The sequence below is a fragment of the Ruegeria sp. ANG-S4 genome (genome assembly GCF_000814005.1).
In the GTDB taxonomy this organism is placed as follows: domain Bacteria; phylum Pseudomonadota; class Alphaproteobacteria; order Rhodobacterales; family Rhodobacteraceae; genus Ruegeria.
In genome coordinates this window covers 57,672-288,357 of sequence record NZ_JWLK01000002.1, presented here as the reverse complement: position 1 = coordinate 288,357, position 230,686 = coordinate 57,672, and the positions used below count along the sequence as shown (strand labels likewise).

General features: G+C 56.9%; 183 protein-coding genes, 1 tRNA gene, 1 pseudogene and 1 riboswitch (2 of these 186 only partly in view). Of the genes and pseudogenes, 97 read left to right on the top strand and 88 right to left on the bottom strand.

The genetic code is table 11. The annotated features are described in order from the left end of the window. The 4 genes in view from RA28_RS08800 to nqrF are tightly spaced (at most 10 nt apart) and all read left to right on the top strand, a layout consistent with a single transcriptional unit that may run on beyond the window. On the top strand, window positions 1-235 hold the 3' portion of the coding sequence (locus tag RA28_RS08800; RefSeq protein WP_039526856.1) for a Na(+)-translocating NADH-quinone reductase subunit C. Its footprint begins 593 nt before the window's first position; the window shows 235 of its 828 coding nt (coding positions 594-828); the start codon falls outside the window, past its left edge; the stop codon is at window positions 233-235. Beyond that, window positions 235-888: an NADH:ubiquinone reductase (Na(+)-transporting) subunit D gene (locus tag RA28_RS08795; protein WP_039526853.1), complete on the top strand. Its 654-nt coding sequence runs from the start codon at window positions 235-237 to the stop codon at window positions 886-888. The genes RA28_RS08800 and RA28_RS08795 overlap by 1 nt, the downstream gene beginning before the upstream one ends. After that, the gene (gene nqrE, locus RA28_RS08790; protein ID WP_039526851.1) at window positions 888-1,496 is read left to right on the top strand and encodes an NADH:ubiquinone reductase (Na(+)-transporting) subunit E; all 609 of its coding nucleotides are present in this window, start codon (window positions 888-890) and stop codon (window positions 1,494-1,496) included. The genes RA28_RS08795 and nqrE overlap by 1 nt, the downstream gene beginning before the upstream one ends. Before the next feature lie 10 nt (window positions 1,497-1,506). Further along, on the top strand, window positions 1,507-2,730 hold the full coding sequence (gene nqrF, locus RA28_RS08785) for an NADH:ubiquinone reductase (Na(+)-transporting) subunit F (RefSeq protein WP_039526847.1): 1,224 nt from the start codon (window positions 1,507-1,509) through the stop codon (window positions 2,728-2,730). 53 nt (window positions 2,731-2,783) lie between these two features. Here the strand turns inward: nqrF and RA28_RS08780 are convergent, their stop codons facing one another. Beyond that, window positions 2,784-3,245, bottom strand: coding sequence for a hypothetical protein (locus RA28_RS08780; RefSeq protein ID WP_039526844.1), 462 nt, complete (start codon window positions 3,243-3,245; stop codon window positions 2,784-2,786). 10 nt (window positions 3,246-3,255) lie between these two features. Then, on the bottom strand, window positions 3,256-3,552 hold the full coding sequence (locus RA28_RS08775) for a hypothetical protein (protein ID WP_152612047.1): 297 nt from the start codon (window positions 3,550-3,552) through the stop codon (window positions 3,256-3,258). 228 nt (window positions 3,553-3,780) lie between these two features. Between RA28_RS08775 and RA28_RS08770 the strand changes: the two genes are divergently transcribed. Then, a complete protein-coding gene (locus RA28_RS08770) occupies window positions 3,781-4,551 on the top strand; it encodes a metallophosphoesterase family protein (RefSeq protein WP_052261380.1) in 771 nt (256 codons plus the stop codon). Between the two features lie 19 nt (window positions 4,552-4,570). Here RA28_RS08770 and RA28_RS08765 read toward each other — a convergent pair whose 3' ends face one another. Beyond that, entirely contained in the window at window positions 4,571-5,095 is a 525-nt protein-coding gene (locus tag RA28_RS08765; RefSeq protein ID WP_039526839.1) for a CBS domain-containing protein, read from the bottom strand. 123 nt (window positions 5,096-5,218) lie between these two features. Here RA28_RS08765 and RA28_RS08760 point away from each other — a divergent pair, with 123 nt between their 5' ends. The 7 genes from RA28_RS08760 to RA28_RS08730 all read left to right on the top strand — a co-directional run bounded on the left by RA28_RS08760 (window position 5,219) and on the right by RA28_RS08730 (window position 12,519). Beyond that, a complete protein-coding gene (locus tag RA28_RS08760) occupies window positions 5,219-5,404 on the top strand; it encodes a hypothetical protein (protein WP_039526836.1) in 186 nt (61 codons plus the stop codon). Window positions 5,405-5,470: 66 nt separating this feature from the next. Then, a complete protein-coding gene (locus tag RA28_RS08755) occupies window positions 5,471-6,496 on the top strand; it encodes an FAD:protein FMN transferase (RefSeq protein ID WP_039526833.1) in 1,026 nt (341 codons plus the stop codon). A gap of 15 nt (window positions 6,497-6,511) precedes the next feature. Next, entirely contained in the window at window positions 6,512-6,742 is a 231-nt protein-coding gene (gene nqrM / locus RA28_RS08750; RefSeq protein ID WP_039526832.1) for a (Na+)-NQR maturation NqrM, read from the top strand. A gap of 15 nt (window positions 6,743-6,757) precedes the next feature. Beyond that, window positions 6,758-8,434 carry a sulfatase-like hydrolase/transferase gene (locus RA28_RS08745; RefSeq protein WP_039526829.1) on the top strand — a complete coding sequence of 559 codons (1,677 nt, stop codon included), beginning with the start codon at window positions 6,758-6,760 and terminating at the stop codon, window positions 8,432-8,434. Window positions 8,435-8,521: 87 nt separating this feature from the next. Further along, window positions 8,522-10,039: a 2,3-bisphosphoglycerate-independent phosphoglycerate mutase gene (gene gpmI, locus RA28_RS08740; protein WP_039526826.1), complete on the top strand. Its 1,518-nt coding sequence runs from the start codon at window positions 8,522-8,524 to the stop codon at window positions 10,037-10,039. Further along, window positions 10,036-11,169 carry a murein hydrolase activator EnvC family protein gene (locus RA28_RS08735; protein WP_039526822.1) on the top strand — a complete coding sequence of 378 codons (1,134 nt, stop codon included), beginning with the start codon at window positions 10,036-10,038 and terminating at the stop codon, window positions 11,167-11,169. The genes gpmI and RA28_RS08735 overlap by 4 nt, the downstream gene beginning before the upstream one ends. Window positions 11,170-11,175: 6 nt before the next feature. Continuing rightward, window positions 11,176-12,519 carry a S41 family peptidase gene (locus tag RA28_RS08730; RefSeq protein WP_039526821.1) on the top strand — a complete coding sequence of 448 codons (1,344 nt, stop codon included), beginning with the start codon at window positions 11,176-11,178 and terminating at the stop codon, window positions 12,517-12,519. A gap of 41 nt (window positions 12,520-12,560) precedes the next feature. Here the strand turns inward: RA28_RS08730 and RA28_RS08725 are convergent, their stop codons facing one another. The 3 genes from RA28_RS08725 to RA28_RS08715 all read right to left on the bottom strand — a co-directional run bounded on the left by RA28_RS08725 (window position 12,561) and on the right by RA28_RS08715 (window position 15,318). Next, the gene (locus RA28_RS08725; protein WP_039527751.1) at window positions 12,561-14,087 is read right to left on the bottom strand and encodes an MFS transporter; all 1,527 of its coding nucleotides are present in this window, start codon (window positions 14,085-14,087) and stop codon (window positions 12,561-12,563) included. Window positions 14,088-14,186: 99 nt separating this feature from the next. Then, complete coding sequence (locus RA28_RS08720; RefSeq protein WP_342585416.1) at window positions 14,187-14,537, bottom strand: hypothetical protein; 351 nt, start codon at window positions 14,535-14,537, stop codon at window positions 14,187-14,189. 19 nt (window positions 14,538-14,556) lie between these two features. After that, window positions 14,557-15,318 (bottom strand): DUF6478 family protein, encoded by a 762-nt coding sequence (locus RA28_RS08715; protein WP_039526816.1) that lies wholly within the window; start codon window positions 15,316-15,318, stop codon window positions 14,557-14,559. A 231-nt stretch (window positions 15,319-15,549) separates the two neighbouring features. Here RA28_RS08715 and RA28_RS08710 point away from each other — a divergent pair, with 231 nt between their 5' ends. The 4 genes from RA28_RS08710 to RA28_RS08695 are packed head-to-tail and all read left to right on the top strand — an operon-like array spanning window position 15,550 to window position 21,785. Next, the gene (locus RA28_RS08710) at window positions 15,550-18,639 is read left to right on the top strand and encodes an ABC transporter transmembrane domain-containing protein (RefSeq protein WP_039526814.1); all 3,090 of its coding nucleotides are present in this window, start codon (window positions 15,550-15,552) and stop codon (window positions 18,637-18,639) included. Then, window positions 18,629-19,528, top strand: a complete 900-nt coding sequence (locus RA28_RS08705; protein WP_039526811.1) for a CPBP family intramembrane glutamic endopeptidase — start codon at window positions 18,629-18,631, stop codon at window positions 19,526-19,528. Before RA28_RS08710 ends, RA28_RS08705 begins: the two co-directional genes overlap by 11 nt. Before the next feature lie 59 nt (window positions 19,529-19,587). Further along, a complete protein-coding gene (gene accD / locus RA28_RS08700) occupies window positions 19,588-20,514 on the top strand; it encodes an acetyl-CoA carboxylase, carboxyltransferase subunit beta (RefSeq protein ID WP_039526808.1) in 927 nt (308 codons plus the stop codon). After that, complete coding sequence (locus RA28_RS08695; protein WP_039526805.1) at window positions 20,511-21,785, top strand: bifunctional folylpolyglutamate synthase/dihydrofolate synthase; 1,275 nt, start codon at window positions 20,511-20,513, stop codon at window positions 21,783-21,785. Before accD ends, RA28_RS08695 begins: the two co-directional genes overlap by 4 nt. A 45-nt stretch (window positions 21,786-21,830) precedes the next feature. On the opposite strand, the gene zapE is transcribed toward RA28_RS08695, so the two are convergent. After that, entirely contained in the window at window positions 21,831-22,889 is a 1,059-nt protein-coding gene (zapE, locus tag RA28_RS08690; RefSeq protein ID WP_039526803.1) for a cell division protein ZapE, read from the bottom strand. A 146-nt stretch (window positions 22,890-23,035) separates the two neighbouring features. Between zapE and RA28_RS08685 the strand changes: the two genes are divergently transcribed. Next, the gene (locus RA28_RS08685) at window positions 23,036-24,277 is read left to right on the top strand and encodes an MFS transporter (RefSeq protein WP_039526801.1); all 1,242 of its coding nucleotides are present in this window, start codon (window positions 23,036-23,038) and stop codon (window positions 24,275-24,277) included. Here the strand turns inward: RA28_RS08685 and RA28_RS08680 are convergent, their stop codons facing one another. The 6 genes from RA28_RS08680 to RA28_RS08655 all read right to left on the bottom strand — a co-directional run bounded on the left by RA28_RS08680 (window position 24,278) and on the right by RA28_RS08655 (window position 29,692). Next, window positions 24,278-25,186: an ornithine cyclodeaminase family protein gene (locus RA28_RS08680; RefSeq protein ID WP_039526798.1), complete on the bottom strand. Its 909-nt coding sequence runs from the start codon at window positions 25,184-25,186 to the stop codon at window positions 24,278-24,280. Then, window positions 25,183-25,803 carry an HAD family hydrolase gene (locus tag RA28_RS08675; RefSeq protein ID WP_039527748.1) on the bottom strand — a complete coding sequence of 207 codons (621 nt, stop codon included), beginning with the start codon at window positions 25,801-25,803 and terminating at the stop codon, window positions 25,183-25,185. The genes RA28_RS08680 and RA28_RS08675 overlap by 4 nt, the downstream gene beginning before the upstream one ends. Window positions 25,804-25,916: 113 nt before the next feature. Then, complete coding sequence (locus tag RA28_RS08670; RefSeq protein ID WP_039526795.1) at window positions 25,917-26,372, bottom strand: YaiI/YqxD family protein; 456 nt, start codon at window positions 26,370-26,372, stop codon at window positions 25,917-25,919. After that, window positions 26,369-27,826 carry a Si-specific NAD(P)(+) transhydrogenase gene (sthA, locus tag RA28_RS08665; protein WP_039526792.1) on the bottom strand — a complete coding sequence of 486 codons (1,458 nt, stop codon included), beginning with the start codon at window positions 27,824-27,826 and terminating at the stop codon, window positions 26,369-26,371. The genes RA28_RS08670 and sthA overlap by 4 nt, the downstream gene beginning before the upstream one ends. Before the next feature lie 3 nt (window positions 27,827-27,829). After that, window positions 27,830-28,663 carry an S-formylglutathione hydrolase gene (fghA, locus tag RA28_RS08660; protein WP_039526789.1) on the bottom strand — a complete coding sequence of 278 codons (834 nt, stop codon included), beginning with the start codon at window positions 28,661-28,663 and terminating at the stop codon, window positions 27,830-27,832. 99 nt (window positions 28,664-28,762) lie between these two features. Further along, on the bottom strand, window positions 28,763-29,692 hold the full coding sequence (locus RA28_RS08655) for an AEC family transporter (protein WP_039526786.1): 930 nt from the start codon (window positions 29,690-29,692) through the stop codon (window positions 28,763-28,765). 163 nt (window positions 29,693-29,855) lie between these two features. On the opposite strand from RA28_RS08655, the gene RA28_RS08650 reads away from it, so the two are divergent. Continuing rightward, the gene (locus RA28_RS08650; protein WP_039526783.1) at window positions 29,856-30,473 is read left to right on the top strand and encodes a TetR/AcrR family transcriptional regulator; all 618 of its coding nucleotides are present in this window, start codon (window positions 29,856-29,858) and stop codon (window positions 30,471-30,473) included. Window positions 30,474-30,693: 220 nt separating this feature from the next. Further along, window positions 30,694-30,981, top strand: a complete 288-nt coding sequence (locus RA28_RS08645; RefSeq protein ID WP_039526779.1) for a transposase — start codon at window positions 30,694-30,696, stop codon at window positions 30,979-30,981. Between the two features lie 979 nt (window positions 30,982-31,960). On the opposite strand, the gene RA28_RS22665 is transcribed toward RA28_RS08645, so the two are convergent. Continuing rightward, a complete protein-coding gene (locus RA28_RS22665; protein WP_152612046.1) occupies window positions 31,961-32,311 on the bottom strand; it encodes a hypothetical protein in 351 nt (116 codons plus the stop codon). A 570-nt stretch (window positions 32,312-32,881) separates the two neighbouring features. On the opposite strand from RA28_RS22665, the gene RA28_RS22660 reads away from it, so the two are divergent. Both RA28_RS22660 and RA28_RS08630 read left to right on the top strand, forming a co-directional pair. Next, the gene (locus RA28_RS22660; protein WP_152612045.1) at window positions 32,882-33,109 is read left to right on the top strand and encodes a hypothetical protein; all 228 of its coding nucleotides are present in this window, start codon (window positions 32,882-32,884) and stop codon (window positions 33,107-33,109) included. Between the two features lie 48 nt (window positions 33,110-33,157). Then, on the top strand, window positions 33,158-33,745 hold the full coding sequence (locus tag RA28_RS08630; protein WP_082029782.1) for a Hint domain-containing protein: 588 nt from the start codon (window positions 33,158-33,160) through the stop codon (window positions 33,743-33,745). A gap of 159 nt (window positions 33,746-33,904) precedes the next feature. Here the strand turns inward: RA28_RS08630 and RA28_RS23045 are convergent, their stop codons facing one another. Both RA28_RS23045 and RA28_RS08625 read right to left on the bottom strand, forming a co-directional pair. After that, a complete protein-coding gene (locus RA28_RS23045) occupies window positions 33,905-34,030 on the bottom strand; it encodes a hypothetical protein (protein WP_275041371.1) in 126 nt (41 codons plus the stop codon). Window positions 34,031-34,740: 710 nt separating this feature from the next. Then, window positions 34,741-34,825, bottom strand: a tRNA-Leu gene (locus RA28_RS08625). A gap of 743 nt (window positions 34,826-35,568) precedes the next feature. On the opposite strand from RA28_RS08625, the gene RA28_RS08620 reads away from it, so the two are divergent. The 12 genes from RA28_RS08620 to RA28_RS08565 all read left to right on the top strand — a co-directional run bounded on the left by RA28_RS08620 (window position 35,569) and on the right by RA28_RS08565 (window position 51,335). Beyond that, window positions 35,569-35,985 (top strand): hypothetical protein, encoded by a 417-nt coding sequence (locus tag RA28_RS08620; protein ID WP_039526769.1) that lies wholly within the window; start codon window positions 35,569-35,571, stop codon window positions 35,983-35,985. Between the two features lie 3 nt (window positions 35,986-35,988). Then, window positions 35,989-38,001 carry a dynamin family protein gene (locus RA28_RS08615; RefSeq protein ID WP_039526766.1) on the top strand — a complete coding sequence of 671 codons (2,013 nt, stop codon included), beginning with the start codon at window positions 35,989-35,991 and terminating at the stop codon, window positions 37,999-38,001. Window positions 38,002-38,009: 8 nt separating this feature from the next. After that, window positions 38,010-39,644 (top strand): dynamin family protein, encoded by a 1,635-nt coding sequence (locus RA28_RS08610; protein ID WP_052261378.1) that lies wholly within the window; start codon window positions 38,010-38,012, stop codon window positions 39,642-39,644. Window positions 39,645-39,696: 52 nt separating this feature from the next. Next, a complete protein-coding gene (locus RA28_RS08605; protein ID WP_039526761.1) occupies window positions 39,697-40,098 on the top strand; it encodes a hypothetical protein in 402 nt (133 codons plus the stop codon). A 23-nt stretch (window positions 40,099-40,121) separates the two neighbouring features. Continuing rightward, on the top strand, window positions 40,122-40,970 hold the full coding sequence (locus tag RA28_RS08600; RefSeq protein ID WP_039526758.1) for a hypothetical protein: 849 nt from the start codon (window positions 40,122-40,124) through the stop codon (window positions 40,968-40,970). A 69-nt stretch (window positions 40,971-41,039) separates the two neighbouring features. After that, a complete protein-coding gene (locus RA28_RS08595; RefSeq protein WP_039526754.1) occupies window positions 41,040-43,082 on the top strand; it encodes a dynamin family protein in 2,043 nt (680 codons plus the stop codon). Then, a complete protein-coding gene (locus RA28_RS08590) occupies window positions 43,079-44,374 on the top strand; it encodes a dynamin family protein (protein WP_039526752.1) in 1,296 nt (431 codons plus the stop codon). The genes RA28_RS08595 and RA28_RS08590 overlap by 4 nt, the downstream gene beginning before the upstream one ends. A 338-nt stretch (window positions 44,375-44,712) precedes the next feature. Beyond that, the gene (locus tag RA28_RS08585) at window positions 44,713-46,911 is read left to right on the top strand and encodes a protein kinase domain-containing protein (protein WP_039526748.1); all 2,199 of its coding nucleotides are present in this window, start codon (window positions 44,713-44,715) and stop codon (window positions 46,909-46,911) included. A 204-nt stretch (window positions 46,912-47,115) separates the two neighbouring features. Further along, window positions 47,116-48,120: an FHA domain-containing protein gene (locus RA28_RS08580; protein WP_039526745.1), complete on the top strand. Its 1,005-nt coding sequence runs from the start codon at window positions 47,116-47,118 to the stop codon at window positions 48,118-48,120. Further along, the gene (locus RA28_RS08575; protein ID WP_039526741.1) at window positions 48,120-48,899 is read left to right on the top strand and encodes a PP2C family protein-serine/threonine phosphatase; all 780 of its coding nucleotides are present in this window, start codon (window positions 48,120-48,122) and stop codon (window positions 48,897-48,899) included. Before RA28_RS08580 ends, RA28_RS08575 begins: the two co-directional genes overlap by 1 nt. 22 nt (window positions 48,900-48,921) lie before the next feature. Further along, window positions 48,922-50,184 (top strand): transporter substrate-binding domain-containing protein, encoded by a 1,263-nt coding sequence (locus RA28_RS08570; RefSeq protein WP_039526737.1) that lies wholly within the window; start codon window positions 48,922-48,924, stop codon window positions 50,182-50,184. Between the two features lie 44 nt (window positions 50,185-50,228). After that, window positions 50,229-51,335: a transporter substrate-binding domain-containing protein gene (locus RA28_RS08565; RefSeq protein ID WP_039526733.1), complete on the top strand. Its 1,107-nt coding sequence runs from the start codon at window positions 50,229-50,231 to the stop codon at window positions 51,333-51,335. Between the two features lie 370 nt (window positions 51,336-51,705). Here the strand turns inward: RA28_RS08565 and RA28_RS08560 are convergent, their stop codons facing one another. The 4 genes from RA28_RS08560 to RA28_RS08545 form a co-directional block, all read right to left on the bottom strand. Further along, window positions 51,706-53,919: an NADP-dependent isocitrate dehydrogenase gene (locus tag RA28_RS08560; protein WP_039526730.1), complete on the bottom strand. Its 2,214-nt coding sequence runs from the start codon at window positions 53,917-53,919 to the stop codon at window positions 51,706-51,708. A gap of 441 nt (window positions 53,920-54,360) precedes the next feature. Further along, on the bottom strand, window positions 54,361-55,323 hold the full coding sequence (locus RA28_RS08555; RefSeq protein WP_039526727.1) for a sensor histidine kinase: 963 nt from the start codon (window positions 55,321-55,323) through the stop codon (window positions 54,361-54,363). Then, window positions 55,311-55,988, bottom strand: a complete 678-nt coding sequence (locus RA28_RS08550; RefSeq protein WP_039526724.1) for a response regulator transcription factor — start codon at window positions 55,986-55,988, stop codon at window positions 55,311-55,313. Before RA28_RS08550 ends, RA28_RS08555 begins: the two co-directional genes overlap by 13 nt. After that, window positions 55,966-57,432, bottom strand: a complete 1,467-nt coding sequence (locus RA28_RS08545) for a DUF4153 domain-containing protein (protein WP_193747375.1) — start codon at window positions 57,430-57,432, stop codon at window positions 55,966-55,968. Before RA28_RS08545 ends, RA28_RS08550 begins: the two co-directional genes overlap by 23 nt. 193 nt (window positions 57,433-57,625) lie before the next feature. Here RA28_RS08545 and RA28_RS08540 point away from each other — a divergent pair, with 193 nt between their 5' ends. Then, complete coding sequence (locus tag RA28_RS08540) at window positions 57,626-59,932, top strand: Tex family protein (RefSeq protein WP_039526721.1); 2,307 nt, start codon at window positions 57,626-57,628, stop codon at window positions 59,930-59,932. A 16-nt stretch (window positions 59,933-59,948) separates the two neighbouring features. On the opposite strand, the gene RA28_RS08535 is transcribed toward RA28_RS08540, so the two are convergent. Next, window positions 59,949-60,728, bottom strand: a complete 780-nt coding sequence (locus RA28_RS08535) for a DeoR/GlpR family DNA-binding transcription regulator (RefSeq protein WP_039527736.1) — start codon at window positions 60,726-60,728, stop codon at window positions 59,949-59,951. Between the two features lie 247 nt (window positions 60,729-60,975). Between RA28_RS08535 and glpD the strand changes: the two genes are divergently transcribed. After that, window positions 60,976-62,547, top strand: coding sequence for a glycerol-3-phosphate dehydrogenase (glpD, locus tag RA28_RS08530; protein ID WP_082029802.1), 1,572 nt, complete (start codon window positions 60,976-60,978; stop codon window positions 62,545-62,547). Between the two features lie 13 nt (window positions 62,548-62,560). Here glpD and gap read toward each other — a convergent pair whose 3' ends face one another. Beyond that, the gene (gene gap, locus RA28_RS08525; protein WP_039527732.1) at window positions 62,561-63,562 is read right to left on the bottom strand and encodes a type I glyceraldehyde-3-phosphate dehydrogenase; all 1,002 of its coding nucleotides are present in this window, start codon (window positions 63,560-63,562) and stop codon (window positions 62,561-62,563) included. Window positions 63,563-63,775: 213 nt separating this feature from the next. Then, window positions 63,776-65,032, bottom strand: coding sequence for a glycerate kinase type-2 family protein (locus tag RA28_RS08520; protein ID WP_039526714.1), 1,257 nt, complete (start codon window positions 65,030-65,032; stop codon window positions 63,776-63,778). A 282-nt stretch (window positions 65,033-65,314) separates the two neighbouring features. Here RA28_RS08520 and RA28_RS08515 point away from each other — a divergent pair, with 282 nt between their 5' ends. Both RA28_RS08515 and RA28_RS08510 read left to right on the top strand, forming a co-directional pair. Beyond that, complete coding sequence (locus tag RA28_RS08515) at window positions 65,315-66,781, top strand: NAD-dependent succinate-semialdehyde dehydrogenase (RefSeq protein ID WP_241481093.1); 1,467 nt, start codon at window positions 65,315-65,317, stop codon at window positions 66,779-66,781. Between the two features lie 149 nt (window positions 66,782-66,930). Further along, window positions 66,931-67,884, top strand: a complete 954-nt coding sequence (locus tag RA28_RS08510; RefSeq protein WP_039526710.1) for a GlxA family transcriptional regulator — start codon at window positions 66,931-66,933, stop codon at window positions 67,882-67,884. Here RA28_RS08510 and RA28_RS08505 read toward each other — a convergent pair. Further along, complete coding sequence (locus RA28_RS08505; protein ID WP_039527726.1) at window positions 67,881-68,804, bottom strand: GlxA family transcriptional regulator; 924 nt, start codon at window positions 68,802-68,804, stop codon at window positions 67,881-67,883. The two genes, RA28_RS08510 and RA28_RS08505, sit on opposite strands and share 4 nt — an antisense overlap. Before the next feature lie 97 nt (window positions 68,805-68,901). On the opposite strand from RA28_RS08505, the gene RA28_RS08500 reads away from it, so the two are divergent. From RA28_RS08500 to aspT, 4 genes are all read left to right on the top strand, one after another. Continuing rightward, the gene (locus RA28_RS08500; RefSeq protein WP_039526707.1) at window positions 68,902-70,062 is read left to right on the top strand and encodes an acyl-CoA dehydrogenase family protein; all 1,161 of its coding nucleotides are present in this window, start codon (window positions 68,902-68,904) and stop codon (window positions 70,060-70,062) included. Window positions 70,063-70,064: 2 nt separating this feature from the next. Then, window positions 70,065-72,080: an acetate--CoA ligase family protein gene (locus RA28_RS08495; protein WP_039526704.1), complete on the top strand. Its 2,016-nt coding sequence runs from the start codon at window positions 70,065-70,067 to the stop codon at window positions 72,078-72,080. A gap of 3 nt (window positions 72,081-72,083) precedes the next feature. Next, on the top strand, window positions 72,084-72,863 hold the full coding sequence (locus tag RA28_RS08490) for a carnitinyl-CoA dehydratase (protein ID WP_039526701.1): 780 nt from the start codon (window positions 72,084-72,086) through the stop codon (window positions 72,861-72,863). Window positions 72,864-73,089: 226 nt separating this feature from the next. Next, window positions 73,090-74,790, top strand: a complete 1,701-nt coding sequence (gene aspT / locus RA28_RS08485) for an aspartate-alanine antiporter (protein ID WP_039526698.1) — start codon at window positions 73,090-73,092, stop codon at window positions 74,788-74,790. 4 nt (window positions 74,791-74,794) lie between these two features. On the opposite strand, the gene RA28_RS08480 is transcribed toward aspT, so the two are convergent. Next, entirely contained in the window at window positions 74,795-76,501 is a 1,707-nt protein-coding gene (locus RA28_RS08480; protein WP_052261376.1) for an aspartate:alanine exchanger family transporter, read from the bottom strand. Then, on the bottom strand, window positions 76,498-78,129 hold the full coding sequence (locus RA28_RS08475) for a bifunctional aspartate transaminase/aspartate 4-decarboxylase (RefSeq protein ID WP_039526695.1): 1,632 nt from the start codon (window positions 78,127-78,129) through the stop codon (window positions 76,498-76,500). The genes RA28_RS08480 and RA28_RS08475 overlap by 4 nt, the downstream gene beginning before the upstream one ends. A 262-nt stretch (window positions 78,130-78,391) precedes the next feature. Between RA28_RS08475 and iolG the strand changes: the two genes are divergently transcribed. Next, window positions 78,392-79,393 (top strand): inositol 2-dehydrogenase, encoded by a 1,002-nt coding sequence (gene iolG, locus RA28_RS08470; protein ID WP_039526691.1) that lies wholly within the window; start codon window positions 78,392-78,394, stop codon window positions 79,391-79,393. A 37-nt stretch (window positions 79,394-79,430) separates the two neighbouring features. Here the strand turns inward: iolG and RA28_RS08465 are convergent, their stop codons facing one another. Beyond that, window positions 79,431-81,065 (bottom strand): FAD-binding oxidoreductase, encoded by a 1,635-nt coding sequence (locus RA28_RS08465; protein ID WP_039526688.1) that lies wholly within the window; start codon window positions 81,063-81,065, stop codon window positions 79,431-79,433. 51 nt (window positions 81,066-81,116) lie between these two features. Further along, complete coding sequence (locus RA28_RS08460) at window positions 81,117-81,740, bottom strand: glutathione S-transferase family protein (protein WP_039526685.1); 624 nt, start codon at window positions 81,738-81,740, stop codon at window positions 81,117-81,119. Between the two features lie 198 nt (window positions 81,741-81,938). On the opposite strand from RA28_RS08460, the gene RA28_RS08455 reads away from it, so the two are divergent. After that, window positions 81,939-82,835: a LysR substrate-binding domain-containing protein gene (locus RA28_RS08455; protein ID WP_039526682.1), complete on the top strand. Its 897-nt coding sequence runs from the start codon at window positions 81,939-81,941 to the stop codon at window positions 82,833-82,835. Between the two features lie 85 nt (window positions 82,836-82,920). Here the strand turns inward: RA28_RS08455 and RA28_RS08450 are convergent, their stop codons facing one another. Genes RA28_RS08450 through RA28_RS22790 form a run of 4 tightly spaced genes read right to left on the bottom strand, consistent with a single transcriptional unit; the run spans window position 82,921 to window position 85,607 of the window. Then, on the bottom strand, window positions 82,921-83,820 hold the full coding sequence (locus RA28_RS08450; protein WP_039526680.1) for a metal ABC transporter solute-binding protein, Zn/Mn family: 900 nt from the start codon (window positions 83,818-83,820) through the stop codon (window positions 82,921-82,923). Continuing rightward, complete coding sequence (locus RA28_RS08445; RefSeq protein WP_039526677.1) at window positions 83,817-84,719, bottom strand: metal ABC transporter permease; 903 nt, start codon at window positions 84,717-84,719, stop codon at window positions 83,817-83,819. The genes RA28_RS08450 and RA28_RS08445 overlap by 4 nt, the downstream gene beginning before the upstream one ends. Further along, window positions 84,712-85,470, bottom strand: coding sequence for a metal ABC transporter ATP-binding protein (locus RA28_RS08440; protein WP_052261374.1), 759 nt, complete (start codon window positions 85,468-85,470; stop codon window positions 84,712-84,714). The genes RA28_RS08445 and RA28_RS08440 overlap by 8 nt, the downstream gene beginning before the upstream one ends. Further along, window positions 85,470-85,607, bottom strand: coding sequence for a hypothetical protein (locus RA28_RS22790; protein WP_193747374.1), 138 nt, complete (start codon window positions 85,605-85,607; stop codon window positions 85,470-85,472). The genes RA28_RS08440 and RA28_RS22790 overlap by 1 nt, the downstream gene beginning before the upstream one ends. 206 nt (window positions 85,608-85,813) lie before the next feature. Continuing rightward, window positions 85,814-86,024: riboswitch (cobalamin riboswitch) on the bottom strand. Between the two features lie 187 nt (window positions 86,025-86,211). On the opposite strand from RA28_RS22790, the gene RA28_RS08435 reads away from it, so the two are divergent. The 3 genes from RA28_RS08435 to RA28_RS08425 all read left to right on the top strand — a co-directional run bounded on the left by RA28_RS08435 (window position 86,212) and on the right by RA28_RS08425 (window position 91,318). Next, the gene (locus RA28_RS08435) at window positions 86,212-88,068 is read left to right on the top strand and encodes an SLC13 family permease (protein ID WP_039526674.1); all 1,857 of its coding nucleotides are present in this window, start codon (window positions 86,212-86,214) and stop codon (window positions 88,066-88,068) included. A gap of 221 nt (window positions 88,069-88,289) precedes the next feature. After that, the gene (locus tag RA28_RS08430) at window positions 88,290-90,011 is read left to right on the top strand and encodes a type I secretion system permease/ATPase (protein ID WP_039526671.1); all 1,722 of its coding nucleotides are present in this window, start codon (window positions 88,290-88,292) and stop codon (window positions 90,009-90,011) included. Continuing rightward, on the top strand, window positions 90,011-91,318 hold the full coding sequence (locus RA28_RS08425; protein WP_039526669.1) for an HlyD family type I secretion periplasmic adaptor subunit: 1,308 nt from the start codon (window positions 90,011-90,013) through the stop codon (window positions 91,316-91,318). Before RA28_RS08430 ends, RA28_RS08425 begins: the two co-directional genes overlap by 1 nt. 22 nt (window positions 91,319-91,340) lie before the next feature. Here RA28_RS08425 and RA28_RS08420 read toward each other — a convergent pair whose 3' ends face one another. Further along, on the bottom strand, window positions 91,341-93,377 hold the full coding sequence (locus RA28_RS08420; RefSeq protein ID WP_039527718.1) for a beta-propeller fold lactonase family protein: 2,037 nt from the start codon (window positions 93,375-93,377) through the stop codon (window positions 91,341-91,343). A gap of 213 nt (window positions 93,378-93,590) precedes the next feature. On the opposite strand from RA28_RS08420, the gene RA28_RS08415 reads away from it, so the two are divergent. The 4 genes from RA28_RS08415 to RA28_RS08400 all read left to right on the top strand — a co-directional run bounded on the left by RA28_RS08415 (window position 93,591) and on the right by RA28_RS08400 (window position 102,031). Next, window positions 93,591-97,454 (top strand): Ig-like domain-containing protein, encoded by a 3,864-nt coding sequence (locus tag RA28_RS08415; RefSeq protein ID WP_039527716.1) that lies wholly within the window; start codon window positions 93,591-93,593, stop codon window positions 97,452-97,454. Window positions 97,455-97,462: 8 nt separating this feature from the next. After that, on the top strand, window positions 97,463-98,314 hold the full coding sequence (locus RA28_RS08410) for a SapC family protein (RefSeq protein ID WP_052261373.1): 852 nt from the start codon (window positions 97,463-97,465) through the stop codon (window positions 98,312-98,314). Window positions 98,315-98,604: 290 nt separating this feature from the next. After that, a complete protein-coding gene (locus RA28_RS08405; RefSeq protein ID WP_039526665.1) occupies window positions 98,605-100,737 on the top strand; it encodes a type I secretion system permease/ATPase in 2,133 nt (710 codons plus the stop codon). Continuing rightward, complete coding sequence (locus tag RA28_RS08400; protein WP_039526661.1) at window positions 100,721-102,031, top strand: HlyD family type I secretion periplasmic adaptor subunit; 1,311 nt, start codon at window positions 100,721-100,723, stop codon at window positions 102,029-102,031. The genes RA28_RS08405 and RA28_RS08400 overlap by 17 nt, the downstream gene beginning before the upstream one ends. Window positions 102,032-102,034: 3 nt before the next feature. On the opposite strand, the gene RA28_RS08395 is transcribed toward RA28_RS08400, so the two are convergent. Both RA28_RS08395 and RA28_RS08390 read right to left on the bottom strand, forming a co-directional pair. Next, complete coding sequence (locus RA28_RS08395) at window positions 102,035-102,736, bottom strand: response regulator transcription factor (protein ID WP_039526657.1); 702 nt, start codon at window positions 102,734-102,736, stop codon at window positions 102,035-102,037. Beyond that, the gene (locus RA28_RS08390) at window positions 102,736-104,637 is read right to left on the bottom strand and encodes a PAS-domain containing protein (RefSeq protein ID WP_082029780.1); all 1,902 of its coding nucleotides are present in this window, start codon (window positions 104,635-104,637) and stop codon (window positions 102,736-102,738) included. Before RA28_RS08390 ends, RA28_RS08395 begins: the two co-directional genes overlap by 1 nt. Window positions 104,638-104,886: 249 nt before the next feature. Here RA28_RS08390 and RA28_RS08385 point away from each other — a divergent pair, with 249 nt between their 5' ends. The 4 genes from RA28_RS08385 to RA28_RS08370 are packed head-to-tail and all read left to right on the top strand — an operon-like array spanning window position 104,887 to window position 108,803. Beyond that, window positions 104,887-106,011 carry an MlaE family lipid ABC transporter permease subunit gene (locus RA28_RS08385; RefSeq protein ID WP_039526655.1) on the top strand — a complete coding sequence of 375 codons (1,125 nt, stop codon included), beginning with the start codon at window positions 104,887-104,889 and terminating at the stop codon, window positions 106,009-106,011. A gap of 1 nt (window position 106,012) precedes the next feature. Further along, window positions 106,013-106,819 (top strand): ABC transporter ATP-binding protein, encoded by an 807-nt coding sequence (locus RA28_RS08380; RefSeq protein WP_052261372.1) that lies wholly within the window; start codon window positions 106,013-106,015, stop codon window positions 106,817-106,819. Between the two features lie 14 nt (window positions 106,820-106,833). Further along, window positions 106,834-108,150: an MlaD family protein gene (locus RA28_RS08375; protein WP_039526651.1), complete on the top strand. Its 1,317-nt coding sequence runs from the start codon at window positions 106,834-106,836 to the stop codon at window positions 108,148-108,150. Further along, the gene (locus RA28_RS08370; protein ID WP_039526647.1) at window positions 108,147-108,803 is read left to right on the top strand and encodes an ABC-type transport auxiliary lipoprotein family protein; all 657 of its coding nucleotides are present in this window, start codon (window positions 108,147-108,149) and stop codon (window positions 108,801-108,803) included. The genes RA28_RS08375 and RA28_RS08370 overlap by 4 nt, the downstream gene beginning before the upstream one ends. A 13-nt stretch (window positions 108,804-108,816) precedes the next feature. Here RA28_RS08370 and RA28_RS08365 read toward each other — a convergent pair whose 3' ends face one another. The 3 genes from RA28_RS08365 to RA28_RS08355 form a co-directional block, all read right to left on the bottom strand. Continuing rightward, window positions 108,817-110,730 (bottom strand): vWA domain-containing protein, encoded by a 1,914-nt coding sequence (locus RA28_RS08365; protein ID WP_039526643.1) that lies wholly within the window; start codon window positions 110,728-110,730, stop codon window positions 108,817-108,819. After that, a complete protein-coding gene (locus RA28_RS08360) occupies window positions 110,723-111,265 on the bottom strand; it encodes an RNA polymerase sigma factor (protein WP_039527706.1) in 543 nt (180 codons plus the stop codon). The genes RA28_RS08365 and RA28_RS08360 overlap by 8 nt, the downstream gene beginning before the upstream one ends. A gap of 61 nt (window positions 111,266-111,326) precedes the next feature. Beyond that, complete coding sequence (locus tag RA28_RS08355) at window positions 111,327-112,907, bottom strand: FMN-binding glutamate synthase family protein (protein ID WP_039526639.1); 1,581 nt, start codon at window positions 112,905-112,907, stop codon at window positions 111,327-111,329. 222 nt (window positions 112,908-113,129) lie between these two features. Here RA28_RS08355 and RA28_RS08345 point away from each other — a divergent pair, with 222 nt between their 5' ends. Together RA28_RS08345 and crcB are read left to right on the top strand one after the other, a co-directional pair. Then, window positions 113,130-113,537 carry a fluoride efflux transporter FluC gene (locus tag RA28_RS08345; protein WP_241481092.1) on the top strand — a complete coding sequence of 136 codons (408 nt, stop codon included), beginning with the start codon at window positions 113,130-113,132 and terminating at the stop codon, window positions 113,535-113,537. Continuing rightward, entirely contained in the window at window positions 113,534-113,896 is a 363-nt protein-coding gene (gene crcB, locus RA28_RS08340; protein ID WP_039526629.1) for a fluoride efflux transporter CrcB, read from the top strand. Before RA28_RS08345 ends, crcB begins: the two co-directional genes overlap by 4 nt. On the opposite strand, the gene RA28_RS08335 is transcribed toward crcB, so the two are convergent. Genes RA28_RS08335 through RA28_RS08310 form a run of 6 tightly spaced genes read right to left on the bottom strand, consistent with a single transcriptional unit; the run spans window position 113,893 to window position 120,430 of the window. Then, complete coding sequence (locus RA28_RS08335) at window positions 113,893-115,416, bottom strand: DHA2 family efflux MFS transporter permease subunit (protein WP_039526625.1); 1,524 nt, start codon at window positions 115,414-115,416, stop codon at window positions 113,893-113,895. The two genes, crcB and RA28_RS08335, sit on opposite strands and share 4 nt — an antisense overlap. Then, on the bottom strand, window positions 115,413-116,396 hold the full coding sequence (locus RA28_RS08330; RefSeq protein ID WP_039526621.1) for an HlyD family secretion protein: 984 nt from the start codon (window positions 116,394-116,396) through the stop codon (window positions 115,413-115,415). The genes RA28_RS08335 and RA28_RS08330 overlap by 4 nt, the downstream gene beginning before the upstream one ends. A 36-nt stretch (window positions 116,397-116,432) precedes the next feature. Next, window positions 116,433-116,759: a cytochrome o ubiquinol oxidase subunit IV gene (locus RA28_RS08325; protein ID WP_039526617.1), complete on the bottom strand. Its 327-nt coding sequence runs from the start codon at window positions 116,757-116,759 to the stop codon at window positions 116,433-116,435. Continuing rightward, window positions 116,752-117,384 (bottom strand): cytochrome c oxidase subunit 3, encoded by a 633-nt coding sequence (locus RA28_RS08320; RefSeq protein WP_039526613.1) that lies wholly within the window; start codon window positions 117,382-117,384, stop codon window positions 116,752-116,754. The genes RA28_RS08325 and RA28_RS08320 overlap by 8 nt, the downstream gene beginning before the upstream one ends. After that, window positions 117,381-119,471: a cbb3-type cytochrome c oxidase subunit I gene (locus RA28_RS08315; RefSeq protein WP_082029779.1), complete on the bottom strand. Its 2,091-nt coding sequence runs from the start codon at window positions 119,469-119,471 to the stop codon at window positions 117,381-117,383. Before RA28_RS08315 ends, RA28_RS08320 begins: the two co-directional genes overlap by 4 nt. Next, the gene (locus RA28_RS08310) at window positions 119,468-120,430 is read right to left on the bottom strand and encodes a ubiquinol oxidase subunit II (protein WP_241481091.1); all 963 of its coding nucleotides are present in this window, start codon (window positions 120,428-120,430) and stop codon (window positions 119,468-119,470) included. Before RA28_RS08310 ends, RA28_RS08315 begins: the two co-directional genes overlap by 4 nt. A gap of 125 nt (window positions 120,431-120,555) precedes the next feature. Here RA28_RS08310 and RA28_RS08305 point away from each other — a divergent pair, with 125 nt between their 5' ends. The 4 genes from RA28_RS08305 (at window position 120,556) to RA28_RS08290 (ending at window position 126,251) form a co-directional block, all read left to right on the top strand. Beyond that, window positions 120,556-121,791 carry a lytic murein transglycosylase gene (locus RA28_RS08305; RefSeq protein WP_039526609.1) on the top strand — a complete coding sequence of 412 codons (1,236 nt, stop codon included), beginning with the start codon at window positions 120,556-120,558 and terminating at the stop codon, window positions 121,789-121,791. 843 nt (window positions 121,792-122,634) lie between these two features. Beyond that, complete coding sequence (gene galU / locus RA28_RS08300) at window positions 122,635-123,528, top strand: UTP--glucose-1-phosphate uridylyltransferase GalU (protein ID WP_039526604.1); 894 nt, start codon at window positions 122,635-122,637, stop codon at window positions 123,526-123,528. A 73-nt stretch (window positions 123,529-123,601) separates the two neighbouring features. Further along, a complete protein-coding gene (locus RA28_RS08295; RefSeq protein ID WP_039527697.1) occupies window positions 123,602-125,038 on the top strand; it encodes a mannose-1-phosphate guanylyltransferase/mannose-6-phosphate isomerase in 1,437 nt (478 codons plus the stop codon). A gap of 136 nt (window positions 125,039-125,174) precedes the next feature. Beyond that, complete coding sequence (locus tag RA28_RS08290) at window positions 125,175-126,251, top strand: DUF2793 domain-containing protein (RefSeq protein WP_039527694.1); 1,077 nt, start codon at window positions 125,175-125,177, stop codon at window positions 126,249-126,251. A gap of 32 nt (window positions 126,252-126,283) precedes the next feature. Here the strand turns inward: RA28_RS08290 and RA28_RS08285 are convergent, their stop codons facing one another. The 9 genes from RA28_RS08285 to RA28_RS08245 all read right to left on the bottom strand — a co-directional run bounded on the left by RA28_RS08285 (window position 126,284) and on the right by RA28_RS08245 (window position 134,521). Further along, window positions 126,284-127,363, bottom strand: a complete 1,080-nt coding sequence (locus RA28_RS08285) for a helix-turn-helix domain-containing protein (protein WP_039527692.1) — start codon at window positions 127,361-127,363, stop codon at window positions 126,284-126,286. 59 nt (window positions 127,364-127,422) lie between these two features. Continuing rightward, complete coding sequence (locus RA28_RS08280) at window positions 127,423-128,169, bottom strand: hypothetical protein (RefSeq protein WP_039526601.1); 747 nt, start codon at window positions 128,167-128,169, stop codon at window positions 127,423-127,425. Further along, complete coding sequence (locus RA28_RS08275) at window positions 128,166-128,702, bottom strand: RNA polymerase sigma factor (protein ID WP_039526598.1); 537 nt, start codon at window positions 128,700-128,702, stop codon at window positions 128,166-128,168. Before RA28_RS08275 ends, RA28_RS08280 begins: the two co-directional genes overlap by 4 nt. 220 nt (window positions 128,703-128,922) lie before the next feature. Then, the gene (locus RA28_RS08270; RefSeq protein ID WP_039526594.1) at window positions 128,923-129,597 is read right to left on the bottom strand and encodes a GntR family transcriptional regulator; all 675 of its coding nucleotides are present in this window, start codon (window positions 129,595-129,597) and stop codon (window positions 128,923-128,925) included. 2 nt (window positions 129,598-129,599) lie between these two features. Beyond that, window positions 129,600-130,622: a trans-3-hydroxy-L-proline dehydratase gene (locus RA28_RS08265; protein ID WP_039526590.1), complete on the bottom strand. Its 1,023-nt coding sequence runs from the start codon at window positions 130,620-130,622 to the stop codon at window positions 129,600-129,602. Beyond that, a complete protein-coding gene (locus RA28_RS08260) occupies window positions 130,609-131,565 on the bottom strand; it encodes a 4-hydroxyproline epimerase (protein ID WP_039526587.1) in 957 nt (318 codons plus the stop codon). Before RA28_RS08260 ends, RA28_RS08265 begins: the two co-directional genes overlap by 14 nt. Next, window positions 131,556-132,515: a dihydrodipicolinate synthase family protein gene (locus RA28_RS08255; protein WP_039526584.1), complete on the bottom strand. Its 960-nt coding sequence runs from the start codon at window positions 132,513-132,515 to the stop codon at window positions 131,556-131,558. The genes RA28_RS08260 and RA28_RS08255 overlap by 10 nt, the downstream gene beginning before the upstream one ends. A gap of 144 nt (window positions 132,516-132,659) precedes the next feature. Further along, window positions 132,660-133,718: an ABC transporter ATP-binding protein gene (locus tag RA28_RS08250; RefSeq protein ID WP_039526580.1), complete on the bottom strand. Its 1,059-nt coding sequence runs from the start codon at window positions 133,716-133,718 to the stop codon at window positions 132,660-132,662. Further along, entirely contained in the window at window positions 133,715-134,521 is an 807-nt protein-coding gene (locus RA28_RS08245) for an IclR family transcriptional regulator (protein WP_039527689.1), read from the bottom strand. The genes RA28_RS08250 and RA28_RS08245 overlap by 4 nt, the downstream gene beginning before the upstream one ends. A gap of 137 nt (window positions 134,522-134,658) precedes the next feature. On the opposite strand from RA28_RS08245, the gene RA28_RS08240 reads away from it, so the two are divergent. The 17 genes from RA28_RS08240 to RA28_RS08155 all read left to right on the top strand — a co-directional run bounded on the left by RA28_RS08240 (window position 134,659) and on the right by RA28_RS08155 (window position 153,883). After that, window positions 134,659-135,918 (top strand): ABC transporter substrate-binding protein, encoded by a 1,260-nt coding sequence (locus tag RA28_RS08240; protein WP_039526578.1) that lies wholly within the window; start codon window positions 134,659-134,661, stop codon window positions 135,916-135,918. Window positions 135,919-136,012: 94 nt separating this feature from the next. After that, complete coding sequence (locus RA28_RS08235; RefSeq protein WP_039526575.1) at window positions 136,013-136,939, top strand: carbohydrate ABC transporter permease; 927 nt, start codon at window positions 136,013-136,015, stop codon at window positions 136,937-136,939. Window positions 136,940-136,942: 3 nt separating this feature from the next. After that, window positions 136,943-137,791 (top strand): carbohydrate ABC transporter permease, encoded by an 849-nt coding sequence (locus tag RA28_RS08230; protein ID WP_039526572.1) that lies wholly within the window; start codon window positions 136,943-136,945, stop codon window positions 137,789-137,791. Further along, window positions 137,788-139,128, top strand: a complete 1,341-nt coding sequence (melA, locus tag RA28_RS08225) for an alpha-glucosidase/alpha-galactosidase (protein ID WP_039526569.1) — start codon at window positions 137,788-137,790, stop codon at window positions 139,126-139,128. Before RA28_RS08230 ends, melA begins: the two co-directional genes overlap by 4 nt. Before the next feature lie 57 nt (window positions 139,129-139,185). Beyond that, on the top strand, window positions 139,186-140,892 hold the full coding sequence (locus tag RA28_RS08220) for an IlvD/Edd family dehydratase (RefSeq protein WP_039526566.1): 1,707 nt from the start codon (window positions 139,186-139,188) through the stop codon (window positions 140,890-140,892). Then, window positions 140,892-141,659, top strand: a complete 768-nt coding sequence (locus RA28_RS08215) for an SDR family NAD(P)-dependent oxidoreductase (protein WP_039526563.1) — start codon at window positions 140,892-140,894, stop codon at window positions 141,657-141,659. The genes RA28_RS08220 and RA28_RS08215 overlap by 1 nt, the downstream gene beginning before the upstream one ends. Window positions 141,660-141,663: 4 nt before the next feature. Continuing rightward, window positions 141,664-142,557, top strand: coding sequence for a 2-dehydro-3-deoxygalactonokinase (locus RA28_RS08210; protein ID WP_039526560.1), 894 nt, complete (start codon window positions 141,664-141,666; stop codon window positions 142,555-142,557). Further along, window positions 142,554-143,159 (top strand): 2-dehydro-3-deoxy-6-phosphogalactonate aldolase, encoded by a 606-nt coding sequence (locus RA28_RS08205; protein WP_039526556.1) that lies wholly within the window; start codon window positions 142,554-142,556, stop codon window positions 143,157-143,159. Before RA28_RS08210 ends, RA28_RS08205 begins: the two co-directional genes overlap by 4 nt. Continuing rightward, window positions 143,156-144,016 carry an SMP-30/gluconolactonase/LRE family protein gene (locus tag RA28_RS08200; RefSeq protein ID WP_039526552.1) on the top strand — a complete coding sequence of 287 codons (861 nt, stop codon included), beginning with the start codon at window positions 143,156-143,158 and terminating at the stop codon, window positions 144,014-144,016. Before RA28_RS08205 ends, RA28_RS08200 begins: the two co-directional genes overlap by 4 nt. Then, window positions 144,013-145,932 (top strand): beta-galactosidase, encoded by a 1,920-nt coding sequence (locus RA28_RS08195; RefSeq protein WP_039526549.1) that lies wholly within the window; start codon window positions 144,013-144,015, stop codon window positions 145,930-145,932. Before RA28_RS08200 ends, RA28_RS08195 begins: the two co-directional genes overlap by 4 nt. A gap of 87 nt (window positions 145,933-146,019) precedes the next feature. Continuing rightward, window positions 146,020-147,936 carry a family 1 glycosylhydrolase gene (locus RA28_RS22205; RefSeq protein ID WP_052261370.1) on the top strand — a complete coding sequence of 639 codons (1,917 nt, stop codon included), beginning with the start codon at window positions 146,020-146,022 and terminating at the stop codon, window positions 147,934-147,936. Window positions 147,937-147,962: 26 nt separating this feature from the next. Then, window positions 147,963-148,889, top strand: a complete 927-nt coding sequence (locus RA28_RS08180) for a carbohydrate kinase family protein (protein ID WP_039526546.1) — start codon at window positions 147,963-147,965, stop codon at window positions 148,887-148,889. Window positions 148,890-148,904: 15 nt separating this feature from the next. Further along, the gene (locus RA28_RS08175) at window positions 148,905-149,573 is read left to right on the top strand and encodes a D-lyxose/D-mannose family sugar isomerase (RefSeq protein WP_039526543.1); all 669 of its coding nucleotides are present in this window, start codon (window positions 148,905-148,907) and stop codon (window positions 149,571-149,573) included. 94 nt (window positions 149,574-149,667) lie between these two features. Beyond that, window positions 149,668-151,005 carry a serine hydrolase domain-containing protein gene (locus tag RA28_RS08170; RefSeq protein WP_039526540.1) on the top strand — a complete coding sequence of 446 codons (1,338 nt, stop codon included), beginning with the start codon at window positions 149,668-149,670 and terminating at the stop codon, window positions 151,003-151,005. Window positions 151,006-151,230: 225 nt separating this feature from the next. Then, a complete protein-coding gene (locus tag RA28_RS08165) occupies window positions 151,231-152,796 on the top strand; it encodes a caspase family protein (protein WP_193747373.1) in 1,566 nt (521 codons plus the stop codon). Then, complete coding sequence (locus tag RA28_RS08160) at window positions 152,766-153,467, top strand: hypothetical protein (protein WP_039526533.1); 702 nt, start codon at window positions 152,766-152,768, stop codon at window positions 153,465-153,467. Before RA28_RS08165 ends, RA28_RS08160 begins: the two co-directional genes overlap by 31 nt. An 11-nt stretch (window positions 153,468-153,478) precedes the next feature. After that, the gene (locus tag RA28_RS08155) at window positions 153,479-153,883 is read left to right on the top strand and encodes a hypothetical protein (protein ID WP_039526528.1); all 405 of its coding nucleotides are present in this window, start codon (window positions 153,479-153,481) and stop codon (window positions 153,881-153,883) included. Window positions 153,884-153,899: 16 nt separating this feature from the next. On the opposite strand, the gene RA28_RS08150 is transcribed toward RA28_RS08155, so the two are convergent. Beyond that, a complete protein-coding gene (locus tag RA28_RS08150; protein WP_039527681.1) occupies window positions 153,900-155,387 on the bottom strand; it encodes a caspase family protein in 1,488 nt (495 codons plus the stop codon). Window positions 155,388-155,541: 154 nt separating this feature from the next. Here RA28_RS08150 and RA28_RS08145 point away from each other — a divergent pair, with 154 nt between their 5' ends. Continuing rightward, entirely contained in the window at window positions 155,542-156,597 is a 1,056-nt protein-coding gene (locus RA28_RS08145; protein WP_052261369.1) for an OmpA family protein, read from the top strand. Window positions 156,598-156,657: 60 nt separating this feature from the next. Here RA28_RS08145 and RA28_RS08140 read toward each other — a convergent pair whose 3' ends face one another. The 4 genes from RA28_RS08140 to RA28_RS08125 form a co-directional block, all read right to left on the bottom strand. Further along, a complete protein-coding gene (locus RA28_RS08140; RefSeq protein WP_052261368.1) occupies window positions 156,658-158,583 on the bottom strand; it encodes a caspase family protein in 1,926 nt (641 codons plus the stop codon). 25 nt (window positions 158,584-158,608) lie between these two features. Then, a complete protein-coding gene (locus RA28_RS08135; protein WP_052261367.1) occupies window positions 158,609-162,313 on the bottom strand; it encodes a two-partner secretion domain-containing protein in 3,705 nt (1,234 codons plus the stop codon). Continuing rightward, window positions 162,258-163,970 carry a ShlB/FhaC/HecB family hemolysin secretion/activation protein gene (locus RA28_RS08130; protein WP_039526524.1) on the bottom strand — a complete coding sequence of 571 codons (1,713 nt, stop codon included), beginning with the start codon at window positions 163,968-163,970 and terminating at the stop codon, window positions 162,258-162,260. The genes RA28_RS08135 and RA28_RS08130 overlap by 56 nt, the downstream gene beginning before the upstream one ends. A 213-nt stretch (window positions 163,971-164,183) precedes the next feature. Then, window positions 164,184-165,023 carry a M15 family metallopeptidase gene (locus tag RA28_RS08125; RefSeq protein WP_039527675.1) on the bottom strand — a complete coding sequence of 280 codons (840 nt, stop codon included), beginning with the start codon at window positions 165,021-165,023 and terminating at the stop codon, window positions 164,184-164,186. Window positions 165,024-165,261: 238 nt separating this feature from the next. Between RA28_RS08125 and RA28_RS08120 the strand changes: the two genes are divergently transcribed. Genes RA28_RS08120 through RA28_RS08110 form a run of 3 tightly spaced genes read left to right on the top strand, consistent with a single transcriptional unit; the run spans window position 165,262 to window position 169,262 of the window. After that, window positions 165,262-165,762 carry an OmpA family protein gene (locus tag RA28_RS08120; RefSeq protein ID WP_241481089.1) on the top strand — a complete coding sequence of 167 codons (501 nt, stop codon included), beginning with the start codon at window positions 165,262-165,264 and terminating at the stop codon, window positions 165,760-165,762. A gap of 36 nt (window positions 165,763-165,798) precedes the next feature. Then, entirely contained in the window at window positions 165,799-168,015 is a 2,217-nt protein-coding gene (locus tag RA28_RS08115) for a serine/threonine protein kinase (RefSeq protein ID WP_039526519.1), read from the top strand. Window positions 168,016-168,071: 56 nt separating this feature from the next. Continuing rightward, the gene (locus tag RA28_RS08110; RefSeq protein WP_039526517.1) at window positions 168,072-169,262 is read left to right on the top strand and encodes a hypothetical protein; all 1,191 of its coding nucleotides are present in this window, start codon (window positions 168,072-168,074) and stop codon (window positions 169,260-169,262) included. A gap of 1 nt (window position 169,263) precedes the next feature. On the opposite strand, the gene RA28_RS08105 is transcribed toward RA28_RS08110, so the two are convergent. The 23 genes and pseudogenes from RA28_RS08105 to tssA all read right to left on the bottom strand — a co-directional run bounded on the left by RA28_RS08105 (window position 169,264) and on the right by tssA (window position 200,305). Continuing rightward, entirely contained in the window at window positions 169,264-169,986 is a 723-nt protein-coding gene (locus tag RA28_RS08105; RefSeq protein WP_039526515.1) for a PP2C family protein-serine/threonine phosphatase, read from the bottom strand. Next, entirely contained in the window at window positions 169,983-170,669 is a 687-nt protein-coding gene (gene tagF / locus RA28_RS08100; RefSeq protein WP_039526513.1) for a type VI secretion system-associated protein TagF, read from the bottom strand. The genes RA28_RS08105 and tagF overlap by 4 nt, the downstream gene beginning before the upstream one ends. Continuing rightward, window positions 170,669-174,244: a type VI secretion system membrane subunit TssM gene (gene tssM, locus RA28_RS08095; protein WP_039526511.1), complete on the bottom strand. Its 3,576-nt coding sequence runs from the start codon at window positions 174,242-174,244 to the stop codon at window positions 170,669-170,671. Before tssM ends, tagF begins: the two co-directional genes overlap by 1 nt. Continuing rightward, entirely contained in the window at window positions 174,244-175,683 is a 1,440-nt protein-coding gene (gene tssL, locus RA28_RS08090) for a type VI secretion system protein TssL, long form (protein ID WP_039526509.1), read from the bottom strand. Before tssL ends, tssM begins: the two co-directional genes overlap by 1 nt. Window positions 175,684-175,779: 96 nt before the next feature. Beyond that, window positions 175,780-177,120: a type VI secretion system baseplate subunit TssK gene (gene tssK, locus RA28_RS08085; protein WP_039526506.1), complete on the bottom strand. Its 1,341-nt coding sequence runs from the start codon at window positions 177,118-177,120 to the stop codon at window positions 175,780-175,782. Window positions 177,121-177,158: 38 nt separating this feature from the next. Then, window positions 177,159-178,607, bottom strand: coding sequence for a type VI secretion system-associated FHA domain protein TagH (gene tagH, locus RA28_RS08080; protein WP_039526503.1), 1,449 nt, complete (start codon window positions 178,605-178,607; stop codon window positions 177,159-177,161). 10 nt (window positions 178,608-178,617) lie between these two features. Further along, a complete protein-coding gene (locus RA28_RS23005) occupies window positions 178,618-178,776 on the bottom strand; it encodes a PAAR domain-containing protein (protein ID WP_241481105.1) in 159 nt (52 codons plus the stop codon). Window positions 178,777-178,928: 152 nt separating this feature from the next. Next, window positions 178,929-179,540, bottom strand: coding sequence for a DUF6931 family protein (locus tag RA28_RS08070; protein ID WP_039526497.1), 612 nt, complete (start codon window positions 179,538-179,540; stop codon window positions 178,929-178,931). Window positions 179,541-179,552: 12 nt separating this feature from the next. Continuing rightward, a complete protein-coding gene (locus tag RA28_RS08065) occupies window positions 179,553-181,658 on the bottom strand; it encodes a type VI secretion system Vgr family protein (protein WP_039526494.1) in 2,106 nt (701 codons plus the stop codon). 35 nt (window positions 181,659-181,693) lie between these two features. Further along, window positions 181,694-184,834, bottom strand: a complete 3,141-nt coding sequence (locus RA28_RS23090) for a type VI secretion system contractile sheath domain-containing protein (RefSeq protein ID WP_342585417.1) — start codon at window positions 184,832-184,834, stop codon at window positions 181,694-181,696. Window positions 184,835-185,260: 426 nt separating this feature from the next. Beyond that, a pseudogene (gene tssB, locus RA28_RS22995) lies at window positions 185,261-185,758 on the bottom strand (type VI secretion system contractile sheath small subunit); the annotation flags it as partial. Next, complete coding sequence (locus RA28_RS08055) at window positions 185,751-186,605, bottom strand: ion transporter (protein WP_039527672.1); 855 nt, start codon at window positions 186,603-186,605, stop codon at window positions 185,751-185,753. The pseudogene tssB (RA28_RS22995) and the gene RA28_RS08055, both read right to left, overlap by 8 nt. Before the next feature lie 65 nt (window positions 186,606-186,670). Continuing rightward, complete coding sequence (locus RA28_RS08050; protein ID WP_039526489.1) at window positions 186,671-187,888, bottom strand: hypothetical protein; 1,218 nt, start codon at window positions 187,886-187,888, stop codon at window positions 186,671-186,673. Between the two features lie 88 nt (window positions 187,889-187,976). Then, a complete protein-coding gene (locus RA28_RS08045) occupies window positions 187,977-189,533 on the bottom strand; it encodes a hypothetical protein (RefSeq protein ID WP_152612044.1) in 1,557 nt (518 codons plus the stop codon). A 41-nt stretch (window positions 189,534-189,574) separates the two neighbouring features. Next, on the bottom strand, window positions 189,575-192,292 hold the full coding sequence (gene tssH / locus RA28_RS08040) for a type VI secretion system ATPase TssH (RefSeq protein ID WP_039526484.1): 2,718 nt from the start codon (window positions 192,290-192,292) through the stop codon (window positions 189,575-189,577). A gap of 2 nt (window positions 192,293-192,294) precedes the next feature. Beyond that, a complete protein-coding gene (gene tssG / locus RA28_RS08035; protein ID WP_039526482.1) occupies window positions 192,295-193,365 on the bottom strand; it encodes a type VI secretion system baseplate subunit TssG in 1,071 nt (356 codons plus the stop codon). Then, window positions 193,329-195,206 (bottom strand): type VI secretion system baseplate subunit TssF, encoded by a 1,878-nt coding sequence (gene tssF / locus RA28_RS08030; protein WP_039526478.1) that lies wholly within the window; start codon window positions 195,204-195,206, stop codon window positions 193,329-193,331. The genes tssG and tssF overlap by 37 nt, the downstream gene beginning before the upstream one ends. 5 nt (window positions 195,207-195,211) lie before the next feature. Beyond that, a complete protein-coding gene (gene tssE / locus RA28_RS08025; RefSeq protein WP_039526475.1) occupies window positions 195,212-195,706 on the bottom strand; it encodes a type VI secretion system baseplate subunit TssE in 495 nt (164 codons plus the stop codon). Next, window positions 195,699-196,520 carry a type VI secretion system accessory protein TagJ gene (locus tag RA28_RS08020; protein ID WP_039526472.1) on the bottom strand — a complete coding sequence of 274 codons (822 nt, stop codon included), beginning with the start codon at window positions 196,518-196,520 and terminating at the stop codon, window positions 195,699-195,701. The genes tssE and RA28_RS08020 overlap by 8 nt, the downstream gene beginning before the upstream one ends. 83 nt (window positions 196,521-196,603) lie before the next feature. Continuing rightward, on the bottom strand, window positions 196,604-197,098 hold the full coding sequence (locus RA28_RS08015) for an Hcp family type VI secretion system effector (RefSeq protein WP_039526469.1): 495 nt from the start codon (window positions 197,096-197,098) through the stop codon (window positions 196,604-196,606). 93 nt (window positions 197,099-197,191) lie between these two features. Then, window positions 197,192-198,688, bottom strand: coding sequence for a type VI secretion system contractile sheath large subunit (gene tssC / locus RA28_RS08010; protein ID WP_039526467.1), 1,497 nt, complete (start codon window positions 198,686-198,688; stop codon window positions 197,192-197,194). Between the two features lie 3 nt (window positions 198,689-198,691). Beyond that, window positions 198,692-199,207, bottom strand: coding sequence for a type VI secretion system contractile sheath small subunit (gene tssB, locus RA28_RS08005; RefSeq protein ID WP_039526464.1), 516 nt, complete (start codon window positions 199,205-199,207; stop codon window positions 198,692-198,694). Window positions 199,208-199,273: 66 nt separating this feature from the next. Continuing rightward, a complete protein-coding gene (gene tssA, locus RA28_RS08000; RefSeq protein ID WP_039526461.1) occupies window positions 199,274-200,305 on the bottom strand; it encodes a type VI secretion system protein TssA in 1,032 nt (343 codons plus the stop codon). Between the two features lie 426 nt (window positions 200,306-200,731). On the opposite strand from tssA, the gene RA28_RS07990 reads away from it, so the two are divergent. Genes RA28_RS07990 through RA28_RS07970 form a run of 5 tightly spaced genes read left to right on the top strand, consistent with a single transcriptional unit; the run spans window position 200,732 to window position 203,997 of the window. Next, window positions 200,732-201,148: a hypothetical protein gene (locus RA28_RS07990; protein ID WP_039526458.1), complete on the top strand. Its 417-nt coding sequence runs from the start codon at window positions 200,732-200,734 to the stop codon at window positions 201,146-201,148. 3 nt (window positions 201,149-201,151) lie between these two features. Further along, a complete protein-coding gene (locus RA28_RS07985) occupies window positions 201,152-201,772 on the top strand; it encodes a MotA/TolQ/ExbB proton channel family protein (RefSeq protein WP_039526456.1) in 621 nt (206 codons plus the stop codon). 10 nt (window positions 201,773-201,782) lie between these two features. After that, window positions 201,783-202,217, top strand: a complete 435-nt coding sequence (locus RA28_RS07980; protein WP_039526454.1) for an ExbD/TolR family protein — start codon at window positions 201,783-201,785, stop codon at window positions 202,215-202,217. Further along, window positions 202,214-202,624 carry an ExbD/TolR family protein gene (locus RA28_RS07975; RefSeq protein WP_052261365.1) on the top strand — a complete coding sequence of 137 codons (411 nt, stop codon included), beginning with the start codon at window positions 202,214-202,216 and terminating at the stop codon, window positions 202,622-202,624. The genes RA28_RS07980 and RA28_RS07975 overlap by 4 nt, the downstream gene beginning before the upstream one ends. After that, entirely contained in the window at window positions 202,621-203,997 is a 1,377-nt protein-coding gene (locus tag RA28_RS07970) for a DUF4384 domain-containing protein (protein ID WP_039526452.1), read from the top strand. The genes RA28_RS07975 and RA28_RS07970 overlap by 4 nt, the downstream gene beginning before the upstream one ends. Before the next feature lie 288 nt (window positions 203,998-204,285). Here RA28_RS07970 and RA28_RS07965 read toward each other — a convergent pair whose 3' ends face one another. Beyond that, window positions 204,286-207,078, bottom strand: a complete 2,793-nt coding sequence (locus tag RA28_RS07965) for a bifunctional aconitate hydratase 2/2-methylisocitrate dehydratase (RefSeq protein WP_039526450.1) — start codon at window positions 207,076-207,078, stop codon at window positions 204,286-204,288. Window positions 207,079-207,423: 345 nt separating this feature from the next. On the opposite strand from RA28_RS07965, the gene RA28_RS07960 reads away from it, so the two are divergent. The 9 genes from RA28_RS07960 (at window position 207,424) to RA28_RS07920 (ending at window position 220,890) form a co-directional block, all read left to right on the top strand. Continuing rightward, the gene (locus tag RA28_RS07960) at window positions 207,424-208,008 is read left to right on the top strand and encodes an ANTAR domain-containing response regulator (protein ID WP_039526446.1); all 585 of its coding nucleotides are present in this window, start codon (window positions 207,424-207,426) and stop codon (window positions 208,006-208,008) included. Beyond that, a complete protein-coding gene (locus RA28_RS07955; protein WP_039526442.1) occupies window positions 208,005-209,174 on the top strand; it encodes an ABC transporter substrate-binding protein in 1,170 nt (389 codons plus the stop codon). The genes RA28_RS07960 and RA28_RS07955 overlap by 4 nt, the downstream gene beginning before the upstream one ends. Before the next feature lie 272 nt (window positions 209,175-209,446). Continuing rightward, window positions 209,447-210,814: a CmpA/NrtA family ABC transporter substrate-binding protein gene (locus RA28_RS07950; RefSeq protein ID WP_039527667.1), complete on the top strand. Its 1,368-nt coding sequence runs from the start codon at window positions 209,447-209,449 to the stop codon at window positions 210,812-210,814. A gap of 72 nt (window positions 210,815-210,886) precedes the next feature. Next, entirely contained in the window at window positions 210,887-211,969 is a 1,083-nt protein-coding gene (locus RA28_RS07945) for an ABC transporter permease (RefSeq protein WP_039526441.1), read from the top strand. A 5-nt stretch (window positions 211,970-211,974) separates the two neighbouring features. Further along, on the top strand, window positions 211,975-213,654 hold the full coding sequence (locus tag RA28_RS07940) for an ABC transporter ATP-binding protein (RefSeq protein ID WP_039526438.1): 1,680 nt from the start codon (window positions 211,975-211,977) through the stop codon (window positions 213,652-213,654). 4 nt (window positions 213,655-213,658) lie between these two features. After that, entirely contained in the window at window positions 213,659-216,094 is a 2,436-nt protein-coding gene (gene nirB / locus RA28_RS07935) for a nitrite reductase large subunit NirB (protein WP_039526435.1), read from the top strand. Continuing rightward, on the top strand, window positions 216,091-216,423 hold the full coding sequence (nirD, locus tag RA28_RS07930) for a nitrite reductase small subunit NirD (protein WP_039526431.1): 333 nt from the start codon (window positions 216,091-216,093) through the stop codon (window positions 216,421-216,423). Before nirB ends, nirD begins: the two co-directional genes overlap by 4 nt. Beyond that, complete coding sequence (locus tag RA28_RS07925) at window positions 216,423-219,074, top strand: nitrate reductase (RefSeq protein WP_039526428.1); 2,652 nt, start codon at window positions 216,423-216,425, stop codon at window positions 219,072-219,074. The genes nirD and RA28_RS07925 overlap by 1 nt, the downstream gene beginning before the upstream one ends. A gap of 559 nt (window positions 219,075-219,633) precedes the next feature. Next, complete coding sequence (locus RA28_RS07920; RefSeq protein ID WP_193747372.1) at window positions 219,634-220,890, top strand: tetratricopeptide repeat protein; 1,257 nt, start codon at window positions 219,634-219,636, stop codon at window positions 220,888-220,890. A gap of 6 nt (window positions 220,891-220,896) precedes the next feature. On the opposite strand, the gene RA28_RS07915 is transcribed toward RA28_RS07920, so the two are convergent. The 5 genes from RA28_RS07915 to RA28_RS07890 form a co-directional block, all read right to left on the bottom strand. After that, window positions 220,897-222,654 (bottom strand): hypothetical protein, encoded by a 1,758-nt coding sequence (locus RA28_RS07915; RefSeq protein ID WP_152612042.1) that lies wholly within the window; start codon window positions 222,652-222,654, stop codon window positions 220,897-220,899. Between the two features lie 5 nt (window positions 222,655-222,659). Next, on the bottom strand, window positions 222,660-223,538 hold the full coding sequence (locus RA28_RS22195; protein ID WP_052261364.1) for a phosphatase PAP2 family protein: 879 nt from the start codon (window positions 223,536-223,538) through the stop codon (window positions 222,660-222,662). 447 nt (window positions 223,539-223,985) lie between these two features. Beyond that, window positions 223,986-224,312 carry a hypothetical protein gene (locus tag RA28_RS07900; RefSeq protein ID WP_152612041.1) on the bottom strand — a complete coding sequence of 109 codons (327 nt, stop codon included), beginning with the start codon at window positions 224,310-224,312 and terminating at the stop codon, window positions 223,986-223,988. A 97-nt stretch (window positions 224,313-224,409) separates the two neighbouring features. Next, entirely contained in the window at window positions 224,410-224,694 is a 285-nt protein-coding gene (locus RA28_RS07895; RefSeq protein WP_039526410.1) for a hypothetical protein, read from the bottom strand. A gap of 129 nt (window positions 224,695-224,823) precedes the next feature. Then, the gene (locus RA28_RS07890) at window positions 224,824-227,358 is read right to left on the bottom strand and encodes a VWA domain-containing protein (protein WP_039526407.1); all 2,535 of its coding nucleotides are present in this window, start codon (window positions 227,356-227,358) and stop codon (window positions 224,824-224,826) included. Between the two features lie 180 nt (window positions 227,359-227,538). Here RA28_RS07890 and RA28_RS07885 point away from each other — a divergent pair, with 180 nt between their 5' ends. Next, window positions 227,539-228,513 (top strand): LysR family transcriptional regulator, encoded by a 975-nt coding sequence (locus RA28_RS07885; RefSeq protein ID WP_039526404.1) that lies wholly within the window; start codon window positions 227,539-227,541, stop codon window positions 228,511-228,513. 19 nt (window positions 228,514-228,532) lie between these two features. On the opposite strand, the gene RA28_RS07880 is transcribed toward RA28_RS07885, so the two are convergent. Further along, the gene (locus tag RA28_RS07880) at window positions 228,533-230,056 is read right to left on the bottom strand and encodes a trimethylamine methyltransferase family protein (protein ID WP_039526401.1); all 1,524 of its coding nucleotides are present in this window, start codon (window positions 230,054-230,056) and stop codon (window positions 228,533-228,535) included. A gap of 188 nt (window positions 230,057-230,244) precedes the next feature. On the opposite strand from RA28_RS07880, the gene RA28_RS07875 reads away from it, so the two are divergent. Beyond that, window positions 230,245-230,686, top strand: partial view of a GcvT family protein gene (locus tag RA28_RS07875; RefSeq protein WP_039526398.1) — the beginning only. 1,994 nt of this gene lie beyond the right edge of the window; the window shows 442 of its 2,436 coding nt (coding positions 1-442); the start codon lies at window positions 230,245-230,247; the stop codon falls past the right edge of the window.

The window sequence follows — 230,686 nt, the reverse complement described above, 5'->3', positions numbered from 1 at the left end:
GGTGGACAACCCACGCTGGAAGGCCCTTTGGAATGGCAAGAAGCTGCGTGACGACGCGGGTGATCTGCAAATTACTGTGTCCAAATCCCAGCCTGCCGCCGGACCCGACTTTTACATCGACGCGCTGGCAGGGGCGACACTGACCTCGGTTGGTGTCGATAATCTGGTGAAATTCTGGATGGGCGATGCAGGCTACGCCCCGTTCCTGGCCAAACTGCAAGCAGGAGAGATTTGATGTCCCAGACCAAGAGAGAGATGCTGGTCGACCCGCTTGTCGACAACAACCCGATCACATTGCAGGTGCTGGGCATCTGTTCGGCGCTTGCGGTGACATCCTCGCTGCAAGTGTCGATGGTGATGGCGCTGGCGGTGATCTTTGTGACCTCGTTCTCGTCCTTCTTCATCTCCTGCTTGCGCAACCAAATTCCCGGTTCGATCCGGATCATCGTTCAGATGGTGATTATCGCCTCATTGGTGATCCTCGTGGATCAGATCCTGAAGGCCTATGCCTTCGAGATTTCGAAAACCCTGTCGGTTTTCGTCGGCCTGATTATCACCAACTGTATCGTGATGGGCCGCGCCGAGGCCTTTGCGATGAAGAACCCGCCGGTCGCATCCTTCATTGACGGGGCGGGCAACGGCATGGGCTATGGCCTTATCCTGCTCATGGTCGGGTTCCTGCGTGAATTGTTCGGAGCCGGGTCGCTGTTTGGTGTCACGATCCTGCAGACGGTCAACAATGGTGGGTGGTATGTTCCCAATGGCATGCTGCTCTTGCCGCCTTCGGCGTTCTTCATCATCGGTCTGATCATCTGGGCGTTCCGCACGTGGAAGCCGAGCCAGGTGGAAGAACGTGAATACAAAATCCAGCAGGTAGAGGCCCACTGATGGAAGGTCTGATCTCACTGGCCGTAAAGGCCATCTTTGTCGAAAACCTCGCGCTCAGCTTCTTTCTGGGGATGTGTACTTTCATCGCCGTTTCGAAGAAAATCTCGACCGCGCTGGGTCTGGGGATTTCGGTTATGGTTGTGCAGGCCATCACTGTGCCTGCCAACAACCTGCTGCTGAACTACTTGCTGAAACCGGGCGCGCTGGCATGGGCCGGGTTCCCGGATGTGGACCTGACCTTCCTTGGGCTGATCTCATACATCGGCGTGATCGCGGCGATGGTGCAGATCCTTGAGATGGTTTTGGATAAGTACTTCCCGCCGCTCTACAACGCGCTGGGGATCTTCCTGCCGCTGATCACGGTGAACTGCGCAATCCTGGGTGGGTCGCTGTTCATGGTCGAGCGTGATTATAACTTTGCCGAGGCGACGACCTATGGCCTGTCTTCCGGTTTTGGCTGGGCGCTGGCGATCACTGCGATGGCGGGTGTTCGGGAAAAGCTGAAATATTCGGATATCCCAGACGGCCTGCAAGGTCTGGGCATAACGTTCATCACCGCGGGACTGATGGCGATGGCCTTCATGTCCTTCTCGGGCGTGAAACTGTAAGGAGGGCGCAATGGAAACCTTTAGCCTAGGCGTAGCCCTTTTCACCGTCATCGTTCTGGGGCTGGTGGCGATCATTATGGCGGCCCGTTCCAAGCTGGTCTCGACCGGGAACGTCAACATTACCATCAATGGTGAAAAAACCGTCTCAGTCCCGGCAGGTGGCAAACTGCTGCAGACACTTGCGGCCGAGAAGCTGTTCGTGCCATCCGCCTGTGGTGGCGGAGGAACCTGCGCGCAGTGTCGTGTGCGGGTGCATTCCGGTGGCGGGTCGATCCTGCCGACCGAAGAAAGCCACATCACCAAGCGTGAAGCGGCCTGTGGCGACCGTCTGTCCTGTCAGGTGGCTGTCAAGCAGGACATGGATATCGAAGTCCCGGAAGAGGTCTTTGGCGTCAAGAAATGGGAATGCACCGTACGTTCGAACGAGAACGTGGCAACCTTCATCAAAGCTCTGACGCTGGACCTGCCAGAAGGAGAGGATGTGAACTTCCGCGCTGGTGGTTACATCCAGATCGAAGCGCCTGCGCACCAACTGGCCTATACCGATTTTGACGTGGAAGAAGAGTATCGCGAAGATTGGGATCGTTTCAATTTGTGGCAATACAAATCCGTTGTCGGCGAACCAATCGAACGCGCCTATTCGATGGCCAACTACCCGGATGAAAAAGGCATGATCATGCTGAACGTCCGCGTGGCCTCACCCCCTCCGGGATCGGAGGGTATTCCGCCGGGTCAGATGTCATCTTACATCTTCAACCTGAAACCGGGCGACAAGGTCACGATTTCGGGCCCGTTTGGTGAATTCTTCGCCCGCGAAACCGAGAAAGAGATGGTCTTTATCGGTGGCGGTGCCGGTATGGCCCCAATGCGCAGCCATATCTTTGACCAGCTCAAGCGTCTTAAGAACAAAGACCGCAAGATCACCTTCTGGTATGGCGCGCGCTCGAAGAAAGAGATGTTCTTTGTCGAGGATTTTGACCAGCTGGCCGAAGAATTTCCGAATTTCGAATGGCATGTGGCGCTGTCGGATGCGCAGCCCGAGGATGACTGGAAAGGCTATACCGGCTTCATCCACAACGTGTTGTTCGACGAATACCTCAAGAACCACCCCGCGCCCGAGGACTGCGAATACTATATGTGTGGTCCCCCAATCATGAACCAGTCGGTCATCAACATGTTGCTGGATCTGGGCGTGGACCGCGAAGACATCATGCTCGACGATTTCGGCGGGTAAGGACCGAAAAACCGGCGCTCAAGGGCGCTGGTTTTTTTGAAATTTCTGGTGGTTCAATTGCCGCGTTTTTCTTTCAAAAGCGCTGAAATGATCGGCAGCAGCAAAGCCGGGATCGAGCCCAACGGGTTTGCGCCAATGTTCTTGACGGCTTGAACGAGTTCGCGTGCATCCGTGGCCATGTTTTCCAAATCGTCCTCGATCTCGGCTATCGCCATATCGCGCAGTTCAACCGCCGGGGCGATTTCCTGCTCGGCGCTGATACCTTTCGAGAAAAGAGCGAACAAGACGGCAAGAAGAAGATTGCCAAGGGCCAAAATCGCGGCTGCATAGGTGGCAGACATCCAAGTGTTCAGCGCGAAATAGAACGCGATATTCAAAGAAACCAACCCCGCCAACGCCGCTATTCCGGCCAGGATCATCAATATTGTCTGCTGCTGAACAACGGCCAGACGTCGGCGCGCTATCAGTCTTTCTGTGCGGTAGATTGTCGTGAGGTTCCTGCTGATCCGATTCATGTCGTACCCTCTATTTTTGTGTGCGGCCAATGACGTATCCCAGAGCGAATACGGCGATCATCGATGTCATTGGGTATGATTTTTGCAGGCGCCCCAAATCTTCGGCAACTTTTTCACCGAATTCTTCCGTCTTGGCGAGGTCAATGCCGTGTTCGGCCAACAGCCTTTTGACCTCTTCAGTCGGTGTGTGTGCCGCGTTGTCGCTTTCGCCGTTGCCAACCGGAGCATCTTTGGACTTTGCCTCCAACTGTGCGTTGCGGGTTCGAAGCTTTTCTAACTCGATCTCGAGTTCTGCCTTGGTCACCATCGGCAAACTCTCCTTCCAATGCCTGTTTTGCATCACAATTTATGAGTGCAAAATCCTGAGCCATTTGAACATGCGCTCCTGCGCCGGTAAATGGCGTTCTACCTCAAGGGTGTGGATTGAGGCTGGCATCGACGACTCCCACCAACTTAACCACAAAGTAAGCGCGATCCGCTTTGATCATTTTCCAAGATTGCTGAGGCAAGGTATCCAAGGTAGGGATCAGGCAAGATGTTTTCGAATTGGCTCAAAAACCTGTTCCTGTCGCCCAAGCGCGAATGGCCGCCATCGACGCTGGCACCGGCGGAGCGATTTTATGTGGTGGGTGACATTCATGGCCGTCTGGATCTTTTGCAGAAGTTGCTGTCAGAGCTTGATCCGGACTGCACGGTGGTCTTTGTCGGGGATTACATTGATCGCGGGGACCAAAGCGCGCAAGTTCTACGGTTGCTTTACGCGTTCAGCGCTGACCCAAAGCGCAAGACAGTATGCTTGCTTGGAAACCACGAAGACATGCTGTTGCGGTTTCTTGAAGACCCGCAGGCGTCCGCCACGATGTGGATGCACAATGGTGGTTTGCAAACTTTGACGTCTTTCGGCATCAATGACTTTTCGGCGTTACCGGACAAAGCGGATAAGGTGGCCGACAAATTACGCCATGAGATAGGAGTGCCCTTGTTGGCTTGGTTGCAGGACCGACCCCTGCTTTGGACCAGCGGCAACGTAACCGTTGTTCACGCGGCGCTTGATCCGTCGAAACCGCTTGAAACCCAGCCCCGGAACGTCTGCATCTGGGGTCATACCGGCTTTCGAGACAGTCGTCGTCGGGACGGGCAATGGGTTGTGCACGGCCACACAATTGTAACGGACCCGACGGTAGTGGATGGGGTAATATCGGTGGATACGGGCGCTTTTGCGACCAACGTTTTGACCGCGGCAGAGGTATCCCGCGGTCAGGTCCGTTTTTTGTGCACCGGTCGACACGGAGTGACCCGTTTATAGACAGCAGGTCCCGAAGGACTTAGCCGACGATCATTTGCTTCATTCTAAGCGCTTCATATTCCAGCTCTTTCAAGCGGAAATGCACGACGTCACCAATCGTAATGACGCCGCGCAGGTTGCCGTCGCTCAGAACCGGCATGTGACGGAACCGGCCCTCGGTCATGGTTTTCAGGACGGCATTCAGGCTGTCTTCTGGGGCGCATGTCTGCACCTCTCGTGTCATCAACTCCTCGACCGATTGAGGAAGGGTCTGACCGGGCGTATCTGCCATGCGGCGCACGATATCGCGTTCCGACAAAATGCCCTGCAGGGCGCCGTTCTGGTCTGTTACGACAACTGCACCAATGCGTTTGTCCCGAAGAATATCGACAACCGAATGAATGGTATCATTGGGCCGCACCGCGATGACTGTATCCCCTTTACCTTCCAGCAACTTGGCCACGGTCGTGTTTGAATGCGACAAATTTGACTCCAGCGACTGGCTGCGGGTGGACGTATCGGCCTTGTCGCCGCGTGTAGGTGGCTGGTAAGAGCTTGGTGCCATTGGCGGTCTCCTCCGACTTGGGAATTGGCTGTCACATCTACCTTATCGCAGGGGAAAGCGCTGTATAGGGTACAAATGAGAAAACTGGCGCAACTGCGCTGCATCGTTGGGATTTCCTGCCCTATGAGCCATCTGTATTTGACCCCGCCTGTGGCTGCGCTGATCTTTTTGGGCGTCGTGATCTGTGGTCATAATTTCCGTCGTGTCTGGAAGTTGCAGGCACCGGGTTGGCAAGTGCGGGCCTGGGTGTTTGGTATCCCGGCGGCAATCGGTTTATTGGCCTTGGGGTTTTTGCCGCTCAAACTCTAGGCCCCGTTTGACTCTGCCCAGAGGCGCTGGCATACGCCGGGCAAAGTTCCCGAACGAGGTTTGATGATGCGCCACCTGACGGCCCTGGCTTTGACTGTTTTCGTATCCGGATGCCTGTTCGACAAGGAACCCGATGTGGTTCGCCTGTCCGGTGAAACGATGGGTACGACGTTCAACATCACGGCAATTGGTGAGGACCTTGACGAGAATGCACTGGCTTCGTCGGTGCAAGAGACATTGGCCGAGGTCAATGCCAAGATGTCCAACTGGGACCCGAACTCAGAGGTTTCGGTCTTCTCTGCCTCAAGCAGCACCGATCCTGTCAGCATATCTGCCGAATTTGCGCATGTGATTGCAGCGGCCAACGATGTGCACGAAAAGTCCGGTGGTACGTTCGATGTCACGCTTGGGCCCTTGATCGAATTGTGGGGGTTCGGACCGCGCAAACCCGAGGACCCGGTACCCTCGGACGCAGAAATACAAGCGGCGCTTGGTGCTGTGGGGCAGGCGCGATTGCTGACACTGGATCAGGACGCTGGCACGCTGGCCAAGGCTGCGCCCAAAGTTGGGATAAACCTGTCGGCAATTGCCAAAGGGTATGGGATTGACGCCGTGGCAGAGACCTTGGCCGAGGCTGGTATCGAAGACTACATGGTCGAAATCGGCGGTGATCTGGTGGCAAAGGGCGAAAACGACAAAGGCGAGAGTTGGCGCATTGGCATCGAAAAGCCCGAATCCGGTGCGCAAAGCATCCAAATGGTTGTACCTGTCGCTGATCTGGGCATGGCGACGTCGGGTGACTACAAGAACTTCTTCGAACAGGACGGCGTGCGGTATTCTCACATAATCGACCCAACAACCGGGCGGCCGATCACCCACAGAACGACCTCTGTGACGGTGTTGGCCGAAAACGCCATGATGGCAGATGCATGGGCGACGGCAATGTTGGCGCTGGGACAGGAAAATGGTCTTCAACTGGCCGAAGAGAGCGATCTTGCCGTGTTTTTCATCTCGCGGGATGTGACAAGCGGCGAGGATGCCTATATCACTGTACAAAGCAGCGCATTCAAGGATGCGCTGGGGACCAACTGACAGGTAGGAACCTAGATGATTACCTTTCTTCTGGCTTTCGGGCTGCTTTTGATTGTTATGGTCGGCATGTCGCTGGGCGTGATGCTTATGGGTAAGACCATCAAGGGCAGCTGCGGCGGCCTGAATGCGATCTCTGGCGCAGATAAATGTGTCGTCTGTCAGAAGGACATCGACCCGGACAGCCCGCTGCGTGACCAGTTGCAGTGCAAACGCGCGAAAAAGATGCTGCAACGGATGGAAGGCTAAGCTACCACTCTTGGCATGAGCAAAGCCAAGAACATCCTTTTCATTATGTTCGATCAGCTGCGTTGGGACTACCTGAGCTGCTATGGACATCCGCACCTTAACACACCCAACATCGATCGATTGGCCGCAATGGGCGTCCGCTTCACCCGCGCTTACATCCAGTCGCCGATATGTGGGTCGTCCCGGATGTCCGCGTACACCGGGCGTTATGTCCATTCTCACGGCGCATCTTGGAACAACATCCCGCTGAAAGTCGGTGAGATGACGATGGGCGATCATCTGCGCAATGCGGGGATGGATTGCTGGTTGGTCGGCAAAACCCACATGGCTGCGGATGCGGAAGGTATGGCGCGACTGGGGCTAGAGCCGGACAGTATCATCGGCGCGCGCGTGGCAGAGTGTGGTTTTGACGTGTTCGAGCGTGACGACGGCATGCGCCCGGAAGGGCCGGACGGCTTTTATGACCCAAACGGAGCCAAGAAATACAACGAATTTCTGGCCGATCGAGGTTATGAAGGCGACAACCCCTGGCACGATTTTGCAAACTCGGGGCTGGATGCGGATGGCAACGTATTGTCAGGTTGGTTTCTTAAAAACTCATCTCAAGCCGCCAATATCGCCGAAGAGGACAGCGAAACGCCGTATCTGACGACGCGCGGTATCGAGTTTATGGAAAGCCATGCCGGTCCCTGGTGCTGTCACCTCAGCTATATCAAACCGCACTGGCCCTACATCGTGCCCGAACCCTATGCCTCGATGTATGGCGCCGAGCATGTTTTGCCGGTGGTCAGATCCGAGGCCGAGCGGCAGAATGCGCATCCGGTTTTGAAGGCGTTTATGGATACCAAGGTTGGTCAGGCATTTTCGCGTCAGGACGTGCGTGACTTGGTGATCCCGGCGTATATGGGCCTGATAAAGCAAGCTGACGACCAGATGGGTCGGTTGTTTGACTGGATGGAGCAGACAGGGCGGATGCGGGATACCATGATCGTTCTGACGTCGGACCACGGCGATTTTCTGGGCGATCATTGGATGGGAGAGAAAACCTTTTTCCACGATGCTTCGACCAAGATGCCGCTGATCATCTATGATCCGTCGCCCGAGGCTGATGCGACACGCGGCACGACTTGCGATGAACTTGTCGAGTCCATCGATCTGGCGCCCACTTTCGTCGATATGGCCGGTGGAACAATTGCGGATCACATCCTCGAAGGCCACTCCTTGTTGCCGATCCTGCGTGGACATGCGAGCCGGACGCCCCGAAAGGTCGCGATCTGCGAATATGATTACTCGGCATCTCCAATCGCCCAGATGCTGGGCGCTTCGGTTCGGGATGCGGTTATGTTCATGGTAACAAACAAAAAGTGGAAGCTGATCCACTGCGAAGGCGGCTACCGTCCGCTTTTGTTCGACCTGGAAAACGACCCCGATGAACTGACGGACCTGGGCAACAGTGACGCGCATGCGGGAGTCATTTCGCAGATGTATGATCACCTGTTCGAATGGACCCGGCGACCGTCACAACGTACCACCCGATCACGTCAACAATTGATGGAAATGCGGGGCAAAAGCGGTGGCACGGGTGTGGTAATCGGCATCTACGACGAAAACGATATTCCTTTGGAATTGACGGTCAAGTACCGCAATCGCACGGCGCGGCCCTACACAGACTACAAGAACTCGGAAAGTTAATTCTGTCTAAAGCGCCGCAAAAGGCGGTTCACCCCTGCGCAGCCACGGGATAGAAGAGACGTCACGAGCAGTAACCGGAGAGCATCAATGACCGCCCCCAAACCCGTAGTTCTGTGCATTCTCGACGGTTGGGGACTTTCGGATAACCCAGAGGCGAATGCGCCGTTGCTGGCGAACACGCCGACCTTTGATGCGATCATGTCACATGGCCCACACGCCAAACTGATCACCCATGGGCCCGATGTCGGCTTGCCAAGTGGCCAAATGGGGAATTCTGAGGTGGGTCATACCAATATCGGAGCGGGCCGGGTCGTTGCGATGGACCTCGGGCAGATCGATCTTGCGATTGAGGATGGCTCTTTCTTCGAAAACGCAGCCTTGAACGCCTTTATCGCCAAGGTGAAAGCCAACGGTGGAACGGCGCATCTGATGGGTCTGGTGTCGGATGGCGGCGTGCATGGGCATCTGACTCACATTCTTGCCGCCACGAAAGCCATTACGGATGCCGGTGTCCCAGTTGCGTTGCACGCCGTTACAGATGGACGGGACGTCGCGCCCAAATCGGCGGCCGGGTACATTGCGGAGTTGGAAAGGCAATTGCCGGACAATGCCCGGATCGTGACGGTTTGTGGCCGTTATTTCGCAATGGATCGGGACAATCGGTGGGAACGCGTGTCCAAAGCATACGATGCCATGATCAAAGGGCAGGGTCGGGAAGCCGGGTCTGCGCAGTCCGCAGTGGATCAGGCCTATGCTCTGTCCCAGACCGATGAGTTTATCGAACCAACCGTTCTGCCGGATTTCGACGGCGCAAAGGATGGAGACGGTTTTTTTTGCCTGAATTTCCGCGCCGATCGGGCTCGTGAAATCCTGCGGGCAATCGGCGAGCCCGGGTTTTCGGAGTTCGATACCGGGCCTCGCCCCACGCTGGCAGCGTTGCTGGGTATGGTTGAGTACTCGGACAGCCATAATGCGTACATGACGACCGTGTTTCCGAAGCGTGAGATCGTGAACACGCTGGGGGAATGGGTTGCCAAACACGGGTTGCGGCAATTCCGCCTGGCGGAAACGGAAAAGTACCCCCACGTGACCTTTTTTCTGAATGGCGGAAAGGAAACGCCCGAGGACGGCGAAGATCGCTTCATGCCCAAATCGCCGAAGGTCGCGACGTATGATCTGCAACCTGAAATGTCGGCCCCTGAAGTGACCCAAAAATTTGTCGAGGCAATAGAGGCAGGATACGATCTGATCGTTACAAACTACGCCAACCCCGACATGGTTGGTCATACCGGTGATCTTCAGGCAGCGATAAGGGCATGCGAAGCGGTGGATCAGGGGCTTGGAAAGGTTGTCGCGGCGCTCAAAAACGCGGGTGGTGCAATGATCGTTACCGCCGATCACGGCAACTGCGAAATGATGATAGACCCGGAAACCGGTGGTCCGCATACCGCGCATACCCTGAACCCGGTTCCAGTTGCGTTGGTTGGTGGCCCTGTCGGTGCGTCGCTGCACGATGGCCGCCTTTCCGATTTGGCACCGACCATTTTGGATTTGATGGGTCTGCCAAAGCCGCCCGAAATGACTGGCGAGAGCCTTATTTCATGAAGGTACGCGCGCTTTTTCTGGCAATCGCCCTATTCCCCGGTGGTGCGGTCGCGCAAAGTGACCCCTCGCAGGCCGCGCTTGAGGCGGCTGCATTGCTGGAACAGGCCTCGGTCGCGTTGACGGAAGCGGACAGTGCACGAGACAGGGTAAGCGCGCTCACGGAAACCATTCAGGCCTATGAAACAGGTTTGGCCGCAATGCGCGATGGCCTGCGTCGTGCTGCGCTGCGCGAAGCACAATTGGTCGCCGAACTGCAGGTGCGTGAACAAGACGTGGCCCAACTGCTTGGCGTTCTACAGACAATTGAAACAACTGCCCCACCGGTCCTGATGCTGCACCCTTCGGGGCCATTGGGCGCGGCGCGGACTGGCATGATGTTGTCCGAAGTGACTCCGGGCCTGAACGCGCGTGCACAATCTCTGGCCCAAGACCTGACCGAAGTGCAGACGTTGCGCAGTTTGCAACAAAGTGCGGCTGATACGCTGACCGAGGGCCTGACCGGTGTTCAGGACGCGCGCACGCAGCTGAGCAAGGCCATCGCCGACCGTACCGACTTGCCCCAACGATTTGTCGAAGATCCGGTGCGTACAGCAATTCTGATCTCGTCCACTGAAACGTTGGACGGGTTTGCCAGCGGCCTATCTCAGATATCGGGCGGAGAGATTGCCGAGACGGACGCCGATGTATCGACACAAAAAGGTCAGATCGAATTGCCGACTCAGGCCGTAATCCTTCACCGGGCGGGCGAAACGGACGCTGCCGGGGTGACGCGGCCGGGTATGGTGCTGGGCACACGACCGCGCGCGCTGGTCGTGTCGCCGACGGCGGCTACGATCCGTTACCGCGGGCCGTTGCTTGACCTGGGGAATCTGGTCATTTTGGAACCGCAGCCGGGATTGCTGTTTGTCTTCGCGGGCCTGCAGGAGGTTTATGGTCAAGCCGGCCAGGTGATCCCAGAAGGGGCACCAGTGGGACTGATGCCCGGAGAAACGCCGGGAATCGGCGCTATTATGTCAACAAGCGGTGATGGCACTGGAACTGACCGATCAGAAACGCTCTATATAGAGGTAAGACAAGATAACAGCCCCGTTGATCCGGACACGTGGTTCCGGACGAACAAGGATGGATAAACGAGTATGAAGAAATTTGTAATGGCCGGATTGGCCGGTACCGTGGCAGGGATAGTCGCAACAACGCAGATCGCCGGTCCATTGTTGGCGCAAGAGGCGGAAAGCAAAGCCGACGTTTATCAGCAACTGGATTTGTTTGGCGATATCTTCGAACGCATTCGTGCACAATATGTCGAAGAAGTCGAAACGGATGATCTGATCGAAGCGGCGATTGATGGAATGCTGACTTCGCTTGACCCGCATTCAAGCTATCTGTCCCCCGATGACGCCGAACAGATGCGCGTGCAGACACGTGGTGAGTTTGGTGGATTGGGCATCGAAGTCACGCAAGAGGAAGGCTTTGTCAAAGTTGTTTCACCGATTGATGAGACGCCTGCGGACGAGGCAGGAATCGAGGCTGGTGACTTTATCACGCATGTTGATGGCGAGAGCATTCTGGGCCTGACACTGGATTCGGCTGTTGATCTGATGCGCGGTCCGGTCGGTTCAGAAATCGTGATTACCATCGTGCGAGAAGGTGAGCCCGAGCCTTTTGACGTGACGATCATTCGGGACACCATCAAGCTGACGGCCGTACGTGCCCGGACCGAAGGCACAAGCGTCGTCTTGCGGGTGACGACGTTCAACGACCAAACCTATCCGAACCTGAAAGAAGGGCTTGAGGAACAAATTGAAGAAGCCGGTGGCTTGGAAAACGTCAACGGCGTCGTGTTGGACCTGCGCAATAATCCGGGCGGGTTGTTGACACAGGCCATCAAGGTCTCGGACGCGTTTCTGGACGAGGGTGAGATCGTCTCGACCCGCGGGCGCGATCCGGCGGATGGCGAGCGGTTCAATGCGACTGCTGGCGATCTGACAGGCGGCAAGCCGATTGTTGTTCTGATCAATGGCGGTTCTGCATCGGCGTCAGAGATTGTGGCCGGTGCGCTTCAGGATCACAACCGCGCCATTGTCGTCGGCACGAAAAGCTTCGGCAAGGGGTCGGTTCAGACGGTTATGCCATTGCGCGGCGATGGTGCAATGCGCCTGACGACGTCGCGCTATTACACACCGTCCGGTCGATCTATTCAGGCCTTGGGTGTCAGCCCTGACATCATCGTTGAACAACCGCGTCCGGAACCCGCAAGTGACGAGGACGACGAGGCCAATGCCAATACCCGGTCCGAGGCGGATCTGCGCGGCAGCCTGAACAATGACAGCCTCAGCGAGGACGAAATCCGCCAGATCGAAGAAGATCGTGCCAAGGCCGAAGCAACTGCAGAGCTGCGCGAACAGGACTATCAACTGGCCTACGCGATTGACATCCTCAAGGGCTTGTCGGCATTCCGTCCGAATGGTCCATCACAGTAACAAATAGGGGCCGCGCAAGTCGCGGCCCTTTGCTTTTGCGGTTAGCCTTCGACCTTGTGCAGCCGGTTTTCATCCAGCATCAACGCCAGAACAATCCCAACCGAGACTGAGACAGTTGCGAAGACAAACGCCATGTTCATGCCGCTGTCAAATGCAGTCGCTAGGGCGGATGTGACTTTCTCGGCTTCGGCTGAGCTGAGCTTTTGCAATATCGCCTGCGCGGACGGCGTATCCAAAGTGCCGCCATTGATGGCCTTTTGATCCGCCTCTGACAGATTGATACCGTCAGCGGCCAAGGTTTTAGCGAGGCTGGCTAGACTGGTCACATACATGATTGCGGTGGCGCATGCGACGGCGATCGCGCCATAGACGAGGTGGGTCATAAAGCTGAGCCCACCGACCAGTCCAGCGCGCTCGGGTTTCACGGCACACACTGCCGCCGTACCCGATGGCCCAACGGTAAGTGTCGCGCCGAGGCCAATCATCGCCATACCGGGTAAAATCTGAAAATATCCAAGTCCGGCGGGCAGAACGACGACGCTGGCGGCGCCAACCGTCGCACACACATAGCCCCAAAACAGCAGGCGTTTGGGTCCGAAATCGTTGTAGAGCGTGCCCGAGACGATCGACCCCACCGCCAGCAACAGCGTAAGAGGTGCCAAGCCGAGGGCTGATTCAAAAACCGACCAGCCAAGAACTTTCTGCATGTATTGCGGGAAATACAGCAATCCGACAAAAGCAGCAGCAACGTTGAACATGTTCAGGCCAAGGGTAATCAGAAACTCGCGGTTTTGCATCAATTGCGGCAGAAGCAGCGGTTCTTTCACACGCTTTTCAACCCTTGGGAACAGGACAAAAAGCGCTGCACTAACCAAGAAAAGCAACAACAGCGGCGCTGATGTCCACCCCCAATCCGCGCCCACATCCAGACCGTATAGCAGCACCAAGACCGCGACGGACAAAACCCCGACGCCGGCAAAGTCGATATGTTCGCCTTGTTTGTGTTTGGTTTCCCTTTCCAGTAGCACAAATGCAGTCACCATGGAGACGCTTGAGAAAATGACGTTGGCCAAAAAGAAGTACCGCCAGTCGCCAAAGCTGACGGCGGCACCGCTTATCAACGGGCCAAAGACGTTTCCGGTTGTCACGCCTGCCAGGATCAGGCCCATAACCAGTGCGCGGTGCTCGGGTTTCGAAACCTTTGTGGCCCCGAATGCCAATGTGCACGGCCAGACGCATCCGGCCCCGATACCCTGCAACGCCCGTGCGCCGATCAGGTAGTCCAGCCCCGGTGAAACAAGGCACAGGACCGAGGCAAACAGGAAAATCGAAAGCCCGATGATCATCACTTTGCGGTGGCCATACATGTCGCCAAGCCGGCCCCCAGCGACCATGGTCATCGCAAAAAACAACGCGTAGATGTTCAGCACCCACTGGGTACTGGTGATGTCAGAGTCAAAACTGTTCTCGATGGCAGGAACTAGCATCAGCGCGCCGGTAAAATCGATACCGATGCCAAAACCCGTCACCATCAGGGCAATGACCTTAAAGATACTCTGACGCTCCATGAAGCCACCCAGTTTGTCAGGAACGCCCCATTGATGCACGTAACCAGTGAAAAAGATACAAAAAACCGGTTCTTGGACGCTTCAGGAATGGCTGAAAGATCAATCGCGCTGGGAATTCACCCTGCGAAACGCACGCTTGAGCATGTCCAACTCTGCACGAAGCAGAGCGACCTCGCCTCGCAGATCATCAGCGGCTGGATCACCTGCGATGATCGTGAAATCTGCCAGTCTTGCGTTGGTTTCCAGGTCCTGAATGATGATGCTGTGCACACCCTCTGACACGGCACTGGCGGGGACCGGGACACGCAGCGTCCATCCATCAGTGTCCCTGATCAACTCGATATCCGAGACAGCATCGCCCAAGTAAACCGCCCGAACACGTGGCTCTGTGTCCGAGGTGATGTGTCCTTCCCACAGGCCATTTTCAAAGCGCGTCGGTGTAAGGGTCATCTTGGTCAAGGCATTTCCTTCAAAGATCGGCGCGGTGATGGCGGCACAAGGTCAAGTCGCGCAGAACGACTTTGTTCATTGCCGGTTTATCCAGGATCACGTCCAACCACAGCTTTTCTATTCGCCGCTCATTCAGCGTCAGATGGGCCAGATCAAAATCCACCGATCCAACCGGAGAGTCGGTTTCAAGCTCGCGCAAAACCTCTTCGGTATTTGGGCCGTGCTGAATGTTCAGCCGGGTAAAAACGTTCAAAGGACGTTCGCTTTCTACAATGCAATCCAACCGCAGCATATGCTGTCGGGTCAGTCCCTGGGCAGCAGTTGGCGGCAGTTCAATGGATAAGGAAAGAAAGGAACCTACAAAGCCAAGGGTTTCAACCGACAGTGAAAACGGGGCAAGATCTCTGTCGCGGCGATTGCGGACCTGACGCAGGGCAATCTCCGCCAGCGGGCAATCGTGAAACGATGTGACCTGGCTGTCCAACTGCGCTTTGCGCCCGACCGAGGCCATACCCGCACGGGACAATGGCTCTCGCCACAGATCAGGTCGCCATGACCAGTCGGTGCCAAGCGGCGTTGAAAACCTGGTGGACCCGATCAACGGACGTACCAACCTCCCATCGGCTTTTTGGATCATCTTATCCAGATGCGCGCGAAGCTGCCGGGCCTCGTCGCGGCGTTGCCGAAGATCGGACAGTGGGACGCGATCGACATTCTGGGCGACACGCGACCATCTTGCCAGAATGCGGCGGTGAATATGACGATCCAGAACTCTGCCCATAACTCCGGTTTCCAAATCCTATCCCTCTTTAGTCAAACTTTGGGGCCAGAATAAAGGCGTCCGTGACGGATTGAGGGTGAAAAAACGCAAATGCAAGTGAGACAGACATCCGGTCCCGCTTGTAATCGGTCATTCTTGCATTAGATCAGGCAGCCACGTACCTTCAGCGCCTGCAGGGTGCCGAGGTTCTACGGTTTCCGAAAACACCCAATAACAAGACAAGGCAGGGGCATGGAACGCACCCTATTCTCGTTCATCTGGAAATACTCAAAAAGGCAGCAGCTTGTATTGCTGGTGCTGACGGTTCTTTCGTTTCCGTTTCTCTACGCCTCGCTTGAGTTGCCCAAGCAAATTATCAACGATGCGATTGGTTCACCGACCAGCACAGTCGCGATTTTCGGATTTACGGTAACTCAGATTCAGTACCTTTTGATCCTGTGTTTCGCGTTTCTGGCGACCGTTATCGCCAGCGGTTTGATGAAAATGCGCATCAACACGATGAAAGGTATTTTGGCGGAACGCATGTTGCGCCGATTGCGGTTTACTTTGATCAGCAGGTCAATGCGGTTTCCCAAGTCGTACTTCGCCGCAACCAGTCAGGGTGAACTGGTGTCGATGATCACTTCCGAGGCTGAACCGATGGGTGGCCTGATGGGGGATGCGATCGCCCAGCCCGTGTTTCAGTTCGGCCAAATGATGACGATTGTCACCTTCTTGTTCATGCAAAGCGTTTGGTTCGGTTTGGCAAGTATCGCGCTTATTCCGCTGCAGGCGTGGTTGATCCCGAAACTGCAGCGTCAGATCAACCTGTTGAACAAGGACCGCATTCAAGAGGTCCGCCGGCTGAGCTCCGAGATCGGTGAAAGCGCAGCGGGCATCAGTGACCTGCGGGCCAACGGAGGGTGGCGTTACCGTCTTGCGCAGTTCAGTCATCGACTGGGCACCTTGTTTGAGATCCGGTTCAAGATCTACAACAAGAAGTTCTTCATGAAGTTCCTCAACAACCTGATCACGCAGATCACGCCGTTCCTGTTTTATTCGGTTGGAGGGTATCTTGCGATTACGGGTGAGGTAACGGTCGGTGCGCTTGTCGCAGCGTTGGGTGCCTACAAAGACCTGAGCGGTCCATGGAAAGACCTGTTGACCTACTACAACCAGGTTCAGGACATGTCCCTGCGTTGGGAAATTGTAACCGAGCGGTTTGCGCCATCCGGCATGATACCCGAGGCGCTGTTCGACGGTGAACCCGAAACGATCCCGCACCTGACGGGCGACATCGAATTGCACAATGTCACAGTGCAGGACGATGACGGCAAAACCATACTGGAAGATATTGACCTGACCATCCCCCAAGGTGCGCGCGTTGCGATACAATCCACCAACGCTGCAGAACGCACCGCGCTGGCCCAATTGCTGACGCGAGAGGTGCTGCCCGTGCAAGGCGACGTAATCCTGGCCGGACACAGGTTGAACGAATTGCACCAGAAGGTGATCGCCGCCCGGATCGGCTATGCCTATTCGCGCCCCTACCTGTTTGACGGAACCATGGGCGACAACCTTCTTATGCCGTTGCGTACGCACCCACAGCACGAAGGCGCTGCCAAAAAAGCACCAACCCGGCGTCAGATCGAGGCGGTACGTGCCGGGAACCCGCCGGATTCGCTGGGGGATGAATGGATTGATCCGTCGCTTGCAGGGCTGGATGACATCGAAGAGATCCGCGATTGGTGGTTCAAACTGGTCGAGGCGATGGGCATTGACGAGTTCATGTTCCGGCGAACCCTGCGATCTCAGTTCGATCCGAAACTGCATCCCGTTCTGGCCCAGGAAATCGTCAACCTGCGCGGTACGATTGCCGATCGACTGAAGGAAAAGGGCCTGGACGAGTTTGTGTATCGGTTCGAGCCTGACCAGTTCAACCCAGCGGTTCCGTTGGGCGGCAATCTTCTGTTTTCAGCGCCCACAAAGGAAATATCGCCTGAACTTCTTGCCGGTGACGGTCGTTTTTTGTCCATGTTGGCCGCAAACAGTCTGGACGACGACGCACTTTCAATAGCCGAAGCGGTGCTGGACACATTGAACCAGACGTTCGGTCGCGACGGGGCTGATCATCCTCTGTTCCTCAGGTTGGGCATGTCCAAGGAGATGTATCACCGCTTGCTGGATATCGAGGATCGTCGGAAGACCAAGGGCGATGACGCTATCAGCGATCAGGAACGCGGTTTACTGTTGACCGTGCCGTTCATGCTGACAGCCGAGCAGATCGGACCCAGTTTCCCCGAGAAATACAAGGACAAGATTCTGGCTATTCGGCAAAATCAGGCAGAAAACCTGCGAAATACGCTGGAGGAAATGTTCGTGCCGCTTGCACCGCATGTCTATTTCCCACGCCTGACCGCGTTGGAGAATGCGCTGTATGGGCGCGTGTCCATCATGGCCGGCGCCAAAGCGGATGAGATCGAAAATCTGGTTGCGGATGTCCTGAACGAAGCAGGGCTGCGCCGTCGTGCTGCCGCGATCATTTATGATTTGCCAGCCGGTCTGGGGGGAAACAACCTGCCGACAGTGTTTCAGGAACGTGTGTCGTTTTCGCGGGCAGGGATCAAGCGCCCCGACATCCTGATCCTGGACAAGGCGTTGGCCAGCCACGACACGGAAAGCCGCCTGCGGACACGGTTGAAGCTTCGCGAGCTGCTTCCACAGTCCATCATGATTTTCATGGAAGATCACTTTGCCCATCCGGAAGCCTACGATCTGTTTGTTGAAATCAAGGATGGTCGAATTGACGGTGTCTCTCGCACGGAACGGGAAGTCGAAGACGACTTGTCCGACGATCTCAGCCGAAAGCTCAAGATCATTTCCTCGACCGAGCTGTTTGCGGGCCTTGATGGCCGAAATCAGCGGCTTCTGGCCTTTTCTGCGCAATGGTACGAGGTGGCAGAAGGCCAAACGATCTTTTCGCGCGGTCAGGCCCCTGACGCGGCATATCTTTGTATCTCGGGGCAAGCCAAAGTGTACTGGATGACCGAGGATGGTGAACACCAGTCTATTTCCACGGTTGAGCCGGGGCGTCTGATCGGCGATTTGGCCGTTATTACAGGCGAAAGTCGGCAATTGGACCTGATCGCCACCCAACCTTGCACATTCCTTCGGATCGGGGCCGAGGAGCTGCGCGCCGTTGTCGAAAGCGACGCCAAAGTGGCCATGCAATTGCTCGAAACGGTTGCGGGTTATCTGACATCTTTGGCCGAACGCGTGCGAACGTCTAACATACGGTTGGACACCGAGGACGATGAGGTCGAAACCAGCCATGCAGGATAGAGCAGGGCGCACAGCCTATTCCAGCCATGAGCAACTGGTCAAAGCGGTGCGAGGTCGCTCCGAAATCTGGCGCTTGTTGGTTGGAATTGGCGTCATCGTGCTGGTCGTGGCGCTTTTGAATGCGGTTTTGTTTGCCCTTGTCGCCAGCTTTGCCTTGCCGGAATGGACAGACGCGTTGGTGCAAGGTTCGACGCCTTTGGCTTTGCTGATAATCCTTGCCAGTTTCGCTTTTGCAATTTTCGGTGTCGCGCTTGCGGCACGGCGGCTCCAGCATCGTGCGTTGGTCACTGTCATTGGTCAGCCCTTGCTGGCGATACAGCAGTTCTGGCGCGTGTTCCGGGTTCTTGTCGTTCTGGGGCTGGTTGTCCTAGTGTTGCCGCCCTATGACATGGGTGCGCCGCTGGTTCCGAATTTGTCGTTGCGCTCGTGGCTCTTGCTTTTGCCGCTTTCGGTTGCTGCCGTACTGATCCAAACCGGTGCCGAAGAGATCCTGTTTCGCGGGTTTCTGCAGCAAAGCCTCGCCGCGCGGTTCCGCTCTCCCGTCATCTGGATGGGAATTCCTTCGCTTCTGTTTGCTTTGGGCCACTATGATCCGGAGGCTTCCGGTGAAAATGCCATGCTTGTCGTGATCTGGGCCGGCGTATTCGGATTGCTTGCGGCGGACCTGACGGCCCGGTCCGGGACGCTGGGCCCGGCCATCGCGCTGCATTTCTGTAACAACGCCTCAGCCTTGTTGTTGTTTTCGCTTCCGGACATGCTTGGCGGCCTCGCCTTGTATCACGTGCCTTTCGACGCGTCCGATACCGAGCTGCTGCGGCAATGGCTGTATGTGGATTTCGCCTTGATGATCGTCGCCTGGCTGGCCGCGCGAATTGCGCTAAGGCGTTGATTGCAATTCCCGCGCCATCGCCTTATTTGACGTCAACACCGCATCATCAGGGTTCCGACATGAACTGGATCACAAACTACGTCCGCCCCCGGATAAACTCGATCTTCTCGCGCCGGGAAGTGCCGGAAAACCTATGGCACAAATGCGATGAATGCGGAACAATGCTGTTTCACCGGGAACTTGCGGAAAACCAAAACGTGTGCACCCAATGTGGCCACCACATGGCGATCACTCCGCGCGACAGGTTCAGGCATTTGTTTGACGGGGGTATCTTCACCGAAGTAGCGGTTCCGGCCCCGAATGACGACCCGCTGCAATTCCGGGATCAGAAAAAATACCCAGATCGCATGAAGGCCGCGCAAAAGAAAACCGGCGAGAAAGAAGCGATGCTGGTTGTCACCGGCGAAATCGGCCGGACGCCGATAGTTGCGGCTGCACAAGATTTCTCGTTCATGGGTGGCTCGATGGGCATGTATGTCGGCAATGCCATCATTGCCGCCGCGCAGGAGGCCGTGAAACTCAAACGCCCCCTGATCCTGTTTTCGGCTGCGGGTGGCGCGCGCATGCAGGAGGGGATTCTGAGCCTCATGCAGATGCCCCGCACAACCGTAGCCGTGGAGATGTTGAAAGAGGCGCAACTGCCCTACATCGTGGTTCTGACCCATCCGACAACCGGTGGTGTGACGGCGTCCTACGCGATGTTGGGCGACGTTCATATTTCTGAACCAAATGCGCTGATTTGTTTCGCCGGGCCCCGCGTTATTGAACAGACAATCCGTGAAAAGCTGCCAGAGGGCTTTCAACGCGCTGAATATCTGTTGGATCACGGAATGCTGGACCGGGTCACGAAGCGCACGGACATGCGCGAGGAGTTGATTACCATCACACGGATGCTGATGAACCAACCACCAGCGGTGAAAGGGGACCTTCCGGCACCCGAACCCGAAGCGGACCCGGCACCGGATGAAGGGTCGAACGGAAAATGACTGCCGAGTCGTCGGACGTCATCCTTGACCGGATGATGGCGCTGCACCCCAAGATCATAGATCTGACCCTGGATCGTGTTTGGCGCTTGCTGGCCGCCTTGGACAACCCGCAGACCAAATTGCCGCCGGTTATTCACATCGCCGGAACAAACGGCAAAGGGTCCACCCAGGCGATGATCCGCGCGGGGTTGGAGGGTGTGGGTTTGACGGCCCATGCATACACGTCCCCGCATCTGGCGCGGTTTCATGAGCGTATCCGACTGGCAGGTTCGCTGATCTCCGAGGCGGAGCTGACCGCCGTCTTGGACGAATGTTACGCCGCCAACGGTGGCGAGGACATCACCTACTTTGAGATCACCACCTGCGCAGCACTGCTTGCTTTTGCAAGAACGCGTGCAGATTACACCTTGCTTGAGGTTGGATTGGGTGGGCGTTTAGATGCGACCAATGTCGTCGAACAGCCTGCGGTCACGGTGATTACTCCGGTTTCCATCGACCATGAGCAGTTTCTCGGGGACACGCTGGGCAAGATCGCGGCCGAAAAGGCTGGCATTATAAAGCCTGGCGTTCCTTGCATCGTCGGCCCGCAGGAAGATGAGGCTCTGGAGGTCATCGAGTACACGGCCGCACGTCTCGGCGCACCGTTGATGGTACATGGCCATCATTGGCATGTGCACAAGGAAAACGGCCGTCTGGTGTATCAGGACGAAACGGGTTTGCGCGATCTTCCCCTGCCGAACCTGTTGGGGGCGCATCAGATTTTGAATGCAGGCGCCGCGTTGGCCGTGTTGCGCCATCTAAACCTTGGCGACGCGGCGTATGAGGCCGCGGTCACCAAGGCTGATTGGCCCGCAAGGATGCAGCGGTTGAAGACCGGACCGCTGGTCGAGCAAGCGCCTGAGGCCGAGCTTTGGCTGGATGGTGGACACAATGCGGCCGCGGGCGTTGCGCTGGCCGACCTATTGTCGACGCTGCCCAAGAAGCCGACGCATATGATCTGCGGAATGCTCAACACCAAAGACGTAACAGGCTATCTGGGTCCTCTAGCGAAACAGGCCGACAGCCTGACGGCCGTGACAATTCCCGGCGAGAAAAACACACTTCCTGCCGAAGACACCGCCGCGGCAGCGGCACGTGTCAATCTGCCAGCTGCGACGGCAGACAGTGTTGCAGGGGCGTTGCACGCGATCATCGATAAAGACCCTCAAGCACGCGTCCTGATTTGCGGCTCGCTTTATTTGGCAGGCAACATCCTGCGCGAAAACGGCTGACGCCTTTCCGTTGGACAGAATTAAGTCCGCCCAATCGTCAAAACTCTATTTGCCCCAATACTTGTCCTGCATTTCCCGCAGTCGAGAGGCCGTGCGCTCGAACTCAAAGGTTCCTTCGCCCTCGACGTAAAGCATCTCAGGCTCGGCAGCAGCCGAACAGATCAGGCGGACCCTGGCCTCGTACAACGCGTCAATCAGAGTGACAAAGCGTTTGGCCTCGTTGAAGTTGTTCCGCGACAGTCTTGGAATATCTTCCAGAACCAACACTTTCAGCGCTTCAGCGACCGCCAGATAGTCGCCGGGGCCCAACATGCGGCCACACAGATCGTAGAACGATGCGCGGGCCACGCCGTTGCGGAACGCCGGTAATGTGACTTCCCGCCCTTTGACATGCAGCACCAGCGGCTCAGCCGGTCCACCGGACAGATCATCCCAAACGGCTCGGATCTTCGCCCGCGCCTCTGGCCCTATCGGAGAGAAATAGACCGGCGACCCCTCCAGCCTGTTCTGACGGTAATCGGTGGGCGATACCATCTCCCACACTTGCAGTTGGTCCTTGATGTGCTGGATGAAAGGAAGGAACAACTGGCGGTTCAACCCGTCCTTGTAAAGGTCGTCAGGGTGCCGGTTCGACGTCGTCACGACCACCACACCCCCGGCATGCAGCATGTCAAACAGGCGTCCCACGATCATCGCATCCGTAATGTCGGTGATCTGCATCTCGTCAAAGGCCAGTATTCGAACGGATTTCACAACTATTTCGGCGACCGGTGCCAAAGCGTCTTCGACACCGTCCTCGCGCGCCTTGTGTAGACCTGCGTGGATTTCCTGCATGAAGGCATGAAAGTGGACACGCCGTGCAGGAATGTCGCCCAGCGTATCTACGAACATATCCATCAGCATGGACTTGCCGCGCCCTACACCGCCCCACAGGTACAGACCTTTTGGTGGCGGAGGTGCCTTGCGGAACAAACTCCTTTTTACCGGTTTCGCCAATTCTGTATGAATGCGGTCGAAATGAGGTAAAACAGCCTCTTGCGCGGGATCGCGGGTCAGCGAGTCATCCGCGATACGGGCCTCATAAATCGAAGTCAGATCCGTCATAGCTGAGCCATAGCGCCCAGTTTGCGCATTGAAAAGCAAGCTTTTGTTGCATGCATCAATTTTACTTATCCCGCAGGTCAAAACTCCTGAATTGACCAAGCGCGGAAACACGGTAACGTGCAGTCTGCCTGATCCCCGAGGACCCGATGCAACACTCTGCACGCCTGCTGAATCCGATATTGATCGTCGGCTGTATCATAATAACCGTAAGCTTTGCGGTGCGGGCATCCTTTGGTGTCTTCCAGATCCCGATTGCCGAGGAATTCGGTTGGCTTCGCACAGATTTCTCGATGGCCATCGCTATTCAGAACCTGGCTTGGGGCATCGGACAGCCGATTTTTGCGGCCATCGCCGAGAAAGTTGGTGATCGAAGAGCGATTGTATTGGGCGCGATTACATACGCCGCTGGCATGGTCCTGTCCGCTTGGTCCGTGACGCCGTTTGGTCACCAAATGTACGCATGGCTGGTCGGATTTGGTATCGCAGGTACTGGCTTCGGAGTGGTCTTGGCGGTTGTGGGACGTGCGTCGTCGGACGAAAACCGCTCGATGTCTTTGGCCATCGTCACGGCGGCGGGAAGTTTTGGACAGGTTATCGGTGCACCAACTGCAGAATGGTTGTTGAGTTTCCTGCCTTGGCAACAGGTCTTTATCGTCTTCGCAGTGGCGATTTTGGCGTTGGTTCTGACGCTGCCTTTCATGCGTGCACCGCAGGCCATCAGCAAGGCCGAGTTGCAGGAAAGCATGGGACAAATTCTTGGAAAGGCCTTGCGCGACCCATCTTATGCGCTGATTTTCCTGGGCTTTTTCAGTTGCGGTTATCAGCTCGGGTTTGTCACGGCCCATTTCCCCGCGTTCGTGACCGAAATGTGCGGTCCGATCCAACCGGGCGGGGTGCTGCACTCCATCGGCATAACCACAACGTCGGCGCTGGGTGCCGTGTCGATTTCGTTGATTGGTCTGGCCAATATCGGGGGCACGTTGCTTGCCGGATGGGCGGGTAATCATTTTCCCAAGAAATACCTGTTGGCGACAATCTACACCGGTCGAACAATTGCGGCGGCCCTGTTCATCATTTTCCCGATAACACCAATGTCGGTCATCGTGTTTTCACTGGTGATGGGCTCGCTTTGGTTAGCGACCGTGCCATTGACCTCGGGGCTGGTGGCGCACCTGTATGGTTTGCGCTACATGGGCACGCTGTATGGCATCATCTTCCTGAGCCATCAGATCGGCAGTTTCCTGGGCGTGTGGTTGGGTGGTCGTATGTATGACCAGTACGGAGATTACACCACGGTTTGGTGGATCGGCGTTGCTATCGGAGCTTTCAGCGCCATCGTCCACCTTCCAATCCGCGAGAACCGGCCTGCATCGCCGGTTGCAGCCTGATTACCGGCGGAATTTCCGGACAATGTAATGGCTGGTCATCAAGTCCAGATGCGCACCGCCGCCGTTCTTGAAAATGGTAACAGCGGTCGGATCCGGTTTGAATTTGTCCAGATCGTAAAAATCGGCCACCAAGTTTTCCCGCTTGATTGCACCATTGGCAGTAGGCGTTTTGATCTCACCGATATGGTCCGCTGTCGTGGCAAAGCAGTCCAAATAGATCGGGCCCGTTTGTAATGCAGCATCGTCTGCCTCGCGCATGTCCGGCCGATAGGCGCCAACAAGATTCACGTGTTGCCCGGGGCGCAGCCACTCTCCTTTCAAAAACGGCTCAGAACTCATGGTTGCTGTTACAATGATGTCGGCCCGGTTGACCGCATCTGGCAGCGAATATTCGACGTCTACGGTTTCAAGCGACTTGGCCAGAGCCTCGGCCTTTGAAGCCGTTCTGTTCCAAAGGCGTAGCGTGGCGTTGGGGAAACCGACAGAAAAAGCCTCGCACAATGAATGCGCCACGGGCCCCGCGCCGACGATCAACACGTTGCGGCTGTTGGGGTCGGCCAGCTTCAGGGCTCCCAGCAGGCTGTCACCGGCGGTCTTCCACTTCGTGACCAGAAAGAAGTCGACCACTGCGGATAAACGCCCGTCAGAACCGTCAAAAAGACTTACGGTTCCATCTATGACGGGCCGCTCGATCTGTGCGTTGCCGGGAAAAATCGTTGCCGACTTTACGGCAATACCCAAACCGTCTACCCAGGCACATCGTGACAACAGCGTGTCATCCCCGCGATAGAGAAAGGTGTCTTCGATCTCGGCGACAGGGCGTTTGTGGCCCTCTTCAAAAGCGCGGGTCAGTTCCAACCAGTCGAGATTGGCTTCACCTTCGTCAAACGGTATCTGAAGGACGTTCATTGCGCTTCCTTTTTCGACAACAAACCCTCGGCAACCAGTCGATCTGCCCAGCCTTCTGGGCCAGTGAAATGATGCGTTTGCCATCCGCGCGAACGTGCCGCTTCCAAGTTCTCAACTCGATCATCCGCAAACAAAAGCATTGAAGGCTCTAGCCCGCAATCGGCCTCGACCATCTGGTAAATGGGCTGGTGGGGTTTGACTGCTTTCATCCGTCCGGATACATATTGCCGGTCAAACTCGTTCAGAAATGGGTAGACGGTTGTGGCGTAGGCAAAGTTTTGCACCCCGAAATTGGTCAAAGCAAAGACCGGAACACCGTTTCCGCGCAACGCACGGAGCAGGCGTACGGAATGGGGAATTTCAGGGGCTGCCAACTCGATCCAATTGTCGTGCCACATCCGTATCTCGTCGCGCCATTCGGGGTATTTCTCGGCCCAGTCGTAGATCGTGTCGGTAAAATGATGTCCCTGGTCGACCAAGTCATTCATACCGTGCAGGTCGACCTCGGAAAACATCGCCCGGCGCCGTTCTTCTCCGATGACCTGATCATAATAGCGTTCGGGCTGCCACTCGATCAGAACATTTCCGATATCAAAAACAACGGCTTCGACGGGCATGATATGGTCCTGTATTCTGAAATCCTGATGCGGTGACAGAACCAATCTCTGTCATAAGTTTCAAGCCAAACCGGACATGCTGTCTGACCTACCCGACTTGGGCGGCTCGGGGTTTATGCCTTCAATGCGGCTCGGATTTCGCGTTCCAGCGCATCCAGAAATCGCGATCGGTCGGCTTTCCCGAACGGTTTGCCGCCCCCGCCAGCGCCCAGCGGATTGGCTGCGCGCAAATCTGCCATGAGGTCGCGCATGGCAAGCTGCTGACCGATATTTGCAGCAGTCATCGCCTCGCCATTCGGGCGCAGCACACGCGCGCCGGCTTCTACGCATTTCGCGGCCAGAGGAATGTCGGACGTGATGACCACATCCTTTGGACTGCATCGTTCCGCAATCCATTTGTCCGCCTCATCCGCGCCTTCTGCGACAATGACAATCTGAACCAGCGGGTTGCTGGAAGGGCGTAGCCCGCCGTTTGACACCAGGGCCATTGGGACTTTGTGGCGGGTCGCCACCCGTTCGGCTTCGGCTTTGACAGGGCATGCATCCCCATCCACGAAAAGCGTCGTCACGATTTTTGTGCCTTTGGCTTGGACGGTTCGTCAGCCTTTTTGCGCACTTTGAATTCATCCGGAATTGGCATGCGGTTGAAGGCGTCCAGACCTGCGATCTTATACGCCTCGGCCAGCGTCGGATAGTTGAACGTGTTCTGCACGAAGTAGTCCACCGTGCCTTTCAGGTTGAGAACGGCCTGTGCAATGTGGATCAACTCAGTCGCGCCTTCGCCTACGATCTGCACGCCCAAAACCCGGCGGGTCTTCAGCGAGAACAGCATTTTCAGCATCCCATGTTCCAGTCCCATGATATGCCCGCGCGAAGTTTCGCGAAACCGCGCCACGCCGACTTCGTAGGGGATACCGCGTTCCTGCAATTCTTCTTCGGACATGCCGCAGGTCGAGATTTCGGGGACCGAATAGATGCCGTATGGATACCAAGGGCTTTCGGGCAACGTCGGGGTTTCCAGCGCGTGGCACGCCGCGACCCGTCCTTGTTGCAACGACGTTGACGCCAGCGATGGGTGCCCGATCACGTCGCCGGTGGCATAGATATGCGGCACCGCCGTCTGATAGGTCTTGCGGTCCACGTCGATCCGCTGCCGGTGGTCGGTTTTCAATCCGACAGCATCCAGATTCAACGCCGAGGTCGCACCCATCCGACCTGCCGCGAACAACAGCATCTCTGCCCGGACATGTCGTCCGTTCTCCATCGTGATCTCGACATGGCCGCCTGCGTCTTCGATTTTTTCAACTGCGGACCCAAGGCGCAAATCGACGCCGTTTTCGCGGATTTGATGCGTGAAATCATGGATCAGGCGGCTGTCGATGAAGTCGAGAAAGGTATCGCGGGGTTCGATCAACGTCACGCGCACATCCAAAGCGGCGAACATCGTGGCGTATTCGACACCGATCACGCCTGCGCCGATCACGCACAGGGATCGTGGGATCTCAGCCATCTCCAGAAATCCATCGCCATCGACAATGGTCTTACCGTTGAATGGCACGTAGTCGGGGCGATACGTTTTGGTGCCGGTCGCAATCAGAAACTTGGCCGCGGTCAGTCGCGTTGTCTCACCCGCATCCGTTGCAACCTCAACCTCGTGCGGCCCGACAAACCGGGCCAAGCCATTCAAGGTTTCCACATGGTTGCGATTGAACTGGTGCTCAAGCACGTCGACTTCATGGTCCAATGTCATATGCAGCCGCGCTTTCAAATCCTCGGCGCGGATTTGGTCCTTTACGCGGTAAGACCGCCCGTAAAAGCTGCGTTCCCTCCAACCAGACAGGTTCAGAACGGTTTCGCGCAGCGTCTTGGACGGTATCGTGCCCGTGTGGACAGAAACCCCGCCAAGCCGGTCTTTGCGGTCGATGACCAAGACCCGCCGCTTTAACTTGCCGGCTTGTATCGCGGCCGAACGCCCCGACGGGCCAGAGCCAATTATGATCAGGTCGTAGTCGAATTTGCTCATGCCTTAGTCCCTGTAAAGCGCTTCGGCGTGGAAGGTTATATGGTCTTCCATGAACGTTGAGACAAAGAAATATGAGTGATCATAGCCCGGTTGCAGCCGGAACGTCGCCTGCTGACGCTGCGATGCAATGGCCTGTGCCAGCGTTTCCGGTCGCAACAGGTCAATAAACTGGTCGCTTGTGCCGGTGTCGATCAGGATCGGGCCATCAAACCCTTTTTCCGCCATCAGAAGCGAGGCGTCGTGCTTTGCCCACAGCGCCTCATCGTCACCCAAGTAAGCCTTCAATTGCTTGCGGCCCCAATCCGCGCCGGTCGGATTTGAAATCGGCGCAAAAGCCGAAACCGAGCGGAACCGGCCCGGCAGGTTCATTGCCAGTGTAAGTGCGCCATGCCCGCCCATCGAATGCCCCGCGATGGCCTGCCTGTTCATGTCGACAGAGAAATTTTGAGCCAACAGCGCTGGCAGCTCCTCGGCCACGTAGTCCCACATATTGAAGTGTGGGGCCCATGGCGTTTGGGTGGCATTCACGTAGAACCCGGCCCCTTGTCCCAGATCATAGTCTTCATGGTCTGCAACGCCTTCGCCGCGCGGTGAGGTGTCTGGAAAAACAACCGCAATGCCCTGTTCAGCCGCCCATGATTGCGCGCCTGCTTTGACCATCGCATTTTCGTGCGTGCAGGTCAGGCCGGACAAATACCAAAGGATCGGGACCGGGCCATCCTTGGCCTCGGCCGGCAGGAACAGACCGAATGTCATGTCGCATTGGCAGCTGCTTGAGGTGTGGCGGTAGACACCCTGTACCCCACCGAAACAGGCGTTTTCTGAAAGGGTTTCCATCTATCTATGTCCTTCATTTGCGTCCCGACACTCGCTAACGATCCATTTGGCATGCGTAAAGACCAATGCCCAGCGAGGCGCATGTTTTTTCGTTTGGATCTATGGGCCGCTGACCCATGCGATGACAAATGGCACCGTCAGAATACTGGCCATCGTAGACAGTAGGATCGCGGCTGAGGCCCGATGCGGCGCAACATTGTAATGCGCGGCCAAAATGTACACGTTGCCGGCAACCGGCAAGGCAGCGGCGGCAATGGCGACCGAGGCCGGAAAGGCGGCGACCGGGATAATCCAAATCAGCACGATCGCAACGCACAGCGGGTGCAACACCAGTTTGCAGAAGCTAAGCCAAGCCGCGATCTGGACCCGTTCGGCAGATTTGCTTGCAAGGGATGCGCCGATTGCAAACAGCGCGCCTGGGGTTGCCGCGCCGCCCAGAATGGTCAGAAAGTCGTTCAGCGGATCCGGGACGGGAATTTGCAGAGCCGACCAGATCAACCCGGCGGAAATCGACACGATCATCGGGTTTTTTACCAGCCCCAAACCAATCATTCGAAAGGTTCCGACCGTCAAGCGCCCATCGCGTCCACCGTTTATTAGGATGACGATCAAAGACGAGAAAACGACCAGATCGACGGTAAGTACCAGCATTACAGGTCCAATGGCGGCCTGCGTAAACAACACAGCGAGCATGGGCAGGCCCAAGAAGCCAACGTTGCCGATAGCGGCGCATTGCGCCTCGACGGCGGCAGTGGGAATATCAAGCCGTCGAACCCGGGCAACCAAGGACGCAAGGGCATAAACGATAAGGGTGCCCAGAAGATACCCCAGCACGAGCCGGCCATTGAATATTTCGTCGAAGGGCAGGGTGGCTGCGAACCGAAACAGCATCGCGGACAGGGCGAAGAAAAAGACGAATTTTGTCAGATATGCGGTGGCCTGTTCAGTAAAAAAACGAGTGCGCCCGGCCCAGTAGCCAAGGCCGATGATCGCAAAAAAAGGCAGTGTCCGCAGAAAGATATCGACCATAGGCCAAGTGGTATCACGGATTTTAAACGCTGCAAGATGCAGCGTCGATGTTCCTTACCTTCCTGTGGCTGTTCGGACTTTTGTCACCGACGGGCCGAGAATCCTTGAATCTGAACCGACCGGTTTATAATGTCTGTTCATCACACGCTTTTAGGAAAAAAACATGACCCAAGCTGCCGCCATTCTCCGCACGGGCCGAAAATTTGATCAGGTTCTGCGGGGCGCGCGAGAGGTGTTTATGGCGGATGGGTTCGAAGGCGCAAGTGTTGACGACATAGCCCGAACGGCCGGGGTCTCGAAGGCGACGCTGTACAGCTATTTTCCCGACAAGCGGTTGCTGTTTGTCGAAGTCGCACAGACCGAGTGCAACCTTATGGCAGAGCGCATCATCTCGATGATTGACGAGACCAAGCCGCTGCGCGAGGTTTTGATGATTACCGCAACTCAGTTGGCTGGGTTTCTGGTCTCTGAATTCTCACTGCAAGTGTTTCGTGTCTGCGTCGCCGAACGGGACCGGTTTCCGGAACTTGGCCGATCCTTTTATGAGGCGGGGCCGAAAAACGGTCAGTGTCAGTTGGCAGCGTATCTCGAAAAAGCCGTTGTGAAGGGCGATCTCGTAATCGATGACGTCCAGATCGCGGCGGCGCAGTTTTCAGAGCTGTGCAAGGTCAAGATCTGGAACAAGGCCGTGCTGGGTATTCAGGATACCTTCACGCCTCAGGAAATCGACGAAGTTGCAACTCATGCCGTGGACATGTTTTTGGCCCGCTACAGCGCCTGATGCATGGTGCGGGCCAGTTTGGGTGCCGCTGAAGACGAGCGAGTGCCGCTAGACAGACGATTGCCGTCGCGCGCGCATTTGCCGTCGCCTTGACATTGCATCCTGACGTTCTGCCGCGCGTTCGGCTTTGGCTTCGGCCGTTTCTTCGGGTTGCTTAGTTTCGCCTGTCTTTGCCCCTTAAAATTGGGCCACTACTTTGGCCGAGAAGGGGGAACAAGGGATGGCTCGGAAGCGACACTCGGACGAAGACATTCTGAAGCTTCTGTGTGAGATTAAATTGAAGCTGGCAGATGGCTACGATGTTCGAACGGCCTGTCTTGGTGTCGGTGTCAGCGATGCGACCTACTACAATTGGCGGCGTCAATTTGGTGGCATGGTCAAGTCGCAACTGTCGGAGTTGCGCAGCCAGGAGAAAGAAAATGCCCAGCTGAGGAAGATCGTGGCCGCACTGGAACTGGATGAGCTGATCCTCAAAGAAAGTCTGAACTACCTAAAACCGAGGGCCTGACGACGAGCCAACTTCGTCAGGCCGTCATTCACGCTCGCCAGAAGCTAGGCACATCAGAGCGTCGCACCTGCAAGGTGGTCGGCCTGGCGAATGAAAAAAGTGACAACAACCCAATGCAAAAGGCGCACGTAGCGCCGCGATGCACGGCTAAGTTAAAACGCACTGGGATTCCTCGCAAAATCCTGCAGTGAAAGGCTGGAATGTCTGTCGCATGCGCGGTGCAGGCGGTGGTCACGGCCCCGGCAAGGCAAATCCGACGTACAAGCATGGTATGCGAAGCCGAGAAGAACACGAGATGAGGAGAGCCGTGAAACAATAAGCGCCAGTTACTCTTTCACCGATTTTCATCTGCTCACCAACCATCGAGCGCAATCAGTTACGCAAAGCTTCAAGAACATGAAACGGCCATTTCGCCACACATGCCGCAGCTCAACACTTGGGTCGTAGAGAATTAAGGTACGACGCGCCGAACTCGTACCCCCTCGTGAAATCGCTAATCCCATAATGGCGCGCCGCGCGACCTTAATAGCTCCACGAAGTGTTCCAATTTCGGCTGGCACATGGAATCTCATGCCGCCGAGCGACATCCTAAGAACGTAATCCGCTCTTTCATTCATCTTTTCAGGGTTTCGTGGGGCGACACGCCGAACTAAGTAACCCCCTCAAATTCAGTTGAAAAAACCAGAACGTTCTAAAATCAAGACATGCCGCCGACGCGTCGAGCGTCGCATTACGGCAAAATCGTGTCCACGATTCATTGTGAAACTTACCGTTCCAAATTGGGAAACAACGCGTTTCGCTCTATTTTGCGACACAAAGGAGTCCCCCAATAGCGGACAAGCCCCCAAATAGGTACTTTTGAATCAGAGATACACTCACCCCCTCGAAGCACGGAATGGGTCTGGCTTCTGCGCCCGCAGCCAGCTCCTATTGTTGTTCCGGGCAATCAGGTGGTTCGTGTCGGGCAGCTGCGCCTCCCTTATTTGAAGACAAACTCGTCCAACTGCGGTGCAGCCTTTGCACCGCGCTTGCTTTGCCTCTTCAGCCAGGAAGGGCGTGTTGCTAAGTTGGCGGCTTGTTCCGCAAGTCGAACTTTGAACTTTCGGCGTCCAGGTGTTCTGAGCAAAAAATACACGCCGGTTCGTGTGCCGAAAACGTCTACGGGTATCGCGACAAACTCTGATTCAGTCTGAGAATACTGAGCCATTTTCAAATCCGGTTCACTGAGAAAGCGTGATACTACCTCGTTAGGAATGCAATGGTAGTTAAAATTCCATCGATGCCCAAAAGCGGCAAATATGCGCCCAACGAAAATCAGTTCGAGCACCAAGATGTACCCCGTTAGTTCCCTTTTTGTCCACGCATATTCTAGCTTAGTTCGAGGTAATATGATATCTTCTTTGCCAAGAAACGAGGCAGGGCAGACGGCAATGTTAGACTGAAAACTTGGAGAGATAATGGCTCCGGGTGTCCGGAGAGAAAAGGAAGCTCGGGAAGTCTATCGCTGCCTGGACAGGGAACGGCAGGAGCCGCTTAGACACCAAGTATTGCAAGGAAGGTTGTCGCAAGGTGGCAGCGCTGAAGCGGCGGAAATACGCAAGGTTGAGCGAACATACCAACGTACAGCTTGAAAACCGCACCTAAACCATCGACTGTCGACTGCAAGAGGGCTCAGCTACAAACGGCTGAGCCATTTTGTGTATCAGTTCGTTGAATTTCGATGGTTCTTCGCAGTTTCTGTGCTAAGGATAGCCTGAGCCTACTAATTTCTTCTAGCACCAATGGGTCAATCGTAGGCGGCCCAATTATCAATAACTCTGACACGCCTAACCGGACAGTTTACGAATATTCTGCCGGGACCGGAACCACCGTCACACTAGATGGCACATTCGAGGAAAACGTGTTTAACGACGATGACCCTGAAAACCATGTCATCACAGACGGAGGGGGCACTGTCGCGAACGGAACAGAGGTCGAAGCGGAGTCGCTGATAAACGTCCGTGCTCTCGACGATGAGGGCAATCCGGGTGGGTCCGAAATCACAATCTATGTGTTCTCTCAGGATGGTAATTTTTCGGACATTTGGGGTTACGGGACTTCTGCACCACTTGTAGATGGCACGCCGTAAGTCAAAGTCAGTGGCTCGAATAACGGCACTACTCCAAATACAGATTTCATTCCTTGTTTTGGTGAAGGAACGCTTATTGAAGCCGTTTCTGGCGTAATCCCGGTTCAGAACTTAGTTCCAGGTGAAATGGTTTGGACAAAAGACGCTGGCCTGCAGCTTTTTCGCTGGATCGGAACAACTGAAGTTAGAGGGTATGGAGCAAACGCCCCAGTTATCATAGAGAAAGGCGCCCTCGGAAACGACGCTGACCTCGTCCTTTCTCAACAACATCGCGTATTGATAGAATCTCCGAAAGCTGAATTGCTGTTCGGGGAATCCCACATCCTTGTCGCGGCAAAGCACTTGTGCGGGCTGCCAGGGATAAACATTAGAGAGCAGGAGAAGATAACGTACACTCACTTCATGTTTGACCGTCACCACATCGTAAGGTCAAACGGCGCGTTAACCGAGAGCTTTTTCCTAGAGGAACTCTCAGTCAGTGCGCTGCCCAGCCCACAACGGAAAGAGATATTGTCGTTGTTCCCGTCGCTCAAACAAGTAGCCAACGATTTTGGCAGTACAGCCGCAATGACGGTGAACGCCCGCGCAGCCTCCGTTTTAAAGGCGGAGTTGAAACCGGGCTTTGCCAATCATTGAGAGAGACACATCCGCAAACAACCGCGTTTGACATTCGCGCATATCCCGTAATTCACCGCAGAGGCTTCAAATAGGTCAGTCAAGCACGACAACGGAGTTCGGACGTCTCCTATCCCTGTGCTGCGCCCTGCATCGCGCTCACGGGCTCGTATACACCGCTTAGTCAGTCGCAGCAGCCGGTGCCGTCCCTTCAACGCCCACGTCGTCATCCCCGGACCTAAAGGCAGACAAACCCAAGGCGACCACGACAATAACCGCCGCAATAATCGGAAAATTCCTATTCACACTCGTCCTCCCAAATCAGCAAGCGGCGTCGAAGGACACAGAGGGTCAGGCAGAAACGGGTTGTTTTGCTTGAGCGTTACTTTCCTCGTACCACTCTACCGCTGCAAGGTACTGATCAAGTTTGCGGCATTCGTCTGTGTCAGGCTCTGCCCCCCAGAGATATTCAACCTCACGGAGTGCGGCGTGATAGTCAGTTGGAGTGCGTAAAAAGGTCATGGCAATACCTCAGAGCAGAATGAAACGTTGGGTGCCTACCTGATAGATTGCGTACCCGAAAATGCGCGATTCTGACAGGTCGCAATCCCAACCCGACAAAGACTGGCGCAATGCCGCGCAGCCGCCAGATTCGGGTGATCCACAAAAAACATGATGCGGTCCGAGTTGGGCTCGGCTGGACTAATTCAACGGGTCGGTCAGTGATGAGGGTTACATAGGCCAAAATTTTCCGAGGATCAGACCTCAGAGCGCCAGTGTCTCCAATGCGGACAAATCCGTCGTTCCCGACGTAAACCTGAAGGTCCGGATTCACGCCGAAAGACCCCAACAAAGAAAGCGTTAGCTTTAGACGAAGGTGTGAATTAGGGCAGGGCGCGCGATAGTTATTGGCATTTTTCGGGGTATCAATCAAAGAAACATAGTTGGTCTAAAAATGGGACTGAAGCGCACGCGAAACGTTAATATTTTGATTTTCAGATACATTTTTCATGAAATGGTGCGGGTGGAGGGACTTGAACCCCCACGCCTTGCGGCGCCAGAACCTAAATCTGGTGCGTCTACCAATTTCGCCACACCCGCAACCTGATGCCGTGCACCAGCTTGGCGCGGTGCATAGCAAAGCTTGAGAGTAAGTGCGAGCGGAAAAATTGCGACCAAACGGAAACTCTTGAAATCAATTGAGCACAACATTCGCTGGTGCTGTATGCGAGGCTCACCGCTCTCAAATTCAGCAATCGCTTACCGGGCACTCAGGGCACCCAAGTTCTGATTGGGACGGCGCGGCTTGTGTCAAAAAGCCACCAATTCAAGGCATAAGATTTACGCTTTCAGAACAGTCAGTTTCCAAATCCTGCACAGTGTTAAGACTTCGCCCAAAAAGCCCGCATACGTTGAGTAAGTTATAGCACTCCGCTTCATTTCCGAAGATACGCGAGCCGCAGTATCAGCGACCCGCAAGGCTACGGCGTATTAGGTGGCGCAAAAGCTCATGCAACTCTTTTACAAAATTTCATTATTTTACAATATTTTACATAGGAAACTTGGATGGTTTCGCAAAATCTCCAAACCCCAAAACCGGGCTCGTCAAACAACGCCCATCTTACCTAACAACCAGCATAGTCAGAAAGGCAACACGTATAAGTTGCGACTTTACTGTGAGGTGTCGTCTTAATTGCGCCACAATTCAAACGCCAAAATATCTCATTCGCGTCAAACTAACACCGCGGTGATCATCATTGATGTGCGGCGGGAGTTAATGAGTCTTTTTTCGCCGCGAGGCACCTTACCAGTTCCTGCTCAACTCCAGAATAAGGGTCTCTACCGTGACCGATCAATTACACTCTACTGCTTCCGAGCAAGACGCCGTTGGCCTTGCACGTGACAGCTTTATCGGCGAACTGAAAACTCTCAACAGCCAGCACCCTGGCACCGGTTTCGGCATCGCCTTGAAAACGCACTCTGGCAATCGTTACCTGCTTGCCAACGCACGGATGCCTTTGCCCCAGCACAAATCCCAGGATTTTCCGACGGGTCGCCGGGTCGCGTCCCTGGAAAATGGCGAACACTTCCGCTCGATCGAAATTCTGGCCGATTCTCTTGCTTATGAGTCGATCTCGCCCAGGACAGAGGCCGCGATTCTCGGAAACGCACTGGACCTGATTGCGCGGATCGACATGTTGGCGGGTCTGCCTTCGAACGGCACAAACAACCACATTGCCGCGACAGGCACCGGAGGCTGAACTATGGCGCGAAACGACCACCTTTTGTCTGTAGGAAACGAGGCCCTGTCACCCATGACAGAGGCAATGACCTCGCTTACGACGCAGATCGACCAACTGACAGAGGTGGCTGATGCGCGCTCCTCCGCCCGACTGGCGACACTGAAAACACGGATGGAAAACTTCACCGCAAGCGTGACGCTAGTGGGGCAGGTGAAGGCCGGCAAGTCTTCCATCGTGAATATTTTGGCGGGTCGGCCGAACCTGCTCCCCTCGGACGTAAACCCTTGGACGTCCGTCGTTACCACGTTGAATATTAATACGCGGACCGAAGGCGACACCCGATCCAAGTTCACCTTCTTCGAACAGGAAGAATGGGACAACCTCATGGTTGGGGGCGGTCGCTTGGGCGAACTTGCCAATCGGGCAGGAGCCGACGACGAGATGGACGACATCCGGCGTCAAATCGGTGAGATGAAGGCCAAATCCGAGGAACGCCTCGGCAAACATTTCGATCTTATTCTCGGGCAAAGCCACCAATACGACTATTTCGATGAAGAACTGGTTCAACGATATGTCTGTCTGGGTGATGATGACGATCCGGATATCAATCCCAAGACAGGTCGGTTCGCGGATGTCACAAAATCGGCCGAACTTTACATGGATATCCCGCAATATCCAATCTCCTTGAAGCTGTGTGACACCCCGGGAGTAAACGATACCTTCATGGTGCGCGAGCAGATCACATTGCGCAGCTTGCGTGGGTCCGAGGTCTGCATTGTTGTTCTGGCGGCAAGCCAGGCATTGACGACAATGGATATGGCGCTGATGCGGATCATTGCGCAGTTCGAAAACCGCCAGATCATCTTGTTCGTCAATCGCATCGACGAACTTTCGGACCCGGTGAACCAGGTACCCGAAATCCGCGACCGGATTCAGGATACGCTCAAACAGAACAGCATCGACACCGAAACCAGCATCGTTTTCGGCAGCGCCCAGTGGGCCGAAGCCGCATTGACCGGCAACCCCGATATTTTGACCGAAGAGTCTCGGGAGGCGTTGAACACGTTCTACCTGGCCGCCGGGTTTGGGGATCAAGCAGCGTCGCTGGACAAGATCTGGGCCTTGTCAGGACTGCCTGATCTTTTGCTTGCCATGAACGAGCGCATAGCCGAAGGGGCAGGGACACGGCTGCTGGATCGCGTACGTCATCGTGCACGCAACATCGCAAGTCAGATCCGCGCTACATCGGTTGCCAAGACACTGTCCGGCAACGAAGGCGTCGTGCGTGACCTTGACGGTGTCGCGCCGGAAGAGGCCATCGACACGGTCACGGCGGAGTATGAAAAGAAAGTCGCCGAGTTGACCACCAATCTGCGTGACAAAGTTCTGGAACGTTTGGCGTCGGCCGAGGCAAATTTTGTAAAACGGGCAACGGATTCGCTGATTTCACATATCGAAGAAAATGGCGAGCAGGGAACGTGGCAGTATGATCCCGCTGGCCTTCGCACGTTGCAAAAAGCGGCCTACTTCAGTTTTGGCCGGTCCATGCGCAAGGAAGCTGGCGCGCTTTATTCCGCCGCCGCTGCCGACATCGGGCAGTTGTATCACAAGTTGCTTGGCAACCACTTGGGCGAATTCAACATCGAGGCCCCGATTGTTCCGCGCGTTCCGCCACCTCTTGGCATTGGTCGCACCATTGCATTGGACCTTCAAAGCACGTGGTGGCGTCGCTGGTGGCAAAAGCGCAAAGGTTTTGAAGCCTATGCTTCTGATTACACCCGCCTGATCGCGTCCGAGGCGAATTCAATCACCAAGGACATCGAGGAAAACCAGGTTGCTGCGGTGCTTGAAAACGTACGCGCCGGAATGGCTGACTTTCTGGCTGAGCAAAAAGAAACTCTGCTGAACATCTCTAAGTCAGGGGATCGTGAAGCGGCAAGCAACGCGGCGCTCATGGCCGGAATGCAGCCACAGAAGTCGCGTGACGACATTCTGGGCGACATCCTCAAAGACCTTAGTAACGAAGCAGCATAAGAAGAGTTATGGTAAAAAATATACAACCCCGCTTCGTCTCTCCCACAGCATGGAACCGCATCGAGCAGTGGTCCCGTCGCAAACCTGTGTTTGCGCTGATGGGAGAATTCAGTGCCGGTAAATCGACACTGATGAACTTTCTTTTGCGAACGCAAGCCTTGCCCACGCAAGTGACGGCAACGCAATTGCCGCCAGTCTGGTTCAGTTGGGGTAAGCGACCAGCTTACGTCAAGCGCCATGACGGGAGCACGCAAAACATCGAACTGGACGATCTGGACTCGGTCGGCGTCAATGACGCGCAATTTGTCCGCATCTTTTTGGAGGCCGATATTCTTGAAGCCGTCGACCTGATCGACACACCCGGGATTTCCGACCCCAAAATCTCAACCGATGTGTGGCAACGCGCCGTCGGTCAGGCAAATGGCGTTTTGTGGTGCACCCATTCAACCCAGGCTTGGCGCGAAACCGAGCGTGCAACGTGGGTGTCTTTGCCGGAACGCCTGCAGGACAAGTCCCTGCTGTTGATCACACGTGCTGATGCATTGGGGCAAAAGGACCGTCAGAAAGTACTGCGACGCGTGAACCGCGAAGCCGGTCACCTGTTCAATCGAACCATCCTTTTCTCTGCTCGCGATGCGATTGTCGCCCGCGACAAAACCGGCGATGCTGAACTGTGGTCACGCAGCGGAGGCGGGAAGATGGTCGACAGTTTCCTTGAGATCACAGAGCAGATCATGGATTCTCGCGCCGACCAACTGGCGCGGTATCAGATCGACAAGTCTCAATCCGGCCAACCCAGGGTGCGGCCAGTGCGTCCGCCCAGACCCTCCGAAACCAGGGCAGAACCCGCACCGCTTAAGCTGGTGGATTCGGTGGACGAAGCCGCTCATACCGAAGTGGACGTCGTTACCAGCTTTCCGGTGCGCCCGGCGCGTGTGGAACGCAAGTCTGACGATACCGAGCGCGCGCGCATTGATGCGAACGAAGCGGATCGTATGCGGGCCGAGATGGTGCAGGAAGAAGAAGAAAACTCGAAAGAGGAACTGCGCGCTTTCTTCCGCGACACCGCAGATGATCCCCTCGATCTGCGCGCTTTGGCGAACCCCATCCTGGACGCTGATGAGTTCGAGTTTTCAGACGACGACGAGGATGACGCGGAAGAACCTGAATTGATCGTCATTGGTCAGGATGAAGAGGACTCCAAACCGGAGGACGCAGAAAAGCCCGAGCAGGACATCGAACAGTCGATTTCATCAATTACAGCCCTGTTGGCCGAGCAAACCAAAAGCAAAGACGACGATTACGAACCAGAGCCGGATTCCAACGCATTGGCCGAGGTCAGTGTCGTCTCGATCGGGCCGGACACGTCGGAAGCCGACGATGAAGAACCGGCACCGACGTCAGAGCATTTGCTGCAGGCCGATGGAAGCACCGCACCGCTGAGCGCGTTGTCGATGTGGCAAGAGTTGGTTGCAAGTGAACCGCTACCCGAAGATACGGTCGGTTTGAAAAACGCCTTTGCTGCATTTTTGGCCGAGTTCGATCAGATTGCGCTGGAACACAGCGAAGGCGACCCTGACGCTGCGCTTAACCCAGTTCCGAAAGAACATGACACTGTTACAGTGGAACGGCATGTGCTGTAGACGGAATCGCGTAAAGCCAACCCGATTAAGCGGTTGACGAAAAGGAAGGCAGATGTCGATCGAAAGTGCTTTGATTTCGGCTATTGAGACCATACCCGACTGCCTGGCAGCCGGGTATGTTGATATGGAAACTGGGATGCTTTTGGGGGTTCACTCTGACGATCCGGAGGACACAGAGGTTTTAGAGAATCTCGCAATTGCCGTGGCAAACCTGTTCCAAGGTCGAGGGGTCAAAGCGTTCGAGGAGTTGTTGCGCTCATCCGGCGTAGAAGAAACGGATCATCCGGGGTTTGGGGAAATCGCGGTGTTTTCCGGTGACCGGCTGCACATCTTTCTGCGGACCCAGGAATATCCTGATCACGTAGTTTGCTACATCTGCCGCAACAGCGCCAACGTCGGATTGGCCCTGACCAAATCGCATCTAAGTTTGGGGGCCGTTGCGGCGGCAGTTTAGACGGGACCAGAGGGGGTCACGGCATGATGGACACGGAAATACTGGAGATGCTTGAAGATATAGGGCGCTCGTCAGTCGCGCGCTTGTCTCCGGCAATTTACCTGAACGGCGAAACCGCACAGGCCCGCCGCGACCAGGTTCTCACCGCCATCCGAAAAACAATTCTTCCGCGCAGGTTAGAGTTTGTTGCGGCAAACGACGCTCGATTGGCGATTGAGGTCAGCAGTTCACGGATCACAGACGTTTTTGAGTGTGACACAGACCCCCTGCCCGACTTCGAAACGGAAACCCGGGATGATCTGACCGTGAAACTGGCGCGCATCTTGTCGGACATTGCAATCGCACCCGGGCCATTGAAACTGGCCTCGTTAAGGCCGGATGCGGCTGTACAAGCGGATGACGTCGGGTTGACCTTTTCTGAGGTCGAAAGCGCGTGTGCACAGATTGAGTTGGCAGATGAACCGCGCATGGCGATCGTGCCAAAGGCCTCCGAGGAACCCGCGCCTGAACAAGTCGACCAAACCGGCGCAGCACTGAGCTTTTACGACGGTGCAGACCGTTTCACGCTTGGGCGGTTTTTGGTTAATGACTCCGATAGCAGTGCTTTGAAGTCTGACGACTTGTGCGCGCCCGAGCAAGCGGCGCATCCAAGTCATGATCTCTTACAGCGGTTTACCCGCGACCTTGCCGGTTGGGTGAATGACAGCGACACCGCGTTGCCCCAGTTGATTGTAATGCGCCCCTCGGGCGGCCAAGGGTCGGCGTTGGCCTTGGTTCGCGACGGCGCGCATACTGCCGGCGCAATTCACGACGCCCGCAAACTGGGCGCTGTTGTCAACCTTTGGAAGTCCTTGAAAGACGCCGCCGAATGACCGCGATCCCGCCTAACATAGTCCATTTTTGAGAGTTTAACGTAAGAAACGAGTTGTCAGGGTAGTATAATGAGTGAACTGAACCGCCACGAGCTTATTCGAATTGCGGAAGATATGAATGAGGTGAGCAATGACGAAACGCGTCATTTCATCTCACGCATCGTTGACGATTTGACCAATCTTAAGCCATCGATCGCCTTTGTCGGGCAGATCAAGGCAGGAAAATCGCGCCTGATCAATGGGTTTACCGGTCAGGCCGAATACCTTCCGTCAGATGTGAACCCCTGGACGACCGTGATTACGGATATGCATTTCGGTCATCCATCCGGGCGTACAGCCGGGGCCGGGTTTCATTTCTTTGACAATCGCCAATGGCAGGCGCTGATCGCAGAAGGCGAAGAGCTGCGCAATATGTTCCCCGATGACGAGGACAGCTATAAGCGCGAGATGATCGAGGAGCAGGTCGAGGCGATGAAAACCCGCGCACGTTTGCGTCTGGGTGAAAGCTATGAGCAACTGTTGGGTCAGCATCACGATCTGGAGGAGCTGAACTCGGACGACCTGGCCCGCTATGTCTGCGCTGGCGACGATCCGACGGACGAAGACGAACAGGATCCGGGTTCGGATCGCGGTCTTTACAGCGACATCACCCGCAAGGCCGAGGTCTATTTTGACATTGGCCATTTCCCCTACCCGATCACGGTAACAGATACGCCCGGCGTCAACGATCCGCTGCTGATTCGCGAGGAAATCTCGCGCCAGTACCTCAAGGAATCCGATTTCTTCGTGGTGGTATTGTCAGCGCATCAGGCCTTGTCCCGCGCTGATCTGAAACTATTCCGCTTGATGCAGGCATTGGAGTTGGGACAAATCGTGGTCTTCATAAACCGCGTCGACGAGTTGGGGGGCGGTGCGGACGACGCAGGGAAAGTGCGTGCCGACGTCGTGGATGGTCTGGAAAAGGCTCTGGGCAACTCGGATATCGACGTTTTGATGGGCAGCGCGCAATGGGCGCATTACGCCTTGACCGGGGACGAAACCGGCGTTGATCACGACCAGATTCTGGCTTGGCTGCGCGCGCATCCGGAACAGATGAAACAGTATCTGTCCGGGGTTGAAGAAATCAAACAAGGTCCCGGCCCTATCAGTCGCGAGGCCATACTGCGCTTTGCCGCGATGATCGCATCGGGCTTGCCGGACCTGCGTCGCCACGTGACGCAGGCCCTGACAAACGGTCCGCGCAACGAACAACTGAGGATGTCCTGGCAACATCTCAACAGCTTTGCGCAAGGCGAGCTCGAGCGCAGCACCGCCAGACTACGGGCGCTGGATGATCAGGAAGGTCCCGACGTTGGCGCTTCCGACGAAAGCAACAAAACCCTGACGGATCTTCGGGCGCTGATTGCCGAAAAATCCGAAGCCATCACAAAGGATATGGATGAGGTGCTGGCCAATCTGCGGGGCGTCATGGACGACACAGTGGCCGAGGCGGTCTCGCTTGTTGTGCGTGGCCCGGACGGGCAGTCCCCACTTTTGACCCGCGACGGCGAAACAGAGCTTAATTTCACGCCTTTGCGCGATCGGATGCGAGAGCTGGTTCAGGGCGCGACACAGGTCATCCGTCAACGAATGCTCAGCGAACTCTATGCGGTCGACATGCAAAGCAACGCGGCCCTGCGCGCCCTGCCCGGTTGGCGTGAGCCCATGGACAATCGCATGAACACCAGCGCTGTCCGCTGGTTCCGACCGGACACAACGGCGCTGACCCGGGGCATTACTGTTGAGTTGCGGGTTACGTGGCTGTCACGGTTGATTTCACGCCGCAGCGTTGTGAACCGGGCAGAACGGATGATCGTGCAGGAATTTGAGATGATTGGCGATGATCTGATCGACACCGCCCGCAGTGACCTGCTAGAACGAATGCAGACAGTTGTTGATCACTATTTGGCGCTTTTGGCCGGACATTTGGAACATCGTGTCGGATCGGGTGGAAGCAATGCGCGCACCGAGGCGCAGCAAGCCGTAGACCGGGCACGACGCATTGCGGATGAGCTGAGCGTGGTGCTGGGGCCTGTTCGCGCAGAGACGGTACAGGCTGAGGCTGCAGAATGATTGAATTTCCCGGAACCGAGCAGGATGTGCGACAACTCGAACGGTTTCTGACAGCGACGGAAAAAATGCCGTCCTCACCAGAACTGGATGATTTGCGTACGAGGGCGCTGGCGCATGCCGAACGGCTGTCCAATGCGGTTGCGATCGGTTTCGCCGGAGAATTCGGAGCGGGGAAATCCAGTTTGGCCAATATGTTGGCAGGCGCCGATATCCTGCCGACCGGGCCACAACATCTGAAGCTGCCTTTGGTCATTGTCGCCTACGCCGACGCGCCGGAAACAACGGTCGGTTGGTGGGACAGGGAACCGAAAACCTATTCCGGTATTGCTTTGGAAAAAGCGGCGGCGGATGAGCCAGATTTCATTTCGGTCGGCCTGAACACCCCTGCCCTGCAGGATGTTTCTTTGTTTGATCTGCCCGGTTCGGGCGCCTTGGACGACACATACAAGCAAACGCTTTCGCTGCTTGAATACGTCGACTGCGCGATCTGGTGTTCCAACGGAACAAATGCGTGGCGCGAGACTGAACGCCATTTATGGCGGCAGGTTCCGCAGAAGCTGCGTGATAGCAGTCTTCTCGCAGTCACACATGCGGATCTTTTGCCGGATGAAACCGCGTTGGACCGGGTGGTTAAGCGCCTGGACAAAGAAAAGACCGGGATGTTCCACGCCGTGGTTCCCATTGGTACGCCTGTCGCAGTACGTGCCATGTCACAGGAACCAGAGCCTGATTTTGACCTTTGGGAATCTTGTGGCGGCCAGAACCTGGCCGAGCAGGTCTTGCGCATCGCATCAAAGCACCGCCTTGAGGATCTTGAAGCGGCACGAAAGGACCTGGCGGATCATTTCCTTCCCTATCTGGCCAAGCATCAAGACCCCGAGGCGAGTGAAAACGAACAGCCCAAAGCGGATGGTTCGGTCATCGAGGCCAGCCTTAGCTCGACTCTGCCTCCGTTGAACAATCCAATCCTCGAAGATTGGCTGGCCGCTGTTGCCAGTATCTATGAAGATCTGCGCGAAGCATCCGACATGGAACCTGCCGCCTTCCTCCAAAGCTGTCAGGAAGTTGTCGAGGATTTTGCGGAGCGGTTGGAATCCGGCGACGAAATAGACCCGGATGCAGATTGGATTCCGGGCGAGTTTGAGAAGGCGACAGACCTTCTGCTGCTTTTGCAATTCGAAAGCGGCAAGGCGCCATTGAAGGACGCTGTCAGTATCCTTGCGCAACTCAGCGACAACCTCGCCTGGGCTGGCAGCACTGTGGCGTCCGCGCCCCCAAAAACCGGCACCTGATCGTTTCCCGCTAAAATTGAGTCATTGGGTCGCGATTCGACGCGGCAAGAATCGCTGTGTCATTGTTTCGAATTCGTAGACCAAGTCGGTAATTCGGTGCCATAACCGCTCGAATTCGTACCGATCATTTACAACATGTTGATTCAAATGGTGTCGCAGAACAAGATATGGATTTTTCTGTTCACTGATCCTTAGTGAAGCCACGAGGCGGCCCAAATAAAGTCAAATTTGAAACGTCTAACCGTTCTTAAGTGTACTGCGGTTGTGTTTGGTTGTGAGTTCGCGGGCACCTTGCCCGGTTACTGTTGCCGCAAAACGAGTAGAATGGGCGGGAAGAAATGAGCCACAACCAGGCTGTCGGTGCATCGCACGACGAACCACACATTGAGGGACTGCAACCGGGCGCGAAATTGCTGCGTGGCCAGTATGAAATCCTCCGTTTCCTCAGCAATGGTGGCTTTGGGATCACCTATCTGGCGCGCGACAGCCTAGAGCGCGACGTTGTCATCAAGGAATGCTACCCCGGCGCGTTGTGCCAGCGTAACGGCGACTTGGTTGAGGCTGCAAATCCCGATCACAAGGACGATCTGCGCGCAATCATCGATCTGTTCATTCAAGAGGCCCGTAACCACGCGCGGTTGGTGCATCCCAATATCGTGGACGTGCATCAGGTGTTCGAAGACAATAACACCGCTTACATCGCGATGGACCTGATCCGCGGATGCGACCTTCTGGATTACGTCGAGAACCCCGACAACGATGGCGGCCCTGACTTTATGGTGCAAGTCACCGAAAAAATGCTGTCGGCAGTGTCTTTCATCCACCAAAGCGGGATGCTGCATCGCGACATTTCGCCGGATAATATCCTGATCGACGAGAACGGTGAACCGATCCTTATCGATTTCGGCGCGGCGCGAGAGCAGGCAGCGCACAAGTCGGCCGCACTGCTGACGCTGCGCGTGATCAAAGATGGATACTCGCCGCATGAGTTCTACGTGCGCGGAGCGGAACAAGGACCCAGCAGCGACCTCTATGTTCTGGCGGCAACGCTTTACCACGCGATCAGCGGCGAACGTCCTATTGACGGGCAAACTCGTCTCAACGCGTTCAACAACGGTCAGCCCGACCCATACGCGCCGCTGGCCGGGCGTTTCAAAGGCTATCCAGAGGGTTTTCTGGAAGCGATCGACAAGGCGATGGAAGTCCATGCGACCGATCGGTTGCAATCTGCGCTGGACTGGCTGCGCATGTTCCGTGGCCCCGACGTCATGTTCGACTCTTTTGCCTATCGTCCTGTTTCAGTGATCGTCGGCATGGATCGCAAAGATCATCAAGCCGAGAAAGAGCGTATCAAGGCCGAAACTGAAAATGCCGAAGCAGTCGTTACCGCCCTGCTTGCCGGGAATGCAGATCTGGCATTGGGCAACGAAGAAAAAACCGATGAAGAACTGGCAAAGTTCGCCCCGCAAGCAGACGCTCCGGCAGCCGTGGACACCGTCGTCAAAAGCGACTCGGGCGGGGGCGGAAAGCTGTTTGCCGTGCTGGGTCTGGTGTTGGCCGCCATTGCGGCGGGTGGCTATTTTGTGATGTCCGGCGACCGTTCGACACAGGAAAACGCTCCGGTCGCAGCAGGCGAAGAACCAGCATCAATCGAGCAGACCGCCGAAGCACCAGCAGAGCCGGAACCGGCCCCAATCGCTTTGGAAACCGAAACAGAGGTGGCACAAGACCAACCTGTCGAGCAGATTGTAACGGAGGTCAACGACGCCGAAGAAATCGTCAGAGCCGAGGCCGCCCTTCCGTCAACTGAAGCAACGGTGGAAAGCGCCGCGGACATTCCGTTGAGTGAAGAAGCTGCTGCTGCGGAACTTGCTGTTGCTGACGCCGAGCCAGTGATCCAGGTCGCCGAGGTTGCAACCAGCCCGGTTGATCTGATTGAAAACCAGGTCTCATTTGCCCACTGGGACATTGACATGCCGTTTACGATTTCGCGTCGTCGTGCCTCGACGGGGAATGTCTTTGCGATCACTGATGTTGATGCGGGCGAAGACTTGTCTGTCGTGGGCGAATGGGTTCAGCGTGGGACCACTATTTTTACGCTCAACGGCGAACCCGTGCGTTCAGATCTGTCGTTTGCAGCGCATATTCTGGATGACTTTTCCGTCGATCCCGATGGATACATCCGCGCCGCAGCGCGTTACCGGACCTTGGGCGAAACCCGCGCACAAAACGGGTTGCTGGCGCTGCCTGCGCATCGAATGGTCGGGCTGGAAAACGGGCTGACCTTCGACATCCACAACGAAAACGAAGCTGGTTGGCAGACTGTTGTGGCGACTGTTCCCCAAGACAGCCCCGGCGGGTTGCGCCCGGGTGACGTTCTTGTGCGAGAGGTCAAGTCCGGCGTCGCCATCGACGCGCCTGAGAGTCTGGACGCAGCGCTGTCGGGGCTTGTGGCTGATGGCCAACCTGAGGCGAAACTCTCCGTCCTGCGAAACGGTGCGGAAACGGATGTGATCATGCAGCTAGCGCAGGAGTAAGGAAAGACCGGATCGTGTGAAATCCGCCAGCGAGTATGTGCTGAGCGTGGTGACAAAGATCAACCACCTGACGGGGACCGGGCCGTCGCGGAGTGTAAGAGTAAACCTGTTTCCCTTCATCAGTTTCGCCGTGGTTCATGCGCGGTGATCCCCTAGCAGACCTGTGGGACGTGACCCGCAACAGAGTGAAAAGGTGTCGACACCATGTTCAAATACAAAAGCCCTCTGAGCCGGCTTCTAGAAGGTGCCGGCAAACCCAAAGAAGAAAACGGTGAAACCGAAACCGACATTGTAACCGTAGCTGAAGCACAGCCGGAACAACCCGAACCAATTGCCGATTTCAATGCCCTTCGCGCGGCATTGGCCGGCGGCAACGTGTCCTCGGAAAGCTACGAAGAAACAGATGATCTGATCCCCGAAGATCAGATGCCCGAGTTTGAGGACAGCGAAGTCGAGGATAGCGCCGAAGCAGAGGAAGAGACCTCGGTTGATGAAGCCGATGTCGAGGACGATCAGATCGTGACCCTGCATCTGACACCTGCCGACGCCGTTGATCCGCAGCAGGATGTATTGGCCGCAGTCGCAGAAGAAGTGACCACCGAGCCGGAGATCGTCGAGGTTCAGGCTGAACCCGCCCCGGTCGAAGAGCCGGAAATTGTCGCAGACACGCCTGCCCCGGACCCTATGCCGATCGTTGAGCCGGCGCCCGAAATCGAGCCAATCGCTCAACCCGCAGCACCGAAAGAGGATCGCAGTGCGCGCGTCAAGACCACTTTCCTCGGCTTCGAACGCGCGGACACGCATGTTCAGGATTTGATCGAAACCGCAGAGCCTGTCGCCAAATCCGAAGCGGCACAACAGACCTTCCCGGTAGGGTGGTTGGTTGTAACCGGAGGACCCGGCCGCGGCGCAAGCATAACCTTGACCGAGGGCCTTATGCAGATTGGCCGGAACGACGATCAGGCCATCCAGCTTGATTTCGGCGACACTGGAATTTCCCGCAGCAGTCACGCGGTAATTGCCTATGACCCGGAAGACCGCAAATGCTATTTGGGTCACGGCGGCAAAGCCAACCTCGTGCGGCTGAACGGCAAACCGGTTCTGAGCACCGTGCCCCTCTCAAGTGGCGACTTGATCCGTATCTCGGAAACTTCGATCCGATTCACATCCTTCTGTGACGAAGGATTTGACTGGCGGGATGCCGATTGATGCTGGCGACGCCTGCATATGACATTGCGTTGATCCTGGATCAGGGTCGGCGCGAAACGCAGGAAGACGCGATTGCCGCGCGGGTCTTTGACTCGTCCGGTGCGGGTTACGTCGTGGTCGCGGATGGAATGGGCGGGCATGAGGCGGGTGAAATCGCCTCGGACCTCGTGGTATCCGCCTGGCGCGACATGATGGATGCACAACTGGACGGACCCGACTTGACCGAGGGCGATCTGCTCGACGCCCTGCCCATGGCCGCGATGCAGGCCAACGCGGCCGTGGGTGGTCATGGCGATATTCACGATGTCAGACTGGGCGCTACTTTGCTGGGCATGTTGATGCTGGGCGGTCGGGTATTCTGGATTTCGATCGGCGACAGCCCACTCTATCTTTTCCGCGACGGAGCGCTATCCCAGATCAACGAAGATCATTCGATGGCACCGCTGATCGACGCACAGGTTGCGCAAGGCAATTTAACGGCGGATCAGGCCCGCAAACACCCGGACCGCAATCAGTTGACCTCTGTCATCATGGGATCAGCGATTCCCAAAGTGGATTGCCCCGAACATCCTTTGGCGCTGGACCAGTCCGATATCCTGATCCTCGGCAGCGACGGTCTGCAATACCTGACCAACCGCGAGATCGAAACGCTGACACGGGTCAATGCGCAATCGCCAGCCCGCGATATCGCTGATGCGTTGTTGCAGGCATTGAAAGCCAGAAATGATCCCGACCAGGACAATATCTCAATCGCCGTGGTGAAACCGGCAGGACTTTAATCAAGGCAGCGAAACAGGACACATGAGAAACCAACTGATCATATCCAGCCTGGCTCTGGCCGCTTATGCGGGCATGGCTTCGGCGCAAGAGGCGTGTTCGACCTACGAAATACAACGCGGCGACAGTTTGCGCGAGCTGGCAATAGCGGTCTATGCGACCGAAGACTACAGCTTTATCTTCGACGCAAACCGTGACGTCATTGGATCCAACCCCAATATCATCCGGGTCGGCGACACACTGGTTCTGCCATGTCTGGAAGATGTCGGTCGCGCCAATGCCGAGCCTCAGACCGAGGCCGAGCGAATGGCGATCGAAATGGCGGCTGAATTGGTCAAAGCCGCTGAGGAGCGCGCAGAGAAAGCCATCGCCGAAGCGGAATCGCGCGTGGCGGCCGCCGAGGCCGAAGCCCAGAAGGCCAGTGACGATGCCGTCGTTCAAGCGCGCAACGCAGCACGCGATGAAATTGACGCGGCTCGGGCAGAAGCTGCCGCCCTGATCCAAAACGCGCGGGATGGTGAACGTCCGGAAATTCGCGACCGCCAGTTGCTGCTGATCACAGGAGGCAACTACGCGCCATTCACGGATGAAGCCCTGCCCCACAGGGGTCTTTACACAAACCTGGTTGAAACCGCGCTTTTGCGCGCGGCGCCGGAACAGGCATACAAGATTCAGTTTGTGAACGACTGGTCGTCGCATCTTGATCTGCTGATGCCGACGCTGGCGTTTGACGGCACGTTCCCTTGGTCCCGTCCGAATTGCGAAGCAGCCGAGGCCCTGTCGGAAAGCGACCGCAACCGGTGCGAAACCTACGACTTTTCCAACCCGTTCTACGAAGTCGTCGACACGTTCTTCGCACGCGAGGGGTCGGGCTATGAACAAACGTTGTCTTACGCCGATTTCGCAGGGGCCACGATCTGTCGGCCCGAAGGCTGGTCATTGTCCCATATGGATGCCGTCAGCCTTTACGAGCCCGTGATCACTCTGATGCGCCCCGTGTCGCCGGACGACTGCTTTCATGCTGTCATGCAAGGCGATGCCGATATTGTCGCCATCGAGGCGCATCTGGCCGTCGAGGCAATTGCCCGACTGGGTTACGAACACAAGATCATCGAAAACCCCAATCTGGCGGCTATCAAGTCGCTTAACGTTATGACCCACAAAGACAATCCCGACGGCGCGGCGATCCTTGAGACGCTGAATCAGGGTCTGACAATCATGCAGCAATCGGGCGAATGGCGCGACATCGTGTCGACTGCCCTGCGTTACCAAATGGAAAATGGCTAAGGCCCCAAACGGCCTAACAAAACAATAGTCTGGAGGAAGTGGACATGTTGGAATTTAACCTGAAGAAAGTCTTGATGTCGGCAACCGCCGTCACAACCCTGAGCGCCGGAGCCGCGGCAGCCCAGGAAGCTTGTACGAACTACACCGTCGCTGATGGCGACACGATGGCAACCATTGCCATCGCGGCTTACGGCACATCGAACTATCAGCCCATCTTCAACGCAAACCGGAACGTCATCACCAACCCGAACGCTCTGGAACCCGGTCTGGTTCTGGCTCTGCCCTGTGAGGACGGAAGCTTGCCCAACGGTCAATCGGCGCAGGATATCATCGCAGCGGAAGAAAAACGCGCGGCGAGCATCAAGCGTTCGAATGTTTATGCTCCGCCGATCAAAATGGTTGCGGGTAACGGATGGGAACCCTTCACAACGGAATCGCTGGGCGGCGGTGGAATCATGACGCGCCTTGCAACAACCAGCCTTCAGCGTGCCGGAAACAGCCGCGACTATTCGGTCAGCTTCGTGGACGATTGGAGCTCGCACCTCGACACACTTCTGCCCTTGGGCGCGTTTGATATTTCGATCGCATGGACCATACCGGATTGTACAAACCGGTCTTACGAATGGTCCGCTGAAACCGAAGCCCGCTGCACGCAGTTTGTAGCGTCGGTTCCAGTTTACGACGTCGTTGGCGGGTTCTACACGCTGCCGGAAAGCGAGTACACGAACGCGACAACTTTCGCAGATCTGGAAGGCTCGACAATTTGCCGGATGGCCGGTTGGAGTATGGTTGTTCTGGAAGAAGTTGGCCTGAACCGCGAAAATACAACCGTTGTTCAACCCAACTCGGCCCGCGAATGCCTTGATGCGGTTCTGACCGGTACGGCAGATGTCGCGGCATTCGAAGTGGAACTGTTTGCGTCGACCATGAAAGACATGGGCTTGACCTCGTCCGACATCGTCGAAAACCCATATGTATCGACCCTGTCGTCGATGAGCTTCCTTGCCCACCGTACAAACCCGTTTGCGCGCGAATACATCGCAATGATGAACAAGGGTTTGAACGAAATGCGCGAGTCCGGCGAGTGGTATGCGATCATTTCGGACACTCTGCGCGAGCAAAACGAAAAGCTGAACGCAGCGTCAAACTGATCCCTCGGTTTACGCTTACTCTGGAGCCGGTCCTTGTGACCGGCTCTTTTTTTGTTTGTTGGTCGAATCTATCGACAGGAAAATCGCAGTGATCCGCTTATCAAGCGATATGTATGACCTTAAGGCGGAAGAAAATTATTTTATGCACGTAATTTCGCGTGCCCTACGGGAATCCCCTAATAGGCAGATTGCACCAATAAAGTACGATTGCATTAACTACACCGGTGGGCAATTGGCCCCACCACTCACTCAGAAAAGGGCTGGCTATGGGGGCTGGCCCTTTTCTTGTTGTGGGACCAGAAAAAGCCGGCCACATTGGGCCGGCTTCAAAACGGCTTATCGGGCCGGAAAACGGCCTTTTGTCAGAGGTTTAACCGATGATCGCGTTCAAGGTCGCGCTGGGGCGCATCACCGCCGCTGCCTTGGCAGGGTCAGTGTGATAGTAGCCACCCAGATCGGCAGGACCGCCTTGCGCGGCAGCCAGTTCAGACAGGATCTGTCCTTCGTTATCGGCCAGTGCCTTGGCAACAGGCGCAAACGCAGCCGCCAGATCGGCATCGTCCGATTGCGCGGCCAACGCCTCGGCCCAGTAGCGCGCGAACCAGTAGTGGCTATCACGGTTGTCGGGCTGACCAACCTTGCGGCTGGGAGAGCGGTTATTGTCCAGAATGCCCTGTGTCGCAGCCTCGGCCGCTGCGCCCAGAACACCCGCCTTGGTATTGCCCTTGCTGTCGGCGAGGAAGTTCAGGGATTCGCCCAGGGCGCAGAATTCACCCATGGAATCCCAGCGCAGGTGGTTTTCCTCAACCAGTTGCTGCACGTGTTTCGGGGCCGAACCCCCTGCCCCGGTTTCAAACAAACCGCCGCCGTTCATCAGTTTCACAATGGACAGCATCTTGGCCGATGTTCCCAGTTCAAGGATAGGGAACAGGTCGGTCAGGTAATCGCGTAGCACGTTGCCAGTGATCGCGATGCTGTCTTTGCCGGCAGTGATGGTTTCCAGCGACTGGCGTGTCGCTTCCCGCGGCGCCATGATCAGGAACTTTTCGGCCACCCCTGCGGAATCAAGCGCTGGTTTGACATACTTGATCAGTTCGGCGTCATGCGCACGGTTTGCGTCCAGCCAAAAGATCGCCTCGGACCCGGTCAGGCGCTGGCGGTCCATTGCCAGTTGAATCCAGTTTTCGATCGGGGCCTTTTTGACCGTGCACGCGCGCCAGATATCGCCCTTTTCAACCTCGTGCGAATGCAAAACGTCACCATTGGCCAAGACGATACGGATCGTGCCATCAGCAGGTGCCTGAAACGTTGTTGGGTGCGAGCCGTACTCTTCTGCCTTTTGTGCCATAAGGCCGACATTCGCCACGGCACCAGCCGTTGCCGGGTCCAATGCGCCGTTCGACTTGAAGAAATTGATAGCCTCGTCATAGACAGGCGCATAGCACCGGTCCGGGATCACACAATTGGCGTCACCCTTGGCCCCGGTTTCATCCCAGCCCTTCCCGCCCGCGCGGATCACGGCAGGCATCGACGCATCAATGATGACATCCGAAGGCACGTGAAGGTTGGTGATACCCTTGTCGGAATCCACCATATACATGGATGGGCGATCCGCCTTGAGTGCATCAATGGCCGCAACGATTTCGGCATTTCCCTGAACCCGGTCCAACAAATCGCCCAGGCCCGAATTCGGGTTCACACCCAACGCATCAAGTTCCGCGCCGAATTTTTCGAACACGGGGGCCAACCATGCCTTCACCGCATAACCAAAGATGATCGGGTCGCTGACCTTCATCATCGTGGCTTTCAAGTGCAGCGAGAACATTGTGCCGTCGTTTTTCGTGTCCTCGATCGCATCCGCCAGGAATGATGACAGGGCCTGTACCGACATGAAAGTCGCATCCGCAACAGTGCCTTCGGCAAGTGGCCAGCTATCCTTCAGGACGGTAACGCTGCCATCCTTGGCCACGAACTCGATCTTGGCATCACCTGCCTGAGCGGCGGTAATTGTGGCAGATTTCTCATTGGCATAGAAATCATTGCCTGCCATCGACGATACTTTGGTCTTGCTATCCGGCGACCATGTGCCCATCGAATGGGGGTTTTTCTGCGCGTAGTTCTTTACAGCCCGCGCCGCGCGACGATCAGAGTTTCCTTCGCGCAGAACCGGGTTCACAGCCGACCCTTTGATGGCGTCATAGCGTGCGCGGATCGCCTTTTCTTCGTCCGTTGCAGGTTCTTCCGGGTAGTTCGGAATATCATAACCCTGCGATTGCAATTCCTCGATAGCCGCTGAAAGCTGAGGAACAGATGCAGAGATGTTCGGCAGTTTGATCACGTTGGCCTCGGGCGTTTTCACCAACTCGCCCAAAGCGGCCAGATCGTCGCTGATACGCTGTTCGTCCGTCAGCTTTTCCGGGAAAGTCGCCAGAATACGGCCCGCCAGCGAGATGTCCTTGGTGCCGACACTGACGCCTGCGGCCGAAGCGAACTTGCGGATGATGGGCAGGAACGATGCGCTGGCCAGTTCCGGCGCTTCGTCTACAATGGTATACAATATATCGAAGTTCGATTTTTCTGCCATATTCCCTTACCTTTTTTAAAGCCTTTCGGGGCGTGCGATCCAAGAGCATGTGCCAATTGTTTTCACTGGCACCGAGCCGTAACGGAGCGGCAACGCCCCACGGGAGACTCTGATTTGACAGGGCCTCCCTTAAATGAGGATCAGCTTGGGATCAATGTTGTTTAGGGGCGCAAATTGACACGGGGTGTGGAAAAAGGCCCCTAAAGCGCTTCGACACGTCAACTTCCGGTGTATTCCGGCAAGCCTTGGGAGACTTGAGCGCGTTACTGCGCGCGCGATGCTCTGTCGGCAAAGTCACGTGTTTAGTCAGTTTCAATCAGATCAAGGTGCAGCACGATTGGTTTTGCCGTCATTTTGGGAACCCTCTTGAAAGCAAAGCGACGACGTCACGAGCGATCAGCCCCTGTTGAGCGAACAGAAACCCTTGGTTCCTGACATTCCTCAGTCCACTGGGAACTTTATTTCAAATCGCGCCCCTGTCTCAGAGGGTTCCAGGGAAATCCGCGCACCGTGCGCGTTCAAAAGGTTCGCCGCGATGGTCAATCCCATGCCCGTCCCGCCCTGTTCCCGCGCTGTGGTGAAAAACGGTGCAAATATGCGACTTCGATTACCTTCAGACACGCCGGTTCCATCGTCCTGCACCGTCAAGTGCCCTGGTTGGCCATTTATTTTGACACGTCCCGCCCCGTGGCGCCGCGAATTGTCCAAAAGGTGTCCCAATACAATCCGAAGACCTGAATCCGACAGCGGCAGGCTTTGGGCTTCGTTCTGGATATCAAGCGACAATTCAGGGAAGGCCTCAGAAAGCCAAGGCGATAAGGCTTGCAGATCGGTCCATCCATGATGTTCCGGCGCGCGGGCGGCGGCGACCTGATTCAGTGCCGTCAGATGGGTTTGCATCTGGATGTTGGCACCAACGATCTGATTGACCAAAGCGCGATCTTGGTTCGACAGACCTGAATCCTCCAACAACTCTGTCGCTGCCTGAATGGCCGTGACAGGGGTTTTCAATTCGTGCGTCACGTGATCGGCGAAGCTGCGGATGGAAGCTTCGCGGCGCTGCAACGTACCGGACATCTCAAGCACGGAGCCAGCCAGTTGCGACAATTCCCGCGTTCCAAAATGGTCCGGAGGTGTCGCCGTATGCCCCTGCCGAACCGCAGCAGAGTACCGCGCCAAAGCTGAAATCGGCCTCAGCAGCAGTCGGACAAGCAGGTAACCCAAAACACACGTGGCCATTCCTATTACACCGGCCAACACGGCCGCTGCGTTGCGATAGCCAAGTTCGGGACCGAGGTATCGCAGCGCAATCAACCCCATCAAGGACAAGGCCAAGGTTCCCGCAAGACCGCCGCCCAGCACTAGGCCCAGCGAAGGACGCCACTTCCGCGTCAGACCGGCCATGCACCCATCCGCAATCCGATCCCATGCACTGTCTCGATTGCCCCGGCCCAGCCCTGCTCTGAAAGCTTGCGCCGAAGATTGCGCAGGTGGCTGTCAAGCGTTCGGTCGGCAACCTGACTGCCCGCACCGTAAATCGCATCGACCAGTTGCGGGCGCGAAACGATGGCCTCGGGCGTCTGCATGAGCCGTCGCAAGATGGACAGCTCTGTTGCTGTCAGGCTGATCTTCTCGCCATCCATCCGAACAAGGTGACCGGCCATGTCAAGCTCCATCGGGCCGTGCCGGAGAACCACTTGTGACGCGACCGACTTGCTTCGCTTGAGGATGGCTTTGATCCGCGCGACCAATTCTCTGGGGCTGAAGGGCTTCGTTACATAGTCATCCGCACCCAGTTCCAGCCCCAGTATGCGGTCGATTTCATCATCCCGTGCGGTCAAAAAAAGGATCGGCACATCCGAGCGCGCCCGAACGCGGCGACAAACCTCAAGGCCATCCATTTCGGGCAGACCAACGTCCAGAACAATTAGGGCCGGAGCTTCACGCGTTGCGCAGGTCAAGGCCATTTGCCCGTCGCGCGCGGTAACGACGCTGAAACCGGAACGTTCCAAAGTGATCGACACAAGTTCGCGCAGGCGCGGATCATCATCCACGACGAGGATTTTCATGGCCTGCCTCCGCTTGCCGTTCGATGTGCAGATTACGGATGACCCGATCGGCGCGAAAGCCCCATTCGCGCCAATTGCGGATGGCGGGCGCCCGGACACAGGATTCCAGGGCGTCGTCTTTGGCCAGTTCCGCCGCAGCCATCGGGCCAAGCTGACATGCGTAGTACAGATCGAACCGTGTCGGGTGCTCCATGTTCCAGCGGGCGATCAGGGCCGCGAAGTTGATAAAACAGCAGGCGTACAAAACACTGATGCCCAAAGCGGCCGTCCGCGTGATGAGCCATGCGTTCGACTTGGCCTTCAAAATTTGCCAGGCGATCAGGATCAATCCCACAGCCACCAGCACCATCCAGATGGCCGCGTGGACTCGCAGGTAGGTCAAACCATAAGCCTCGACATATAGAGACAATCGCAGAAGAGATGATGCAACCAGCAATACGTTCTGCCCCAACCAAAGCATCATCCACCCCGTCAACCCCACCCTTTCCCCAAGGAATGGGCGTGCGACCAACGCAAACGCTCCCGCCAAAAGCGCCGTCGCCAGCAAGGGATACGCGCCGCGATGGGCATATTCAGCGTGGGTCATGCCGTCCGGCAGGTCGGCTTCACCCCACAAAAAGAAGGCATCCAGCCCGGTCTGCACACCCAGCATAAGGTTGAACAGGATCACTGCATTTGCCACCGATTGAACATTCAACCCAAACCTCAGCCGGGATCGACTGCGCCACGGACCCATTTTTGGCTTAAGCAGCGCGGGCTGCACCGAAACCGCCAGAAATGGCCAGATCATAAAAGCCGCACCCACCCAGAACAGCACGCGTTCCAGCCGCAGGTCGATCCGAACCAATTGATCCAGCCAATCCGATAGAACTGGGTTTGCCGTGACCATCAGGCTGGCCAATACCAACGCACCGCCGGCAGGGAATGCCCAAGAACGCAGCATCCTGAACGCCGCACCCTCAGATTGCGGAATCACGCGTGCTTGATTCACAAGGTCGAGCCCGTTCCTGATGGTCAGAACCGGAAACATGCGCAGGAATTGGCAGACCGCGCTTGCTTCGAACCGGTCAGACAACATCCAGCAAAACGCAACCGTCGATCCGCCCAAAAGAAAGGCCAATGATAGGGCCTGAAAATAGTCGACAACAGGCAGAATACTCAGACCCAGCAAAAGCATAGGCTTTAACAGACCCCGTGTCCGTCCGGTCAACCAAAGGACAGCGACCGCAACGGCCAAAGCGAAAACCGCCAGCGATATTCCGGGCGAATACCCCAACATCAGGAAATCCGCCAACGCGACCAGCGCCAGAAGCAACCCAGCGGCCTGATACGTGTACCGCTCTGAAACGCCTTTGGGCTTTTTTGGTTGTGGCCCCGGAGAATCCAGCCACCAACTGTCCTGCAATACCGAAGTCGGGATGCCCCGCACTACAAACTGTCCCATTTTCTGCTCCATAGATTTTGTGAAGCCATATCTGGCCGCTCGCGGTGCAGATGATCGCGCAGGTGTCGTGCAGATTTTGTGCAGATGTGACATCAGGTTAAGGCCGAAACCCGCCGCCAAGCGAAAACTGGTTCTTTCCCCCGTGAGGCGTGACGGATAGAACGGCCCTTCAACCCAAGTTCAGGAGGACCCCTTGGATCGTATCGCTCGTACCATAGCCGCAGAAATCAACGCGCGTCCGGATCAGGTTAATGCGGCAGTTGGGCTTTTGGATGATGGGTCCACAGTGCCTTTTGTGGCACGTTATCGCAAAGAGGTGACGGGCGGTCTGGACGACACGCAACTCAGGATACTGTCGGATCGGCTGACCTACCTGAGAGAGCTTGAGGCACGTCGCGACTCGATTCTGAACTCAATCCGCGATCAGGGCAAACTGACCGAAGTTCTTCGAATATCCATCGCCGGTGCCGAAACCAAAGCGCAATTGGAAGACATCTATCTTCCCTACAAACCCAAGCGCCGAACCAAAGCGATGATCGCGCGTGAAAATGGGCTGGAACCGCTTGCAAACGGCATTCTGGCGGACAGAAACGCAGACCCCGAGGCACTGGCACAACCCTACCTGACGGATGCGGTACCCACGGCCAAGGACGCGTTGAACGGTGCACGCGATATCATAGCCGAACAACTGACGGAGAGCGCCGACCTTCTTGGCAAGCTACGGGCGTTCATGCACCGTGAGGCACTGCTGTCATCCAAAGTTGTCGATGGAAAACAACAGGAAGGTGCCAAATTCAGCGACTACTTCGACCATTCCGAACCTTGGTCCAAAGTGCCGTCGCACCGTGCTCTGGCAATGCTGCGCGCATCGAAAGAAGGGATCGTGACGCTGGATATTGCGCCGGACCCGGAAACGGGTTCCGCGCAGGCCGAGAACATCGTGGCAGCGCATCTGGAGACGCGCGGTCAGGGTCCCGGCGATGAATGGCTGCGAAAAATGGCGGGCTGGACCTGGCGGGTGAAACTGTCGCTTTCGATGATGGTCGAGCTTATGGCCGATCTTCGCAGCCGTGCGCAGGAAGAAGCGATTCAGGTGTTTTCGCGCAACCTCAAAGACCTGCTGTTTGCCTCTCCGGCAGGGCCCCGAGCCACGCTGGGTTTGGACCCCGGGATTCGCACCGGCGTCAAGGCCGCCGTCGTTGATCCGACCGGGAAATTGTTGGCGACAGACACCCTGTACCCGTTCCAGCCCCGGAACGATCTGCGCGGCGCTCAGGCGACGATCCTGAGTTTGATCTCGACCCACAAGATCGAGCTGATAGCAATCGGAAACGGAACTGCCAGCCGCGAAACTGAACGCTTGGTTGCAGATGCTTTGTCCATGCTGCCAAATACGGTGAAAGCACCGACAAAGATCATTGTCTCCGAGGCCGGGGCGTCGGTCTATTCCGCGTCAGAACTGGCTGCACGGGAATTTCCGGACCTTGATGTTTCCTTGCGCGGGGCGGTTTCAATCGCACGGCGATTGCAGGATCCCTTGGCTGAATTGGTCAAGATCGAGCCAAAAAGCATCGGTGTAGGGCAATATCAGCACGATGTTGACCAGCATCGGCTGTCTCAGTCCTTGGCAGCGGTGATTGAGGACGTGGTGAACGCGGTTGGCGTTGATCTGAATACCGCATCCGCTCCGCTTTTGTCCCATGTGTCAGGTTTAGGACCGGGTTTGGCCGAAGCGATCGTTGCCCATCGCGATCAGAATGGCGCGTTTGCATCCCGCACAGAGTTGATGAAGGTCGCCCGATTGGGTCCGCGGGCGTTTGAACAATGCGCCGGCTTTTTGCGCATCCGGGACGGGTCCGAACCCTTGGACGCGTCTTCGGTCCACCCCGAAGCCTATGACGTTGCGCGCAGGGTTGTCGCAGCTTGTGGCCGGGACATCCGCCAGATCATGGGACAGGATGGGGTCCTGCGTGATCTGAAAGCTGAGCAGTTTGTTGACGAGATGTTCGGCTTGCCGACAGTGCGCGACATCTTTGCGGAGCTTGAAAAGCCCGGACGTGACCCGCGACCCAGTTTTGTCACCGCAACCTTTACGGACGGCATTGAAGAAATCACCGATCTCAGGCCGGGAATGATGCTGGAAGGGACTGTGACGAACGTTGCGGCATTTGGGGCCTTTGTCTATATTGGTGTCCATCAGGACGGATTGGTTCATGTCAGCCAGTTGGCGGATCGGTTTGTCAAAGATCCGCATGATGTCGTCAAAACCGGTCAGGTCGTCAAAGTCCGCGTTGTCGAGGTTGACGTTCCTCGAAAGCGTATCGGATTGAGCATGCGTAAAGACGGTGGCAAACCAAACAAGTCCGAGGTGCATGCCCGGTCCCGACCGTCGCGGGACGCGGCAGGAAAAGGGGCCAGACACCCAAAGAGCGGTGGTTCGTCCCACAACAACGCGATGAGCGACGCGCTTGCGTCAGCATTCAAATCCAAGGGCAAGTGATCGCCGCGGGCGGGCGTTAACCCCTGCCCCGACTCGGTAGCGCAACTGAGATTTCTGTTCCGGCCTGTGCGCAAAGGGCTTGGCAACGCGGCGGCGGCACCTGATCGGTAACAAACATGGTTACATCGGCAACGGATGCGATGCGGGCGGGCGCTTTGCGGTCGAATTTTGACGCATCAGCGGCCAGCAAAACCTTGTCGCTGCGACTGATGATTTCCTTGCTTATTCCAACTTCACGCAGGTCAAAGTCCAAGATATCACCCTCTTCGTGCAAGGCAGAGCAACCGATGACGGCATAGTCGAACCGAAATTGCGAAACAGCCTGACGTGTCAAATCACCGACCATGCCGCCATCTGACACGCGAAGGCTGCCGCCTGCGACAACGACCTCAATCTCGGGGTGATTGGACAGGATCACGGCTATGTTTAGATTATTGGTCACCACCAACAGGCCGCTGTGTCCCTGCAGTTCGGTTGCAACGGCTTCGGTCGTGGTTCCGATGTTCAGAAACAGACTGCAGTCATTGGGAATGTGCTTAACGCACTCTCGCGCAATATCCACCTTTGATGCCTGATTCAGCTCGCGGCGATCCGCATAGCCGATATTGGTGGTGTTCGAAGGCAGGATCGCGCCGCCATGTACACGTTCCAACTGGCCGGCTTCAGCCAATTCAGTCAAATCACGCCGGATCGTCTGCGGCGTCACGCCGAAATATGCGACCAGAGTGTCAACTGTTACCTTGCCCTCGCGCCGGGCAATGTTGATTATCTCGGGTTTTCGAAGTGTCTGCACCATGATCTGCACCGAAACGGGTCTGAACGTTCGAACATTTACTGAAAATCCAACAGAATCGCAAATACCGATGTTCGTTTTTCCTGTCCGACACACTGAGATACAAAAAACAGCGCCGTTTCAGTAAAAATTTTCCATTAATTACAGATTATTATAACCATCGAACTCAAACGAAAGAATTTTGCTTCCTTTTCTGCTCGTTTTTTGCGATTTACGGGCTGCGCGAATGCGAAACCACAGGAGCGAAACGATGGCGGAACCCTATGATCTACTTGTGATCGGCGGCGGCATAAATGGCTGCGGTATCGCCCGCGATGCAGCGGGACGTGGGCTGCGGGTTTGTCTGGTCGAGATGGATGACATCGGCTCTGCGACGTCCAGTGCATCGACCAAGCTGTTTCACGGTGGACTTAGGTATCTGGAGTATTTCGAGTTTCATCTGGTCCGTGAATCTCTGATCGAACGCGAAACGCTGTTGCAGGCGATGCCGCATATCTCGTGGCCCATGCGTTTTGTTCTGCCGTACCACCACAGCATGCGGTTCGATGCGTCAACACCGACATCACGTCTGCTGGGCTTCGTTATGCCTTGGATGAAGGGGCGGAGGCCGCCCTGGCTGATCCGGCTTGGCCTGTTCATGTACGACCATCTGGGTGGGCGGAAGATTTTGCCCGGGACAACCAGCGTTGATCTCAGGTCCGGTCCAGAAGGCGAACCGCTCAAACCACATTTTGAGAAAGCGTTCGAGTACTCGGACTGTTGGGTCGAAGACGCGCGTCTCGTGGCTTTGAATGCACGGGACGCAGAGCAGCGTGGTGCCGAAATCCTGACGCGCGAGAAATGTCTTTCTGCCGAAGTCGAAGATGGGCTCTGGAAGGTGCATACCGAGAACACCCAAACCGGAGCCACCGCGATCCGCAGCGCAAAGATGGTCGTGAATGCCGCTGGCCCATGGGTCGGCGATGTGCTGCGTGGAACGTTGAAAAGCAATACCGCCGAAGGCGTCCGACTGGTGCGCGGCAGTCACATCGTGACACGCCGCCTGTTCGACCATGAAAAGTGCTATTTCTTCCAGGGAACCGACGGGCGCATCATCTTTGCCATCCCCTATGAAACAGACTTTACGCTGATCGGCACGACAGACGCCGATCACGAGGATGCATCGATCCGCCCCGAATGCACGCCGCAGGAACGCGATTATCTGATCAACTTCATCAATCAGTATCTTGAGAATCCAATTTCCGAGGCCGATGTCGTTTGGACCTATTCCGGCGTGCGCCCGCTTTATGACGATGGCGCGCGCAGTGCCACGGCGGCGACGCGGGATTTCGTGCTAAAGTTGGATACCAGCCGCGGGGCGCCGACGTTAAACGTTTTTGGCGGCAAGATCACGACCTACCGGCGGCTGGCTGAAGATGCGTTGGAACAGATCAGCAAAGAGCTACCGGACCTGCCCGGGCGCTGGACGGCGGGTGTACCTTTGCCTGGCGGCGACTTCCCCGTGGATGGCGTTTCGGACCTTGTCGATGAATTGCGCCGAAAGTTTTCGTTCCTGAGCGATCGGTGGGCCTTGCGGCTGATCAAGGCCTATGGGACCGACGCGTTTTTGCTGTTGGACGGGTGCAGCAAAGCAGAAGACTTGGGCCAAGACTTCGGAGCAACATTGACCGAGCGCGAAGTGAATTGGCTGATCGACAAGGAATATGCCCTTCGTGCCGATGACATCCTGTGGCGTCGCAGCAAGTTGGGACTGCGCCTGTCGAAATCGCAGGTCACCAAGCTTGAAGAGTGGCTGCACTCTAAACGAAGCGCAGCCACCTAAGAGATCGGGGGATCTAGTTCGTAGCGGCCATCGCGCAGGCCGTGTCCAACATGCGGTTCGAGAACCCCCACTCGTTGTCGTACCAGCTGAGAATGCGCATCATGCCGCCATCCGTCAGGCGCGTCTGCTGCGTGGCAAAGATCGACGAATGCGGGTTGTGATTGAAATCAGCCGAAACCAAGGGTTCGTCCGTTACCGCAAGAACGCCTTTCATCTCACCTTCGGCAGCTGCGCGGATCGCGTCGTTGACCTCATCTACGGACGCTGCACGCTTGGGCATGAAACACAGGTCCACGGCTGACACATTCGGGGTCGGAACACGAATTGCAGAACCGTCCAAACGCCCTTTGAGCTGCGGCAAGACCTCTCCAACCGCCCGGGCCGCGCCGGTTGAAGTCGGGATCATCGACATGGCCGCAGCGCGCGCGCGGTACAGGTCTTTGTGCATCGTATCCAAGGTCGGCTGATCACCGGTATAAGAGTGAACCGTGGTCATATAGCCGGTCTCAATTCCGAACACGTCGTCCAAAACCTTGGCAACAGGCGAGAGGCAATTGGTCGTGCAGCTTGCATTAGAGACAACCACATCGCCGCCGGTCAGGCTGGCGTGGTTCACGCCGAACACGACGGTCTTGTCTGCTCCGCTTGCGGGCGCCGAGATCAGAACTTTCTTTGACCCGTTCTCAAGATGCTGAACGGCCGCGTCGCGTTTCGTGAAAATGCCGGTACATTCCAACGCGACGTCTACATCGTCCCAGGCCAGCTTGGACGGGTCGCGTTCGGCGCTGACACGGATTTCGCGGCCGCCGACCATGATATTGTCGCCTTCGACTTTGATTTCAGCGTTCAACGCACCATGAACGCTGTCATATTTCAGCAGGTGCGCATTGGTTTCAACCGGACCCAAATCGTTGACGGCGACGACGGTAATGTCGTTGCGCCCAGCTTCAACCAATGATCGCAGTACGCAGCGGCCAATGCGCCCAAATCCGTTGATGGCAACCTTTACGGTCATGTTCGCCTCCTTGAGGAATTTCCATGCGGAATGGGGTTCGGCCCGCAACCGTGTTTCAAACGCCGCCAGCGCCAAACCCTGTTATCGCTAACAATCACAATTCAAGGTGATTTGTCAACAAAACAGCGCATTCCAGATCTTTGACTTTTTTTGCCGGGTCATGGCGGCGGTGCGATGCCGGTCAGCAAACAGCACCGACATTGTCGCATGGCTTCAGCGGATCAGGATCGCTCGAAAATCGTTCACATTTGTCCCGGTTGGACCGGGTGAAAACAAATCTCCGATCGCTTCAAACGCGGAAAACGCATCGTTTCCCGCAAGGTCCGCCGCCGGGTTTCGCCCTTTCGCCCGCATGCGCGCGCAACTGGTGCCATCGACAAACGCACCCGCATTGTCTTCCGAACCGTCGATGCCATCCGTGTCGGCAGCCAGTGCCGTGATGCCCCGGCTTCCGTCAAGTTCCTGAGCAAGCGCAAGCAGAAACTCGGTGTTTCGTCCGCCGCGGCCTTGCCCGCGTAACGTGACCGTTGTTTCGCCACCTGAAAGAATGACAATAGGCTTTTCAAACGGGCGGTTTTTATTCGCGACTTCGCGGGCAATCGCCGCATGAACACGCCCAACGTCGCGGGCCTCGCCCTCAATCGCGTCAGACAGGATGACGGCGGGAATCCCCTGCGCCCGCGAAAGGGCAGCAGCGGCATCCAAAGATAACCCGGCAGATGCCACCACACGGACTTCGTTTTGTGCGAAACATAAGTCGTCTGGAGAAGGCGCGTCAGCGGCCGTCGTCAGTAAGTGAGCCAAGATGTTATCCGGAAGCGCGATATGATGGTCCTCGATCAGATTCAGCGCGTCTAGTCGGGACACCGCATCCGGGACCGTCGGGCCAGAGGCGACCTGCGCCGGATCATCACCCGGCACATCCGATACCACGAGCGAAACTACACGCGCGGGATGCGCCATCGCCGCCAACCTTCCGCCCTTAAGGCCGCTGACATGTTTACGAATTGCATTCATGGCCGAGATCGGAGCACCCGAAGCCAAAAGCGCGGTATTCAACGCCTGCTCGTCTTCCAAAGACAGTCCGTTTGGCGGACAGGGCAGCAAGGACGAGCCGCCGCCACAGATCAGCGCCACCACGAGATCGTCAGGTCCAAGATCCGAAACCTCCTGCATTAACGCTTCACCGGCTTGTAAGCCGGCGGCATCCGGAACCGGGTGGGCTGCTTCCAGCACTCGAATCCGGTCGCACGTGGCACCATAGCCGTATCGCGTCACGACTGTGCCCGACACGGGCCCGGACCACAGAGTTTCAAACGCGCGTGCAAGCTGCGCCGCACCTTTCCCTGCGCCGATCACAACCGTGCGCCCCTTCGGCGGATCGGGTACATGCGCACGCAGCGCCGCCAATGGGTCGGCAGCTTTCACAGCGGCCTCAAACAATGATGTCAGAAACTCTTTGTCTTGCATTGTTTTCCGTTACCCAATGTTAATTGGTTGCTTCCGTTACCGCAGATCTCGACCGGCTTTTTTGAGAGCCACACAGCGAATCAAACGGGCGCGGCTGCTTGCCATGCCTTACAGGATACCGGGCGTTTTGTGAGCCTTGAAGCCATTCAATAATCCATGACCCTCGCACGGTTCATCGTTTGCGTCCGATCACGTCAAATTGCTCTTGCGCGACACTGAACTTTACAACTGCATTCTGTCCCGCGTATCAGCGAGTTGTCACGTTAAGTCAGGGAAATTCTCATGCTGTCACTAAAAGATCCCAGTCTGCTGCGTCAGGCGGCTCTGGTCGGTTCGAACTGGATCGAAGCAGACGCGGACACCGGGTTGGCCGTTACGAACCCCGCCACGGGCGAGTTGATCGGGTATGTGCCTAACCTTGGGGCCGAAGAGACCCGTTCGGCAATCGAGGCTGCGGAACAAGCCCGTCACGGATGGGCCAAACGCACCGCAAAAGAGCGCAGCAATGTGCTGCGACGCTGGTTTGATCTGATGATGGAAAACCAGGACGATCTGGGAGCGATCCTGACTGCGGAACAGGGCAAACCCCTGGCCGAGGCAAAGGGCGAGATCGCCTATGGGGCAAGCTTTGTTGAATGGTTCGCTGAAGAGGCCCGGCGCGCCTATGGCGAAGTCACGCCTCCCCATGCTGGCGACAAACGAATCCTGACGATCAAGCAACCCATCGGCGTGGTGGCTGCAATCACACCGTGGAATTTCCCGAATGCCATGATCACCCGCAAGGCGGGGCCTGCATTTGCTGCCGGGTGTTCCATGGTCCTAAAACCAGCAAGCCAGACACCGTTTTCGGCCGTTGCCCTTGCGGTTTTGGCCGAACGCGCCGGTTTGCCGGCCGGCTTGTTTTCAGTCGTAACCGGCTCTGCGCGCGGCATTGGTGGAGAAATGACGTCCAGCAAGATCGTGAAAAAGCTGACTTTCACGGGCTCGACCGAGATTGGCGCGCTACTGTACGAACAATGTGCGCCGACAATCAAAAAACTGGGACTTGAACTGGGCGGCAACGCGCCGTTCATCGTTTTCGAGGATGCCGATCTGGATGCCGCGGTCGAAGGCGCGTTGATCGCCAAGTTTCGGAACAACGGGCAAACTTGTGTCTGCGCGAACCGTATTTACGTTCAGAGCGGCGTCTATGACGCCTTCGCCGAAAAACTGGCTGGAAAAGTGGCCACTTTGACCACCGGAAACGGGTTTGACGAAGGCGTCGTCTTTGGCCCGCTGATCGATCAGGCCGCGCTGGAAAAAGTCGAAGAGCATGTGGCAGATGCAACGGCCAAGGGTGCCAAAGTCGCATTGGGCGGCAAGCCGCACGAATTGGGCGGTACGTTCTATCAACCCACGATCCTGACGGATGTGACCTCGGACATGGCTGTAACCACCGAGGAAACCTTTGGCCCCGTCGCACCTTTGTTCAAATTCGAGTCAGAAGCCGAAGCCATCGCAGCGGCAAATGACACCGAATTCGGGTTGGCCTCGTATTTCTATTCCCGCGATCTTGCACGGGTGTGGCGCGTGTCCGAAGCGCTGGATTATGGTATGGTCGGCATCAACACAGGCCTGATTTCAACCGAGATTGCGCCATTTGGCGGCGTCAAGATGTCAGGGCTGGGCCGTGAAGGGTCACATCACGGTTTGGATGAATTCATGGAAATGAAGTACTTGTGCATGGGCGGCATTGAAGCCGAGGCCTGATACGCTTCGCGGTTGACCGGGTTCTGAATTGGACCCGGTCCAAGGCAACGATCTCCGTTGTTGTCAGATCGGTACGTGCGCAATCCGCACGACCGGGGCAGACAGACCGTTCTTTCAAAACGGCGCCGTCCTCGGTACTTTATTCGTCAATGACTAACCATTTCTCGCCAACCGCCCCTTACAAATTCGAGTTCCTACTTCTCGAGGGATTTTCAAATATGGTTCTGGCCAACGCGCTTGAACCGCTGCGCGATGTCCACATGCGGTCCGCCATTGCCAACCTTGAATGGGAGGTTACGACGCTTCGAGGCGAGACCATTCAAAGCTCATCCCGGCTGACAATCTCACCTGACCGAAGCTTCGACCCAGAGATGACAAATGGGATTTTAGTTGTTGTCGCTGGCTACCGTGTACGGGCGCAGGCAAAAAAACAACTGGTTGCTGAAATTCGGCAAGCGGCACGAAATGCGAAACGTGTCTTGGCCCTGGATACGGCGGCATGGCTTTTGGCCGAAGCCGGGCTTTTGGACGGGCATAGTGCAACGATACACTGGCAGGAACTGGACGCATTTGCCGAGGCTTTTCCGGGCGTCAATGTAACGACCGCACGTTTTGTTCGCACCGGCAAAATCATGACATGTGGAGGCGCAAGCACAGCCCTGGACCTGATGCTGGATCTGATTCAAGATATGTTTGGTCCAGCCGCAGCATTTGACGCGTCGAACATGTTTCTTTTTGATCCCGCAAGGCAAAACGCATCGCAGCGCGGTGCCAAGCACCTGATCGACCGCGGTTCACCCAAAGTGTTGGACGCCTTGAATGTCATAGCCGAAAATGTCGAGCGACCGCTGACCACATTCGAACTGGCCGATCGCGTTGCCATATCGGAACGCAGCCTGAACCGGGCTTTCTCGGACGCGCTGGGAATGACCCCGGGCAAATACTACCGGCTCTACCGCTTACAACATGCACGCTATCTGGCGCAGGAAACGCGGCTGAGTGCAGAACAAATCGCAATGCGATGCGGTTTTTCAGGTGCTTCTTCGATGGGGCGGTCATTTCTGCGCGAGTTCGGAAAGCCCGTCAGCGCCTTTAGGTCCTAAAGACCAACCTGGGCCCTGACCTCGCTGGGGGTTTGGCCGAATTCAGCGCGAAACGCGCGCGTCATGGCACTGGCATTGTCGTACCCGCAGCGGCTGGCAATTTCGGCCACCGAATGTGTCGTCTCTTCTGCCAACCGGCGGGCAAGGTTCAGACGCAAACGTTTGTAGACGGCCTGTGGTGTCGTTCTCAGTTCGGCCTGGAAAAGGACTTCGATGCGTTTCTGCGAACACCCGATTTTGCGGGCAATTTTTTGAATCGTCAGAGGCGTTTCAAGGTTTTCCTGCATCTCGGTCAGCGCACGATTGACCAATGTATCTTCGGATTTCATAGGCAGCGGGTATCGTGTAGCGACGCCCCGGCTCATCAGCAGATGCGCAACCTCCATCGACAACAGCGGACCATGATCCCTTTGAAGGAGGGCAGAGGCCAGATCGAACGCCGCCATTGCGCCCGAACATGTGAGCCGGTCGCTATCCATGACGAACCTTTCCCGGACCACGTCGACGGCTGGAAAGGCCTCTTCGAACCGGGTTAGTTCATCCCAGTGAATGGTGGCCTTGTAGTCATCCAGCAAACCGGCACGGGCAAGCAGCCAGCTTCCCGTGTCTAGCCCGGCGACCTGCTTGTGTCTGCGGGCAGCAGTCAAGAGTGCGCAGGTGATCTCGCGCTTGTCCAGCTTCAGATATCCGTAGGACGGCATGACCACTAGGCAGTCACCCCGTTGATCGGCCAACGCCCCATGTGGCGTGACAAAAAGATCGCTGGAACTGTGCACCGGTTGCCCGTCAAGCGAGCAGAATCGCCAAGCATAAAGGGGCTGTCGTGACAGGGTATTGGCAGCCCTCAACGGCTCGATCATGTTGGCGAGGCAATGGTTCGAAAAGTCGTCGAACAAAAGAACATTGTAGCGCTGGCTCAAAATTTCGAACTCTGCATGATATTCGGCCAACTTGGCATGCCATATAAATGCGCGATGGCGTCTGTTGCGTCAATCACTGATCCAGGGAACATGCGACATGAATTTTGGTCTGTCCGACGAACAGGAAATGATCGTTTCCACGGTTCGCAGCTTTGTCGAGAATGAAATCTATCCCCACGAGGCCGAGGTTGAGCGGACCGGACAGGTTCCGCATGAACTGGGCGAACAGATCAAGCAGAAGTGTATCGATCTGGGTTTTTACGCCTGCAACTTCCCGGAGGAGGTTGGCGGCGCCGGGTTGTCGCATCTCGATTTCACACTGGTCGAGCGTGAGTTGGGTCGTGGGTCGATGGCACTGACCCATTTCTTTGGACGGCCGCAGAATATCCTGATGGCCTGCAATGACGAACAGCGCGAGCGCTATCTTCTGCCTGCCTTGCGCGGCGAGAAGATGGACGCCTTGGCAATGACCGAACCGGATGCCGGATCAGACGTGCGCGGGATGAAATGTCAAGCCACGCGGGATGGCGGGGATTGGGTCATCAACGGCTCGAAACATTTCATTTCAGGGGCCGAGCACGCTGATTTCTTCATCGTCTTCATCGCAACCGGCGTGGACGACACCCCGAAAGGGCCGAAGAAACGGATCACCACCTTTCTGGTGGATCGTGGCACGCCGGGGTTTGAGGTGCGGGACGGCTATAACTCGGTCAGCCACAAGGGGTATAAGAACTATATCCTGTATTTCGACAATTGCCGCCTGCCAGATGCGCAGGTTCTGGGCGAGGTCGACGGCGGCTTCGCGGTGATGAACGAATGGCTTTATGCCACACGCCTCACAGTTGCAGCCTTTTCGGTCGGACGGGCACGTAGGTGCTTTGACTATGCGCTAAGCTACGCGGCTGAGCGCAAGCAATTCGGCCAAGCCATCGGCAAGTTCCAGGGCGTTGGATTTCAGATCGCCGACATGATCACCGAGATTGATGCCGCCGACTGGCTGACACTCTCCGCTGCGTGGCGTCTGGACGAGAAACTACCGTCAAACCGCGAGATCGCGTCGGCCAAGCTCTATGCTTCGGAAATGCTGGCGCGGGTCACAGATACGACCCTACAGATCTTTGGCGGCATGGGTCTGATGGACGACTTCCCAATCGAACGCTTCTGGCGCGACGCGCGGGTTGAGCGTATTTGGGATGGCACCAGTGAGATACAGCGCCACATCATCAGCCGCGATTTGTTGCGGCCGCTGGGCGCCTGACAATGCCCGAGGACTTGAACCGGTTGCTGCGCCCGCAATCCATCGCTGTGATCGGCGGCGGTGCGTGGTGCCAGCAGGTTATTCTGCAATCCAAGCGGATGGGGTATGCGGGCCAAATCTGGCCAGTCCACCCCAAAGCGACCGAGGTTGCTGGCCATGACGCCTATCGCCGCCTGGAAGATTTACCAACAGCGCCCGATGCGGTCTTTATAGGCATCAATCGTCACGCCACGATCGAAACCGTTCGGCTCTTGTCCGGCATGGGTGCCGGAGGGGCCGTCTGTTTCGCATCGGGCTTTTCCGAGGCTGCGGCGGAAGACGTCGCAAGCAGCAACCTCCAGGACCAACTGATTGCGGCGGCTGGCGACATGCCGATCCTGGGACCGAACTGTTACGGGTTTATCAACGCGCTGGACGGCGCATTGCTCTGGCCGGATCAACATGGGGCCACACCCGTTGATAAGGGTGTGGCGATCCTGACGCAAAGCTCGAACATTTCGATCAACCTGACCATGCAGAAACGTGCCCTGCCCATTGCCTATATGGTAGCCTGTGGGAACATGGCGCAGACGAGTCAGGCCCAGATCGCCTCGGCCCTGATCGAGGACCCGCGCGTCACCGCCATCGGCTTGCACATTGAGGGATTCAAGGACATCCGTGAATGGGAGGCATTGGCTCAAAAGGCCCATAACAAGAGCATCCCGCTGGTGGCACTTAAGGTTGGCGCATCGGAACAAGCGCAGGCGGCGACGGTTTCGCATACCGCCTCACTGGCAGGCAGTGATGCCGGGGCGCAGGCTCTGCTAGATCGTCTCGGGATTCCACGCCTTTCTGCCCTTCCCGATTTCCTCGAAACACTGAAACTGTTGCATTGCTATGGTCCGCTGCCGGGTGGCAACATCGCCTCGATCAGTTGCTCGGGGGGGGAGGCGAGCCTGATCGCGGATATGGCTATTGGCACGGGGCTGACTTTCCTGCGCTTGTCCGATGACAAAAAAGCCCGCCTGCGCGACGCGCTTGGACCGATGGTCGCGCTGAACAATCCGCTGGATTACAATACCTATGTCTGGCGCGACGAAAGCGCGATGGCCACGGCTTGGTCCGGTATGACCGGGGACGATATCGATCTGACGGTCTCGATTGTCGATTATCCAACAACCGACCCAACCGATTGGACTTGCGCAACACGCGCGGCACTGAAAGTGCGCGCAGAAACGGGCGCACCGTTTGCAATAGCGGCGACACTGCCCGAGCTTTTACCTGAAGACATCGCGCAGGAGCTTATGGCAGGCGGTGTCGTCCCATTCATGGGTCTGCGCGAAGCCCTGTCCGCCATTCGCGCGGCAGGACAGATCGCTGCGCCGTCCTCCCTTCCCGTATTACTGGCCGGTCAGGACCGAGCGGGACAAACCCTTTCCGAAGGCGATTCCAAAATGGCGCTGGCAGATTGCGGCCTTTGCGTGCCTCAAAACCATACAGCCCACGGACCGGATGAGGCCCGCGCTGCGGCGCAAGCGATGCATGGGCCCTTTGCCGTGAAAGGCGTTGGTCTTGCGCATAAATCCGAACATTCCGCCGTGCGCCTGGGCATTGGGGCCGAGGATGTGGCAACCGTCGCTGCGGACATTGGAACAGATCAAGTTCTGGTCGAAGAGATGATCAGCGGCACGGTCGCAGAACTGCTTGTCGGAGTGATCCGCGATCCGGCCCACGGTTACGTGTTGACGCTGGGCGCGGGCGGCGTGCTAACCGAGGTGCTGCGCGATACCGTTTCCCTGCTGGTGCCTGCCGACCCTGACGACATCCGGACTGCCCTTGGCAAGCTCAAGATTGCCCCGCTGCTTGCGGGCTATCGCGGCCAACCGGCGGCTGATATGGATGCGATCATGGCGGCGGTCGAAGCCGTTCAAGCTTATGTCATGCAAAATGCCGACACGCTTTGCGAGGTCGAGATCAACCCGCTTCTCTGCACGCCGGACAGGGCGGTCGCCGTGGATGCGCTCATAAGAAAGGCCTGAGATATGGACCCGATCAAAACCCGCCGCGAAGGCGCGATCCTTGAGGTCACACTGGATCGTCCCAAGGCCAATGCCATTGATCTGGCCACAAGCCGCATCATGGGTGATGTCTTTGCAGACTTCCGGGACGACCCAGAGTTGCGCGTGGCCATCCTGACCGGCGCAGGCGAGAAATTCTTTTGCCCCGGTTGGGATTTGAAAGCGGCCGCCGATGGCGACGCGGTGGATGGAGATTATGGTGTCGGCGGTTTCGGCGGCTTGCAGGAACTGCGGGACCTGAACAAACCCGTCATAGCCGCAGTCAACGGTATTGCCTGCGGCGGCGGGCTGGAACTTGCCTTGTCTGCGGATATGATCCTCGCCGCTGATCATGCGAGCTTTGCTTTGCCCGAGATTCGCTCGGGCACCGTGGCGGATGCGGCCAGCGTCAAATTGCCAAAACGCATCCCGTATCACATCGCAATGGAACTGCTGCTGACGGGTCGTTGGTTCGATGTCGAAGAAGCCAATCGTTGGGGTCTGGTGAACGAGGTTGTCGCCGCCGATCGGTTGATGGACCGCGCGTGGGAACTGGCCCGCCTTCTCGCCTCAGGCCCGCCGCTGGTTTATGCCGCGATCAAGGAAATCGTGCGCGATGCCGAGGATGTGAAGTTCCAGGACAGCATGAACCGTATCACCAAGCGGCAGTTGCGTACGGTGGATGTGCTCTATGCCAGCGAAGACCAACTGGAAGGTGCCAAGGCCTTTGCGGAGAAACGCGATCCGGTCTGGAAGGGCAAATAGAAGTTCTTGGAGCTTTAATTTGTCCATGGACCGAACCGCTCTGTCTTGCCGGGCAGCACGCGGGGCACTCGCGGTTGATGCGTCCACCCGCAATTGACAGAATCCGAGACGAATGTTTACCTGAAACCAAACTGGTGCAGGTAACACAGATTTTCGAGTATTTTCAGCGTTCTGAACGCCGTACCCAGCGCCAGTATCGACGGGCTTGCAACCTAGGGACTGTGTAATGGAATTGATTGCAGATCAGCTTAGAACCTACCCGATCATGGCGTTGTTTCTGTGTTTGGGCTTAGGATACGGGGTCGGCAAGTTCAGGGTCGGTAAGTTTGAGCTTGGCGGTATCGCGGGCACATTGCTTGTTGCAGTCTTTGTCGGCCAGATTGGCGGCATCAATCTGAGCACCGACGTCCAGAACGTTTTTTTCTCGCTCTTCATATTCATGGTCGGCTACAACGGCGGGCCGCAGTTCTTTGCAGCATTGAACCGAACGGCCCTGACCAAGTTACTGGCCGCGTTCATGATGACCTTGTGGGGGCTTTTCTTCGTAATCGCCGTTGCCACATGGGCCGGACTGGACAAGGGACTGGCCGCTGGTCTGGCGGCCGGAGGTCTGACCCAATCTGCCATTATTGGGACGGCGGGGAATGCAATTGACCTGCTGGGATTGGCCTCGGAAGAGGCCGAGAAGCTGAAGACCAATATCGCTGTAGGGTATTCGGTCACCTATATTTTCGGCTCGATCGGGCCCATTCTGGCCGTCAGTGTCATTCCGATCATCATGCGTTGGGACCTGCGGCAAGAAGCCATAAAACTGGCCCAGAAACTCAGCGGCGGCGGGCGTTCTTTGGAAGAGGGCGAGTTCCTGCCGATGAACCGGTTCGACGCCCGTGCGTATCGCGTACAAAGCGGGGCCGCCGTTTTGGGGCAATCCGTGACCGAAATCGAGGGCGGCTATGACAGCGACGTTCTGGTCGAGAAGCTGTTGCGGGATGGCGCGCCTCTGGATCCAACTCCTGACACAGTGATTGCAGAAGGCGACATTATCGTCGTGTCGGGATTGGTCGGTGCGCTGTCAAAATTCGAGGCGTCGGCGGGCAAAGAGGTGGGCGAATACCCTCCTGCCCTTACCGTTGTTGAAGAGCGACGCAACGTGGTCATCACCAACCGCAAGCTGACTGGAAAAACGCTTGGCGAATTGCGGGAGGCACTGACAGCGGACCAGCGTCGCGGGGTGCATGTTTCGAAAATCACACGCATGGGGCACGACATCCCGGTGTTGCAGGATACGCAGATTCATGCTGGTGACGAGGTAAGTATCGTTGGTCACAAGGACGACCTGAACCGCGTATCCAAACTTGCAGGCTATGTGCCACCATCGGCGTCGGTCACGAACTTCATTGCATTGGGCATAGGCGTCGCGGTTGGATACCTGGTGGGCGAAATCAGCTTTGTCATCGCCGGCACCAAAGTTGCACTTGGGTCCGGGTTGGGCTGTCTCGTGACCGGCCTTATCATCGGCTATCTGCGTATCCGCCGCCCGAAAATCGGCGGCATCAATCGCGGCGCTGCCGATTTCCTGCAGAGTTTCGGCCTTGCCGTGTTTGTCGGCGTAGTCGGCCTGAATGCCGGGCAACCTGCTTTGCAGGCCATTCAGGAATACGGCATCATTTTGCTGTTGCTCGGGGTCGTCGTGACTTTGATGCCAATGATCGTTCAGTTCCCGATCAACTATTTCGCTTTACGAATTCGCAATCCGGTCGAGGCATGCGCCGTTGTCACCGGTTCCCGGTCGGGCAACCCGGGCTTTGCCACACTTCTGGAAAAAGCAGGGAACTCGACACCTACGCCGGCATTCACGATGACCTACGCGGTTGCGAACATATTCCTGACGCTTTGGGGTCCCTTGGTCGTAGCTTTTGTCCCCTGATTACTCAAATCAACACGAGGACGATGACAGAGCCCCAGAGCGCCAGCAAAACGTTGCCCACCGCATAACCCAGACCGTACCCAAGTGTCGGGACCTGACTTTGGGCGGCTTCCTGGACAGCCGCCAACCCGGGAGCAGAGGTCCCCGCCCCACAGCAGGTTCCGGCCAAGACACCTTCGTTGATGCCGAATACCTTGTGACCAACGAAGACCGCCGAGCCATGGGCCAGAAGAACGATAACGACGGATCCCAAGATCAGCGATGGCCCGCTTTCCATGACGCCGGTGACAAAGCTGGTTCCGGATGTGATGCCGACGCAAGCAACAAATACGCACAAACCCACCGAGTCGAAGATCCACAAGGTTGCTTCGGGTACGAAACCAAACGTTCTGCGGATCGACCGAAGCCACCCCGCCACCAAACCGCCAAGCAGTACGCCGACCGATGTACCCAGACCCAATTCAAGCGCCCCAAATTTCAAAGCGGGTATTCCGATAAGACCCCCCAACAGGATAAAGAACGCAACAAAGACCATATCCGTCTCTTTCGTTTCGCGGTCGAGGTATCCAAGCGCCGCCGCGGCGTCCTCGATATGGCGACGGGTGCCCGAAACTGTCAGGACATCCCCCTTATGCAATGTAACACCTCGAAAGATCGGCAAACGCTCACCACTGCGCATAATGCCGCGCAGAAAGATGGTACGCGCCTGGGGATGTTGCGATAGCTCGCCCAGGGTCTTGTTGACGACATCGCTGTTGGTGACAACGATGTCATTGGTTTCAACCGGCAGGTCCAGCAGCTCCGGGTCTTCGACCTCTTCGCCCAGCACTGGGGCATGATCAATCAGATATGAGCGTAGGCCCGCGATCGCCGCGATATCGCCTTCTTGCAGGATCATATCCTTGGTGGTCGGCAGAATATTGTCACCCCGACGGACGCGGTCAAAGTAGGCACGCACATGCGGTGGAACATGCTCCTCGAGCGTTGCGACGGTTTGGCCCGCGAAATCCGGGTTTATCCGATAGGCGCGTGCCTCAAAGTCGCGATGCTGGGACACGACCGGATGTTGGTCCCCGTCCAACTCAGCTTCATATTCCGCGCAAGCTTCTTTCAGAGATCGGCCAAAGATCCTTGGGGTCACTTGCGTGTGAAAGACTATGGTCGCGATCACGCCGACAAAATACGCGACGGCAAACCCGGTCGCGATTTCCGCCTCAAAGATCTGCTGCGCGGCTGGATCCGCACCGGTTTTTGCAAAGGCATCTATTGCCACGCCAAGGGTTGCGCTTTCGGTCACCGCGCCAGCCAGCAGACCTGCGGCAATTCCCACTGACAGCCCCATCAAGGGGGCAAGAAGCATGGCTGTGACCAAAGCCACGACGCACAAAAGCACTGTGATCGCGATTTGCGGCAAAGCGCCAAGGTTCAGTGACCGAAAGAACTGCGGACCGGTGCGATAGCCGATGGAAAACAGAAACAGCAAAAAGAATGCCTGTTTTACGTCGTCAGAGACGACCACACCTGTTTGGCCAACCAGAACACCGGCCAGAAGGCAGCCCGCTACAGAACCCACCTTGAATGAGCCAATGGTTATTTTGCCGAGCGCGTATCCGATCGCAAGGCTGCAGAACAAGGCAAGCTCTGGATGAGCGCCAAAGATCGAGCCGATCAGTTGCATGTCAGACGCCGGGCCGCCAACGGTTCGGATCAACCATGTAACGGCAACCCTTTCGAAGCGCGGTATGCCTGAACGTACCCTGCCGCCACGGCGCGAACCGCGCGCCCGATCTGGCGATATGCGCTGTCGTCAAGATTTGCGAACGACACCCGCGCCGACCAATTCGGCGCGTCAAATCCGGATCCGTTCAGCAGAACAATCCCGTGATCCTGCGCCAGCTTGAACGAGATATCGAGCGGATGGACGTTTTCCTTGATCCAATCGACAACCTCCTCACCAACATATTTCCTCAGCCAAAACTCGAAATCAATGATGCCATAGTACCGGTCGAACAGTGGGTTTTCGGGGACATCGATGCCCAATCCTTCGACAAGCTCGGTAAAACGATGCTCCAGTATGCCGCGGCAGAAAGCCTGATAGGCTTTGTCGTCATCCATCAGTTCAACCAGAGAGAACAAGGTCATCATGACCTGTTGCGGCAGCGACAATCCAGCCGTGTGGTTGAGGGCAACATCGCGGCTGTCGGCGACGATGCGGTCGATGAATTTCATCTTGGACGGATCCGGGGACAAGGTCGTGTACCGGGCCTCGACCACGGATTTCACCTCGGTCGGGGCATCGGCGATCATTTTGTCAAAGATGTTGTCTTCGGCCACCAAAATGGTGCCTAGACGCCAACCGGTGCAGCCAAAATACTTGGAATAGGAATAAACACCGATTGTGTTCGCCGGCAGATGGCCCATGACGGATTCGAAGTTGGGAACAAACGTTCCATACACATCGTCCGTAAGGATGATCAGATCCGGTCGGCGCGTCTTCACAAAATTGACCAGCCGCGCGAGCGCTTCCTGGCTCATCGCGACCGCTGACGGATTGCCGGGATTGACCATGAAAAGTGCTTTGACGTTCGGGTCAGCCAACGCTTCGAGGTCTTCGTCGGTTAACTGGAAGTGGTCTTCTTCCTCAGAGGACACATGAACAACGTTCAGGGAATAGTCTTCAAGCTCTGGCATCTCCAGATACGGCGTGAATATCGGGGTGGCCAATGCAATCGTATCGCCGGCATTCAACAACCGTTGGTTCTTGAGTGACTTGAAGATGTAACACATGGCTGCTGTGCCACCTTCGACGGCATATATGTCAAACTTGGCATCCGGTTTGTGACCCGCGCACATGGCCCACATAATGAACTCGTGCACGATTGCTTCATTATGCTCGAGGCAACGGTCGGGCATCGGGTAGTGGTCACCAACAATACCGTCAGTCAGTTCCAGCACAAAAGCGTCAGGGTCGAACCCGAACTTCTTGATCGCAAAATCCACTACTGCCGCCAACGTCTTGGCTCCGGGAGGCGCATTGACGCCTTCCGACGCCGCACAATAAGACTTGAGCCGCGTGTAGCTGCCCGGCCCTTGGGGCATCCCGGCCAGTCCGACCTGCGGCTCGTTACGGTCACGCTGCGCCTCGGTCATCGCAAACTGACCCAGTAGAAAAAACGCCTCTCTTGCTTTGGTGGCAATCCAGTTGGGGTTGCCACGTCCAGCGTTCAGGTAAGGCAACGTCGACTTGCGAGACTCTTTTTGCGCAAGTTTGATCAGTTCGTCCTTAATCTCGAATGGGCTTAAGTTCTCGTATTGATGAAGGTCGATTGTCTGCGACATTGTCGGATACCTTTTTTGTCAAAAACATCGGTAAATTCAGATAAATAGTTAAAAAGCAAAAATCGCATCTGTAAACTGCAAAGGCCCTCGCCAGAGCGAATAACGCGAAACTTGGAGGATCCGGCATAGGATGATGTCGCTGGTCGTTTTGTGCTTTGAAATTTCCGAAAGACCGTCTTAAACGATTACTGCCGGTCCGACCCGGAACTCTGTCAAAGCCCGAACGCCCACCAAATCTGGGCCGAACCAAGGAAGACAAACCGTGACCATTTCAATTGCACTTCTTGGCGCAGGCCGGATTGGCAAAGTTCATGCACAGGCGATCTCACGCGATCCGAATGCCAAGCTTTGCGCCGTAACCGACGCTTTCCCCGACGCGGCCAATGCCGTTGCCGAGCAATACGGGTGCCCGGTTCGCACAATCGAGGAAATCATTTCCAACGATACAATCGACGCCGTTGTGATCTGCACGCCGACCAACACGCATGCCGATCTGATCGAGGCATTCGCACGGGTCGGAAAGAAGATTTTCTGCGAAAAACCAATCGATCTTGACCTCAAACGGGTCAAGTCCTGTCTGCAGGTGGTCAAAGACACAGGTGCCCAGCTTATGCTCGGCTTCAACCGCCGGTTTGATCCGCACTTTGCGGGCATCAAGCACGAGATTGATCGCGGTACGCTGGGTTCGCTGGAACAGGCCACGATAATTTCCCGCGATCCTGGCTTGCCACCCTACGAGTATATCGACGTCTCAGGTGGCATATTCCGAGACATGATGATCCATGACTTTGACATGGCCCGTTTCCTGCTTGGCGAAGAATTCACAAGTGTCCAGGCGACGGCCTCGGTTCTGGTTGACCCGAAAGTCGCCGATCATAATGACTATGACACCGCCTCGGTCCTGTTGACGACGCGCGGCGGTCAGCAATGCACGATTACCAATTCCCGCCGGGCGAGTTACGGCTATGACCAGCGTATTGAGGTCTTTGGGTCACTCGGGATGTGCGCGGCCGAAAACCAGCGCCCGGTATCGATCGAGGTCGCGACCTCTGATGGATATTTGCGCCCACCTTTGCATGACTTTTTCATGACCCGTTACACTGACGCCTATGCCGCCGAGATTGCTGCATTCGTAGCTGCGATAGCAGATCAAACTGTTCCGCAGCCGTCTGGGCAGGATGGCTTGCAAGCGCTGATCCTCGCCGAGGCTGCGTTGAAATCGCTGCGTGAAGGCCGGGCCGTTGATCCGGCAGAGATTGGATGACAGCAATCAGGGAACGCGTCTTCTTATTGGATCGTATTCAAGCGTTGAAGAGTTCGATGTGAATATTGCGCGAAGGCACGCCCGTGGCCTCAAGCCCGGTTTGGATATCCGACAGGAATGACGCCGGACCGCACAGCATATACTGAGCGCCCGCGCCCGCCCCCAAGTTCACCAAGTTCGCGGGTGTGATGCGCCCCTTTGTGTGAAAATCTTCGCCTTGCACGTCTTGTCTGCTGGGCCTGCTGTAGAACACCATTTGCCTTGCGTTTGGCAGTCGCGCCAAAAGACCTGAAACTTCGCTGCGGAAGGCATGGTTTGACCCATCACGCGCCCCGTGAATGAACCAAACTTGCCTACGGGTGTTTTGTGCGACCAGCGCATGCACAAACGAAACCATCGGAGTCAGCCCAACGCCCGCGCTTACCAGCAAAAGTGGCGCGTCGCCTTTGGGGATCAAAAAGGTGCCTGATGGTCTGGACGCATTGAACTGATCTCCGACCTGAATAGCCTTGTGAAAGTGTCGTGAAACCAGCCCTTTCGCATCGCGTTTGATCGTCAGTCGATATTGGCTTGTGTCTTGCGGAGCCCCTGACAGAGAATAACTGCGCCGAAGTGGACTAGTGCGCCCGGGAATATCTACCTCGACCGGCAGATGTTGGCCTGCCTCGAAAGGGGGTAAATCTGTACCCGTCGCCGACTTTAGGTAAAACGAGGTTATGTCTTCTGCCTCATCAACGCGACGCGCAACGCGCAATTTCAGTTGATGGGTCCGATCACGGGTCCAACGCAGATTCAAGGCGCCGGGGCGTTCGACCACAGCCTCAACCGTGACGTCGATCATGCGCAGGGCGTCCGGATCATGCCCGTTCTTTGGCGACCAATCTATTTTGGCCCTTCCAGAGAAATGCAGCAAACCACCATTTTCAAAGTCCACAAATGTCACGCCGATCCGGGGATCGGCCATCAGGTTGCCGATGGTGTTAAAGAAGTTGTTTCCGGCATAGTCTGGAATGCGCAGGCGTCTGGTGTTTTCGACGCGAACGAACCCGGGCGCACCACCGCGATGTGAAGCGTCATATCCGCGGGACGGTGTATCATCGCCCTGCATATGGCCTGATCCCAAAAACAGTGTGTCAGCGCCGGCGATCAGTTTGATTTGCTGCGTGGTAAGTTCGCTTCCGTACCTTACGGGTTGGTGTCTTGTATGATTTACACGACTCCAGTGACGTTCGTGAATGTACTGGGGGCAATTCCCGAAGGTTTGGCTGACATCTATAGTGAACCCCCCGCTCGTTTTGCGCATGAACCCGCTCAGGCGGTTACGCCGACGCGACGCCAATTCTATCCCAAGCACGCCAATGTTCGCCCCGATGTTCAGTGCGTCCGCAAGGGGGTCTTGCGGACGCAACTCAGTGTGCACCGCAAGGCTGCGGGCATCGGGTGAGCTGATGAACCCTTCGGGCCCGTCAATCAGTGTCACCCACGTTCGTCCCGACTGGTCTGAACCGGAAATGACCAAGAAAGGTAACGCGCTGTGAAATTCACGGTGCTGCTCGGGCAGATGGTCTCGGATGAACCCACCCGCCCATTTTGAGACGTCGCCGACACCGGCGCGCTGCTGTGCTGCACGTTCGCCCGCGTGAAACGGATTGTCGACTTCCATCTGGGTCATTTCATTTGTCCTATACATATTGGGACGACCGTTGCGCACCGCCCCTGTCCCTCAGGCCAATTCAGGAATTGGGGAGGTTGGCATTCCGACAAAATCGGGTTGCGCCTCAATCCGCGCCAACCAACGTTTGATATTCGGGTAAGGCACCAGATCCACGCCGCCTTCTGGAGCATGAGCGACATAGCTGTAGGCCGCGATGTCAGCGATCGTTATCGCTTCCGCGGCCAGCCATTCGCCCTCCGCAAGGTGCGACTCCATGATTTTGAACAGGGCATGAGCCTTCGATACTGCGGCTTCATGATCCAAGGGTGCGCCAAAGACTTTGACCAATCTCGCCGCGCACGGACCGGAATAGACGTTGTCGGCCGCAATAGTCAGCCAGCGCTGAACTTCGGCTGCTGTTTTCGGGTCTTCCGGCAACCAGTGCGATCCGGGTGCGTAGGTTTTGGCCAGATAGACCAGGATCGCGTTGGAGTCTGCAAGGCGAAACCCTGAATCGTCGATGGCGGGCACCAAACCGAACGGGCTGATCTTCAAGTAGTCGGGCAACTTATGGGCGCCGTTGGCCATATCGAGGTCAATGGGCTCGTACGGCAGACCAAGTAAAGCCAGCATCAGTTCAACGCGGTGGCAATGGCCGGATTTTGGATTTCTATAGAGCTTGATCGGTGTCATGAAGCTGTCCTTTTGTGCCTATTGAGCGGAATGATCCGACGTTGCAGGCAGTCTTGTTGACGGATGCAATTGTCAGAGATGCGAAAAATTCCGCTTTTGCCTGTTCAAAACAGATAAATTGCCTCGTTTCGCAAATGAATATATTACTTTTAAAAGACATTATTTTGCATTTTGACAATAATTGAGGACTGAAACCCGTTGGATCGTCTGCAAGCCCTGGAAGTGTTCGTCGCCGTTGCAGAAGCAGAGAGCTTTGTCGGCGCGGCCCGCAGTCTGGGTCTGAGTGCCCCGTCTGCAACGCGTGGCATCAATGCCTTAGAAGACCGATTGGGCGCGCGACTTTTCACGCGCACGACGCGGCGTGTGAGATTGACCGATGTCGGCAAGACCTACCTGGAAGACGCGCGGCATATTCTGTCGCAGCTTCAGGCAGCTGACGATACCGCGAAAGGGGCCGCAACCAACCCAGTGGGTCAACTGCGGCTCACCTGTCCGCATGAATTTGGCCGTATCTATATCACGCCCATTCTGACCGCGTTTCTGGACGCTCATCCAGAAATGAGCGCAGACGCCGTCATGCTTGATCGCGTTGTCAATCTGGTCGAGGAAGGGTTTGACTTGGCGGTCAGAATTGGCCCGTTGCCATCCTCGGGATTGTCGGCTGTTCGCGTTGGGCAATTGCGTCGTGTCGTGTGCGCGTCGCCAGCCTACCTCGAACGACACGGGCGACCGCTTTCGCCATCGGATCTGCAAGAACATCAGATCGTTTCAGCGTCCCCTGTCAGCCCGGTTACCGAATGGCGTTTTGGGCTCGACCAGCAGACGGTTGTCCGGGTCAAACCCCGCCTATCCGTCAGCAGCGTCGCCGCCGCGATTTCAGTCGCGCGAAACGGATGGGGAATGTGCCGTGCGTTGTCCTATCAGGTGATGCCGGACATTCACGACCATTCGCTTGTGACAGTCCTGGAGGAGTTTGAGCCAGCGCCCCTGCCAATTCACCTTGTCCACGCCGAAGGGCGGCGTGCACCCGCCAAGATCAGATCCTTTGTGGACTTTGCAAAGCAAAGACTGAAACAAAACCCGGGCTTGCATTGAGCGCACTCGCGTGAGCGAGACTTTCAGTGCGCGCATAGTCATACGAAGTGGCGCAAACCGCGCCACTTCGTTGAGTTTGAATGTCTCAGCTTGCGCCTTCGTAAGTCAACGCATCCAGCAATGTCGACAAGTTGTGCTGAAACATTGCCAGATAGCTGGTGGCAGGACCACCACGTTCGGACAATGCGTCCGAGAACAAACGACCACCGATTTCGATACCAGTTTCATCAGAGATCTGCTGAACCAATGCCGGGCTTGTTATGTTTTCAACAAACAGCGCTGCGGCACCTTCGGCTTTCAGTTGATCGATCAAGGCCGCGAGTTCTTGAGCCGAAGGTTCAGCCTCGGTATCGATACCTACGGGCGCAAGGAAGGTCATGCCATATGCATCGGCCAGATAGCCGAAAGCGTCATGAGCCGTCACCACTGTGCGACGGTTTTCGGGCAGTTCAGCCAATTTGGCTTTGGTCTCGGCATCCAGTGCTTCCAGTTTGGCAATATATGCATCGGCGTTCGCCGCGATTTCATCGGCGTGTTCAGGCATCGCCTGCTTCATCGTGTCGGCTACGTTCGTCACGTAGATCACGCCGTTTGAAAGCGAATTCCATGCATGCGGGTCTGTTTCGCCTTCGACTTCGACGGGTTTGATACCATCGGTTGCAACATGCACACTTGCTTCAGTGCCGGATTCAGAAATCAAAGTGTCCGACCAGGTCTCGAATCCCAGGCCGTTGACGAAGATGATGTCCGCCTCGGCAACGGCCTTGGCGTCGGCGACGGACGGATCGTAGACGTGTGCATCCGCGTCTGGACCTACAATCGTTGTAACCGTAGCAAGATCGCCAACGACCTCTTCGACCATGTCGCCGAGGATCGAAAAGCTGGCCACGATCTTCACGTCGTCTTCATCAGCCGCCGCAGACAATGCGACCAGCGTAAGGGACGCCGTTGCGATACCAGCGCAGAGGGATTTTACCAGAGTCATTTTGCTCTCTCTTCTTGATGAATTTGCGCAACAGGGATGTCATTTGAAACAGACGGTTTGCGCAGCCGTCCGCCAAAACCGAGGGGGCCAAAAATGGCCGATACCAGAAAGAAAGCGCCTGCAACCAAAACGATGGCCGGACCAGACGGAGTTTCCGGAAACAGGTAGGACAACGTTAGCCCGATCCAACAACTTGACAGCGCGAACATGGACCCGAGAAAAAGCTGTGCCGTGATCGTGCTGGCCCAATAGCGGGCCGCAGTGGCGGGCAGGATCATCAGACCAACGGCCATCAGGGTGCCAAGCGTTTTGAAGGCCGCCAACAGGTTCAGGACCAACAGCAGCATGAAACCCTGCTCGATCAACCATGGGCGCTTGGTCTGTGTTTCAAAGAAAACAGGGTCGCAGGTACTCACAATCAAGGGTCGCAATAGAAAAGCAAAGGACACTAACGTCACTGTGGCCACGCCACCCACAAGCAGCATAGAGGCATCGTCGATCCCGAGTATGGAGCCGAACAGGAAGCTTTTCAGAGGAACCGCCGATCCGGCAGCGGACAGAATGAAAATTCCGACGGCCAACGCGATCAGATAGAGCGATGCGAGACTTGCATCGCTGCGCAGGATGGTCCGGCGCGCCAGCAACGCGGTCAGAACTGCGACGCCGACACCGGCGATCAGGCCGCCGATCAAAAGCGACATGACCGACAGTCCGGCGGTCACAAATCCGATCACGATGCCCGGAGTAATTGCGTGTGCCATAGCCTCGCCCGCCAGCGACAAACGGCGCAAAACCAGAAATGCCCCGACCGGAGCGACCGAAGCAGAAAGGACCGTGGTCGCTACAAAGGCGCGCCGCATGAAAGCAAAACCCCACATCTCGTGAAAAAGCTCAAACATGCGCGTCCTCAACGGCAGACCGCGCACCGCGGAACATCCAAGCCGCCTGGCTTTCAGACAGATAACCCTGCGCAACCAAACGGGTCGGAGTCAGGACATCACTCACCGGACCATGTGTGGCCACTTGCCTGCCTAACAGCAAAGCATGGCTGCAATGGTCCAATACTGACGACAAGTCATGCAGCACCAAAACAACGGCCCTGCCCTCATCCCGCCAGCGACGGATGATCGCCAACAAATGTGCCTCGGTGTTTTGATCCACTGCGGCGAAGGGTTCATCCAACAGGATCAGCGGTGCATCCTGCATGATCACACGGGCGAACAAAGCACGCTGAAGCTGACCGCCTGAAAGCATGTGCAAGGGCTTGTCGGCAATGTCCAGCACACCAACTTCGTCCAACGCTGCATACATCCGGTCACGCGCGTCGCGGTCCAAACCTGCCCGCAGACCAAATCCGCGCCACGCACCCATCGCAGCGATGTCGCGCACGCGAACAGGAAAACGACGGTCAAATTCCGTCATTTGAGCGAGATAGCCAATTTCACGTGGGCGCCCGCCGGGCCAATCCAGGTTGCCTTGCAGCGGGTCCATCAGACCAAGCAGCATCTTGACGAAAGTGCTTTTGCCCGAGCCATTGGCACCCAATACGGCCAAGGTCGTGCCAGCCTCGATATCCATCGACAGGTGGCGAAAAAGGGTCAGGTCTCGGTAACCAAGCGCCAGATTGCGAAGTTGGACGACGGTCGACATCAGATCACCGCGTAGATCGCGAGCCAAAGAAGCCCTGACAGGATCAGCGCGCCTGCTACAAGGGCGAACAAGCTCAACTCGGTCAAACAGCCACTACGCGACATCTTCGCCCATCCTTTGGTTTCGCGTCGTGTCATTGGGCAACCCGACCAATTGCCAAGAAACTAGCGGAGGCCTGTTTGATCGTTGTGCTGGGCCTTTGGCCGCAAAAGTTGGGTTGAGCAGACTTTTCCAGCACTGATGTCACCTCCGCCATTTCGACAGGGCACGGTCAATGCAAGGATGTGAACGGTTGTTGCCGTTTTGAACATCTTCATCTCCCTCTGGGGCACCCCGCCCAGTTTGGTTTACAAATCGGATGGCAGGTCTCCTGACTTGCGGGTCAACGCTCTCCCGATCCTTCCCAGGCTTTGGCCCAGTGGTCGATCTCGGGGTCGCTCACCGCCTACAGTTGCGGGGGCAGTCACGGACTTGGCCTTTTTGTTGGCCGCACCGTATTCCCTTTTGTCCCGTCTCGCCCAAGGCGATGGGGAACCATCGCGGCGACAGGACATCAAACGAGTTGATTCGACAAGACAGAATCTCGACGCAGGTCGCCGAGCGCTTGGCAAGAATATTCCAAAAATCGCTGCAAAACCGAAAGTTAATGACATCGCGACACATTTGGCTTTAGAGTTTTTACTACTCTTTCCGTGCCGTATTCAGGTGGTTTTAGTGGAGCAATTGACGTTTACTTTCGAGATGGGCGTGGTGTGCGTCCTGTTGGCCTTTACTGTTTTCCTTTTCGTATCCGAAATCGTCCGAATTGACCTTTCAGCCATCTTGGTTCTGGTGCTGATCGGCTTGCTGAGTTACGCGCCCGGGCTTGGAAACCTCGCGAATGTTCCGCATCTTTTTGATGGCTTCGCGTCAAATGCCGTGATTTCGATCATCGCAGTGATGATCGTCGGCGCGGGGTTGGACAAAACGGGCATCATGAACAAGGTGGCGGCCGTCATCCTCAAATATGGGGGGAAGTCCGAGAACAGAGTTTTGCCGATCGTGTCAGGAACTGTCGGCGTCATTTCATCCTTTATGCAGAATGTCGGTGCCGCCGCACTGTTTCTGCCGGTCGTCAGCCGGATATCATCCCGATCCGGTATCCCTTTGTCGCGATTGCTGATGCCGATGGGCTTTTGCGCAATTCTGGGCGGGACGATGACAATGGTCGGGTCGTCGCCGCTGATCCTGTTGAACGATCTCATCCAAACGGCAAATGATGGCCTGCCAGAAGGACAGAAAATGCAACCCTTTGGGCTGTTTTCGGTGACGCCGATCGGCGCCGTTCTGATCCTGACCGGCATTGCGTATTTCCTGCTGTTGGGTCGGTGGGTTTTGCCCAACGACACGGGCTCGGAAAACACCGGAACCGGTCAAGGTACGCAGGAGTATCTGCAACGCGTCTATGGCCTGAAAGCAGATGTGTTCGAGGTGATCGTTCCAGCCGACAGCCCGCTGGTGGGGAAGGTTCTGGCTGATATCAACCACGAGAGCCACCTCTACATCATATCCACTTTCTATCGCGGCAAAACTTCGATGGTTCAGGTTTTGACCGCTGAAATCGCGGCGCCGTGCAGGTTGGCCATCATCGGCAGACGTTGGGTGGTCGAAGAATTTGCCAAGAAATACGGCTTGAAGGTCCTGCCAGAACTTGATGTTTTTGTGGAGGAATTTGCCCCGACAAACGCAGGAATTGCCGAAGTCGTCGTCACGCCGGACAGCAAACTGATCGGGAAATGCCCGCGCGAGCTGTTGTTTCGAAAGACCTACGGCATGTCCCTTTTGGCGATTCATCGCGGCGAAGAAACGCTGAGTCACGTCGAAACCGAAACGCACGAGTCCACGCAAATCGGGCTCGAGAAATTTCACGCCGGGGACATGCTTGTGGCGCATACCCGGTGGGACAATCTGATGCGCATCAGCCGTGATCCGGATTTTGTCGTGGTGACAACGGATTTCCCGCAAGATGAGTTGAGACCGCAAAAAGTCGGCTGGGCCTTGGGATTTTTTGCGATCTCGCTGTCCTTGATCCTGTTCACCGACGTTCGATTGTCACTGTGCCTGTTGACTGGCGCTGCCGGGATGATGATCACCCGAGTTTTGAGCGTCGATGAGGCTTACCGGGCCGTTGGCTGGAATACGGTCTTTCTGCTTGCCTGCCTCATACCGCTGGGACAAGCCGTGCAAAACACCGGAACGGCGGCGTGGATTGCGCAGCAAATCATGATCCTTTTGGACGGTTGGCCGATCTGGTCATTGCAGGCGGGGGTCGCAGTTCTGGCCACTGCTTTCTCGCTTGTTATGTCCAACGTGGGTGCAACCGTTTTGTTGGTGCCGCTGGCTGTGTCTATCGCCGTCGCGGCCGGAGGGAGCCCGTCGCTGTTCGCATTGACGGTCGCCATTTCAACCAGCAACAGCTTTATCATCCCAACACATCAGGTAAACGCGTTGATCATGGGGCCTGCAGGATACAAGGTGATGGATTTCGTGCGCTCGGGCGGTGTTATGACACTGCTCTTTCTGGTGGTTTCGCTCGTCATGCTAAACCTCTTGTACTGAACGCTTTTGAGCTCGGCATGATCCCGCCATTCGGGTTCAAAATCTGCCGCGCAATAGCGCCGACGTATGGAAAACGCCCGTTGTTGAATTTATAAGTCGTGGATATAAGACTTTCGAAAAATGTGGCCGACGCCGGGTTCTGATTCATCCTTGGCGCTTAATGTCCGCGGCCCAAATGACAAAAGAACTGAAGGCGACAGCTTGTGAAGCCAAAAAACAGAATGTCCGCGCCGCCGTTAAGCGAGCTGCGAAAGGCAAGAAATCAGGGATTGAGCTTTTTGGGGCTCGCCTTCCTGTTCAGCGTGTTTGTGAATTTGCTGATGCTGACGGGTCCCCTGTTCATGTTGCAGGTCTATGACCGAGTCCTTGGATCGCGCTCGGTCGAAACTTTGTCGGCATTGTTCCTTCTAGTCGCACTGCTTTACGCGCTGATGGCGATGTTGGATTACGCCCGCGGTCGCATTGTCGCCCGCTTCGGCGCTCGCTTTCAATCTTCGTTGGATGAACGCGTTTTCGAAGCCACCATGCGCCGAGCGTTGTTTCCGCAAGTCCGATCGGCCCCAGCCACTGCATTGCGTGATCTGGAGTCCATTCGTGCCTTGTGCGCGTCGCCCGTTTTACTGGCGGTCATGGATATTCCGTGGACACCGATTTTCGTGGCGGCAATTTTCCTGTTTCACCCGCTGTTGGGCTGGCTTGCCGTTGCGGGTGGTACCTTGCTGGTGGTTATCGCGTTGCTGAACCAAGCGTTGACCCATCGCAAAGTGGCCGAGGCGCAATCCGCCGCCGCCCGGGCGAATTCGTTCTCTGAACATGCCCGGCAGGCTGCCGAGGTGGTTCGGTCGCAGGGGATGCAAGAAGACGTCTCGAAACGGTGGATGAAACAACGGACGGACGCGCTGGCTCAAACCATCTCGGCCAGCGACTGGACAGGCAGTTTTTCATCGCTGACCAAATCCCTGCGGCTGTTTCTGCAATCGGCAATGCTTGCCTTGGGCGCGTTGCTGGTATTGCGAAACGAAATGACGGCCGGTGCGATGATCGCGGGTACTATCCTCCTGGGCCGGGCTCTGGCTCCGATTGAAATGGCAGTGGGCCAATGGTCGATGATCGAGCGCGCGCGAACGGCCTGGACCAGCCTGAACAAGTTCCTTGACAATACTCCGCCCGAACAAAAGCGAACCAGGCTGCCCATCCCAAAGGCGCACCTTGAGGCAAAATCGCTGACCGTTATTCCACCTGGAATTTCGACGCCGACCTTGCGCAACGCAACAATGAAGCTTGAACCGGGTAATGCGCTGGGCGTGATCGGCAAAAGTGGATCGGGCAAGACAACGCTGGCCAAGGCTTTGCTTGGTCTGTGGGCGCCCGCAGCCGGGGAAATTCGATTGGGCGGCGCCACACTGGATCAGTATGACCCCGATGCTTTGGGCCAGCACATTGGCTACCTGCCGCAACAGGTGACCCTGTTTAATGGGACGGTGGCCGAGAATATTGCCCGGATGTCGGAAACCCCGGACCCGGACGCAGTTGTCGCGGCTGCCAAGACGGCAAATGCACATGAACTGATCCTGGGCCTTGAAAAAGGGTATGACACGTTTCTGGAAGGCAACGACAGCCAATTGTCCGGTGGTCAGAAACAACGTATCGCACTTGCCCGCGCCCTTTACGGAAATCCCGTTCTTCTCATTCTGGATGAGCCAAACTCGGCGTTGGATGCGGATGGAACGACAGCATTGAATAACGCGGTGCGCGAATTCAAATCGGCGGGCAAGTCGGTCATCATCATGACCCACCGGCCACAGGCCATTTCCGAATGTGACGATCTGGTGGTCGTGGAAAAAGGTCAGATCGTCAAATCCGGCAGCCGGGACGAGGTTTTGAACACGATGGTGCAAAATGCAAACGTGATCAAACGGCACCTGAACAAGGTGGGTGAGTAATGGCCAGTTCCTTCAAAAAACCGGCTTGGAGCATCAAAGTTCCCGCGGCCGTAGGCTTCCTCGCGCTGGTTGTCCTGGTTTTGGGCCTTGGGCTGTGGAGTGTGCGCACCGAATTGGCTGGTGCGATCATTTCGCAGGGTGTCGTCGAAGTGCAAAGCAACCGCCAAGTCGTCGAGCACCCTGACGGCGGTGTTGTCGGCGAGATTTTCGTGCGCGATGGCGACGCCGTTGCACGTGGCGATATGTTGCTGCGTCTCGATGATACGTTCCTGGCCTCGGAAAAGACGATTGTTGAATCTCAATTGTTCGAGCTTTTGGCGCGCATGGTTCGACTCGAAGCGGAACGCGATGGCGTAGACGCAACCGAACTGGCCAACCGGCTGGAGGAGCTGCGAAAGCGAGAGAATATCGCATCCGATCTATTGGCCGGTCAAGAACGCCTGTTCAACGCGCGACTGGATACACTTGCGCAGCAGACCGAGCAGCTTGGCAAACAGAAAACACAGATCGAAAATGAGATCGAGGGCAACGAGGCGCAGCTGGTTTCCCTGCGAACCCAGGTCGATCTTATTCAAAGCGAGTTGAAGGATCAGGAAGGGCTGCTGGAACGTGGTCTCACGCAAGCCAGCCGTGTTTCCGCCTTGCAAAGGGAAGAGGCGAGCCTGCTGGGTGAAATCGGGCGGCTGGAATCGTCGGTTGCCCGGCTGGAAGGCGAGATTTCCAGCACGGAAATCCGTATCGTCGAGCTAAAGGCAACCCGACGCGAGGAAGCGATCTCGCAACTGCGGGATGTTCAGGCACGCGTCGTGGAACTGGCCGAGAGGCGCTTGTCATTGAACGAACGTCTGTCGCGGTTGGATATCCGCGCACCTGTCGCCGGTACGGTCTATGACAGCCAAGTCTTTGCGCTGCAGTCCGTCATTCAACCGGGCGAACCAATGCTGTATGTCGTGCCGCAAGACACTCCCCTTTTGGTCGCGGCGCGCGTCGATGCATTACATGTCGACCAACTCCATCGCGGGCAAGAGGTCGCCCTTCGCTTTCCGGCATTCAACCAGCGTGAAACGCCAGAGTTGAACGGGCATGTCATGAACGTCTCGGCAGACACCTACACCGATGACAGCACAGGCTTTACGTTTTATCGGGCCGAGGTCATTCCGGACGATGGTCAAATCGAGTTGCTGAACGGACAGGAGCTTTTGCCCGGGATGCCCGTCGAAGCCATGATCAAGACGGATGAGCGCACACCGCTGTCCTATCTTGTCAAACCTCTTGCGGACTATTTCTATCGGGCATTCCGCGAGTAGGCAGGATCGACGCTGTTGTAGCCTAGACGGCCTCAATATTGCCCAGCAGTATTGAGGTCATGTCTGTCGCGAAGTCGCCATCCACAACGGTCACGGGTGTACCGGTTTCGTAGGCAACACTTGTTCTGGTGATGTCGGATAGATCGGCATCGCCATCCAGAAAAATCCACTCCGCCGCGTGTTGCAACGTCTCTCCGACAGCGTTTTGCAGCACAATCAAAGCATCCAGCGCACTGACAGTTCCATCGCGGTTGATATCCGCTGCAATCAGATTTTCTGGCGCGGGCGGGCCAAATGTCGGATCAAGTCCAATGGCCATTCGCAATACCTGCAGCGCATCCAGGGCTGAAATCTCGTTACTGGCCGTGGAATAGGACTTCACGATCTCAAGCTCCCCGACAAATGTACCGTCGGGAATTCCAAGTTCAAACTCGCCTTGGGCATTTGCTTGCGCGGTGATGGTTCCTCCGCCTTCTGGGGTGAAGCGAACTTCCGCACCTGCAAGCGCCGGGTTTGCCGCATTCGAATCCACAGAGATTGTGCCCAATATCCCCGGCGATGCGTTACTGTCTGGCCCATTGCTGATGATGACCGGCACGTGATCGGGCCCATCGAAGCCTGCTCCAAATACGTCCGCGCTGGTCAACGCCGCCCCATCTGCGGCAACAAGGGATAAACTTTGCCCTTGGTACTGAATCACAGCCCCGTCTGCTGTCGTTGTAAAATCAAGCTGCGCCGGGGATCGAAGCAGCCAGAAGTCGGACAGGTCCAACCGATCCGCTGCGCGCTCGAAGTCCGTGATCGTGGTGTGGTCGCTGCCGTGACGGATAAAGAAAATGTCGTCACCGGTGCCACCTGTCAGGATCGTCGCAGCGGAGCCAGTAATCAAAATGTCATCCCCTGCACCGCCGCTCAGCGTCGAGGTGAGAATGCCACCCTGCAACATATCGTCACCCACGGTTCCATTGATCGCGCCGAACCCTTGCTGAACGACACCCAGATCGGCCAATGAAACGCTCAACTGCGTTAGTCCAGCGTCCTGCTGAGATGCCGCAAGGATCTGCAATTCGTCACCGACCCGAGCCATGCTCAGCGATTCAACATTTTGCAACCCGCTGGCCTGCGTGTCCGCAAAACTGTCGAGATAGATCAGCTGACCACCCGGTGTCATTGTGAACAAGGTGATCCCGTCGTCCCCGCCGCCAGCCGCGACGAAAACACGCCCTTCAACCTCAAGAACCGCCAGATCCTGCACTGATTCAAATCTGGTATGAAGCGAATCCAAAACGTGGTCAGTGGGTATCAATCTCCCATCGCTGGACAATTTCATGACACTCAGCGAGTTGCTGCCTGCCCCGGCGACGACGACCCAGGATTGGCCAAAAGCCTCAGCCACCTCGATTGCCGTTGGCGCACTGATACCAAGTGTCTGGATTGCAGTATTGTTGGAGATCTCCAAAATCGCGCCGGTATCCTGATCAAAACCGAACGTTGTGATCGAGCTGTTGATCGTGTCCGCTGCGATCAGGAATTGCTCTGATCCAGACTGCGTGGACCGCAACACATCCGCACGCGCCGACGCCGTTCCGGCAACGGTCAGTGCCCCATCTGCCCCGACATTGTACGTTGCGATTTGGCCCAAGTCCGAATGGGCCAAAGTCAGAAAATTGTCCGAAATCTGCGCCGCGGCCGAGATGTCTCCGCTGGCGACGAGCGTATCGGTTTCTTGCAGCTCACCGATCTGTCCGGTGTCGCTCAAATCATAGCTTACAAGCCCCGTGGCCGCGTCGACATCCAAGATCAAGTGGTCTTGTGTTCCCAAAGTGATCGGTACGCCACTGCGTCCGACCTGACCGCTGATCGTTACATTGTAATGCTGCTGGTCGACCACTTGCGGGGGCGCACCTTCGACCAGACGCCACGAGACGATCCCGCCGCCAAACCCAGTAATGCTGTAGAGATACGTTTCGCTGTTAAACGTTTTTAAAGCCGTATCGCCGATACCTGAATCAAGCGCTGCGGACCCTGTCGCCACCACGCTTTCGAATTGAAGCATCATCGTCATTCACCCCCGTGCCGCCTCTGGCACCCGAGATCAGAGTGATGTGAGGCTGAGACAAGAAACGGAACAAGAATGTGGTGAAATCAAGGACTTCAGCTTCAGTTTGAATTGAATTTTCAGGATCGTCTGCATGAGGCACCGGAGACCAGAACATTCAAGCGGCATGCCGCGCCGGTCAACTGATGTCGGGCATCATCTATGGGGGCAACGATGACCAAGAACCTTCACTTCAAGGATAGATCGACGATCAAAGACCCGACGCCAATCGCGCGTTCGAAACATCTGCAAACATGGCTTGGCACCAAGTTGAAGCGATGGACAGGGCGAGGCCTGATCGGGGGTCTGGGATCGACGCTGCTGGCTCTTCCAGTTCTGGCCCAAGCGACGTCAGAGCAATTGGACGCTTTTCAATTTGTCGCGTCACTCCCGGGCGTGAGGTCGGCAAAACTCCTGCCGAACGGAGATTTGGAACTGAAAATGACGGATGGCCGCGAATTGGTCATCGCGGCAGAAGACATTCAAGTGCTGGAAAACGGCACGATTATGGTTGCGGAAGAGGTCGCGGTCCAGATCTCCCAGTTCGCCGCGGTTGCCGAAGCGGGCGCAGCCGCCGCGACTGCCGGCGGCATCAGTGGTACTGGATTGGCATTGGGCGGCTTGGGTGTAGCAGGTGCCGCCGCTGCAGCCGGTGGAGGCGGCGGCGGCAGCGGTGACGACCCGGAGACCCGAACCGACGAAACAGTCCGGGAACCCGTTGCATCGCCACCTGCGCCCCTTCCGCCCAGCCTAAACCTGGCCGAATTGCAAACCGACGCTTTGAACAGTTTCAGCACCGGGGTTTCCGCGCCTGAGAACGCGGCGACGGTTGAAGTGACGATCGGTGGTGTTACCAAATTGGTCACGCCGGACGTCGACGGAAGCTGGCGAGTATCCCTCTCTCAAGCAGAGGCGGGATCGCTCCCGCAGGGTGTCTCTGATGTAGCGGTCCGGATACTGGATGCGGATGGCATCGAGCTGTCGAGTGGCGGAGCGCAATTTGACGTGGACACTGTTCCTCCAACTTTGACCATTTCTCCGGTATCCGGCGACGGTGTCTTGAACGCATTGGAACAAGGAGCGGACCTAACGGTTTCGGGCACGACGGACGCCGAAAACGGACAAATGGTAACCGTATCGCTGAATGGCGAGACCTACACGACAACGGCTTCTGGAGGAAACTGGAATGTCAGTGTACCTGCGGCCGATCTGCAAAGCCTGACAGACGGTGAGACAATCGCGATAACCGCTGATGTTTCAGACCGGGCGGGCAACCCTGCCACGCAAGCAAACATAGACTTCGACACCGACTTTACCAATCCCACCGTTTCGCTTGATCCGGTTGGCGGTGGCTCGATCGATCTGGTCGATGTACAGGGTGATCTTGCACTGACCGGCACAACAACGGCCGAAGATGGGCAGCTCGTTACCGTAACGTTCGAAGGTCGCGAATACACGGCACCAGCCACTGGCGGTGTTTGGAGTGTAACAATCCATCAGGTCGATCTGGCAGGTTTGACCACCGGATCGCCGGTATCCGTCAGCGTCGCTGTTCAAGACGCTGCTGGCAATCCGGCAATCCCGGCCACCGCGAACGTGCCCGTCGACCTGACCGGCCCATCGATCTCGATTGCGCCATTGTCCGTTGGCAACATTCTGAATGCAGCAGAAACAGGTTCCCCTTTGACCGTATCCGGCTCCACCGGGAATGTGTCCGATGGGCAGCAAGTGACTGTTGAGTTGAACGGCCAAACCTACACGGGTTCGGTGTCCGGCGACAGTTGGAGCGTTACGATCCCGGCGGTCGACCTCGACGCGCTGGCCGATGGCCAAGGCTTCACTCTCACCGCAGACGTGACCGACAGCGACGGGCTGCCTGCGCCGCAGGCTGATGTGCTCTTGTCCAAGGATGTAACGGCCCCGACACTCAGCATCGATAGCCTGTCCCATGGCGCTGTGCTAAACGCCGCCGAAAGAGGATCGGATTTGACAATCTCGGGTGCAACAAGCGCCGAGGACGGTCAAGAAATTACGGTGACCCTGAACGGTCAGACCTATTCCGGGACCGCGCAAAGTGGAAGCTGGTTTGTCACGGTCCCGTCCGGTGATCTGGCATCCCTCCCTGACGGTACCGCGATCACCGTGTTGGCTGACGTATCCGATGTTGCAGGAAACCCGGCTGTGCAAGCATCGGACCTGTTCAATACGGACTTCACCGCACCCACGTTGGCAATTGATCCGCTGGCGGTCGGCGCGGTCATGAACGCGTCCGAGCGCGCATCGGATTTTGTCATAAGCGGCTCCTCGGACGCGGTCGACGGAACATCTGTTTCCATTGAAATCGTGCGATCGGACAACACTGTCGAATTCAGCGGAACGGCAACTGTTGCTGCGGGGTCCTGGACGTTCACGGTCCCATCGGGGAACCTGAGCAGCCTTCAGGATGCAGAAACCTATGACGTGAACGCCTCAGTCTCGGATGCTGCGGGGAACAGCTCTGCCGCCTCAACCAGCATCGCAACAGACTTTAGTGCACCCACACTTTCGATGGACCCGCTTGATGTCGGATCCGTCATGGACGTCATCGAACGCGGGGCCGACCTGACCGTGTCCGGGACCACGTCAGCGGCGGACAGCCAAGTGGTTGCGGTAACCTTGGACGGACAGGTCTACAACGCTTCGATTTCGGGCGGAGTCTGGACGATGAATATCCCTTCGGCGAATTTGGCCGCACTGTCAGACGGACAAACCTATACGGTCAGCGCCTCGGTCCAGGATGCCAATGGCAACGAAGCCATCAATGCGGACACCAGTTTTTCGACAAATTTCAAACCGGTTCTCAGTCTTGATCCGCTTGGAACAAACGATGCCGTCCTGCTAAGCGATGCAGTCGACAGTGGCGTGATCGTCAGCGGGCAATCAGCCGGATTGCTTGCAGGTCAGGCAATAGACATAACGTTGAACGGTTCTTCTGTAGGAACAGCAACCGTGGCGGCCGATGGCTCGTGGAGCGCGAATGTCCCCGGCCCGGCATTTGCAGGCTTCACAGAGGGCGATACACTTGATTTTGCGGCCCAGGCGACCGTCGCTGGCGGACCAGACCCGGACCCGGTTTCAGATCAGGTCACGGCCTATACGCCTGCTCCCTATGTCATCAGCGAGGTGGGCCGCAGCGGGTCGACAATTACTTTCGCCATTCACGCAGATCCGGATCAGGACGTCTCTGGCGGCTTGGGGTTTGATGCAGATCTTGGGTTCGACCCCTCTGTTGTCGCCTTCAACGCAGGTTCAAATGTCGAACACGACGACTTCGCGATTTTCTCGGTAAATGACGGCAGCAACCCTGTCAGGTTTGGTGGGGCCGCGCTAAGCATCAGCGATTTGTCACAACCGCTTGTAACTTTCGAAATGACAATTCTGGACGAGGATCAACCGATCGAGCTGGAACTTACATCATTACAGGGCGGGCCGTTGCACGTGTCTTTCGGAACCAGCGCCGCCGACACCTTGGCGGGCACGAACGGGGACGACATTATTCAGGGTGGCGCCGGAGACGATACGATTGATTTGACCGGAGCCGGTCGCGATCTTGTCGTTTTCGAAGCGGCCCCTTCGGACAATGGCCTGGATGTGATCGACGGGTTCAACCTGGGCCCTGCTGCGGATGTCTCCGACGCTTTGATGTTCCGCGGCCTTGATAACAACAGCCTCAGAGGGGATGGAACCGTGGTAGAGCTTCTTGGCTCCGGCGGCAGCTTGGGTACGAACACCGGGTTCGTCGGATTGACCACTCAACTGACGAATCTTGACGAAGATACCATCGCCGCCGCCGCCGAGACGCTTTCCGGAGCTCAAGCCGGTGATGAGATTTTCATTCTTGCGACAGATGGAACCAACAGCGCGTTGGTCAAGGTCGGCTATTCAGCACCTGACACAGCAACGGTAGAAAAGATGTCTCAATTCAACGGCCTGAGCGATCTAAACGGTTTTGGTGCTGACAACGTTTTGCTGGCCGATCCCACCGGCGCCTCAGCGTAGGTTGCAAAATGACAGAAGCAGCAGCCAAGCATATGTCACCTTTTGCGCAAGATACCAAAATGGCACAGAATGGCCTCTTTCCGGTAAGCTTATCTCGGCATGGAAGCCGCTTTTGGCGACGGTTTCCTTCCTACGGTTTCGCCGGAAACTTGCAAAGCTACCCGATCACCATAGCAGAGGTGTTGCAGGCCGCGGCTTCCTTCCCGGTTGTTTTCAAACAAACAGGCCAACAGATTGAACCTTGCGTCCTATTGTCGTTGAACAACAAAACCAAAACACCGTTCGTATCTGAAGATGGACGATGGTTGGGCATTCACATTCCAACTGGTTTGCGATGTTACCCCTTCCAGGCCGTGGCCTGCCAGGGGTCTTCCGAGACAGCGCTTCTAATGATTGACGAATCCTCAGGCTTGGTCACGCGTGACCCCGGCGACGAAGCTTTTTTCAAGAACGGTGATCAAATGACGCAAGAGCTCTGCGCCGTTCGGGCTTTCTTGCAGGAGCGCTTGTTGGCGGTCAAAGAGACCCAAAAGCTGTGTCACAAGATTGCTGGTCAAGGCCTTTTCTCACCGATTGATCACCACGATGAGGTCCCGATACCCGAAGGGTTTCTGGAAATAAAACCTGTAGGTCTGCGACGCCTGACTCAAAATCAGATTTCGACGTTGATGAACAGCGGGGCGTTGCGCCTGATCCATGCACATCACGTATCGCTATCGCATTGCAGGTGGCTGTTTAGCGCCCAACAAGCAAGAAAAACACAAATTCAGGTTAGCGAAAATGTGCGCGACTTTTTGGGCGCAATGGGCAAAGAAACAGGGTTCGAAACAACACCGGAAGCGCGGCATGCTGCGGGTTGATGCCCTTACAAAGGCGAAGGGCGTCGACGAAGACGCTTGTTTAATGTTCTTGAACCGTTGTTCAGCGAAAGCGCGAACCGACAAAGGTAAAGGGTCTTCCCATACCGATGGGCGCCGATGTTTTGCGCTGCATTTGTGCGTCATCACCTACGTAAGAACCTTCAAATCATTCCCTGTAGTGGCCCCGCGAGAATTCGCGTTCATGGGTAAATTGTTACCCCACAACGCGGATCGCGGATTTTTGCACTTGAGCCAACAATGAGCCCGCAATCTATCGTGGAACTGGTGCCATGACAACAAAACCCAATCAATCCAACGCACTGGAAACTTGTCTGCAACACGTCGGCGACACACTGGAAAGGCCGTTGACACAGGCCGCCATTCTTGATGCGCAATCAGGCAAAGACGGGGAGCTAACCGTTCGCGATGCAATTGAAGCCGGGCGTTGCGCAGGGATGCAGGTTGCGTTTGGCGCTCATACCATAAGCAAACTCGATGCTTCTTTGGTTCCCGCAATACTCCTTTTGGCGGACGACCGGGCGGTCGTCTACCATGGTCACTCTGATCAAGGCGGGTTGAAAATTTTCGACCCCGCAATGGGAGAAGGGCTTGGAGTATTGCCTCAACACGCCCTTGATGATGTTTACACTGGCTATTTGCTTTTGTTCCGACGCGCGCCTGAGTTTCAAAGCTCGCGAAGAAAGACAGATACGCAGGGCCATTGGTTTTGGTCGGCGCTGGCCGCCAACCGTTGGTCCTATGGTCAGGTCGCGTTGGCCGCGGCTTTGACGAATATTCTGGGCCTTTCCACTTCGGTCTTCATAATGATCGTTTATGATCGCGTATTGCCAAATGAGGCGACGTCGTCATTGATTGCGCTGACCGGCGGTGTGTGCCTTGCCTTGATATTCGACTTTGTTCTCAAAAACCTAAGGGCGGGTTTCATAGATCGCGCTGGTCATTTGGCCGACCGGGCAATGGGCCGACGCATTTTCGATCAATTGCTGAATATCCGAATGTCGGCACGACAAGGGTCCATTGGCGCAACGGCCAGCACCGTCAGGGAATTCGAAACGCTCCGAGAGTTCTTTACCTCTGCCACGCTGGTTGCCGTCGTGGATTTGCCTTTTGTCGTGGTCTTTATCCTGACAATCTACATGGTTGGCGGTCCATTGGCGCTGATACCGACACTTGCTGTACCAATCGTTCTTTTGACCGGCTTGGCCATTCAACCCTTTCTGGGTCGCCTTGCCGAGCAGAGCTTTGCCGACGGGCAATCCAAACAAAGCGTCTTGGTGGAAACCGTATCCGGGCTCGAAACGATCAAAACGACTTCAGCGGCACGCCAAATGCGCAACCGTTGGGAGCAGGCGATGGAGCGGCAGTCCGAACATGGGACGCGCAGTCGGGCCGTGACACAATTGGCGCTGAACCTGACCGGTTTCACCCAGCAGGCAGCCCAGGTTTTGATCGTGTTCCTTGGCGTTTTTCTGGTCACAAGCGGGCAAGCCAGCATGGGCGCTCTGGTGGCCGCAGTCATGTTGACGGGGCGCGCGCTGGCCCCGCTGGGACAGTTGGCACAAACGCTGACACGCGTGAACCAGGCGCGCAGCGCCTTTCGCAATCTGAACGCTTTGATGCAGGCCGAAAGCGAACGGCCTCAGGGCAAAAACTGGGTCAGCAGAGAGTCTTTTGACGGTCGCATTACCTTCAACGACGTTCATTTCGCCTATCAGGATCAGTCACATAACGCCCTGAAAGGTGTGACTTTCACAATCAAACCGGGAGAAAAGGTGGCGATACTGGGCCAAATCGGTTCCGGGAAAAGTACGATCGCGCGGCTAATGCTTGGTCTTTACCAACCCCGCACGGGGTCCGTAATGCTGGACGGTCTGGACATCCGGCAAATAGACCCTGGAGATTTGCGGCGGAGTATTGGTTCCGTCCTGCAAGATCTTTGGTTGTTTTCAGGCTCGGTACGAGAAAACATTTCTAGCGGCTCAGCGCGACCCACGGACGCAGATCTGATCCGGGCAGGACGTATTGCGGGGGTGGAGGAGTTCGTTGCGCGGCACCCCTCGGGTTATGATCTGGAACTGGCCGAACGCGGCGAAGGTTTGTCAGGCGGGCAGAGACAAGCCATTTGCCTGGCACGCGCGCTGATCGGGCGTCCAAACGTCCTGTTGATGGATGAACCCACAAGCGCAATGGATATAAAAAGCGAGGCCAAGGTGATCCAACAGCTTAAGGCCGCAACACAAAAAACAACGCTTGTTCTTGTTACCCACCGCAGCAGCATGCTGGAGCTGGTCGACCGCGTTATCGTGATCGAGGATGGCAAAATTGCCGCTGACGGCCCCAAGTCAATACTGAGCCAATACGCGGCAACCGGCAGGAGGCATCTCAATGTCGCGGCATCCTGATCTGGACGCGCTCGCGCGCGAAATGCGCGGGCGACCGCCATTGCGCGGCTCCTTGCTGTTGGGCGTCATTCTTCTTTGCATAATCACGGCCCTGATATGGGCCGAGCGGACGGAACTGGACGACGTGGTCAGGGTGGACGGGCGTGTCGTGCCCTCCATCAACGTCCAGGTGATCGAAGCGACGGAACCGGGCGTAGTTCAAGCCCTTCACGTGAGCGAAGGGCAGATCGTGGAGGCGGGCGATTTGTTGATGGAGCTGGATACGACGCAGATCGCCAGCGAATTGAGCATAGAACAGCAACGCGCATTCGGTCTTATGGCCCGCGGACAACGATTAGAGGCAGAAATTACCGGTTCTGCTTTGGAGTTCGCCGAAGAATTGGTGACCGAGGCGGCCGAGGTTGTGCATTCCGAAACTGCGCTTTTCAAAGGGCGTCAAGCCGAGCTTTCCGCAGAGATCGCAATTCTAGAGCGGCAGCGTGAACAGCGGCAACGCGAGTTTGAGGAAAGCCTGGTGGACCAGGTCACAGCAATCGAAACGCTTGCGCTGCTGGCAGAAGAACATGCCATAATGAAGCCGCTGGTTGATCAAAGGATGGAGCCCGCAACGACTTTGCTGGCGCTGAAGCGCAACGAAGCTGAATGGCACGGGCGCGAGACCCGCGCCAAGGCGGTCGTTCGCAAACTCCAGATCGGTTTGGATGAGATTGATGATCGGATCAGCGCTACTCGCAGCCGGTTTCGCAGCGCGGCGCTAACCGATCTGGCCGCGGTTACCGCAGAACTGTCTGCATTGCGGCCATCTTTGCCCGCCTTGCGCAATCGCGCGGCCCGTGCGCAAATTCGCTCGCCGGTTCGGGGCGTGATCAACCGCATTCACCGCACCACCATTGGTGGATTGGCACGCGGCGGCGAAGAGTTAATTGAAGTCGTTCCGTTGGACGACACGCTTCTTGTTGAGGCTTACGTGCGTCCAAAAGACATTGCTTTCCTGCACGTGGGTCAACCTTTAAAGGTCAAAATCACGGCCTTCGACTTCATGAGATATGGCAGTCTTGGCGGAGAGATCACGCGGATTGGCGCCGACACGGTTGCGCGTTCAGAGCGTAGCGAGGAAGAGGTCTTTGTTGTAGAAATTCGGACGGTGGAAGCAAAATTGGGATCGAACGAACGGGCGGTCGAGATAATGCCAGGCATGATCACCGAAGTCGACATTCTGTCCGGTCGTAAGTCGGTGCTGGAGTATGTGATCCAGCCGGTGTTGAAAGTCAAAAACGAAGCGCTGCGCGAATGACGTTCAGGCCCACTCAACATCGCCCAGAAAAATGTACCCGGCTCCGTAGATTGTCTTGATCAGGCGCGGGTTCTTTGGGTCTTCGGCGAGTTTTGTCCGCAGGCGCGAGATACGAACGTCCATTGCGCGATCGAAACTGTCGCCAGCGCCGCCACCCAACATCTCCTGCATCCGCGCGCGGCTGATCAGGCGTTTCGGGCTTTCCAAAAACAGCCGCAAAACCTCGCCTTCGGCATGGCTAAACTGGGTTTCTTCCCCACTGGCATCCACCAGAACATATCGGTCGAAATGGGCGGTCCAACCATTGAAACGCGCGATCTCGGAGCTGGGTGTGGCGGGTTGCGATGATCTGAGACGTGCGCGAATGCGCGCTACGACTTCGGCCGGGTCGAAAGGTTTGGTGATATAGTCATCAGCGCCCAGTTCCAGACCCGTGACCCGATCCTGCACCTGCGCCCGACCCGATATGATGATCACAGCGGCCCCCTGCTCCAACGCAAGGCGGTGGACAAGCGCCAAACCGTCGGTGTCGGGCAAAGAAAGGTCCACCAGGCACACATCCGGGGTCACACGGTTCAGTGCGGCTTCGAATTCACGGGCGCGGGAAAAACTGTGTGTCCGAAACCCTGCCTCTTCCAGCGTTTCCGTCAGAATGCGCCTAATCTCGGGCTCATCATCAAGGATTGTGACCAGAGGTTGTGTCATCAGGCGGCCTCGGTACGGATAAGTGCAGACAATTGCTCTTGTGAGAAGGGCTTGCGCAAAACGGGTGCAAGGTTCAGCGCTTTTCTGTGCAATGGGTCAGAGTACGGCAAAGACGTCATCAGAATGCAAGCCAAGCCCGGTCGGATCGCATTCAGAACATCCAGACCCGTGCCAGGACCTTCCAGTCTGATATCGGACAAAACAAGAACGATCTCGTCGATTTCGGCGGCCAGCACAAGCGCTTCTTCCGCCGAAGTTGCTTCGATAACGGAAAAGCCCAGATCAATCAGCATTTCGCGGAATTGGCTGCGAAGGTCGTCGCTGTCCTCGACCAACAGAACCAAGCCTTCTTGTGCCAGAAGCGCCGGTCGGTAGGGAAGGCGCAGAACGACAGATGCCCCGGACGGAGTGTTCCGCAGACTCAGGTCGCCGCCTGCAAGTTTGACAGTGTCATAAACCATCGGCAGGCCCAAACCCGATCCACCGCTGCCTTTGGTTGTGAAAAAGGGATTCAAAGCCTTTTCCAATGCCTCGGACGAAAATCCCGGGCCGGTATCAGACACAGTGATTTCGGTCCAGATCGAACCGATTTTATGCGCGCTGATAGTGATCTGACCCGAACTGCCGCAGGCGTCGCGGGCATTCAAAACAAGATTCAGCAAGGCGTCTTGCACCATCCCGGGATCAAGCATGACGGCTTGATCAGGCAGATTGTTGACCACCGAAAGCCCCATGCCGCGCGGCAAAGACGGGGATGCCAGAATACGCAAATCCTCCAACAAACCACGCATATCTGTTGCTTTTGGCTGCGGTGTCCGGTTGCCGGTCATATCGGCAATTCGGTTCAACAGCTGCCCGCCGCGCTGTGCGGTCGCCTGAGTTGCAGAAACCAGTTCATGCGCACCGTCGGGTAGATCCATCTTTTCCAATCGGGATTGCATTCCCAATATGATCGTCAATAGATTCGAGAAATCATGGGCCATTCCGCTGGTCATTTGCGCGGCCATCGCCCTGCGGCGGGACTGTTGCAACGCGACCCGTGCCTGCGTTTCTTCGGTTATGTCGACCGACATGACATAAACACCGCCCTGCTCGTCCGGCGTGAAGGACACACGCAGCCGCCGGGCATCCCGATCTTCTGTGAATTCGAAAACCGAGATTTTGCCTTTGTAGGCCCGTTGCAGGTGCGGTTCGACCCGTTGAAATGCGACACTCCCCAACGCTTCGGATATGTGCAAACCAAGGATATCGGATGGGCGTCCCGGCATGACCGAGCTCAGGCGTCGGTTTGAATAGTCATAGCGCCCATCCGCGTCCAGATGTGCGATATGGGCGGGCATCATCTCGGTGGTCAAACGTGTGCGGGCTTCGATCTCGGTCAGTTGACGCTTGGCTTCTTCCAATGCCGTGATCGTTGCCGCAAGCTTTCGGTTCGTGGCCGAAAGCTCTTCGGCCCGACCCAGCAGTTGTTCCGACAATTCCTCCGAGCGGGCGCGCAGCAAATCCTCATCCTGTTTGGTGCGCGTAATGTCGGTATAGACCGCGACCCACCCCCCGTTTGGCAGCGGAGCACCTTCGACCGAAATCACCTGTCCATTCGGGCGGACCCGTTCCATATAATGCGGCTCGAACGCCAGTGCCTGCTCGACGCGTTGCCGAACCATTTCGTCGACGTCTTCCACTTTTCCGTATTCGCCGCGGCTTGCGAGGAAATGAATCGTGTCATGAAAACGAGCTCCGGGTCGAACCAAATCGTCCGGCAGGTCAAACATTTCCTGAAACCGAAAATTGCACTGAACCAACCTGAGTTGATTGTCATAGATCGACAAAGCCTGCCCAATCAGATTCAGGCCTGCCGTGGTCATTTCCTTGATGCGGTTTTCGCTGATCTTCAATGACATCCTCCGTCAGATCATGCGTAACATCCCTTTTGGCGCAGGTGTAGAGGGCAGGAGCAATCAACGCATTGCGACCTGGCTTACCCGCGGCTCTGGGCTTCAGATTATCAGTTCCAAAAGTCGCGAAGACCGTCCGTCACAATTCTCGAAACGGCTGGAAACTGTATCCGCATGGCAAGTGCCTGTCAGGAAATCCCGGCCTAGTTGCACAAACCCGTTGCAGCGGTTCGGATTTTCACATCACATACCCGCATGACTCAGCCAACAGTGACCCAGGATCGGACCGCTGACGGCGTCTGCATAAAGATTGCGGGCGACTTGCGCACGCAATCGCTGGATCAGGTTGAGGGCGCATTTCAAACCTTCCAGACAGATACAAGCAACGTTGTAGTAGACCTGACGGGCGTGAACACGTTGGATACCGGCGGTGCCTGGTTGGTGGCGGATTTGGAACGCCGGGTCAGAAAAGGCGGTGCACAGGTTCGACTGGAAGGCGTGCAGAAAGCACATGCCTCGTTACTTGAAACTGTTGCGGAAAACATCCCCGATGAGCTTGGCGAACAAGCACCGCCGCGAGGTTTTGTTGAATCCGTCGCACGACTGGGTGCGCGCACCACGGGTGCGTGGACTGACTCACTGTCAATTCTCGGTTTTCTCGGCCTGACGCTTCATCGTCTCGTACGTACACTGATCATGCCCTGGCGCTTGCGCAGGGCGGCGCTTGTTTCGCAGATGGAACAGACGGGCTTCAAAGCTCTGCCAATCGTTTCGCTGATGGGGTTCTTGATTGGCGTCGTTCTGGCCTTTCAAGGTGCGACACAGCTTAAGCAATTCGGCGCGGAAATTTTCGTGGTCGAACTGATCTCAATCTCGATATTGCGCGAGCTCGGAATTCTGCTGACCGCGATTATTGTTGCGGGCCGGTCCGGATCGGCCTTCACCGCCTCAATCGGGTCGATGAAAGTTCAGGAAGAGATTGATGCCATGCGCACGCTGGGTCTGGACCCGATCGAGGTTCTTGTGATCCCGCGCGTCCTGGCCCTGCTGATCATGCTGCCCATTCTGGGGTTTGTCGCAGACATTGCCGGCCTGATCGGAGGCGCGTTAATGAGTTGGATTGACCTTGGCGTCAGCCCCGGCATGTTTCTGACGCGCCTGAAAGAAAACACAGATGTCTGGCAACTGGCCATCGGCCTTATCAAAGCCCCGTTCTTTGCGCTGGTCATCGGCGTCATTGCCTGCTGGCAGGCCATGCAGGTCAAAGGATCTGCAGAAAGCGTAGGGCAACGCACAACGGCGTCGGTCGTGCAATCGATTTTTATGGTCATCGCCATTGACGCCCTGTTTTCGATCTTCTTTTCCGAATTGGGGGTCTGACATGGACGGCACGACCCTGCAGCATGAAACACAAACAGGCGCACAGCGCGAGGCGGTGATCCGGGTTCGCAACCTGACAAACAAGTTTGGGGAACAAGTGGTGCATGACAACCTGAACCTTGACGTCTGGCGCGGCGAGGTTTTGGGCGTTGTGGGTGGGTCAGGCACAGGTAAGTCCGTTCTGCTGCGCACCATTGTGGGTCTGAACAAGCCAGCAGCCGGAAGTATCGAGGTGCTGGGCGTCGACGTCCTGAACGGGCCCGAGTCCGAGCGCAAACGGATCGAGAAAAGCTGGGGCGTGGCGTTTCAGGATGGTGCCCTGTTTTCGTCGCTGACAGTTCTGCAAAATGTCATGGCCCCATTGCGCGAACACACTGGCATCAGTGAAAGCCTGATGCAGTCGCTGGGTGGGTTGAAAATCAGCCTTGTTGGACTGCCGCAGTTAAGTTGCAGCAAGTTTCCATCCGAGCTTTCGGGCGGGATGCGCAAACGGGCGGCGCTGGCGCGGGCGCTTTCATTAGACCCTGAGATCGTTTTTCTGGACGAACCGACGGCCGGCTTGGACCCGATTGGTGCAGCCGCCTATGATGATCTGATTGGAGAGTTGCAACAGGCGTTGGGGCTGACGGTTTTCATGGTCACACACGACCTGGACAGCCTTTATGCGATTTGCGACCGCATTGCCGTGCTTGCGGAAAAACGCGTGTTGGTTGAAGGTCCTATCGAAGACATGACCAAGGTGGATCATCCTTGGGTGCAGGAATATTTCACTGGCCCCCGGGCCCGCGCGGCGCAACAGAAGGGGTAGGACAGGTATAGGCGATGGAGACCCGGGCAAACTATATTCTGATCGGTGCGTTCACCCTTGCGGGTATTCTGGGCGTTTTCGGCTTTTTCCTATGGCTCGCCAAATTCGAAGTCACCCGACAATACGCCTATTACGACGTGTTGTTCGATAATGTTTCGGGCCTGTCTGCGGCCGGCGGCGTGAACTACAACGGTTTGCCGGTCGGGCAGGTTATATCGCTCAAGCTGGATGACGACGACCCGTCGAAGGTTCGTGTTAGGCTTGAGGTCGATGCCGACATTCCGGTGACCAAGGAAACCATAGCTCAACTGCAGTCCTTGGGTGTCACAGGTGTTGCCTATGTTGAACTTTCGGGTGGGTCGGTAAATGCTGACCGGCTTCCGCAAAACAGCGTGATCCCCAGCAAACGCAGCCCGATCCAATCCCTGTTGGAGGGCGCGCCGCAGGTTCTGGATAAAGCTCTGACACTATTGGAAGATCTCAACAAGGTCGTGGACGACGAGAACCGCAAGGCCGTCTCGGACATCCTCAACAACCTCGCCGACGCTTCGGGAAAACTGGACAAGACTCTGTCTGACTTCGAGTCGCTGTCCACCGACCTCGGGAGTGCCGCGAAGGACATCGGCGAGTTCACCAAAAAGCTGGATCCGTTGGTCACCAAAGCCGAGTCGACACTGGCAACCGGCGACGAAACGTTAAAGAGCATCAAGGAAACATCCGATACCGCAAAAACCGCATTGGAAACAGCGAATACGACCATCGCCAATGCAGATCAGGTCATTCAGCAGGACATCCGGCCCTTTATCGAAAAAGGGACCCAACTGGCCGAACGATTGTCGGCATTGACCGAAGAAGGCAGCTATTCCCTGGGCGTGGTCACGGAAACAGTGGCGAACGCCAATGTAACGCTAAACTCGATCACGTCCGCCATGGACACCGCCAAGACGACCCTTGCATCCGCAGAGCGTGCTTTCGAGTCGGCCAACAAGGTTCTGGACACGGATATCGGGCCCGTCGCCGAGGAGATCAGCAATGCCGCCAAACAGGTGGCCGACACGGTTTCAAACGTGACCGAGAAGATCAACAAGATCTCCGACGACATTCTCAGCGCCTCGCAATCCGCGTCCGAGTTGCTGGGAACAGTCGATGGCATCGTTCAGGACAACCGCCGTCAGGTATCGGATTTCCTGCGTGTCGGGCTGCCGCAATTCGTCCGCTTTGTCGAAGAAGCCCAGCGGCTTGTGATCAGCCTCGACCGGCTTGCCGACAAGGTCGAGCGTGACCCGGCCCGCTTTCTACTAGGTACCCAAGCTTCGGAGTTTCGCCAATGATCCGGTCCATTTTTCTGATTGCGGCTCTGGCGTTTCTGACCGGATGCGCAGGTCTTGGAACATTGCGGCAGGCGTCCAAACCAAACGACCTTTATCTGCTGACACCCAAAAGCACGTTTTCCACGTCACTTCCGCGGGTTCAAAAACAAATCGTCGTTCAGGAACCGACAGCCACGGCAGCCGTCAATACTGATCAGATCGCAATTCAGCCGACGGCACTGCAGGTGCAGTACCTTCCCCGCGCTAGATGGGCCGATCGCGCCCCGCTGATCGTTCAGGCGCTGTTGATCGAGAGTTTTGAGAACACAAACAAAGTCGCCGCGGTCGGTCGATCAACGGTCGGATTGCGCCCGGATTATGTCATCGCCCCGGATCTGCGCGAATTCCAAGGCCATGTAATTGGCGAAACTGACGCGGGCAAAACCGTTCAGATCAAGGTACGCATCAATATCAAAGTGATCGACGAATACGACGACAAGATCATTGCCTCGGCCTCATTTGAGGAAAACGTCGTTGCTGCAACCGACAAGACCCCGGATCTTATCGTTGCGTATGACGAAGCGTTGGGAAAAACTATGCGAGATGCCGTGGAATGGAGCATTCGAAGGATCCATAACCACAGCATCAACAACCCGCGGAATTTACCCAGCTGACCCCATGAAAGGGCTAGCGAGACAAGGTCTGTGCAAGACGCATCAGCGTAACCGCCTCGGCCCGGTATCCAAACGCGTCGTCGCCTTTGGACATATTGGCAAGTGCAATCGCATCGTCATAAGTCCAATCGCCCAAGTATGATCCATCGCGAAGAAGCTGGCCAAAGCCCGCAATGGCGAAAGAGAAGCGGATGTCATCCGTGACTTCGCCTTGACCAGATTGCATCGGCTGCTTGATCAACTGGCTGTCGGCGTCGCCCGGGGCCTTGTACCGAAGCTTAAAAAACCCAATCTCATCCGACCCATCCGCCTGAGTTGTCGTTGTATATCGCAATGGGCTGTTCTGAATGGCGTCAGAGCCGACGGGCGTTACCTCATAAATTGCCGTGACGCTGTGACCCGCACCTATTTCGCCAGCATCGACCGTGTCGTTGTTGAAATCTTCGCGCCGCAAAGCACGCGTTTCATAGCCGATCAACCTGTATTCAGCGATCTGAGCGGGGTTGAACTCTACTTGAATCTTCACGTCATCAGCGATCGGGAAAAGCGCCCCTGTCAGCTGATCCACAAGCACCTTTCGTGCTTCGCCCAACGTATCGATGTAAGCTGCCTGGCCGTTTCCGTTTTGCGCCAACGCTTGCATCGTCGCGTCGTCCAGATTACCGCGCCCGAATCCTAGAACGCTAAGATAGGTACCGGTGTCACGCTGTCGGGCAATGTAGTCCTTTAGCGCGTCGGGATCCGACAGGCCGACATTGAAATCACCATCCGTTGCCAGGATCACGCGCGAAACATCGCCTTCCTGCATCATGCTGTTTGCAACCGCATAGGCCTGCTGCAAACCCGCCTGTCCGGCTGTGGACCCGCCCGCCTCGAGCTTGTCCAGCGCAGCCAAAATGGTGCTGCGGTCCGATGCTGGCGTTGGTTCCAGAACCTGCCCGGCGCTACCGGCATATGTGACGATCGAAACCTGATCCTGAGGGCGCAGCTCACCCAGCATCAAACGGAAGGATTGCTTGAGTAGCGGCAGTTTGTCTGGGTTCTGCATCGACCCGGATGTGTCGATCAGAAACACCAGGTTCAGCGGGGGGCGTTCCTGGATTTCGGGCATCACGCCTTGCAGACCGATATGCACCAGTTGTGTACCCGAATTCCAAGGTGTCGGGGCAACAGTAATTGTTGGAAGAAAAGGTGCGTCACCTTCAGGCACCGGGTAAGAATACGGGAAATAATTCACCATTTCTTCGACCCGGACAGCATCTTTCGGCGGAAGGTATCCTCGCATGAGTGACGATCGAATAACCGCGTAAGAGGCCGTATCAACATCAATTGAAAAAGTTGAAACAGGGTCATCTGCGGTCACTTTGAGTGCATTGGGATCAGCGTTGGCAAAAGATTCCGTGTTCTGGTCTGGTATGGGAGCAGGTTCGATCAACGTGCCAAGGGTTGACACTGCCGAAGGACCGTTTTGAACCTGCAATCGACCAGCATGCTTTGGGCTTGGCGCTGCGGCGTCTTCAAGGGCCATTGGCACTTCCACAACCGGCTCTTCCAAAACCGAGATGGACATCTCGGAATCCGCTTTTGCTGATGTCTGGGTTTCAACCGTTTCATTCTCGCTGCGAGAAAACGGTTCAAAGGCGACATCCCTTGCTTGCGGGATAATCATCACTAGTGCCACAGCGGCAATTGCCGTAGTGGCGGTCAAGGCACCCCGATGGGATAGTGCATCCAACATTGATTTCACTCCTACTGTCAGGCGGGCCAGAGGGCCACGCTTGTCAGTAGGACGCGCTGCCGTATGCGATCCTTGGACATTTCGAAAATTTTCCTGTGCGAGTGCCAGAATTTCCGCCTTGCGTTGTGCATTCGGCGCTGGCGTTGCGGCCTGCATCAGGGTTTTCAGATCGTCGAGCTCATCACTCATCGGCAAGCTCCTCTTCTTTCATCGCTCGCAATCGTTTTCGGATTTCCGACATGCGCCATGACACGGTGCCCTCCGATACGCCAAGAACGTCAGCCGCTTGCGCGTGGGTCAACTCCGCATCCAGCGTCAGCGCCAGTGTTCCGCGAAGGTCTTCGGGCAGTGCATTCATCGCCTGATACAACCAGTCCAGGGATTCGGCGACTTCCGCCGCATCCCTGCGACGCATGTGTTCCAGATCCCCCCAGCTGGCTGCCGCTCTTGCGTGGCTCGCCTGCCTTCGTCGCATATCTTGGGCGGCATTGACGACGACGCGGTAAAGCCACGTGGTGAACTTGGCCTGGCCGCGATAGCCGCCAATTTTGGCAGGCAGTGCTGCACAAATGTCCTGGGTCAAATCCTCGGCTTGATGGGTTTGTCCGGTCAGGCGGTATGCCAACCGGAAAATGCCATCATACCGGCGCTCCAACAGGGTGGCGAATGCCCCTGCATCGCCGCTTGCGGCCGCCTGGGCCAGTTCCTCATCTGATGTAATCATGCGCATCTCGGAAAGTAAGACGCAGGTCGCGGGGCAATCCTTGGTGAAGGATCAAACTTTTTTAAAAATGACTGGCTTTTGCCAGTGACCAGTCGTCAGCAAAGCTGTTTGGAACCGATTTCCCCAGCAAGGCGCCGTCTTCCAAAAACTCGTACATTTCGGCATAGGACCGCTCGCCCTCGTCCGCCATGCGGCGGCGAATGTCGGCGGGGCGCAGGTCGGCAACGGATGCCTTGCCCATAGCGCCCAAAATCTCACGAAAGCTCTCTAGTGTGGCGTCATGGTATCTATGAACCCGCTTGCGTTTTTGAGGTACATTTACCGCCCGACCCCGGATCGGGTCCTGGGTTGCAACACCCGACGGACAGCGATTGGTGTTGCAGTGCAGGGCCTGAATGCAACCCACAGCGAACATCATCGCCCGTGCAGAATTACACATGTCGGCACCCAGGGCAAATTTTTCGATCATATCAAACCCGGTTGCCACTTTACCCGAGCAAATCACGCGTATCTTGTCCCTCACACCAATTCCCCGCAGGCAGTTATTGACAAAAATCAGCCCTTCATTCGCAGGGACGCCCAACCGGTTGGTAAACTCTACCGGGGCCGCACCGGTCCCTCCTTCCGCGCCGTCGACAGTGATGAAATCCGGCAAAATTCCCGTTTCCAACATCGCTTTGCAGATTCCCATGAACTCGGACCGTTTGCCGATACACAGCTTGAACCCGATGGGTTTTCCGCCCGACATCTCACGCAAGTGCTTTACAAATTCCATCAGCCCGGTCGGTCCCTCGAAGGCCGAGTGAATTGGTGGTGAAATCACATCCTTGTGCATCGGAACACCGCGAATTTTCGAAATCTCTTCGTCCACCTTGGCGGCGGGCAACACCCCTCCGTGCGAAGGTTTGGCGCCTTGCGAGAGCTTTATTTCGATGGCTTTGACAACGTCTTTCTTCGCTTTTTCAGCGAACAGGTCTTTGTCAAAGCCACCTTCCGGCGTGCGGCACCCAAAGTAACCCGTGCCGATCTGCCAGATGATATCGCCACCTTCCGCCAGATGATGAGGCGACAACCCGCCCTCGCCCGTGTTGTGGGCAAAACCACCATCCTTGGCCCCGCCGTTCAAGGCACGGATTGCATTTGCGCTCAGCGCGCCGAAACTCATGGCGGATACATTCAGCCGAGAGGCGTTGTAGGGTTTGTCGCACTGCGGCCCGCCCAATATCACACGCTCTTCGCTCTCGTCCACATGCTTGGGTGCCAGAGAATGATCGGCCCGGTGATATCCAACCGTCATGATGTCGTATTGCGTTCCAAACGCCTGTGTGTCGACCTGTCCCTTGGCCCGGGAATAGACGAGGCTCCGCATGATACGGTTGAAAGGGCGCCCGCTTTCGTTGGTTTCGACGAAATACTGCCGGATTTCGGGGCTGACAAACTCCAGCATATAACGGAAGTGCCCCAGCACCGGGTAGTTGTTGAGAACGTTGTGCTTGGTGGTCAGCATGTCATAAAGGCCGATCACGGCGTATGGGATCAAAATGACAAGCAACCAATAGGCTGGCGGCCAAAAATACCCCAGCACGACGGTCAGCGGCAGAACAACATAGGTCAGAATGTAATATATCCTGCGAACAATCATTCCTGATCTCCTTGGGTGCCGCCAATTTCGGCGGGGCCTGGTTGCGTTGGGCAAAGCAACCCCGCGCTTTGCTTTAAGGTGAAACAGATTGCCGTTTGAGTGCAAGCATTTGTCCTTTCAAAGCGCTCAACAAAGCGCGACGCAAACTGTTGCCAACCGGTTGATCCAAATGGGGGGTAACGATATGCCGGGTTGATCGCAGCCAGAGCAGGAACCAACGACGTGGCAAATTCAGCGCCCGCTGTCGGGCACCGCGCCCTGATGTATGGTGCCGTCTTTGTGGGCGGCGCGACCGGGTCTTTGCTGCGCGAGGCGCTTGCACTTGATATTCCCGGCTTTCCCTATCTGACCGCGACATTCGGCATAAACGTCGCCGCTTGCTTTGTTTTGGGCTGGCTCTATGCGATCCGAAACAAGGTGCATGCCCATGTTCTGCATCTTGGCGCCGTGGGTTTCTGCGGCGGTCTTTCGACCTTTTCTTCGTTTGTGGCCGAGTTGGAGCGGCTGGCATTGTCCAGCGGATGGCTGGTATCCGGCGCAGTTGTTGCCGAAATAGTCTTTGGGCTTGGGGCAGCTATCCTTGGCGAAGCAATCGGTCGCAGGGTCCACGGCGAAAGATCCAAAAGATGACGGACCTGTACCTTCATGCAATGTTCGGGCTGGGTGGTGGCCTTGGCGCGGTCATGCGCCACTGGATTTCCAGACGCGTCACGCATGATCTTCCGATTTCCACGCTAATCGTGAACGTTTTGGGCAGTTTGCTATTGGGTCTTTGGATCGGATTTTTGGGCGGACCTGTCGAAATGGGGGAAGAAGAAAGACGCCTTGTCTTTGGCTTTTGTGGCGGGTTCACCACGTTTTCCAGCTTTGCCTATCAGTCGCTGGAGCTGCAGCGAAACCGCTCCGTCGCGCTGGCAGCCGGGAACATCCTGCTGAGCGTGGCGCTGTGCTGGCTTGCCCTGTGGCTGGGGTTGACGCTTGCCGCCTAGCGCGCCGCAGCAGTTGATTGCGGGGCCGTTTTGGGCGCCTTGCAGAAGAACAGCAGCGGTATGGTCGCCAGCGCCAACAACCCAAGATTATTGAACACCGTCAGATATGAGATCATCTCAGCCTGTCGATGGATTTCCTGTGCAAGAACAGCCGCGCCTTGAGCACTATCGGGCGTCAAGCCAAGCGGTTGCAGGTAGGCCTGCGCCGCCGGGTTATAGGGTGTTACGTTTTGGCTGAGGGCTGCCGTATTGGTCTGCAACCCACGCACGACCCAAGTGCCAACCAGCGAAATCCCCACTGATGACCCCAGTTGCCGTGTCACGTTGAACAGGCCCGACGCTTCGTCCTGACGCGTCTTGCTGATGCTTTCGAATGCCAGAATGGACATGGGCACAAAAACCAATCCCATGCCAAGGCCGCTGACTGCCCCCGGCCATGCCAACTGCCAGAACCCAGCATCCAGGTTTAGCGTGCCGATCATAAAGTTGCTGACCGCAGTCAAAAGCATCCCGATGCCGGCCAGCACCCGCGGATCAAAGCGATTGACGAGAACAGCGCCGGTGCCGACCATCGAGATTCCGGCAGCGATCCCGCGCGGAATGAACAAATGCCCGGATTCGATCACGGGATAATCCAGCAGCGACTGGACGAATGTGGGCAGGATCGCGATACCCCCGAACAACGAAATCGCAAAACCCGCGATTATCAGGTTGCACAACGCAAAGTTTCGGTCGGCAAAAAACCGAAGATCAACCACGGGGTTTTTCGATGTCAACGCGTGGTAAATGAAACCAACCGCGCCCAGAACAGAAGCGAGCAAAGCGGCTTGGATAACCCGCGAAGACAACCAATCCAGCGTCTCACCCTGATCCAGAATATACTGCAGACAGCCTATTCCGATGGCCAGCAGCGCAAGGCCTTTCCAGTCGATAACGACGTTTTCGGTCTTATCGTCCGGCAACTCCCCTGCCAGCAGCAAAAGTGCCATGGCCGCAACCGGAAGGTTGACGAAGAAAACCATCCTCCAAGAAAAATACTCGGTCAGGATTGCGCCAACGGTTGGACCCAGAACGGGTGCGACCACAACGCCAAGGCCAAAAACAGCCATTGCCTGACCCCGTTTTTCGCGAGGGAAGGCATCGAAGAGGATGGACTGAGACAGCGGGATCAGGAACGCGCCGAACATACCTTGGGCCAGTCGGAACACGACAATCGTTTCAAGGCTCCAAGACAATCCACAAAGGGTGGACATGGAGGCAAAGCCGGTAACGGCGGTCAGTATCAAACGGCGACGTCCGACGCGGCGCGCAACAAAACCTGTAAGCGGCATGATCACCACCGCCGAGACGATGTAGCTGGTCAGAATCCAGGTCGCCTGATCCGTCGTTGCCCCAAATGCCGCCTGAATGTGCGGCAAAGCTACGTTTACAATCGTGCTATCCAGAACCTCCAATATGGCGCTGAGCACGACGGCAACAACGATCACCGGATTGACGCGGCTGGCCGCGATTGGCGTCATTTTTCAGCCTGAGATGACGTGGTATCGACGACGACCCTGCTGCTGCCACCGACACGGAGCGGTGCGTCGGTTGGATCAAGCTCAACTCGAACAGGGAATCGACGCGTGACTTTTACCCAGTTGCCGCTGGAATTTTCGGCAGGCAGAAGGGAAAAGGTATCCCCCGACCCCCGCCCGATGGATGCAACCCGGCCTGTCAGCTTGGTGCCCGGCAACATATCGACCTGCACTGTTACAGGCTGGCCGGGGCGTATTCGTGGCAGAGAGGTTTCCTTGAAGTTCGCATCAACCCACCAGTCCGAAGACTCGACAATGGAAAATTGCGGGGCGTTTGCCGACACCGACGATCCGGGGCGCAGCGTCAGATTGGCGACCCAGCCGTCCGCCGACGCATAAACATCTGTCCAAGCCAGATCAGCCTGTGCAATTTCCAGTGCGGCCTTGGACGCAAGAACGCTGTCCTGCCGGGCTTCCAACCCGCTTTGTAACGCGGCCAGTTCCGATTTGCTGGTAGTCAGCCTTGCCGAAGCCTGCGCGAACTCAGACTTGGTTTGATCCAACGATGCCTGCGCCAGATCACCATCCGAGAATAACGCTCTGGCGCGTTCCAGATTGCTTTGCGCGGTTTCAAATGAAGACGTCGCGCTTTCGACGACTGCCTGAGCTGCTGGTATTTGATTGGAAAAGGACTTGGCTTGTTGGACAGCGTTATCGAGATTGGCTTGGGCCTGATCGACCGAGGCCTTGAATTGCGTTTTATCAATGGTGAAGAGTAAATCGCCGGCTTTGACGGGCTGGTTTTCGACCACCTTCACATCGGAAACCTGCCCTGTCACCTGTGGTGCGACATAGATGATGTTCGCACCAATATACGCATCCTGCGTTGATGGATACCGCTCTTGATGGCGCCAAAACAACAACAGCCCAACCGTAATAGCCGCAAGGATCGCAACCGCTGCTATCGCCTTAATCGACTTCATGGACGGTTTCCTTTCCGATTTGGCAGCCCGGGGACGTCACATGGCGTGCATGTGCATCCGCATCGCGAGATTCCCCAAAATCCAAACGGTGCCGCCGATGATAATCAAAAGCACCAAAGTCGAAAACAGGATCAAATCCAGATCTTCCCGGCTGCTGCGGCGACGATCGATATGCAGGAAGTAAACCAGTTGTACGACCAGTTGCACCAGACCCAACAGACCGATCGAAAAGAACACGCCGGGTCTTTGAATGCCGTAGATATAGGCGATGGAGAACACAGCCAGGGTCAGCAGAAGCGACCCGCCATACCCGATAACATAACGGCGCCGTTCTCGCCGGTGCAATTCGGTGCGTCTATCCATAGCTCAGCCCTCCGAAATACACGATGGTGATGATCCCGATCCAGATCAGGTCCAGGAAGTGCCAGAAAAGAGCCAACCGCACGACCCGCGACATGATCAGGTCGGTAAGGCCCATGACCCGAAGTTGAATGCCCAAAACGACAAGCCACAAGCAGCCTGCTGCGACGTGAAGCCCGTGCAGGGGGACCAAGCCGTAAAAAGCCGACAGAAAACCGCTGCGCTGCGGGATCCCGCCCTTTTCTGCCATTGCCATGAAGTCTCGAATTTCCAGCACCAGAAAGCTCAGGCCCAGTATCAGCGTGACGCCAAACCACAACACGATGCGCCCGCGCGGCAGGTTGTATTTCAGCGCTAGCATCGCCAGTCCAACTGTAAGACTGCTGGTCAGCAGGATCAGGGTCTGGGCGAAGATGCTTTTCAGATCGAACAGCTCATGTGGGCCAGGTCCGCCTGCCTGCGCGTCGATCATAGTGATGTAGATGGCGAACATCAGGCCGAAATAGACCAGATCGCTCATCAAAAAGACCCAAAACCCGAACGTGACGACCTCGGTAAACTTATGGGCACTGGCGTGATCTTCGCCAAGGTTCAGACCCGGATAGCTATGGGACGGCGCACGCCTCATGTAACGGCCTCCAGATCCGGACGGGCAAGGCCCTGATTTTCCGTGGAAGCTTCGTAATCACGGTCCACTGCTTGGGCGCTGTGCACCTGATCCAACCACGCCTCGTGGTCCTTACGAACTTCTTCGGCCGGAATGATGATTTCTGTACTGGTATCAAAACTCCAAACGATAACGGCCAACAGCATCATCACGGTCATCAAAATGGCCAACCACCAGATCCACCAGACCAACGCAAACATCCAAACACCGCTGGAAACACACAAGATGAAACCGATCCCTGTGTTGCGCGGCATTTCGATGTCTTCGTATGACTGCGGCGTGGGGTAAGCCTCACCACGCTGTTTTCTCGCCGCAAAATCATCGCGATCTGTTACTTGCGGGATGATCGCAAAGTTATAGGGCGGTGGGGGCGCCGGAATTGACCATTCCAGCGTTCGGCCATCCCACGGATCGCCAACCAGTACGCGTGTCTTCTCGCGATCGCGAATGCTGACCCACAATTGCACCAGAACGGACAGAAGCGCACACAGGATGACCAAGGCACCCAATACGGCAACGATCATGAAAGGATGGAAGCTCGGGTCTTCCCAGCTGTAGGACCGGCGGGGCATGCCCATCAGGCCGACGAAATACAGAGGCATGAACGTCAGCATGAAGCCAACGGTCCAAAGCGCGACCGTGACACGGCCCCAGCCCTCGTTCAGGCGGAATCCAAAGGCCTTTGGAAACCAATAGTTGTAGGCAGCCAACAGGCCGAACAACACACCGGGCAACAGTACATTATGAAAATGTGCTACCAGGAACAGGGTGTTGTGGACCTGATAGTCAACAGTTGGATTGGCCAGGATCACGCCGCTCAGCCCGCCAATCACAAATAGCATGAGAAATGCCAGACCGTAGAGCATCGGAACCGAAAACCGGATGCGCCCGCGCCACAGCGTTGCCATCCAGTCATAGACCTTAACACCCGTGGGAATCGCAATCAGCATGGTTGCTATCCCAAACACAGCATTGATCAGCGCGCTTTGGCCCATCGTGAAGAAATGGTGCAGCCAGACCGTGAACGAAAGCACAGCAATCGACATCGTGGCAATGACCAGCGAGTTGTATCCGTACAGACGTTTGGCCGAGAACGTAGCGAAGATTTCCGAATAGATACCGTATGCCGGAAGAACCAACAGATAGACCTCTGGATGGCCAAATAGCCAGAACAGATTGGCGTAGTTCATCATGTTGCCGCCAAGGTCATTCGTGAAGAAATGAAAATCCAGATAGCGGTCAGCGGCCAGTAAAAGGGCGGCAACGCCCAATGGCGGCATGGCAAAAATGATCAGGATCGAGCTGCAGATGATCGTCCAACAGTACATTGGCAGCCGCATGAACTTCATGCCTGGCGCACGCAATTTGTAAATGGTCACCGCGAAATTGATACCGGTCAGCGTCGTGCCGACCCCGGATACAACGATTGCCCAAATCCAATAATCCGGACCCACGCCGGGGTTGAATGCGGCCCCGGTGTAGGGCGGGTAGGCTGTCCAACCGCCAGTCGAGAACCGACCAACCACCAGCGACACCATCAACATCATGCCGGCCGACACCGTCAGGCCAAGACTGATCTGGTTGAGACGTGGGAAAGCCACATCGCGCGCGCCAATCATCAATGGAACAACGAAGTTCGCGATGCCAAAGACGAAGGGCACCGCAACGAAGAAAATCATGATTGTTCCATGGGTGCTGAAAAGCTCGGCAAAGTGTTCCGGTTCAAGAAAGCCTTCGCCCGGACCTGCCGCTTGCTGTGCGCGCATGACCACGCCCTCAAGCACACCGCGGGCCAGCATGACGATGGCAAACACGATGTACATGATGCCTATCTTTTTGTGATCGACGCTTGTCAGCCAATCGCGCCACAAAGGCCCCCACAGGCGAAACCAGCTCAGCAGACCAATGACCGAAACGGCTCCGACCAAAACGATGGCGGCGGCGGCATTTGCGACGATCTCGTTGGTGCTCGGGTTCTGGATCAGGCCTGCGACCGGAAACGCATCCCAGCTCAGGCGGCCCAAAAAGCCGGGGTCGGCGGATGTCATTGGCTCACCTCCTGCCCGTATGCCGTTGTTCCCGGTTGCTGATCTAACGGCAAGGGTTTGCCACTGTGGTACCGGTTCAGAATGCTGTGGAACAAGTCTCCGTCATCCAACGTGAAGTACAACGCCTTTGCGGGCATACTTGACGTGCCCAACGCCACCTGAACCTCATCCCGATCCGTGCGCATGGCGAGTGTTTGGTAGGTATTCGGATCAAGCTTTATACCGTTCGACCTTACGGTTTCGACCCAATCGTTGAAATCTGCCGGTTGCATGGCGCGGGTTTGAAACTTCTGCTTGGTAAATCCGCGACCGTTATACTGGGTGTTTTCGCCCTGCATAGTTTCGGGCGTGTCTGCCACCAGATGCAACTGGGTGGTCATGCCCGGCATGGCGTAGATTTGACCAGCCAGTGCGGGGATCATAAACGACTGCATTACCGTATCGGTGGTCAGCATCATCGCCACCTGTTGCTTGACCGGAATTCCCAACTCTCCGACCGTTGCAATGCCGAGGTCCGGGTAAATGAACAGCCATTTCCAGTCCAACCCGACAACCTGCACCCGCAGGGCGGGTTCTTCTCCGAAGGCTGCGGAATATGGATCCAATCGATGCGTGGCTTTCCAAAGGTAGAAAGACAGCAGCGCCACGATAACAACCGGAACACCCCACATCATGAATTCCAGCCTGGCAGAGAAATCCCAATTCGGTCGATAGGCTGCGTTGCCCCCTTTTCGGCGGCGGTATCTGAGCGCGATCCAAGGAACCAGGATGAGCACGGGAACGACGGCGACAAGAATAAGCGCTGTTGCGCGCATCAAATGGGTTTTCTGAACAGCGGCGATCGGTCCTTGCGGGTCCATGAAGCTATCGCTCGCGCCGGCGAACTGCGCCGATGCCAGAAAAACTGCGGCAGCTACCAATGCTGGTGCCGACGCGTGGGACATTCCAAAAATGCGCACGCCCGCCTGTCCTCTTTCGCCCTCGAATGGGGACAACTATCGACAGAGTCAGCAGATTTCTCAAGGCTTTTTCCAAAACCCAAGAGCAGTTGACTTAAGGTCGTCGGCAGGCGAAACCGAATGTAATGCGTTTGTTTCTCTGTACTCTTGGCTTGATCATCCTTTCGACCACCGCCTTTGCGCAGGATCGCGCTGCGGTTGAGCGGCAGTTTCAGGCATGGTTGCAGAACACGGTCTGGCCTCAGGCACGTGCCGAGGGCGTGTCGCGAGAGACCATGCGCCAGGCCTTCGACGGCGTGACGCTGAACTGGAAATTGCCGGATCTTGTTCCACCGGGCACGCGTGCAAAAACGCCCAAACGCCAAAAGCAAGCTGAATTCGGGGCACCAGGGCGTTACTTCAACACCAATTCAGTTCAGGGCGCGACCGCAGTGGGCCGAAAAATGGCCAAACGCCATGCCACCACGTTGGCGCGAGTTGAGGCGCAAACCGGGGTGCCCCCGCGGATCATTCTGGCTATCTGGGGACGGGAAAGCGGGTATGGTCAGGTACCCATCCGCCATGACGCTTTTCAGGTTCTTGCGACCAAAGGGTTCATGAGCACCCGAGCGCCCTATTTCACAAACGAACTGATTGCAGCGTTGCAGATCGCCGAGGCCGGACATGCCCCTGCACGCGGGTTAAAAAGCAGTTGGGCCGGTGCGCTTGGGCAACCGCAATTCATGCCCTCGAACTTTCTAAAGTATGCTGCGGATGGCAATGGCGACGGAAAGGCCGACATCTGGGGCTCGGCAGATGACACCATTGCGTCTATCGCAAATTATCTTGCACGGCATGGTTGGGTTTCAGGTCGTGATTGGGGTTTTGAAGTTGCCGTGCCGCAGTCGGTGTCCTGTGCACTTGAGGGGCCTGATCAGGGCCGCCGCATCAGCGATTGGGTTGAAATGGGTATCAACCGAGTATCGGGCAAGCCCTTTCCTCCTCATGAGCTTGGGGCGGAAGGCTATTTGATGATGCCCGCAGGGCGACACGGTCCAGCCTTCATCGTCACACCGAATTTCTATGTCCTCAAAGACTACAATACCAGCGATCTATACGCCCTTTTTGTCGGTCATGTTGGGGACCGCATCCAGTTTGGTGTCAGAGACTTCAAGGGGCCATGGGGAGATATCGGAAGCCTCTACCGCTCGGACATTGCGGCGATGCAAAGAGCGCTGGAACGTCAAGGGCATGATGTGGGGGGCGCCGATGGTCTGCCGGGATACAAGACGCGCCGCTCGATCGGTCGCTGGCAAGAGGCGACAAACCGCACACCCACCTGCTTTCCCGAAGCGCGGATGAAAGCGCATCTTACCGACTGACAAAAACCGGTCTATTCGCGTCACGGCGCAGCCGCTGCTTGACGCCCCGGCAACAAGGGGTAAGATGCTGATTTTGGCGTTTATAGTGTCCGATCAAGGGTTTGATGCGACTGATGGTTGACCAACGTTCGCTGTAAATCCCTAGAAGCTGGGAAGGGGAATCGGGCGCGGCGGTTAACCGATTTGGACCGGTCGGCAGAAGCGAAACCTTAGGGGACAAAATCACGCCTATTTAGCCTATTTTCGGCAAATTGTTTCCATTCAGGGAACATCAATTGAGCGACCCATTGATCTTAATAATTTCAGTTCTTTTTTGTCGTTTGAGCATTTGCCGGGAGGCCGTTGTTCTTGCCCCTGATTTGCTTCGACGATCAAATCGACTGAGTTCTATCAAATCGGATTTCTTAACCCGGCATCAGGTGTTTACTCATGGCCGCCGGAATCTCTTAAACAGCTACCAAAGCCGCGCGCAAACCTTTCAAACTATCGATTGAATTGGATTTGTCTCTTTCCTTCACGCATATGCGAACCGCGCCAACAGGATGGCCGAAGGCGAAAAGCAAACACGACGCTTTGGAACTCATTGAACGCGACCCGTACCAATTCGGGTCGGTAGTTCCCATATGAAGAGGCAATGCCGACGCTTTGAGGTTCCAGATCAAAACCCGTCAATCGGGTATTCACGCAACTATACCTCTTTGACTCTGGCCAAGGCCGGTGGCAGGTTTGGACCGGTTATAGCCTGTCCAGACAGGCAAGATTGATTGATCGGGCAACCCGCCCTATGAGAGTGCTCCGGCCCAAATGTCACCGCGTCGGAATTGTTTGAATTTGAGAGGTCACATGACACGCAAGGTCACCAAGGCGATTTTTCCTGTAGCGGGTCTGGGCACAAGGTTTTTGCCCGCCACCAAATCCGTCCCGAAAGAGATCATGACTCTGGTCGACCGTCCGTTGGTTCAATATGCAATTGACGAAGCGCGCGCGGCGGGGATCAAGGAATTCATTTTCGTAACCTCGCGCGGCAAGTCCGCTCTGGAAGATTATTTCGATCACAACCTCGTTCTTGAGCAAGAACTGAAGGCCAAGCGTAAAGATGACCTGTTGGAGACCTTGAACGCCACCAACATGGAAAGTGGTGCCATCGCCTATATCCGGCAGCACAAGGCCCTGGGTCTGGGTCACGCTGTCTGGTGCGCCCGGCGCCTGATCGGAGACGAACCTTTCGCGGTTATGTTGCCGGACGACGTGATTGCCGGTGACAAACCGTGCCTTCAGCAGATGATCGAAGCCTACGAGGAAACTGGCGGAAACATGGTTGCGGCGATGGAGGTTCCACACGAACAGACAAGTTCGTACGGTGTTCTGGATGTCGGCGACAATTCTGGTCCGGTCGTCCGCGTCAGGGGCATGGTGGAAAAGCCCAAGCCCAGCGAGGCACCGTCCAATTTGGCTGTGATCGGTCGCTATGTTCTGGGACCGTCGGTTCTTTACAACCTCAACCAGAAGAAGGAAGGCAGCGGCGGCGAAATCCAACTTACCGACGCCATCGCCGAGGATATCGGGAACGGGGTGCCCGTGTTTGGCTACAAGTTCGCCGGTCAGCGTTTCGATTGCGGGTCAAAAGCAGGTTTTCTTCAGGCAACCGTTGCTTTCGCACTTGCCCGCGAAGACCTGCGCGACGATCTGAGCCAATATCTGCATGGTCTTGTCGCTGCCGACAGAGCGGCACAGTAGCAAGTTGTTCTGTGACCGCGCAGCGTTGAGCGCGATAGTTCCGGTAAAAAGTTGAACGAAGGGAATGGGCGGTATGAGCAAAGTCTACCCGGTAATCCTGTGTGGCGGATCAGGGACTCGGCTTTGGCCCCTGTCGCGAAAAAGCTACCCTAAACAGTTTGTCCCGCTTATTGGCGAAACGACACTTCTGCAGCAATGCGCGTCCCGTCTGTATGGACCCAAAAACGCACCCTATGAAAAACCGCTTATTCTGACGAATGAGGCGTTTCGGTTCATTGTCCCGAAACAACTGGCCGCCGTCGGTCTTGATCCGGGTCCGATCCTGATTGAGCCTGACGGGCGCAACACAGCCCCAGCCGTGCTTGCTGCCGCGTTGTATCTTGCGGCGGAAGATCCGAACGCTGTCATGCTCGTCGCTGCTTCGGATCACGTCGTCCCCGACCCGGATGCCTTTCACGTAGCAGTAAACAAGGGTGTTCAAGCCGTCACCGGGCGTAGTGACTTAGTTACCTTTGGCATCACTCCGGACCGGCCAGAAACTGGGTACGGATATCTCAAGCTCAGCCATGCGCCTGATCCCTCGGGCGCGGCGGTGCCGTTGGATCGGTTTGTGGAAAAACCGGATCTGGAAACCGCCAAATCGATGGTCTCGGATGGCAGTTTCCTTTGGAATTCTGGAATCTTCCTGTTCGCTGTGGGCGACATACTGGCAGCGTTCGAACAGCATGCCCCGGATCTGTTGGCACCCGTGCAACACGCTTTGGACCAGGCGAAGACTGACCTGGGTTTTCTACGTTTGGACCCGGTTGCTTGGGACGATGTTGAAGACATCTCGCTTGACTACGCGGTGATGGAAAAAGCCGGTAATCTCAGCGTGGTTCCCTATGGCGCGGGTTGGTCGGATGTGGGCAGTTGGTCAGCCGTTCAGGAACTTGGAGCGCCGGACGAGAATGGCGTTGCGGTAAAGGGCGAAGTGACCGCCATTGATTGCCACAACGTCCTGATCCGGTCGGAAAGCCCGGCACAGGAGGTCGTCGCGCTCGGGTTGGAAAACGTCATCACGGTGGCCATGCCTGATGCGGTGTTGGTGGCCGACATGAACAGGGCGCAAGACGTCAAGAAAGCGGTCGAAGCCCTGAAGTCCAAAGGCGCGAAGCAAGCGGAATCTCTGCCGGTTGATCACCGTCCGTGGGGCTGGTTCGAGAGTCTGGTGATCGGTGATCGGTTTCAGGTCAAACGCATTCACGTTCACCCCGGCGCAGCACTGAGCTTGCAGTCCCACCATCACCGGTCCGAGCACTGGATCGTGGTTGAGGGCACCGCGGAGGTGACAATTGGCGACGAAGTCAAACTCGTTTCCGAAAATCAGTCGGTGTATATTCCCTTGGGCGCAAAACACCGCATGAAGAACCCGGGCAAGGTGCCAATGGTTCTGATCGAAGTGCAAACGGGCACGTATCTGGGTGAAGATGACATCATCCGATACGAGGATGTTTACGCCCGCAGATAACGGGCGACAGCGTTCAGTTTGACAAGATTTAACGAGATCTTTTCGAAGCGCTCGGTCCGCTCAGGCCGGGTTCATGTCTTCCGTAGCAGTTTGGCGCGCAACCAAAGCCGGGCCGACAACTACAGGAGGACCCCTCGTGCCGCAAAACACACCAAGACTGAACCTGCCGTTTCTTCAACCCTCGCAGGCGCAGAAGCATGTCACCCACAACGAAGCCTTGCGCCTGTTGGACTTGACAGTTCAACTCAGCCTGACTTCCCTCGATGCTACGATACCGCCAGCGGTTCCTGATCAGGGCGAGATACACGCGCTGGGGTCTGATCCTACGGCAGAATGGGCGGGCCACGCGCATGAGCTTGCTGCTTGGATCGACACTGCATGGCATTTTTTGGTGCCGGTACCGGGATGGCAGGCGTGGGATTTGTCCGCCGGTCTGCTGAAAGTCTGGAACGGCGACGATTGGGTGGCGCTACCGCAGGAAACAAGCAACCTTCCGGGTCTTGGAGTGGCAACAGGATATGACGGCACCAACCGGCTGTCGGTCCGGAGCCCCGCGACCCTGCTCACCCACGACGGGGGTGGACATCAACTGAAGATCAACAAAGCCGACGCCGGTGAAACCGCCTCGTTAGTGTTCCAATCGAACTGGACCGGTCACGCCGAAATGGGCCTGTCCGGTGGAACAGGCTTTTCGATCAAAGTCTCCGCCGACGGGGGCACGTGGACAGAAGCTTTGATTATGGACCCCACCACCGGTACCGCCAGCGGAGCTGCAGTTCAATCCAGCGCGAATGACACCACACCAGGCCGGCTGATGCGGGCTGACTTCGGGTACTGTCCAGGAAACATACTGGGAACTGTTTCTGAAAGCGGCGGCGCGCCGTCCGGTTCAGTGATCGAGCGGGGCTCCAACGCCAATGGCGACTATGTCCGTTTTGCGGACGGCACGCAGATCTGTTCAGCCACGCTGGAACCTTCCAATTGTACCAACAGCTTGGGCGCCATATTCGCTGGTCCTGCGATAACATGGACCTTTCCCACGACCTTTGTCGCGGGTTCGACCGCGGTGGTCAGCGGCAACGGCGGTGATGGCAGCAGGTTCATTGGGTGCAATGCTCCGTCAGAGTCGCACGTAACCCTTACCGTCATGTCCCCCACTTCGAGCGCGACTGCATTGGCCCCATCGGTTATGGCGATTGGGCGCTGGTTCTGATTTGGCAAGCATGTAGGCATCCGGTTTTGGGACTAGTAATCTGCGGTCCAAACCCGGTAACGCCCCTGCCCGGTAACTTCACGGATCAAGCCCCGCTGCAAAAAAACATCTAGGTTTCTTTGCGCCGCTGCACGTGATGCGCCCGTCAGCTCCTCGGCCAGCGGAGCTGACACCATCGGCCAGGCGGCCAGCACGTCAATGAGTACTGGCGGGGTTCGACCACTGAGATCGTCGGTTTTTTCCCGCGCGCGCACTTCCCATGCGGCGATACGATCCAGATGCAGCAAAGCCGCCAGGGTGGCCTGCCCCGCCCCCTTGACCCAGGCGGCGAGTTTTTCAACGGGATCGCCTGCGCCACGCAAAGCGCCCGGTCCTGACAGGGCCAGTGGCATGAACAAGGCACCGCCCCGGCCCATGCTGGCAGCATGACGCGCGGCAATGACCGCGGCCTCGGTGTCCTGCACGATCCCCTGAGAAATTGCCCGCCAAGCATGAAAACTGACCGCCGCATGTGTTACGGGATGCAGGCCGGACGTTGCGCTTAGGACATCTGCTAGATCAGCAACGGCCTCGGGAACGTCTTCGATACCTTGTGCCTGTCGGTCCAAAAACGCTGTCAAACCGGTCTGCCATCCTCCATCCGACGGTCCTGCGCGCATGGTCAGGCGGCGAACGGCCCAGCCCGCCCGCGCCAAAGCCTGAACATCGTCGCCAGTTGCCCCGATCCGCAGACCTGTCCACAACGCCAGCCGATCCACGCTGACCCGGTCCCCGGTCCACCAGCCCAAGTCGGACACTTCCATCAGCGCCAACCGGTGCCGCCACCCTTTTGGCCCTGCCCGCAAACGTTCGTCCAAAGCGCCAAATGTGACGGCCAGATCCGCAAGGTCAAACGCCAAGTCAGCCTGCGCCGCGTGCCAGTCCCGTGAATCAAACAGCTGTTTTCCCTCTGCCCGTGGCAGGGGAGGCAGAAAATCATCAGCTACATCGTCATCCTGCGGGGGAAGGAACCAAAGTTCATCTTCCTCAGGCGGGTCGGCATCATAGATACTGCGCGGACCCGTCTCTGAGTCGTCTTCCTTTGAAACAGGTTCGGCAGGTTTTGGTTTCATACCCGTCATTCTTCGGGCAATTTGAAGCTTTCACAAGCGGTTTTCAAAACCCGCGAGGTTCATCCCGTGAAGACGCCGCGCAGTGTATCCAACTCGTTCGTCAAATCCGCCTGATCATCGCCGCCCAACAGCATGTAACCATAGCCATCCTGCGTCCATTTCGCCGTGGCCAACCCGCTGAGGACCGCTTGTGCCACTTCAGTATTTTGGGCTGCATCACCCTGCTTTATAACGCAAAATGCAAATGGCCGCCCCTCGGCGTCGGCAAAGACCACTTGAACCAATGGCTTGCCTTTGAAAGACAGAACCTGCGCCCGCTTCAGGTCCAGGCCCGGCAAGTCCTCCAGCACGTCGCGGTTCAATGATCGCCCAAGCTGTGCCTCGGCTTTGGCAAACTGCGCGTCCAGTGCGGCAGGCGAGTCATCCATGTCCGAGATGGTGTCTGGTGTGTAAAGCGACTGATAGATCGCCGCCTGCTGGGCCCACCCAAGTTCGGCGGGACGGGTTGCCCAAAAAGTGGCCGAAACTGCAATCACCGAAACCGAGGCCGCGACAGCCAGCAAACGCATCACCCCTGCCCCAGCTGCCGAGGGCAGGCTTGGTTGCGGTTCCGGCAGTTCCACCTTTGGCGCCTCAGACGGCACAGCGCTGAACACCCGATGCACGACAGGTGCAAGCGGATCCAGCGCCATCAGACGGCTTTCCAGCGTTGGATCATCCGCGACAGCGGCCTCAATCGCCTCGGCCTGCCCTTCTTCCGCGTTGCCTTCAAGATAGGCCAGAAGCGTTTCGTCGGAAAACTTCATTTGCCACTCCGTCGCACGGTGTCAGCCTCATCGTGCTGCAGTACGGTTTTCAGTTTCTGCCGGGCATTTGATAACCGGCTCATGATCGTTCCGATGGGAACGTCCAGCATAGCGGCCGTTTCGCGGTAGCTGTAGCCTTCAACGAATACAAGCATGACAGTTTCGCGCTGCGCCTCGGGTAGTTCCATCACCCTGTTAAACACCTCAGCCGCAAAAATATTCGTTTCAACGTCGGGACCGGTGGCAACTAATTCCGCTTCGGGTGTAACAGACAGCGCCTGCGCCTTACGCACCGACCGTGAACGCAGTTCGTTGAGCCATATGGACCGGCAGATCGTCATCAGCCAGCTATCAAGCCGCTCGTAGGATGTCACCTGATGGTGGCGTTCAAGTGCGCGTAGACAGGTCGCCTGCAAAAGGTCATCTGCTATGTCAGAAGCGCCAGACAGTGCCAGCCCGAACCGCCAAACACGTTTGGAGTGTATCTGAATGGCGGCGCGAACTGCCTGTTCGGAACTTGTTTCGTTGCTCATCGAATAAACCGAAATCTGCAGATTTTTGTCAAAACACGGGACACAGCCCGTTCATCAGGAACCGACATAAACCGTGAAAGAGAGAAATGAAACTCTTGCATAGGTCATTTACCTGGGCATCGCCAAAAATTGCCGGTCAGGGCCTGGCGAAGCTGAACACACCCAGTGTGCTGGCCCGCCAAAGTAGGTGCGCGCCCACCTGTCGATCTTTGCGAAAGCGCTAAGGTGCACCCCCGATCCGTGCGGCCATAAGACCAAGCAGTTGGTTTTTGGCACGCTGGATATGTTCAGCCAACAGGGTGCAGGCCGCATCAGTCTGACCAGCCTGTGCCAGACGCAACAGTTCGCGGTGTTCCTTTCTGGCTAGTCCCCGCTGTTCCATGACACTCAGGTGCATTCGGATATAGCGGTCCGACTGAAGGGACACCCGATGAAGCAACTCGTTGGTCAGGCTTCTTCTGGCAGGCGCATACAAAGCCGCATGAAATCGTTGATTCAACGCCCCCCACTGGGCCACGTCATTTGCGTCATAGGACGCCTCCATTTGTTCCAGGATGTCCTGACACAGACCCAGTTGCGCTGCCGTCATCGCAGGAATGGCACGTCGGAACAGATCAACTTCAAGCAAGCCGCGCAGATCGAAAATTTCTGCTATTTCCTCAGGCGAATGCTCTGTAACTGTTGCTCCGCGATTGGTCGCCAACCGTACCAAGCCCTCGGCATCCAGTTGTTTCAAGGCCTCTCGTACAGGCATGCGGGAGACGTCATAGTCTTCCGCCAGCGCCTCTTGTCGAATTGTTTCGCCTTCGATCAGGTCGCCACTCAGAATGCGTTCGCGCAGGTCGCTGGCAATGACATCGGGCAGGCTCTGCCTCTCGATTGCGCGTTTAGCCATCTTCAGGCACCCCACGTGTCGCTTAGATGGTAACCGGCCGGCCAAGGATCATCGGGATCAAGCATGTGTTGGTGTATGCCGGTGATCCAACCACGCCCCGAAATTTCCGGAGTGATGGCCACGCGCCCGTTCAGATCAAAGGTCTCAACGATCCGGCAGCGGAATTCACTGTCGATCACGGAACGCGCGTGATACCGATCCGCAGCCCTCATCTGGTTTTTTGCAAGCATCACTGCCATCCGCGCCGAAGCACCTGTGCCACATGGCGAGCGATCCAGCTTGCCGGGCTTGATCGCGACGGTATTGCGACCCGTAAGAACATCCCCGTTTCGCTCGACAGGTCCAGCGATCTGGCAAAAGGAAATGTGGTCCCAGTCCTTGGTCGGGTGGTTGAATCCCAGTTGTTCGTTCGCGGCGTCAGTGATTTGAGCACCCGTTCGGGCCAGATCGGCCCCTTCGTCCGGCGTCAGGTCAAAACCAAGATCAGCCGCGTCGACAATCACGAAACTGTCGCCGCCAAAAGCCGTATCAACGCGCAGCGTCCCGATACCGGCAACCTCAATATTGGCATCCAGCCTGTCTGCGAAACTCGGAACGTTCTGGACAAATATGCGCTCGGCCTTGCCACCGCGACACTCTGCGCGCACGCGGACCAATCCGCCCGGGGCTTCAAGCGTCAAATGAGTCTCCGGTTCCTGCATCGGCAAAATGCCACTGTCGAGCAGCACCGTGGCGACACAAATTGCATTTGACCCGGACATCGGCGGCGTGTCTTCCGGCTCCATAATGATGAAGGCTGCGTCTGCTTCGGGGTTTTTGGGCGGCACCAACAGATTGACATGGCGGAATACGCCACCGCGTGGTTCGTTCAGAACGAAGTTCCTAAGCGTCTGATCATTTGCGATAAAATTCCGTTGATCCCAGACCGTGCCCCCCGGTGGTGGTGCAACGCCGCCCACGATAACATCGCCCACCTCACCTTCAGCGTGGGCCGAGACTACGTGAATCGCTTTAAGGCTTCGCATCGTCTTCTCCCGGTAATTCGATCCCTGCCCGGAAATGATCGCGCGGATCAAAAGTCAGCGTTGCCTCAGACATGATAAAGGCCTGCCCTGTTATTTTGGGAATGACACCACCGGTACGACCCGGCTGGTATAACAGCCGGTAGCTGCTGCCGATGACGCTTTCCTGAACAATTTCCTCTCCGGCGGGCAAAACGCCGTCAGCCGCCAAACATGCCAACCGCGCCGAACAGCCGGTTCCGCAGGGCGAGCGGTCGTACGTGTCGTCCGGGCACAACACAAAGTTCCGGCTGAGCACGCCGTCCCGCGGCGAGGGCTCCTGAAGGATTACATGATCCACGGGCTCCCCGTTTTCGCCACCTGTATTCTGCGCAATTGCAGCCTGTCGAATGGCGACAGCCAAATCGGTAAGTCGCTGAATATTGTGAGGTTCCACCGCAATCGGACTGGGATCGACAATGAAGAACCAGTTGCCGCCATAAGCCACATCCCCTTTCACAGGACCGTAGCCCGGTACATCCAACCGCGTTGCGTGGCGGACACGGCGACTTTCGATGTTCGTAACCGTCACGGTGTTTGCGTCGTGCAGTTCCACCGTCACGATTCCAGCAGGCGTTTCGATCCGATGAGTACCAACGCCAATCTGCCCCAAATGCGCCAGAGTCACGGCCAGCCCGATCGTGCCATGCCCGCACATGCCCAACACAGCGTCCACATCAAAAAAGATCACCCCGGACACACAGGTCTGATCGACGGGCTCGACCAGCAGCGCCCCGACCATTGCGGGTTGGCCGCGGGGCTCAAGCATGACCGACCGGTAGAAACTTCGGTGTTCTGTTGCCAGCCTGCGGGCGCGTTCGGCTAGCGAACCAAGGCCCAGATCGGGTGCACCGTCCAGAATGACCCGCGTAGGCTCGCCCCCGGTGTGGCTGTCGATCACGTGCATTCTGCGATCACTCCGCCCTGCGCAGACCAATCCGCGAACCAGTTGCGAAAGAGGGTATATTGCTGCTCGCAATAGTTCCGCTGCGCATCGGTCAGCATGTCTGTTTCATTGAAGTGAAGACGGTATTCATCCTCGCCGTTCAGCACCAAAAGGTGCTTGTAGTACAAAACAAGGTCCGGACCCTCATCGAAACTGGACAAGACATGAATCGCTTCGGTCAGTTCCTGGGCCCTGTTGCGGGCCTCGGCGTTTCCTTCTGCTGCCTTGTGCGAAAGTGCAGACAACAAGAGGGCCTCGCGCGGCAAGGCGGTTCCGATCCCGGTGATGGACCCTGTCGCACCACAATTGACAATTCCGTGGTAAACTTCGGTATCCACGCCGACCATCAGGGTGACCTGATCATCCTGACTGGTGATCGTTTCAGCCGCATAGCGCAGCGCATCCTTGCCACCAAATTCCTTGAACCCAACCAGATTTGGGTGTTCAGCTCGAAGTGCAAAGAACAGATCCGCACGGGTGGCAAAACCGTAGTACGGGCTGTTGTAGATAATCGCGGGGATGTCCGGCGCTGCGGCCAGGATTGCACCAAAGTGGTTGCGTTGCGCTGTCGGAGAACTGCCGCGCGACAGCACCCGCGGGATGACCATCAAACCCGCCGCGCCAACGTTTTGAGCGTGGGCCGCATGCGATACGGCGGATTTTGTGTTTATCGCCCCGGTGCCGACGACGACCGGCAAACCCGCGTCGACCAGACGCTCGACCCCCTCCATTCTTTGTGCGTCGGTCAGCAAAGGCCAATCGCCCATCGAACCGCAATAAACCACCGCTGACATTCCGGCAGCGACCATTTCCTTTCCTTTGCGCACCAGCGCATCGAAATCGGGGTCCCGTTTTTCGGTGCAGGGGGTCATCAGCGCGGGCATTGTGCCGGAAAATACTTTTGCGGTCATGCGATCGGTCCCAGTAAGAAAACGCGTTTGTTGAAACACGCCTATCGGATATTGGATACAAAATCCACAACAGTTTTAGGCGACAAACGGAAACGCGCCGACCCATCGGGTCGGCGCGTTCTGTTTTACAACAATTGAAAGGGTTTACCGCAAGCGCAACCCGGTCTCGGAATCGAACAGCATTGCCCGGTTCGGACGCACGGTAATGCCGATGCGTTCGCCTTGCTTGCTGCGTTGGTCCTCGCGTTCTTCGACAATCAGTTTGTCGCCATTCGGCGTCAAAAGATACGAATAGGATACGCCGCCCAACGCCTCGGTCAGGTCGACGGTGCATGTTTCGCCGTCCCGGTCGACTTGAATGTGCTCGGGCCGAATGCCCAAGGTCACCTTCGTCGCATCCGACGGAACAGAGTTTGTCACCGGAACCGAATCGGTCAGTGCCGGGTGGCGCACAGTGCCGTCCACGACCTCGCATTCCAGAAAGTTCATTGCGGGGGACCCTATGAAACCGGCAACGAACCTGTTGTCGGGATCACGATACAGATCCATCGGCGCGCCGACCTGTTCAATCCGTCCGTCCCGCAGGACAACGATCTTGTCAGCCATTGTCATCGCTTCGACCTGATCGTGGGTCACATAGATCATGGTCGCGCCGATTTCATTGTGCAAACGCGCGATCTCGACCCGCATTTCCACACGAAGCTCGGCGTCAAGGTTCGACAATGGTTCATCAAACAGGAACACTTCGGGGCCGCGTACGATCGCCCGCCCGATCGCAACGCGTTGGCGCTGCCCGCCAGAAAGCGCTTTGGGCTTACGTTTGAGGTATTGATCCAACTTCAGGATGTTTGACGCTTCCTGAACCTTCTGGTCGATCTCGGACTTTGCCACCCCGTTCATGCGCAGACCGAACCCCATATTCTCGGCCACCGTCATATGCGGATACAAGGCGTAGGTCTGGAAAACCATTGCCACGCCACGCTTGGCAGGGTCCATATGCGTCACGTCCCGTGCCCCAATATGGATTTCACCTTCCGAGGTTTCTTCCAGACCCGCGATCATGCGCAGCAGAGTTGACTTGCCGCACCCGGATGGACCGACGAAAACGCAAAACTCGCCGTCTTCAATCTGCAAATCGATCCCGTGGATGACCTGTGTCTGGCCGTATCGTTTGATCGCTCCGTTCAGAGTTACACCTGTCATGTCGCTTGCATCCTGTCATTGCCTACGTTCGTGCGGGTCTCTGGGAACCGCCATGCCTGCGCCTCGACCCCGATCTGTTCTGCCACTCGGCGAACGCGCGGGACCCAGGCCTCCAACTGTTTGAAATCCATCCGTTCGGTTGATCCGGTGACCGAAATTGCGCCCAGCATCCGATTGCCCGAAGTCAAAATCGGACAGGCCACGCAGATGATCCCGGGCTCGTGTTCTTCATCGTCGACCGCAAATCCACGCTGCCGAATCAGATCAAGGTCTGCGCGCAACGCGCTTTCAGAAGCCAGCGTCTTGTCAGTGAAGCGATGATAGCTTTGCTGCGATACCGCCTTGTCCAATGCGTCCTGGTCAAGGTAGGCCATCATCGCCTTGCCGACGCCGGTGCAATAAGCCGGGCCGACCTTTCCAGCTTGCGAATACATCTCAACCGGCTGGGTCGCGTTGCGCTTGTCTACGTAAAGAACCTGGCTGGAATCCAACTGCGCAAGATGCACGGTTTCGCCGGTTTCACGGCTTAGCGCATCCAGGAAAGGCCTTGCTATAGGGGCCAGCGAGCTTTGCGTCCACGCCGCATGCGCCAGTCGAACCAGACGCATGCCCGGCGTGTAAGTCTGCCGCTCAGGGTCATACGACAACATGCCCTGATTGGTCAGCGATTGCAGAAACCGATACAGGGTCGCCTTTGGAAAGGCGCTTTCGTCAAGCAGCTCTGCAAACCGGACCGGACGACCGAACGCCGCCACCTGATCCAGCACATCACATGCCTTACCTATCGTTCCGTCACCAGCCACGGGTGCGTTATCTCCTCCCATTTCCCCGGGCCATTGGCACGAGGGTCTTGACAAGACTAACCGAGATGATGTGTAGTTTTCAATATATAAAACTAAGTTTCAATATTTGGAACAAATGGAAGCTAAGGGAGGATACCATGCATTCCATCTATAAGCGCACAACGGCCGCGTTGGCTTTGAGCGTTGCACTTGCTGTTCCCGCAGCCGCCGAGCTGACCGGAGAATTGCGAATCTTCCTCGATACATCGAACCCTGCGCCGCGTGCGACGATGGAAGCGATGATCGAGCGTTTTCAGGCTTTGCACCCGGACCTGGAAATCGAAACAACAATCATCGAGCGTGAGGCGTACAAAACGCAGATTCGCAACTTCCTGACCGCGGATACGCCTGACGTGGCGAACTGGTACGCCGCAAACAGGATGAAACCCTATGTCGAGGCTGGTCTGTTTGAAGACGTCTCTGATCTTTGGGCCGAGCCTGAGATTGCCGAGAACCTCGCCTCGACCAAAGGTGCAATGACCCTAGACGGCAAGCAATGGGGCGTGCCCTATACCTACTATCAGTGGGGCGTTTACTACCGCAAAGACATCTTTGATGAACTGGGCCTGACTGAGCCGACGACCTGGGAAGAAGAGTTGGCCAACTGCCAAAAGATCGTCGATTCCGGACGCATCTGCTACACAATCGGAACGCGGAACTATTGGACTGCCGGCGGCTGGTTCGATTACATCAACATGCGGACCAACGGATACGACTTCCACAATCAATTGGCCAATGGCGAGATCAGCTGGGAGGACGATCGGGTCAAGCAAACCTTCGCCAATTGGAAGCAGCTCATTGATATGGGTGCGTTTCCCGACGACCATACCGCACGAAGCTGGCAGGAATCGGTTCCTCTGATGGTTCGAGGCGATGCTGCAGCCATTCTAAAGGGTAACTTCGTTGTCGCTCCGTTGCGCGACGCCGGCCTGACGGATGACCAGATTGACTTCTATCAGTTTGTTTCCATCAACCCGGACGTGGAACTGGCCGAGGATGCGCCCACGGATACGTTCCACATCCCCGCAAATGCTTCGAATAAAGAAGCCGCACGCGAGTTCCTGCGTTTCGTGGTCTCTCCGGATGAGCAGACCGAAATCAACAACGGTGCAAACCTTGGGCAATTGCCGATCAACGCGAAGTCTTCGGTTGATGACGATAAGTTCCTGATCCAAGGCTTCGAGATGCTGTCGTCGAACAGCCCCGGCGGCGTAGCCCAATTCTGGGACCGTGATGCACCGGCGGAAATGGCCAAGGTTTCCATGGAAGGCTTCCAGGAATTCATGGTCAAGCCAGACGACCTGGACCGGATTCTCGCGAAACTGGAACGTTCGCGTGGTCGCATCTACGAAAACTAAGCGCGATTTCAGGCCGGATCACTTTCCGGCCTGAGTCACACTTATCGCGAGGCGGGTTGCGGCCCGTCCCGCCCTTCAAAACCAGAGTTTTGCCATGACCGTTGCCGTCGACGCCCCAGAAAGAGAAAGCTGGTTTCACAAAAACCAGCAGCGTATTGCCCCTTGGTTGTTCCTCGCTCCGGGCATCCTTTTCTTTTTGGTCTACGTGATCATTCCGGTGTTCCAGTCTTTCAACCTGTCGCTGTACGAGTGGGACGGATTGGGAACTGCTGAATATGTCGGGTTCCGTAACTATGAAGATCTCTATTGGGAATGGGTCGACCGGGATGCGTTTTACGTCTCTCTCAAAAACAACCTGATCTGGTTGGTACTGTACCTGCTGGCAATCCCTGCGGGTCTGTTTATTGCTTTGCTCTTGAACCAAACCGTTTTCGGCATCCGACTTTATAAGTCCTTGTTTTTCTTTCCGTTTGTGATCAGCCAGGTTGTCGTCGGCCTTGTCTTTACATGGTTTTATGATCCGACATTCGGCCTATTGAACCAGTTTCTGGCGTGGTTCGGCTTGGGTCCGATCAACGTGTTGGGAAATGAACACCTTGTGACCTACGGGATCATTGCGGCCGGGCTTTGGCCGCAGACAGCGTATTGCATGATCCTGTACCTGACCGGGCTGAACGCCGTGGACCCCGAACAGATCGAAGCCGGGCGTCTGGACGGCGCCAAAGGGTTCAGAATGCTCTGGCATGTCGTGCTGCCTCAGCTTCGGCCCGCTACGTTTATTGCCTTTGTGGTAACGATTATCGGCGCATTGCGATCGTTCGACCTGATCTCGGTCATGACGCAAGGAGGACCGTTTGGGTCGTCCCGTGTGCTGGCTTATTACATGTTCGAGGTTGCCTTGTCCGAATACGGGTTCCGCATGGGCTATGGCGCGGCCATTGCCGTGGTCTTGTTCCTCATCATGCTCTGCTTCATCACCTACTTCCTCTGGTCGATGTACCGCGAAGAGAGAGGGTATTGATCGATGTTTCCTACACCTATCGAAAAGCAATCAAGGTCTGTTCAGGTTACCTATCAGGCGCTTTTGCCGCTGGCCCTGCTTTTGTGGTTGGGTCCTCTTCTTGCGGTGGCGTTGTTCTCGGTCAAACCGGACTCGGACTTTGTGAACGCCAATTACTGGGGCCTGCCGTCTTCGTTTGAGTTTATGCACAACTATGGACAGGTCTTCTTTAACAGCGACATGCCGCGCTATCTTCTGAACTCTGTGCTGATCACTGTGCCGACAGTTATCGGAGCAGTGGCATTGAGCACGATGACCGGATTTGCCCTGGGGATCTACAAGTTCAAATCGAACCTTTGGATCTTCTTCATGTTCGTGGCCGGCAACTTTGTTCCGTTCCAGATTCTCATGGTCCCGGTGCGGGATCTGACGCTGGAACTGGGGCTCTACAACACGAAAACCGGTCTCGTGCTGTTTCATATCGCCTTCCAGACCGGCTTTTGCACGCTGTTCATGCGCAACTTCATCAAGGCGCTACCCTTTGCGCTGATCGAAGCGGCCCGGGTCGAGGGGATCAGCGAGTGGCGCATTTTCTGGTTTGTCGTTCTTCCCTTGATGAAACCGGCATTGGCCGCCCTCAGCGTGCTGATGTTCACCTTCATCTGGAATGACTATTTCTGGGCCGTTGTTCTGACCCAGGGGGCTGAAAGCCAGCCTGTAACGGCGGGCATCACCAGCTTCAACGCGCAGTTCAGGGCGGCCTACCACTTGATGAGTGCCGGCTCGATCGTCGCGGCGCTGCCGCCTGTGGCCATGTTCTTCCTCATGCAGAAACACTTCATCGCGGGTCTGACCCTCGGAGCTGTAAAATGACAAAAATCACCTTTGTAGGAGCGGGCTCCACGATCTTCATGCAGAACATCGTGGGCGACGCCCTGCTGACCCCTGCCCTAGCCGACAGCCATTTTGCCCTGATGGACATTGATCCCGTGCGTCTGTCGGAAAGCGAGACAGTGGCGCGTGCGATGATTAGATCGGTCGGAACGGGCGCGACTGTATCCACGCATACGGACCGCCGCGCAGCCCTTGAGGGCGCGGATTTCGTCATCACCGCTTTTCAGATTGGTGGTTACAAACCGTGCACGGTGACGGATTTTGAAATCCCCAAGCAGTATGGCTTGCGCCAGACAATTGCCGACACACTGGGTGTTGGCGGCATTATGCGCGGTTTGCGGACTGTGCCGGTTCTGTGGGACGTGGCGCGTGATATGATGCAGCTTTGCCCGGACGCGACGCTGCTGCAATATGTAAACCCGATGGCAATCAACACATGGGCGCTTGCCGAGCGTTTTCCGACACTCAAACATGTCGGCCTTTGCCATTCGGTTCAAAACACGGTCGAAGAATTGGCCCACGATCTCGACCTGCCGAAAGAAGAGTTCCAATACAAAGTTGCAGGCGTGAATCACGTCGCCTTTTTCCTGCGGTTGGAACACAATGGTCGCGACCTCTACCCGGCGCTGCGCCAAGGGTATGCCGGCGGCTTGTTCCCCAAGCCACCTTTGCTGATGCCGCGCTGCCCCAACAAGGTGCGGTACGAGGTCATGGACCATCTGGGCTATTTCTGCACGGAAAGCTCAGAGCACCTGGCGGAATACGTCCCGTGGTTCATCAAGGATGGAAGGCAGGATCTGATCGAGCGATTCAGCATTCCACTGGATGAATACCCTACGCGTTGCGTCGAGCAGGTCGAAAACTGGAAAGAACAGGCCAAGACGCTCACTGATGGGCGCGACATCGAAGTGATCCGCAGTCACGAGTTCGCCGCTGACCTGATGAACGCCATCGTCACCGATACACCCTATGCCGCCTATGGAAACCTGCCAAATACGGGTCAAATTCCACAGCTTCCGTTGGGCGCGGCCGTGGAAACGCCTTGCCTCGTGAACTCGAACGGCGTTCAACCCTCCGTCGTCACGGACATTCCGCCTCAACTGATCGCACTTATGCGGACCCAGGTAAATGTGCAGGAATTGACCGTTCGCGCGCTGGTCGAGCAGAACCCGGAATACATCTATCACGCCGCAATGATGGATCCGCACACCGCCGCCGAACTTGACCTCAGACAAATCCGTAGTCTGGTCTCTGATCTTCTGACCGCCCACGCCGATTGGTTGCCGGATTGGTGCCGCCCGGCCCGCGCGGCCTGAACTTCATCTTTTTACAAATACTCAAATCCGACCCTCGGCAAACAAGCAGAGCCAAACATGAAGAAACGCCGCTCTCAGCATTGGTATGGCAAACTGGACAAGGATGGCTTCATCCATCGGTCCTGGATGAAGAACCAGGGCTTTCCGGACCATGCTTTTGATGGCCGACCAATCATCGGGATCTGCAACACCTGGTCCGAACTGACGCCCTGCAATGCGGGTCTCAGGGATCTTGCAGAAGGCGTCAAGCGCGGCGTGTGGGAGGCTGGTGGGTTCCCGGTCGAGTTTCCGGTCATGTCACTGGGTGAAACCCAGATGAAACCCACGGCCATGTTGTTCCGAAACCTGCTGGCAATGGACGTCGAGGAATCGATCCGCGCCTACGGGATTGACGGAGTTGTTTTGTTGGGCGGTTGCGACAAGACCACGCCGGGCCAGTTGATGGGCGCGGCCTCGGTCGATCTGCCGTCGATAGTTGTCAGCTCTGGTCCGATGCTGAACGGGAAATTCAAGGGCAAGGATATCGGTTCCGGAACAGATGTCTGGAAATTTTCCGAGGCGGTTCGCGCCGGAGAAATGACACTGCAGGACTTCATGAACGCCGAATCCGGAATGTCGCGAAGCGCGGGTGTCTGCATGACGATGGGTACAGCTTCCACCATGGCCTCGCTGGTCGAGGCGATGGGCATGAGCCTTCCCACAAACGCGGCCCTGCCTGCCGTCGACGCGCGACGCATGGCGCTGGCGCATCTGACCGGCAAACGCATTGTTGAGATGGTGGAGGAAGACCTCAAACCGTCTGACATCCTGACGAAAGCCGCGTTTGAGAATGCCATCCTTGCCAATGCCGCGGTTGGGGGTTCGACAAACGCGGTCGTACACCTTTTGGCGCTGGCAGGCCGGGTTGGCGTCGACCTGTCGCTCAAGGATTTCGAGATCGGGACAGAAATTCCGTTGCTGGTGAACTGCATGCCGTCAGGCACATATCTGATGGAGGATTTCTGTTATGCCGGCGGGGTTCCGGCTGTTCTGAATGAACTCAGATCCTTCCTCCGCCCCGCCAGGACTGTTCTGAACAAAGACATTTCTGCGCACTGTGATGGAGCCGAGTGTTTTGACCGCGATGTGATCCGGCCTTTCGACGATCCGGTCATGCCGGCAGCAGGCCTGCGCGTACTGCGCGGCAATCTGGCACCGAACGGGGCCATCGTTAAACCTTCGGCAGCGACCGGTGCCTTGCTTGAAACCGAGGCAGAGGCCTTTGTATTCGAGAGCATCGAGGATTTGAAAGCCAACATGGACCGTGACGATCTGCCTGTCACGCCCGAGACCATTTTGGTGCTCAAGGGCTGCGGCCCCAAAGGCTATCCCGGTATGCCGGAAGTCGGCAACATGCCCATCCCCGGCAAGCTTGTGAAGAAAGGCGTACGCGATATGATCCGCATATCAGACGCGCGAATGTCGGGCACCGCGTTTGGGACCGTCATTCTGCACACCAGCCCCGAGGCACAGGCAGGCGGCCCGCTGGCGTTGGTAAAAACCGGCGATCGTATCCGTGTTTCTGCCCGCGAAGGCCGGCTTGACTTGCTGGTGGATCCAGAAGAATTGGACGCTCGCCGCGCCGCATGGCGACCGGACGCGCCGCATTATACCCGCGGGTATGCGAAACTCTATATCGACCATGTGCTTCAGGCCGATCAGGGTGCCGACCTGGACTTCCTTGTCGGCAAGGATACCCGCCTAGTCACCAGAGAGAGCCACTGATGAACCAACCTGCCACATTTCAAGACCTGCAAGGGGCCTCCGTTTTTATCACCGGCGGCGGTTCGGGCGTCGGAGCGTCACTGACCGACGGGTTTCTTTCGCAAGGTGCCAATGTCGCGTTCATAGGTCGATCCGATGTCACTGCATTTGTCGAAGAGATGCACGACAAGCACGGGCGCGAACCGCTGTTTTTGCAGGGCGATATCACCGACACCGAACTGCTGCACGCGACGATGGCCAAAGCCGCCGAGGCGTATGGCCCAATCAAGGTGCTGGTGAACAATGCCGCCAATGACAAGCGCCACGGGCTGTCCGAAACAACGACCGAGTTTTGGGACTGGATGATCGAGGTCAACCTCAAGGCATATTATTTTGCCTGCCAGGAAGCTGCGCGTCAGATGCAGAACTCTGGCGGGTCAATTATCAATTTCAGCTCAATCAGCTATATGATGGGCAACGCGGGCTATCCCATCTACACGACATCGAATGCAGGGATCACCGGGATGACACGATCGCTGGCGCGTGAACTGGGGCCGCAAAAGATAAGGGTCAATGCTCTTGCACCGGGCTGGGTGCTGACGCAGAAGCAAATGGACATGTGGGCAACGCCCGAAGGCTTGGCGGCGCACATGGACCGCCAATGTCTGAAAGAGCATCTGACACCCGAAGACATGATTGCGCCGACGCTGTTTCTGGCCTCAGACGCCAGTCGCGCGATGACCGGGCAGTGCATGGTTGTTGATGGCGGCGTGGTGACGACAGGATGAAACGATGAAAGCAGAATGGATCGCTGTCGACTGGGGAACATCCCACCTGCGCGCATGGGCGATGCAGGGCGAGACGGTGATAGATCACGGCCAGTCCGAAAATGGTATGGCGCGTGTCGCGAAAGGCGAGTTTCAGGTCGCCCTGCTGGATCTGATCGGTGATTGGCTCGGTACAACGCCCATTGATGTCATCGCCTGTGGAATGGTCGGAGCACGGCAAGGTTGGGTCGAAGCCCCCTATTCCGCGACCCCAACCGCGCCCATTCCGGTGGCTCCGGTTCGCGTTCCGAATACCGACCCTCGTATTCGAGCCTTTGTTGTTTCAGGCCTGAAACAGCTTGATCCGCCAGACGTCATGCGCGGGGAAGAGACGCAAATTGCGGGCTTTTTGTTCAAGCGTCCGAATTGGGATGGTGTCCTATGCCTGCCAGGCACACACACCAAATGGGTTCAGATCAGCGCAGGAGAAGTCGTTAGTTTCCGAACTTTCATGACGGGTGAAGTGTTTGAACTGCTCCGCAGCCAATCGGTTTTGAAGCACTCGGTTGGCGACGGCTGGGACGAGGCAGGCTTTTCCGACGCAGTAAACGACGCACTCTCGAAGCCCGAGCAATTGGCTGCGCGCCTTTTTGAGTTGCGCGCCGCCGATTTGTTACATGAACAAGACCCTGGCACTGCGCGAGCGCGGTTGTCTGGTTTGCTGATCGGTGCAGAACTGGCCGCCACCCGAGCCTATTGGTTGGGGCAGCAACTGGCTATTATCGGGGCTGACAAATTGGCCGATGTCTATGCCAGTGCTCTTGGCCAACAAGGCGCATTCGTTGAAACGGTAAGCGCCACGCAAACAACAATCGCAGGCCTGTTACAGGCCAGAAATCTGACAAGAGAAACCGCATGAGCCGCCCCATCATAGCCATCCTGCGCGGCCTGAACCCATCCGAAGCGACGGCCGTAGGCCGCGCTTTGATCGAGGCAGGTATCGACAAAATTGAAGTGCCGCTGAACTCGCCAGAGCCATTGGACAGCATCGGACAACTGGCGCACGCATTCGGTGACCGGGCCTTGATAGGCGCGGGCACGGTGCTGAACCCTGATCAGGTTGATGCGGTTGCTGGTGTCGGCGGCAAGCTGATCGTCTCACCCAATTGCGATATAGACGTCATAAGACGTTCGGTGGCCTTGCGGCTTGAAAGCTGGCCGGGCGTCTATACACCGACCGAAGCCTTTGCTGCGCTCAATGCGGGTGCAACCGGTCTTAAGCTGTTTCCGGGCGTTATGGCAGGTCCGAACGGATTGGCAGCTTTGCGGCCCGTGTTGCCAGCAGGAACACTTGTTTATGCTGTGGGGGGCGCAGGACCGGAAAACTTCGGTGAGTGGATAAAGGCTGGCGCAGATGGTTTTGGAATTGGGTCGGCCTTGTTCAAACCCGGCATGACGGTGTCCGAGATCGCTGACCGCGCGCACCATATTGTTGCTGCGTATGATCAGGCCGCAGAATGAGCGAGGTGTTTGACGACCGTCCCTGCCATTTGGGCGAGGGACCGCTTTGGCATCCCGGGCGTCAGCAATTGTTCTGGTTCGACATCATCGGCAAACAATTGATGACGCGAGAAAATGGAACCGCCAAAAGCTGGCAGTTCGACGAACATGTCTCGGCCGCGGGTTGGATTGATCTTGAGACACTGCTTGTCGCCTCGGAAACCGGTTTGTGGCGGTTTGGGTTGAAAACGGGTCAAAAGGACCGCGTCGTGGCTTTGGAAGCCGAACAGACTGACACCCGGTCGAACGACGGGCGCGCCGACCCTTGGGGCGGGTTTTGGATCGGCACAATGGGGAAACAGGCCGAGCCCGGCGCGGGCTCGATCTACCGTTACTGGCGCGGCGAACTTAGGCGCTTGGTTCCGGATGTGACCATTTCAAACGCGATCTGCTTTGCCGTCGACAAGTCTTGCGCCTTTTTCTGCGACACGGCGAAGAAACAGGTCATGCGCTGGCCGTTGAACCAACAAACCGGTTGGCCGGAAGGTGAAAGCCAAGTTTTCCTGGACCTTCGGGCCGATGGCTTGAATCCAGATGGGGCCGTTGTTGATGCAGAGGGCAATATCTGGATCGCGCAATGGGGTGCCTCAAGGGTCGCGGCCTATGACACCTCCGGGCGGTTTCTGAAGGCCGTCTCGATACCGGCGCGGCACACTTCGTGCCCCGGATTCGGCGGCGAAGACCTGACCACATTGTTCTGCACAACGGCCCGCGAAGGCCTGAGTGCAGATGAAATCAAAATGAACCCGTCGAACGGGGTGACCTTTGCTGCTCCAAGTGTCGGCAAAGGTCAGGCGGAACACAGAGTGATCCTATGAAGCCTGAACTTGGCGTCTGCTATTACCCTGAGCACTGGCCCGAAGCGATCTGGGCCGAAGATGCCGCACGCATGGTCGAAACCGGCTTGACCTGGGTGCGCATCGGTGAATTCGCCTGGAGCCGTATGGAACCGGAACCGGATGACTTGCGGTTCGACTGGCTGGACCGTGCGGTGGAAACATTGGGGGCAGCGGGCCTTAAGGTTGTTATGGGAACACCCACGGCAACCCCGCCGCGCTGGATGCTGGACAAACATCCCGACATGCTTGCGGTCGATGCGTCCGGGGCCGTGCGCAAGTTCGGCTCGCGTCGCCACTATTGCTTTAGCCATCCGGGATACATTGCGGAATGTGAGCGTATCACCCAGATCATGGGTGAACGCTATGGCAATAGCCCGCATGTGACCGCCTGGCAGATCGACAATGAATATGGATGCCACGAGACCACGATCAGTTACGGTGCCGCAGCGTTGTATGCCTTCCGGCGATGGCTTGGGGATCGCTACGGGTCCATTGAGGCTCTGAACGCCGCCTGGGGCAACGTGTTTTGGTCAATGGAGTATAACAACTTCGACCAGATCGACTTGCCAAACCTGACCGTGACCGAACCCAACCCGGCGCATGTTCTGGCATTTCGCCGGTTCAGTTCTGATCAGGTCGTTGCCTTTAACAAGGCGCAGGTCGATGTATTGCGTGGGTTGACGCCCGCACCGTTGCTGCACAACTACATGGGACGGGTGTTGGAATTCGACCATTTTGATGTCGGTGCTGATCTGGATATCGCGACCTGGGACAGCTATCCGATAGGCTTTCTGTCCGACAGGCTAGAAGCCGATCCCGGGCATAAGTCTGCCTTTTTGCAACAAGGCGATCCGGACATGCAGGCCTTTCACCACGACCTGTACCGCGCCGTTGGGAGGGGGCGTTGGTGGGTGATGGAACAGCAACCGGGGCCTGTGAACTGGGCGCCCTACAACCCCGCCCCCCTACCCGGCATGGTGCGGCTTTGGTCATTGGAGGCCGTGGCCCACGGCGCCGAAGTCGTCAGTTACTTTCGATGGCGCCAGGCGCCGATGGCACAGGAACAAATGCATGCGGGGCTGCTGACACCACATAACCGGCCTGCGCCAGCCTTGGCCGAGGCGCGGCAGACTGCGGACGATCTGGCCGCATTGGGCGATGTCGGTCAAACGCGGGCACAGGTTGCGATCGTGTTCGATTATGCCTCGGATTGGGCGTGGGCCGCTCAGCCGCAGGGCGCCGGGTTCGACTATTTCCGTTTGGTTTTCTCGGCGTACCGAGCGCTGCGCCGGGCGGGACTGTCTGTCGATTTCGTCGCCACGTCAGATATCCCAAAAGACGCTTATTCAATGATTCTGGCACCTGGGCTGGCGACGCTTGGCGATGACATCACCACTGCGATAACTGAGGGCTGCACCCTTTGCGTTCTGGGACCGCGCGCGGGGGCAATCTCCCGTGATTTTCAGATTCCTGACCGGGGCAGACCGGGTGTGGCGGGCTTGGATTGTGATGTCGATCTGATCGAAACCCTGCCGCCCCAGACAAACCGACCGGTTGTCGGTGGCGGATCGGCGCAGCATTGGGTCGAACGTCTGTCCGGCACCGCTACTGATGTACTGTCCTTCGAAGATGGCACATCTGCAATGACATCCGGCAATGGGATTTGGTATCTTGCCAGCTTCCCGGATGATGCCTTGTGGGACCGGATCGTCGAACTGGCTGCACGGGAAACCGGTGTCGATCTGCATCCGATGCCCAACGGCCTTCGGCGGCGCGAAACCGCAGACCATGTGTTCCTGATCAACTACAACGCCGATACTGTTGAATGGTGCGGACATGTCATAAACGGTTGCGATGTGGCAATCGTTGCGCAAGAGTCCTCTCGTCGCGCCTGAAAAGGCCAACCGACAAAAAAATTGATAACGCTAACACTAGCTGCTAGAGGGCGGGATGGATGGTCTTCGCCAAGACAGGTTGCGCGCATGACATACACCCGTTCCGAGTTTCCGGACACCTTTCTATTCGGTCTCTCGGCGTCCGATCCCGGCGACGAGGCGCTGACCGAAGGGTTTGACAGTTTCCGGTTCCCGGTTCACTGGCAACAAGTGCTGCCGCGGGGTCGCGGGGAGCCTGATTCCGGTGGGTTGGACCATTACAAGCACCTGATCGACACTGTTTTGAGACGCGGGCTAAGACCCTGCGCCATTCTCGATTCTTCGACTTTGCCCGACGCGATTGCGGACTTGGGCGGCTGGCGCAATCGGGACTCCGCGAACTGGTTCGCGCACTTTGCCGAAACAGTTATCGAACATATCGGCGACCGCCTTTTCAGCGCAGGCCCCGCCGCACGCTCCTGGACCGTCGGAAAGTCCGACCACTTGGGGACAGACTTGCGGGCCCATGCGCGTAGTTTGCACCACCATCTTCTGGCAACCGGACATGCGATCCGCGCGATGCGCAGTTACGGCATGACAAACCTCGGCGTGGAATTCCAGCTTGATGAGCCCGAGGCCAATACGGCGCTTCACGCCTATTTTCATGGCGAATACACAAAAGACTACCTTGCGAAATTCAGCCCCAATTTGCCAAAGAACTGGCAAAGAGATTTCGATTCTATTGATGAGCCAATCGATTGGTGCGCGCTGAACTACGCACATTTCAAGGATCTTGACGGTTCCCTGCCGTGGTCGAGCCTGCACCGTGAAGACACCGGCGAAACGCCGCTTTATGTCGTGGCCGACTTGGGCTCGGTGGAAAATACCGAAAACCTGCTGGGCGATATTCGATCGGATCTCGCACAAGGTGCGCCAATCAAGGGGCTTTTTGCGCAGGCGCAAGAAGGCGAATGTCTAGGCCTGCTGCAAACCGCACTGTCCGGTGGAAAGCAACCTGCACCTTGGGTTGCGCCCACCAAGGCGCTGCACGGCCATTGGAACATGGTCGCGGATGTCGGCGGCACCAATACGCGCCTTGGTGTTGTGACCAACGGGCATCTCGATGAACTGCACAAGTTTCCAACCGGCAGCCTGGAAGATTTCCAAGCAGCGTTGCGCCGCGTGCGTGACGCGGTCGGGACCGATCCCCAAGCCGTTGTCGCCGCAGGCGCGGGTCCGCTTCGTGACGGCGTCATTCAACTAACCAATGCTTCACTGACACTGTCGCGAGATACACTTGCCAGCTCGACCGGAGCGCAGCGCACGTTTGTGATCAATGATTTCACGGCTGCGGCTTGGTCGGTCGCTGACATCAAGGCGAAAGATGTCGCCGTCCTTCAAGGCTCTGGATCGCCTCCGCCTGGCACGCGGCTGGTGGTCGGTCCCGGCACAGGGTTGGGCGTGGGCGCGCTGTTGTACTCCGAGGGTCACTATCACACGGTTTCCGGCGAGGGGGGCCATATGGGACTGTCCCCTCGCCATCGCGACGAAGTCGACGTGTTCGATGCTGCGCGTCGCATTGCGCCAGAATGCTTTTTTGCAGACAGCCTCGCAATCGAGGCCGAGATGTTTCTAAGCGGCACGGGGCTGCCGATCCTGTATCAGGCTGTCTGCATGGCCGGTGGCCAATCCGACACGCCAACCCTGTCAGCCAAAGACATTCTGCAAGCTGCGCAGTCCGGCGCAGACGAATTTGCGGTCAAAACTGCCCGCATGTTCACTGAACATCTTGGCGCGATTACGGGTGACCTTGCCGTGGCCCTCATACCGGTTGGTGGCGTCTTTCTGTTGGGTGGCGTTGCTGACAAGAACCGCTGGCTTTTTGGACAAGAGTTTCTCGATGCTTTCAACGCCGGGGGGCGGTTTGATGACATCCGTGGTGGATTGAACCTTTACGTGTCAGAAATGGACGAATTCGGCATTGTTGGCGCTAACAACTTCTGTAAAAATGCATTGGCACGATGAAATCTGCCTGAAATAGGAAATCTGACATGATCCTGTGCTGCGGCGAAGCCCTAATTGACATGATCGCCGAACCCACCGTTTCGGGCGAACAGGGTTTTGTCCCTCATTCCGGTGGAGCCATTTTCAATACGGCCATTGGCATTGGCAGGCTTGGTGGAAAAGTCGGTTTGTTGACCGGCATCTCGACTGACATGTTCGGCGAGCAGCTGACGGCAGCCTTGCAGATCAGCCATGTCGATACCGGCCAGATCATCCGGTCAGACCGCCCAACAACCTTGGCGTTCGTACAACTACGGGACGGGCATGCCAGTTACAGCTTCGTTGATGAAAACTCGGCTGGCCGGATGCTGACGCCGGATGACATGCCGGATCGCCTGCCCGGTGTCTCTGCGCTGTATTTTGGGGGTATCAGCTTGGCGTGTGAGCCCTGCGCGGATGCCTATGCCGACCTTTTGGCGCGTCACGGATCGGAAAAGGCGGTCATGTTGGACCCGAATATCCGGCCCGATTTCATTGCCGATCAGACCCGCTATCGCACGCGATTGAACCGTATGATCGAACAGTCCGATATCATAAAAGTGTCGGATGAAGATCTGGACTGGATCATCCCCGGACCAGAAACGCTGGCCGAAAAGATACCGCTTTTGCTGCAGGCCGGACCGGTCCTTGTTATCCTGACCCGAGGCGGCGAAGGTGCGACCGGGTATCTGGCGGACAGAACCGAGGTATCCGTACCCGTGAAAAAAGTGGACGTCGTAGATACGGTCGGTGCCGGCGATACATTCAACGCGGGCGTTCTTGCCGCGCTGGACGATGCCGGGTGCCTCAACAAACCCGCTTTGCGATCCCTGTCGGCAGATGCTCTGCGAGCTGCGCTTGTTCAGGGCGCGGCAGTGGCCGCTATAACTGTATCCCGCGCCGGTGCGAACCCGCCCTGGGCACACGAACTTTGATATAATGAGACCAGCATGAAACGATCCGATATAAACCGTATCAAACGCGAAGCACAGGATTTCATCGCCTCTTTCGGTGCAGTTCTGCCACCTTTTGCGGACTGGTCACCAGACCAGATGCGCAGCAGCGAGGCCGACAATATTCGCGAGCGTGGTTTGGGATGGGACATCACGGATTATGGCCAGGGCCGGTTTGATGAACTTGGACTGTTCCTGTTCACGCTGCGCAATGGAGACGTGAACGACCTGAGTCAGGGTCGTGGAATGTTGTATGCCGAAAAGCTGTTGATTTCGCGGGAAAAACAACTGTCACCCATGCACCGGCATATCATCAAGGCCGAGGATATCATCAACCGGGGCGGCGGTGATCTGATAATGGAAATTTACGCGTCCGACCAAGACGGCGGAATCGACAGGGACAATCCGCTTGTCGTTCCCAGCGACGGATGCCCGGTCACAGTCAAACCTGGCGAGCTGATGCGGTTGAAGCCCGGTCAAAGCGTCACCCTGATGCCTGGCGTTTGGCATGCCTTCTGGGCCGAACAGGGCGATTGCCTGATCGGCGAGGTCTCAACCGTCAACGACGATCGCACCGACAATGTGTTCGAGGAGCCTATCCCGCGATTTGCGACCATCGAAGAAGACGCCGCGCCCGACTTTCTGTTGGTCTCCGATTACGGCTGAACGCAACGGAACGCTGGCAAAAGACACCGCAGACCGACAGAGTTCAGCCGAATTTGGATGAGGCTAATGGGCCAGGGTTTGGCGGGGACGGCGTATGGTGAGACAAGTCGCAAAAGTTACGGTTGGCGCGTTGGCGCTCTGCATTGTTGCAGCCGTCGGCTACCTTTTCATCGCGCCGCCCAACTTGTTGAAAGTCGGGACCAACTATTCTGCAAAGATCGTTTGCTCGAACGTTTTCATCGCGGGCCGCAACGCAGAACAGGTGCTGTCAGACGATGTTCAGGCGCCGGGCCATCCCCTGTTGCGACATGTCTCGATCAAGGTGGACCCAGAACGGAAGACTGTGACCGCAAGACTGTTTGGGATTTTGGCCTCTGCGACGTCGCAATACCGTGCCGGGCTCGGTTGCACAAACTTGCATGACACGAACCTCAGTGATCAAACTCTGACCGCACTGCCGTCGAATACTGCTGGTTTGTGGCCCGAAGGCAACGACGTAAACCTGTCACAAGATACCGCCCTTTCGGAGGCCCTTTCTGATCCGGCGCTACTAGGACCGGGATACCGCGCCGTTGTCGTTGTCAAGAACGGGCGTATTGTCGGCGAAAGCTATGCGCCGGGATTCGATACAGAGACCCCTTTGCTGGGCTGGTCCATGACGAAAACCGTCACCGCCGCGTTGATCGGCTCTCTGGTGCAGGCAAACAAAATGAGCCTGGATGACACCCTGACCGCAAGCTATCCCAGTTGGGCGCAAGACGGACGGGAAGACATTACGATTGAGGACATGTTGGCCATGTCCAGCGGTCTGGATTGGAATGAGGATTATGGCGACGTCTCGGACGTGACGCGGATGTTGTACCTCAAGAATGACATGGCAGGGTTTGCAGCAGATCGTCCGCAAAGCTCTGAAACTGGCTCGGACTTCAACTACTCGTCAGGAACGTCGACGGTTTTGTCGCGGGTCTGGCAGGACGTCGTGGGCGACGATAGCCTGACCTACCCGAACGACGCGTTGTTTGGACCATTGGCGATGACGTCGACAGTTCTGGAGACAGACGCGAGCGACACATTTGTCGGCTCAAGCTACATGTATGCAACCGCCCGGGATTGGGCACGGTTCGGACAACTGCTGTTGCAAGACGGCGTATGGGACGACCAGCAGCTATTGCCTCAAGGCTTCACAGAATGGATGTTTGAGCCGGTTGAAACGTCCAACGGCCAATATGCGAAGGGCCATTTATGGCTGCAAGCACCGGGCAGCCCGTCACCATTCGAAGACGCCGTTTGGTTACAAGGGCATGACGGGCAATCCATCGGCATTTTCCCTTCCCGCGACATGGTTGTTGTGCGGCTGGGTCTTACACCTTCGCGCCTGGGGTATTCTCCTTTACCGCTGGTGGAGGCAATTATCGCTGCGCTGGGAAATTGACGGCATCTGCTTCCGGTTGATCGTGCATCGGACGGTTTGGAATGAGGAAATTCGGTTCCTTTGACGGGTCGGGCTGAAAATCGCATTTCGCGGCATCGCAGACCGGCACCGTGTCATAGTGGCCGATACGCGTGGCTCCAAGGGTGCCGAAGTGTGGCCGACCAATTCGATGGCTTTGGCTGTCTGTTCTTGGTGGGGGACTTGCGCTAATCTGACCTTATGCAGGTGATCTATTCTTCCGGCATGCGCCCTTATGTTTTGATTTGCGCGGCGTTTGCCTTGTTATTTGTTTCGGTGGCGGCACATGCCTCGGGCCGGGTCGCGTTGCTAATCGGAAACTCCGACTATGCCTCACCGGAAATGGCCTTGCGCAACCCGGTAAATGATGTAGCCGCCCTTGGCGACGCGTTGCGGGAACTTGGCTTTGACGTGTCCGAAGCCACCGATCAGAACGCAGACACAATGAGAAAGGCCCTGACGGACTTTGGCACTGCCGCGACAGGGGCTGAGATGGCGGTGTTCTTTTATGCCGGTCATGGCGTGCAGATCGGCGGTGAAAATCACCTGATTGGAACCGACTTTCAAGGCAGCGATCTGAATGCCTTGCGTCGCAGTTCGATTTCGATCGACACGGTCAGGGATGTCATCGCCAAAGCCGGCCCGAAAGTGGGCATTTTGCTTTTGGACGCGTGCCGCAATAACCCGTTTTCGGACAGTGGGATGGTTCAACGCGGCCTCGTCAGAATTCGCGGCGGTGCGGGATTGCTGATCGCTTATGCAACGGATCCCGGCAATGTTGCCTATGACGGGCTTGGTCAAAACAGTGTTTTCACGGCCAGCCTTCTGGATCACATAGCCACGCCTGACCTGGATATCAGGCTGATGCTGGGGCGGGTGCGTCAGCAGGTTGTGCTGGAGACAGACGGTCGGCAAATCCCCTGGGTTGAAGAGTCCGTTTTGGACAATCACAGCTTTGCCCCCGGTTTGGAGGCTCAGCCGGTGCAGGACGAAACCGCCTCTGACCTCGCTCATTGGCGCGACATCTCATCCAGTTCAGAGATTCAGGATTTTGAACGGTATCTCAAAGCCCATCCCGAAGGTCTGTTTGCCTCTTTCGCACATGAGCGGATTGCGGCGTTGCACAGTGGGACGCAGGCAACTTTGGCCCCCGTCAGCGCGTCGCTATCAAAGGCCGATCCAGACCGTGTCGCCGCAGCGCTGCTGGCCCTTGGACATCTGAGCGATGAGCAGACACGCGACCTGGGACCCGCGCTGAACAACTATCGCCGCCGCCTGCCGGCGCAGGAAACAGCCTCGGCCGAGCGGCTTTATGAGGACGCAGCACAGGTGTCGGTTTTTCTGGCCGCCACAACGCTGCAGAGATTGCGTACGGATATCGTCGCTTTGCGCAGTATCGAGCGTACTTTGGCCATTGCCGAGGATGCCTTGAAACAGATCGAGGACATCGCGCGCACCAACGCGGATGCGTTGCCGGTCCTGCAACAAGCCCGCAATGACGTTTATGATATCTACCGGTCACGGGGCATTATCCTGCGGCGGCTGGATCAAAGCCGCAGCTACTACGATGAGATAATGAACCGCGCGGCGGTATTTTTTCCGCCCGACCTAGAAACCAGCATACTAAGGGCGGCAGCCGACTCGCGTGATTTGGGTTATGCAAACACCCAGTTGACCGAAGACGCCGCCACGTTCCTGCGCCACGTCGCGCAGGTCGATGACAGCACAAAAGGGAGTTACCAATGGCTGGCCGATCTTATTCCACCCGACTGATCGCTGCGGCAATCTCGGCGTCGCTTGCGTTGACGGCCTGCGGCGGCTCCAACGATACAACCGCTCCACAGGCAGCCTCGGGCGGGACGACACAGGCCGAAGCAGATCTGGCCAAACAGGCTGCGGCCTTGCAAAAAACGATCCTGCAAGGCGCGATAGCCGGCGGCGTCACAGGGGGCGCAATCGGATTTGGATTGGGCGGTGACGACGATATCGGCAGCGGGATATCTATCGGTCTGGGGGCGGGCGCGCTGGCGGGCACATACGTCGCCTTTGTTCAGCGAAAATACGCAGGGCGCGAGGCCCGCCTGAGGCAGATCAAAAGTGATCTGGACCGCAATGCCGCTGAAATGCAGACCACGTTGAACGTCATGAATCAGGTTCTCGCCGCGCAAAAGGCCGAGTTGGACGCCTTGAACGCCCGCGCGGCGGCGGGAACCGTTGATCAGGCCGAATTGCAGCGTGAACTGGCCGAAGCAAACGGAAACCTGAGCCAGATGGAACTGGCCATAGGTGGTGCCACCAAGCGGCAGGCCGAGTTTGCAGAAGCAAGAAATCTGACCATCGCGAGAGGTCAGAGCGCATCGCCGATAGACGGTGACCTTTCGGCGTTGTCCAACCAGATATCGCAGATGCGCGGCATCGCCAGCGATCTGGCGTCATCATTGTGAACGAGGCGTTTATGAAAAGACTTGCCGTGCTTCCTTGTCTCGCGCTTGCGGCGTGTCAAACCACGACCGATCCGGCTGAGGGCGGCTTTTTTGCCGGCGTGTCGGGCATTACCACCGGTGCCTACGATGCACGTGTTGAGGCCGCAGAGGGTGATGTTGCAGCGGCTCAGGCTCGGAATGACGCATTGGCATCACAATTGCGCGCATCCGAATCCGAGCTTGCGCAACTTAAGCTGACAATCCTTCAGCAACGCGACGTAATTGGTCCCGCAGACCCGGCGACCGCTGACCGTATCGACCGCGTACTGAACAGCAGCCCCCAAGGCGCGACACCCGAAGCGCGGTTGGAGGCATTGCAACGCAGTATTTCCGAAGCGCGCGCACTCAGCGCCGATTTGGCAAAACTCTCGGGCTAGTGCGGGTGACGTGGGGTTAACCTTGGCAACCGCCGAGGGCCCACCGCCGCAAGTTGACCTTGAGCCCCCCACCAAAAGGATGTTCCTTGGTGACATTGCCCGCCGCCGGCCGTTTTACGTAGGTCTGCGCCTGATCACACAAGGTTTCCGGTGTCCATTGATGACAGTTTGAGCAGGTTTGATCCTTCCACAATTCCTCCGGCAAGCCATCAATCGGCGGAAACTGGGGCGCACCTGCGATCAGATCTTCGATTGTCTGGCCTCGCACACGTTTGTTGCCGAATGTCAGCACCGATTGCAGCGTGACGGCATCCGTCGCGCTGATCTGTCCGGAGTTGGCTGCCTCCGGGGCAGAAACGCTGGGTTCGGCCTTTCGCGTCACCGTTTCGTCTTTCAGGCGCAGAGCGGCAAGTCGTTCAACAGCCGCGTCCGAAAACGCGCCGCTGGGAAAGCTGTGCAGATAAACTTCGTAAGAATGAATCGAGTCGTCGGCCTGCGCCAATTCGAACATCAAACGGTCGGTTTCCGTCGCCTCAGCAACCTCATCTTCCTTGGACTGGTTTGCAGCCTCGGCCAGTGCAACCGTACCAAAAGACTCAGCCATGACCGTCCTCAACAGATCATTGGCCTTTTCGACATGATCGCTGTCAGGGTACGTGCGCAGGAACAGCATGATCTGAACCGGGTCGCGGGTTTCGACCACTTCCTGCCACTGCTCCTCTTCTGTCCTGTGCGCAATGATCTTTGTTTCGGTCTCCAAGGAAAACGCAAAATCCTGTGTCAGCGAGGACGTATCCCAAGGCGTTTGCAGACCACGCGTTTCGTCCAGAACATCGACCCGGACTTTCTTGAACAACTGTTCAATGGCCATACCCGGCGTTTCGATATGCTTGGCAAGACTCAGGGTGAACGGGCTGTTGCCGGCGCTGCCGTCCAGGGCGACACCGCCCGGATCGGTGGCGTAAGCAAGAAACGTCCCCGTTGGGGCCTTCATTTCGGCAAGACCGTTGTCATCCATGTCTGCCAAATCCTCGAATGGGTTGTTCCGACAGGCATCCAGGATCACGATATTGGTTCTGTTGCGGGCAGATGCCATCTGGTGCAGGACCGAGCGCGCCTCAACCGCCATCAAATCCAGATCCGCCGGATCGCTGAGCGAGATATCGACCGGAAGCAGGTAGTTGGATCCAAACGACTGCACCCCGTGCCCCGCGTAGTAGAACAGACCGACTGCATCTTCGCCGCCTTTCCGCAGATCGCGGCCAAACTGGGCAATGGCGCGTTTCATGTCGATCTGATTGCTGTCGGACAAGTGACGCACCTCAAATCCAAGCCCTTGCAGCTTCTCGGTAATCAGTCTGGCGTCATTCACCGGGTTGTCCAACGGCGACACCGACGCATATTCGGAATTACCGATTACCAGCGCAACGCGCGGCTCGGCCGAACTGGCCACGGCCCACATGGCCGCGGTAAACGCTACAATTAACCCACAAATACGAAGCACGTTTTGCCCCTTGTTTTCTTGTGTGCAACCGCTGCCCGTGACCCTCAGGGCACCCAGCCGCTTTGAATTCCCAATATACCGCTTTTTTGACTTTCTTGTGGCCACGGCCTGACATATTCCGAAAATAGTATCAAGCATAGGAAGAGGTTCACACATGCGGCGTTCAACCTTGATGCGAAATCTGATTGCTATGGCCGGGCTGTTTTCAGCCAGCGTCGCGTTCGGGCAAAGCGCGGACCCGTTCGAGCATGGATGGAAACTGGACGCGGTGAACTCGGAATTGCAGTTTCTTTCAGTAAAAAAGAGCTCAATCGCCGAAAACAGCGGTTTTGCTTCTTTGTCTGGTGTCATCGGGGCAGACGGTGCTGCGGAAATCCGGGTGCAGATGGACAGCGTCGATACAAAGATCGACCTGCGAAATGTCCGGATGCGATTTCTTTTTTTCGAAACTTTTAACTATCCAGAAGCCATCATAACGGCGCAACTTCCGGCTGCCGACCTTGTCGATTTGCATCAGGCGCGGCACAAGATCATCGACCTCCCCTACAAACTGGCCCTTCACGGCGTTGAAAAGGAGGGGGTCGCCCAGGTCGCGATCACACTGGTGGACAATGACCGTGTCGCAGTGGCCAACACAACACCAATCGCTATCGCCCTGACGGACTTTAACCTCGAGGAAGGCCGAGCCAAGCTGGAAGAGGCGGCAGGCGTTGATATTCTTCCGTTCGGCTTTGTCAGCTTTGGGTTTGTTTTTGACCGCGCGCAGCCAGGAACCCCGCCCAAGCTGGAACTGGTTGCCGCAACACCGGGCGCCGCCGCATTGGAAACCAAAGGCAACTTGGACCGGGAAGCTTGCGAAGGACGGATGGAAATCCTTTCTCGTACCGGAAACATCTATTTCAACTCAGGCAGCGCCCGGTTGACGAACGAATCGATACCCTTGCTGACAAATCTGCACGACATCGTCGATCGCTGCCCCGATCTGACAATCGAAATCGGCGGTCACACCGACAGCGATGGATCTGACGCCGCGAACCGCATCCTGAGCGAACGCCGGGCCCGTGCGGTGAACACCTATCTGGTCGAACAGGGCATTGCGCCCGAACGCCTGATTACCGTTGGGTATGGTGAAACCCGGCCGGTGGTCTCGAATGACACCGCCGATGGGAAACGCCGTAACCGCCGGATCGAGTTCGTGCCGGTAAATTAACCCCGGAAAGGCGAATGCCGGCAATACGTTGGGGCGCGGTGATCCAGTCTCGGCGCCCCGTTACTCTGCGGCCAGAATGATGGGATCAAACCCGCCACTGCGCCATTGTTGAAGTGCTGCGATAAAATTGGGGCCGGGCACGCCGTCAATGGTGCTGTTGTAGTAGCCCGCTTGCTGCAACAGCTTTTGGACTTCTATCAACGTGTCACGCGACCACTGATCGGACGCCAATGACAACTGGTTCAGGATTGCGCCGTCGTCTTCCGCAGCGCCGCGCAGCAACATTCGGGCAGCTTCCAGCGGATCGCGCGGAATACCGCGCCCTTCATCCAACAGGATCGCCGCTGCAAGATAGCCCTGATACTCGCCATCCCGCGCCGCTTTCTGAAAGTATCCCAGCGCCTGAGAGGGTTCACCGGCAACGCCGTCTTGCGCCAAAACCCCTAGGTTGAAAGTCGCTTTGGCCGACCCGCCAGCCGCCGCGCGCCGCAGCAGCGCAATGGCTCGGTTGTCATCCTTCGGCACGATTTGACCCTCAAACAGCGTGACGGCCAGGTTGATCATCGCATCAGCACTGCCGCCATCAGCGGCCCGGTCGTAAAGATCCAACGCCATGTTCACATCTTGCGGAACGCCTGTTCCGCTTTCGTGAAGCTGCGCCAACGAAACCATCGCGCGCAAATCTCCTTCGGCCGCCGCTTGTTGGTACAATGTTACCGCTCGGTCCACATCTCCGGCAGCAATCGTCGCCCGGGCGAGCAACGCGACATAATGCGACAGGTCCGGGGATTGAGCTGCCGCAGCGCTACAGGCTTGAATCGCGGTCAACGCGTTTTCCTGCAAGCGATTGAAGGGCACGCCTGGGATGCTTGCCGTTCTGTCGCGTGGATGGGTGGCCAGCCGCTCACAAATGCCGCCGGGGGAGCTGTCTTCGGGGCGCGGGATGGACGCAATCAAACGCTCGGCTTGATCTGCGTGGCTGCCGCCGGGGTATTGCTCGAGGTAAAACTCCAGCAATGGCCGCATCCGGCTGCGTTGCGCGAGTTTCCAAAGCCTTTCAGCCTGTTCGTCTTCATCCTCGACCGAAAGCGCACGGGTCAGGGTCTCACCCTGCCCGGCCCGATCCAGAAACGCGGTTACCTCGTCGGCGTGGGCGCCCTGTGGGTAGCGGTCGATGTACAGCTGCATCAGGGACGGTTCCTGAGCATTCGCGGCCACCTGCCACAACAGGGTTTCCTCGGACGCTGTGACGGGGCTGTTGTCAAAACGGAACTGTCGCGTCAGCGAAGAGTTGTCCCATGGGATTTGCCGCCCACCTGTCGAGGTCAGAACGTCCTTGCGAACGGAAATCAACAAGTCCGATATATCCTGCCCAGGCGTATAAATATGGCTGAGCAGCGCTTCGGTGAAAAAGCTGTTCCGGCCTGTTCCGTCATAGGCCACATTGTCCGGCTGGGTTGCATAGGCGAACAGGAAGTCTGCCGCGCTGCCAACACGCGCAAGGCCTTCACCACCGACTTGGATACCCGTGCCGTCGAACGGATTGTCGCGACAGGCGTCCAGAAAAACCAGGCGAATGCCATCAGAACGTTCCATCCGGCTGACGAACTCTTCCATTGCGATGGTCTGTTCCGGGATATCCTCGGCGCTCGTCATCTGTGCATCGACTGGAACGAGGTAATTCCGTCCATCGACCTGAAATCCGTGACCCGCGTAGAATAACAGCGATACATCGGAATCTGCAGCCGTGGCCCCGTAGCTTTCGGCCAGCGCCAGCATTTCATCCCGTGTCAGGTCGGTCCCCAAAAACACGTCAAAGCCCAGACCCTCAAGCGCGATGGCAAGGTCAGAGGCATCATTGATCGGATTATCCAGAGGACTGACAGACGCGTAGTCCGAGTTCCCGATCACCAAGGCAACCCGCTTGTCCGCCAACGCCGCGCAGGCGCTGAGCAGCGAAAAAAGAACGGCAGCTAGAGTACGCATCAAAAACACAGGAATCTCCGACGGCTTACAGGCCAATGGCGCGGGTCAAACCGATTTCGGCCTGACCAACGGCGGCTACGATCGTTTCTACCTGTTGGTTCTGGATGGTTACAAGCTCTGGGTCGGTCGCTCTTATCAATGTGATGGCTTTGCGAATCTCACGCTGTGCCTGCTGGATTTCGCGTCGCGCCGCCTGAACAGCTTCGCGCCGGATCGCAGCGCGTTCTTCGGCGGTGGTTGCCAGCGCCAACTTGCGGTTGGCCTCGTCACCCGCTGCACGAATTCCCGCGCTTGCACCGCGAATGATGTCTCCCACAGACTCCAGCCCTGGCGGCAATCCTTTGACTATTGCATCCAGATCAGCCGCATAGTCATCCATCGCTTCGGCCAGACAGGCCAGGTACTGGCTGACATCGTTCCCTTCCGAGGCACAGGCGGCGACTTCGCCGTCAAATTCCTGCGACGCATTTTCGACGGTACCAAGCGCCGCTTCGGCCTCGGCAACGGTGGTGACAGCCGTGCCGCCACCGCCTTCACCCGTGATCGTTGTATCCACGGTGGGTGTGACTTCGATTGTCGGGGTCGGCGGGACCGGAATTATGGTTGTGTCGTCCGTGATAACGGCCACGCCGGGCAAAGCGGCAACGGTATACACTTGCCCGTCGCTGCTGGTGACCGAGCTGGCGCCAACCGTAAACGTCGTGGTGCCCGCCGATGTATCAGCGAAATCCAAGTCCCCGAAAATGGACGAGGTGCTGAGTGTATCCGACTGGGGTCCGAACCGATAAACAGACGGACCGCCATACACAGTGCCGGTTGTTGTGGCGCTGGACGTTTCGCTTGTCGTGACAGCCACATCATCGGGGATGGCGAAAACAACAGGCGAGGTCGTGTAATTCGCCGGGTTCGTGCTGCCTGTGCCCGGGGCCCAAACGCTGGTGAAATCCCATCCTTGCGCACGGGCGCGGTTGTAGAAGCTTTCGGTGTCTTGCAGTTGTGCGGTCGTCAGGCTGGTTCCACCGTCGCTGGTCGTGACGCCAGTCGTCTGCCTGTTCCAGAACGAACTGGACACCGATGCTCCGGGCAGGTTGTCCACCACCAAGCCGCCAAATGTCGTGGATGCCGCACCGTTTGATGTGATGGCTCCGGTGGCATAGGTCCTTTCGATCGTCCCGACCGTGCCAAAATCAAGGTTTATGTCGTTATCCACAACCAACCCGCCAATGGTCACTGTATCGTCGATGTTGTTGGCCGTTATGCTGGACGTGGAATAGGAATCCCGAATGATGCCGGTGTTAAACGTAACAAGTCCGGCTCCGAAACCATCGCCACCGCCGGTTTGACTGGTCAGAATGACCGGTCCGGAACTGTTTGAGCGTTCGATTGTGCCCACGTTGTCACTGACCAGCCCCGCAGCCGAGAGGAAAAAGTCGGACGCGTCGATGGGGAAAATCGCCTCGACACTTGCGGTAGAGAAGCTGTCTTCGATCGTGCCAAAGTTGGAAACGACAAGACCCGCTGCGATCGATCCGCCACCGAAGTTTTCGGCCACAACCGATCCACCGACCGAAACACCGCTGATCAAACCTTCATTTGTCACTGCAAGGATGGCCGTTGTGCTGCCGTCAATGTCCGCGTTCGTAATGGAGAGGTTGGAAACCGATCCCGCTGCTTCGATCGTATCGAACATCGCTGCGTCACCGCCTTGGTCGACGACCAGGCCGTCAATTGTGAAACGATCACCATCCAACGATCCCGAGAAAGTCTCAATCGGTTCAAAACCGCCGCCCCAATCGGCTGTTCCTGATGCATCAATGTCGTTTGCCAGTTCGAAGCTGGCCGTATCAAGACCGGCGCTGCCAATACCCTGAAGGCCATAGACATCCGTAATCTGGTAAGGGCTGGCGGCCGATCCGCTGCCACCCAACGCCCGAAGGAAAGAAGCCCCCTGGGAGATCGAGAAATCGCCAGCGAAAAACGCCGGAAGCGAACTGCCGTTCTGTACCCACGCGCCACTGAGCAAAGAGAACGAAGCGACGTCGATTGTTCCGCCGGACCCGGTTGCAATCGTACCCCCGGCATCAAGTTCGAGGCCGCCCAAGGACGCGGTGATCGCGGCATTGATGTCAATGTCGTTGTCTGCGATCAGCGTCAGCGTTGACGAACTTGTCCAGATTATCGCCTCTTCAACCGTAATGTTGCCCGGCTCACCGTCAGGACCGCCAAGGTCAATCGGCGGCCCGCTTCCCGGTATCAGTTCGCCCGTCCCAGCGGTCGTGACGATGACATCGCCCAGGTCCAGGTTGGCGACAATTGTCGCAGGAGCCACCGTTCCCGGATCCCCGCTCGAGTTGATCTCAATATTCGAGGGGTCCAACAACAACGTACCGTGCGTGCCAAATGGCGCTCGCGTATCGGTCAAACCCGAATAGCTGAGTTGGTACTTGCCCGATACCTCGACAAAACCGCCGTTGCCTGCTTCGTCTCCGCCGCGCGCCGAGTTGAAGCCTGAAAAGGACGTGAAGTAATCGGACCAGACGATGATCGTTCCGCCATTGCCTTGCGCACCACCATCGGCGATCAGGCGTGTGCCCGCGTCGACAGTTGTTGTTTGCGCCCGTTGCAGGTCGCCCTGACCCTGCAGGCCACCACCCACTCGGATGGACCCGCCATCTGCAGCCCCGGCCCCGCTGGCATCCAGGGTTGCCCCGGCCAGTTCTATCGCCTCACCCGTGATGGTAATATCACCTCCGGCTTGCGGTCTAACGACAGGCCGCGGCGAACTGGCCACAAGCGTTCTGCGAGCGGACGTATCGATTGTGCCGCTCACGTGTACGGCACCGCCCGCTCCACCCAGAACCACGGCTCCGGACACCCCGCCAACCGAACGCGCCTCGATCACGCCGGACATGTTCACAACCTGCCGCGCGGCGTCTCGCGCGCTGGCAACCTTCAGATGGACCAAACCTCCGTCCGCTTCGATCCGACCCGAGTTGGATACCAATGCCTCCATCACGTCATCGTCGCTGTCCGAGGGCACGGCAACCTGCAAAAACCCGTCACCGGAAATGTCCAGCGTTACCTGTTCGCCCGCGCCGAGCCCGACTTTGCCCAATGGTACCCGGATCAGGCCGGAATTGGAAACACGCCCGCCGATCAGCGCCGCGTATCCGCCTGGGACAACCGTTATGGTGCCCGCGTTCTCCACCGCCTGAGAGTTGCCGTTGCCGCGATACCGGTATCGGCCATTCAGAAAATCGTCATCGGAAATCGCAAGGGTCGAAGCGACAAATCCGGCGGTATTCACATGGCCCGTCGGTCCGATGAAGATGCCGTTTGGGTTCACAAGATGGACCTGACCATTTGCGTTCAGTTGCCCGTGGATTTGGCTGGTCGTATTACCAGTCACCCGGTTCAGAATGACACTGCCTTGCCCGGGCTGATTGATGTCGACCCTGGATCCGCTGCCGATCGAAAAGCCGTTCCAGTTGACGATCGCAGCATCAGAGCCCTGATTGATCGTCATTTGGCTTCCGTTTGGTTGCGTTATCGTCACATCGCCCACAGCAACCGAACCGCCATTTGGTAACGATTGCCCAAGCGCCGTCGTACCCCACAGCAATGCCGAGGCCGAAACCACTGCAAAAAAAGTCAGATCAATCGTTGGTAAGCGCTCAGAATCTTCTGCTTGCAACGATACTGAATCGGTTTCCGTCTGCCCCCAGGTCATCACGTTCACCTCTCCCATACTCTACTCGTACCGACCCGGACCGATAGGCCGAGTCCTCAATCATAAACAGGTCAAAACCCAAACCATACGACGATGCTTTGGTAGTACGTTGTTCAACAATAGTAGGTTGTTCTATTCCTAGCACGCCATAGGCGCCGAACAAATACGGTTTGAAAATCAATGGAATTCCAGCCAGTTCAACTTGTTGCGAGCGGCCGACCTCGGTCCGTACCACCCAGCCGTTGTCGCCGCGCAATTCACCCGCGTCAAAGGCGGAAAGCTCGCTGGAACTGGCGATGCTGAATTGTTCGGATGTCACCAACGGATCACCGAAATTCTCCTGAATGCGGCCATTCACATTCAGCGACCAATTTGCATTCAGCGGGCGTTGATATTGCGCGGACAGCACCAGTTTCGTGAACTCAGCACTGGCCCCTTGTCGCGACAGAGGCGTGTCGCCTGCCCCCACCGATGCGCTGGCACCAAAGGCGTCCAACCCGCGCGACAGCACGGCGCCGGTTCGCAGGAACGTGCCGTTGTCATAGTTCCAGCTTGCATCAATCGTGGCCCGCAACACGCTGAGATCATCGTCGTAGACGGGCAAATCGGTCGAACCCACGATCAAATCCTGCGAGTCGCTGACCCGATCCAAGATCAACTGAGAGGACAGGTTGTATTGGCGCGTGCGTATCCAGGGATAGTAGAATCGAAAGGACAAGCGTTCGAATTTGCTTTTGTTCGGCACCGGATCTGCATCCGGCTGCGCTTTGCTGGACGTGGCCTCGACGTTGAACGTCAGGCCGTCATATCCGATCGGAAACACCGTACCGGCAGCCAGAATGCGGTACTTTGCGTCATCCGAAAAAAACCGTGTTGGTGAGCCACCGGCGCGGAAGTAAAAGGTTTCGCCCATCTCAAGCGCGCCATTTACCTCAAGACCAAGGCTCAGGTTCACCGGGCCCAGTTCGTCGGACAGCGTGTTATCAAACCCGTAAGACCCGGTATATTGTTTGAATTCCCCATCCAGCGTCAGAATGGTGCCGCCGCGCGCGTCACCGGGCGACAAAGTCGACGATAATCTGACGCCGAATGTGTCGCCCGCCAAAAGCAGCGCTCTTTCGATTTCCTGCAAGCGAACGCCGCGCTTGCCAATGAGCGGGCGGGTAATGGTGACCACCCGCTCTCGAACCTGCTGCGGCACCTTTTCGGCATCGATCCGCTCGACAAATCCGTCGATCACGACAATGCGCAGGGTTCCGCCGTCCCGGAGGACCTGTTGCGGCAGCACGACCCGCGACAGCACGAATCCGGCATTTGTATAGGCGTTCTCCAACTGGCTGGTGGCTGCGAATATCTCGGAAACAGCCACACGTTTGCCTGTCAGTCGCTCCACAAAACCGGCATTCGCAGCCTCCATTTGCGGCAATGCGCCTTCAATCTGGACAGCGCCAACTGTCACGAAAAGGCGATTTGCGCCTTCAGGTATCGGCGCGCCCGGGTCCCTCGCTACGGTGACAGGGCCGGTACTGCGTTGATTTTGCGGCTGAAATGTGGATGGCGCAAGGTTGGACGCGCTTTGCGCCAAAACCTCTCCAGCAACGAAAACACTGCTGAGGATCAGAAGTGCAAGCTGAACAAAACGCCGGACATGCATCATTTTTCGGACAACCTCAGCACATTAACCGACTTGGACGTTTGATTGGAACGCGTCCAAGGAAATCCCAAACATTAAGCCAAAGCAAGGTTGAAAAGAACATTAGTCGCCGCCTGTTGGAATTGCTCAACAGATGTGCCGGTTCAGAACCCCGTCTGTCTGTGTCAGAGTTCACAAATCCCGTATATTTCAAAAACTTTCAGGGGTTATGCGGGATCACAGCAGCCCATCGTCCAGCCATTCCTGGATTTTGTTGCGGCTGACTTCAAAATGCATGGAGTCTTCGCGCCCCCAGGCCGCGCCCCAAACCCAGCCTTCCTCGCGAAAGAAATCGGCCAGAATAGTAAGGCCCAGCTGCGTCTTGCCGTCGCCCAACGTGTCCAGCACGCCATCAATGTTCAAATCAACGGCCAACCCGTAAGCATGTGCCGATGCCGAAGATGTGGCACCGCGAATTCTGCGAACACACAGGGACCCGGCGGTGTTGATGCGGGCATACAGGTCCGGATCGGTGCGCTGGATATTCTCGAAAACTGTGCGCAAGGAGTCGACGGCCGGCTTCAGCATCCGCACGCGTATCGGGCCAACCTCTTCCAGCACCAGCTTTTCTTCAAGGCGCGGGTTGGTCATTGATTGGCATTCATCTGTCAAATCTTCCCGTGGCAGGCCGAAGGTCTCTCGCAAAAAGGAAGAATTGGCCAGTTCGAGCTCTTTGTTGACCTTTTTTCGGTTGGCGATAAGCACAACCTGCGCGTACGCGTCGATGATTTCGTTTGGCGTTGTCGAGTCAAAGCCATAATCATCCGCGCCATCCCCGGATTGCGGCAGAACGGCCCCCCCGCTTTGCGATCGCGAGACCTCCAACGACAATTGTTCGATCTGATTGCGCATATCTTCGACCTGCTGGCTGATCATTTCGATCTCGATCCGTGCGCCTGAATCTATCGCCGGCCCTTCATAGTTTTCCTCGATCGGTACAATCAGCGGGAAAACATACCAGATGATCGGGGCAAGGATGATCGCCACACCAAGAATGATCGCGGGAACAATACGCATATGTTTGTTGTTTCCTGTTTCCTGCCGCCTTCCCATCTGAACCTAGAAGCCGACCAGTGCGATGTCACGTGGTTGCCAAAAAAATGTCTCTTCTATGTGTGACTTTCTTCATTGTCGGACCTTTGGCCCAAGGGTAGGCTGTTGCGCAAATTGTTAGGGGAAAACCATGTCTAGAACGACTTCATTCAAACTCTTCTGCGCATCGGCGGCCGCCGTCTTGTGCGCGACACAAGTGTCAATGGCCCAGACGTCGGAACTGACGGCGGACGAGATCACGGATGCGTTTAACAAGCAAAAAACCCGTGGGTTGGTAATTGTTCCTTCAAATCAGGACAGCTCCGACGCGACTACAACCGAAACAACGGTGGCCGCAGCCCCGGCAGAGTATCAGCCTGTTGCAGAAGAGGATCAGGTAAATATCCAGATCCGGTTCGACTTTGCGTCGGCTGCGCTGCGCGAGGATGAAAAACCGAAACTGTCTTCGCTGTGTCAGGCGATGAAAGATGTGGATGTCAACGTGTTCCAGATTATCGGTCACACCGACAGCGCCGGATCGGCCGAGTACAACCAAAACCTCTCGCTGTTGCGCGCGAAAGAGGTTAAACGCTTTTTAATAGGCGATTGCGGCATTGCCGAAGAGCGGCTTGAGGTACTTGGCGTTGGTGAAGCGGAACCACTTAACAAGGCGAACCCGCGCGCGGACGAAAACCGCCGCGTTGAATTCCAAGCCCTCGGCTGATCGCAACCGCGAAGAACTAAAAATCTTGAGGGCAGCATGACCGAATCCCGCGCAGGTGACCTGTTTCAGCCGGGCGATCTGGTGAACAATACATATCGGATCGAAGCGATACTTGGGCGGGGCGGTACATCTGACGTCTATCGGGCCCGCTCCGAGATTTCGGGGCGGCTTGCCGCTTTGAAGGTTCTGAAAGCAGAGTTTTCCAGCAACGACGACTATCTGGTGCTGCTGACCCGCGAAGAAGAAATTCGCGATATCCGACACGACGCCGTTGTCCGGTATTCTGAAAACAACAGAACCGCCGACGGGCATGTCTACCTTGTGATGGACTATGTGGATGGTCCGGGCCTTGATCAGAAACTGAACGAAGGCCCAATGCCTGCAGACCAGATCATGACGGTCTGCAAAAGGGTGTGCGAGGGGTTGGAAGCAGCCCATGCGCGTAACATCGTCCACCGTGATTTGAGCCCGGACAACATCATCTTGCGGGATGGGGATCCGGCCCAGGCGGTCATCATTGACTTCGGCATTGCCAAAGACACAAACCCGGGTGCCGAGACCATCGTGGGCGGCGAATTTGCGGGCAAGTATGCCTATGCCGCGCCCGAACAATTGTCTGGAAAAACCGACCAGCGGACCGATATCTATTCGCTGGGCGCGCTTCTACTGGCCAATTTCCGCGGCAAGAGGGCTGACGCCGGACGCAACCTGCTGGAAGTTGTCGAAAACAAGAAAATCCCGCTGGATACGGACGGCGTTCCCGAGCCGTTGAAGTCCATCCTGGACAAAATGGCAGCGCCCAACCCCGATGATCGCTATCAGACGGCCACCGAGGTTCTGCGCGCGTTGGCGACAGCGCGAACCGGGGTTCCTTCGACACCTCCGGCGTCCGAGGATGATGCGACGGTTATCATTCCGAAAAGCAAAACACCTGAGCCAGAACTGGCTATGGCGACGCCAGAACAATCGGACGGCTCCAAGTCGCCCGCGCAGGCTCCGCAATCGTCCCCTGCTACAACGACCGAGCCGCAGAAATCCAGGGGCGGTCTGGTCGCGGGCGTCGGTGTCCTTGCGCTCGCCGGTGTCGGGGTTGGCGGGTACTTCGGCGGTCTGTTCGACGGTTTTCTGGGGCCTCAGTACCCTGCGGTTTCGCCTTACACTTTGGTCGCTGACAAACGCGAGGGCCTGCCCCCCCGGGTTGTTGGGTTCGTACCGTCCGAAACCGCCCGGGACGCAATGACCGGCGAAATCACCTCGCAAGGCGGTGACGTGGACTTGACCCTTGCGTCAGGGGATATTGCAGACAATTGGGGATCGGCTGTCAATGACGTCATAAGTTCAGCGATGAATTTGGATGAGTGGCGCCTGGTCGTTGACGGGAACGACGCAAAACTGACCGGTCAGACAACGGATCAGGCTTTGCACACCGAGCTCGAGCAGCTTTATTCGGCAGGATTGCCTGCCGGGCTGCAGGGCACGGCAGAAATTGAGCTTGAGCCATTGTTTCTGTCGGCAGACGAAATCCGCCCCATTCTGTCAGGTCTCGCTGATTGCGGACCGCTGAATCTGGTGGATGCGCCAACCACTGGATACGGATTGGAGACGCCGATCCAAGTCAGCGGCACTTTGGCTTCGCAAGACAGTCTGATCGGTTTGGACACTGCGCTAAGCGCGCTGGCTGGTCCACGACCTATCGATTTGGAACAGGTTTCCCTGTTGAACCCGACCCTATGCCTGATCGAGAATTTCTTGCCCTCTGCACCGGCAAGCGACATCTCGATTGCATTCTTCAATGGAGAGCAGGACGACGCGCCAAATCCGACAGGCGACTTCATCGTGGGACAGAACCCCGTTATTGATGTCGATTTGCCCGCAGACGTACAGGACGGGTTCCTTTCGGTTTCTGTTCTGGATGTGTCCGGAAACGTGTTCCACTTGCTTCCGAACGTCACGCGTCAGGAAAACGATGTTATCTCGCTTCGCGATGGCGAAACCGGGCCGATGTCCGTTCGCGTCGCCTATTCCATCCCGGAAAGCCAGCAGAATGGAGGCATCGCCTTCAAGGTGGACGACAGTACGCTTGGCAAAAGCAAGGTGATCGTTCTGCGGTCAGACAATCAATTGTTCAACACCCTACGCCCCACCACGGAATCAGCCGCAGGTTATGCCGAAGCTCTGCGAGAGCAGGACCGGAATGTCGCGACGCAGATTCTGTCGCTGGACAGTCGAATCCTGACGACCCTGGAAAAATGAAAACGGTCTGATCTAACGCCATGCCCTGCTTTTGCAAAGCTAACTCGACCAATCTGATGCCGACGGCCAACCTGTCGGTTCAGGCCGTGCCGCCGCAGATGATGAAACTGCTGAGCTTGCTGGGGTTGCAAGGAACGGCCAGCGGACAGGCGCGGGCAGATATGAAGCTGAACGCGATGCTGCCAGCGATGACGCCGGACATATATCTCAAGGCGACAATGGCGGCGAATGCACCCAACATCGCGCTGCCACCGATCCTGCCCACCGATGGCGGTGGTGCGATTTCACTGATGATGCGGTTGGTCGCCACCGGATACCCTCTAACGGACCCGCGCGCCTTGCTGGCAGAGGTTCAGCAAGCTGTCGTAAGCATGGCCAAGAATGTGTTGCCGCAAGCACAGACGATCCCGAAGATACCAGCCCCGCAGATGCAGAACATTACCCTGGCCGCCAAAATGACGCTGGCCTTGCGCGCCCAGGGCGTCTGCCCGATGGCGTTGGCCGGTCTGGATTTTTCGCACGAGGCAAAAATGGAACTCGGCGAGGCCGGAGGATCGCGCGGCACCTGCTCAGCCGCGTTGAATTTCGCCGCCAAACTGCCGCGCATCACGATGCCGCCGTTTGCCTTGCCTTTGCCTAAGGTCAACCTCGCCCGGCAGTTGGCCTTAATGGCTCCGGCTGCAACCGCACCGGCGGCAATGGGGTTGCCCGCGGTATCAGACCCCAACCTGATGAAAACGCTGATGAGCCAGTTGGCGGCCTTGTCCACAATCCCGATTCCAAATTTGCCGGTATCGCTGGAAGATCTTCAGGCGATGGCAGACCAACTGCAGGATTTGGCAACGATCCAGGAAGCCTTTGGGCCGGATGCACTGACGCCTGCCGGAATAGCCCGAATTAACGCAATGCTAAGCTACATCGCGCGTTTGAACATCCCCGTACCGCTTGAAGCGCAATCGCTGCAGATGCAGCTGGACGCGCTGCCAAAAATTGATGACGTTACGCAGGGTGCCCAGGCCACGCAGAGTGGCGCGATGAATCTGGCCGCATCTATGAGCGTGCAGCCACCCGCCGTGCCAATCCTTCCGACACTGGAAGCATTGAAGAAGCTCGCCAAATCTCTGCCGGGACTGCCGCTGGGGCCCTGCGACGCATGTAACACCGATATCGGTTCAATCCGGGACAGTCTTGCCGGGATGCAATTGCCGGCACCACCGCCGATACCGACACTGCCGAGTTTCACTTAGGTCAGAGAATATCAACCACGACCACGGTGATGTTGTCCGCGCCGCCCCCGTCCAGAGCAATCTGAACCAGTTGATCAGCCACCGTTTCGATCGGCATTTCCGACAGGGCCTTTTCTAGCATCGCGAATGTCGCGTATTTGCTGAGACCGTCCGAGCATATCAGGAACCTGTCGCCCGGTTGAACTTCACCTCGAATTTTGTCCAGTTCCAGTTCATCGCCTACGCCGACGGCGCGTGTGATGGCATTGGACTGCGGATGCTGTTCCGCCTCGTCCCATGTCAACTGACCAGCCATGACAAGATCTGCAACCAGCGAGTGATCGGTGGTCAGCATCTGTATCTTGCCGCCTCTCAACAGGTAAATCCGGCTGTCCCCGGCCCAAAGACCGACGAAATGCCCGTTTGCCAACATCATGCAGGCAACCGTTGTTCCGATTGTTCCGCCACCGCGCGCTTCGGCTTCTTCACGGATCACGGCATGGGCGCGCTGAATGACATCGCGCAGCGCACCTAACCGATCCGTGGGCGGAAGTCCCGGGGGCATCGCGGCAACCATGTCAGCAACCAGTCGGCTGGCATAATCTCCGGCCTCGTGCCCGCCCATGCCATCCGCCACAAGCCATAGGCTTTCTTCGGGCAAGGCCAACACCGCGTCCTCATTGACTTTGCGCTTCAGGCCGACATGGCTGCGCGCGCTGTACCGAACGCGATGACTTGAATTCATAGTGGCCTGGCCTCGGTCCAGAGTGCGGCATGTAAGTTGAACAAACCTTGCATGTTTGGTCCATCCGGTAAACCTTCGCAGACCATCATCCGGGGAACGCCGCCGATTTCAGTGCTCCAAATACTGGGAGTGCGATATCTTTGCGACATCAGGCCCGATGCAAGGTCAGGAAGCAGGCTGTCGGCGACCTCACCGCGTGTCAGTACCATCGTGTTTCCATGTCCCCGCACCGGAGCGGTTGGCAGCTGTTGCGGCGCAACGAACCCCGCCAATCCTTCGGCCAAGCGGTCGCGGGTCATGTCATCTTCCAAACAGGCCAAAGCCAGGTTTTCAAGCTGCAGAAAAACCTCAGACGCCCGGAAATGGGCCAGTACCGCGGAACCCTCATTCGACAACCCGGCAACAAGTGTCAGTGGAAATCGCCGCCCGACACGATCCACCGATGGCATCAGAACACCCAACATTTTTTGGGGCCCTGCCAATCCCGGCGACAGGCAAAACCGCCATATCGGTGCCGACATATAGTATTCGTCCCACGCCTGTCCCAATGCCTGGGACACCGTCAGCATGCTGCGCTGTATCCAGTCGTCCCATGGCTGGACAAAGGACTGAGCGACACCGAGCCGGAAGAAATCTCCGACTGACGGCATTTTGCCGAATGCACCAAATCCGGCCTGCTGCATCAGAACGACTTCGGACAGCTGAACTTTTGCAACGCCGGCAGAGCGAACGGGTTGATCACCGATCCCGATTGCAATTGGAAGATGGCGATACGACCACCCACGTTAAAGATCACTTTCTTTCGGTCAGACACGTTGGTGCGGCGAACCTCGGCCGCGTCAAGCAGACGGAACCACGCCCACGGGCCATCTTTGGACAAAACGCTTTCAATGTTTCGCTTTTGCGGATCGAACGTAACCCGGGCCAACCCGACCGAGCCGGGCCACGTGACCGCCATCGGCGAGGGCAAGCCGCCCTTGTGCCGGAATTCGAGTGACTGACCGTCAATTTCAAGCGTGACGCCTTTAGCCTTGGGGTCCAGAGCCTCGGGCATGATCTGGAACTGGATCTGTGGTTGCGGCCCGTTGGCAAAGAACGCCTCCTTGATCTCAGCTGCATTCTGGAACTGGGTCAGAACCGCCTGGCTGATCCCAAGATCGGTGGCATTGACACCTGATTTCCAAGACCATGGCCGCGTGCGCATATCGACGTGCTTGGCCAGATTGTCGTTAAAGAAATTGTCGATCAGGCCCTGCGGGCCAAAGAGTTTGGCAAAGTCACCCATTGCCACATCAGCGCCCGACCTGCGGTTGAACGGATACCGATCTGTCACCACCTGTTCGCAGAACGGCAGGACATTCGATTGCCAGCGCGCATTGATTGATGCGCGTGTGCTGTCTGACGTGATGCCGGACGACCCGTCGATGATCTGAACGGCCCACCGCTCCATCGGGCCGGGGATACGCGCCGCTTCCTGCTGGAACTGTTGCAATGCCTGACCGGTTTCCCCGCCCGAAACACCGCTGAACGACATTTTGTTGAGCTCCTGGTACACCTCGGTAAGGGACCCGATCAGCAAGTCAAGCTGCGAGGGCTGGCCTTCCTGCTGATCGACCAGCTGATGCAGCCAGTCAAATCGATCCTCGACATACTCGCCCGGCTGCTGAACCGGTTCGTTCGTTCCGACCCCACTGGACTTGGCCAACGCTTCGAGCAGGATTTGGGTCTGTACCGACGTTGCGGACTGCAGTTCCAAACTGGCGGCGCTGGACACCCCGTCACTTAGCGCATCGGTGCCCCCCGCGAGGCCCGAGCGGCTTTCGGTCAGTTTGGTTTCATCCGAAATCGAGTTCAGAACATTGACGATGGGAGAGGTCGGGCCGGACAAGACATTGGTCACTTCGACCGCGTGGCTCAGGCTTTCCATCGGAACGATATCGATATCGCCAAGCATCGCATCATACCGTGCGATATAGTCATTGTAATACAGGTCCAGAACATCACGGCTGAGCGCAGCCAGCGCTTGTTCGGTCTGTTCCGCCTCGCCGCGCGGACCCAAAACCCAGCTTTCCTTTTGCACACGCTTGGCCACGCCAACGGCCTCGCCCAGGAAGACATTGTTGAAACCATTATAGGTAAAGATACCCTCGATCCCATCATTCAGCGGTTTGCCCGAGGACCGGACAAGCACCCGGCCAACCGCCGGTCCGCCAACCTCGGTTATCCGCCATTCAGGCAGTGCTGTCGCGGCCGGGCTGGACACGATGCCGTTGTAGACACGCTGTGCCAGCGGCAGTTCCGACAGGATTCCCTGAATTTGATCCACCATCGGACCGTTAAGCGCCACTTCCTGCATCGGCTGGCTCAACAACGCGTCGAGATGGTCATTCAGATCGGCGCGGAATTCCTCGCGCGATGGGCCGGGGAAAGAGACGGTCCAGTCAATGTTCATCCATTCCTTGACCAGATCCTGATTCATCGGCCCCTGAAGGCCCAGCATCAGATAGACCTTGAGTGCCTCATACAACACATCTGGGTTATTGATGTTGGCGCTCATCTGTTCTTCGAGACGCAACAACAAACGCGGAAGGAAGCGTTGGTTCAACGACGCGCGATAGGTTTGCGCGGCCTGCGTTCCGATCACATCACCCTGATAGAGTCCATAGGTCAGGCGCGTTTCCGGCTCAGGATCGCTGAGAGTCGGGTTGGCCGGCAAGTCGCGGAGGGTATTCAAGGCCTGCACGACCGGCACCAGATCGGTATCCCCCACCGGACTTGGCGGCAGGGTTGCGGCGGCGGCCTGATAAGCAGACACGCCTTCCTGCGCCTCGGCAATCAGGTCCGAGTTGCCCATGAAGCTGCGCACAAGCAAAGCGCCCACGCCTATGGCAGCGATGACAGTCGCCGCAATCGAAACCCACTTTGTGATCTTGTAACGGCGTTCAACCTTGTCGTCGGCGCTGACAAGACCTGCTTCGCGGAAGATAACCTGATCGAACAGGCGCGTCAGGAAATAGGACCGACCAGAGCCCTGCCCCGACCCAATCGCCTGCCGCCCGATCCCAAACGTCCGTGCCATGCCCAGCATCAGGCGGTCGATCGGCGTGCCTTCCTGCGTGCCAGATGTGAAATAGACCCCACGCAACATATGACGGTGCTGATAGCGGCTGTCCTGAAACACCTCGGTCAGGAACTCATGGGCAACCTTTCGGACCGACGCCACCTGCATCGGGAACCCAGCGATCAGCGCCCGGCGCTGTGGGTCGGTTTCCGTCTGCATCCGTTCCAGCGATTGAGCATTCAGGCGACCCAGCAGCAACGCGAACTCTTCGTCGAAAGCAGCAACCGGCGACTGCTCGGAACGCGACTTGTCGAGCGGCAAGGTGAAGCCCCAAACCTGTTCGCGGTCCTCTTTGCCCAGATTGTCATAAAACTCGGCAAATCCGGCGATCAGGTCGGCCTTGGTGAACAAAATGTAAACCGGGAAACGGACGCCCAGTTTTTCCCGCAGTTCTTCCAGCCGGCGACGCACGGCTTTTGCGTGTTCTTTCTGCGTAATTTCATCCTGAAGCGACAGGTCAGACAACGAAATCGCGATCATCGCGCCGTTTATAGGCTGCCGTTTGCGGTATTTCTTGAGCAGGCTCAGAAATCCGATCCATGCGGCATTGTCGACCTCGGCGTCGCTTTCCTGCGTGGTGTAGCGTCCGGCCGTGTCGATCAAAACAGCGTTTTCCGTAAACCACCAATCGCAGTTTCTGGTTCCGCCAACGCCGCCAATGGCGGTTTTGCCCATTTCATCCGCCAGCGGGAAATTCAGGCCCGAGTTCACGATAGCCGTGGTCTTTCCTGCGCCGGGCGGGCCGATCATCACGTACCAGGGCAGTTCGTTCAGATGACGTCGCCCATTCTTTGATTTTCGCAGCGCGGCCATGGCGGTTTTCAGCTTGCCGCGCAGTTCGGCGATCTCGCTGTCGATCATATCGCCGCCATCGCTGACGGATTCCGTGATTTCCTCGGTCAGCTTTTTCTCGCGCCGACGGCGGACAAAAAAGATGATCAACGCAATCGTCAGGAAGAACAGATAGATGATCCCGCACCAGATGAGGCGCGCGGTCAGCCCGTCCAACGGGCGCCATTCGTCCGAGCCGATCAAGGGTCCAAGGTAAAACAGGCTTAGCGCCAGGACCGTGGCCGTGAAGAACAGCACGGTATAGATCGACAGGAATATGAATTTCAGAACCTTGAGGAAATACATCAGTTCTCCTCCTGAACCAGCAGAACTTCGATCCGGCGGTTGGTTGCCCGACCTTCACGGGTGGAGTTGTCAGCGATGGGCTCGCTGTCGGCGCGGCCTTCAGCACTCAGGCGGTCCGGTTCGGCCATGTCACCCGCCATCTGGTTCATTACCGACTTTGCCCGGGCCAGCGACAAGGCAAGGTTGGACGGGAATCTGGACGACCGGATCGGCACGTTGTCGGAGTGACCTGCCACAATCACCGAACCGGGCTCGTCGTTCAGCGCGACTGCGACGCGGCGCACCGGTTCACGGAACTTATCCTGCAAATGATCGGACCCCGAACCAAACATGCCCGATCCCTTGATGCGAATGATCAAGGTGTTGCCCTTTTCAAAGACTTCAACCAATCCCTCATCAATTTCCGGTTTGAGGAAGGCCACGACCTTCTCGACCTGTGGCTGCGCCTGCGGCAGTGGTGGCGGCGGCGGCGGGGCGCGCCGCTGCAACTCGGCCACGGGACCCGCATCAATCACCGACATCTGACCGACAAGGTTTTCGGTTCTGTTCGACAGCGCGTAGGACAACCCGCCAAACTCAGCCATCAGCAACAAAGCCGTCACCCCAAGGGCAATCCACACCGGCTTCCACATACTGAGGGCGCGATAAGGTTTGTCGACCCCTTCCCAATGCGGTGCCAGATCGCGTTCGACATCGCCGCGCTGCCCGCGAATGATCCGGGCCAGCCCCTGCCGGATCTGCAGGTGTTTGTCAGGGCCGCCTTGTTCGACCCGCAACCGGCCTTCAAAGCCGAGCGACAGGCACATGTAGACAAACTCCAACACCTCGATGTTGTTTGCCGGGTCCTGTTCCAGCCGCGCAAGCAAATCGTAGAACCGATCGCCGCCCACGGTTTCCCGGTGGAACGTACCCACAAGCGACTGAGTTGCCCAACTGGATTGTCCACCCCACGGCGTGTTCAGAACCACGTCATCAAGCGTGGCGCACAAGGCATAGCGCGCAATCTTGACGGTTTGTGCCGGGATTCCGGCCTGCAGGGCAGAATTCTCGAAAGACCGGACTTCGGCGACGACGCTTTGGCGCAACTTGTCCGGGTCCATGTGCTGTGCCCGATTCCGGATGCGACTGATCAGCGAAAACAGCGACGCCGCACACGCGTTCAGCCGATTCATCCCCGTGATCGCCACATCTTCGCCGCCACTTTGCGGAGGTTTGGTCTGCGGTGCCTGCGGTTGCGGCACGCCGAACCCCACGTTTCCTGTGTCCGCTGCTGGTGGCTGCGGGGCAAGCGGCTGTTGGTAGGGGTCGGGATATCCTGCCGGCTGTTGCGGAACCGCGGGCTGTTGCACGCCGCCTGATTGGCGGCGACCACCCGGATTGGGTCTGATCACCGTCTTGTCGGTATCGTCCGGTTCTGCAAAAGGATCTTTGTCGGACATCGTTTGACCTGTTTCCTCAAGGCTCCCGCGTCACAGTGTGACCCACATGGGTGGCCCTATCAAATTGTTTCGACGCAGCCAGTAATCGCCTTCACACTACTGGTTGCGGATTGCCCACAGCTCCATCTGCAGGCCGGGATACTGACCGGACACATGCACGGCGATACCGCCAGAGGTCGTCATCTTGCCCCAATAAGGACTTGCAGCGTCCAATTCGAAGTAAACAACACCCGAATGGTAGGGGATTTGTCGCGGCGCAACTGGCAGAGGACGCAATGTAATACCCGGCAAAGCCGAATTCACAAGCTGGCGAATTTCCTCGACAGGACCTGTCTTGGCCTGCCCTGCAAAGTGCCTGCGTACATCTTCGGCCGGAATATCGGCGCTGACGGCCAGCACGAAACCTGCGTTCCCGATCAGCTTGCGGTCGGCAATGACGCCGACGCTGATACCGTATTTTCGGGCTTCGAGTGGGATCGAAACGGCGGTCTGCTCCAGAACCGAACTCAGGTATTGGCGCAAAATACGGATTACCGGTGCAAAAGAGGCCGTCAGGTCGTCGTGCTGATAGGCCGGGAACTGCGTCGCTTCCTTTTCGGCACTCATAAAAGTCGCTAGTTCGCCGGCAAGCGCAGCACATACACGGTAAGCATGTTCGGGGTGCACATTCTCGATGTTTGCGAAGTGACGCACCAGCGGCAGATTGCGGTTGATAACCATCAACAGCAGAAAATCCGAGATTTCTGCCGCACCTTTGGCCGGTCCACCATCAGACAGCCGCCCTGCAAGAGCCTGCATCCGATGCGACAGCATTCCTTCCAATTCGTTCATGAAACCCGAAAGAGCCGACGCAGCGCGAATGTCCAGAACCGACGGGATAAACCCACGATCCAAAATGATCTCTTTGTCGGGGCGAACTTCAATAATCTTGGCAATCGGGATGGCCAGCTTGTCAGCCAGATCGTCGACTTCCAACGCAAACTGCAGGCGCAGTTTTCCGACACCCAGCGTCACCGGCTTTTTCTGCTGGCTCATCACATCGGTGATTTCCTGTTCCGCCGGTCTCAGGCGGCTGACAGATTGTTCTGCGCCGCTCAAATCAACTTCGGACGCCCCTTGCCGCCGTTGCGGCACGGTCAGGTAGACGACGCAGTCCTTTATCGTTTCAGGCACTTCCAGCGCGGGCGGATGATCTTCGGCTTGCGGAACGCGGAAAACCTGCCCGTCCGGTGTCAGACCGGAACACGACTTCAACGCGAATTGACCGACTTTCAGCACCTCGTCGTCGATTTCAAGCGCACCGACGCCCCAGGCATAGGGTGTCACGCGACGAGCCAGCCCCGCAACCAGAGCCTCGGTATATCGATCAGCCTGCTGGAAGTGATGGGGTTGCAGAAACAACCCTTCGGTCCAAAGCACCTTGCTGTCCCAGGACAATGGCTGCCCTCCCTTGTTCTTGCCGCCCTACTCGGGCGTTATTTCAGCTTTTCCAGCTGTTCCTTATACGCCCTCGCGAACTCTCGGCTAAAGAGATCATGAAAGTCATTCTCTGCCTGATCCGAGATATCCGCATACATCTTTTCGTACACTTCCCAATACTGCGCCTTTTTACCCTTGAAAAGTGACCCAAGTTTGCCGGACCCTTCGATTTTTCCTGCCAGGACTTCCGGGTCCAACCGGGCAAGAACACCTTTTAATGCGGCTTCCATTCCGGTCACCATGGCGACTTCGTGCGCCTTGATGTCGTTCAGGGCCTGCTCGGTGGCTTCTTCAGAAGCCAGATATCCTTTGACGCGCGGCTTTACCAAGGCCTCGATGGCTTGTTCAGCGCTGATCGAGAATTTAAGCGGATTGTTTCCTCCGGCGCTGATCATCGTCTGATCTATCCGGAATTCGGATTTGATCGATGTGCGGGTCATCAGGATTTCCCGCAGGCCCGTGATCATCGCGCGCAGAACGCGGCCCATTCGGCCCATCGTCGCAGGCAGATCGGCATCGTCAATTTTCAGGTCGTCAACCTCCAACGCCTCCAGCAACGCGCGGGCAGCTGACTGATCGCCGGCCGCTGCGGGTGCGCGGGCGGCTGGCGCCTCGGGCTTAGCGGGCTCAGGCACTGGGTCAGGAGCCGTCGGCTGACCACCCGGCGTTGGCTTGACCGGCGGCGGTGGTGCAACAGGTTCGGCTTGGGCCGGTGGCGGCGCCGGGCTCGGTTCTGGGGACGCCCCTCCGGAGGGTGGCAACAGATCATCGTCCCAATCGTCCGGTATCAAGTTTGCACCGCCGCCGGACTGAGGCGCGGAAAACGCATCCGAAGCTGACGGGTTGTGCATCGAGTCGCTGCCCCCCATGTCCGCATGCACATCTTTGGGCTTGGCAAAAAACGGATCGTCATCGTCAAGTGGCGGCAAAAGCTCGTCCATCGGATCAGGGGTCGAAATCTGACCCGGCCCTTTGGGCGCATCGCCGCCGAGAAGGTCGTCCAGAAAGTCCCCGCCCGGCGCGGCATCATCGAGCAACGCCAGCGGGTCCGGGGCGTTTTGCGATTGACCCGGCGAGACCCCACCTTGCTGCATGGGCTGGGGGATCATTTCTTCGAACGTGGGCAGATCGGCACCGATCTCGATGACCATTTCATAGCCGCCTGCGGTCAGGACATCGCCGTTGTTCAAGGGGGTCGGTGTTCGGCCAAGCGCAATCTTGGAGTAGTTCAAAAACGTTCCGTTTGTGGACAAATCCACAATCACAACATTTCCATTGTGATCTTCGATCACGAAATGGCTTTTGCTGAGTGTTTTTTCAGGGTCGGGCAAAACCAGATCATTGGCTGGGCCGCGCCCCACGGTCAAAGAGCCCCCCTGCATCGAAACCGGGCGCCCGTCGCCCGGCACAATGCCGGTGGATTGGAATTTTAGTGTGACCGTCATTCGTCTGTCTTCATCCTCCGACCAGAACGGTGGGGCAGCAAGGCGGCAAGATCGGACCGCCACAAGCGCAGGTATCCGTAACCCGCGCCGCGGGAAGTTTGCTGATCAGCACCGTCGCTGATCCCTTCAAGATGGGATGTGGAAACGCGGGTGTCGCCAAATCCGTCATACGTGCCGCCGGCAGCTTTGAGACCAGAACGGTTGGGCAACACGGTGGCATGATCGGCATCGGCACAGGGGCCGGCGGCGGTGGCGCTGGCGGCGGGGCCGGCAATGTGCACGCATGCAAATCGGTTACACGGGCTTGTGGAAATCCCATGTCTACTCCTCTGTCTCTGAACCGGCATCCTCGCGGTCCAGCTTACCATTCCCACCCCGAGCAATATCGACGCCACGATCAATCAGCAACTGTACGTATGCATCAAAATCGCCTTCGTGATTGTCCATCGCAACTACATTCATCGCAAAGGCCACGGTTTCCGCAGCACCGGGTGGAGACGGGATATTCTCCAGATCCCCCGTTCCCAACGTGCCTTCAGAATATAGCACGCCCATTGCACAGTTCACGGTTTCGTCGTCCGGTTCGGCCAAATCAATGGTTTCTCCGGCTTTTTCCCGGTTTTCAGGCGTTGGCCGGAACACCCATTCTTCGGACGCGGCAAGCGATGGCGTGTTGTTGTCCGGCGCTTCGCCGATGTAATCGCGCGCCGCCAGACAGGACCACCAGACCCGTTCGCGTGGCGGTAGAGCAACACCCAAAAGGCGCAACATATCGATGAAGGCTTCTTTTTCGTCCAGCTCGGCCAGAACGGTATCCAACGCGGCACTTGCGGGGGCGTCCAACTTGACGCTCAGTCTTGCGTTGGCGTCAGCCAGCATCCGCGCAGCCGGTACTTGTGGAACCTTGACCATATCTGCAAATCGTTCACTCATCGGTCGGCCCTCTTAGTTGATCATTGTCACGCCGCCCTTGAGGGTCAGCATGGCATCGCCGTTCACGGTCGTCATTGGGCTTTTTGCATCCAGTTTGGCATTGGCCTGGACCTTGATCATTGTGCTCTTGATCGTAACGCTGGTCGGGTCCAGCTTGATCGAAGAACCACCCACTTTCAATTCGATCGATTGCATCGCCGTCATGGTTATTTTGCCCGACTTCGCGTCGACCTGAATGTTGCCACTGCTTACGGTCGTCGATTTGTTGCCCGTCTTTACGGTTTCCGCAACGTTGCCGGTTACGGTTCGGGTTGATTTACCCTCGATCGTTTCGGTTTGGTCGGTCTTGATGTTGATCGTCTGACTGCCGGTTTCGATCTTGAAGGTGTGGTCACCTTCCTTGATCGTCTCATCGACGTTCTTTTTGACAACCTGGCTCAAGCAGCCGTCCCCGCCGTTTCCGCCCTTGTCCAGCTTGTCGTAACCGATGGTAATCGTCGACATGTTCTTGACCAGTTTCTCATGGTCTTTTTGCGCCTGAAAGCGCACAAGCTCGGCGTCTTTTTTGTCTTCGAACATCAGTTCGTTATAGGTATCGGCGCTGCCCTTCTTGCTTGACCGGGTCTTGATCCCTGACTGTGTTTGATTATCCGGCAAAGAGTACGGGGGCATGGTGTCGGCATTATACAGCATACCTGTGCAAATGGGCCGATCCGGATCGCCCTCCTCGAACTGAATGACAACCTCTTGGCCGATCCTTGGGATACTGACCATTCCCCAATTCTTGCCGGACCAGGGTGTGACGACCCGAACCCAGCAGGTTGTCTTTTCGTCCTTTTTGCCTTCGCGGTCCCAGTGAAACTGTACTTTGATGCGCCCATATTTGTCGGTCCAGATTTCCTCGCCGCTTTTGCCGGTCACAATAGCGGTGTGAAGCCCGGAAATCTCTGGCCACGGGATCGTTCGTGGCGATTTGAAATCTGTCTTGGCGGGCTGCGCCTGGAATTCGACCATGAACATCTGGCCACTGTCGTCGGGAAACTCCAATGCGCCGGTATCAAGGTCCAAATCCTTTTTTTCAAACCCGTAACCTTCTGTGGTTTGTAGGTAATATTTGGCGCTGGTGATCAGATATTCGGCGTTCTGGGATTTGTCGGGGTGTTCTTTCAGCGTGAATTTGCTGCCAGTCGCCAAAGATCGCACCGACGCCCGACCCCGCCGCACATCGAACTGCGCGTCTTCTGCTTTCATGCGAACTTTGGCGAAATTGCTGCCGGCCCCGGTCTCTTTGTAATGCCCGGGCGTGTCATAAAGTTCCAACTTGGTTTTGAACCCGTGTGAAGCACCGGAGGACGTATTGGCCCGCGTATCCAAAGAGGCACTGGGTTTTTCGAAATCAAAATCGCCCAGAGACACAACGCCCGAGAGGATTTGTTCGGCCGCGGCCCACTCGGTAATGAAATCACCCAACCTTTGCTCATAGTCATCGCCGCCCCGAAACTCGACTTTTGGCTCGCCCTGGATCGGGCTGTGTGCCGACGGCCCATCACACAGGACCAGAGTTTCGTTTTTGTCCTCGGCTTTCGAATAATCGAAGAAGTAGTAAATCCCTTCTTCCTGCATCAGGCGCGAGACGAAATCAAAGTCGGTTTCGCGGTACTGGACGCAGTACTCGCGTTTCGAATACGTCGCAGACAGACTTTTCTTAAAATCGGAAATCCCGTGGCGGCTGAAGATGTCCTCGATGATTTCGACGGTCGACAGGTTCTGATAAATCCGGCTGTCAGTTTTTTGGGTCAACAACCAGAACCAGGGACGCAGTTCTGCCAAAAACTGGACGAAACCATCACGCAGGGCAAGTCGTTCTACCCGGACAATTGTTCCCGCAAACTTGCGCTTGGCCCCGTCTTCCGCATCCAGATGGATTGTCAGCACTTTGCCAAGCAGTTTGTCCAGCGCAATTGTTGTTTTTTTGGACATGAACTCGACCTGAATTTCGGTCAGCTTGCCCAATTCCTCGGTCACAACAGCGCGCCGGATGACCAAATCGTCTTCGTCATACGAGTATGAACCGGTGATCCGAAGGGGCCACTCTTTACTTTGCAAACCTTGCGCCATTTCCCGTTCCTTCCAATTCTAGTCTTGCCACACCGTTACAGATCAGCCAGCAATGCGGCCAGTTCCGGGTCCATTTCTTCTTCGTCTTCGTCATCATCGTCATCGTCACCAAAACCCGCCAGGAAATCGTCGAGCGAGCTTGAATCATCATCGCCCAGATCCAGATCGAAATCGTCCGTATCCAGATCGGTGCTGTCGTCATCTCCAAGGTCGATATCAAGATCGAGATCAGCGTCCAGATCCAGATCATCGTCAGCCAGTACATCTTCATCCTCGGGCTCTGGCGGTACGTCCGGTGACGGTTCAGGCACCGGAACACCGGACCAAGGGCCAAGAATCTCTTTTCCGGCAACGGAATTAAACGAGCCAAGCCGAATCTCATCGCGGCCTTTGACCGAAAGCACTGGCATATAGCCGCGTTGTACTGAGTGCTCGTGTTTTTCCATCGTGATATTGCGTTCGGTGCAGGGCAAAGCCACCTGATCGCCATAGCGGTCGTTGACGTAGTGAAATGGAATGCCACCGAGGCTCATGACGGAACCAAGGTTCATCGCCTTTCCATTTTGCTTGAACGAACGCGCCAATAAGATCGTTACCAAGACCGCCGGATTGGCCCAGAGCATGCCCCTCAGGCCCTCGGTCTCGGTGAATTCTTCGAAATCAAATTCGTAGATCGGTTCGGACTTTGCCCCATACGGTCGCCGCAGCAAGAAGCGGGGAGATGCGAGGCCAACATGGCCCGCCTCTGGCATGGCGCGGAATGTATCCCACGCCTTGGCAACCAACGGATTACGGTCCTCTTTCTTGATATCAAGATAGGCAGGCGTAATGGCGCTGATAAAAGGCGCATCTACATGGGCGGCAACGCGTCCAATCCGGCCCAAAATCTCTGCATGTGGTGGTGTTTCCTCGAACGTATAAAGGCCGATCAGGGCAGAATAACCGCCGCGACCGTTTTCCTCGTCCAGCGGTTCTTCGGTCAGAAGACGCACCAGCCCGGTTTTGGCCAGATCTTCTTCCGCTGCAAGGTCGGCCGCGATCTCTTCGGCCGATACATCGTAAAGGATGACATCCAGGGTATCATCATCCTCGACGCTACGGGCGATCAGGTCCAGACTGCGCCACTGCGCCTCGACCGATTGGAATTCCGGATGATGAAGCACCATACGCATTGCGGCGCTCAACGCCTCATCCACTGCTGTCTGCATCGCCGAGACGTCTGGACTGGGCAGCTTTCGGATATGCGGTCCGACAACCCGCTTCAGCAAGTCATCCACCGGTGACGCCTGCGCAAGTTCGCCACTGGTGTCACCTATCAACTTTTGGAAATCGCTCAACTTCAAATCGGCCCGCACCGTATTCCCGCTGGAGGTCCTGCGCGGGGGCACAACGGCCTGCCCGAATTCTTCGCCCCATGCGATCAGTTGCTTGGCAGCATTATCTGCGGTTGCCCCGGAACTGAGCTGACCTTTCAAACCGGAAAGCCCGTCGAAAAGCTCAACTTTTTCATAAAGTTCGTCTGGGTGAAGGTCGTCCAGTTCGTTCAGCTTGACCTCTATCCCCGCGCCGTCCTTGCCCAAGGGCAGAACGAGCGTGGTTGCAAAGCTCTCGATCACCTCTTCAACGGTATCCGGGTCCAAAAGGATCGGTTTACGCGCGGCCAGCGCGTCACCCGTTTCGATTTGCCCACGCGCTGAACGCCCGGAAAAATCGCCAAAGATCGCGATGCGGAACCGCGTGCGCTTCAGCCGTTCCGGATCGGGGCGGTCAGCGCTCATCCGGCCAAAGGCCAGAGCGGGTTCGCCGCTTGGCGTCGCACCTTCCGGTGCGGGCGTGTCTTCGGATGCGCTTTCATCATCATCGTCGGCCAGCAGGTCATCCAGATCCAAATCGAGATCATCCGCGTCCGAAGGGTCTGCGCTGTCCTCGTCATCTGGACCCAGATCGTCCAGCAAACCATCCAGGTCCAGATCGTCCAAAGCCGGGTCTGTTTCTTCGACATCGCTGGGCGAGGCACCGAGATCTTCGGTCTCGGTGTCGTCATCATCCAGATCAAGATCGCCCAACAGATCGTCCAGATCTACGTCATCGCCGCCCTCGTTCTGGTCATCAAGATCCAGGTCAGCAAGCGGATCGGTCGTGTCCTCTGCGTCTTCCGGTTCTGCGTCAGAGAGATCACCCAGCAAATCGTCCAGATCTGAACTGTCCTCTGCGTCCTCTTCGGGCGTGTCCTCAGTCAGATCGCCCAACAGGGCATCCAGGTCGTCGTCTGCGGCTTCGTCGTCCCCGGTTTCGGTCAGATCACCGAGAATGTCGTCCAACGCGTCATCATCCTCGTCGCTCTCAACTTCTGGCATTGCCGCCAGAACGTCGTCTGTGCTGTCATCTTCTTCTTCGGTTTCCGGCGACGCGTCGGCCAGATCACCCAGCAGTTCATCCAGATCATCGCCTTCGTCAACGTCCTCCGCCGGTGCGGTATCTGCCAAATCCCCTAAAACGTCATCCGCGTTGTCTTCTTCGGCAGAGTCTTCAAGGTCGGGCACCGAAGCCAAGATTTCGTCAGCAGCATCCTCTTCATCTGCTTCATCAGGCGCCAAATCGGCGAGGTCACTCAGCAGATCATCCAGTTCATCATCCGCCTCGGGCTCGGCATCCGGTGCGGACGCTGCCAAGTCATCGAGGATGTCTTCGGAACTATCGTCGTCCTCGGCCTCTTCAACATCGGGCAAAGCAGCCAGAACGTCTGCTGTCGCATCCTCTTCTTCAGCCTCATCCGGGGCTTTGTTTGCAAGATCGCCTAACAGGTCATCAAGGTCGCTGTCCGCATTGGCCTCATCGTGTGGCGCGGTATCGGCCAAATCACTCAGGACTTCGTCAGAGCTGTCATCCTCATCCGTTTCGGGAACGTCGGGTATCGAGGACAACGCGTCCTCGACAGATTGGGCTTCTACCGTGTCTTCGGGTTCAAGTTCGGCAAGCCCAGACAAAACGTCATCGCTTTGCGTGTCGGCCTCGGCCTCCTCAATTTCCGGAAGCGACGACAGGGCATCTGCCACAGCGCTGTCTTCGGATTCGTCATCCGGGGCGGCATCCGAAAGACCGGACAGAATGTCGTCAGTTCCATCGTCCTGTTCGTCGGGACCGGTTTCGGGCAGGGACGCAAGTGCGTCATCCATCGCGGTGTCTTGCACTGCATCTTCTGGCGCGTTTTCGGCCAAGCCGGACAGAACCGACGCCGAAGGGTCGCTGGATTCTTCTTCCGCCGCCTCCGGGATGGAAGAAAGCGCGTCCTCTACCGAGGTATCGACTTCTTCTTCTGCCGGCGCGGTGGCGGCCAGATCGGACAGGACACCGCTGTTGTCGTCCTCATCCTGCCCGCTGTCGACCGTTTCGGGCAACGTCGCTAGCGCGTCTTCGGTAGACGTATCAGCAGGTGCATCATCTGGCGCAGCAGCCGCCAGATCCGACAGTACATCCGCCGAGGTATCGGGCGTATCCTCGTGTTCGATGTCCGGCAGTGAGGCCAAGGCGTCTTCAACGGACCCGTCCGCAGAAGTCTCCTCCGGCACCGCCTCGCGCAACGCGTCCAATGCCGCCTGATGGTCCTGCGCTTCCACAGGGCTGTTGGCCAAACTGCTCAGCAGGGCCGGATCGGCCAGTATCTTTTCGATAAGCGACTCGGCACCCGCTTTACCATCCATGTAGGCCATCAATGTTGACAACTGCGTTCGTGCCTCAAGCAGTTTGCGCAGCGGCTCCACCTTGGCTGCTATCTGCGCCGGGTTGAAATCCGCCATTTTCTCAAAAGTCAGATCAACCGCAAGGTTGCCGTCTCCCGTCAGTGTGTTCGGCACCGAAAACTCGACGCGCGGGGCCATCGCCTTCATACGTGCATCAAAGTTATCAACGTCAATTTCAAGGAACTTGCGATCCGAAACGGCGGGTGTTTCAACTGTGGACTTGCCGGACAGGTCACTTAGCACACCCATCACAAAAGGCAGCTGAACCTTTTTCTGAGCACCGTAAAGTTCGACGTCATATTCGATCTGAACCCTGGGCGCGCGGTTCCGGGCAATGAATTTTTGCGAGCTGTCAGCCATTGTCCCGCCCCTTCAGCTCGGCCACTTCCCGACGCAGGGCTTTGACCTCCTGCATCAGTTCGAGAACATGTTCGTCAACGACATCCGTCTCGCTGCGGACAAGGTCGCGCAAGTGCGAGAATTCTTCTACGGCTTCATCCTCAACGGCCGATTGCATCGTGTTGACGAGCAGGCCGATGAACAGGTTCAGAACCGAAAACGCCGTTATCACGATGAACGGGACGAAGAATATCCACGCCGTCGGATGTGTCTCCATCACCGGGCGCACGATCCCCATGGACCAGCTTTCCAGCGTCATGATCTGGAACAGCGAATATAACGACCGGCCAAGCGTCCCGAACCATTCAGGGAAATCGGGCCCATACATCAGTGTTGCCATGACAGCAAAGACGTAGAACACGATCGAGATCATGATGATCACGGCGCCCATACCCGGCAAAGCGTCCAGCAGCGCCTGCACGACGGATCGCATTTGCGGAATGACGGACAAAAGCCGCATCGCCCGGATGACCCGCAATCCGCGCAGCGCGGACAGCCCGTCGCGATTTGGCAAAAGACCAAGCGTCACAACCACCAAGTCAAAGATGTTCCAGGCGTTTTTGAAAAAGTCCAACCGGTAGGCGTAAAATTTCAACAGCAACTCGGCAACAAAGATGCCGAGGACCACAGTGTCGATCACACGCAGAACGTGACCGACGTTGGCCTGGATGGAAGGAGATGTAGACAGGCCGAGCGTGATCGCATTGAAGATGATCACACCCAAAATGGTGTTGGTCACCGCCTTGCGCTCGACAAACTCGCGCACGGTGTCGCGGAGCGTTTCGCTCTTCTCGATACCGGTATCCAACTCAACCTCCTGTCGTATCAAACGCGCCGGGCACATGACGTTGCGCCCGGTGCACTACCTATTGTTTAGCCGACGACGTCGCTGATTTCGTCAACCAAGGTGTAAACGCCTTTAACCGACGTCAGCATGGACTTGGTTTCCTTCAGCACGGTCATCTTGTCCAGCTTCTTCAGCTTGTCGACAATCGTTGTATCATCGACCTTCAAACCGTTGCCTTCCATAAGCGTTTCCATTTCGGCCAGGAACTTCTGGCGTTCCTCCAGCTTGGCGGCCATTGCGCTGGCCTCACGCTTGACGGACATGCATTCAGCACCCAGCTTGATGCCTTCTTTCAGGGTTTTCTGCGACTTGGCTGCTTTCATCAGTTTATCAGCAGCTTTACCAAGGTCGTCGACCTTATGCCGTGTCTTTGTCGTATGTTCACGATACAGCTTGCGCTTTTTGTCCGAGTCCTTTTGGTAGACTTGGTAGCCTTTGATCGCAAAATCCATGATGTCTTTGGCGATGGCTTTGGGGTCGCGACCCTTGGTGACTTCCTCGCCCATTCCAACAGCTTTTGCCGTCAGTTTCTTGATCGCTTCCATCGGCTTTTTCACAGAAATACCCGACGTGTCGGTGATACCCTGCCGTTCCGCCGCCTGCATGATCGAGGTTCCGCGAAGCGTGATGTATTTCTGAATCGCGCCATAGAGGTCCTTGCGCAGCTTTTCTTCGCCCTTCAACTGCTGCTGGACCTCTTTGCCCAGTTCGTAGACCTGCTTGACGATGGTCTTGTAGGCCATGACATCGGCACCCGAAGTCGCCACCAGACGCGTCACGGCCGTACCGATCTTGATGACACCGGCTGTCACTTTGAGCGTCGTTTTGACCCGCGCCTCTTTCAACAGTTTGTCTTTGTTGGCCTCGACCTTGATCTGCTTTTCGATGGCGACATTGGCGGCCCCTTCGGCAGATCTAAGGGCGTTCATGATCATCTGGTTGGTCGCCTGGATCATCTTCTCGGCGTCGGCCTGCGACTTCTGACCCGGCGTTTTCATCAGCTCGCCGACCTTCTTGTCGAGCTTGACCGCCTCTTCCGTAATGACCTTTTCGTAGCGCTCCAGCTCTTTCATACCGGTCGCTTCAAGGCGCTTGAGCGTCGTCGAAGGGACCGGACCCTTGGCTGTGACATCGAATTTGACGTCAACGCGGTAGCTGGGGATTTCGATGTATTGCAGTTTGGGCTTCGACCGGATCAGGTCGACGACGTAGAACTTGTGCGATGTAACTGTTTTCTTTGCCATGATAAAACTTAGCTCTTCTATAAGTGGTTTCTTTTCAGGGTGTTCGACGCCGCACTGTTCAAGTGGGAATGGCGGCGTCAGCTATGTCTCACCCGATTGCTTCTTCCAGTTGATCTTTGCCTTCGGAGGCAATGTCATTGAACAAACCCAACGCCGTGTTGACGGTGTCCAACGTGTTGGATGCTTCTTTGAAGCCAACGCCAGCATTTGCGCCAGCCAGGGTCAGATTGACGACCACTGGGAACACCTTGTCAAAGATCTGAGCGTATTTCGGGTTCGATGAATTCAGTGCGTCCAGCATCTTTTTCAGATTAGGAGCATTCTTGTCCGCGTTTGAGACGCGTTTCATCATTTCAGAACAGCCATCCAGACCTTTTTGCAGCGAGGCGCGGGCTTTCTTGAGCTTATCGAGGTATTTGCCCGCCTTCTTGGCGTCGGCTTTTTTCATCGCCTTCTCAAGCTTGTCGCATTCCTGCAGGCCTTTCATTATGGCCTGAGACAACTTGCGGCCGCCGACTTCCAAACCGGCCACCTTGTTCTGCCAAAGCCCGTAATTCTTGTCGCATTTCGGAAGCGTTGCCAGGAAAGGCGCATCCGTTCCAAGAATGCCCTTCAGAACCGATGAGCCGACCTCGGCACCGCCCTGAACGTTCTTCTTGGCTTCGCCTTCCGCAGTGCGATAGCGCTTGAGAAGCGTATCCAGATCGCCCTTGAGGTTCTTTTCGACTGTTTCCGCTTCTTGCGCGGCATCCTTGATTTTGTCAGCCAACTGCGCGACGCCCCGCACCAAAGATACAATCCCCAGCGCCAAAGACGCACCACCTGTCGCCGCCGCCCCGGCGACGCCAACGGCACCACCGGCAACACCCAAGACGCCCACGGTGATGTCAAAACCGGTTTTGACCTTATAGTCTTTGTACTGTTGCTTGCGCTTGACGAAGGCTTGCCAGCGTTTGGCCGGAATCGCCTCGAAATGCTTCTTGGCGCCACCCATGATTGTCTTGAGCTTGACTTCAAAGTTCTTGACCTGACCTTCACGCTTTTTCGCGTCAGTCTCTTTCTTGATCGCAGCGTCAGTCGACATCAGTTCCTTGGCAATCAAGGCGACCAGTTTATCCGTGACCGCATTGGCATCGTCGACCATTTGCTGCGGGGTGACATAGTCACCTTCTTTTTCAAGAACATCCAGCAAGTCTTCGTTCAGCTTCAGCTCGAACGCATAACCCTTCAGGTCCTTCAGCCAGTCGGGTTTGAATTTCTTGGTGATCTCGGCCCCCAGATCCTTTTTCCAGATCACGACCGATTTGCCGACTTTCTGTTTCGGCGCCTCAGCCGGCGCGGATTTCGCGCGGTCCTCGGCATCCTTCTGTTTGGCCTTCAGGTCCTTTTCTTTCTTGTCGATGATCTTGGGATACTTCTTCAGGACCGTCACCGTATCCGCGTGTTTGCTTCCTGCGATCTTTACCGCCTCGGCGACCTTGCGTTTGACATCCGACAGGGATTTCAGGGTTTTGCCCCAATCCATCTGGTCCTCGGCCACCTGATACGCTTTCAAGGCATCGGCAAGGCCGGTCTTCTTCATGAGTTTCGGTTTGTTCTTCGACCACCATTTGTGATCAAGTTCCGGAGTCATAGTCGCCTTCATAATTTGTCCCCTTTCTCGGTCAGACGCATCATGCGTTGCGCTCAATCAAACCCATAAGTGAAGTCGCCGTCTGTGACGTCGATCACGACTTTGGAAACTTCTTCGCCCTCCATCATTCTTTTTAGGAATTCGGCCGAGATATCCGGCAGCATCGTGTTTGTTACAATAGCGTCGATCATGCGGCCACCGCTGTCCAGTTCCTGACACCGGTTGACGATCTCATCCACAACGGCGTCGGTGTATTCGAATGGAACACCATGAGCGGATTCGACGCGTTTCTTGATTCGGCCAAGCTGCAGCTTTGTAATCTCGCCCAGCATCTCGGGGCTGAGCGGATAGTAGGGGATCGTCACCAAGCGACCCAGCAGCGCCGGCGGGAAGACCTTGAGCAACGGATCGCGCAGCGCCTTGGCCATGCCCTCGGGATCAGGCATCAGGTCGGGATCTGCGCACATATCCATGATCATCTCGGTCCCGACATTCGAGGTCAGCAGGATCAGCGTGTTCTTGAAGTCGATCACGCGGCCTTCGCCGTCCTCCATGACGCCCTTATCGAAGACCTGAAAAAAGATCTCGTGCACATCCGGGTGGGCCTTTTCAACCTCATCCAACAGAACCACCGAGTAAGGCTTGCGCCGCACCGCTTCGGTCAGCACACCGCCCTCGCCATAACCAACATAACCCGGAGGCGCGCCTTTCAGGCTGCTGACCGTGTGCGCCTCCTGATATTCCGACATGTTGATGGTGATGACGTTCTGTTCGCCCCCATACAAAACTTCGGCCAGTGCCAGCGCGGTTTCGGTTTTACCGACCCCGCTGGTGCCCGCCAGCATGAACACCCCGATGGGCTTGTTCGGGTTGTCCAGACCTGCACGGCTTGTCTGGACCCGCTTGGCGATCATCTTCATCGCGTGGTCCTGACCGATCACACGTTGGGCCAGACGGGTTTCCAGGTTCAGGATGGTTTCGATCTCATCTTTGACCATGCGACCGACCGGAATACCCGTCCAATCGCCGACCACGCTGGCCACGGCCTGATGATCGACGATGGGCAAGATCAGCGGGCTGTCGCCCTGCACCTCTTCCAGCTCGGCGTTCTTGGCCTTGAGTTCTGCCAGCAGAGCCTCACGGTCGATGGGTTGCGCATCTGGCGCTTCCTCGGTCGCGGCTTCGCCTTCAGCGGTTCCGGTGCCTTCGACCTCTTGCCCGCCTGCACGCAATTTGGCACGCAGGTCGAGGATTTCTTCGACCACCTTTTTTTCGGCCTCCCAACGTCCGTTGAGCTCTTCCAGCCGCGCCTCTTCCGCCTCTTTCGCGGCATTTACGGCCTCGCGACGGTCGGCAACGTCATAGCCTGCGGTCTCGTCCCGTTCGATGATCTCCAACTCGGTCGTCAGCGCTTCAATCCGACGTTGGCTGTCATCCACCTCGGCTGGCACCGCGTGCTGAGACACCGCGACCCTTGCGCAAGCGGTATCCAGCAAGCTAACCGACTTGTCCGGCAATTGCCGCGCGGGGATGTAACGGGCCGAGAGCGTCACCGCCGCCTCGATCCCTTCGTCCAGCACCTGCACGCGGTGGTGTTTTTCCAGCATCGAAGCGATGCCGCGCATCATCAGAACCGCCTTCGGGATATCGGGTTCTTCGACATGCACCACCTGGAAACGGCGGGTCAGGGCCGGGTCTTTTTCGATGTATTTCTTATACTCGGCCCAAGTCGTCGCGCCAATGGTACGCAGAGTGCCCCGCGCCAGTGCTGGTTTCAGCAGGTTCGCCGCATCACCGGTTCCGGCGGCGCCCCCTGCCCCGACCAGCGTGTGGGTTTCATCGACAAACATGACGATCGGCGTTGGGCTGGCCTGAACCTCTTCAATCACCTGACGCAGACGGTTTTCAAACTCGCCCTTCATGCTGGCCCCGGCCTGCAAAAGACCCACATCCAGCACTAACAGGCGCACATCTTTCAGTGCAGGCGGCACATCGCCACGCGCGATGCGCAGGGCAAAACCTTCGACCACGGCTGTTTTACCAACACCTGCTTCACCGGTCAGGATCGGGTTGTTCTGGCGGCGTCGCATCAGAACATCAACGATCTGGCGGATTTCTTCGTCACGACCAACGATTGGATCAATCTCACCGTTACGGGCCTGTTCGGTCAGGTCAGTGCAGAACTGCTCCAGCGCTTCGCCCTTGCCCATCGCGCCGGGGGCCATCGCGCCGCTGGCTTCGCCGGGTTCAGCGCCCCCGCCCACATTTGAGCCGTCCTGCGCGCCCAGCGTATCTTCGGGCGAGCCATCGGTGGCCTCGCCAAAACTATCCGCCAGATCATCGGCTCCGATCTTGGCCAATTCCGGCGACATGCTGGCCAGAATATTGCGCAGCGCAGGCGTTTTGAGCATGCCAAGGATCAGATACCCGGTCCGCACCTTGCTGTCGGAATACAGAAGCGAGCCCCAGACCCAACCGCGCTCCATCGCATCCATCAGATGATCGGACAGGTCCGAGATCGAAGAAGCCCCGCGCGGCAGCATGTCAAGCGACCGCGTCAGTTCCGAAGCGATCTTGCCCGGGTCCAGATCGTAATGCTGAATGATACGGTGAACGTCGCTGTCCTGACCGTTCAGAATCTGATGCAGCCAATGCTGAATCTCGACATACGGATTGCCCCGCATCTTGCAGAACACGGTGGCCCCTTCGATGGCCTGATAGCCCAGCTTGTTCAGCTTGCCGAACAGCGAAACGCGGCTGATTTCCGTCATCTTCAATACCTCTCGTTGTGGGCCAGTTCTTCGGCCTCAAATTCTTGGTTCATATATCCGGGATAAAGGATCAGATCGTCCGCATCCGGCCTATCTTCTTCGGGGTCGTCGCGGGTTCGAATCCAGCTGGTATGACCCAATTGAGTTGTGCCGCCCAGCGACGCACGCGGAACCTCTTCGCCGGACAGGATCAGGTTGACCTCCCAATCCAGCGTATCTCCGGCGTAGGTGCGGAGGATGGATTCCAGCCGTTCCTGCGAAACACCGCCGGGCAACAAGCGCTTGTAGTCTTCCAACGACAACGGACCGATCCGAATTCGGAACTTGGCAGATCGTGACCAAACACGGTTGCCGATGCTGGTGGATTGGCCCAATCGCGCCGGCCCTCCAAGTTGCCATGTGTCGTCAGGTTCAAGTTCCAGCCACGTTCCGACGAATTGTTGAACATGCGCCTCGACACCAAAATAGTCGGACAAGATCGCAATCAACCCTTCGACGGTTTTTGTGCCCGACCCCAGATGTCCGGCAAAAAAACGACGCAGCATATCCGGCATCGCATCGCGGTCGACATATTCCGTCCCTTTGAACCCGGCCAATGCAGCAACGCGTTGCTCAAACGGATCATCCCCGCGATCAAAGCTGGGCGCTGGTTCCGCAGCCGCCCATGCGCGATAGAGCAAGCTCATCAAGCGATGGGTCAGCATATCCGCGAAGGCCACAAAGGTCGGGTCGCGGTGATTGCGCAGACGGTCCCGTGCAAACTCGGTCAGATGCAGTGGCAGGGGTCCCTGAGGTCCGAAAAACCCAAAGAACAGGTTATTCAACTTGCCCGGCTGGGTTTCAGACCCAGGCTCAAACCGGGTCAGCGTATTCGGCGGAAAGGCCAGAGACACATCCTGACCAAGTCGCACCCGGTCCTGACGCGGGCGGCGGGACTCGCCCAGACGCGGCGCATCCGCGTAATGCGCCTCGATCACGCGCAACGCCTGAAAGACGTGGTGTCTTTCAGGGTTAGCCGCCAGCGCGGCGATCAGGCTTAGATGATCCTGCCCAGTCCGGCTGCCGGTCGCCATCTGGCAATCTCTCCCCTTCGTTCGGTTTTCAACACGGTTTCTGTGAAACTGTTGATCGTAGTGTATTTGCGGAAGAACCGTTCCAGAACAGCACCCAAAACGTAAACGCTTGTGCCCTCGTAAAAACTCTCGTCAAAACCCAGCGTAATCTCAAGGCCGCGCACAGCGGTACTCAGAACCTCGTCGCTCATACGGCGCACGATCGGGCGGCTCGAGACCGAGACCACGCCCTCAAGCTGTTTTTCGGTTACGCGATTGCCCAGCGGGGCGTAAATCCCAAGCAGCTCGCGCAACGCCCCTGCACCGCCCTCCTTGCCGTCACCTGCAATGGAAAGGTAGTTCAGGCTGAGGTGGCTGATCAACTTCCACGCCGCATCACCCTGTGCAAGCGTCGCATGAGGTCGGGTTGGCGTCACAGGCGTTCGAATGGACTTGACGGGCCCGCCATCTGGCAGATGAAACACGTCATCACCGCCAGCGGCCAACAACATCGGCAGATCTCGGTTGGAACATAGTGCCTCAACGGCCAATTGCTCCAACGTTCCGGGATAAGGGGCCTGTGCGCGGTCGACCAATGTCAGGTACACTTCGGACCCAAGGTATGACGTTCGCACACCGCGCAGACGTTCCTTTTCATTCCGCTGCCGCATCCTGCGTTTGACGGTATAATAGGCCGAGTGATTGTCGCCCGCCGCTGTCAGGTCAGTGTCGCTGTAGAAAGGGCGGAACGGGATATCGCCTTCTTCGTCCGCCTGAATACCGATCACGCGTTCGATCGAGAAGATCTCATAGTCCAGACCCGCGGTGCGGTTCGGGACAATGTGATGTTCGGTGTCCATCTGGGTAATGTGCACCCGGTCGCATCGACGGTGAAACAGGTTAACGGCGGGAACCGCATTCAGTGTGAACGCCGTGGGCGTTACGGCCGGTGCCACATCGCGCATGCCTTCCTGCAACAGGATGTAGATATCGACGTCCGTTCCCGCGGACTGCTTCAGGGCAGGTTTCAACCCGGTCAGTTCCACAAACAGGAACCGCTCGGGCATGGCGAAGTATTCCTGAAGCAACCGGTAGCCATCGAAAGACTGTCGCGGCGTGGGCAATAGCGCCTCGTCGCTTTCAAATCCTTTGGGAACAACATCCGCGTCCATCAGGCGCACCGTCCAGTCCGCGCGCCGATCCGTCGACCGCCCTGTCAGGCCCACGCATTGTGTGCTGAGCAGTTCATGCAGCGCCCAAGGCTTGCCGCTTTGCGTATCCAGATGAAGAACAAGACTGTCCATCTCCAGATCGGCCATCGGTTCGCCATCTGTCCGGTTCAGGCGCAATCGGATACCGGCGCGGGCATCCGTTTCCTTAGCCACACCTGCGGCGACGAGCTCGCCGCGCCCGTCAATATATTCTGCCTCGGCGATCTCGATCGGCCAAAGGGTCAGATCCGACGAGGTCGCAAACTCGCAAGACGTTTGTTCCCCTTCCGCCAAACGCGCGCGCAATGTTGTTCCACGCGCAATTGGATAGCCTTCTTTCAGCGCCGCATTCCCCACGTCGGGTTCAAGCTGGGCGATCATCATGGATGGCGTCGGCGCAAGATAATGGGGGTAAACGATTTCCAGCAGATTCGAGGTGAATGTCGGGAACTGCATATCCAGTTCCAACTGAACCCGCGCGGCCAGAAAGGCGCTGCCTTCCAGCAAACGTTCAACGTAGGGGTCGACGACCTCGATCCCTTCCATTCCCAACCGAGACGCAATTTTCGGATACGCATTGGCGAATTCCGCGCCCATTTCACGCAGAAAGGCCAGTTCGGTTTCATAATGTTTGAGAAGCCGTGTGTCCATTCCGCCTAGCTCCGTTCAATCGCGACTTCGCCCGTCGTTACGTCGACACGGCTGCGCAAATACAGCTCCAACGGCATCGGCTGCGCCCACATGACGGCGCGGATATCGAATTCGACATGCATATCGCCCGCCTTGCTTTCGGATCGCAGGTCAACCGCAACAGAACCCTTCACGATCCTTGGCTCAAAAACCTCGATGGAATCCGCGATGGATTTTTGGATCCGTTGCGCCTGACGAAATGTCGAAAACGCGCCCGAAGTTTCACGGATGCCATAATTCAGAACGGACTTCGCCGCGTGCGGGTAGACGTCTTCGTCGATCATGTCAGACTGATCGGTCGTATTCAGCAACATCGACAAATCGCGCTGGATGATTTCCCTGAGGCGGCCTACGTCGATTACACGTGCATCGCGTCCCTCTTTCCTCTCTTCCGGCGCGTTGTCGGTCAGCCGGTCAAGAAGCGAAGGTTGCAGTCGTTCCGCAAGTGTCTTCTCAGCCATCTCCTGCCGTATCCCCGACCACTTCGGCCACGTCCAGCACCAGTTCGCGGACATCCAGCAAGGCAACGTCCGACTTGTCGGTGGCAAGCAGTCTTTGGCCAAGGCCAACAAAGGTGTCTGCACCCGCATCTGCCCAGCTGGTCGCACGCGCGAGACGCGCAGCATCATCGCCCTGATCGGTCGTACCGGCATATCGGGTCGGGATCAAAGCGGCGACCTCACCGCCGCTGGCGACAGTCAGCGTACAGGCCGTCCAGACCGCATCCCGCAAATCACTTGGCGCTTCGATATCCAACCGGACAATCTGGGCGAACGGCAACCAGAAATAACGCCCGTTCACGATCACCTCGAGAACCGGTCCCAGCCGCATGTCCGCGTCCGCGATCCACTCGAACGCTTCTCCGTTAACGGTTCCGGACGTCGTCGGGGCCGCGTCGAACGCACTGGCACGCAACTCAGCCGCCTGATCGAAATGACCGCCAGCGGTCAGTTTCTGCGCCTCAATCAGATGGGCCAACCATTCTTCAGGTTCGCCGAAAATCATCGGGGTTTTTTCGCCCGCAAACACTTTTTCGCGATAGACCTCACAAATGATGGCCTCGCGATACGTCTTGGCCATCATCGTGGCCGCCTCATCCATCTCGGCACTCAGCTTCAACTGCGTGATGGCCCGTTTCCAATCGCCCATGACACAGAGCAGTTGAAACAGAAAAATCCGCAGCTTGGCATCTGCGGGATTGGCGCGAATTTTGTCTTGTAGCGAGGCAAGCGTGGCCGCCAGATCGCCTGATTTAAGATGCTCTTCCGGCGTCATGAGACCCTCGCGCAGTCAGGATGAAGAAAAATGCAAAAAGCTCTGGCGGCAAAAAGCCGCCAGAGCCAGTTCGTATGGGGAAGTCAGCTGACGTCGCCGGTTTCCAGGTTCCATTTGAACTCGTTGCAGTCGCTGAGTTTGCCGGTCTTGAAGTCGGCAATCTTGTATTTGACCGAAATACCGCGATACGCGACGGTCCAGCTTTCGGTCGGGATCGACTCTTCGCCGCCGGAAACCGAGTAGCTGTCAACGATCGCGTCACGCAGCGTGAGGATCAGATAGGGCTCCATACCTTTCTTTTCATCATCGCCCGAGCGGCACAGATGGATCGTCATCTCGGCGTTGGATTTGCCCGAAGCAACGTAGGTCATGAGTTTTGCCGAGGCTTTGCTGAGTTCCGTGCTCAGCTCGACTTTGCCGAAATTCGCATTAGCGTAGCCACGCTGAGTGGTACCCATGTCGGCCATGTCCAGTGTACGCTCGACGGTCCAAGAGATCTCTTTGCATGCGATCCAGTCGGTGTGTCCTTTTTCCCGGGCCTCGCCAGGGAAGTCCATTTTGATGAATACGTTTTCCATTTTGCCTTCCTCTAAGGATTAATGACTCTGAGGTACGTGAGAGTTGGCCCGGCGGCAGTGAAACACATCACACGCCGCCAAGTTTTTTTACATTTATCCGGCTTTTTCTGACGGAAGTTTCGATACGAGACGCAGCGAAACCGACAGACCTTCCAGTTGATAATGCGGACGCAGGAAGAACTTGGACGTGTAGTAGCCCGGGTTCCCTTCCACGTCCTCAACAACCACTTCAGCCGACGCCAAAGGCTTGCGCGCCTTTTCCGCTTCGGCTGAGATATCGGCGTTGAAATCAACGTATTGGTTGATCCACTCCTGCAGCCAGGATTCCATGTCCTGACGGCTTTTGAACGAACCGACTTTGTCGCGCACCATGCATTTCAGATAATGCGCAAAGCGGCAGGTCGCGAACAGGTACGGCAGACGCGCTGCCAGATTGGCATTCGCGGTCGCGTCCGGATCGTCATATTCTGCGGGCTTGTGCAGGGACTGGGCCCCGATGAACGTCGCCGAATCACTGTTCTTACGGTGGATCAGGGGCATCATGCCGTTCTTGGCCAGTTCCGCCTCGCGCCGGTCCGAGATCGCAATCTCGGTCGGGCACTTCATGTCCACGCCGCCGTCGTCGGTCGGGAACGTGTGTGCAGGCAGGCCTTCAACCGTGCCGCCACTTTCCACACCACGAATGCGCGAACACCAGCCGTATTCCTTGAACGAACGGTTGATGTTCACCGCCATGCCATAAGCCGCATTGACCCAGCTGTAGCTGTCGCTGTTGGCACCGGTGGTATCTTCCTCGAACGCGAACTCCTCGACCGGTTCGGTCTTGGCGCCATACGGCAAACGGCCCAGGAATCGGGGCATCGCAAGCCCGACGTATTTGGAGTCTTCGCTTTCCCGCAACGACCGCCAGGCGGCGTATTCCGGTGTCTGGAAGATCTTGGTCAGGTCACGCGGGTTCGCCAGTTCAGACCAGCTGTCCATCTGGAACAAGGTGGGCTTCGCGCCCGTGATCAGCGGCGCGTGGGCTGCGGCTGCGATCTTGGACATCTCGCCCAGAAGTTCGATATCCTGCGGGCTGTGGTCGAAATGATAATCTGCCACCAGCGAGCCGTACGGCTCACCACCGAACTGACCGAACTCTTCTTCGTATAGTTTCTTGAAGATCGGCGACTGATCCCATGCCGTTCCTTTGAACTTGCGCAGGGTCTTGTGCATGTCCTTCTTCGAGATGTTCATTACGCGGATTTTCAACATCTCGTCGGTTTCGGTGTTGTTCACCAGATAATGCAGACCACGCCACGCGCTTTCCATCTGCTGGAAATCGGCATGGTGCAGGATCAGGTTAACCTGTTCGGTCAGCTTTTTATCAATCTCGGCGATGATGCCTTCGATCGAGCGCAGTGCGTCGTCCGAAATCAGGCCGGTATTGGCCAGCGCCTGTTCGGCCAGCGTTTTGACTGCACTTTCAACAGCCGTTTTCGCCTGATCGGACTTGGGACGGAATTCCTTGGTCAGCAGGGCCTCGAATTCCGAGGATCCAAATGCTGTTGCGCCTTCGGCGGCTTCTACCTTGGCTTCTTCTTCGGCCATCTTTTACTCCTCCTCAGCAGCGTCGCCGCCCGGTTTGGGCTGGGCTGCCAGTGTTTTCAGCAGGCTTGGGTCCTGCATGATCTTCGAAATCAGATCCTCGGCGCCTGTCTTACCATCCATATATGTCATTAAGTTGGACAGCTGCGTGCGCGCATCCAGAAGCTCTTTGAGCGGTTCGACCTTGGCCGCGATGGCCGCGGGGCTGAAATCATCCATCGACTCGAACGTGATATCCACCGCCAGATTGCCTTCGCCTGTCAGCGTGTTCGGCACTGTAAAGGCGGCGCGAGGGGCCATCGACTTCATACGGTCATCGAAATTGTCGACGTCGATTTCCAGAAACTTGCGGTCAGCCACGGCGGGCTGTTCCACCTCGGATTTACCGGCCAGATCGCTCATGACGCCCATTACAAAGGGCAGCTGAACTTTCTTTTCAGCACCGTACAGTTCGACATCGTACTCGATCTGAACCCTCGGCGCCCTGTTCCGGGCTATAAATTTTTGTGAACTATCGGCCATCTGATGCTCCTCGATTCATCCATCAGTGTTTCTTTTCAATCCGTTACCCGGCATGCCCGGCGTGGATCAATAATCGTCATCGTCTGTTTTCAAGCCGCCAATCTGACGAACCTCGTCCAGACCCTCTTTCGCCATGTCTTCGATAATCGTCAGAAAATCGGCATTAACAAGGCGCTTCGCCCGTTCCAAAAGAACCGGCAGCGGGCTGGAGGGTTCGCAGCGCGCATAATAGTCCATGATGCGGTCGAGCATCATTGTAACATCATCGGGCGAATTGATCGCCCCTCCGCCGGATGGACCTCGGGCCGGCGCACCGGGCGCCGCCGCCGGAGCCGTATCTTCGTCGCTCTCTTCTTCCGCGACTTCGCCGACATCGGCATACCGCGCCAAAGCTTGCTTGATGCTTTTCAGCGCGTCCGACAGTGGCTCAAGATCAGGGCCCTCGCCCGGCGTCTTTTCCGTAAAGATGGCATCAATTGCGGCAACGTCGTCCATGGCTTCGGATGCCGCGTCGGCATTGGCAGACAAAACCTCTTCATCGGTATCCTTGAATGCGGCCGCGATCGCGTTTTCATCCGGAATGTCGTCGAGGTCCGCGGGCATGTTGATGCGGCCTTCGGCAACTTCGACATGGCGAAGTGTCAATTTGCCAAACGTACGGCTGTCAGTGATGCCCGTGCGTCGCAACGCGCGGACCATGCGATCGGACGAGGCGATCCCGCGCACGGCGTTGATCCGCATCGTGGCGTCGCCGTCGTCTTCGTCTAGTTCCGGATGGCAGGTGTCCCAGTAGTCTTCCAGCAAAGACTTCAAATAGCCAACCGATGTCGCAAATGCTGGCAGACCCTTGGTATGCAGTACGGCTTCGGCCAGATAAACGGCCGCCCGCAGGTCATGGCTTTTCTCCATGACCGCCAACGCCTTGGACTCGACGTCGCCCCAATCCTGCTCCTCGGCGGCGACCACTTCGTCGCCCATCTGGCGTTCTTCGCCGGGCTGAGCTGCAATCTCAAGGTCCGTGAATGCCGGATCGTATTCCAGATTCTCGCCACTCGGGGACTCGTCGTCCTTTGGTTCCAAATAAGATGATAGGTCCATGATCTCCCCGAACCGTCCTTTGCTTTGGCAGCTTGTTGTCTCTTTTTGGTCGCTTACCGCAGCATGAGTTGCCGCGTGTATGAATTAGTTCACATGACCGTACAACTCGCAATTTCTAAGCGGTTGATCCGCTAACATTGTGGTAAATCAGCCGCATCCCACCCACAAAGTCAAACCCGATATGCGCATTTGGCGCGCTTAGCATGCGATCACAGCAGCACTTGGCAACAGATACGCTTGGTCCCGCGCTGGCCCTGCGTGATATTTCTTCTTTTCCGTCGGCCCATGTTACTGCAATGATCATGCCAAAAGCACGTTTTCCGCGTGTTTTGATCAGAGGCGCTGCTTGGGGCATCAATCCTGTCACCGGTTGGGCTCAGCCGGATAATGGGAAAGTTGACGTAAGGGAACAAGGGGAAAAACAGCATGAGACTTGGCATCATTGGCGCAATTGCGTTGGCTATGGCTGCATCCGGGGCATTGGCCGACGACGGCAAGCTGTCCATTGAACTGAACAAGTTTGAAGCCGGCGAAAGCGGCGGCTGCCGCGCGTTCTTTCTGTTCCGCAATCAAACTGACAACAGTTTCGAAGACTTCGAAATGTCGCTGGCGATCCTGGATGGCAATGGCGTTATCGACCGCCTCTTGTCGATTGACGCATCCCCCCTGCCCGTACAGCGCACGGTTCTGAAATTGTTTGAAATCCCGGACATCGACTGCGCCAACATCTCGGAAATTCTGCTGCATGACCTGCCCGCCTGCAAACCTCAGAACGCAGAACCCATCGACTGTTTTCCGCTGCTGTCGCTAGACAGCAAAACATCCGCCAGTTTGGCGCAATAAGTCATGGTTGGATTTGAAAACCTGGGAACCGGTGGCCCGATCCTGATCGTGCTTGGGTTGCTTTCGCTGTTGTCGCTGACCCTGATCGTCGTAAAGGCCATACAACTCGCCCCTGCGCGGTCGGGTGAGGCGGCGCGCGACAAGGCGCTGGTAGACTGGTCGAACGGAGAACGCGCGGCGGCGCAAGCGTCTGTCGCTTCTGGCAAGTCACCGGCAGATCGCGTTTGTGCGTATGCGATGCAAGCGTTGATCGACGGTTTCAAAGGTGCGCCACTGAACGCAGAGTTGACGCGGCGCGGGAATCTCGAATTTGCATCCATGAACACCTGGATCAGGGTTCTGGAACTTATCGCAATGATCTCTCCTTTGTTGGGGCTATTGGGGACGGTGACCGGCATGATCCAATCTTTTCAAGAGCTTGAATTGGCTCAGGGGTCCGCCAACGCATCGGTGCTCGCCGGCGGTATCTGGCAGGCTTTGCTGACAACTGCAGCCGGGCTTTTGGTGGCCATTCCCGCCGCTGTTGGCGCATCGCTTTTGTCCGGGCGCGCCGAAGCGGGTGCGCAAGCCATCGAAAACGCGGTCGGACGCCTATTGGTGATCGAGGAACGCGGCGCAGTTTGAGGGTAAGGCGATGTCCGGAGAACTTGTTCTTAACCGACGCAAACCGACCCGGCCACTGATCTCGCTTGTTCCGATGATCGACGTGATGCTCATACTGCTCGTGTTTTTCATGGTCACGTCCACATACCTGAACCTGGACATGATCCCGGCACTATCCAAGCAGGATCGTGAACCTCTGTCTGATGCCACGGAGGGGAGACAGCCTGCGGGTGCAATGCTGATCCGGATCGGGGCAGATGGCGCGGCCTATTTTCAAGGACGCCCATTTGAGCAGGACGCGCTGGCGCAGATGCTTGCAAACCGGCTAGCGGCCGAACCTGCTGTTCAAGTGATCATCCTGCCGACCGGCAGCGCAAGGATGCAGGCGCTGGTTTCGGTCATGGATACCGTCACAACTGCTGGCGTCACCAATATGCGCGTTGTCCGATTGGAGGCGCGACCATGAGGATCACCAGACCCGCGCCGCGTCATCATCCAGAAACCATAATTGCCCTGATCGATGTGGTTTTCTTTCTGCTCGTGTTCTTCATGCTGATCGGACGAATGGATGCGACCGCACCCTTCGATGTAACACCGCCCGTCGCGCAAACCGGTGCGGATATGCCCGCAGGCGGCCTGACCCTTTCGGTTGGCGCAGACGGTGCATTGGCATTAGACGGCCTGGAACTCAATGCCGAACAAGCTGTAGCGCAGGTTCAACGGCTCATAGAGGAACAGCCCGAAACGCTGATCCGTATCAACGCCCATCGCGACGCAACGCTGCGCGGGGTGCTTCCCCTGATTGCGCAATTCGAAGCATTGGGTGCCCGAGACGTTGTCTTGGTCGTCACCCCGCCCGGACCAGTTCGATGATCCGCACCCCCGTCATATGGGGCGTTGGATTAACCGGCTCACTTCTGTTGCATCTGCTTGCAGCCGGGTTTCTGCTTTGGACCATTGATCCGGAACCGGTGGCAGAGCAGCCCGTGCCCGAAACGCGGATGCAGCTCTCGGCGCATCAGGTCAGACAAAGCGACGCTGTCGAGGCCCGACCGGACGCCGACATCGCACAGGCACAGGACGCATCCGGTCCGCAATTGGATCAGGGCGTGATCCGACAGACGGCTGCGCTGGCGGCGGAACCCGAGACAAACCGGTTGGCTGCCTTGGACGATGCGGCGGAAAGCGTTCGACCGCTGGATGCGGCACCTGATGCGTTGATCGAAGTATCGGAAACCTCAAACCCCATTGAAGCCGCAAACATCACAACTGCTGCGGTCACGGCATCATCCTTGCCCCTGACAACCTTGAGCACGGGCCCCGCGCCGACGCAGGCCATCGCGCTGACACGACCGAATTCACAAACCGCTCAGGCGGTTGAAACACAAGCCGTTGCGCTTTCGCAAACCATACCGGACGTACCGCGCGCGAAAGCGTCTGATGTGTTCTCCTCATCTGGAGACGAGCCTATTGACCCGGTTTCGCTGGCGGCTTTTCAAAGCTTCATGCAGCCCGGCGATGCCGCCGAGGGCGCGCAGGATGTGCGCGATGGCATTGATGGTCTTCTGTCGCAGGTTCCCTGTTCCCGGCTCCAGGTTCAGTTTCGGCCGGAAAGCAACACGCTTGAACTTATCGGCCATATTCCCGAAGACGGCCTGCGCGCGCCCGTTCTCTCGGCGCTTCAGGCGCAGATGGGCGAGAATATTCAGGTCGCTGACAATCTTCTTGTCCTGCCACGTCCGCAATGCGGTGCATTGAGTGGAATTGCAGATGTCGGACTTCCGCAATCCACCGATCAGATCACAAACCCATTGTTGGTCGGAGAAGACGTTCACGCGCGCGCATTTCGCTACACAGAAGGTCAGCAATTGGTTCTGGACCTGACCGGTGCTGACTATGACGCATATATCTATGTGGATTACTTTGATGCGGATGGTCAGGTCATCCACCTCAGCCCGAATGACACGGTACCGCTTGTTTTGACGCCCGCCAAAACAGCCCTGCAGATCGGTGCTCAGAATCAGGGCGATCCGGGTTTGTTCATCACAATCGGACCGCCATATGGGCAGGAAATCGCGGTCGCCTTCGCCGCTTCGCGCCCTTTGTTCGACGAGGCGCGGCCACTTACCGAACCTGCTGACGCGTATCTTGCCTTTCTCAAGGACCGCGTGTCCGCCGCGCGAGCCCAGGACCCTGATTTCAAGGGAGAATGGGTTTACTTTTTCATCACAACGGCGGCGCAATAACCAGATAGCGAAAGACCCGGGCGATATGCACCGCCCGGATCAGATTGCTTTGTAGCCGCCTCAAGTGTCAGACGAAGAAGAAGGCGTCGCTTTCCAGGTCACAAACCCATGTGTTGCGCAGTGTGAGGCTGTCATCTTCGTTTAAATCAATCACGGTATGCCATGGCCGCGCTGTTAGCCGCAGGGCTGGTTTATGTTCTGCGCACTTCCCGCTCTGATCGGACATGACAAGAAGAGCGATCGCCAGCCCGGCTCCGAGACCGGACTGGCTGTTCGCCGTGATCCTGCTCAGAAATGAGCCGAATTTGTAACCGCAGGCTTGTCCATCGGCGGCGCGAACTTTGTCAGGTCAATGCCCTCGACCGCGGCTTTGTATTCCTCGACGCTTGGTGTGCGACCAAGAACCGCTGACAGAACAACAACCGGGGTCGAGGCCAGCAGGGACTCGCCCTTCTTTTCAGCAGAGTCTTCGACAACCCGCCCTTGGAACAATCGGGTTGAGGTGGCCAGAACCGTATCGCCTTTTGCCGCCTTCTCCTGATTGCCCATACAAAGATTGCAGCCGGGACGCTCGAGATAGAGAATATTTTCATATTCCTTGCGCGCGGTGTCCTTAGGAAACAGATCATCGAACTCAAAGCCGGAATAGCGCTGAAGGATTTCCCAATCGCCTTCCGCCTTCAACTCGTCAATGATGTTGTAGGTCGGGGCCGCCACCACCAGCGGCGCATTGAATTCGACTTTGCCAGCATCCTTCTCAAGGTTTCTGAGCATCTGGGCGACGATTTTCACATCCCCTTTGTGCACCATGCACGACCCGACAAACCCAAGATCGACCTTCTTGTCGCCGCCATAGTATGAAACCGGCCGGATCGTATCGTGCGTGTATCTTTTGGACACATCCACGTTGTTTACGTCCGGGTCGGCAATCATCGGTTCATTGATTTCATCCAGATCGACGACAACTTCCGCGAAATACTTGGCATTGGCGTCAGGGGTCAGGGCAGGTTTTTCGCCCGACCTGATTTCCGCAATACGCGCATTCGCTTTGTCGATAAGCCCCTGCAGCGTACCCGCTTCGTTGTCCATACCCTTGTCGATCATGATCTGAATCCGGCCTTTGGCCAGTTCCAAAGACCCGATCAGAGTTTCATCTTCCGAGATACAGATTGACGCCTTGGCCTTCATTTCGGCCGTCCAATCCGTGAACGTGAACGCCTGGTCAGCCAGCAACGTCCCGATATGCACCTCGATAATGCGCCCTTGGAACACGTTGTCGCCAAACTGTTTCAGCATCTGCGCCTGGGTCGCATGCACCACATCGCGGAAATCCATGTGATCCGCCATCGTGCCCTTGAAAGTCACTTTCACCGACTCCGGGATCGGCATGGACGCCTCGCCCGTCGCCAACGCCAACGCAACAGTGCCCGAGTCGGCACCAAAGGCCACGCCCTTGGACATACGGGTATGGCTGTCGCCGCCGATGATGATATCCCAATCATCTACGGTGATGTCGTTCAGCACCTTGTGGATCACGTCGGTCATCGCGTGATACTCACCTTTCGGGTCGCGTCCCGTGATCAGACCGAACTTGTTCATAAAGCTCATGAGTTTGGGGATATTCGCCTTGGCCTTTGCATCCCAAACCGAGGCCGTGTGACATCCTGATTGATACGCCCCATCCACCAAAGGTGAGATGACCGTGGCGGCCATCGCCTCCAGCTCTTGCGAGGTCATCAGGCCCGTTGTGTCCTGCGAACCGACAATGTTTACCTTGACCCGCGCATCCGAACCGGCGTGCAGCACCTTGCCCGGCGCGACGCCCCGTGCGTTGTTGTTGAAGATTTTCTCAACCGCCGTAAGACCCTGACCGTCATGCGAAATTTCCTTGGACGGAGCGAATGCGGATTTCAGTTCAATACCGAGTGTTTCAGACGCAAATGTTTGCAGCTTTTTGCCAAACACCACAGCGTAAGACCCGCCGGCTTTCATGAACTCGACCTTCTGCGGTGTGAAGGACGATGTCACGTCAACCAGTTCCTGATCTCCCGCGTCATTGTACAGCTTTTTGTCTTTGGTGTTGATGGTCAGAACAGTGCCGGTATCCACTGAAAACGCTTGTTCCAAAATCGGCTCACCATCGTTGTTCAGGATTGGATTGCCGTCTTCGTCCAGCTTTTTGATCCAGTTTTTCAGATCGAGTCCGATGCCGCCAGTCACGCCCACAGTGGTCAAAAAGATCGGTGAATTCCCGTTTGTACCCGCAACAATCGGCGCGATGTTTACAAACGGGACATAGGGGCTTGCTTGTTTTCCGGTCCACAGGGCCACGTTGTTGACCCCCGACATCCGCGACGATCCGACACCCATTGTGCCTTTTTCGGCAATCAGCATCACACGCTTGTCGGGATGCTGTTTTTGCAGTTCCTGAATTTCCAGCTGCGCTTGCGGCGAAATCATGCACTTGCCGTGCAACTCGCGGTCGGAGCGGGAATGCGCCTGATTGCCGGGCGACAGCAAGTCGGTGGAGATGTCGCCTTCAGCCGCGATGTAAGTGACGACTTTGACCTCGTCGTCGATATCAGGCAGCTTCGTGAAAAACTCAGCCTGCGCATAGCTTTCAAGAATCCCTTTGGCGATCAGGTTTCCTGCGTCGAAAGCTGCCTTCAAGCGCTCCGTGTCAGCCTCATACAGAAACACTTGTGTCTTGAGGACTTCTGCCGCCTGCTCAGCGATGACATGATCCTCGCCCAACGCCAAATCAAGCAGCACTTCGACAGACGGCCCGCCCTTCATGTGGGACAACAGCTCGAAAGCAAATGCCGGAGTGATTTCTTCGACGATCACATCGCCCAAGATAATTTCTTTCAGGAATGCAGCCTTAACCCCCGCAGCGCTGGTTGTACCGGGCAGGGTATTGTAGATCAGGAAATTCAGCGACCCGGCACGATGTTCATTTTTGACATCCTTGATCTGGTCAATGACTTCCTGCGTAAGCGCACCATCTTCGATTGGCTTGGGGTGCAACCCCTGCTCTTTTCGCGTTTCGATCTCGTTTAGGTACTCTTTATAAAGGCTCATGGCTTTCCCGACATATGACCGTTAGATTGGGCTGGAGCGCCGGGTCTGATATGTTTGACAAGCCCGGAACCACTCTTTGTATGCGGCGGTATACCATTTAATCCGGTAATGCAACATGCGCAGCAGCGGCAACTTGTCCTAAGGCAGATCCGAGCCGATTGGACGGATTGTCGGGGCATCGCCAATGCGAATATGGGCCAGGCAATGACTTGATGGGACAAAAACCGCCCACATGTTCACCATGCAGGTTCGATCTGCCCGCAAATTGAGCAGGAATTTGAGATTGCGACCGCATCCGGATGGCTCTGATTGCAACTCGGGCACGGTCAGCCCAATCCGAACGGCATGAGCCAAACTCTGACCGTTGTCGTTGTCGAACAAAACCGGGATCGCGCCGTCGCCATTGTCGATGCTTTGAAAGAGTCCGGCGATGTTGATGTTTTTCTGATCGGCAACGTTTCGGGTCTGGCCCGAAAAATCGCAACACACAGCCCGGATATCGTTCTGATCGACATCGACAATCCTTCGCGCGACACGCTCGAAGAGTTGACGATTGCGTCCGGTCCAATGGATCGCCCTGTCGCCATGTTTGTGTCGGGCGCTGCCGGCGGGCTTGCCAAGGCAGCCGTCGAGGCGGGCGTTTCGGCCTACGTGGTAGACGGGCTGCAATCAGAACGCATCAAACCCGTAATAGATACGGCAATCGCCCGCTTTCAGGTTCTGCGTCAGATGCGCACCGAACTGGAAGAGACGCGGCGCGCGCTGGAGGAGCGTAAACTGATCGACCGGGCCAAGGGCCTTTTGATGAAGGCCAAGGGAATTCAGGAAGACGAGGCCTATGCCCTGTTGCGAAAGACGGCGATGAACCAGAACCGCAGGGTCGCCGACGTTGCCGAGGCTTTGGTAACCGCGTCCGGGTTGTTGTCATGAGGACCGTCACGCTTCCCGTCGGGTACATGCCTCTTGTCGATGCAGCGCCACTTATTGTGGCGCGCGAGATGGGATTTGATCATGAAGAGGGTGTGTCGCTGGACCTTCGCCCTGCCCCTTCATGGTCGTCCCTGCGCGATATGTTGGCCTTTGGACAGGTGGATGCGGCCCATCTGCTGGCCCCGGTCCCGGTTGCGATGGCTTTGGGCTTGGGCGGCATGGCGACGCCTTTGTCTGCTGTATCGGTTTTGTCACTGAATGGAAACGTCATTGGCGTCGGGACCAAACTGGAACAACGATTGCGCGATCGGGGCTATCAATTCGACTTTCACGACGCCAAGGCCGCAGGTGCCGCGCTTGCTCAGGTTGCGGACGATCCCTTGGTCTTTGGGGTGCCGTTCCCCTTTTCGATGCATGTCGAATTGCTGCGATACTGGGTCGAAGGAACTGATCTGGCCGCAAAACAGGTCGAAATCAGAACCGTGCCGCCACCGCTAATGGCGCGGGCGGTTGCCGCAGGCGAAATAGACGCCTTTTGCGTCGGCGAACCGTGGGGATCGTTTTCGGTCGACGATCAGGTCGGTGCGCTTTTGTTGCCAGGGCGGGCAATCTGGACTTGCGCGCCCGAGAAGGTGCTTGCGGTCCGAACGGAATGGGCCGCAACAGAACCGCATCTGCTTGGCAGCTTGATGCGCGCCGTCTGGCGCGCGGGTCGCTGGCTTGCCAAGGCTGATAGCCACACCACCGCGTCCGAGATGCTGTCGCGCCAATCCTACTTAAACGTCCCCGCCGAGCTTGTAGATCGCGCGTTGCTGGGGGACTTCGCCATTTCGGCGCGCGGCGAGCAACGCCATTGCAACGGGTTTGTCGAGTTCTTTGATGGTGCCGCTTCCTTCCCATGGCGGAGCCAGGCGAAGTGGATCGCGCACAAATTGGCCTCGCGTTACGGCATCGACCCCAAAATTGCCGAACGACAAGGGGCGGGTGTGTTTCGCAGTGATCTTTATCGAGACGCGTTGGGAAATGTCGGGGCCGACCTACCCGGCGCGTCCGAGAAACTGGAAGGCGCAATTCCCGAGGCCACAGCAGTTGCATCAACCCATGGAAGCTTGATTCTTCCGCCAAACGTGTTTTTCGATAGACGCATTTTTGAGCCGACAGAATAGCTGTGCACAAAATTTTTGCAGTGCAGCGAGAATTTCTGCTGCAGCGCAGAAAAATGACTGCCGAAAGCATGTTTTCTGGTGACCACCCGACGCAAGACTGGCTAAATCCAACCATCGGAAGGCAACGAAGCCCACCGAAGGAATTCGCCCAAAACGATGGGCAACTATCAAGAGCAAAGCCGCTCGACCAACCGCTACCTCCTCCCAGCGGTGTGTGTCGGCGGCTTTTTTTGTTTGCCCAGGCGCAATGGGCTGAACCGAAAGGGATCGAGATGAAAAAGCTTCTTCTAAGCCTCGCTGCATCCACAGCGCTAGCCACTCCGGCTTTTGCCGAATTGCTGGAGCTGGAGAAAGACGAACTGACCTTTGGATTTATCAAACTGACCGATATGGCACCGTTGGCGGTTGCGTACGAGCAGGGGTATTTTCTGGACGAAGGCTTGTTTGTGACGCTCGAAGCACAGGCTAACTGGAAAGTTCTGCTGGATGGCGTGATCGACGGGCAATTGGACGGCGCGCATATGCTGGCGGGGCAGCCTTTGGCGGCGACGATCGGTTACGGGACCGAGGCGCATATCATTACGCCGTTTTCGATGGACCTGAACGGCAACGGCATCACGGTTTCCAACGAAATCTGGGAAGAGATGAAGCCGAACATCCCCAAGATGGAGGATGGCCGCCCTCAGCACCCGATCAGTGCCGAAGCCTTGGCTCCGGTGGTCGAGAAGTACAAATCCGAAGGCAAGCCCTTCAACATGGGGATGGTCTTCCCGGTTTCCACCCACAATTACGAACTGCGCTATTGGCTGGCCGCAGGTGGTTTGCACCCAGGCTATTACAGCCCCGAAAACGTGACCGGTCAGATCGGCGCGGATGTGTTCCTGTCCGTGACGCCTCCCCCACAAATGCCCGCCACCTTGGAGGCCGGAACGATCTATGGCTATTGCGTGGGCGAGCCGTGGAACCAGCAGGCCGTGTTCAAGGGCATCGGCGTCCCGGTCATCACCGATTATGAACTTTGGAAGAACAACCCCGAGAAGGTTTTCGGAATCACTGCCGAATTTGCCGAGGAATACCCGAACACAACGCTCGCCGTGACCAAGGCGCTGATCCGCGCGGCGCAGTGGCTGGATGAAAACGACAACGCTAACCGCCCGGAGGCAGTCGAGATCCTCAGCCGAGCGGAATATGTCGGCGCAGATTATGACGTCATCGCCAACTCGATGACCGGCACCTTTGAATACGAGAAGGGCGACAAGCGCGACGTACCCGACTTCAACGTCTTCTTCCGCTACAACGCGACTTATCCCTTCTACTCGGATGCGATCTGGTACCTGACCCAGATGCGCCGCTGGGGCCAGATCGCCGAAGCCAAGCCTGACAGCTGGTATGACGACGTGGCCAAGTCCGTCTACAAGCCCGAAATCTATCTGGAAGCCGCGCGCCTGCTAGTCGACGAGGGACTGGCGAACGAGGCTGACTTCCCCTGGAACAGCGACGGTTACAAAGCGCCGACACCGGCCGAGGACATCATCGACGGTATCGCCTATGACGGCCGCGCACCTAACGCCTATCTCGAAAGCCTGACCATTGGTCTGAAGGGCGAGCAGAAGATCGTCGGCTCGGACGTGCAAGGCTAATCCCGAACCGCCGCGCCCGGCAAAGGTCGGGCGTGGCCATACAAGTGCCCCGCCAGCGCAAGGACACATCAGATGACAACGGTTGACCCCGAATTCAACGCCAACGCCGCCCGAGAGGAGCGTCGCGCCCGCCTGTTCACCCGCATCAATGCCGCCGACAAATGGTTTCAGGTATTGGGCCTCAGCTGGGCGACGCCGGTCCTGAAGGCCGCCGCCGGGGATAACCCCCGGGCCCAGATGGCCGAGATCTGGCGGCTGCTGGTCGTACCGCTGCTGTCGATCTGCGCCTTTTTGCTGCTCTGGGCGACGCTGGCCCCAAAGGTCCAGACCTCACTGGGTGCTGTACCCGGTCCTGCGCAGGTTTGGGAGGAAATGCTCAACCTGAACGAGGATGCACAGGCCAAAGCCACCAAACGCGCCAAGTTCGAAGAGATGGTCGAAAAGCGGAACCAAAAGCTGATCGACGCTGGCCGCGCGGATGAGGTCAAGCAGGTCGCCTATACCGGTGCGCCGTCCTATTACCAGCAAATCTGGACCTCGATCAAAACGGTCTTCTTCGGCTTTATGATCGCCACGGTCGTCGCCGTCCCGTTAGGCATCGCCGCCGGTCTTTCACCAACCGCAAATGCGGCGCTGAACCCGCTGATCCAGATCTTCAAACCGGTCTCGCCACTGGCTTGGTTGCCAATCGTTACGATGATCGTGTCGGCAGTTTACGTCACCAATGACGGCTGGTTCGCCAAATCCTTCCTGATCTCGGCCATCACCGTGACGCTTTGTTCCCTTTGGCCGACCCTGATCAACACCGCATTGGGCGTGGCCTCCATCGACAAGGACCTGGTGAACGTCTCGAAGGTGTTGAAAATGAACACCTATACCAAGATCACCAAGCTTGTGCTGCCCTCGGCGCTGCCGCTGATCTTCACCGGTCTGCGCTTGTCTCTGGGTGTCGGCTGGATGGTCCTGATTGCAGCCGAGATGCTGGCGCAGAACCCCGGTCTGGGTAAATTTGTCTGGGATGAATTCCAGAACGGCTCCTCCAGCTCGCTTGCCAAGATCATGGTTGCGGTCCTGACCATCGGCATCATCGGCTTCTTGTTGGACCGGGTGATGTACGCGCTGCAATCCCTGTTTACCTTTACGAACAACCGGTGAGCGCGATGAGCATCCTAAGCTTCAAGAACGCCTCGAAATCCTTTGGCGAAGGCACCGCGTGCACCGATGTCCTGAAAGGTATCGATCTGGACGTGCAGGAGGGTGAGTTTCTGGTCATCCTCGGTTTTTCCGGCACCGGCAAAACCACCCTGATCAATCTGTTGGCGGGGCTTGATGCCCCGACCAGCGGAGAGGTCACGTTCAAAGGGGCCCAGATCAAGGGGCCGGGTCCGGAACGCGGGGTTATCTTCCAGAACTATTCCCTCATGCCGTGGCTGACGGTTACCGGCAATGTGGGTCTGGCGGTCGATACGGTCTTTCCCGGTCTCAGCAAGGCCGAGAAAGCCGAGAAAGTCGCGCATTACGTCAAGATGGTGGGTCTGAGCCATGCGGCAACGCGCCGTCCGGCGGAATTGTCCGGCGGGATGCGCCAACGGGTCAACGTCGCGCGGGCGCTGTCGATGAACCCCGAGGTGCTGCTGCTGGACGAGCCCCTGTCGGCGCTCGACGCGCTGACCCGCGCCAATCTGGCCGATGAGATTGAGCGCATTTGGGAGGCCGACAAGAAAACCTGCGTGTTGATCACCAATGACGTGGACGAGGCCATTATTCTGGCCGATCGCATCATTGCCCTGAACCCCGATGGTACGTTGGGGCAGGAGTTCCACGTTTCCATCCCCCGCCCGCGTGAGCGTGGAGCGATGAACAACAATGAAACCTTCAAGCGCCTGCGCGCGGATGTCACCAAGTACCTGATGGACGTGGGGATCGAAGCCAAGGTCGAAGGTTCACGCCTTTTGCCCGATGTCACCCCGATTCATGGCGTACCCGCAGCGGTAGCACAGGCCCAGAAAGGGATGATCGAGGACCGCTTCCTCGACTTCTCGCAACTGCACAAGGTTTACCCGACGCCCAAAGGTCCACTGACAGTGGTCGAGGATTTCGATCTGAAGATCGACAAGGGTGAGTTCATCTCGCTGATCGGCCATTCCGGCTGTGGCAAATCCACAGTGCTGACGATGGCGGCAGGGCTGAATGAAATCTCGAAAGGTGCGATCAAGCTGGATGGCCGCCACGTCGAAGGCGCCGACCCCGAGCGTGCCGTGGTGTTTCAATCGCCCAACCTGTTCCCGTGGCTCAGCGCCAAGGAAAACGTCGCGATTGGGGTCGACAAGGTCTATCCCAAGGCCAGCATGGCCGAGCGGCAGGACGTGGTTGAATACTATCTGGAGCGGGTAGGTCTGGCCGATGCAATGGACAAGTCTGCCAGCGATCTCTCGAACGGCATGAAGCAACGCGTCGGTATCGCCCGTGCCTTTGCCCTGTCTCCTAAACTGCTGTTGCTGGATGAGCCCTTTGGGATGCTCGACAGCCTCACACGTTGGGAATTGCAGGAAGTGTTGATGGAGGTCTGGTCCCGTACCAAGGTGACCGCAATCTGCGTCACTCACGACGTCGATGAGGCGATCCTGCTGGCCGATCGCGTTGTGATGATGACCAACGGTCCGCAGGCGACGATCGGCAAGATCACCAATGTCGATCTGCCGCGCCCGCGCACGCGAAAGGCACTGTTGGAACATCCCGACTATTACGCCTACCGGCAGGAAGTGCTCGACTTCCTCGAAGAATACGAACACGGCGCAAAGCCGAAATCGCCCACCCCCAAGGCGATTGCAGCGGAGTGAAACCATGAAGCAAAGACTTGTTGTCATAGGTGCAGGCATGGCCTCGGGCCGGGTGCTGGAACATCTGACTGACGCCGCACCCGACGCGTTCGACATTACCCTGTTCAACGCCGAGCCGCGCGGGAACTACAACCGCATCATGCTCAGCCCGGTTCTGTCGGGCGAGAAGACCTATGAAGAGATCGTCACCCACGACGACGCCTGGTATGCCGAGCGTGGTATCGCCTGCCGCTTTGGCGAAAAGGTTGCGAATATCGACCGCGAGATGAAGGTGGTCGAGGGTGAGAAAGGGCATGTTCCCTACGACAAACTGGTAATCGCAACCGGATCGAACCCGTTCATGATCCCGTTGCCGGGGCATGATCTGGAGGGTGTGATCGCCTATCGCGATCTGGAAGACACCCAACGGATGATGGGTATGGGGCCGGGCAACAAGGTCGTCGTCATCGGTGGCGGCTTGCTGGGGCTTGAGGCCGCAGCGGGCATGGCCGCGCATGGCGTGGACGTCACCGTCGTTCACATCATGGGCCACCTGATGGAGCGTCAGCTGGACGAAGCCGCCGGGTATCTGCTGAAAAAGTCGCTTGAGGACAAAGGCATCAAGATTTGCCTGCAGGCCAATTCGAAGGAAATTCTGGGGCAAGACGGCAAAGTCCGCGCATTGCGGCTGGAGGACGGGACCGAACTGCCCTGTGATCTGCTGGTGATGGCCGTTGGTATTCGCCCGAACACGGCGCTGGCGGAACAGGCGGGGCTGGCCGTCGGGCGGGGTATCCATGTGGATAACCAGATGCTGACCTCAGACCCTGACGTCTTTGCCGTGGGTGAATGCGTTGAACATGATGGGGCCGTTTTTGGCCTTGTTGCGCCGCTTTACGATCAGGCGAAGGTTGTGGCCCAGGCTCTGTTGGGTGAAGAGGCTGCGTTCACGCAGAAAATCCTGTCGACCAAGTTGAAAGTGACCGGTTGTGACCTGTTCAGCGCTGGTGATTTTGCCGATGGCCCCGGGCGCGAGGATATCGTGTTCCGTGACCCTTCGCGCGGGGTCTATAAACGCCTTGTGATCGAAGGGGATCACTTGGTCGGGGCCGTCATGTACGGCGATACCGCCGATGGAAGCTGGTTCTTTGGCCTTATCAAAGACGGCACCAGCGTCGAGGAAATGCGCGAAACGCTGATCTTCGGCCCGGCCTATCAGGGGGGCGATACCGCGGACCCTCTCTCAGCCGTTGCAGCATTGCCGCCTGAGGCGGAGATTTGCGGCTGCAACGGCGTATGCAAAAGCGACATTGTCGAGGCGATCAGTGCAGGAGCCACCGATTTGGGTGCGGTACGGGCAAGCACCAAAGCCAGCGCCTCATGCGGGACTTGCACCGGATTGGTTGAACAGGTGTTGCAGGTCACCCTGGGGGACGACTTCCAGATGCCAACTGCGCAGCCCATCTGTGGCTGTACCGACCTGACCCATGAGGATGTGCGTCGCCTGATCAAGGGGCAAGAACTGAAGAGTCAGGCTGCTGTCTGGCAGGAATTGGGTTGGAAATCGCCCAACGGCTGCCACGTCTGTCGCCCGGCGATCAACTATTACCTGCTGGCAGACTGGCCCTTGGAATATCAGGACGACCCGCAAAGCCGTTTCGTGAACGAGCGCAAGCACGCCAACATTCAGAAAGATGGCACCTTCAGTGTTGTGCCGCGTATGTGGGGTGGGATCACCACACCCGAGGAATTGCGCGCCATCGCGGACGCCGCTGACAAGTACGATGTGCCCACGGTCAAGGTCACCGGCGGTCAGCGTATCGACCTGTTGGGCGTCAAGGGCGAAGATTTGCCTGCAATCTGGTCCGATCTGAACCAGGCCGGTTTGGTCTCGGGCCATGCCTATTCCAAGGGTCTGCGTACGGTCAAAACCTGCGTCGGCACTGACCATTGCCGGTTCGGAACGCAGGACAGCACTGGTCTGGGCATCAAGCTCGAGAAAATCCTGTGGGGGTCGTGGACGCCGCACAAGCTGAAGCTGGCCGTTTCGGGATGCCCCCGCAACTGTGCCGAGGCGACCTGCAAGGATATCGGCGTTGTCTGCGTGGACTCAGGCTATCAGATCAGCATCGGTGGCGCGGCAGGAATGGATGTGAAAGAGACAGAGTTGCTCTGTCAGGTGCCGACCGAATACGAGGCCATCGAAGTTGTGATGGCTGTAACCCAGGCGTATCGCGAAGGCGGCAAGTATCTGGATCGCATCTATAAGTGGCTCGGAAAGGTCGGCATCGATTGGGTCAAGGCGCAGGTGGTCGACGATCTTGAAAGCCGCGCCGCCTTGGTCGAACGCTTTGAGCTGTCGCAAAGCATCTACCGCAAAGACCCTTGGGCGGAACACGTACGCGAAAAGTCCCAAACCTACGCGCCCATTGCAGATTTCACGCTGGAGGCCGCGGAATGAGCTGGATCGACATCGGGCATATCGACGAAGTGCCCGTGCGCGGTGCGCGTCTGGTAAAGACCCATATCGGCTGCATCGCCGTTTTCCGAACCGCCGAGGCCGAGGTGTTCGCTGCCACCAATAGCTGTCCTCACAAGGGTGGTCCCTTGTCAGAGGGGATCGTGCATGGGCAGTCGGTGACCTGCCCGCTGCACAACTGGGTCTTCGACCTGAACACCGGTGAGGCGCAAGGCGCTGATGACGGACGTATAACCACCTATCCCGTGCGCCTCGAAGATGGACGTATCTTGTTGGATGACAGCGCGGTCGCACGGCGGAGCGCGGCCTGATGGATGGAACCGGTTTGCCCGAAGTCCGGTCGACCTGCGCCTATTGCGGGGTCGGCTGCGGGGTGCTGCTGCGCCCTGATGGGGCTGGCGGGCTGGCGGTACAGGGCGACCCGGACCATCCGGCGAATTACGGGCGGCTCTGCTCGAAGGGCATGGCACTGGGTGAAACAGTCGGACTGGACCACCGTTTGTTGGCTCCGCGTGCGTTTGGCAAGGATGTGCCTTGGGATGCGGCACTTCAGCTGGTAGCTGATCGCTTCTCGACCGCGATCAAGACGCATGGCCCCGACAGCGTTGCCTTTTATGTCTCTGGCCAATTGCTGACCGAGGACTATTATGTCGCCAACAAGCTGATGAAAGGGTTCATCGGCTCGGCCAATATCGACACCAATTCACGCCTTTGCATGGCGTCAACCGTGGCCGGGCACAAGCGTGCATTCGGCGCAGACACGGTGCCGGGAACCTATGAGGATCTGGATCAGGCCGATTTGGTTGTGCTGGTTGGCTCGAACCTCGCGTGGTGTCACCCGGTTCTTTACCAACGCGTTTTGGCTGCTCGGCAATCGCGCGGAACCAGGATCGTTGTGATCGACCCTCGGCGCACAGCTACGTGCGATCAGGCCGATTTGCACCTGGCGCTGAAACCCGGCAGCGACGTAGCTTTGTTCAACCGGCTTTTGTCGAAAATCGCCCAAGGCGGGCACACCGATCCCCAGTTTTTACAGCACACCGTCGGCTTTGATACGGCCGTGAGCGCAGCTCAACAGGACGAACCATCTGCGACCGGATTGAATCAGGCCGGCATCGAAGCCTTCTGCAATCTTTGGTTGGTAACAGAACGCGTCGTGACGGTTTTCAGCCAGGGTGTGAACCAATCCGCAAGTGGAACGGACAAGGTCAACGCCATTCTGAACTGCCATTTGGCAACGGGTCGGATCGGGCGGCCTGGCATGGGGCCTTTTTCAGTAACCGGTCAACCCAATGCGATGGGTGGTCGCGAAGTCGGCGGTTTGGCGAATATGCTGGCGTGTCACTTGGACATCGAGAACGCTGATCACCGAGCCGAGGTAAAAAGCTTCTGGAACGCCCCTAGGATGCCGGACAAGCCGGGGCTCAAGGCCGTGGATATGTTTCGAGCGGTTGGCGAAGGACGGATCAAGGCGTTGTGGATCATCCACACCAATCCCGCAGTTACCATGCCCGATGCGAATAAGGTACGTGAGGCAATTGCAGCTTGCCCATTCACCGTGGTCAGCGACGTAACAGCGCAAACGGATACGGCGCGGTTGGCTCACGTTCTTTTGCCCGCCACGGGTTGGGCAGAAAAAAGCGGGACGGTGACAAACTCCGACAGAACAATAAGCCGGCAGCGGGCGGTGTTGCCCGCACCGGGCCATGCCCGCGCCGACTGGGAGATTCTGGCCGAAGTCGGACAGCGAATGGGGTGGGCAACGGCGTTTGACTATCCTTCAGCCGCTGCAGTCTTTCGGGAACACGCGGCGTTGTCAGGCATCGCCGCCGATTTTGGCAAGGACTTCGATATCTCCGGCCTCGCATTGATGGATGACGACGCATATGCAGAGTTCAAACCAACCCGTTGGCCAGTGGCAGACAACAAAAGCCGCGATCGGTTCTTTCACGACGGTCAGTTTTTCCATTCGGACGGCAAAGCCCGGTTTGTGAGTGTCAAAAACAAGTCTCCCATCGCAAAAACCAGCCAACTCTATCCGTATGTGCTGAATACCGGGCGTATCCGGGATCAGTGGCACACCATGACCCGCAGCGGGCTGTCTGCCAGACTTTCAACACATTTGCCTGAACCTTTTCTCGACGTTAACCCGGACGATGCACAGACATTGGGTCTGTCGCCCGCCGATTTGGTCGAGGTTACAAGCGCGACAGGAAAGGGCATTTACAGACTGCGCATAACTGGGTCCACACAACCGGGTCATGTATTCGCGCCGATCCACTGGACGGGTGAAAACGCGCCATCCGCACGCGTCGACGCGTTGATCCCGGGTATTACCGATCCGGTATCTGGCCAACCGGAAAGCAAGGCCACAGCAGTATCTGTCTCCCGTTACAAGGCGGCGTGGTTTGGTTTTGCTGTATCTGTAACGCCGATTTCGCTGGCCTTGGAATATCGGGCCACCGCCCGGACCGAAAACGGCTTTCGGACCGAATTGGCCGGGCGTGACAGTCACGACGATTGGGAAGCAACAGCACGTGAGTGGTTTGGACTGCCCAACGCAACCGTCATCTCCGCCACGGATCCCGCCCGCAATGCGCATCGGATTGTGTTGTCCGAAGGCAGCCGGATTCTGGCAGCCCTTTTCGTTTCGCAAAGGCCTGAGGCGTTGATGCGAGATTATCTTGCATCGCTCCCCGACGTCTCGCCCCAACAGTTTCTGTCTGGCCGTGCACCTGCCGAGGCAGCAGATACAGGCCCAATAGTTTGTGCGTGTTTCAACGTCGGAATGAAAACGATATTGAGCGCGATCAATTCGCAAAACCTCATGAGCGTCGACGACATTGGCGCAGTTGTTCAGGCAGGAACAAATTGCGGTTCCTGCCGCCCAGAACTGGCAGACTTGCTGAATCGAAACGTGTCAAAGACCAACCCTGCCAATCTTCAATGCAACGAGGCCTAAGCAAGCTGGCGCTTGGCATTCCGGTAACGACTTCTCGCTGTAGGTGAATCAAAGCGCACACTTACTGCTTGAAGTAACATCGTGTCCTCTGCATCACGGAATTGTGACCCCACAGGTCGATCCAGGCAGAATTCCAAACCCTCAAACCGATTTTCCGGACGCATTTGTTCTGCAATTGTGGTAGCTTGCGGCGCGGGGGATGGGAATGAACGACGGCAAAGACAAAAAGGTGTCACCTGTGACAGTCGTCACACGGGGACGATTTACGGTTCTTTGCCCTCAAAACCGGGACCTGACACCGTCCAATCGGAAAGAGCGCGCTGTGATCGCTCTGCTCGCGGTTAGCCCCAACAAGCGTCGATCCCGTCAATGGCTCCAATCCATGTTGTGGTCCGAAAGCGAGCCTCAGAAAGCATCCGGAAGCCTGAGGCGGGCTTTGTCGAATATTCGGTCCGGGCTTACCGGATGTGGCGCAGTCATCGAGTCAAACAAACACGAAGCCTGGCTTTGCGACTCCGTAAAAGTTGACGACAGACCTTCAATGCTCGGCAAGGAAAACATGCTGGAACTGGTGAACGCGCCGGACCCGGCTTTTGAGGACTGGTTGCGGGACTTCCGCGCTCAGGATGCGGCCCAAGCGCGCACGTTGCAAAACGCACACAAGACCGAACACCCGGCAGGGTCGTCTGGGGGAACCGTTGTCATCATTCGGGCAACTGCGGATCAGACCGATGGCATGGCGCGGTTTTTTGAAACGGTTCTGCTGGACACGTTGTCCATGCGGTTTGAGGCTGAAGGTGCCGAAGAGATTTATACTCAGGTCGAGCCCGAACCTGATCGAATTGATAACGCGGCCACAATCGTCCACATTGAGTTGGTTTCCGTCGTTGAAGCCGGTCATTGGTCTGTTCATTTGCGTGCGCTGGCCGACAAGGAACGGCGGTTTTTGTGGTCCGGCCGCGTTCGCCTGCCGATCGAGGCGGGCGAATTTTCTGCCGGGGTCGAACTGGACGCGTTTGCCACCCGTGCCATAGCGCAGATCCTTCTTCGGTATCAGTCTTTTCGCAAGGTGAGCCATTCGCCCTTGATGATCCTGGCGCGCGCCTCTGCAAGACTGTACGACCCAAGCTTTGAGCGCGTCCGTGCCGCCGAACGAGATCTTCTTGGCTTGGTCGACGGGGAAGGCGCACCCGTTGCCTTGGCCTGGCTGGGATTTGCAAAACTGGCACGTGTTTTGGAATTTGGCGATCAAGAGGCCGCCAACGAGGCACAAATGCTGGTGCAAGAAGCGCTGACACGCAGGCCCGGCAACGCGCTGATTTCCGCGCTTGCCTCTCGGGTCGCGATGGATGTTACCGGTGACTTTGACCGGGCTGAATCCCTGGCGCGGGATGCGATGAACAACGACGACGGCAACCCATATGCCCTGCAGGCTGCTGCACGAATTTCCCTCTTGCAAGGTCGCATGGAAGATGCGCAGGAACTGACCAGCAGGGCGCGCCAGGCCGCCGAAGGATTGTCACATGTCTTTGCCTGGGACTTTGAATTGTGTCTGGCGGCACTTGCGCGGGGCGATTTTGCAGCAGCGCAAGAAGCCGTCCGACAGGCGCACAGCAACAACCCGCAGCATCGCGCATCACTCCGGTATCTGATTGCGACAAGCCTGTTGCTGAAGGACATGGCCGTCGCGGAAAACGCGGCCGTTAAGCTCGCTGCACTTGAACCCGGTTTTGTCGTTTCCGACCTCAGCAAACCAGACTACCCGGTTCTGACCCTTCGAAACCTCGGTCTGATCGACGCGTTGGAAGAGGGGTAGCAAAAGCTACATACTCGCGATTTTTCCCGCCATCCGCGCTGATGCCAGCGATGTTCCCGCCGCCCGGAACCGATCCTTGCCACCATTGCCAAGCACTGCACGTCCAAGGAACGGGCCAATCGGTTGCAGATCATAGGTCGCCATCGAAGGCGCGGCATCCTCCAGCGACATGCTATCATCGGCTGTCTGACCATTTGGGAGCATGCTGGCGTAAAACGCAGGCTGTCCATCGCCCAGCACCGCTGTGACGACACGAATCTGGCCATTCGTGGAAGACGCAAGCACAGAGGCACTACCATCGCGCCGAACCACTGAAAGCGGATCGCCAGGGCGATGCGGTGCATCCTCCAGCGCTGGCATTCCGAACTTGTCTTTTACGTTGTAACGGTGATCTTCAAACCAAGACGGACGTTGAGGTTGGAATGGATCGGCTTCGAACCCTGTTTCATCACGCAAAATCCACAGATCTGCTGCGTCGCCGTCGCAGGCAAGCCGCCATTTCCCAAAAGGCGCAATCGGTACCCGGGGACGGGTCGCAGCAGTTGGCACCAGCGCAATGCGTGTTCTGACACGATCGCCGTTCAAGGTTTCGGTCCAGACGCCACCAATGGCCATGTCGTCAACGATGATCCTAAACAGGCCGGGTGTGTCAGGAATTTTGACAAATTCACCGCCCGGCGGCGCGATCTTCAACGCCGGTTGGTCCTTGCCGCGAATAACTTCAACGGTGTTGGCCGAATGATCATCCGGCAACACGCGCCAGCCGACGCTTTCACCTTTGGCCAGTCGGGCGTGAAGCTGATCTTGTAACTGGTTCCCAATCGGAAGAACCAATTCAAGGTCAATTCCCTTTTCTTTGTAATACGTTAGGGCACCTTCAAGCCCGTTCAGCCCTTTGGCAGTGCCGTCCAGCGGACCACCTGTAAAGCCGAAGGCCATCAGAACAACCAATTTGAACTGCTTATTGTCCGACCTGCCCGTTTGGTTTCTGGTCTTCAAGACCTGCTCAACCAATGCCCGCACGGCGATTTCCATAAGCGCGGTCATCTGGCCACCCGATAGATCACGCAAAACCGACACCGGAAGCTCTAACCCATGAAGGCGCGCTGTTTCCGGCGCAGTGGACAAGACCATTTCTGCCATAGCGGTTCCATGGGCCAGGCCTTGCGGGCGCACCAGCGGCCAGCGTGCGGTGTCGCCAAAGACGCTTTCCGGGTACTTTGCAACCAGCGCCAGCCGATTGGCAGAGTCCGACCGCGCACAGAACTCTTCAATCTCTGTAGATGTCAGAGCTTCCCCGACAAATTGCTTGTCGCTCAGCTTTAGGGCTCCGTACGAGGAAAACCGGCAAGATGTCCCTGCCCCCTTGACCCTGAACGCGGGATTCCAAAATGCGATACCTGCATCAATAATTCCGATTTCGACATCGTCCGAATCCGGCGGATCGGTTTTTGCCATCGTAACCAGCTCCAGCGCGCAACCACCGCTTTGGCTTCGCGCACCACGCGGACCCAAAGATATTGGCGCTGTGCGATCCACATCGCTGTGCGCAGCATCAATCGCGGGCCAAAGATCGGAAAATGGATCCGCGCCCGACGGATGGGGATCAAAATCTTCAATGTAAAGCGCACCGGCATGGGTGCGATAGAACACAGTTGAAACAGTATCCGGTTTGGCCAGCCCCCCGATCATGCAGGGCAATCCGGCAGGCAACAGGTTAAGCGGTGCCGGGTCCGGGGCTTTGAGTTGTTCGAATTTCAACACGGGCTTCACTCCTGACCCGTGGGAAAGCCAAGCTCGGTCCGCGAAAGCTCCATTGCGGCACCCAGAACACCACCGGGATTGGTGAATGCGGGCGCATTGGGTTGTGCGTGGGCCTCACCAACTTGCCTTTCTGGTTGAGCCAAAAGCCCCGCCTGACCCGCCTCGGACCAGACCGGTATCCGTGTTTCGTCCAGTACGGGATTGGGAACACCCAGCCGATCCGCGAAAATTTTCGCAAGGTACGTCGCCAGCCGCCTGCCCATGTAACCATCATGTTCATAATGCACACCGGCCACGATCCGATTTTCTTCGATCCGGGCCGCGATCATTCGCAGTTCCTGTGACGCGCAGCTGAAAATCATCGACTCCATCGCAAAGGCCATTGCCCAGGACTCGGTCGCGTGACCGCTTGGAGTGGCCCCATGAGCCGGGGTCCGGATGATCGGGGAAATTCCCGCCGACCAATCCGCCGGGCGCGGAACATTCAGCTTGTACTTGGCCTGAACGACGACTTTGCCCGCAGACGCCAACACCGCGTCCAGCAGTGCCATCGTAAACGGGTGGGTGTCCCGGGTCATCGGGTAGGCCAGCGCCAGAAAGCTCAGAATGTCCGTCTGTTGTTCGATGATTTCGCCAATGCGTTCAGCCCGTAGCCAGCGGCGGCTTATGATCGCATCCAGGTCCGAAGCGACAAGCTTCGGACGCGTCAGGGCATCAGAACCGAGGTCCTTGCCATCTTCCTGTGGCATCACGCCATCCGCTGCAGGCCTTGCATCATCAATGCCCAGCCCGCGCGACAGGGCCGCGGTCAACAGGATATGGCGGTGCATCGGTTGCAGCCGCCGCAGGCTTTCCTTGTCCGGGTCCGATGCTGTGGCCGACATGTCACCGGGGCGGTCAACCGGAAGGGTTTGACCAACCGAGTTGAGTGCATGAGACAAATGAGATGAACTGGCTCCGCCAGCGTGGTTCAGGGACGGAACCGATTGGGATTGTTGTGACTGCTGGGACTGTTGGGATTGTTGCGACTGCTGGGATTGCTGCGACTGTTGAGACTGAGCAAATGGCATGGGATCCTCCGTTAAGCCAGGTTCGAGGAAAGAATGTTCTGTTTGAAGGAGTTTTGCTGGTGCTCAACAAGCCGATACGCGGTGTCTTGCAAAGGTATGGCGCTGACTGACATGTAAAACTCGTTACTGATTAATAGACACTTGGTGTTGTGGTGATCCGGGTCCTTGGTGTTCCATAGACTGCCCGGGAATTGCCCGGCAAACAACAGCTTTGGGCAAATCGCAGGATATCACCGGGACCGGTTTTGGAATACATACGTCTCAATGCGTCTCACGCACATCCAGATCCAGCAGGACCGAGCTTTGCCATAAGATCAGCACCTTGTCGTATTGTCCCTGCTCGGCCGGAGCTTCAAACCGGACACGCTGATACTCATCCTTTGCATTTCCGGCACCACCCGAGTTTCGGATGGTCAGATCAAGTTCCAAGGTGGACGGCGGTGTGCGCGGGTCCATGTTGACGCACAGATGCGGACGCTCTGTGTCGCTGGGCATTTCACCTTCCCCGCTGACAATCAGCTTGGATTGCCCGGGGGATTCCAGATTGATCCAACTGACGAAGGACCGGAGTTTTGGAGGGTTGAACATCGTCTTCTCCTTATCAAACTTTCGGCGCAGCGCGGCAGGGTTCGAAAGCGCTTTGCATTTCAGGGGATATGCCGGGGTCAACGGTCATCTGTTGCACTCATGGCAGCGTGACCAACCAGCCGCGATCGCGGTAGTTTTGCACCACCGCGTTCAAAAGCTGATCGACACTTGCCGACGGGGGAACTTTGGCAGAGGTCAGGAACAAACCATCAGACCGGTAACGCGGCAGGTTGTTGACGTCCCTCAGAAAGGCATCCAGATCCACTGCGTCTTTGCCGATATGTGTTTCCACCTTGTGATTGTCGGCCACCCTCTTTCCGCTGGCCTGTTCAAGATGATCAAACAACGCGGCCTTGATCGCATTGTAACTTTGGCTGCCCATCGCAGACTCCCTTTGTCCAAGCCAAATTCTGCTTGGACCTGGGTATCAAGCCAGCGTGATTTTTGCGTGATTGGTAGGAATGGAGCCGAAAACTGCCGCCGTCGTCATGGTGACAGATTTGCCCATAACCTATTCAACCTTGATGACTTTTCGAGAAAGCACCTTCTGGTTGGTAAGGTCCAGCAGACGGATTTCGTAAATACCCGGTTCGTCCGGCAAGGACAGTTCCACTGGCGCGTCGCCTTCGATCTTTTCCGCTGCAATCCAGGTAAAAATTGCCTGCTCGCCACGGGCCAGCGTAATGCGCTGGTCGGCACCGTCGCTGTCGGTGTTCCAACCCACCGAAATACGCGCACCCGGCGCGGCGGTATCCGGCGCATCAAGCGTCGCACCTGTGTCCAGAGCCGCGTCGGCACCGAGCACTTCGACCGGTTGCCTGGCCATCACCCTGTTGCCTTCGCGCAGTTGATAGCGCAACTCGTAAAGGCCGGTCTCGGCTGGCGCGTTGAGGTCGACCTCGCTGTTGTTTCTGACCTGAATGTAAGAGCCGAACTCACCGTCTTTGGTTCCCATTGGAACCAGATTGATATAGTCGCTGGTGCTGACAGTGCCGGTCCACGATACGCGGAGTTTGTCGCCCGCGCGCACTTCAAGCGGCGCCCGGATCGTCACTTCGGGCTCAACTACCTCGACCACATTGGATGCGATTGTTCTAGACCCCTCGCGAAGCACATAGCGGATTTCGTAAAGACCGGGCTGAGACGGCGCTTGAATATCGGCCTGACCAGCGTTGCGAACGGTAATATAGTTGCCAAATGTGCCTTCGTCGGCCCCAACAGGAACAATGTTCACATAATCCTGAGCGCTGACTGCGCCCGTCCATGACACCTCAAACTTACTGCCTGCCAAGACTTTGTCAGGTGCCGTCATGGTAACTTCGGGCGTCGTCACCTCTATCGGTGCAGACGCCAATGTCTTTGCCCCTTCGCGCAAAATGTATCGCAATTCGTAAAGACCGGGATCAGCAGGAGCGACCAGCGTGGTCGAGCTGCCATCTCGCACGACGGCATAATTCCCGTAAACGCCTTCTTCCGATCCCGCAGGAACGATCGCGACATAATCCTGAACATGCACGCCACCTGTCCAGGACACATCAAATTTTGCCCCCGTTATCACCTGGTCCGGCCCTGATACAGTCACTGTTGGTGCCGTAACCTCGATCGTTTCGGCGGCCAATGTCCGGTTGCCTTCACGCAAGACGTAACGCACTTCGTACATTCCGGGTTGCGCCGGCGCTTTCAACGTGCCTTGGGTCTTGTCGCGCACGGTGATGTAGTTGCCGAATTTCCCCTCATCAGTGCCCACAGGAACGATGTTTATATAGTCCTGCTCACTCACGGCTGCCGACCACCCCACGTCAAACGCAGCGCCGGTAGAGGCCGTTTGGGGGACCTGCAAAACGACGTTTGCAGCACCGACTTCAATCTGACGGGACGCAACAGTCCGCTTGTCAACGTTCAGAATGTAACGCACCTCGTACAATCCCGGATCGGCAGGGGCGACAAGCATAGCCTCATTCTTGTTGCCGACCGTTTGATAGTTGCCAAACGTTCCCGGATCGGACCCAGCCGGAACGATCGCCACATAATCCCTTTGATTGATCGTGGGCGTCCAGGAAAGCGCAAATTTTGCCCCCGTCGCCGCGGTGTCTTCGGTCGTCAACTCGACCATGGGCTTCGTCACTTCGAGGTTGTCCAGACCCAGGACTTCCTTGCTTTGATTGTGAAGATACTGGATTTCATACAGCCCTTCGCCGCCGGGAACAGGTATTTTGATCTCGGTCGCGTCACCGATGCGTACATAGGTCCCAAACGTACCGGGGTCGGTACCGACTGGGACAACATTGATATAGTCGGCTTCTGCGATCGTTGGGGTCCAGGTAACCTGAATATTCGAGCCCCCGACAGCGGTATCCGGACCCTCGACAGTCACTTGTTGCGGGATAGGTTGGGGTGGCTCTACGGGTTCAGGCTGTGCCACCGCCGAAGCAACGGTACTGAACGCGGCGCCCAGTTCTTCCGCGCTGCTGGCGGTTATGTACTCTCCACCGGTGTTCTCGGCGATACATGCCAGAGAGCTCGCGTCTTCATCCGCGCCCAGCCCAAAGCCAACCACATGCGCGGTAAATCCGACGCCCCCTTTTTCCAATGCTTGCGCCAGAGCACACGGATCGCGCTCGCAACTTTCCAACCCATCCGAAATCAGAACGACGGTCGCGGGTTGATCCACGTAGGACAACGCCTCGGCAGCGGCCTCAACTGCGTCCGTCAATGGTGTTTTCCCCGTCGGCGTGATCCCGTTTATCTGGTCCAGAATCGCTTGCCGCGACCCTTGGCCCGGTGGCACCAAAAGTTCGATGTCGCCGCAATCCCCGCGCCTGCGATGGCCATAGGCCATAAGCCCGACATTGCGCGTTTCAGCCCAGTCGCCCAGCAGGTTTTCCATGACACCGCGTGCAATCTCGACCTTGGCGGTGCCATCAATCTGACCCCACATCGAGTTTGACCCGTCAAACACGACCATCACGTTTTCATCTGCTGCACTCTCTGAGGCAGCCAGAATTGCGGTGGTCAGCGCGAAGCTGCAAAAATACTTGCGGCGCATGAAACACTCCTGAAACTCATTTGATCAATAGAGAGAATAAAACCATACAAATGGTGACCAGCCAATATGCTTGCCGCCGCACAGTGGCACCTGGTCAAGCGGAATTGGTTGCGATCATTTCAGAGATATTGCAATTCTTCTTCCTAGAAAATCGGATTAATAAACGAGGAGAGCCGCTGGATGTCGCGCGCTTCAGCCCCTAAGGACCTCAGCCTTAAGTGGCTGGAACTGTTTCAAATCTGCGCCCACAACGGCTCGCTTCAGGCAGCGTCCGAGGAAACCGGGCTGACGATCAGCACCGTGTCACATCACCTTCGAAATCTCGAAGATCACCTTGGGGTCGAATTGTTCAATCACGCCCGCAGGCCGATGGTGCTGACCCCGAAGGGTCGCGTCTTTTTGCGAAATATCGATGATGCGTTGTACGCCATTCGAAAAGCAAAGGCCGAAGCGTCCGCCGGAACCATTGCGGATGCCAGCTATCTCAGGGTGGGCAGCATCGAGGATTTTGACAGTGACATCATCCCAGAACTGGCCGTCTTTCTGTCCAGGAATATGCCGTCCTGCGATTTCATGTATCACACGGATTCCAGCCATGCGATTTTGGAGATGTTGCGCAACCGGCATCTGGATCTTGCGATTACGACAACTCCTGAATCTCCGACGCGTGACCTTGTCGACCGGCCTTTGCTTCGGGACCCCTTCGTCATCGTTCTGCCTGACATGAACGAACAATCCCTTTCGGATGTCGTAGAGGGGCGCAGCAAATTACCGTTCCTCCGCTTCTCCAGTTCGCTGATTATCGCGCGGCAGATCGAGTCGCAGATGCGGCGATTGGGCCTGACGTCGCCGTCCAATTTCGAATGCAGCAACAACCAGACTCTGATGGCAATGGTCGCCGCAGGTGCCGGGTGGACCATTACAACCCCGCTTTTGTTTGCACGGGCCAAACGGTTTCAGTCAAAGCTGCGCATGCATCGCTTTCCCGGCAAGAGTTTTGCGCGCACTCTGGCCATCGTTGCGACGCCTGACTGTTCCAGATCACTGCTGGATTTGGTTGACAGCAAAATGCGCACCCTGATCAAAGATCACGCCTTCGCCACGCAGCATCAATCTTATCCATGGCTGTCCGAGAGTTTTCGGCTTGTGAACTGAAACTGACGGCGGTTGTTGTTTAAGGGCAAAGGATATTGAAACGGGATCGTATCTGGGTTTCCTGTTCAGGTGTCAGGTAAACCGGGTTGTGATCGCGCAAGACCTCGCGAACACGGTCCCGCGCTCGCGACCAGGCGTCCTGCGCACCATTCTCGGCCCATGTGCGCGGCTCGTCCCGGTCTGCAAGAGTCGGATAGAAATAGTCCCGCTCCATCGCCGAATACGTGTGCTGTCCGCCCAGAAAATGCCCCTCGCCCAGCACGGCGTCACAAATCGCCTGAAACCCGAGGTTTTCGTCCGTCACCTCTATGCCGCGCAATGTACGATAGGTGTTGGAGTGCATTTCGTCATCCAGAACAAAAGCCTCGAAACTGGCGCCAAGCAACGACGCGGTCATGCCCGAGCTTTCATAGATCAGGTTGCCGCCCGCCAGTGCCGCAGCCAGCGAGGTGATGCCTTTTTCCATTCCATATTGCGCGTCAATCGCCTTGGCATCTGTCATGGAACTGGCCACGCCCGAAGGCAGACCAAGCCAGTTGGACATTTGCGCCGAAGCCGCGTTCAAAACGACCGTTTCGCCGCTTCCGCCGGAAAACGCGCCAGTGCGCAAATCAATCACCAGCGGCCAATTGGAAAACACCATCGGAAAGCCCGGCTGAATGGCGTGCACCATCAAAAGGCTTGCAAGCGTTTCGGCCAGTGACTGAGCCAGAAAACCGGCCAGTGTCGCGGGTGCTGTTGCCCCCGCCTGCGCCGCGGTTATGCAGGAAATCGGGATATTGTGCCTGATACACTCGTACACAACGTCTACAGCATCCTCGCCGTAACGCATGGGCGAAATCATCGGGCTGATATGGGCCTTCAGAAAGGGGCGCTTCGCAAACGCGCCAGTGCCGCCAGCCGCAATGTCCAACATCTCGACAATCGGTGCCACATGCTTGGCGAGCGTGAACGACGTGGCCGTTGGCTTGGTCGTGTTCTTTAGCAGCGCGAAAGCGGTGTTGACGTCCAAGTCACAGGTATCCACCACATCTGTCGCGACGCAACAGCGCGTGAACCAACTGACATTGGCTAATGTGTCCTGAAGCCGGGTGAAGTCGTGCAAATCCTGCAAGGTTGACGGGCGGTATAGTCCGGTTTCCAGATCAAGCGTCTGAACCGCCGCCCCCCCGGTACCAAAATAGACTTTGTTCCCTCCAACCTCGATCGAGCGTTCATCGTCTCGGCCATGCAGAACAAAGGTCTTGGCGGCTTGGTCAATGGCCTCTTCCACCAGCGCGGGCGGGAACAGAACGCGGCCTTTGCCATTGTCTGTCGCTCCGATTGCCAGAAGATCGGCGCGCAGCCTGTCGGGGACGTCTCCGATCCCCAGTTTTTCAAGCAGGTCCAACGCAGTATCATAGATGCGTCGTAGATCGGATTGGCTCAGCGGTCGGTACGTGCCGCCAATCTGTCCCGGTGGGCACGGGTCCAAGGCGGGTTTTGCGGCCCGCTGCGCCAATCGTCCCTTGCGACCGCCTCTCTTCGTTCTCTGTCCTGCCATGTCTGCCTAATGGGGGTTTCGGTGTGGCCGTAAATCAAGTGCCTTGCTTCGAGTCGCGCAATCACTCTGCCGGTTGAACAAAGATTTTCGAATTTTTACTTCGATTTTCTCTGAAAGAATGACTCCCACTTGCGAAACCAAGCATTCTGCGGGCCTATCCCCCGGAAAAATCTCGGAAGGGCGCTATCATGAAATCCCGCACCAAAGTGGTCGTAATCGGCGGCGGTATTGCTGGTTGCTCGACCCTATACCACTTGACCCAGGAAGGCTGGAGCGACGTGGTCTTGGTCGAGCGCAACGAGTTGACCAGCGGAACGACGTGGCACTCGGCCGCGCAGGTGACGAATTTCGGAATGAACCAGACGATGGTGGGGCTGAAAACCCATTCGATCAATCTTTACAAAGCGCTCTCTGAAAACCCGGAATATCCGATCAACTACCACCATGCCGACGGCGGTATTCGTCTGGCCAACACGGAAGAGCAGATGCAGGGTTATCGACATTTTGCTTCGATGGCGCGTGGAATGGGTGTGGATTTCGAAGTCATCGACGCCGAAGAATGCGCCCGGCGACACCCATTGATTTCAACGACCAATTTGCTTGGTGGATTGTGGGATCCGTTGGACGGCG

Excerpts from the sequence above, each read along its gene's own strand:
- RA28_RS08795 (WP_039526853.1), top strand. The coding sequence starts at position 235 with ATGTCCCAGACCAAGAGAGAGATGCTGGTCGACCCGCTTGTCGACAAC.
- nqrE (WP_039526851.1), top strand. The coding sequence starts at position 888 with ATGGAAGGTCTGATCTCACTGGCCGTAAAGGCCATCTTTGTCGAAAAC.
- nqrF (WP_039526847.1), top strand. The coding sequence starts at position 1,507 with ATGGAAACCTTTAGCCTAGGCGTAGCCCTTTTCACCGTCATCGTTCTG.
- RA28_RS08780 (WP_039526844.1), bottom strand. The coding sequence starts at position 3,245 with ATGAATCGGATCAGCAGGAACCTCACGACAATCTACCGCACAGAAAGA.
- RA28_RS08775 (WP_152612047.1), bottom strand. The coding sequence starts at position 3,552 with ATGGTGACCAAGGCAGAACTCGAGATCGAGTTAGAAAAGCTTCGAACC.
- RA28_RS08770 (WP_052261380.1), top strand. The coding sequence starts at position 3,781 with ATGTTTTCGAATTGGCTCAAAAACCTGTTCCTGTCGCCCAAGCGCGAA.
- RA28_RS08765 (WP_039526839.1), bottom strand. The coding sequence starts at position 5,095 with ATGGCACCAAGCTCTTACCAGCCACCTACACGCGGCGACAAGGCCGAT.
- RA28_RS08760 (WP_039526836.1), top strand. The coding sequence starts at position 5,219 with ATGAGCCATCTGTATTTGACCCCGCCTGTGGCTGCGCTGATCTTTTTG.
- RA28_RS08755 (WP_039526833.1), top strand. The coding sequence starts at position 5,471 with ATGCGCCACCTGACGGCCCTGGCTTTGACTGTTTTCGTATCCGGATGC.
- nqrM (WP_039526832.1), top strand. The coding sequence starts at position 6,512 with ATGATTACCTTTCTTCTGGCTTTCGGGCTGCTTTTGATTGTTATGGTC.
- RA28_RS08745 (WP_039526829.1), top strand. The coding sequence starts at position 6,758 with ATGAGCAAAGCCAAGAACATCCTTTTCATTATGTTCGATCAGCTGCGT.
- gpmI (WP_039526826.1), top strand. The coding sequence starts at position 8,522 with ATGACCGCCCCCAAACCCGTAGTTCTGTGCATTCTCGACGGTTGGGGA.
- RA28_RS08735 (WP_039526822.1), top strand. The coding sequence starts at position 10,036 with ATGAAGGTACGCGCGCTTTTTCTGGCAATCGCCCTATTCCCCGGTGGT.
- RA28_RS08730 (WP_039526821.1), top strand. The coding sequence starts at position 11,176 with ATGAAGAAATTTGTAATGGCCGGATTGGCCGGTACCGTGGCAGGGATA.
- RA28_RS08725 (WP_039527751.1), bottom strand. The coding sequence starts at position 14,087 with ATGGAGCGTCAGAGTATCTTTAAGGTCATTGCCCTGATGGTGACGGGT.
- RA28_RS08720 (WP_342585416.1), bottom strand. The coding sequence starts at position 14,537 with ATGACCCTTACACCGACGCGCTTTGAAAATGGCCTGTGGGAAGGACAC.
- RA28_RS08715 (WP_039526816.1), bottom strand. The coding sequence starts at position 15,318 with ATGGGCAGAGTTCTGGATCGTCATATTCACCGCCGCATTCTGGCAAGA.
- RA28_RS08710 (WP_039526814.1), top strand. The coding sequence starts at position 15,550 with ATGGAACGCACCCTATTCTCGTTCATCTGGAAATACTCAAAAAGGCAG.
- RA28_RS08705 (WP_039526811.1), top strand. The coding sequence starts at position 18,629 with ATGCAGGATAGAGCAGGGCGCACAGCCTATTCCAGCCATGAGCAACTG.
- accD (WP_039526808.1), top strand. The coding sequence starts at position 19,588 with ATGAACTGGATCACAAACTACGTCCGCCCCCGGATAAACTCGATCTTC.
- RA28_RS08695 (WP_039526805.1), top strand. The coding sequence starts at position 20,511 with ATGACTGCCGAGTCGTCGGACGTCATCCTTGACCGGATGATGGCGCTG.
- zapE (WP_039526803.1), bottom strand. The coding sequence starts at position 22,889 with ATGACGGATCTGACTTCGATTTATGAGGCCCGTATCGCGGATGACTCG.
- RA28_RS08685 (WP_039526801.1), top strand. The coding sequence starts at position 23,036 with ATGCAACACTCTGCACGCCTGCTGAATCCGATATTGATCGTCGGCTGT.
- RA28_RS08680 (WP_039526798.1), bottom strand. The coding sequence starts at position 25,186 with ATGAACGTCCTTCAGATACCGTTTGACGAAGGTGAAGCCAATCTCGAC.
- RA28_RS08675 (WP_039527748.1), bottom strand. The coding sequence starts at position 25,803 with ATGCCCGTCGAAGCCGTTGTTTTTGATATCGGAAATGTTCTGATCGAG.
- sthA (WP_039526792.1), bottom strand. The coding sequence starts at position 27,826 with ATGAGCAAATTCGACTACGACCTGATCATAATTGGCTCTGGCCCGTCG.
- fghA (WP_039526789.1), bottom strand. The coding sequence starts at position 28,663 with ATGGAAACCCTTTCAGAAAACGCCTGTTTCGGTGGGGTACAGGGTGTC.
- RA28_RS08655 (WP_039526786.1), bottom strand. The coding sequence starts at position 29,692 with ATGGTCGATATCTTTCTGCGGACACTGCCTTTTTTTGCGATCATCGGC.
- RA28_RS08650 (WP_039526783.1), top strand. The coding sequence starts at position 29,856 with ATGACCCAAGCTGCCGCCATTCTCCGCACGGGCCGAAAATTTGATCAG.
- RA28_RS08645 (WP_039526779.1), top strand. The coding sequence starts at position 30,694 with ATGGCTCGGAAGCGACACTCGGACGAAGACATTCTGAAGCTTCTGTGT.
- RA28_RS08615 (WP_039526766.1), top strand. The coding sequence starts at position 35,989 with ATGGCGCGAAACGACCACCTTTTGTCTGTAGGAAACGAGGCCCTGTCA.
- RA28_RS08610 (WP_052261378.1), top strand. The coding sequence starts at position 38,010 with ATGGTAAAAAATATACAACCCCGCTTCGTCTCTCCCACAGCATGGAAC.
- RA28_RS08605 (WP_039526761.1), top strand. The coding sequence starts at position 39,697 with ATGTCGATCGAAAGTGCTTTGATTTCGGCTATTGAGACCATACCCGAC.
- RA28_RS08600 (WP_039526758.1), top strand. The coding sequence starts at position 40,122 with ATGATGGACACGGAAATACTGGAGATGCTTGAAGATATAGGGCGCTCG.
- RA28_RS08595 (WP_039526754.1), top strand. The coding sequence starts at position 41,040 with ATGAGTGAACTGAACCGCCACGAGCTTATTCGAATTGCGGAAGATATG.
- RA28_RS08590 (WP_039526752.1), top strand. The coding sequence starts at position 43,079 with ATGATTGAATTTCCCGGAACCGAGCAGGATGTGCGACAACTCGAACGG.
- RA28_RS08585 (WP_039526748.1), top strand. The coding sequence starts at position 44,713 with ATGAGCCACAACCAGGCTGTCGGTGCATCGCACGACGAACCACACATT.
- RA28_RS08580 (WP_039526745.1), top strand. The coding sequence starts at position 47,116 with ATGTTCAAATACAAAAGCCCTCTGAGCCGGCTTCTAGAAGGTGCCGGC.
- RA28_RS08575 (WP_039526741.1), top strand. The coding sequence starts at position 48,120 with ATGCTGGCGACGCCTGCATATGACATTGCGTTGATCCTGGATCAGGGT.
- RA28_RS08570 (WP_039526737.1), top strand. The coding sequence starts at position 48,922 with ATGAGAAACCAACTGATCATATCCAGCCTGGCTCTGGCCGCTTATGCG.
- RA28_RS08565 (WP_039526733.1), top strand. The coding sequence starts at position 50,229 with ATGTTGGAATTTAACCTGAAGAAAGTCTTGATGTCGGCAACCGCCGTC.
- RA28_RS08560 (WP_039526730.1), bottom strand. The coding sequence starts at position 53,919 with ATGGCAGAAAAATCGAACTTCGATATATTGTATACCATTGTAGACGAA.
- RA28_RS08555 (WP_039526727.1), bottom strand. The coding sequence starts at position 55,323 with ATGGCCGGTCTGACGCGGAAGTGGCGTCCTTCGCTGGGCCTAGTGCTG.
- RA28_RS08550 (WP_039526724.1), bottom strand. The coding sequence starts at position 55,988 with ATGAAAATCCTCGTCGTGGATGATGATCCGCGCCTGCGCGAACTTGTG.
- RA28_RS08545 (WP_193747375.1), bottom strand. The coding sequence starts at position 57,432 with ATGGGACAGTTTGTAGTGCGGGGCATCCCGACTTCGGTATTGCAGGAC.
- RA28_RS08535 (WP_039527736.1), bottom strand. The coding sequence starts at position 60,728 with ATGGTGCAGACACTTCGAAAACCCGAGATAATCAACATTGCCCGGCGC.
- glpD (WP_082029802.1), top strand. The coding sequence starts at position 60,976 with ATGGCGGAACCCTATGATCTACTTGTGATCGGCGGCGGCATAAATGGC.
- gap (WP_039527732.1), bottom strand. The coding sequence starts at position 63,562 with ATGACCGTAAAGGTTGCCATCAACGGATTTGGGCGCATTGGCCGCTGC.
- RA28_RS08520 (WP_039526714.1), bottom strand. The coding sequence starts at position 65,032 with ATGCAAGACAAAGAGTTTCTGACATCATTGTTTGAGGCCGCTGTGAAA.
- RA28_RS08515 (WP_241481093.1), top strand. The coding sequence starts at position 65,315 with ATGCTGTCACTAAAAGATCCCAGTCTGCTGCGTCAGGCGGCTCTGGTC.
- RA28_RS08510 (WP_039526710.1), top strand. The coding sequence starts at position 66,931 with ATGACTAACCATTTCTCGCCAACCGCCCCTTACAAATTCGAGTTCCTA.
- RA28_RS08500 (WP_039526707.1), top strand. The coding sequence starts at position 68,902 with ATGAATTTTGGTCTGTCCGACGAACAGGAAATGATCGTTTCCACGGTT.
- RA28_RS08495 (WP_039526704.1), top strand. The coding sequence starts at position 70,065 with ATGCCCGAGGACTTGAACCGGTTGCTGCGCCCGCAATCCATCGCTGTG.
- RA28_RS08490 (WP_039526701.1), top strand. The coding sequence starts at position 72,084 with ATGGACCCGATCAAAACCCGCCGCGAAGGCGCGATCCTTGAGGTCACA.
- aspT (WP_039526698.1), top strand. The coding sequence starts at position 73,090 with ATGGAATTGATTGCAGATCAGCTTAGAACCTACCCGATCATGGCGTTG.
- RA28_RS08475 (WP_039526695.1), bottom strand. The coding sequence starts at position 78,129 with ATGTCGCAGACAATCGACCTTCATCAATACGAGAACTTAAGCCCATTC.
- RA28_RS08465 (WP_039526688.1), bottom strand. The coding sequence starts at position 81,065 with ATGACCCAGATGGAAGTCGACAATCCGTTTCACGCGGGCGAACGTGCA.
- RA28_RS08460 (WP_039526685.1), bottom strand. The coding sequence starts at position 81,740 with ATGACACCGATCAAGCTCTATAGAAATCCAAAATCCGGCCATTGCCAC.
- RA28_RS08450 (WP_039526680.1), bottom strand. The coding sequence starts at position 83,820 with ATGACTCTGGTAAAATCCCTCTGCGCTGGTATCGCAACGGCGTCCCTT.
- RA28_RS08445 (WP_039526677.1), bottom strand. The coding sequence starts at position 84,719 with ATGTTTGAGCTTTTTCACGAGATGTGGGGTTTTGCTTTCATGCGGCGC.
- RA28_RS08440 (WP_052261374.1), bottom strand. The coding sequence starts at position 85,470 with ATGTCGACCGTCGTCCAACTTCGCAATCTGGCGCTTGGTTACCGAGAC.
- RA28_RS22790 (WP_193747374.1), bottom strand. The coding sequence starts at position 85,607 with ATGACACGACGCGAAACCAAAGGATGGGCGAAGATGTCGCGTAGTGGC.
- RA28_RS08435 (WP_039526674.1), top strand. The coding sequence starts at position 86,212 with ATGGGCGTGGTGTGCGTCCTGTTGGCCTTTACTGTTTTCCTTTTCGTA.
- RA28_RS08430 (WP_039526671.1), top strand. The coding sequence starts at position 88,290 with ATGTCCGCGCCGCCGTTAAGCGAGCTGCGAAAGGCAAGAAATCAGGGA.
- RA28_RS08425 (WP_039526669.1), top strand. The coding sequence starts at position 90,011 with ATGGCCAGTTCCTTCAAAAAACCGGCTTGGAGCATCAAAGTTCCCGCG.
- RA28_RS08420 (WP_039527718.1), bottom strand. The coding sequence starts at position 93,377 with ATGATGCTTCAATTCGAAAGCGTGGTGGCGACAGGGTCCGCAGCGCTT.
- RA28_RS08415 (WP_039527716.1), top strand. The coding sequence starts at position 93,591 with ATGACCAAGAACCTTCACTTCAAGGATAGATCGACGATCAAAGACCCG.
- RA28_RS08410 (WP_052261373.1), top strand. The coding sequence starts at position 97,463 with ATGACAGAAGCAGCAGCCAAGCATATGTCACCTTTTGCGCAAGATACC.
- RA28_RS08405 (WP_039526665.1), top strand. The coding sequence starts at position 98,605 with ATGACAACAAAACCCAATCAATCCAACGCACTGGAAACTTGTCTGCAA.
- RA28_RS08400 (WP_039526661.1), top strand. The coding sequence starts at position 100,721 with ATGTCGCGGCATCCTGATCTGGACGCGCTCGCGCGCGAAATGCGCGGG.
- RA28_RS08395 (WP_039526657.1), bottom strand. The coding sequence starts at position 102,736 with ATGACACAACCTCTGGTCACAATCCTTGATGATGAGCCCGAGATTAGG.
- RA28_RS08390 (WP_082029780.1), bottom strand. The coding sequence starts at position 104,637 with ATGTCATTGAAGATCAGCGAAAACCGCATCAAGGAAATGACCACGGCA.
- RA28_RS08385 (WP_039526655.1), top strand. The coding sequence starts at position 104,887 with ATGACTCAGCCAACAGTGACCCAGGATCGGACCGCTGACGGCGTCTGC.
- RA28_RS08380 (WP_052261372.1), top strand. The coding sequence starts at position 106,013 with ATGGACGGCACGACCCTGCAGCATGAAACACAAACAGGCGCACAGCGC.
- RA28_RS08375 (WP_039526651.1), top strand. The coding sequence starts at position 106,834 with ATGGAGACCCGGGCAAACTATATTCTGATCGGTGCGTTCACCCTTGCG.
- RA28_RS08370 (WP_039526647.1), top strand. The coding sequence starts at position 108,147 with ATGATCCGGTCCATTTTTCTGATTGCGGCTCTGGCGTTTCTGACCGGA.
- RA28_RS08365 (WP_039526643.1), bottom strand. The coding sequence starts at position 110,730 with ATGAGTGATGAGCTCGACGATCTGAAAACCCTGATGCAGGCCGCAACG.
- RA28_RS08360 (WP_039527706.1), bottom strand. The coding sequence starts at position 111,265 with ATGATTACATCAGATGAGGAACTGGCCCAGGCGGCCGCAAGCGGCGAT.
- RA28_RS08355 (WP_039526639.1), bottom strand. The coding sequence starts at position 112,907 with ATGATTGTTCGCAGGATATATTACATTCTGACCTATGTTGTTCTGCCG.
- crcB (WP_039526629.1), top strand. The coding sequence starts at position 113,534 with ATGACGGACCTGTACCTTCATGCAATGTTCGGGCTGGGTGGTGGCCTT.
- RA28_RS08335 (WP_039526625.1), bottom strand. The coding sequence starts at position 115,416 with ATGACGCCAATCGCGGCCAGCCGCGTCAATCCGGTGATCGTTGTTGCC.
- RA28_RS08330 (WP_039526621.1), bottom strand. The coding sequence starts at position 116,396 with ATGAAGTCGATTAAGGCGATAGCAGCGGTTGCGATCCTTGCGGCTATT.
- RA28_RS08325 (WP_039526617.1), bottom strand. The coding sequence starts at position 116,759 with ATGGATAGACGCACCGAATTGCACCGGCGAGAACGGCGCCGTTATGTT.
- RA28_RS08320 (WP_039526613.1), bottom strand. The coding sequence starts at position 117,384 with ATGAGGCGTGCGCCGTCCCATAGCTATCCGGGTCTGAACCTTGGCGAA.
- RA28_RS08315 (WP_082029779.1), bottom strand. The coding sequence starts at position 119,471 with ATGACATCCGCCGACCCCGGCTTTTTGGGCCGCCTGAGCTGGGATGCG.
- RA28_RS08305 (WP_039526609.1), top strand. The coding sequence starts at position 120,556 with ATGCGTTTGTTTCTCTGTACTCTTGGCTTGATCATCCTTTCGACCACC.
- galU (WP_039526604.1), top strand. The coding sequence starts at position 122,635 with ATGACACGCAAGGTCACCAAGGCGATTTTTCCTGTAGCGGGTCTGGGC.
- RA28_RS08295 (WP_039527697.1), top strand. The coding sequence starts at position 123,602 with ATGAGCAAAGTCTACCCGGTAATCCTGTGTGGCGGATCAGGGACTCGG.
- RA28_RS08285 (WP_039527692.1), bottom strand. The coding sequence starts at position 127,363 with ATGAAACCAAAACCTGCCGAACCTGTTTCAAAGGAAGACGACTCAGAG.
- RA28_RS08280 (WP_039526601.1), bottom strand. The coding sequence starts at position 128,169 with ATGAAGTTTTCCGACGAAACGCTTCTGGCCTATCTTGAAGGCAACGCG.
- RA28_RS08275 (WP_039526598.1), bottom strand. The coding sequence starts at position 128,702 with ATGAGCAACGAAACAAGTTCCGAACAGGCAGTTCGCGCCGCCATTCAG.
- RA28_RS08270 (WP_039526594.1), bottom strand. The coding sequence starts at position 129,597 with ATGGCTAAACGCGCAATCGAGAGGCAGAGCCTGCCCGATGTCATTGCC.
- RA28_RS08265 (WP_039526590.1), bottom strand. The coding sequence starts at position 130,622 with ATGCGAAGCCTTAAAGCGATTCACGTAGTCTCGGCCCACGCTGAAGGT.
- RA28_RS08260 (WP_039526587.1), bottom strand. The coding sequence starts at position 131,565 with ATGCACGTGATCGACAGCCACACCGGGGGCGAGCCTACGCGGGTCATT.
- RA28_RS08255 (WP_039526584.1), bottom strand. The coding sequence starts at position 132,515 with ATGACCGCAAAAGTATTTTCCGGCACAATGCCCGCGCTGATGACCCCC.
- RA28_RS08250 (WP_039526580.1), bottom strand. The coding sequence starts at position 133,718 with ATGACAGGTGTAACTCTGAACGGAGCGATCAAACGATACGGCCAGACA.
- RA28_RS08240 (WP_039526578.1), top strand. The coding sequence starts at position 134,659 with ATGCATTCCATCTATAAGCGCACAACGGCCGCGTTGGCTTTGAGCGTT.
- RA28_RS08235 (WP_039526575.1), top strand. The coding sequence starts at position 136,013 with ATGACCGTTGCCGTCGACGCCCCAGAAAGAGAAAGCTGGTTTCACAAA.
- RA28_RS08230 (WP_039526572.1), top strand. The coding sequence starts at position 136,943 with ATGTTTCCTACACCTATCGAAAAGCAATCAAGGTCTGTTCAGGTTACC.
- melA (WP_039526569.1), top strand. The coding sequence starts at position 137,788 with ATGACAAAAATCACCTTTGTAGGAGCGGGCTCCACGATCTTCATGCAG.
- RA28_RS08220 (WP_039526566.1), top strand. The coding sequence starts at position 139,186 with ATGAAGAAACGCCGCTCTCAGCATTGGTATGGCAAACTGGACAAGGAT.
- RA28_RS08215 (WP_039526563.1), top strand. The coding sequence starts at position 140,892 with ATGAACCAACCTGCCACATTTCAAGACCTGCAAGGGGCCTCCGTTTTT.
- RA28_RS08210 (WP_039526560.1), top strand. The coding sequence starts at position 141,664 with ATGAAAGCAGAATGGATCGCTGTCGACTGGGGAACATCCCACCTGCGC.
- RA28_RS08205 (WP_039526556.1), top strand. The coding sequence starts at position 142,554 with ATGAGCCGCCCCATCATAGCCATCCTGCGCGGCCTGAACCCATCCGAA.
- RA28_RS08200 (WP_039526552.1), top strand. The coding sequence starts at position 143,156 with ATGAGCGAGGTGTTTGACGACCGTCCCTGCCATTTGGGCGAGGGACCG.
- RA28_RS08195 (WP_039526549.1), top strand. The coding sequence starts at position 144,013 with ATGAAGCCTGAACTTGGCGTCTGCTATTACCCTGAGCACTGGCCCGAA.
- RA28_RS22205 (WP_052261370.1), top strand. The coding sequence starts at position 146,020 with ATGACATACACCCGTTCCGAGTTTCCGGACACCTTTCTATTCGGTCTC.
- RA28_RS08180 (WP_039526546.1), top strand. The coding sequence starts at position 147,963 with ATGATCCTGTGCTGCGGCGAAGCCCTAATTGACATGATCGCCGAACCC.
- RA28_RS08175 (WP_039526543.1), top strand. The coding sequence starts at position 148,905 with ATGAAACGATCCGATATAAACCGTATCAAACGCGAAGCACAGGATTTC.
- RA28_RS08170 (WP_039526540.1), top strand. The coding sequence starts at position 149,668 with ATGGTGAGACAAGTCGCAAAAGTTACGGTTGGCGCGTTGGCGCTCTGC.
- RA28_RS08160 (WP_039526533.1), top strand. The coding sequence starts at position 152,766 with ATGGCTGGCCGATCTTATTCCACCCGACTGATCGCTGCGGCAATCTCG.
- RA28_RS08155 (WP_039526528.1), top strand. The coding sequence starts at position 153,479 with ATGAAAAGACTTGCCGTGCTTCCTTGTCTCGCGCTTGCGGCGTGTCAA.
- RA28_RS08145 (WP_052261369.1), top strand. The coding sequence starts at position 155,542 with ATGCGGCGTTCAACCTTGATGCGAAATCTGATTGCTATGGCCGGGCTG.
- RA28_RS08140 (WP_052261368.1), bottom strand. The coding sequence starts at position 158,583 with ATGCGTACTCTAGCTGCCGTTCTTTTTTCGCTGCTCAGCGCCTGCGCG.
- RA28_RS08135 (WP_052261367.1), bottom strand. The coding sequence starts at position 162,313 with ATGACCTGGGGGCAGACGGAAACCGATTCAGTATCGTTGCAAGCAGAA.
- RA28_RS08130 (WP_039526524.1), bottom strand. The coding sequence starts at position 163,970 with ATGATGCATGTCCGGCGTTTTGTTCAGCTTGCACTTCTGATCCTCAGC.
- RA28_RS08125 (WP_039527675.1), bottom strand. The coding sequence starts at position 165,023 with ATGCGTATTGTTCCCGCGATCATTCTTGGTGTGGCGATCATCCTTGCC.
- RA28_RS08120 (WP_241481089.1), top strand. The coding sequence starts at position 165,262 with ATGGCCCAGACGTCGGAACTGACGGCGGACGAGATCACGGATGCGTTT.
- RA28_RS08115 (WP_039526519.1), top strand. The coding sequence starts at position 165,799 with ATGACCGAATCCCGCGCAGGTGACCTGTTTCAGCCGGGCGATCTGGTG.
- RA28_RS08110 (WP_039526517.1), top strand. The coding sequence starts at position 168,072 with ATGCCGACGGCCAACCTGTCGGTTCAGGCCGTGCCGCCGCAGATGATG.
- RA28_RS08105 (WP_039526515.1), bottom strand. The coding sequence starts at position 169,986 with ATGAATTCAAGTCATCGCGTTCGGTACAGCGCGCGCAGCCATGTCGGC.
- tagF (WP_039526513.1), bottom strand. The coding sequence starts at position 170,669 with ATGCAGCAGGCCGGATTTGGTGCATTCGGCAAAATGCCGTCAGTCGGA.
- tssM (WP_039526511.1), bottom strand. The coding sequence starts at position 174,244 with ATGTATTTCCTCAAGGTTCTGAAATTCATATTCCTGTCGATCTATACC.
- tssL (WP_039526509.1), bottom strand. The coding sequence starts at position 175,683 with ATGTCCGACAAAGATCCTTTTGCAGAACCGGACGATACCGACAAGACG.
- tagH (WP_039526503.1), bottom strand. The coding sequence starts at position 178,607 with ATGACGGTCACACTAAAATTCCAATCCACCGGCATTGTGCCGGGCGAC.
- RA28_RS23005 (WP_241481105.1), bottom strand. The coding sequence starts at position 178,776 with ATGACGGATTTGGCGACACCCGCGTTTCCACATCCCATCTTGAAGGGA.
- RA28_RS08070 (WP_039526497.1), bottom strand. The coding sequence starts at position 179,540 with ATGAGTGAACGATTTGCAGATATGGTCAAGGTTCCACAAGTACCGGCT.
- RA28_RS08065 (WP_039526494.1), bottom strand. The coding sequence starts at position 181,658 with ATGGCGCAAGGTTTGCAAAGTAAAGAGTGGCCCCTTCGGATCACCGGT.
- RA28_RS23090 (WP_342585417.1), bottom strand. The coding sequence starts at position 184,834 with ATGGATGACGCACTTGCGTCCCTGCCCGAAACCGGTCCCGACGAACAG.
- RA28_RS08050 (WP_039526489.1), bottom strand. The coding sequence starts at position 187,888 with ATGGCAAAGAAAACAGTTACATCGCACAAGTTCTACGTCGTCGACCTG.
- RA28_RS08045 (WP_152612044.1), bottom strand. The coding sequence starts at position 189,533 with ATGAAGGCGACTATGACTCCGGAACTTGATCACAAATGGTGGTCGAAG.
- tssH (WP_039526484.1), bottom strand. The coding sequence starts at position 192,292 with ATGACGGAAATCAGCCGCGTTTCGCTGTTCGGCAAGCTGAACAAGCTG.
- tssG (WP_039526482.1), bottom strand. The coding sequence starts at position 193,365 with ATGGCGACCGGCAGCCGGACTGGGCAGGATCATCTAAGCCTGATCGCC.
- tssF (WP_039526478.1), bottom strand. The coding sequence starts at position 195,206 with ATGGACACACGGCTTCTCAAACATTATGAAACCGAACTGGCCTTTCTG.
- tssE (WP_039526475.1), bottom strand. The coding sequence starts at position 195,706 with ATGGCTGAGAAGACACTTGCGGAACGACTGCAACCTTCGCTTCTTGAC.
- RA28_RS08020 (WP_039526472.1), bottom strand. The coding sequence starts at position 196,520 with ATGACGCCGGAAGAGCATCTTAAATCAGGCGATCTGGCGGCCACGCTT.
- RA28_RS08015 (WP_039526469.1), bottom strand. The coding sequence starts at position 197,098 with ATGGAAAACGTATTCATCAAAATGGACTTCCCTGGCGAGGCCCGGGAA.
- tssC (WP_039526467.1), bottom strand. The coding sequence starts at position 198,688 with ATGGCCGAAGAAGAAGCCAAGGTAGAAGCCGCCGAAGGCGCAACAGCA.
- tssB (WP_039526464.1), bottom strand. The coding sequence starts at position 199,207 with ATGGCCGATAGTTCACAAAAATTTATAGCCCGGAACAGGGCGCCGAGG.
- tssA (WP_039526461.1), bottom strand. The coding sequence starts at position 200,305 with ATGGACCTATCATCTTATTTGGAACCAAAGGACGACGAGTCCCCGAGT.
- RA28_RS07990 (WP_039526458.1), top strand. The coding sequence starts at position 200,732 with ATGAGACTTGGCATCATTGGCGCAATTGCGTTGGCTATGGCTGCATCC.
- RA28_RS07985 (WP_039526456.1), top strand. The coding sequence starts at position 201,152 with ATGGTTGGATTTGAAAACCTGGGAACCGGTGGCCCGATCCTGATCGTG.
- RA28_RS07980 (WP_039526454.1), top strand. The coding sequence starts at position 201,783 with ATGTCCGGAGAACTTGTTCTTAACCGACGCAAACCGACCCGGCCACTG.
- RA28_RS07975 (WP_052261365.1), top strand. The coding sequence starts at position 202,214 with ATGAGGATCACCAGACCCGCGCCGCGTCATCATCCAGAAACCATAATT.
- RA28_RS07970 (WP_039526452.1), top strand. The coding sequence starts at position 202,621 with ATGATCCGCACCCCCGTCATATGGGGCGTTGGATTAACCGGCTCACTT.
- RA28_RS07965 (WP_039526450.1), bottom strand. The coding sequence starts at position 207,078 with ATGAGCCTTTATAAAGAGTACCTAAACGAGATCGAAACGCGAAAAGAG.
- RA28_RS07960 (WP_039526446.1), top strand. The coding sequence starts at position 207,424 with ATGAGCCAAACTCTGACCGTTGTCGTTGTCGAACAAAACCGGGATCGC.
- RA28_RS07955 (WP_039526442.1), top strand. The coding sequence starts at position 208,005 with ATGAGGACCGTCACGCTTCCCGTCGGGTACATGCCTCTTGTCGATGCA.
- RA28_RS07950 (WP_039527667.1), top strand. The coding sequence starts at position 209,447 with ATGAAAAAGCTTCTTCTAAGCCTCGCTGCATCCACAGCGCTAGCCACT.
- RA28_RS07945 (WP_039526441.1), top strand. The coding sequence starts at position 210,887 with ATGACAACGGTTGACCCCGAATTCAACGCCAACGCCGCCCGAGAGGAG.
- RA28_RS07940 (WP_039526438.1), top strand. The coding sequence starts at position 211,975 with ATGAGCATCCTAAGCTTCAAGAACGCCTCGAAATCCTTTGGCGAAGGC.
- nirB (WP_039526435.1), top strand. The coding sequence starts at position 213,659 with ATGAAGCAAAGACTTGTTGTCATAGGTGCAGGCATGGCCTCGGGCCGG.
- nirD (WP_039526431.1), top strand. The coding sequence starts at position 216,091 with ATGAGCTGGATCGACATCGGGCATATCGACGAAGTGCCCGTGCGCGGT.
- RA28_RS07925 (WP_039526428.1), top strand. The coding sequence starts at position 216,423 with ATGGATGGAACCGGTTTGCCCGAAGTCCGGTCGACCTGCGCCTATTGC.
- RA28_RS07920 (WP_193747372.1), top strand. The coding sequence starts at position 219,634 with ATGCTGGAACTGGTGAACGCGCCGGACCCGGCTTTTGAGGACTGGTTG.
- RA28_RS22195 (WP_052261364.1), bottom strand. The coding sequence starts at position 223,538 with ATGTCGGCCACAGCATCGGACCCGGACAAGGAAAGCCTGCGGCGGCTG.
- RA28_RS07900 (WP_152612041.1), bottom strand. The coding sequence starts at position 224,312 with ATGTTCAACCCTCCAAAACTCCGGTCCTTCGTCAGTTGGATCAATCTG.
- RA28_RS07895 (WP_039526410.1), bottom strand. The coding sequence starts at position 224,694 with ATGGGCAGCCAAAGTTACAATGCGATCAAGGCCGCGTTGTTTGATCAT.
- RA28_RS07890 (WP_039526407.1), bottom strand. The coding sequence starts at position 227,358 with ATGCGCCGCAAGTATTTTTGCAGCTTCGCGCTGACCACCGCAATTCTG.
- RA28_RS07885 (WP_039526404.1), top strand. The coding sequence starts at position 227,539 with ATGTCGCGCGCTTCAGCCCCTAAGGACCTCAGCCTTAAGTGGCTGGAA.
- RA28_RS07880 (WP_039526401.1), bottom strand. The coding sequence starts at position 230,056 with ATGGCAGGACAGAGAACGAAGAGAGGCGGTCGCAAGGGACGATTGGCG.